217 protein-coding genes, 2 tRNA genes and 3 pseudogenes (1 of these 222 only partly in view) are annotated in these 228,099 nt (G+C 69.5%); 134 read left to right on the top strand and 88 right to left on the bottom strand.

Annotated elements, in window-relative coordinates; translation table 11 throughout:
* The 4 genes from V9G19_RS23620 to V9G19_RS23605 all read left to right on the top strand — a co-directional run.
* Positions 1–624, top strand: the end of a protein-coding gene (locus V9G19_RS23620) for a glycyl radical protein (RefSeq protein ID WP_462287835.1). Its footprint begins 1,764 nt before the window's first position; only the last 624 of its 2,388 coding nucleotides appear in the window; its start codon lies off the left edge, out of view; its stop codon occupies positions 622–624.
* Positions 621–1,583, top strand: coding sequence for a glycyl-radical enzyme activating protein (locus tag V9G19_RS23615; RefSeq protein ID WP_462287834.1), 963 nt, complete (start codon positions 621–623; stop codon positions 1,581–1,583). The genes V9G19_RS23620 and V9G19_RS23615 overlap by 4 nt, the downstream gene beginning before the upstream one ends.
* On the top strand, positions 1,580–3,394 hold the full coding sequence (locus V9G19_RS23610; RefSeq protein WP_462287833.1) for a hypothetical protein: 1,815 nt from the start codon (positions 1,580–1,582) through the stop codon (positions 3,392–3,394). The genes V9G19_RS23615 and V9G19_RS23610 overlap by 4 nt, the downstream gene beginning before the upstream one ends.
* A gap of 127 nt (positions 3,395–3,521) precedes the next feature.
* Positions 3,522–4,070, top strand: a complete 549-nt coding sequence (locus tag V9G19_RS23605; RefSeq protein ID WP_462287832.1) for a Uma2 family endonuclease — start codon at positions 3,522–3,524, stop codon at positions 4,068–4,070.
* A 142-nt stretch (positions 4,071–4,212) separates the two neighbouring features.
* Here V9G19_RS23605 and V9G19_RS23600 read toward each other — a convergent pair whose 3' ends face one another.
* Positions 4,213–4,425 (bottom strand): hypothetical protein, encoded by a 213-nt coding sequence (locus V9G19_RS23600; protein ID WP_462287831.1) that lies wholly within the window; start codon positions 4,423–4,425, stop codon positions 4,213–4,215.
* Positions 4,426–4,779: 354 nt separating this feature from the next.
* Positions 4,780–6,444 carry an endo-1,4-beta-xylanase gene (locus V9G19_RS23595; RefSeq protein WP_462287830.1) on the bottom strand — a complete coding sequence of 555 codons (1,665 nt, stop codon included), beginning with the start codon at positions 6,442–6,444 and terminating at the stop codon, positions 4,780–4,782.
* A gap of 241 nt (positions 6,445–6,685) precedes the next feature.
* Between V9G19_RS23595 and V9G19_RS23590 the strand changes: the two genes are divergently transcribed.
* Positions 6,686–7,540 carry a hypothetical protein gene (locus tag V9G19_RS23590; protein ID WP_462287829.1) on the top strand — a complete coding sequence of 285 codons (855 nt, stop codon included), beginning with the start codon at positions 6,686–6,688 and terminating at the stop codon, positions 7,538–7,540.
* Here V9G19_RS23590 and V9G19_RS23585 read toward each other — a convergent pair.
* Positions 7,502–8,845 (bottom strand): GntP family permease, encoded by a 1,344-nt coding sequence (locus V9G19_RS23585; protein WP_462287828.1) that lies wholly within the window; start codon positions 8,843–8,845, stop codon positions 7,502–7,504. The two genes, V9G19_RS23590 and V9G19_RS23585, sit on opposite strands and share 39 nt — an antisense overlap.
* Before the next feature lie 132 nt (positions 8,846–8,977).
* Between V9G19_RS23585 and V9G19_RS23580 the strand changes: the two genes are divergently transcribed.
* Positions 8,978–10,648: a sensor histidine kinase gene (locus tag V9G19_RS23580; RefSeq protein WP_462287827.1), complete on the top strand. Its 1,671-nt coding sequence runs from the start codon at positions 8,978–8,980 to the stop codon at positions 10,646–10,648.
* Positions 10,641–11,330 carry a response regulator gene (locus tag V9G19_RS23575; RefSeq protein ID WP_462287826.1) on the top strand — a complete coding sequence of 230 codons (690 nt, stop codon included), beginning with the start codon at positions 10,641–10,643 and terminating at the stop codon, positions 11,328–11,330. The genes V9G19_RS23580 and V9G19_RS23575 overlap by 8 nt, the downstream gene beginning before the upstream one ends.
* A gap of 117 nt (positions 11,331–11,447) precedes the next feature.
* Here V9G19_RS23575 and V9G19_RS23570 read toward each other — a convergent pair whose 3' ends face one another.
* Positions 11,448–11,969, bottom strand: a complete 522-nt coding sequence (locus V9G19_RS23570) for an enoyl-CoA hydratase/isomerase family protein (RefSeq protein ID WP_462287825.1) — start codon at positions 11,967–11,969, stop codon at positions 11,448–11,450.
* A gap of 186 nt (positions 11,970–12,155) precedes the next feature.
* On the opposite strand from V9G19_RS23570, the gene V9G19_RS23565 reads away from it, so the two are divergent.
* The 3 genes from V9G19_RS23565 (at position 12,156) to V9G19_RS23555 (ending at position 13,265) form a co-directional block, all read left to right on the top strand.
* On the top strand, positions 12,156–12,383 hold the full coding sequence (locus tag V9G19_RS23565) for a ribbon-helix-helix domain-containing protein (RefSeq protein ID WP_462287824.1): 228 nt from the start codon (positions 12,156–12,158) through the stop codon (positions 12,381–12,383).
* Positions 12,380–12,811, top strand: coding sequence for a TA system VapC family ribonuclease toxin (locus V9G19_RS23560; RefSeq protein ID WP_462287823.1), 432 nt, complete (start codon positions 12,380–12,382; stop codon positions 12,809–12,811). The genes V9G19_RS23565 and V9G19_RS23560 overlap by 4 nt, the downstream gene beginning before the upstream one ends.
* A gap of 94 nt (positions 12,812–12,905) precedes the next feature.
* Complete coding sequence (locus V9G19_RS23555) at positions 12,906–13,265, top strand: hypothetical protein (RefSeq protein WP_462287822.1); 360 nt, start codon at positions 12,906–12,908, stop codon at positions 13,263–13,265.
* Positions 13,266–13,301: 36 nt separating this feature from the next.
* Here V9G19_RS23555 and V9G19_RS23550 read toward each other — a convergent pair whose 3' ends face one another.
* The gene (locus V9G19_RS23550) at positions 13,302–13,520 is read right to left on the bottom strand and encodes a hypothetical protein (RefSeq protein WP_462287821.1); all 219 of its coding nucleotides are present in this window, start codon (positions 13,518–13,520) and stop codon (positions 13,302–13,304) included.
* A gap of 686 nt (positions 13,521–14,206) precedes the next feature.
* On the opposite strand from V9G19_RS23550, the gene V9G19_RS23545 reads away from it, so the two are divergent.
* A complete protein-coding gene (locus tag V9G19_RS23545) occupies positions 14,207–14,854 on the top strand; it encodes a TetR/AcrR family transcriptional regulator (RefSeq protein WP_462287820.1) in 648 nt (215 codons plus the stop codon).
* Positions 14,855–14,902: 48 nt separating this feature from the next.
* On the opposite strand, the gene V9G19_RS23540 is transcribed toward V9G19_RS23545, so the two are convergent.
* The 8 genes from V9G19_RS23540 to V9G19_RS23505 all read right to left on the bottom strand — a co-directional run bounded on the left by V9G19_RS23540 (position 14,903) and on the right by V9G19_RS23505 (position 22,856).
* Positions 14,903–16,108, bottom strand: coding sequence for an acyl-CoA dehydrogenase family protein (locus V9G19_RS23540; RefSeq protein ID WP_462287819.1), 1,206 nt, complete (start codon positions 16,106–16,108; stop codon positions 14,903–14,905).
* 11 nt (positions 16,109–16,119) lie between these two features.
* Positions 16,120–17,154 (bottom strand): phosphotransferase family protein, encoded by a 1,035-nt coding sequence (locus V9G19_RS23535; RefSeq protein WP_462287818.1) that lies wholly within the window; start codon positions 17,152–17,154, stop codon positions 16,120–16,122.
* Positions 17,151–18,299, bottom strand: a complete 1,149-nt coding sequence (locus V9G19_RS23530) for an alcohol dehydrogenase catalytic domain-containing protein (protein WP_462287817.1) — start codon at positions 18,297–18,299, stop codon at positions 17,151–17,153. Before V9G19_RS23530 ends, V9G19_RS23535 begins: the two co-directional genes overlap by 4 nt.
* Positions 18,299–19,711, bottom strand: a complete 1,413-nt coding sequence (locus V9G19_RS23525) for an MFS transporter (RefSeq protein ID WP_462287816.1) — start codon at positions 19,709–19,711, stop codon at positions 18,299–18,301. The genes V9G19_RS23530 and V9G19_RS23525 overlap by 1 nt, the downstream gene beginning before the upstream one ends.
* 113 nt (positions 19,712–19,824) lie before the next feature.
* On the bottom strand, positions 19,825–20,829 hold the full coding sequence (locus V9G19_RS23520) for an alpha-ketoacid dehydrogenase subunit beta (RefSeq protein WP_462287815.1): 1,005 nt from the start codon (positions 20,827–20,829) through the stop codon (positions 19,825–19,827).
* Positions 20,826–21,800 (bottom strand): thiamine pyrophosphate-dependent dehydrogenase E1 component subunit alpha, encoded by a 975-nt coding sequence (locus V9G19_RS23515; protein WP_462287814.1) that lies wholly within the window; start codon positions 21,798–21,800, stop codon positions 20,826–20,828. Before V9G19_RS23515 ends, V9G19_RS23520 begins: the two co-directional genes overlap by 4 nt.
* Positions 21,790–22,557 (bottom strand): 2-oxo acid dehydrogenase subunit E2, encoded by a 768-nt coding sequence (locus V9G19_RS23510; RefSeq protein ID WP_462287813.1) that lies wholly within the window; start codon positions 22,555–22,557, stop codon positions 21,790–21,792. The genes V9G19_RS23515 and V9G19_RS23510 overlap by 11 nt, the downstream gene beginning before the upstream one ends.
* A gap of 8 nt (positions 22,558–22,565) precedes the next feature.
* Positions 22,566–22,856 (bottom strand): lipoyl domain-containing protein, encoded by a 291-nt coding sequence (locus V9G19_RS23505; RefSeq protein ID WP_462287812.1) that lies wholly within the window; start codon positions 22,854–22,856, stop codon positions 22,566–22,568.
* 164 nt (positions 22,857–23,020) lie between these two features.
* On the opposite strand from V9G19_RS23505, the gene V9G19_RS23500 reads away from it, so the two are divergent.
* From V9G19_RS23500 to V9G19_RS23485, 4 genes are read left to right on the top strand one after another with little or no spacing between them, the layout of a single operon-like run.
* Entirely contained in the window at positions 23,021–23,947 is a 927-nt protein-coding gene (locus V9G19_RS23500; RefSeq protein ID WP_462287811.1) for an ABC transporter ATP-binding protein, read from the top strand.
* The gene (locus V9G19_RS23495) at positions 23,944–24,840 is read left to right on the top strand and encodes a hypothetical protein (RefSeq protein ID WP_462287810.1); all 897 of its coding nucleotides are present in this window, start codon (positions 23,944–23,946) and stop codon (positions 24,838–24,840) included. The genes V9G19_RS23500 and V9G19_RS23495 overlap by 4 nt, the downstream gene beginning before the upstream one ends.
* The gene (locus V9G19_RS23490) at positions 24,837–25,757 is read left to right on the top strand and encodes an ABC transporter ATP-binding protein (protein WP_462287809.1); all 921 of its coding nucleotides are present in this window, start codon (positions 24,837–24,839) and stop codon (positions 25,755–25,757) included. The genes V9G19_RS23495 and V9G19_RS23490 overlap by 4 nt, the downstream gene beginning before the upstream one ends.
* The gene (locus V9G19_RS23485; protein ID WP_462287808.1) at positions 25,754–26,461 is read left to right on the top strand and encodes an ABC transporter permease subunit; all 708 of its coding nucleotides are present in this window, start codon (positions 25,754–25,756) and stop codon (positions 26,459–26,461) included. The genes V9G19_RS23490 and V9G19_RS23485 overlap by 4 nt, the downstream gene beginning before the upstream one ends.
* 43 nt (positions 26,462–26,504) lie before the next feature.
* On the opposite strand, the gene V9G19_RS23480 is transcribed toward V9G19_RS23485, so the two are convergent.
* The gene (locus V9G19_RS23480; protein WP_462287807.1) at positions 26,505–26,705 is read right to left on the bottom strand and encodes a DUF4177 domain-containing protein; all 201 of its coding nucleotides are present in this window, start codon (positions 26,703–26,705) and stop codon (positions 26,505–26,507) included.
* 101 nt (positions 26,706–26,806) lie between these two features.
* On the opposite strand from V9G19_RS23480, the gene V9G19_RS23475 reads away from it, so the two are divergent.
* Complete coding sequence (locus tag V9G19_RS23475; RefSeq protein ID WP_462287806.1) at positions 26,807–26,977, top strand: hypothetical protein; 171 nt, start codon at positions 26,807–26,809, stop codon at positions 26,975–26,977.
* Between the two features lie 216 nt (positions 26,978–27,193).
* Here the strand turns inward: V9G19_RS23475 and V9G19_RS23470 are convergent, their stop codons facing one another.
* Positions 27,194–27,994 carry a sulfite exporter TauE/SafE family protein gene (locus V9G19_RS23470; RefSeq protein ID WP_462287805.1) on the bottom strand — a complete coding sequence of 267 codons (801 nt, stop codon included), beginning with the start codon at positions 27,992–27,994 and terminating at the stop codon, positions 27,194–27,196.
* A gap of 126 nt (positions 27,995–28,120) precedes the next feature.
* Between V9G19_RS23470 and V9G19_RS23465 the strand changes: the two genes are divergently transcribed.
* Positions 28,121–28,381, top strand: coding sequence for a metal-sensitive transcriptional regulator (locus tag V9G19_RS23465; protein ID WP_462287804.1), 261 nt, complete (start codon positions 28,121–28,123; stop codon positions 28,379–28,381).
* 33 nt (positions 28,382–28,414) lie between these two features.
* On the opposite strand, the gene V9G19_RS23460 is transcribed toward V9G19_RS23465, so the two are convergent.
* From V9G19_RS23460 to V9G19_RS23450, 3 genes and pseudogenes are all read right to left on the bottom strand, one after another.
* A complete protein-coding gene (locus tag V9G19_RS23460) occupies positions 28,415–29,509 on the bottom strand; it encodes a sensor histidine kinase (RefSeq protein ID WP_462288107.1) in 1,095 nt (364 codons plus the stop codon).
* A complete protein-coding gene (locus tag V9G19_RS23455; protein ID WP_462288106.1) occupies positions 29,506–29,838 on the bottom strand; it encodes a winged helix-turn-helix domain-containing protein in 333 nt (110 codons plus the stop codon). Before V9G19_RS23455 ends, V9G19_RS23460 begins: the two co-directional genes overlap by 4 nt.
* Before the next feature lie 115 nt (positions 29,839–29,953).
* Positions 29,954–30,223 (bottom strand): annotated as a pseudogene (locus V9G19_RS23450) (response regulator); the annotation flags it as partial.
* Positions 30,224–30,398: 175 nt separating this feature from the next.
* Here V9G19_RS23450 and V9G19_RS23445 point away from each other — a divergent pair.
* From V9G19_RS23445 to V9G19_RS23435, 3 genes are all read left to right on the top strand, one after another.
* Complete coding sequence (locus V9G19_RS23445) at positions 30,399–31,118, top strand: DUF2202 domain-containing protein (RefSeq protein ID WP_462287803.1); 720 nt, start codon at positions 30,399–30,401, stop codon at positions 31,116–31,118.
* A gap of 174 nt (positions 31,119–31,292) precedes the next feature.
* The gene (locus tag V9G19_RS23440) at positions 31,293–32,456 is read left to right on the top strand and encodes an IS701 family transposase (protein WP_462283989.1); all 1,164 of its coding nucleotides are present in this window, start codon (positions 31,293–31,295) and stop codon (positions 32,454–32,456) included.
* A gap of 222 nt (positions 32,457–32,678) precedes the next feature.
* Positions 32,679–33,725: an MBL fold metallo-hydrolase gene (locus V9G19_RS23435; protein WP_462287802.1), complete on the top strand. Its 1,047-nt coding sequence runs from the start codon at positions 32,679–32,681 to the stop codon at positions 33,723–33,725.
* 6 nt (positions 33,726–33,731) lie between these two features.
* Here V9G19_RS23435 and V9G19_RS23430 read toward each other — a convergent pair whose 3' ends face one another.
* The 12 genes and pseudogenes from V9G19_RS23430 to V9G19_RS23375 form a co-directional block, all read right to left on the bottom strand.
* Positions 33,732–33,917, bottom strand: a complete 186-nt coding sequence (locus tag V9G19_RS23430; protein WP_462287801.1) for a hypothetical protein — start codon at positions 33,915–33,917, stop codon at positions 33,732–33,734.
* An 8-nt stretch (positions 33,918–33,925) separates the two neighbouring features.
* On the bottom strand, positions 33,926–35,383 hold the full coding sequence (locus V9G19_RS23425; RefSeq protein ID WP_462287800.1) for an NAD(P)/FAD-dependent oxidoreductase: 1,458 nt from the start codon (positions 35,381–35,383) through the stop codon (positions 33,926–33,928).
* Between the two features lie 40 nt (positions 35,384–35,423).
* Entirely contained in the window at positions 35,424–36,797 is a 1,374-nt protein-coding gene (locus tag V9G19_RS23420; protein WP_462287799.1) for an MBL fold metallo-hydrolase, read from the bottom strand.
* 101 nt (positions 36,798–36,898) lie between these two features.
* On the bottom strand, positions 36,899–37,264 hold the full coding sequence (locus V9G19_RS23415) for a rhodanese-like domain-containing protein (protein WP_462288105.1): 366 nt from the start codon (positions 37,262–37,264) through the stop codon (positions 36,899–36,901).
* Positions 37,238–37,594: pseudogene (gene trxA, locus V9G19_RS23410) on the bottom strand (thioredoxin); the annotation flags it as partial. The gene V9G19_RS23415 and the pseudogene trxA, both read right to left, overlap by 27 nt.
* Positions 37,595–37,733: 139 nt before the next feature.
* The gene (locus V9G19_RS23405; protein WP_462287798.1) at positions 37,734–38,051 is read right to left on the bottom strand and encodes a hypothetical protein; all 318 of its coding nucleotides are present in this window, start codon (positions 38,049–38,051) and stop codon (positions 37,734–37,736) included.
* 169 nt (positions 38,052–38,220) lie between these two features.
* On the bottom strand, positions 38,221–38,508 hold the full coding sequence (locus tag V9G19_RS23400; protein ID WP_462287797.1) for a C39 family peptidase: 288 nt from the start codon (positions 38,506–38,508) through the stop codon (positions 38,221–38,223).
* A gap of 298 nt (positions 38,509–38,806) precedes the next feature.
* Positions 38,807–39,772: a carbohydrate kinase family protein gene (locus tag V9G19_RS23395; RefSeq protein ID WP_462287796.1), complete on the bottom strand. Its 966-nt coding sequence runs from the start codon at positions 39,770–39,772 to the stop codon at positions 38,807–38,809.
* A 14-nt stretch (positions 39,773–39,786) separates the two neighbouring features.
* Positions 39,787–42,243, bottom strand: a complete 2,457-nt coding sequence (locus V9G19_RS23390; RefSeq protein ID WP_462287795.1) for an alpha-ketoacid dehydrogenase subunit alpha/beta — start codon at positions 42,241–42,243, stop codon at positions 39,787–39,789.
* A 124-nt stretch (positions 42,244–42,367) separates the two neighbouring features.
* Positions 42,368–43,738, bottom strand: coding sequence for a dihydrolipoyl dehydrogenase (gene lpdA, locus V9G19_RS23385; RefSeq protein ID WP_462287794.1), 1,371 nt, complete (start codon positions 43,736–43,738; stop codon positions 42,368–42,370).
* Between the two features lie 12 nt (positions 43,739–43,750).
* A complete protein-coding gene (locus V9G19_RS23380) occupies positions 43,751–45,112 on the bottom strand; it encodes a dihydrolipoamide acetyltransferase family protein (RefSeq protein WP_462287793.1) in 1,362 nt (453 codons plus the stop codon).
* 18 nt (positions 45,113–45,130) lie between these two features.
* Entirely contained in the window at positions 45,131–45,952 is an 822-nt protein-coding gene (locus V9G19_RS23375) for a glycyl-radical enzyme activating protein (RefSeq protein WP_462287792.1), read from the bottom strand.
* Positions 45,953–46,046: 94 nt separating this feature from the next.
* Between V9G19_RS23375 and V9G19_RS23370 the strand changes: the two genes are divergently transcribed.
* The 5 genes from V9G19_RS23370 to V9G19_RS23350 all read left to right on the top strand — a co-directional run bounded on the left by V9G19_RS23370 (position 46,047) and on the right by V9G19_RS23350 (position 51,048).
* Positions 46,047–46,802, top strand: a complete 756-nt coding sequence (locus tag V9G19_RS23370) for a DeoR family transcriptional regulator (protein ID WP_462287791.1) — start codon at positions 46,047–46,049, stop codon at positions 46,800–46,802.
* Positions 46,803–46,835: 33 nt separating this feature from the next.
* Positions 46,836–49,271, top strand: coding sequence for a glycyl radical protein (locus tag V9G19_RS23365; RefSeq protein WP_462287790.1), 2,436 nt, complete (start codon positions 46,836–46,838; stop codon positions 49,269–49,271).
* Positions 49,272–49,437: 166 nt separating this feature from the next.
* Positions 49,438–50,202, top strand: coding sequence for a polyphosphate--glucose phosphotransferase (gene ppgK, locus V9G19_RS23360; protein WP_462287789.1), 765 nt, complete (start codon positions 49,438–49,440; stop codon positions 50,200–50,202).
* The gene (locus V9G19_RS23355; RefSeq protein ID WP_462287788.1) at positions 50,199–50,327 is read left to right on the top strand and encodes a hypothetical protein; all 129 of its coding nucleotides are present in this window, start codon (positions 50,199–50,201) and stop codon (positions 50,325–50,327) included. The genes ppgK and V9G19_RS23355 overlap by 4 nt, the downstream gene beginning before the upstream one ends.
* On the top strand, positions 50,320–51,048 hold the full coding sequence (locus V9G19_RS23350; RefSeq protein WP_462287787.1) for an HAD hydrolase family protein: 729 nt from the start codon (positions 50,320–50,322) through the stop codon (positions 51,046–51,048). The genes V9G19_RS23355 and V9G19_RS23350 overlap by 8 nt, the downstream gene beginning before the upstream one ends.
* A 119-nt stretch (positions 51,049–51,167) precedes the next feature.
* Here V9G19_RS23350 and V9G19_RS23345 read toward each other — a convergent pair whose 3' ends face one another.
* From V9G19_RS23345 to V9G19_RS23325, 5 genes are all read right to left on the bottom strand, one after another.
* On the bottom strand, positions 51,168–52,040 hold the full coding sequence (locus V9G19_RS23345; protein ID WP_462287786.1) for an amidohydrolase family protein: 873 nt from the start codon (positions 52,038–52,040) through the stop codon (positions 51,168–51,170).
* 36 nt (positions 52,041–52,076) lie between these two features.
* On the bottom strand, positions 52,077–52,901 hold the full coding sequence (locus V9G19_RS23340) for an FAD-dependent monooxygenase (protein ID WP_462287785.1): 825 nt from the start codon (positions 52,899–52,901) through the stop codon (positions 52,077–52,079).
* 129 nt (positions 52,902–53,030) lie between these two features.
* Positions 53,031–53,936, bottom strand: a complete 906-nt coding sequence (locus V9G19_RS23335) for a VOC family protein (protein WP_462287784.1) — start codon at positions 53,934–53,936, stop codon at positions 53,031–53,033.
* Positions 53,933–54,160, bottom strand: a complete 228-nt coding sequence (locus V9G19_RS23330) for an alpha/beta fold hydrolase (RefSeq protein WP_462287783.1) — start codon at positions 54,158–54,160, stop codon at positions 53,933–53,935. The genes V9G19_RS23335 and V9G19_RS23330 overlap by 4 nt, the downstream gene beginning before the upstream one ends.
* A complete protein-coding gene (locus tag V9G19_RS23325) occupies positions 54,133–54,822 on the bottom strand; it encodes an alpha/beta fold hydrolase (RefSeq protein WP_462287782.1) in 690 nt (229 codons plus the stop codon). The genes V9G19_RS23330 and V9G19_RS23325 overlap by 28 nt, the downstream gene beginning before the upstream one ends.
* Before the next feature lie 84 nt (positions 54,823–54,906).
* On the opposite strand from V9G19_RS23325, the gene V9G19_RS23320 reads away from it, so the two are divergent.
* From V9G19_RS23320 to V9G19_RS23290, 7 genes are all read left to right on the top strand, one after another.
* On the top strand, positions 54,907–55,599 hold the full coding sequence (locus V9G19_RS23320; RefSeq protein WP_462287781.1) for a TetR/AcrR family transcriptional regulator: 693 nt from the start codon (positions 54,907–54,909) through the stop codon (positions 55,597–55,599).
* A 93-nt stretch (positions 55,600–55,692) separates the two neighbouring features.
* Positions 55,693–56,388: a succinate dehydrogenase cytochrome b subunit gene (locus V9G19_RS23315; RefSeq protein WP_462287780.1), complete on the top strand. Its 696-nt coding sequence runs from the start codon at positions 55,693–55,695 to the stop codon at positions 56,386–56,388.
* A gap of 1 nt (position 56,389) precedes the next feature.
* Positions 56,390–58,396: a fumarate reductase/succinate dehydrogenase flavoprotein subunit gene (locus V9G19_RS23310; RefSeq protein WP_462287779.1), complete on the top strand. Its 2,007-nt coding sequence runs from the start codon at positions 56,390–56,392 to the stop codon at positions 58,394–58,396.
* Positions 58,397–58,412: 16 nt separating this feature from the next.
* On the top strand, positions 58,413–59,156 hold the full coding sequence (locus V9G19_RS23305) for a succinate dehydrogenase/fumarate reductase iron-sulfur subunit (RefSeq protein ID WP_462287778.1): 744 nt from the start codon (positions 58,413–58,415) through the stop codon (positions 59,154–59,156).
* A 214-nt stretch (positions 59,157–59,370) separates the two neighbouring features.
* Complete coding sequence (locus V9G19_RS23300; protein ID WP_462287777.1) at positions 59,371–61,302, top strand: PPC domain-containing protein; 1,932 nt, start codon at positions 59,371–59,373, stop codon at positions 61,300–61,302.
* A 54-nt stretch (positions 61,303–61,356) separates the two neighbouring features.
* Positions 61,357–62,031 (top strand): CDGSH iron-sulfur domain-containing protein, encoded by a 675-nt coding sequence (locus V9G19_RS23295; RefSeq protein WP_462287776.1) that lies wholly within the window; start codon positions 61,357–61,359, stop codon positions 62,029–62,031.
* Positions 62,032–62,068: 37 nt separating this feature from the next.
* Positions 62,069–62,590, top strand: a complete 522-nt coding sequence (locus tag V9G19_RS23290) for an ASCH domain-containing protein (protein WP_462287775.1) — start codon at positions 62,069–62,071, stop codon at positions 62,588–62,590.
* An 8-nt stretch (positions 62,591–62,598) separates the two neighbouring features.
* Here the strand turns inward: V9G19_RS23290 and V9G19_RS23285 are convergent, their stop codons facing one another.
* The 4 genes from V9G19_RS23285 to V9G19_RS23270 all read right to left on the bottom strand — a co-directional run bounded on the left by V9G19_RS23285 (position 62,599) and on the right by V9G19_RS23270 (position 65,816).
* The gene (locus V9G19_RS23285; protein WP_462287774.1) at positions 62,599–63,837 is read right to left on the bottom strand and encodes an MFS transporter; all 1,239 of its coding nucleotides are present in this window, start codon (positions 63,835–63,837) and stop codon (positions 62,599–62,601) included.
* A gap of 17 nt (positions 63,838–63,854) precedes the next feature.
* Positions 63,855–64,664 (bottom strand): CPBP family intramembrane glutamic endopeptidase, encoded by an 810-nt coding sequence (locus tag V9G19_RS23280; RefSeq protein WP_462287773.1) that lies wholly within the window; start codon positions 64,662–64,664, stop codon positions 63,855–63,857.
* 24 nt (positions 64,665–64,688) lie between these two features.
* Complete coding sequence (locus V9G19_RS23275) at positions 64,689–65,306, bottom strand: DUF4126 domain-containing protein (protein WP_462287772.1); 618 nt, start codon at positions 65,304–65,306, stop codon at positions 64,689–64,691.
* 165 nt (positions 65,307–65,471) lie between these two features.
* Positions 65,472–65,816 carry a hypothetical protein gene (locus V9G19_RS23270; protein WP_462287771.1) on the bottom strand — a complete coding sequence of 115 codons (345 nt, stop codon included), beginning with the start codon at positions 65,814–65,816 and terminating at the stop codon, positions 65,472–65,474.
* Between the two features lie 215 nt (positions 65,817–66,031).
* Here V9G19_RS23270 and metG point away from each other — a divergent pair, with 215 nt between their 5' ends.
* The 6 genes from metG to V9G19_RS23240 all read left to right on the top strand — a co-directional run bounded on the left by metG (position 66,032) and on the right by V9G19_RS23240 (position 73,975).
* On the top strand, positions 66,032–67,834 hold the full coding sequence (metG, locus tag V9G19_RS23265) for a methionine--tRNA ligase (RefSeq protein WP_462287770.1): 1,803 nt from the start codon (positions 66,032–66,034) through the stop codon (positions 67,832–67,834).
* Positions 67,831–68,682, top strand: coding sequence for a TatD family hydrolase (locus tag V9G19_RS23260; protein ID WP_462287769.1), 852 nt, complete (start codon positions 67,831–67,833; stop codon positions 68,680–68,682). The genes metG and V9G19_RS23260 overlap by 4 nt, the downstream gene beginning before the upstream one ends.
* Before the next feature lie 330 nt (positions 68,683–69,012).
* Positions 69,013–70,179 (top strand): ubiquitin-like domain-containing protein, encoded by a 1,167-nt coding sequence (locus V9G19_RS23255; protein ID WP_462287768.1) that lies wholly within the window; start codon positions 69,013–69,015, stop codon positions 70,177–70,179.
* A gap of 124 nt (positions 70,180–70,303) precedes the next feature.
* The gene (gene rsmA, locus V9G19_RS23250) at positions 70,304–71,185 is read left to right on the top strand and encodes a 16S rRNA (adenine(1518)-N(6)/adenine(1519)-N(6))-dimethyltransferase RsmA (RefSeq protein WP_462287767.1); all 882 of its coding nucleotides are present in this window, start codon (positions 70,304–70,306) and stop codon (positions 71,183–71,185) included.
* Positions 71,186–71,193: 8 nt separating this feature from the next.
* The gene (locus V9G19_RS23245; RefSeq protein ID WP_462287766.1) at positions 71,194–72,126 is read left to right on the top strand and encodes a 4-(cytidine 5'-diphospho)-2-C-methyl-D-erythritol kinase; all 933 of its coding nucleotides are present in this window, start codon (positions 71,194–71,196) and stop codon (positions 72,124–72,126) included.
* 16 nt (positions 72,127–72,142) lie between these two features.
* A complete protein-coding gene (locus V9G19_RS23240; RefSeq protein ID WP_462288104.1) occupies positions 72,143–73,975 on the top strand; it encodes an ABC-F family ATP-binding cassette domain-containing protein in 1,833 nt (610 codons plus the stop codon).
* 26 nt (positions 73,976–74,001) lie between these two features.
* On the opposite strand, the gene V9G19_RS23235 is transcribed toward V9G19_RS23240, so the two are convergent.
* The gene (locus tag V9G19_RS23235) at positions 74,002–74,514 is read right to left on the bottom strand and encodes a MarR family winged helix-turn-helix transcriptional regulator (protein ID WP_462287765.1); all 513 of its coding nucleotides are present in this window, start codon (positions 74,512–74,514) and stop codon (positions 74,002–74,004) included.
* Between the two features lie 51 nt (positions 74,515–74,565).
* Here V9G19_RS23235 and V9G19_RS23230 point away from each other — a divergent pair, with 51 nt between their 5' ends.
* A complete protein-coding gene (locus tag V9G19_RS23230; protein WP_462287764.1) occupies positions 74,566–75,375 on the top strand; it encodes a methyltransferase domain-containing protein in 810 nt (269 codons plus the stop codon).
* Between the two features lie 19 nt (positions 75,376–75,394).
* On the opposite strand, the gene V9G19_RS23225 is transcribed toward V9G19_RS23230, so the two are convergent.
* Positions 75,395–76,000, bottom strand: coding sequence for a TetR/AcrR family transcriptional regulator (locus V9G19_RS23225; protein ID WP_462288103.1), 606 nt, complete (start codon positions 75,998–76,000; stop codon positions 75,395–75,397).
* Positions 76,001–76,139: 139 nt separating this feature from the next.
* Here V9G19_RS23225 and V9G19_RS23220 point away from each other — a divergent pair.
* The 5 genes from V9G19_RS23220 to V9G19_RS23200 all read left to right on the top strand — a co-directional run bounded on the left by V9G19_RS23220 (position 76,140) and on the right by V9G19_RS23200 (position 81,029).
* Positions 76,140–76,218, top strand: a tRNA-Gln gene (locus V9G19_RS23220).
* A gap of 98 nt (positions 76,219–76,316) precedes the next feature.
* On the top strand, positions 76,317–77,417 hold the full coding sequence (locus V9G19_RS23215) for a bifunctional UDP-N-acetylglucosamine diphosphorylase/glucosamine-1-phosphate N-acetyltransferase GlmU (protein ID WP_462287763.1): 1,101 nt from the start codon (positions 76,317–76,319) through the stop codon (positions 77,415–77,417).
* Positions 77,414–78,391: a ribose-phosphate diphosphokinase gene (locus tag V9G19_RS23210; RefSeq protein ID WP_462287762.1), complete on the top strand. Its 978-nt coding sequence runs from the start codon at positions 77,414–77,416 to the stop codon at positions 78,389–78,391. The genes V9G19_RS23215 and V9G19_RS23210 overlap by 4 nt, the downstream gene beginning before the upstream one ends.
* Positions 78,392–78,625: 234 nt before the next feature.
* Positions 78,626–79,303 carry a 50S ribosomal protein L25/general stress protein Ctc gene (locus V9G19_RS23205; RefSeq protein WP_462287761.1) on the top strand — a complete coding sequence of 226 codons (678 nt, stop codon included), beginning with the start codon at positions 78,626–78,628 and terminating at the stop codon, positions 79,301–79,303.
* Between the two features lie 235 nt (positions 79,304–79,538).
* Entirely contained in the window at positions 79,539–81,029 is a 1,491-nt protein-coding gene (locus V9G19_RS23200) for a sugar transferase (protein WP_462287760.1), read from the top strand.
* A 3-nt stretch (positions 81,030–81,032) separates the two neighbouring features.
* Here the strand turns inward: V9G19_RS23200 and V9G19_RS23195 are convergent, their stop codons facing one another.
* Together V9G19_RS23195 and V9G19_RS23190 are read right to left on the bottom strand one after the other, a co-directional pair.
* Positions 81,033–81,923, bottom strand: coding sequence for a sulfotransferase family protein (locus V9G19_RS23195; protein ID WP_462287759.1), 891 nt, complete (start codon positions 81,921–81,923; stop codon positions 81,033–81,035).
* Positions 81,920–82,828 (bottom strand): sulfotransferase family protein, encoded by a 909-nt coding sequence (locus V9G19_RS23190; protein ID WP_462287758.1) that lies wholly within the window; start codon positions 82,826–82,828, stop codon positions 81,920–81,922. The genes V9G19_RS23195 and V9G19_RS23190 overlap by 4 nt, the downstream gene beginning before the upstream one ends.
* A gap of 135 nt (positions 82,829–82,963) precedes the next feature.
* Between V9G19_RS23190 and V9G19_RS23185 the strand changes: the two genes are divergently transcribed.
* From V9G19_RS23185 to V9G19_RS23175, 3 genes are read left to right on the top strand one after another with little or no spacing between them, the layout of a single operon-like run.
* Positions 82,964–84,166 carry a hypothetical protein gene (locus V9G19_RS23185; RefSeq protein ID WP_462287757.1) on the top strand — a complete coding sequence of 401 codons (1,203 nt, stop codon included), beginning with the start codon at positions 82,964–82,966 and terminating at the stop codon, positions 84,164–84,166.
* Positions 84,159–85,103: a sulfotransferase gene (locus tag V9G19_RS23180; protein ID WP_462287756.1), complete on the top strand. Its 945-nt coding sequence runs from the start codon at positions 84,159–84,161 to the stop codon at positions 85,101–85,103. Before V9G19_RS23185 ends, V9G19_RS23180 begins: the two co-directional genes overlap by 8 nt.
* Positions 85,100–86,500 carry a hypothetical protein gene (locus V9G19_RS23175; protein ID WP_462287755.1) on the top strand — a complete coding sequence of 467 codons (1,401 nt, stop codon included), beginning with the start codon at positions 85,100–85,102 and terminating at the stop codon, positions 86,498–86,500. Before V9G19_RS23180 ends, V9G19_RS23175 begins: the two co-directional genes overlap by 4 nt.
* A 44-nt stretch (positions 86,501–86,544) precedes the next feature.
* Here the strand turns inward: V9G19_RS23175 and V9G19_RS23170 are convergent, their stop codons facing one another.
* Positions 86,545–87,864, bottom strand: a complete 1,320-nt coding sequence (locus tag V9G19_RS23170; RefSeq protein WP_462287754.1) for a DUF1565 domain-containing protein — start codon at positions 87,862–87,864, stop codon at positions 86,545–86,547.
* A gap of 219 nt (positions 87,865–88,083) precedes the next feature.
* Between V9G19_RS23170 and V9G19_RS23165 the strand changes: the two genes are divergently transcribed.
* The 10 genes from V9G19_RS23165 to V9G19_RS23120 are packed head-to-tail and all read left to right on the top strand — an operon-like array spanning position 88,084 to position 103,736.
* Positions 88,084–89,598, top strand: coding sequence for an NHL repeat-containing protein (locus V9G19_RS23165; protein ID WP_462287753.1), 1,515 nt, complete (start codon positions 88,084–88,086; stop codon positions 89,596–89,598).
* Positions 89,535–91,826 (top strand): NHL repeat-containing protein, encoded by a 2,292-nt coding sequence (locus V9G19_RS23160; protein ID WP_462288102.1) that lies wholly within the window; start codon positions 89,535–89,537, stop codon positions 91,824–91,826. The genes V9G19_RS23165 and V9G19_RS23160 overlap by 64 nt, the downstream gene beginning before the upstream one ends.
* Positions 91,823–92,770, top strand: a complete 948-nt coding sequence (locus V9G19_RS23155) for a hypothetical protein (RefSeq protein WP_462287752.1) — start codon at positions 91,823–91,825, stop codon at positions 92,768–92,770. Before V9G19_RS23160 ends, V9G19_RS23155 begins: the two co-directional genes overlap by 4 nt.
* Positions 92,767–95,871 (top strand): lipid II flippase MurJ, encoded by a 3,105-nt coding sequence (locus V9G19_RS23150; protein ID WP_462287751.1) that lies wholly within the window; start codon positions 92,767–92,769, stop codon positions 95,869–95,871. The genes V9G19_RS23155 and V9G19_RS23150 overlap by 4 nt, the downstream gene beginning before the upstream one ends.
* A 9-nt stretch (positions 95,872–95,880) precedes the next feature.
* Positions 95,881–97,131 (top strand): glycosyltransferase, encoded by a 1,251-nt coding sequence (locus tag V9G19_RS23145; RefSeq protein WP_462287750.1) that lies wholly within the window; start codon positions 95,881–95,883, stop codon positions 97,129–97,131.
* Positions 97,128–98,291 carry a glycosyltransferase family 4 protein gene (locus tag V9G19_RS23140; protein ID WP_462287749.1) on the top strand — a complete coding sequence of 388 codons (1,164 nt, stop codon included), beginning with the start codon at positions 97,128–97,130 and terminating at the stop codon, positions 98,289–98,291. Before V9G19_RS23145 ends, V9G19_RS23140 begins: the two co-directional genes overlap by 4 nt.
* Before the next feature lie 13 nt (positions 98,292–98,304).
* Positions 98,305–98,892 carry an aminoacyl-tRNA hydrolase gene (gene pth / locus V9G19_RS23135; protein ID WP_462287748.1) on the top strand — a complete coding sequence of 196 codons (588 nt, stop codon included), beginning with the start codon at positions 98,305–98,307 and terminating at the stop codon, positions 98,890–98,892.
* Entirely contained in the window at positions 98,889–102,437 is a 3,549-nt protein-coding gene (gene mfd / locus V9G19_RS23130; RefSeq protein ID WP_462287747.1) for a transcription-repair coupling factor, read from the top strand. Before pth ends, mfd begins: the two co-directional genes overlap by 4 nt.
* Before the next feature lie 14 nt (positions 102,438–102,451).
* A complete protein-coding gene (locus tag V9G19_RS23125) occupies positions 102,452–102,946 on the top strand; it encodes a hypothetical protein (RefSeq protein WP_462287746.1) in 495 nt (164 codons plus the stop codon).
* A 13-nt stretch (positions 102,947–102,959) separates the two neighbouring features.
* A complete protein-coding gene (locus V9G19_RS23120) occupies positions 102,960–103,736 on the top strand; it encodes a MazG nucleotide pyrophosphohydrolase domain-containing protein (protein ID WP_462287745.1) in 777 nt (258 codons plus the stop codon).
* Between the two features lie 149 nt (positions 103,737–103,885).
* On the opposite strand, the gene V9G19_RS23115 is transcribed toward V9G19_RS23120, so the two are convergent.
* Positions 103,886–105,682, bottom strand: a complete 1,797-nt coding sequence (locus tag V9G19_RS23115) for an IS1634 family transposase (RefSeq protein WP_462287744.1) — start codon at positions 105,680–105,682, stop codon at positions 103,886–103,888.
* Between the two features lie 141 nt (positions 105,683–105,823).
* Between V9G19_RS23115 and V9G19_RS23110 the strand changes: the two genes are divergently transcribed.
* The 10 genes from V9G19_RS23110 to V9G19_RS23065 all read left to right on the top strand — a co-directional run bounded on the left by V9G19_RS23110 (position 105,824) and on the right by V9G19_RS23065 (position 113,878).
* Positions 105,824–106,762: a PfkB family carbohydrate kinase gene (locus V9G19_RS23110; protein WP_462287743.1), complete on the top strand. Its 939-nt coding sequence runs from the start codon at positions 105,824–105,826 to the stop codon at positions 106,760–106,762.
* Positions 106,759–107,679 (top strand): pseudouridine-5'-phosphate glycosidase, encoded by a 921-nt coding sequence (locus V9G19_RS23105; RefSeq protein WP_462287742.1) that lies wholly within the window; start codon positions 106,759–106,761, stop codon positions 107,677–107,679. Before V9G19_RS23110 ends, V9G19_RS23105 begins: the two co-directional genes overlap by 4 nt.
* A gap of 123 nt (positions 107,680–107,802) precedes the next feature.
* A complete protein-coding gene (locus V9G19_RS23100) occupies positions 107,803–108,132 on the top strand; it encodes a PadR family transcriptional regulator (protein WP_462287741.1) in 330 nt (109 codons plus the stop codon).
* Positions 108,132–109,229: an HAAS signaling domain-containing protein gene (locus tag V9G19_RS23095; protein WP_462287740.1), complete on the top strand. Its 1,098-nt coding sequence runs from the start codon at positions 108,132–108,134 to the stop codon at positions 109,227–109,229. Before V9G19_RS23100 ends, V9G19_RS23095 begins: the two co-directional genes overlap by 1 nt.
* 172 nt (positions 109,230–109,401) lie before the next feature.
* Positions 109,402–110,091: a lysoplasmalogenase family protein gene (locus V9G19_RS23090; protein ID WP_462287739.1), complete on the top strand. Its 690-nt coding sequence runs from the start codon at positions 109,402–109,404 to the stop codon at positions 110,089–110,091.
* Positions 110,092–110,142: 51 nt separating this feature from the next.
* Positions 110,143–110,451 (top strand): hypothetical protein, encoded by a 309-nt coding sequence (locus V9G19_RS23085; protein WP_462287738.1) that lies wholly within the window; start codon positions 110,143–110,145, stop codon positions 110,449–110,451.
* Positions 110,452–110,602: 151 nt separating this feature from the next.
* Positions 110,603–111,883 (top strand): phosphopyruvate hydratase, encoded by a 1,281-nt coding sequence (gene eno / locus V9G19_RS23080; protein ID WP_462287737.1) that lies wholly within the window; start codon positions 110,603–110,605, stop codon positions 111,881–111,883.
* An 8-nt stretch (positions 111,884–111,891) separates the two neighbouring features.
* On the top strand, positions 111,892–112,404 hold the full coding sequence (locus tag V9G19_RS23075; RefSeq protein ID WP_462287736.1) for an FtsB family cell division protein: 513 nt from the start codon (positions 111,892–111,894) through the stop codon (positions 112,402–112,404).
* Positions 112,401–112,982, top strand: a complete 582-nt coding sequence (locus V9G19_RS23070) for a DUF501 domain-containing protein (RefSeq protein ID WP_462287735.1) — start codon at positions 112,401–112,403, stop codon at positions 112,980–112,982. Before V9G19_RS23075 ends, V9G19_RS23070 begins: the two co-directional genes overlap by 4 nt.
* On the top strand, positions 112,934–113,878 hold the full coding sequence (locus V9G19_RS23065; RefSeq protein WP_462287734.1) for a Ppx/GppA phosphatase family protein: 945 nt from the start codon (positions 112,934–112,936) through the stop codon (positions 113,876–113,878). The genes V9G19_RS23070 and V9G19_RS23065 overlap by 49 nt, the downstream gene beginning before the upstream one ends.
* 39 nt (positions 113,879–113,917) lie before the next feature.
* On the opposite strand, the gene V9G19_RS23060 is transcribed toward V9G19_RS23065, so the two are convergent.
* Positions 113,918–114,595 (bottom strand): TetR/AcrR family transcriptional regulator, encoded by a 678-nt coding sequence (locus V9G19_RS23060; protein ID WP_462287733.1) that lies wholly within the window; start codon positions 114,593–114,595, stop codon positions 113,918–113,920.
* A 175-nt stretch (positions 114,596–114,770) separates the two neighbouring features.
* Here V9G19_RS23060 and V9G19_RS23055 point away from each other — a divergent pair.
* The 3 genes from V9G19_RS23055 to V9G19_RS23045 all read left to right on the top strand — a co-directional run bounded on the left by V9G19_RS23055 (position 114,771) and on the right by V9G19_RS23045 (position 116,116).
* Positions 114,771–114,843, top strand: a tRNA-Leu gene (locus V9G19_RS23055).
* 104 nt (positions 114,844–114,947) lie between these two features.
* Positions 114,948–115,799 carry a Bax inhibitor-1/YccA family protein gene (locus V9G19_RS23050; protein ID WP_462287732.1) on the top strand — a complete coding sequence of 284 codons (852 nt, stop codon included), beginning with the start codon at positions 114,948–114,950 and terminating at the stop codon, positions 115,797–115,799.
* Positions 115,796–116,116 carry a hypothetical protein gene (locus V9G19_RS23045; RefSeq protein ID WP_462287731.1) on the top strand — a complete coding sequence of 107 codons (321 nt, stop codon included), beginning with the start codon at positions 115,796–115,798 and terminating at the stop codon, positions 116,114–116,116. Before V9G19_RS23050 ends, V9G19_RS23045 begins: the two co-directional genes overlap by 4 nt.
* A gap of 38 nt (positions 116,117–116,154) precedes the next feature.
* On the opposite strand, the gene V9G19_RS23040 is transcribed toward V9G19_RS23045, so the two are convergent.
* Complete coding sequence (locus V9G19_RS23040) at positions 116,155–117,213, bottom strand: SGNH/GDSL hydrolase family protein (protein ID WP_462287730.1); 1,059 nt, start codon at positions 117,211–117,213, stop codon at positions 116,155–116,157.
* Between the two features lie 222 nt (positions 117,214–117,435).
* Between V9G19_RS23040 and V9G19_RS23035 the strand changes: the two genes are divergently transcribed.
* The 5 genes from V9G19_RS23035 (at position 117,436) to V9G19_RS23015 (ending at position 122,598) form a co-directional block, all read left to right on the top strand.
* Positions 117,436–119,010: a circularly permuted type 2 ATP-grasp protein gene (locus V9G19_RS23035; RefSeq protein WP_462287729.1), complete on the top strand. Its 1,575-nt coding sequence runs from the start codon at positions 117,436–117,438 to the stop codon at positions 119,008–119,010.
* A complete protein-coding gene (locus V9G19_RS23030; RefSeq protein ID WP_462287728.1) occupies positions 119,004–119,936 on the top strand; it encodes an alpha-E domain-containing protein in 933 nt (310 codons plus the stop codon). The genes V9G19_RS23035 and V9G19_RS23030 overlap by 7 nt, the downstream gene beginning before the upstream one ends.
* Positions 119,933–120,778 carry a transglutaminase family protein gene (locus V9G19_RS23025; protein WP_462287727.1) on the top strand — a complete coding sequence of 282 codons (846 nt, stop codon included), beginning with the start codon at positions 119,933–119,935 and terminating at the stop codon, positions 120,776–120,778. The genes V9G19_RS23030 and V9G19_RS23025 overlap by 4 nt, the downstream gene beginning before the upstream one ends.
* A 14-nt stretch (positions 120,779–120,792) precedes the next feature.
* On the top strand, positions 120,793–121,182 hold the full coding sequence (locus V9G19_RS23020) for a DnaJ family domain-containing protein (protein ID WP_462287726.1): 390 nt from the start codon (positions 120,793–120,795) through the stop codon (positions 121,180–121,182).
* A gap of 93 nt (positions 121,183–121,275) precedes the next feature.
* The gene (locus tag V9G19_RS23015) at positions 121,276–122,598 is read left to right on the top strand and encodes a glutamate mutase L (protein WP_462287725.1); all 1,323 of its coding nucleotides are present in this window, start codon (positions 121,276–121,278) and stop codon (positions 122,596–122,598) included.
* Positions 122,599–122,601: 3 nt separating this feature from the next.
* Here the strand turns inward: V9G19_RS23015 and greA are convergent, their stop codons facing one another.
* Together greA and V9G19_RS23005 are read right to left on the bottom strand one after the other, a co-directional pair.
* Positions 122,602–123,096 carry a transcription elongation factor GreA gene (gene greA / locus V9G19_RS23010; RefSeq protein ID WP_462287724.1) on the bottom strand — a complete coding sequence of 165 codons (495 nt, stop codon included), beginning with the start codon at positions 123,094–123,096 and terminating at the stop codon, positions 122,602–122,604.
* 159 nt (positions 123,097–123,255) lie between these two features.
* Positions 123,256–123,627 carry a DUF4307 domain-containing protein gene (locus V9G19_RS23005; RefSeq protein WP_462287723.1) on the bottom strand — a complete coding sequence of 124 codons (372 nt, stop codon included), beginning with the start codon at positions 123,625–123,627 and terminating at the stop codon, positions 123,256–123,258.
* Positions 123,628–123,690: 63 nt separating this feature from the next.
* Here V9G19_RS23005 and mca point away from each other — a divergent pair, with 63 nt between their 5' ends.
* From mca to V9G19_RS22965, 8 genes are all read left to right on the top strand, one after another.
* Positions 123,691–124,632, top strand: a complete 942-nt coding sequence (gene mca, locus V9G19_RS23000; RefSeq protein WP_462287722.1) for a mycothiol conjugate amidase Mca — start codon at positions 123,691–123,693, stop codon at positions 124,630–124,632.
* Between the two features lie 8 nt (positions 124,633–124,640).
* Positions 124,641–124,874 carry a hypothetical protein gene (locus tag V9G19_RS22995; protein ID WP_462287721.1) on the top strand — a complete coding sequence of 78 codons (234 nt, stop codon included), beginning with the start codon at positions 124,641–124,643 and terminating at the stop codon, positions 124,872–124,874.
* 21 nt (positions 124,875–124,895) lie between these two features.
* Positions 124,896–125,657, top strand: a complete 762-nt coding sequence (locus tag V9G19_RS22990; protein ID WP_462287720.1) for an isoprenyl transferase — start codon at positions 124,896–124,898, stop codon at positions 125,655–125,657.
* A gap of 256 nt (positions 125,658–125,913) precedes the next feature.
* Positions 125,914–127,290 carry a PhoH family protein gene (locus V9G19_RS22985; protein WP_462287719.1) on the top strand — a complete coding sequence of 459 codons (1,377 nt, stop codon included), beginning with the start codon at positions 125,914–125,916 and terminating at the stop codon, positions 127,288–127,290.
* A gap of 168 nt (positions 127,291–127,458) precedes the next feature.
* Entirely contained in the window at positions 127,459–128,157 is a 699-nt protein-coding gene (locus tag V9G19_RS22980; protein WP_462287718.1) for an aggregation-promoting factor C-terminal-like domain-containing protein, read from the top strand.
* Positions 128,158–129,136: 979 nt separating this feature from the next.
* Complete coding sequence (locus V9G19_RS22975) at positions 129,137–129,646, top strand: SigE family RNA polymerase sigma factor (RefSeq protein WP_462287717.1); 510 nt, start codon at positions 129,137–129,139, stop codon at positions 129,644–129,646.
* A complete protein-coding gene (locus V9G19_RS22970; protein ID WP_462287716.1) occupies positions 129,643–130,989 on the top strand; it encodes a Kelch repeat-containing protein in 1,347 nt (448 codons plus the stop codon). The genes V9G19_RS22975 and V9G19_RS22970 overlap by 4 nt, the downstream gene beginning before the upstream one ends.
* Positions 130,990–131,566: 577 nt before the next feature.
* Positions 131,567–132,445: a hypothetical protein gene (locus tag V9G19_RS22965; protein WP_462287715.1), complete on the top strand. Its 879-nt coding sequence runs from the start codon at positions 131,567–131,569 to the stop codon at positions 132,443–132,445.
* A 137-nt stretch (positions 132,446–132,582) separates the two neighbouring features.
* On the opposite strand, the gene V9G19_RS22960 is transcribed toward V9G19_RS22965, so the two are convergent.
* The 3 genes from V9G19_RS22960 to coaA form a co-directional block, all read right to left on the bottom strand.
* The gene (locus tag V9G19_RS22960; RefSeq protein ID WP_462287714.1) at positions 132,583–133,875 is read right to left on the bottom strand and encodes a protoporphyrinogen/coproporphyrinogen oxidase; all 1,293 of its coding nucleotides are present in this window, start codon (positions 133,873–133,875) and stop codon (positions 132,583–132,585) included.
* 7 nt (positions 133,876–133,882) lie between these two features.
* Positions 133,883–134,536 (bottom strand): PIG-L deacetylase family protein, encoded by a 654-nt coding sequence (locus V9G19_RS22955; protein ID WP_462287713.1) that lies wholly within the window; start codon positions 134,534–134,536, stop codon positions 133,883–133,885.
* 74 nt (positions 134,537–134,610) lie between these two features.
* Complete coding sequence (gene coaA, locus V9G19_RS22950; protein WP_462288101.1) at positions 134,611–135,543, bottom strand: type I pantothenate kinase; 933 nt, start codon at positions 135,541–135,543, stop codon at positions 134,611–134,613.
* Positions 135,544–135,653: 110 nt separating this feature from the next.
* On the opposite strand from coaA, the gene glmS reads away from it, so the two are divergent.
* The 3 genes from glmS to V9G19_RS22935 are packed head-to-tail and all read left to right on the top strand — an operon-like array spanning position 135,654 to position 139,367.
* Positions 135,654–137,513 (top strand): glutamine--fructose-6-phosphate transaminase (isomerizing), encoded by a 1,860-nt coding sequence (gene glmS / locus V9G19_RS22945; protein ID WP_462287712.1) that lies wholly within the window; start codon positions 135,654–135,656, stop codon positions 137,511–137,513.
* Positions 137,514–137,520: 7 nt separating this feature from the next.
* Positions 137,521–137,880, top strand: a complete 360-nt coding sequence (locus tag V9G19_RS22940) for a holo-ACP synthase (RefSeq protein WP_462287711.1) — start codon at positions 137,521–137,523, stop codon at positions 137,878–137,880.
* On the top strand, positions 137,877–139,367 hold the full coding sequence (locus tag V9G19_RS22935) for a bifunctional ADP-dependent NAD(P)H-hydrate dehydratase/NAD(P)H-hydrate epimerase (protein ID WP_462287710.1): 1,491 nt from the start codon (positions 137,877–137,879) through the stop codon (positions 139,365–139,367). The genes V9G19_RS22940 and V9G19_RS22935 overlap by 4 nt, the downstream gene beginning before the upstream one ends.
* Before the next feature lie 36 nt (positions 139,368–139,403).
* Here the strand turns inward: V9G19_RS22935 and V9G19_RS22930 are convergent, their stop codons facing one another.
* Complete coding sequence (locus V9G19_RS22930; protein ID WP_462287709.1) at positions 139,404–140,174, bottom strand: polyphosphate polymerase domain-containing protein; 771 nt, start codon at positions 140,172–140,174, stop codon at positions 139,404–139,406.
* Positions 140,171–140,758, bottom strand: a complete 588-nt coding sequence (locus tag V9G19_RS22925; RefSeq protein WP_462287708.1) for a DUF4956 domain-containing protein — start codon at positions 140,756–140,758, stop codon at positions 140,171–140,173. Before V9G19_RS22925 ends, V9G19_RS22930 begins: the two co-directional genes overlap by 4 nt.
* A 235-nt stretch (positions 140,759–140,993) precedes the next feature.
* Here V9G19_RS22925 and V9G19_RS22920 point away from each other — a divergent pair, with 235 nt between their 5' ends.
* From V9G19_RS22920 to tsaD, 8 genes are read left to right on the top strand one after another with little or no spacing between them, the layout of a single operon-like run.
* Positions 140,994–142,049, top strand: a complete 1,056-nt coding sequence (locus tag V9G19_RS22920) for a glycosyltransferase (RefSeq protein WP_462287707.1) — start codon at positions 140,994–140,996, stop codon at positions 142,047–142,049.
* 4 nt (positions 142,050–142,053) lie between these two features.
* Positions 142,054–143,562, top strand: coding sequence for an FGGY family carbohydrate kinase (locus V9G19_RS22915; RefSeq protein ID WP_462287706.1), 1,509 nt, complete (start codon positions 142,054–142,056; stop codon positions 143,560–143,562).
* Between the two features lie 13 nt (positions 143,563–143,575).
* A complete protein-coding gene (gene alr, locus V9G19_RS22910) occupies positions 143,576–144,766 on the top strand; it encodes an alanine racemase (protein ID WP_462287705.1) in 1,191 nt (396 codons plus the stop codon).
* An 8-nt stretch (positions 144,767–144,774) separates the two neighbouring features.
* Positions 144,775–145,968 (top strand): alpha/beta fold hydrolase, encoded by a 1,194-nt coding sequence (locus V9G19_RS22905; RefSeq protein WP_462287704.1) that lies wholly within the window; start codon positions 144,775–144,777, stop codon positions 145,966–145,968.
* Positions 145,965–146,489, top strand: coding sequence for a tRNA (adenosine(37)-N6)-threonylcarbamoyltransferase complex ATPase subunit type 1 TsaE (gene tsaE / locus V9G19_RS22900; protein WP_462287703.1), 525 nt, complete (start codon positions 145,965–145,967; stop codon positions 146,487–146,489). The genes V9G19_RS22905 and tsaE overlap by 4 nt, the downstream gene beginning before the upstream one ends.
* The gene (gene tsaB, locus V9G19_RS22895) at positions 146,486–147,307 is read left to right on the top strand and encodes a tRNA (adenosine(37)-N6)-threonylcarbamoyltransferase complex dimerization subunit type 1 TsaB (protein WP_462287702.1); all 822 of its coding nucleotides are present in this window, start codon (positions 146,486–146,488) and stop codon (positions 147,305–147,307) included. The genes tsaE and tsaB overlap by 4 nt, the downstream gene beginning before the upstream one ends.
* A gap of 5 nt (positions 147,308–147,312) precedes the next feature.
* Positions 147,313–147,894 carry a ribosomal protein S18-alanine N-acetyltransferase gene (gene rimI / locus V9G19_RS22890; protein WP_462287701.1) on the top strand — a complete coding sequence of 194 codons (582 nt, stop codon included), beginning with the start codon at positions 147,313–147,315 and terminating at the stop codon, positions 147,892–147,894.
* The gene (tsaD, locus tag V9G19_RS22885) at positions 147,891–148,949 is read left to right on the top strand and encodes a tRNA (adenosine(37)-N6)-threonylcarbamoyltransferase complex transferase subunit TsaD (protein WP_462287700.1); all 1,059 of its coding nucleotides are present in this window, start codon (positions 147,891–147,893) and stop codon (positions 148,947–148,949) included. Before rimI ends, tsaD begins: the two co-directional genes overlap by 4 nt.
* Positions 148,950–149,011: 62 nt before the next feature.
* On the opposite strand, the gene V9G19_RS22880 is transcribed toward tsaD, so the two are convergent.
* Positions 149,012–149,371, bottom strand: a complete 360-nt coding sequence (locus tag V9G19_RS22880; protein WP_462287699.1) for a hypothetical protein — start codon at positions 149,369–149,371, stop codon at positions 149,012–149,014.
* Positions 149,372–149,657: 286 nt separating this feature from the next.
* Positions 149,658–150,971, bottom strand: coding sequence for a glycoside hydrolase family 3 N-terminal domain-containing protein (locus V9G19_RS22875; RefSeq protein ID WP_462287698.1), 1,314 nt, complete (start codon positions 150,969–150,971; stop codon positions 149,658–149,660).
* Positions 150,972–151,021: 50 nt separating this feature from the next.
* Here V9G19_RS22875 and V9G19_RS22870 point away from each other — a divergent pair, with 50 nt between their 5' ends.
* The 4 genes from V9G19_RS22870 to V9G19_RS22855 all read left to right on the top strand — a co-directional run bounded on the left by V9G19_RS22870 (position 151,022) and on the right by V9G19_RS22855 (position 154,373).
* The gene (locus V9G19_RS22870; protein WP_462287697.1) at positions 151,022–151,999 is read left to right on the top strand and encodes a nucleoside hydrolase; all 978 of its coding nucleotides are present in this window, start codon (positions 151,022–151,024) and stop codon (positions 151,997–151,999) included.
* Entirely contained in the window at positions 151,969–152,841 is an 873-nt protein-coding gene (locus tag V9G19_RS22865; RefSeq protein ID WP_462287696.1) for a ribokinase, read from the top strand. Before V9G19_RS22870 ends, V9G19_RS22865 begins: the two co-directional genes overlap by 31 nt.
* 105 nt (positions 152,842–152,946) lie before the next feature.
* Entirely contained in the window at positions 152,947–153,561 is a 615-nt protein-coding gene (locus V9G19_RS22860) for a GDSL-type esterase/lipase family protein (RefSeq protein WP_462287695.1), read from the top strand.
* Complete coding sequence (locus tag V9G19_RS22855; protein ID WP_462287694.1) at positions 153,558–154,373, top strand: LLM class F420-dependent oxidoreductase; 816 nt, start codon at positions 153,558–153,560, stop codon at positions 154,371–154,373. Before V9G19_RS22860 ends, V9G19_RS22855 begins: the two co-directional genes overlap by 4 nt.
* Before the next feature lie 3 nt (positions 154,374–154,376).
* Here the strand turns inward: V9G19_RS22855 and V9G19_RS22850 are convergent, their stop codons facing one another.
* Genes V9G19_RS22850 through V9G19_RS22840 form a run of 3 tightly spaced genes read right to left on the bottom strand, consistent with a single transcriptional unit; the run spans position 154,377 to position 157,477 of the window.
* Positions 154,377–155,603, bottom strand: coding sequence for a THUMP-like domain-containing protein (locus tag V9G19_RS22850; RefSeq protein WP_462287693.1), 1,227 nt, complete (start codon positions 155,601–155,603; stop codon positions 154,377–154,379).
* 54 nt (positions 155,604–155,657) lie between these two features.
* Entirely contained in the window at positions 155,658–156,635 is a 978-nt protein-coding gene (locus V9G19_RS22845) for a M24 family metallopeptidase (protein WP_462287692.1), read from the bottom strand.
* A gap of 32 nt (positions 156,636–156,667) precedes the next feature.
* Complete coding sequence (locus V9G19_RS22840; protein WP_462287691.1) at positions 156,668–157,477, bottom strand: GNAT family N-acetyltransferase; 810 nt, start codon at positions 157,475–157,477, stop codon at positions 156,668–156,670.
* Between the two features lie 217 nt (positions 157,478–157,694).
* On the opposite strand from V9G19_RS22840, the gene groES reads away from it, so the two are divergent.
* From groES to V9G19_RS22825, 3 genes are all read left to right on the top strand, one after another.
* Positions 157,695–157,991 (top strand): co-chaperone GroES, encoded by a 297-nt coding sequence (gene groES / locus V9G19_RS22835; protein WP_462287690.1) that lies wholly within the window; start codon positions 157,695–157,697, stop codon positions 157,989–157,991.
* Positions 157,992–158,018: 27 nt separating this feature from the next.
* Positions 158,019–159,632, top strand: coding sequence for a chaperonin GroEL (gene groL / locus V9G19_RS22830; protein WP_462287689.1), 1,614 nt, complete (start codon positions 158,019–158,021; stop codon positions 159,630–159,632).
* Between the two features lie 855 nt (positions 159,633–160,487).
* Complete coding sequence (locus tag V9G19_RS22825) at positions 160,488–162,935, top strand: hypothetical protein (RefSeq protein WP_462287688.1); 2,448 nt, start codon at positions 160,488–160,490, stop codon at positions 162,933–162,935.
* Positions 162,936–163,019: 84 nt separating this feature from the next.
* On the opposite strand, the gene V9G19_RS22820 is transcribed toward V9G19_RS22825, so the two are convergent.
* On the bottom strand, positions 163,020–163,301 hold the full coding sequence (locus V9G19_RS22820; protein ID WP_462287687.1) for a WhiB family transcriptional regulator: 282 nt from the start codon (positions 163,299–163,301) through the stop codon (positions 163,020–163,022).
* Between the two features lie 217 nt (positions 163,302–163,518).
* On the opposite strand from V9G19_RS22820, the gene guaB reads away from it, so the two are divergent.
* Complete coding sequence (gene guaB, locus V9G19_RS22815) at positions 163,519–165,036, top strand: IMP dehydrogenase (protein ID WP_462287686.1); 1,518 nt, start codon at positions 163,519–163,521, stop codon at positions 165,034–165,036.
* A 10-nt stretch (positions 165,037–165,046) separates the two neighbouring features.
* Positions 165,047–166,177 carry a GuaB3 family IMP dehydrogenase-related protein gene (locus tag V9G19_RS22810; protein WP_462287685.1) on the top strand — a complete coding sequence of 377 codons (1,131 nt, stop codon included), beginning with the start codon at positions 165,047–165,049 and terminating at the stop codon, positions 166,175–166,177.
* Between the two features lie 100 nt (positions 166,178–166,277).
* Here the strand turns inward: V9G19_RS22810 and V9G19_RS22805 are convergent, their stop codons facing one another.
* Together V9G19_RS22805 and V9G19_RS22800 are read right to left on the bottom strand one after the other, a co-directional pair.
* A complete protein-coding gene (locus V9G19_RS22805) occupies positions 166,278–166,511 on the bottom strand; it encodes a hypothetical protein (RefSeq protein ID WP_462287684.1) in 234 nt (77 codons plus the stop codon).
* Positions 166,512–166,546: 35 nt separating this feature from the next.
* Positions 166,547–167,167 carry a hypothetical protein gene (locus V9G19_RS22800; protein WP_462287683.1) on the bottom strand — a complete coding sequence of 207 codons (621 nt, stop codon included), beginning with the start codon at positions 167,165–167,167 and terminating at the stop codon, positions 166,547–166,549.
* A gap of 209 nt (positions 167,168–167,376) precedes the next feature.
* Here V9G19_RS22800 and V9G19_RS22795 point away from each other — a divergent pair, with 209 nt between their 5' ends.
* The 3 genes from V9G19_RS22795 to V9G19_RS22785 all read left to right on the top strand — a co-directional run bounded on the left by V9G19_RS22795 (position 167,377) and on the right by V9G19_RS22785 (position 171,445).
* Positions 167,377–168,960 carry a succinic semialdehyde dehydrogenase gene (locus V9G19_RS22795; RefSeq protein WP_462287682.1) on the top strand — a complete coding sequence of 528 codons (1,584 nt, stop codon included), beginning with the start codon at positions 167,377–167,379 and terminating at the stop codon, positions 168,958–168,960.
* On the top strand, positions 168,957–170,624 hold the full coding sequence (locus V9G19_RS22790; RefSeq protein ID WP_462287681.1) for a GMC oxidoreductase: 1,668 nt from the start codon (positions 168,957–168,959) through the stop codon (positions 170,622–170,624). The genes V9G19_RS22795 and V9G19_RS22790 overlap by 4 nt, the downstream gene beginning before the upstream one ends.
* A gap of 275 nt (positions 170,625–170,899) precedes the next feature.
* Positions 170,900–171,445 carry a hypothetical protein gene (locus tag V9G19_RS22785; RefSeq protein ID WP_462287680.1) on the top strand — a complete coding sequence of 182 codons (546 nt, stop codon included), beginning with the start codon at positions 170,900–170,902 and terminating at the stop codon, positions 171,443–171,445.
* A 51-nt stretch (positions 171,446–171,496) separates the two neighbouring features.
* Here V9G19_RS22785 and V9G19_RS22780 read toward each other — a convergent pair whose 3' ends face one another.
* Both V9G19_RS22780 and V9G19_RS22775 read right to left on the bottom strand, forming a co-directional pair.
* Entirely contained in the window at positions 171,497–173,344 is a 1,848-nt protein-coding gene (locus V9G19_RS22780; protein WP_462287679.1) for an ABC transporter ATP-binding protein, read from the bottom strand.
* Positions 173,341–175,098, bottom strand: a complete 1,758-nt coding sequence (locus V9G19_RS22775) for an ABC transporter ATP-binding protein (RefSeq protein WP_462287678.1) — start codon at positions 175,096–175,098, stop codon at positions 173,341–173,343. The genes V9G19_RS22780 and V9G19_RS22775 overlap by 4 nt, the downstream gene beginning before the upstream one ends.
* A 123-nt stretch (positions 175,099–175,221) precedes the next feature.
* On the opposite strand from V9G19_RS22775, the gene V9G19_RS22770 reads away from it, so the two are divergent.
* Positions 175,222–176,730, top strand: coding sequence for a beta-propeller fold lactonase family protein (locus V9G19_RS22770; protein ID WP_462287677.1), 1,509 nt, complete (start codon positions 175,222–175,224; stop codon positions 176,728–176,730).
* A 189-nt stretch (positions 176,731–176,919) separates the two neighbouring features.
* Positions 176,920–178,716, top strand: a complete 1,797-nt coding sequence (locus V9G19_RS22765; RefSeq protein WP_462287676.1) for an IS1634 family transposase — start codon at positions 176,920–176,922, stop codon at positions 178,714–178,716.
* Between the two features lie 254 nt (positions 178,717–178,970).
* Here V9G19_RS22765 and V9G19_RS22760 read toward each other — a convergent pair whose 3' ends face one another.
* Entirely contained in the window at positions 178,971–180,134 is a 1,164-nt protein-coding gene (locus tag V9G19_RS22760; RefSeq protein WP_462283989.1) for an IS701 family transposase, read from the bottom strand.
* A gap of 94 nt (positions 180,135–180,228) precedes the next feature.
* Positions 180,229–180,768, bottom strand: a complete 540-nt coding sequence (locus V9G19_RS22755) for a Uma2 family endonuclease (protein WP_462287675.1) — start codon at positions 180,766–180,768, stop codon at positions 180,229–180,231.
* A 202-nt stretch (positions 180,769–180,970) separates the two neighbouring features.
* Between V9G19_RS22755 and V9G19_RS22750 the strand changes: the two genes are divergently transcribed.
* The gene (locus tag V9G19_RS22750; protein WP_462287674.1) at positions 180,971–181,123 is read left to right on the top strand and encodes a YncE family protein; all 153 of its coding nucleotides are present in this window, start codon (positions 180,971–180,973) and stop codon (positions 181,121–181,123) included.
* Positions 181,120–181,278: a hypothetical protein gene (locus V9G19_RS22745; RefSeq protein WP_462287673.1), complete on the top strand. Its 159-nt coding sequence runs from the start codon at positions 181,120–181,122 to the stop codon at positions 181,276–181,278. Before V9G19_RS22750 ends, V9G19_RS22745 begins: the two co-directional genes overlap by 4 nt.
* 140 nt (positions 181,279–181,418) lie before the next feature.
* On the opposite strand, the gene V9G19_RS22740 is transcribed toward V9G19_RS22745, so the two are convergent.
* Both V9G19_RS22740 and V9G19_RS22735 read right to left on the bottom strand, forming a co-directional pair.
* Entirely contained in the window at positions 181,419–181,898 is a 480-nt protein-coding gene (locus V9G19_RS22740) for a hypothetical protein (protein WP_462287672.1), read from the bottom strand.
* 107 nt (positions 181,899–182,005) lie between these two features.
* Positions 182,006–182,227, bottom strand: coding sequence for a hypothetical protein (locus V9G19_RS22735; protein WP_462287671.1), 222 nt, complete (start codon positions 182,225–182,227; stop codon positions 182,006–182,008).
* Positions 182,228–182,892: 665 nt separating this feature from the next.
* On the opposite strand from V9G19_RS22735, the pseudogene V9G19_RS22730 reads away from it, so the two are divergent.
* Together V9G19_RS22730 and V9G19_RS22725 are read left to right on the top strand one after the other, a co-directional pair.
* A pseudogene (locus V9G19_RS22730) lies at positions 182,893–183,162 on the top strand (ISAzo13-like element transposase-related protein); the annotation flags it as partial.
* Positions 183,146–183,772 (top strand): ISAzo13 family transposase, encoded by a 627-nt coding sequence (locus V9G19_RS22725; protein WP_462287670.1) that lies wholly within the window; start codon positions 183,146–183,148, stop codon positions 183,770–183,772. The pseudogene V9G19_RS22730 and the gene V9G19_RS22725, both read left to right, overlap by 17 nt.
* 19 nt (positions 183,773–183,791) lie before the next feature.
* On the opposite strand, the gene V9G19_RS22720 is transcribed toward V9G19_RS22725, so the two are convergent.
* The gene (locus V9G19_RS22720; RefSeq protein ID WP_462287669.1) at positions 183,792–184,772 is read right to left on the bottom strand and encodes a sulfatase family protein; all 981 of its coding nucleotides are present in this window, start codon (positions 184,770–184,772) and stop codon (positions 183,792–183,794) included.
* Positions 184,699–185,361 carry a sulfatase-like hydrolase/transferase gene (locus tag V9G19_RS22715; protein WP_462287668.1) on the bottom strand — a complete coding sequence of 221 codons (663 nt, stop codon included), beginning with the start codon at positions 185,359–185,361 and terminating at the stop codon, positions 184,699–184,701. Before V9G19_RS22715 ends, V9G19_RS22720 begins: the two co-directional genes overlap by 74 nt.
* Before the next feature lie 110 nt (positions 185,362–185,471).
* Here V9G19_RS22715 and V9G19_RS22710 point away from each other — a divergent pair, with 110 nt between their 5' ends.
* From V9G19_RS22710 to V9G19_RS22685, 6 genes are read left to right on the top strand one after another with little or no spacing between them, the layout of a single operon-like run.
* Positions 185,472–186,242: an SURF1 family protein gene (locus tag V9G19_RS22710; RefSeq protein WP_462287667.1), complete on the top strand. Its 771-nt coding sequence runs from the start codon at positions 185,472–185,474 to the stop codon at positions 186,240–186,242.
* The gene (locus tag V9G19_RS22705) at positions 186,239–186,592 is read left to right on the top strand and encodes a DUF3817 domain-containing protein (protein ID WP_462287666.1); all 354 of its coding nucleotides are present in this window, start codon (positions 186,239–186,241) and stop codon (positions 186,590–186,592) included. Before V9G19_RS22710 ends, V9G19_RS22705 begins: the two co-directional genes overlap by 4 nt.
* A gap of 25 nt (positions 186,593–186,617) precedes the next feature.
* The gene (gene guaA, locus V9G19_RS22700; RefSeq protein WP_462287665.1) at positions 186,618–188,189 is read left to right on the top strand and encodes a glutamine-hydrolyzing GMP synthase; all 1,572 of its coding nucleotides are present in this window, start codon (positions 186,618–186,620) and stop codon (positions 188,187–188,189) included.
* On the top strand, positions 188,186–189,052 hold the full coding sequence (locus tag V9G19_RS22695) for a hypothetical protein (protein WP_462287664.1): 867 nt from the start codon (positions 188,186–188,188) through the stop codon (positions 189,050–189,052). The genes guaA and V9G19_RS22695 overlap by 4 nt, the downstream gene beginning before the upstream one ends.
* Positions 189,049–189,801, top strand: a complete 753-nt coding sequence (locus V9G19_RS22690; RefSeq protein WP_462287663.1) for a lysophospholipid acyltransferase family protein — start codon at positions 189,049–189,051, stop codon at positions 189,799–189,801. The genes V9G19_RS22695 and V9G19_RS22690 overlap by 4 nt, the downstream gene beginning before the upstream one ends.
* Positions 189,802–189,806: 5 nt before the next feature.
* Positions 189,807–191,852, top strand: coding sequence for a MurT ligase domain-containing protein (locus V9G19_RS22685; RefSeq protein ID WP_462288100.1), 2,046 nt, complete (start codon positions 189,807–189,809; stop codon positions 191,850–191,852).
* A 139-nt stretch (positions 191,853–191,991) separates the two neighbouring features.
* Here the strand turns inward: V9G19_RS22685 and V9G19_RS22680 are convergent, their stop codons facing one another.
* Positions 191,992–193,056: a lysylphosphatidylglycerol synthase transmembrane domain-containing protein gene (locus tag V9G19_RS22680; RefSeq protein ID WP_462287662.1), complete on the bottom strand. Its 1,065-nt coding sequence runs from the start codon at positions 193,054–193,056 to the stop codon at positions 191,992–191,994.
* Positions 193,053–193,874 carry a PIG-L deacetylase family protein gene (locus V9G19_RS22675; protein ID WP_462287661.1) on the bottom strand — a complete coding sequence of 274 codons (822 nt, stop codon included), beginning with the start codon at positions 193,872–193,874 and terminating at the stop codon, positions 193,053–193,055. The genes V9G19_RS22680 and V9G19_RS22675 overlap by 4 nt, the downstream gene beginning before the upstream one ends.
* Positions 193,875–194,029: 155 nt before the next feature.
* Between V9G19_RS22675 and V9G19_RS22670 the strand changes: the two genes are divergently transcribed.
* The 4 genes from V9G19_RS22670 to V9G19_RS22655 are packed head-to-tail and all read left to right on the top strand — an operon-like array spanning position 194,030 to position 198,579.
* Complete coding sequence (locus tag V9G19_RS22670; RefSeq protein ID WP_462287660.1) at positions 194,030–195,424, top strand: ABC transporter substrate-binding protein; 1,395 nt, start codon at positions 194,030–194,032, stop codon at positions 195,422–195,424.
* Positions 195,424–196,374, top strand: a complete 951-nt coding sequence (locus tag V9G19_RS22665; RefSeq protein WP_462287659.1) for a carbohydrate ABC transporter permease — start codon at positions 195,424–195,426, stop codon at positions 196,372–196,374. The genes V9G19_RS22670 and V9G19_RS22665 overlap by 1 nt, the downstream gene beginning before the upstream one ends.
* A gap of 10 nt (positions 196,375–196,384) precedes the next feature.
* Positions 196,385–197,272 carry a carbohydrate ABC transporter permease gene (locus V9G19_RS22660; protein WP_462287658.1) on the top strand — a complete coding sequence of 296 codons (888 nt, stop codon included), beginning with the start codon at positions 196,385–196,387 and terminating at the stop codon, positions 197,270–197,272.
* Between the two features lie 11 nt (positions 197,273–197,283).
* The gene (locus V9G19_RS22655) at positions 197,284–198,579 is read left to right on the top strand and encodes a glycoside hydrolase family 32 protein (RefSeq protein WP_462287657.1); all 1,296 of its coding nucleotides are present in this window, start codon (positions 197,284–197,286) and stop codon (positions 198,577–198,579) included.
* Here V9G19_RS22655 and V9G19_RS22650 read toward each other — a convergent pair.
* A complete protein-coding gene (locus V9G19_RS22650; RefSeq protein ID WP_462287656.1) occupies positions 198,526–199,599 on the bottom strand; it encodes a LacI family DNA-binding transcriptional regulator in 1,074 nt (357 codons plus the stop codon). The genes V9G19_RS22655 and V9G19_RS22650 overlap by 54 nt on opposite strands.
* Positions 199,600–199,712: 113 nt before the next feature.
* On the opposite strand from V9G19_RS22650, the gene V9G19_RS22645 reads away from it, so the two are divergent.
* Positions 199,713–201,737, top strand: coding sequence for a glycosyltransferase (locus V9G19_RS22645; RefSeq protein ID WP_462287655.1), 2,025 nt, complete (start codon positions 199,713–199,715; stop codon positions 201,735–201,737).
* Between the two features lie 145 nt (positions 201,738–201,882).
* On the opposite strand, the gene V9G19_RS22640 is transcribed toward V9G19_RS22645, so the two are convergent.
* Positions 201,883–202,110: a hypothetical protein gene (locus V9G19_RS22640; protein WP_462287654.1), complete on the bottom strand. Its 228-nt coding sequence runs from the start codon at positions 202,108–202,110 to the stop codon at positions 201,883–201,885.
* A 5-nt stretch (positions 202,111–202,115) separates the two neighbouring features.
* A complete protein-coding gene (locus V9G19_RS22635; protein WP_462287653.1) occupies positions 202,116–203,579 on the bottom strand; it encodes a PspC domain-containing protein in 1,464 nt (487 codons plus the stop codon).
* Positions 203,580–203,704: 125 nt separating this feature from the next.
* On the opposite strand from V9G19_RS22635, the gene V9G19_RS22630 reads away from it, so the two are divergent.
* Genes V9G19_RS22630 through V9G19_RS22620 form a run of 3 tightly spaced genes read left to right on the top strand, consistent with a single transcriptional unit; the run spans position 203,705 to position 206,164 of the window.
* On the top strand, positions 203,705–205,030 hold the full coding sequence (locus V9G19_RS22630) for an ATP-binding protein (protein WP_462287652.1): 1,326 nt from the start codon (positions 203,705–203,707) through the stop codon (positions 205,028–205,030).
* On the top strand, positions 205,027–205,740 hold the full coding sequence (locus V9G19_RS22625; RefSeq protein ID WP_462287651.1) for a LuxR C-terminal-related transcriptional regulator: 714 nt from the start codon (positions 205,027–205,029) through the stop codon (positions 205,738–205,740). The genes V9G19_RS22630 and V9G19_RS22625 overlap by 4 nt, the downstream gene beginning before the upstream one ends.
* Before the next feature lie 43 nt (positions 205,741–205,783).
* Complete coding sequence (locus V9G19_RS22620; RefSeq protein ID WP_462287650.1) at positions 205,784–206,164, top strand: hypothetical protein; 381 nt, start codon at positions 205,784–205,786, stop codon at positions 206,162–206,164.
* A 51-nt stretch (positions 206,165–206,215) separates the two neighbouring features.
* Here V9G19_RS22620 and V9G19_RS22615 read toward each other — a convergent pair whose 3' ends face one another.
* From V9G19_RS22615 to V9G19_RS22600, 4 genes are all read right to left on the bottom strand, one after another.
* Positions 206,216–207,193, bottom strand: a complete 978-nt coding sequence (locus V9G19_RS22615; protein WP_462287649.1) for a quinone oxidoreductase family protein — start codon at positions 207,191–207,193, stop codon at positions 206,216–206,218.
* Positions 207,190–207,681: an N-acetyltransferase family protein gene (locus tag V9G19_RS22610; RefSeq protein ID WP_462287648.1), complete on the bottom strand. Its 492-nt coding sequence runs from the start codon at positions 207,679–207,681 to the stop codon at positions 207,190–207,192. The genes V9G19_RS22615 and V9G19_RS22610 overlap by 4 nt, the downstream gene beginning before the upstream one ends.
* Before the next feature lie 166 nt (positions 207,682–207,847).
* A complete protein-coding gene (locus V9G19_RS22605) occupies positions 207,848–209,341 on the bottom strand; it encodes a DUF2786 domain-containing protein (RefSeq protein WP_462287647.1) in 1,494 nt (497 codons plus the stop codon).
* A 332-nt stretch (positions 209,342–209,673) separates the two neighbouring features.
* Positions 209,674–211,506, bottom strand: a complete 1,833-nt coding sequence (locus V9G19_RS22600) for a hypothetical protein (protein ID WP_462287646.1) — start codon at positions 211,504–211,506, stop codon at positions 209,674–209,676.
* 270 nt (positions 211,507–211,776) lie between these two features.
* On the opposite strand from V9G19_RS22600, the gene V9G19_RS22595 reads away from it, so the two are divergent.
* From V9G19_RS22595 to hydA, 5 genes are read left to right on the top strand one after another with little or no spacing between them, the layout of a single operon-like run.
* On the top strand, positions 211,777–213,153 hold the full coding sequence (locus tag V9G19_RS22595) for an NAD(P)-dependent oxidoreductase (protein WP_462287645.1): 1,377 nt from the start codon (positions 211,777–211,779) through the stop codon (positions 213,151–213,153).
* The gene (gene preA, locus V9G19_RS22590; RefSeq protein WP_462287644.1) at positions 213,146–214,525 is read left to right on the top strand and encodes an NAD-dependent dihydropyrimidine dehydrogenase subunit PreA; all 1,380 of its coding nucleotides are present in this window, start codon (positions 213,146–213,148) and stop codon (positions 214,523–214,525) included. The genes V9G19_RS22595 and preA overlap by 8 nt, the downstream gene beginning before the upstream one ends.
* Positions 214,526–214,555: 30 nt before the next feature.
* Positions 214,556–216,184, top strand: a complete 1,629-nt coding sequence (locus tag V9G19_RS22585; RefSeq protein WP_462287643.1) for an NCS1 family nucleobase:cation symporter-1 — start codon at positions 214,556–214,558, stop codon at positions 216,182–216,184.
* A complete protein-coding gene (locus V9G19_RS22580) occupies positions 216,181–217,032 on the top strand; it encodes a nitrilase-related carbon-nitrogen hydrolase (protein ID WP_462287642.1) in 852 nt (283 codons plus the stop codon). Before V9G19_RS22585 ends, V9G19_RS22580 begins: the two co-directional genes overlap by 4 nt.
* 26 nt (positions 217,033–217,058) lie before the next feature.
* Positions 217,059–218,483 carry a dihydropyrimidinase gene (hydA, locus tag V9G19_RS22575; protein ID WP_462287641.1) on the top strand — a complete coding sequence of 475 codons (1,425 nt, stop codon included), beginning with the start codon at positions 217,059–217,061 and terminating at the stop codon, positions 218,481–218,483.
* 50 nt (positions 218,484–218,533) lie between these two features.
* Here hydA and V9G19_RS22570 read toward each other — a convergent pair whose 3' ends face one another.
* On the bottom strand, positions 218,534–219,502 hold the full coding sequence (locus tag V9G19_RS22570) for a hypothetical protein (RefSeq protein WP_462287640.1): 969 nt from the start codon (positions 219,500–219,502) through the stop codon (positions 218,534–218,536).
* Between the two features lie 45 nt (positions 219,503–219,547).
* Between V9G19_RS22570 and V9G19_RS22565 the strand changes: the two genes are divergently transcribed.
* Positions 219,548–219,829, top strand: coding sequence for an MFS transporter (locus V9G19_RS22565; protein WP_462287639.1), 282 nt, complete (start codon positions 219,548–219,550; stop codon positions 219,827–219,829).
* Positions 219,830–219,921: 92 nt separating this feature from the next.
* Here the strand turns inward: V9G19_RS22565 and V9G19_RS22560 are convergent, their stop codons facing one another.
* The 4 genes from V9G19_RS22560 to V9G19_RS22545 are packed head-to-tail and all read right to left on the bottom strand — an operon-like array spanning position 219,922 to position 222,050.
* Entirely contained in the window at positions 219,922–220,833 is a 912-nt protein-coding gene (locus V9G19_RS22560; protein ID WP_462287638.1) for a glycoside hydrolase family 16 protein, read from the bottom strand.
* Entirely contained in the window at positions 220,830–221,369 is a 540-nt protein-coding gene (locus V9G19_RS22555) for a sigma factor-like helix-turn-helix DNA-binding protein (protein WP_462288099.1), read from the bottom strand. The genes V9G19_RS22560 and V9G19_RS22555 overlap by 4 nt, the downstream gene beginning before the upstream one ends.
* A complete protein-coding gene (locus V9G19_RS22550; protein WP_462287637.1) occupies positions 221,311–221,706 on the bottom strand; it encodes a sigma factor in 396 nt (131 codons plus the stop codon). Before V9G19_RS22550 ends, V9G19_RS22555 begins: the two co-directional genes overlap by 59 nt.
* Positions 221,707–221,717: 11 nt before the next feature.
* Positions 221,718–222,050 (bottom strand): VOC family protein, encoded by a 333-nt coding sequence (locus V9G19_RS22545; RefSeq protein WP_462287636.1) that lies wholly within the window; start codon positions 222,048–222,050, stop codon positions 221,718–221,720.
* A gap of 206 nt (positions 222,051–222,256) precedes the next feature.
* Between V9G19_RS22545 and V9G19_RS22540 the strand changes: the two genes are divergently transcribed.
* Positions 222,257–223,096 (top strand): class II glutamine amidotransferase, encoded by an 840-nt coding sequence (locus tag V9G19_RS22540; protein WP_462287635.1) that lies wholly within the window; start codon positions 222,257–222,259, stop codon positions 223,094–223,096.
* A 72-nt stretch (positions 223,097–223,168) separates the two neighbouring features.
* Here the strand turns inward: V9G19_RS22540 and V9G19_RS22535 are convergent, their stop codons facing one another.
* Positions 223,169–224,203: a cation diffusion facilitator family transporter gene (locus V9G19_RS22535; protein ID WP_462287634.1), complete on the bottom strand. Its 1,035-nt coding sequence runs from the start codon at positions 224,201–224,203 to the stop codon at positions 223,169–223,171.
* Positions 224,204–224,537: 334 nt separating this feature from the next.
* Here V9G19_RS22535 and V9G19_RS22530 point away from each other — a divergent pair, with 334 nt between their 5' ends.
* On the top strand, positions 224,538–224,828 hold the full coding sequence (locus tag V9G19_RS22530; protein WP_462287633.1) for a hypothetical protein: 291 nt from the start codon (positions 224,538–224,540) through the stop codon (positions 224,826–224,828).
* On the opposite strand, the gene V9G19_RS22525 is transcribed toward V9G19_RS22530, so the two are convergent.
* The 3 genes from V9G19_RS22525 to V9G19_RS22515 form a co-directional block, all read right to left on the bottom strand.
* The gene (locus V9G19_RS22525; RefSeq protein WP_462287632.1) at positions 224,766–226,154 is read right to left on the bottom strand and encodes a hypothetical protein; all 1,389 of its coding nucleotides are present in this window, start codon (positions 226,152–226,154) and stop codon (positions 224,766–224,768) included. The two genes, V9G19_RS22530 and V9G19_RS22525, sit on opposite strands and share 63 nt — an antisense overlap.
* Positions 226,155–226,278: 124 nt before the next feature.
* Positions 226,279–226,989, bottom strand: a complete 711-nt coding sequence (locus tag V9G19_RS22520; RefSeq protein WP_462286564.1) for an ExeA family protein — start codon at positions 226,987–226,989, stop codon at positions 226,279–226,281.
* A partial coding sequence (locus tag V9G19_RS22515) for a DDE-type integrase/transposase/recombinase (RefSeq protein WP_462287631.1) occupies positions 226,944–228,099 on the bottom strand: 1,156 nt, incomplete at its 5' end. The genes V9G19_RS22515 and V9G19_RS22520, both read right to left, overlap by 46 nt.

The raw sequence follows: 228,099 nt of genomic DNA, 5'->3' as shown, positions 1-228,099 counted from the left end.
AGCGACTTCGCCGACGACGAGGTCCTGCGCCAGCTGCTGCTCAACAAGGCGCCGAAATACGGCAACGATGTCGAGTGGGTCGATCGGATCGGCAACGACTGGGTCGCCTACTTCGCCGGAAAGCTCAAGGGGCACACCAACTATCGCGGCGGGCCCTATCACACGGGTCTCTACACCGTCTCGGCGCACGTGCCGATGGGCACCAATGTCGGCGCTACTCCCGACGGCCGCAAGTCGGGCGCCCCACTCGCCGATGGTGGCCTGTCCGCGGTGTACGGCCGCGACCGGCTCGGCCCGACGGCCCTGCTGACCTCGGTGTCGCGGGTCAACTCGGCATACGGAAGCAATGGGACGTTGCTCAACATGAAGTTCCTGCCGCGCCTGTTCCAGACCGAACACGGCGTGCAGGCGTTCGCGGCGATGCTGCGCGGGTTCGTCAAGCTGAAGATCAACCATGTCCAGTTCAACGTCGTCACGCGCGACGATCTCGAAGCGGCGCAACGCAATCCGGACCAGTACCGCAACCTGACGATCCGCGTCGCGGGCTACACGGCCTACTTCACCGAGCTGTCGAAGGATCTGCAGGACGAGATCATCGCGCGGACGAGCTACGACGAGTCATGACGGACGGCCGGATCTTCGACGTCCAACGGTTCTCGACGAACGACGGACCGGGGATCCGGACCACGCTCTTCCTCAAGGGCTGCCCGCTGGAGTGCCGGTGGTGCCAGAACCCGGAGGGGATCGAGAAGTCGATCCGCCTCTGGCACTTCACGAATCTGTGTGATTCGACGGGCGCGTGCGTGACGGCGTGCCCGGAGAATGCACTGACGCTGGAGCCGGGCAATCGCGTGCGGATCGACCACGACGCGTGCACCTCGTGCGGGGCGTGCGTCGACGCGTGCCCGCGCAATGCGCTGGCCCTCGACGGGCGGCGGGCAAGCGTCGAGGAGATCCTCGCCGAGTTGCGGCACGACCGCGTCTTCCACGAGGTCTCGGGCGGCGGGGTGACCTTTTCCGGTGGGGAACCGCTCTACCAGGCCCATTACGTCCTGGAGGTGGCCGCGGAGCTCAAGGCGCTCGGCATACACACCGCCGTGGAGACGACCCTGCTCGTGCCGTGGGACTCGGTCGAGGCGCTGCTGGAGGTCATCGACCTGTTCATCGTCGACGTCAAGGTCGTCGACGAGGCCGAGCATGTGCGCGCCACGCACGTCCGCAATGCCCCGATCATCGCCAACCTGCGCCGGCTCGCGGAGCGGTTGCGCGGGCAGGACCGGTTGCTGGTCCGCACCCCGCTGATCCCGGGCTACACGGCGACCCCGGACAACCTGCGGGCGGTCGGGGCCTTGATCGCCTCGATCGATCCGGCGATCCCGGTCGAGCTGATGAACTTCAATCCGCTGGCCGCGGCGAAATACCGACGAATGGATATCCCCCACGAGTTCGCCGACCGCACAACGGGTTTCAGTGCCGAGGAGTTGGCACGATTCGTCGGCTATGTCGCCGAGGCCGGGGTGGTCGTGCGTACCGACGCTCTCCGCGAGCCGGCGGGAGCAGCGAAGGAGGACGATGAGCGATGAGTGTCACGGGTGAGTTCCTCGCAGCGGCGCGGGCGGGTTCACCGGTATGGATGTGCACGGTGCGTGCCGCGTATGGCGCCCTTCCGCCCACCGAGTCCTGGGTGCTGCAGGCACGGGTGCTGCCGACCGCGGGGGAGGCGGCGGCATACGACCTGCGGTTGCCGCTCGCCCGGGGCCTGGCCGATGACGAACCGGAGTTCGCCACCGAGTACGTCCTTGGATCGCTCTTCAACATCCTCTCGACGATCGGTGGGCGCCGGATCGACTTCGTCGCCGACGGAGATGTCGAGTTCGCGCAGGAGCTGACTGCGGCGTTCGATACGAAGTTCGGAATCGCGCTGGCGCGCAAGGACCGTCACGGATATGCGAGGTGCATCAACGTCATCGAGCGGATGCTGGACGCCCAGACCGGGAGCCCGGGGGAACGGTTCGCCTGGACGCTGACGGCCGGGCCGGTGGCGGCGGCGAGGCCGGCGGCGCCGGTGATTGAGGGGTCGGGGATCGCGGAGGCATGCGCCGCGGCGCTGCGCGAGCTGGACCAGCGCTGCATCCTCGGGATCGACGTCGGTGGGACCAATGTCCGGGCGGTGCTCTCCCGGAACGGGATCACCACGGCATACAAGGAGTTCGATTGGTTCCCCGCGGCATACACCCGCATGCACCAGTTGACGACCGCGTTGATCGCGATCGTGCGGCTGCTGCGGCTGGCGGCGATCCGGCAGAGCGTGCGCGGGCAGGAAGGGCTGCTGGGGGAGCGCCTCGACGGGGCGCTGACGACGGCGAGTATGCCGCTCGAAGCCATCCTGGATCTTGTCGAGGAGGGCGAAGGCGCCACGGCGGGAGTGGATTTCGCGTTCGATGCGATCGGGATGTGCTTCCCCGATGTCGTCGTGGACGACCAGATCGTCGGCGGCGAGGTCTACAAGACGCGCGGCATCCGCGGTAATCCCGAGGTGGACTATGAGGCGGAGTTCGCCCACCTGACGGCGCTCAAGGACGACCTGGCGGCCTATGTCACGCACGACGGCGCGGTGGGGATCGTCAACGACGGTCCGATGGCGGCGTTCACGGCGGCGGTGGAGCTGTCCCTGCATGCGCCGGAGGACATCGCCGACGGGGTGTTCGCCCACACGCTCGGCACCGAACTGGGGACGGGCTGGGTGACGAAGGCAGGGAAGATCCCGGACCTGCCGCTGGAGGTCTACAACTGCGTCATCGACCTCGGCAGCCATCCGGAGCGCGGCTTCCACCGCGACGACGTGCGCTCGGTGCTCAACTTCAACTCCCGGATCCCGGGGACGCTGCAGAAGTACACGAGCCAGCAGGGCGCCTTCCGTCTCGCGGCGAAATACTTCCCGACCGAGCGGCCGGAGTTGTTCGCGCAACTGCGCGCCGACGGGCTGTTCGCGTGCGGCGCCGACGACTGGACCATCCCGCCCCAGCAGCGGAAACCCCTGCTGGAGAAACTGATGCACCTGGCCGCTGGCGGACATGACGCCGTGGCGGAGCGGATCTTCGAGGACCAGGGTGAGTTCCTCGCCGCCGCCTGGCACGAGACCGACTGGATCCTCCACCCGGCCACGACGCGCCGGGTCGTCTTCGGCAAGTCCGATTGCTTCCCGCAACTCGTCGCCGGCGCCGCGCGCCTCGCGCCGGAGCTCGAACTCGTGGTGGCCAACAGCGACCTCGCCTACAGCCCGCTGATGTGTCAGCTGCGCGACGATCCCCGCTACCGCGTCTCCACCTTCGCCCAGGCCATCGGCGCCATCCACTACGCCAACCTCTGTCTCGAACGCCGCTCAGGCACCTGATCGAGGCGCGCGCCTCGGTTCGCGTTCTGCGTGGACGGCACCGAGCTCTGATGTGGATAACATTCCCCGCGTTTCGGGTGCGAGTGAGACGCTGATCAGCTGACATCCGGCGACGAGGTGAGGGACCATGGTTGTCGTGACGACGCTGCCCAGGAGCCGGCCGCTGTCGCGGGCGGATCTGGAGACGATGCCCGACGACGGGCACCGCTATGAACTCATCGACGGGGTGTTGGTCGTGACGCCGGCACCGGTGACGAATCACCAGCGGGCCGTCCGCAACCTCCTCTTGACTCTCGTTGGCGCCGCCCCAGGGGACCTGGAGGTCCTGACCGCGCCCTTCGACGTGGTGCTCGCCGAGGACACCGTCCTCCAGCCCGATGTCCTGGTCGCCCGCACGAGCGACTTGACCACGCGCAACCTACCGGTCGCCCCGGTGCTGGCGGTGGAGATTCTCTCGCCGAGCACGCGCCGAATCGATCTGTTGCTCAAGCGTTCTCGGTTCGAGTCGGCTGGGTGTGCGTCGTACTGGGTGCTCGACCCGGACGAGCCGAGTCTGATCGCGTGGGATCTGCGCGACGGCCTTTATGCCGAGGTCGGCCGGGTCAGGGGGAGCGTCGAACTCGGACTGACGCTGCCCTTCCCCGTCACGATCTGCCCTGCGCACTTGGTTGTCTGACCCGGCGCGCCCGCCGCGCTGATCGACAGCGCGAGACTAACGATCTTCGGATGTGTCGCGATGCGCCATGCCGAGGTGGGCCAGGTCGTCCAGGAACCTGGCGTACTCCAGGTCTCCCTTCCTCGCCAGAGCCTCGATGGTGTCATCGACCAGGAAAAATGGCATCGGCCAGGGCATCGCTGTGGTGCCGTCCATGCAGCCCGCCGCCCCGCTTCATCAAACCGATCGCGAGTCGGCGGGCGGCGGTGACAATGGCCTCCTCCTCGAGCATCGAGGCGAGGTCTGCCGGAGACAGGAACATCAGCCGACTGACATCGCCGCTGGTGCGATAGCGGGTCCGATGAACCCCGGGCACGCCCCTCGAGCGTGACGATGACCCGGGTTTCCAGCTCGTTCAGCCGACTCACTGGCGCGGGCGCGAAGTCGAGATGGAGGATGCATCCGCGTTGATGGCGCAGATGCGTGGCAAGACGGGACCGGAACGACCGAGACTGCCCGACTTACAGCTCACCGTCATCGAAGTGAAGCACGTAAATGCCGCACCAGGTGCCGTCACCCCCGAGCTGAGCGGCTGGTGCGGCCCCGTCGACGAGGGCGTACCTCGAAAACGTTCCCTGCGTGATCGGCGTCAGGCGCGGATCGGGAGACGAAGGCACGAGAGGGAGGATCGGGGTCTGGGGCGCTGCCTATTTCGCCGATCCACCGTGCCTCATGAGGTGAGTACGGTGCGCATCGCGTTGACAGCGGGAAGCGGCCGCAGCTGTTCATCCCAGGGGAGGCCGTCGCCGATTTCCAGTTGTCCGTTGTCCAGCCAAGATGTGGATCCGTAGCGCTCGCTCAACCCCCAGAAGGTGAGTGACTCACACACCGGCTCTTCCAGGCAAGTCCGCAGGACGGTCGCGAACTGTTCCGCCTGGTGATGGTCGGTGGGGATCCGAGGGTTGTCACCGAAGACATCAAGTTCGGAGATCCGGGCGGTGAGCTCGAGATCGGCGATCTCACGCAGCACGCGTCGCAGATTGTCCGCCACGATGACGTCTTCGCCGTCGTAGACGTGGCATTGCAGCCCGACCCCGTCGATCGGCACCCCCTGGCCGATCAGGCGCTCCAGCAGACCGCGCATGGTGGCCCAGCGCTCGTCGTGTGCCTCCAGCCCGTACTCGTTGACGAAGAGCTTGGCATCCGGGTCGGCCTCGTGGGCCGCCGTGAAGGCGTCGGCGATGTATCGCGCCCCGATCGTGCGGCGCCAGATGTTCCTGCGCAAGCCGTCGGAAGTCGGGTCGTCTGCGAGCGGCTCGTTGACGACGTCCCAGCTGCGCACTCGGCCGGCGTAGTGGGTGACGACCGTGCGGATGTGGTCGATCATGACGCCGAGCATGTGGGTTGGGTCTGCGGCAGGCAGGGCCCGTACCCAGCGGGGAATGGCTTCGCCGAAGACGAGCGTATGCCCGTGCACCGCGAGGCCGTTGTCTCGGGCGGTCTGGATGAGCGCGTCCGCTTCGCGGAACTCGTAGAGTCCTCGTTGGGGCTGGATGAACTGGAATTTCAGGGCGTTCTCCGTGGTCATCAGGCCGATCTGGCCGCCCAGTGCGAGCCTGGCGAAGGCCGGATCGCTGTAGAGCGAGGAGGCGCTGAGGGCGGCACCGATGAGGAAGCCGGGGTGCGATACCGTCGCCAGCTCCTGCAAACCCATCCCGGGTTGGTCTCCCGGGCGCAGTGGGGTGGTGTCGACGGCGGCCACCTTCGAGCCCGCAGCCGAAATGACCTGCCACGACGGTATGCGGAACGAGCCGTTGACCGTGGCTGCTTCCATACCCAGCCACACCTGGCCCGAGGCGAACAGCCCATGGGCGGGAAAGCTGACCGGGTCTCGGTCATCGACGCCGATCCGCAAGGTGCCGGTGCCGAGGGTGCCGGTGAATTGGATCGTCAGTCGATGCGCGCTGCCCGCCGGAACGGACCACGTGCGTTGCTCGACCGCTCGCTGGCGACTCGTCGCGCTGACCAGCCTGGCCCGCGCCGAACTCCCCGCAACGGAGACCCGAAGCGAGCCGCGGTCGTTGACGAACTCGTCGTAGACGATGGGCGGACGGCCCGCGAGCAGGACCGCTGCTTCGCCGCCGATGTCCCTCAGCTCGACCGTCATCGTGAACCCGCCGGATATCGTCAGGTGCGTTCCGGCCAAGACCCAGGGCGGATCGGGGAGGTAGCCAGTGCCGTCCTCTGTCAGGATTGCCCGCCCGAGGTTTCGGACCGTCAGGCCGCTCACCCCGGTCTCGAGGCCGGCGACCGAGGTGAAGTCGCCCGTGGCGACCAGGTCCAGGGGTCCCCGCCGAAGCGGCCCGACTCGGCCGCTATCGGGTGTGCTCGCCATCGCCCGAGCCTGCGGGGCGCCGCCCATAGCCACAACCCCCGCGGTTCGCAGTATCTCTCGCCGCCTCATGACATGATTGTTTCACCGATGTGCCGCGCCGGGATGATCTTGTGATCAGCTCGTCCGATGACTTCGAGATAGACCGCCGACACAGATGCAAAGGATCGGTCCTGTGCAGTCGGCCGCGACACGCTGTCCGTAAACGAGATCGCGGCAGGGCGTGGCGGGGCAGGAGGGGCTCTTGGGCGAGCGCCTCGATGCAGCGCTGGCGACGGCAGGTATGCCGCTGGATGCCATCCTCGAGTTGGTGGAGGAGGGCGAGACCGCCACGGCGGGAGTCGATTTCGCGTTCGACGCGGTCGGGATGTGTTTCCCCGACGTCGTGGTCGACGGCTTGAGCGTCGGTGGTGAGGTCTACAAGACGCGCGGCATCCGGCGCCGTGGGGATCGTCAACGACGGGCCGATGGCGGCGTTCACCGCGGCGGTAGAGTTGTCGCTGCACGCGCCGGAGGACATCGCCGACGGGGTGTGCGCGCACACGCTCGGGACCGAGCTGGGGACCAGGTGGGTGACCAAGGCTGGGGAGATCCCGGACCTGCCGCTGGAGGTCTACAACTGCGTCCTCGATCTCGGCAGCCATCCGGAGCGCGGCTTCCATCGCGACGACGTGCGCTCGGTGCTCAACGTCAAACTCGTGGATCCCGGGGACGCTGCGGAAATACACGAGCCAGCAGGGCGCTTTCCGGTTGGCCGCGAAGTACTTCCCGGTGGAGCGGCTGGCACGAGACCGACTGGATCCTGCACCCGGCCACCTCACGCCGGGTCGTCTTCGGCAGGTCCGACTGCTTCCCGCAACTTCTCGCGGGCGCCGCCCGCCTCGCGCCGGAGCTGGAACTCGTCGTCGCCAACAGCGACCTCGCCTACAGCCCGCTGATGTGCCAGCTGCGCGACGACCCGCGCCGCCGCATCTCCACCTTCGCCCAGGCCATCGGCGCCGTCCACTACGCCAACGGCCAGAGCCACGAGGGCAGCCCCAAGAAGGCAACGCCGAGGCGATCACGCCACGAGCGACGCGGCGATGACGAGGGGCAGTGAAATGAGCGAGGCCAAACTCGTCACCGTGGTCATGGTCTTGAGGCTGCCCTGGGTCGAGAGGCCCAGCAGCGACTTGAACATCCAGAAGAAGTTGCTGTTGACCTGAAGCGCGAACATCGAGCCGGAGGCAATGGCCAGGCCGATGATGACCGGGGGCAGGGGGATCGAGCCCAGGATGGGGGCGACGATGCCGGCGGCGGTGATGGCCGCGACCGACACCGAGCCGATCGCCAGGTGCAGCACCGCCGCGATGAACCACGCCAGCAGGATCGACAACACGATCGGGGCGCCGGCGTCGACGGAGAACAACCCACCCAGCAGTTTGGCCAGGCCGGTCGCTTTGATGACGGCGCCGAGCGAGCCGCCGACGCCGGTGACGAGCAGGATCTCGCCGGTCGTGTGCAAGCCATCGGTGAAGGCACCCGCGGTGCGGTCACTCCCAACGAACCGGCGGGCCATGACGTAGGCGCCGAGCAGCCCGAGGAAGAGGGCGAAGTTGGCGTTGCCGATGAAGGCGATGAAGGGGTTGGAGAACTTGAGGAGATCGGCGAAGGCACCGAACGCGATGAGCAGAAGCGGCACCAGGATCGGCATGACCGAGAGCAGCAGGGAGGGCCGTTGACCCGCGTCGACCAACTCGTCGGCCGACTCCTCCTCGAGCAGCCCCTCGGAGATCTCCTCGTCCTTCTCCGGGTTCCACCAGCCCATGGACAGCATGCGGCGGAAGAGCCAGACCGTCAGGATGGCCGTGACCGGCCCGATGACGATGCCGTAGATCAGGTAGGTCCCCAGTTGCACCTGAAGCAAGCCCGCGATGGAGATGGCGGCCAGGCCAGGGATGACGAAGACGTAGCCACAGAAGATGCCGGTGCCGAGGGCCGCAGCCAGCCAGGCGAGGCCACGCTTGTCGATGAATTTCGCCGAGGAGCGCGCGACCGGGGCCGCGAGGACCACCTGCACATCGACATAGATCGAGGGGAAGATGGCCGTCAAGGCGACGGCCAGGGCATAGGGCAAGCGATTGGCGGGGACGATGCGAACGAGCGCGTCGACCATGACTTTGAAGGCGCCGATCGCATGGAGCAGGGCGCCCATCAACACGCCGAATCCGATGAGCAGGCCGATCTTGGCCATGATGTCGCCGAACCCCCCCGTGATGGCCTCGACGGTCTTTTCGAATCCCACTCCCGAGGCCAGGCCGAGATAGAAGCAGCCGAGGACCAGGGCGATAATCGGGTCGATCTTGAACCTGATGATCATCAAGATGATCGCGATGATCGCTATCGCGGTATGCAGGGCAATCACGGGAACCGGCCTCCTTGCCGAGTCGTCAGTCAAGCTCGTCGGCCAAGCGTGGCGCGGCGCCGAGCCGCGGGGAAGCCTTGTGTTCATAGTGTTCGCGATCGGGTTGGCGGTCAGGGCATCATGGCTGTCATCATGATCGTCAGCTCTCGGAGCGTGGCCGCACGCGTACTCGCGATCCAGGTCGTCGTCGCCGCCCTGGTCGTCGGGCTTTCCGTGCTCCTGGCCTATCGTCAGGCCGATCGCCGGGCCGAGGAGGTCGCGGCGGGCAAGGTCACCGATATCGCGCGCACCCTGGCCGCGACCGCCGACGCCAGCGACGGCCTCACCTCGGCCGATCCTGCCGGCGCTCTCGGGGCACTCGCCGAACGTGAGCGGACCCGCACCGGCACCGACTTCGTCGTGATCATGTCCCCCGACGGAACCCGGTTCACCCACCCCAATCCCGCGCTCGTCGGCGGCCGGTATGCCGGGTCGATCGCGGCCGCACAGGCCGGCGGGGTTGTGGTGGAGCAGTATGCCGGCTCCCTCGGCCCGTCGACGCGGGCGGTGGTGCCCGTCATGGCTTCGGGGCGCGTGATCGGCTTGGTCGCGGTGGGCCTGCTGCGCAGTCGGGTCGGCCCGCAGGTGCGCACGATCCTGCCCGAACTGCTGCTGCCCGGGCTCGCCGCCGGGTTCCTGTCCGGTGGCGGGGCATGGCTCGTGGCCCGGCGGGTCCGGCGGGACACTCTTGGCCTCAATGCGCGCGAGCTGTCCCGCATGCACGAACATCACGACGCCTTGCTCCATGCCGTGCGCGAGGGACTGCTCATCGTCGATCCGGAGGGGACTCTCGAGGTGATCAACGACGAAGCAACCCGCCTGCTGGGCATCCCGCCCGATGCGCTCGGGCGACGCATCGCCGACCTGGGGCTCCCCGAATCCCTGGTCGAGCTGATGACCGGCCCGGGCCAGCACGCCGATGTGGCCCATGCCAGTTCCGGCCGGGTGCTCTTGGTCTCGGCCAACGCGGTGCGCCGTGGCGGTCGCCATGTCGCAACCCTGACCACGCTTCGGGACCGGACCGAATTGGAGGAACTGACCGGCCAACTCGGCGTGGCCACGAGCCTGGCCGATGCCCTGCATGCTCAGACACACGAAGCCGCGAACCGGCTGCACAGCGTGATCACCCTGGTCGAAATGGGCCAGCCCGAGCGAGCGGTCGAGTTCGCGACCGAGGAATTGCAGGCCACACAGCGGCATCGGGACACCATCCTCGGCGCCATCGAGGAACCGGCCCTGGCCGCGCTCCTGCTGGGCGAGGCCGCCAAGGCGGCCGAATTCGGGATCGATCTGCGCCTGGATCCCGAGGCGCACCTGCCGGCCGGTGTCCTGCCACCGCGGGAGGGCGTCACGATCCTGGGCAACTTGCTGGACAACGCGATCGAGTCGTTGCGGTGCTGCCCGGCGCAGGAGGAACGAAGCATCATCGTCGATGTCCAGGCCGACGCTCAGCCCGGACTCGGCGCAGGGACCGCCGCACCCGGATATGTCGTGCTCACCGTGGCGGACACCGGAACCGGACTCACCGACGAGGGGGCGCGGCGCGCCTTCGAACGGGGTTGGTCCACCAAGGACAGTTCCACCGCCGCGGGACGCGGGATCGGCTTGGCGATCGTGCAGCAGTCCGTGCACATCCTCGGCGGCACCGTCACCGTCAGCCCTCCGCCCGGAGCCACCTTCACCGTCCGGCTCCCGCAGCCATCCATGGCTCCCGGCGATCGGCTGGCAGCCGCACCCACCGATGCGGTGACCACCCATGGATGACCTGCGGGTCCTGGTTGTCGAGGACGAGCCCCTCGTGGCCGCCGGCAACGCCGAATATGTCGGCCGCATCCCCGGCTTCGAGATGGTCGCGAGCGTCGGGACCCAGCGCGCCGCCCTCCAAGTGCTCCGGAGCGAACGCGTCGACCTCGTCCTGCTCGACCTCAACCTGCCCGACGGACACGGCCTGGACATCGTGCGGGCGCTGCGCGCCAGCGGGCGTGCGTGCGATGTGTTGACGATCACGGCCGCCAGGGAAGTCGACCTCGTGCGCTCCGCCGCCTCGCTGGGCATCGTCGGATATCTCCTCAAACCCTTCACTTTCGCCGACTTTTCGGCACGGCTGGCGGCATACCGCCGGTTCCGCTGCGAGCTGGCCGCATCGGGTTCGGCGAACCAAGGCCTGGTCGACGCCATGCTGCGCGACCTGCACCAGCCAGCGAGCGCCGGGACGACGCTGCCGAAAGGCTTGAGCGCCGAACTGCTCGACCGCATCATCGAGGTCCTGCGCACCGCGCCCCCCGACGCCAGGCTCTCCGCCAGTGACGTCGCCGACGCCGTGGACACCTCACGCGTGACCGCCCGCCGATACCTGATCTATCTCACCGACGCCGGTCGGGTGGCGCGCTCCCAGCGGACGGGTGGCTCCGGGCGCCCGGAGATCACGTTCGTCTGGAAGCACTAATCGCGACTGACAGACCGGTGGAAGGGAACCCAGCCGTCGGAAGTCCCGGCCGTCGCGGGTGTGCACGCCGTCCGCGACGATCCGGTCATGGCGATCCAGGCCGGCTGGCGGACCCGGTCAGCGTGCCAAGAACTGGCCGATCAGCTGCTGCGCCTCGGTGGTGGTGGCGGCGTGCGCGATGGTGCGCGCTTCGTCGGCGCCGGTCTCCGCCCGGGTGGAGGTCCACGACTGCCGGATCAGGCGTCTCGCCTGCCCCATCGCGAACGGCGGCGCGGCCGCGAGACGCACCACCACGGCGCGGGACTGCTGGGCCAGCTCATCATCAGGCACGACCGTGGTGATCAAGCCCCACGCGTGACTCTCGGCCGCCGTGAGAACCCTTCCGGTGAGGGCGAGTTCGAGCGCACGCTGCGAGCCGATCGCTCGGGGGAGGAGCCACGACAACCCGCAGTCCGGAGTGAGCCCCACGCCTGCGTATGCCGTGAGGAACCTCATGCTCTCTGCGGCGAGGACGAGATCGGCCGAGAGCATCACCGCGAGCCCGGCGCCGGCCACGGCTCCCTGGACGCCGGCCACCACCGGCTTGCCCATGGTGGCGAGATCCTGCAGGGCTTGGTCCACCTCGGACGCCAGGTCCATCAGGTAGCCCCCCGGGTCGCCAGCCTATCCAGCCGGTGGGACAGGTAACGCTGCGTCGCGGCCTCGGTTCGCGCTGTCCGAGCCACCTGGCGAAGACATCGAGGCGAAGACGTCCGGGCGAAGTACGCAGATCGCCCGGACCTAGCGGTGTCGATGACCGGCGTCCGATGCGCTAGCATCTGATGCATGCGCACCACCCTGACCATCGACGACGACGTCCTGGACGCGGCCAAGGAGCGCGCTCGGCTCGAGGGCCGAACTGCGGGGGAGGTCATCTCCGACTTGGCGCGCCAGTCTTTGACCCGCGCGAATGCGCGGGCATCAACCGTGCGCAGCGGGTTCCCGCAGCTGGCCAGCCGCGGCGTGGTAGTGACCACCTCGCTCGTCGACCGGCTACGAGACGAGGACGAGTGACTCGCTCGCTCTTGGATATCAACGTCCTCATCGCGCTCGTCGACCCCGATCATGTCGACCACCAGCGCGTGCACGTGTGGGGAGCTTCGGGCCTGCAGTCCGGGTGGGCGTCGTGCGCGATCACCGAGAACGGTTTCGTCCGCATCCTGAGCCAACCGGCATACCCTGGATACGTCACGGTGGCACAGGCCGCCGCGCTGCTGCGCGAGGCTCGGGACGGCACCGACCACGAATTCTGGGATTGCTCGGTGAGCATCGTCGACCCGGAGGTCATCGACACCGCTCACCTGCTGGGTCACCGGCAGGTGACCGACGCCTATCTGCTGGCCCTCGCGGTCGCTCGGGACGCCGAGCTGGTCACCCTCGACCGGAGCGTCTCGCCTGCCGCCGTGCGCGGAGCCGGACCGCAGCATCTGGTCGTCGTCTGACACCCGGTCGTCGACCGGGTCATGGGCGGCGCCCTCGGGCGAGCACCAGAGCGGGTCGGCGGCGACCGCCGCCGTGGCCACGAGCGCGACGCACGTGGCGGTGATCGCCGAGGTGGAGGAGTGCTTGCCTGATCCGGTGACGGATCTTCACGCTGTTCAGACGGCCTCGCGAGCCGACGCGCCCGTACTCGGCCGGCTGTTGGCGGACCTCCGTGCCGAGTTCGACGACGAGACCGACTCGGCACAGGTGCTCGCGGAACGTTTCGCCCGCATACTCCAAGACCCGAACGTGTTCGCCCTGGTGAGCGGCGGCGACACCGGGTTCGTGCTGGTGACCCTGCGCCCGGCCATCTGGTTCGACGGCCCGGTGGCGCAACTGGAGGAGCATTATGCCGTCCCCGCCCGACGCGGTGACGGGATCGGCCTGCTCTGCTATGTCGGCCCGACGGGCTGATCACGCCCGCCGGCCACCGGTTCGCGTGCCCACCCCTCAGCAGCGATGCCTGGCAGCGAGTTCAGCCGCCTCGGCCAGGAGATCCGCGCCCGGTGTGCAGTCGACGCCAGGGGCGCCGCCGGTATGGACCGAGACCAGCCGCTGACGGACGGTGTCGTGCCCGAGCCCAGGAAGCTCGTCCGAGATGCTGCCCACGCACGCGGGCTCGAAGGGCTGCTCGAGCGCCCGGTAGACGGCTGTGAGGACCTGCCGCACCAGGTCGGCGTCACCGAGCTCGACCAGGCTGGAGAACAGCCACCCGCGCGATGTGATCCGTTGAGAGGTCCCGATGAGCTTGACCGTCCCCCGAGAGTTGACGGTATGGGCTCCCGGACAGTATCCCCCGGAACGGGCCCCAGCTGCGCCGGTATGCCGAGTTCGCGAAGCGCCGTGACGTAGCCGGACCGAAGGATGCGAACCGGTCGTCCTGGCTCAGGGACCCTCCGGGCTCGTGGCGGGCGTGATCGATGACCAGAGCCTGGTTCGTGTAGGCGACGGCGCGGCCTCCGGTGGATCGCACGAGCGGGGTGAAGCCCTGTTCTCGCGCAAGGGAAACGGCGTCGCGGAAGCCGCGCAACCGCGTGTCGCGTCGGCCGAAGACGACGGTCGGGCCGCTGGGGCGATACGCGCGCACCATCTCGGGACCAGGTGAACGCAGTCGGTTCACCATGGCGTGCGCGATGGCCAGTTCGATCGCGGGATCGAGGTCTGCCGCATCCCCGTGCGGCGTCATCGGGCCTCCGATTGGTGGACAGATGTATGAATCACATGATCTTAGCGGAGGCTGGCCAGTCGCCCCACCGCCTCTCCGTTGCACGGCGATCCGGGATCGGAGCCGGGATGATTGATAGGATCGAGTGATCAAAACACACCGATCCGGCAGACGCCGGACGGATCCCCGGATGAGAGGTTCGAAAGCGATGGCGCAGCGTCCGGATGTGGATGGCAGGCAACTGCTCTTGGACGCGGCTCTGAAGCTCTTCGCCCAAGAGGGCGTCGAAGGCGTGTCCATCCGAGCGGTCAACCGGGAAGCCGGCGTCGGGCCGGCCTCGGTCCACTATCACTTCGGGAGCAAGGACGGTCTGCTCGACGAGGTGTTGCTGGTCCACGGGAAAGACGTCCGCACCAAGATCGCCGAGCGCGCGAAGAGGCTGATCGCGGAGCCGGACGCCGGTAGTCCGAGGGATCTCGTGGAGATGTATGCCCAGCCATACCTGGAACTGCTCGCCGAGCATCCCCGGTCGGGTGCCGAATGGCTGCGACTGGTGGGCCGCCTCACCCAGTCCGACCCGGACCGTATTTCGGACCGGGCCACGACGCGCCTGACTCAGCAAGCCGCCGCCGCCATTTATCCGGATGCCGCGGCCGAGGCCATCGCTCCGGTGATGCGGATGTGCGTGCAGGTGTTGGTGACCCAGCTGACCCGACCGGGAAGCAGTCGCCGCGGCAAGCCCACCCTCGACGACGTCGAACTACTGGTCGATTTCCTCGCCGGCGGTTTGGACTCCGCGTTGAGTAGCTCCGAACCGTCGGCGTCCAAAGCGGTCTGACCGCCCGGCCTCCGACGCCGCTGGACGAAGACAGCGGCCGGGGCAGGCTCAGCCGACGTAGGGGCGTTCCCGAGCCAACTCCTCGCGCGCGATGGAACGCAGGTGCACCGCGTCCGGTCCGTCGACCACGCGAAGTGCCCGGGCCCAGCTGTGGAAATACGCGAGCGGCGTGTCGTCGCTGAGCCCCTGGGCGCCGAAGACCTCGATGGCGCGGCCGATCACGCGCTCGGCCATCCGCGGCACGACCACCTTGATGGCGGCCACCTCGGTGCGGGCCTCCTTCGCACCGACCGTGTCGATCAGCGCGGCGGTCTTGAGAACGAGCAGGCGCGCCTGCTCGATCTCGATCCGCGACTCGGCGAGGAAGTCCTGGGTGCGGCCGAAGTCGGACAGGTGCTTGCCGAACGCGACCCGGGACCTGGCGCGGTCCGCCATCAGCGCCACGGCCCGTTCGGCCATCCCGATCCCGCGCATCGCATGGTGCACCCGGCCCGGCCCGAGCCGGGCCTGGGCGAGGGCGAACCCGTCGCCCTCGCCGCCGAGAAGTGTCGAGGCCGGGACCCGGACGTTGCGGAAGGTCATCTCGGAATGGCCGTGCTGGTCCTGATAGCCATAGAGCGGCAGGTGGCGCTCCACGGTGACACCCGGCGCGTCCATGGGGACCAAGATCATCGACTGTTGCCGGTATGCCGTCGCCTGCGGGTCGGTCTTGCCCATCACGATGAGCACGCGACACCGCTCGTCGGCAACCCCGCTGATCCACCACTTGCGGCCGTTGACGACATAGTCCTCGCCATCGCGGCGGATCGAGGTCTCGATATTGCGCGCGTCGGAGGACGCGACGTCCGGCTCGCTCATCGCGAAGGCCGACCGGATCTCCCCGGCCAGCAACGGATCCAGCCACGTGCGGCGCTGCTCGGGGGTTCCGAAGAGATGCAGCAACTCCATATTGCCGCTGTCCGGCGCCTGCCCGTTGATCGCCTCCGGTGCCAGGACCGGCGACCAGCCGCTGATCTCCGCCAGGTAGGCGTAGTCGAGCACGGACAGTCCGCTCACGTCCGGGAGGAAGCTGTTCCACAAGCCGGCGGACCGGGCCGCGCGCTTGAGGTCCTCGATGATCGGCGGGTAGGCGTGCGGGCCATGTTGCGCATGGAAGGCCGCCACCTCCGGTTCGGCCGGGAACACCCGGCCGCGCATCAACTCCCACATCGCCGCCTGCAGCTCGCGGCCACGCTCACTTGCGCTCAGGTCCATGACACCACGTCCTATGCCTGATCGAGGATGGCAAGGCCTTCTGCCGCAAGGCGTTCGGTCTCCGCCCCCAGGTCGCCGAAATCCTGACCGGCCATGGCGCCGGACGCCACCCGCCGGGCGATGCCCTGCCCGATGACCGCCAGTTTGAACCGCGCGAAGGCCTCGTAGAAGCCCAGGTCGGTCAGGTCGAGGCCGGTGGCTGCGGCATACCGATCCGTGACGAAGGTGCGGCCCGGGAACCCGGCTGTCGCCATGATGTGCGGCGTCAGCAGCGGAGGGGTGTCGGTCGGCTCGGTCCAATACAGCAGGAGCAGACCGATGTCCGTGAGTGGGTCCCCGAGGGTCGCCATCTCCCAATCGAGCACGGCGCGCAGGACGCCGGGGTCGAGCCGGTCGACGACGACATTGTCGAGGCGGTAGTCCCCGTGCACGATCGTATGCCGTTGGGTCGCCGGCACCTGCCGCTCCAACCGCGCGGACAGCTCCTCGACCGCCGGCACGTCGCCATCCTTGGACCGCTCCCACTGACGTTGCCACCGCGACACCTGCCGGGCTGTGAATCCCTCGGGGACACCGAAGTCCGCGAGTCCGGTCGCGGCATAGTCGACGGAATGAATGGCGGCGAGGGTGTCGACGAGCGCTTCGGCAAGTCGTCGTCGCTCGCTGTCCGTCGTCGCGAACCCGGGTGGCAGTTCGTCCCGGATCACGTGCCCGGGCACATCCGTCATGACATAACACGGGACGCCGATGACCTCGCCGCCGGCGTCGTAGAGCACGACATCCGGGACCGGCACCGGGGTGCCTCGCAATGCCTGCTGGATGCGCGCCTCGCGGCCCATGTCGTGCGCCTTCGGCAGCAAGGTCCCCGAGGGTGGGCGCCGCATGATCACGGTTCCCGCCGGCGACGACAGCCGATAGGTCAGGTTCGACTTCCCGCCGGCGATGAGCGCTGCCGAGAGATCCGCCCACCGCGGGTCCCCGGTCGCGTTCACCAGTGCGGGGCCCAGCGCGGACGGCCGGACGAGGTCGTCGTGATCGATCGTCATGGGGTGGTTCCTCCCTCGAGATGCAGAGTCTCCAGTTCGCCGGAGTCGCCGATGGTCGATTGGTCCTGTCTCGGGACGACGACGACCTTGAGGTGCTCGATCGACCCGGCAGCGCCCGGCCGGAGCGCCTCGAAGAGGCCGGGCACGCCGTCGAGTCCGCACCACCCCGTCACAAGAGCGCGACCGTCGATCCGTTTGTCCCGGAGCCGGCTTAGGGTCTCGATCAGTTCGGCGCGATAGTCCTGCCCCGGCCCGGGACCGCCGCAGAACTCGATGGTCAGGTTCTTGTAGATGCCGAGGACCGGCCGGATCGGTTCCTCGACCATCGCCGTGCCGACAACGACGATGCGGGTGAACATCGGCGCGCCCGCCATCAGGGTTCCGAGAACACCACGGGCACCCGAGGCCTCGAAGACGACGACCGGTCCACGGCCAACGCCCTCCAGGGCGGCGAACGGGTCCTGGCCGGCACGGGGATCGACGGTGACGGTCGCACCCATCCGGACGGCAAGTTCGCGGCGAGCGGGTGAGGGATCCGCGGCCACGATGGGTTCGATGCCGCGCTCGCGAAGGACGGCGATGATGCCGAGCCCCACTGTGCCGCAGCCGGTGACGATCGCGTGCGCCCCACGGTCGATCCCGGACCGCGCGACCGCGGAGGTTCCCGTCGTCAGTGGCTCGGTCAGGACGGCGATCCAAGGCGGCACGTCGTCGGGAACGCGGATCTGACCCGCGGCCTGCACGACGACCGACTCCGACAGGGCACCAGGGTATTCCGTGCTGTAGCCGACGGTTCGGACCGTTCCGGCGCAGTCCACGGCATAGGGGAGCGCGACGATGGTCTCGCCGAGCGTGACGTCCTCCACGCCGGGGCCGATCTCCTCGATCCGTCCGACGAACTCGTGCCCGAGCACGAGATCCCGGTCCGGGTCGAAGAGATAGGTGCTCATGCCGGAATCCTCCGACGCGCGGAGGAATTCGTTCGTATGCCGCCACGCGGACAGGTCCGAGCCGCATACCCCGACGGCCAGGGGCCGCAGGCGGAGTTGTCCCGGCCCGAGTGTGGGCCTGGGCACCCGCGTCAGGCTCAGCCGGCCGTCGCGGAGGGCGACGGCGGCCATGGAGTCGTCGTTGCGGCGAGGCATCACGCCTCCACCGAGGCGGGACGCCGTCCGTGTCGCATGGCCAGGGTTGCCAGGACGGCGATCACCGAGCCCGCGGCGGCCAGCCAGTAGACGGTGGTGAAGCCCTGTTCGGCATAGATCGGTGAGCCTTGCACGAGTTGGAGGATCTTGCGAGCCAGGATCGCGAAGGTGACCTGGACGGCGATGGTCGACCCCAGCGTCCCGATGGCCCCGACCGTGGTGGCGCTGACCGCCTGCACCTGGGGCGGGACGGCGGCGATGACGAGGTTGGGGATGGCGGCGCTGACCAGGCCGCCGCCGAAGGCATAGACGACATAACCGATGAGCATCTGGCCGTAGGTGTCGTGCGCCATCGCGAGCATCCCCGAGCCGACCGCCATCAGGGCGAAGCCGATCAGGTTGGGCAGCCGGGCTCCGACCCGCTGGGCGAGCCAGCCGACGAGGAATCCCATGGCGACGGAAGCGACTCCGGCGAGGCTGGTGATATTGGCCATCTGCTCCGCCGTCTTGCCCAGGCCGTAGGTCCGACCGAGGCTGCGCGGCACCTGGACGAGGAAGGACAACAGGACGAACTGGACGGTGATGACCGCCTGCGCGATGAGATTGGTCGTCATGGTCAGCCCCATGGCCCGGCTCTTGGCGACCCGCAGGTCGATCAACGGCACGTCGACCTTGTTCTCCCGGATCGCCCAGATCGCCAGGACCAGCAGCCCGACGAGGAAACCGCCGAGGGTCTTTGCCGAGGTCCATCCCCACGTGCCGCCCTCGCCCAGGACGTAGAGGAGCACGCCGAAGGCCGCACCGAGGAGGATGGCGCTGAGGTAGTTGATCCGGCCGGCGATGCGGACGTCGGTCTCGGGGACCAGGACGGCGATCGCGATGCCGATGACGACGGGGAGGGTGAAGAGGAAGGCGAAGACGCCCCGGTATCCGTGGTGATCCAACAGATACCCGGCGATATAGGGGCCGACGATGCCGGTGACCCCGATGCCGGCGGTCGCCAGGCTGACGCCGAGCGCCATCATCCGCGGCGGGAGAATGTCACGCATCAGGGAGTAGGTGATCGCCACGATCCCCAACCCGAAGCCTTCGATCGTGCGGCCCACGAGGAAGAGACCGAAGTTCGGTGCGAGCAGGACGATGAGCGAGCCGACGGCCATCAGCCCGGCACTGATGAGCAGCCAGCGCTTCTTGCCGTATTTGTCGGCGAGTTTGCCGAAGAGCGGTGCGCTGACGGCGCCCATGAGTGAGAAAGCCGTTGACACCCAGGCGATCTGGGTGGTTCCGAACTCTTTGGCGATATGCGGCAGGGCCGGCGTGACGAGGTTGAAGGCGTACGCCACCTCTTCGGAGAGCAGGACGAGGGCGAGCAGGACCGCCAGCCAGTAGCCCAGCCCGCGGCCGGGGCGCACGGTCGAGTCGGTGGCCTCGGTCGCGGCCGTTGCTCCGGTCGCGTCGAGTGGGGCGTCCGTCGGGGTGGCATCGGGCAGTTGTTCATCGTCGAACGTCTCCTGGTCGGGGCACGCTAGTGCGCGGCGGCTGTTGGGCGGAGGGCGAGCAGGGCATCGAGCACCTGGTCGGCCGAGGGGACGCAGTACTTCTCCAGGTGGGCGTTCTGCGGGATGTGGGTGTCCGCGCCGCAGACGCGAGCGACGGGGGCCTTGAGGGTGTCGAAGAGTTGCTCGTGAAGCCGGGCGGAGATCTCGGCGCCGACACCACCGGTATGCGGTGCCTCGTGGACGATGATGGCGCGCCGCGTCTTGGCGACCGACTCGAGGACGAGGTCCCAGTCCAGGGGCGCGATCGAGCGCATGTCGAGGACCTCGGCGTCGATCCCTTCGGCAGCAGCCCGATTCGCAGCCTCCACCGCGACCGGCACGCTTCCGCTGTAGGTGATCACGGTGACATCGCGGCCCTCGCGGACCACCTGACCCCTTCCGATGGGGATGACGAAGTCCTCGGACACCGGGACCGGGCCGCGGCTGAAGAACATGCCCTTGTTCGGCATGAAGATCACGGGGTCCGGGTCGCGGATGGCGGCCTTGAGCAGGCCCTTGACATCCGCGGGCGTTGCCGGGGTGACGACCTTCAGCCCGGGGGTGTGCAGCAGGTGCGCCTCGATGCTCGAATTGTGTTCGGCGCCGGAGCCGCCGAGGATCCCGGTGCCGGCAATGACGGTGACCGGCAGCTCGTTGGGGTGGCCGCCGTGCATGAACCGCCACTTGGCGAGCTTGTTGAAGACCTCATCGCCGGCGATGAAGAGGAAGTCGGAGAAGGTGATGTCCACGACCGGGACGGCGCCGCCGATTGCGGCACCGCACGCGGCGCCGATCATGAAGGTCTCCACGACCGCCGTGTCACGAACACGGTTCTCGGTGAAGTGATCGATCAGACCGCGGGAGAGACCGAACTGGCCGCCGAGGGTGGTCAGGTCCTGGCCCATCGCGAAGACCCGTGGATCGCGGCGCATCTCCTCCTCGATGGCCAGGCCGATCGCCTGCTGGTAGCGCATGGTCTTGGTCTCGCTCATCGGGACTCCTCGGCATACAGATTGGCGAAGATGACCTCGGGGCCGGGGAGGTCGCCGGCGAGCGCCTCCTGCGCGCAGGCGTCGAGCTCGGCGCGAGCACGTGTCCGGATGTTTTCTCGCGCAGTTGGATCGAGACTCGCGCCGAGCACGTCGAGAGGATCGCGATAGGCGTCGAACTCGTCCGGTGGACGGTACTTGCCGACATCGCCGAAGTAGTGGCCACCGAGTCGGTAGGTCTTGGACTCGACGAGATAGGGACCCCGGCCGGAGACGATGTGTTCCCGCGCCGCCGCGACCGCGTCGCGCACGGCGGCGGCGTCCTGGCCGTCGACCGTGACTCCCGGGATCCCATATGCCGCAGCGCGTTCCGCGATCGTCGCCGTCCCGGAGGTGCGAGCGAAGGAGGTGCTGACCGACCAGCCGTTGTTCTCGCAGAAGTAGAGGAGGGGGAGTTTCCAGGCGACGGCCTGGATGAGGGTCTCGTGGAAGGTGCCGCGGGCAGACGTGCCGTCACCGAAGCCGGACACGACGATCCCGGGATTGCCCAGGACCTGCTTGGCGAGGGCGAGGCCGCCGCCGATCACATGGGCGGTGCCGAGCGTGCCCCCGGATCCCATCAGCCCGAGGGAGTGGTCGACCCAGTGGGGAGATCCGCCGCCCTTGCCGTGGACGCTGCCATTGATCCGGCCGAGCAGGTCGGCGATGACGAGGGTGGGCGACATGCCGCGGGCGATCGGCCAGATGGCGCCGCGGTGGTACCACATGATCTGGTCCTCGGGCGCGAGGGCCCACATGACGCCGATGCCCGAACCCTCCTGGCCGCGTCCGGGATGCCACCAGCCCTGGAAGGTGCGGTCGGCGGTCCACTTCTCGAAGAGATCCTCGATCCCGCGGGCGATGACCATCCGGTGGAACATCGTCTCCACGGGCGGTCGCTCGGTGGGTGTCGCGGCGGCGGCTTCAGTCGTCATGGTGGTCGTCCTTGCGCCCGGGGGAGCGGTATGCGGCGTCGTCGGCGGATTCGAGGAGGTCGCGCAGGGCGACCAGGTAGCGGACGGCATCGCCGCCGTCGATGGCCCGGTGATCGAAGGTGAGCGACGGGGTGATCGTCGAGCGGATCTCGACCCGTTCCCGGTCGCCGGTGCCGACGACGACCGGTTGCCGGATGATCCCGGGCAGGCCGAGCAGGGCGACCTGAGGAGTGTTGAGGAGGGCCTCGGCGCGCACCGAGGGGCCGACCGCGCCGGGGTTGCTGATCGTGAAGGTCCCGCCCTCGAGATCGGCCAGGTCGAGCCCGCGTCCGCGGGTCTTCTCGGCGGCGGCCGCGATGGCCGCCGTCAGCTCGGGTGCTCCGTATTGCGCGGCATCCGTGACCACCGGGACGACGACTCCCTTCGGGGTGTCCACGGCGATGCCGAGGTTGACCGGGTTCCAGGCGATCAGTGCCGAGTCGCTCCACGAGGCGTTGAGGGCGGGAAACTCCCGCAGGGTCCGGACCGCCGCCCAGGCGATGAGTCCGAGGACCGACGGGCGCGCGCCGCCGGCCCATTCGCGGCGAACGGCCAGGACGGCGGTGAGGTCGACCCGGACGTCGGCGGTCAGGGTGGGAACCTGTGCGGCCATAGTCATCGCCTTGGCGACGGCTCGCCGGCGGGGGGTATGCCGCTGCACCGTGTGGGGGATTGCGGCGTACGCCTGCGGCAATGCGGCCAGCATCTCCGTGCTCATCGCAGCGGTCAGCCGTGCCGGGCCGCGACCGCGGCGGCCATCTCGTCGTCGTCGGCGTCCGCCGGCGCGAGCAGGCAGACGACGGTGCCCACGGACACCTCGTCCTCTTCCGCCACCAGGAACGCCGCGACCCGGCCGGCCTGGGGGCTGGCCAGTTCGGTGTCGACCTTGTCGGTGCTGATCTCGGCGAGCAGGTCGTCCTCGGCCACGGTGTCGCCGACCGCCACGAGCCAGGCCGTGACGACGACGTTCTCGACGGATCCACTTGCGGGGATCGCCACCTCATACAGCTCGATCATCTGCTGGCCTCCTTGCCATGTCTCGTTCGTCACACCCTAGAATCAATCAACTGATTGAGTCAATAGATTCAATCAATAGAATTAAGCGATCTATCGTGAGGTCCCGGGGGTCAGCCGGGGATGACCCCGATTGACGGTTTTGTCCGCGCCGATATGTTGGAGCCATGGAACCGGTGGTGGTGACCGAGGGGATCACCAAGGACTACGGCTCCGTGCTCGCCCTCGATGCCTTGAGCGTGCGGGTCGATCCGGGCGTGACCGGGCTGGTCGGGGCCAACGGGGCCGGCAAGTCGACGCTGATCAAGATTTTGCTCGGGTTGATCCCGCCGACGGGGGGAGGCGCCCAGGTGCTCGGGCGCGACATCGCCACGGACGGCGCCGCGATCCGGGCGGCGGTAGGCTACCTGCCCGAACACGACTGTCTCCCACCGGATGTCAGCGCCAGCGACTTCGCCGTGCACATGGCGATGATGTCTGGTCTGCCGCGGCTCGCCGCCCGCGAGCGGGCTGCCGACGTCCTGCGGCACGTGGGCCTGGCCGAGGAGCGCTACCGGCCGATGGGGGGCTACTCCACCGGGATGAAGCAGAAGGCCAAGCTTGCCCAGGCGCTCGTTCACGACCCGAAGCTGGTCTTTCTCGACGAACCCACCAATGGTCTGGATCCGGCCGCCCGGGACGAGATGCTCGGCCTGATCCAGCGGATCGGCCACGAATTCGGCATCTCGATCATCGTCACCTCCCACCTGCTCGGCGAGCTGGAGCGGGTCAGCGATCAGGTCGTCGTCCTCGACGGGGGCCGGCTGCTGCGGGCCTCGCGCACCGACGAATTCCTCGACGCGACCGGTGCCCTGCTCATCGAGGTCCTCGGCGAGAACGCCCAGACCCGGATGATCGCCGCACTCACCGATGCCGGCCTGCCCGCCTCGGCGCGGGGGACCATGCTGACGGTCGAGGCGGCGGCGACCGGCGAGCGCGAGGTGCACGACCTGATCCGGGACACGGCGGCCGGCCTCGGCCTCGGCCTGGTCCGCCTCCAGGCCGATCACCGCCGCATCGAGGATGTCTTCGACGATGCCCAGGGGCCACGATGAGCCAGCCGAGCGGCATACCGACCCCCGCCAGCAGTGTCATCCACGACATCGGATACCGGCCGTATGCAGGTTCGCGCCTCGGCCTCGGCGCAATCGCCCGTGCCTTGGTGGTCACCGGCTTCCGCAATGCCTTCGGCCTGGGACGCTCGGGTCGCTCCAAGATCCTCCCGTTCGTCCTCCTCGCGCTGAACCTAGCCCCGGCGCTGGCCATCGTCGGGGTCGTCGTCTTCGTCGGCCTGGACGAGTTGCCCATCGGATACGCCCGCTACGCGGCCCAGACGCAGGTGCTGCTGGGGATCTTCGTCGCCTCCCAGGCGCCCGTGCTCTTCTCCCGAGACCAGCGCCACGGCACGATCGCGCTCTATCTGGCCCGTCCGCTCCCGGCACCGGTCTATGCCCTCGCGCGCTGGGCCGCGCTGCTCGCCGCCACGCTGGTCTTCCTGCTGCTGCCGATCCTCATCCTCTTCGTCGTCGCCCTCCTCTGCGAGTTCGACCTGACCGAGCAGGTCAAGGACGCGGGCGTCGCCGTGGTCCTCGCCCTGCTGCTCGCCGGCGCCCTCACCGGCGTCGCCGGCCTGATCTCGTCGGTGTCGACCCGGCGCGGCTTCGGGGTGATGGCGACGATCGCCTTCCTCCTGCTCGGCGACGGCGTCGTCGCCTCGATCCAGGCGATCGCCCACGAGGAGGGTCGCCCTCGGATCGGGGAGATCGCCGGACTCTTCTCGCCCTACTCCCTCTACCGCGGACTGGTCGCGGCCTGGGCCGACGGCACCGCGCTGACCCCGCCGACGTCGACGGCGATGGAGGTGGCGTATGTCGCGGTCCTGGCTGGCATCGCGGTGGCATGCCTCGCCGGGCTGGTCTGGCGCTACCGGAAGCTGGCCGCGAAATGAGTGTCCTGACCCTCGATGCGGCCTCCCGGTGGTTCGGCAATGTCGTTGCCGTCAACGGTATTTCGATGGCGATCGGCCCCGGGATCACCGGCTTGCTCGGCCCGAACGGCGCCGGCAAGACGACCCTCATCGCGATGATGGCCGGCTTCCTCGCCCCGTCCGCCGGGTCGGTGACGCTGGATGGGGAGGCGATCTGGCGGCATACCGATGCCTATCGGACGATCGGTCTGGTGCCCGAACGCGAGCTGAGCTTCGGCTATCTGACCGGTCGTCAGTTCGTGCGCGCCAACGCCGAACTGCACGGATTGGCCGACCCGGGCGCGGCGGCCGAGCGGGCGCTGGCGACGGTCGAGATGACCGAGCCGGCGGCGCGGCGAATCGAGACCTACTCCAAGGGCATGCGCCAGCGCGCGAAGCTCGCCTCCGCGTTGGTCCATGACCCCGCCGTGCTGCTGCTCGACGAACCGTTCAACGGCGTCGACCCCCGCCAGCGCCTGCACCTGATGGGGCTGCTGCGGCGGATGGGCGAGGAGGGTCGCACGCTGTTGTTCAGTTCACACATCCTGGAGGAGGTCGAGCAGGTCGCCCGGCAGATCGAGGTCGTCGTCGCCGGCCGGCACGCGGCGTCCGGTGACTTCAGTGCGATCCGGCGGCTGATGACCGACCGGCCGATGCAGTATGTCGTCGTGGCCGGCGACGATCGCCGCCTGGCCGCCGCGCTCATCACCGAGCCGTCGGTCATCGGTGTCGCGGTGCGGGCTCAGGGCGGGCTCGACGTCTCGGTCAGCGATCTCGGCTCGTTCGCGGTCCGGCTGCCGCAGCTGGCCCGGGCGGGCGGCATCCGGATCCTCGAACTGACGCCGAGCGACGACTCGCTCGAGAGCGTCTTCGGCTATCTCGTCGGGGGGCCGGCATGAAGCCGACCATCGTGCGCCTGTCCGCCCAGGCCCTACTCGGCCGCCGGCGCGGTCTGGTGCTCCTCCTCATCCCGGTGGTCCTGCTGATCCTCGCCCTCGTAGTCCGGCTGCTCACCGACTCGAGCGAGGGTTTCGACCACGTGGTGATCCTGGGTTACACGCTCGCGCTGCCGCTGGTCGCCTTGCTCGCTGCGAGCGCGGTCCTCGGGCCCGAGGTCGATGACGGGTCGATCGTCTATCTGCTGGCCAAGCCGGTCAGCCGGCACGCCATCGCGGTGAGCAAGTTCGTCGTGGCCGAACTGGCCACGCTCGCCTTCGGTGCGCTGCCGATCGCGCTCGCCGGTCTGGTCATCGATCCCGGCGATCCGCGCGCGGCCCTGGCCTGGGGCGCGGGTGCGGCGGTGGCCGGAACGGCATACACCGCGTTCTTTCTCGCGCTCGCGGCCCTGACCCGGCATGCGGTCGTGGCCGGGCTGCTGTTCGTGCTGATCTGGGAGGGGGTGCTCGGCAACCTGCTGGCCGGCATCCGCTGGGTCGCGATCGGCCCGTGGGGGCGACAGCTGGCCAGCGAGATCAGTTCGCGAGTAGCCGACGCCAACCTCTCGTTGGGGTATGCCGTGCTCGCCGCCGCGCTCGTCACCCTCGTGGGTCTGTGGGTCACCGGCGATCGGCTGCGCTCCTTCACCCTCCGCGGCGACGAGTAGCGCCCGGACCGATCGCGCCGTTTGAACTCGCCGGAGCGCCGAATCAGACGGAGCGTTCCAGGGTGATCAGCAATCCGTCGACCCCTCCCGGCCCGACCCGTCCCTTGACATCGGTGGAAGTGATGGCCTTCAACTGCCAGCCCTGGGCCGCGTAGTCGTTGAGGACCTTCTCGAGTTTGGCGCCGGACATCTTCCCGCCGATCATCTTCTCGCGCAGTTCGACGACCTTGTACTGGTATGCCATGTCACGAAATCTAACGGCCGACATGCGGCCGTTGGGGAGTTCGGTGTGTGCTGGGTTACCCCGCCGGCTTGGAGTCGGCGCGGCCTGCGACCATGGGGTGTATGGCTGCGCAACAAGAGGCAACGGCGCCGAGAAGCTGCCGGGAGTGCGGACAGCTTCTGGAGTTGGACGCGTTGCGGCCCACCGGCGAGGTGGGCGGCGTCGACGAAACGGAGTTGGACTGGGCGGACTTCTGTCCCAGTCCGGACTGCCCGATCAAGACGGGGGACTGATTGCCGCTCGGATGACGGCGACGGCTATGCCGCCGCTGTGGGGCTCACCAGGCGATGGAGCCCGCCCTCATCGTGGCCGACGGATGGCGACGTGTCTGCCGGTCGGGTCAACCGCACGATCGTGAGGGAATCGCTCGCGGCCGATCACGGACCCGTGGTTACCTTGCCCCTTGGCGGACATCGCCACGTGGGCGCCGTCGTCGGCGAGATGCGAGATCAGTTCCAGCGCAACAGGCTTTCGCCACCAACTCCGAGTGCCACGAGAACCAGCAAGACGGAGAAGGCCCGCGTCAGGGCGGCCGCCGGAAGCCGCGAGGCCACGCGACCGCCGGCCAGACTGCCGAGAATCGCGGCGGCCGTGAAGAGCGCGATCACACCCCAGTCGAGTGAAATCCCCTGTCCAAGACGGGCGGTCAGCGCGGTCGCGCTGTTGACCGCGATGACCAGCAGCGAGGTGCCCACCGCCACCGGCATGCTGAACTCGAGCGCGAGCACGAGGGCCGGCACGAGAACGAACCCGCCGCCGACGCCGAAGAACCCGGTCAGCAGCCCAACCCCGGTCGCGGTCGCCAGGATCCGAACCACGCGCACCCAGTCGCAGTGAAAGGGGCGCCACCGGATCACAGGATGGATCACGTCGTCCGGAGCGCTGCCATTGCGAGCTGCCGACGATCGGCGGAACATCAGCACGGCGACGACGAGCATGAGGGCGGCGAAGGAGGCCAGGAGCACCCTGGAGGGGACGTGCGCGGCCAGGGCCGAGCCGGCGAAGGACCCGGCGATCCCGAGGGCGCCGAAGACGAGGCCCTGGAGGAAGCGCACCCGGCCGGCGCGCGCATGGGGGATCAGGGCGATCAGCGAGGTGAGCCCGACGATGACGAGCGAACCGGTGGTGGCATCCTTCGCGTCCTGGCCGACGAGGTAGACCAGCGCCGGCACGGTGAGGATCGATCCGCCGCCTCCGAGCGCGCCGAGGGAGAGCCCGATGAGCAGACCCACAAGGACCGCGACGACCATGTGGATGCGCCCTTTCGTTGTCGATTCCGGCTGGCCTTTCTGCCGATACGAGTATACCCTAGGGGGTATCGAGATCTGGCCCGACCGCCAGGAGCCATCGACCGAGCACGGCAGGAGGGAGCGGGTATGCGGCTCAGCGAGGATGACACGGACGCCGTCGTGAAGCGGCTGAAGCGGGCGCAGGGCCAGCTCGGCGGCATCGTCCGGATGATCGAGGACGGCCGCGAGTGCCAGGACATCGTCACCCAGCTCGCCGCGGTCGGCAAAGCCGTCGACCGCGCCGGCTACTCGGTGATTGCGTTGGCCTTGCGGGAGTGTGTCACCCGGCCGGACGGTAGACCCCAGGACGTCGCCGCCATGGAGAAACTCTTCCTCTCCCTCGCCTGACCTCGAGCCGCACCGGTCCTGGGCGGTGAACGATCACCTGCCGTCGCGCAGAGGCACCGTCAGGGTGAACGTGGCCCCCCGGCCGGGGCCGGGGGAGGCCCCGACGAGGTCGCCCCGGTGAGCGCGGGCGATCGCCCGCGAGATCGTCAGCCCGATCCCATGACCGGAGGCGGCATCGGGCGGGCGATGGCCCGGAATCCGGTAGAAGCGCTCGAAGATGCGCTCGAGATCGGCGGCGTCGATGCCCGCCCCGGAATCGGTAACCACGACGACGGCGTCGCTGCCAGCGCGAGCGCACCGCACCCCGATCCGGCCGCCGGACTGGACCGCTCGAAGGGCATTGCCGACCAGATTGGTGACCACCTGGGCGATCCGGTCGGCATCGACGCGGGCCGGCAGCGCGGTCGCACCTGGGTCCACGGTGAGCTCGATGTCGCACTCCGTGGCCTGCCCGCGCAGGCGGGTGGCGGCCTCGCGCACGACGTCATGCAGATCGACATCGGCAAGCACGAGCCGAAGGCGGCCCTCGTCGGCCCGGGAGAGGGCCGAGAGGTCGTCGGCGAGCCGGCGCAGGCGCCGCACCTCGGCGCTGACCTGGCCGAGTTCGGTTTCCGTCGTGGGCAGGACGCCGTCGATCATGCCCTCGACATAGCCGTCGATGACCGTCAACGGGGTGCGCATTTCATGCGCCACCTCGCCCAGCAGGCGCAGCCGCCGGCTTTCGGTGTCGGCCAGCGAGTTCGCGAGAGACCCGAGGTCGGCAGCGAGCTCGGCGAGCTCGCGATCACGAGGCTTCGGTATGGGTGCGGCATACCGACCCTCGGCGATCGATCGTGACGCGGCGCGAAGGCCGTTGATCGGACGCACCAGCCGCACGGCGGCCACGATTCCGGCCAGGGCGGCCGCGACCGCCCCGGCAAGTGCTCCGACGAGGACGGCGCGGTCGACCGCCGAGGCGAACTGCTGACGCAGGGCCTGGCCCTGACCACCGCCGCGACCCATCCGACCCAGTTGCGACATGTCGAACAGGCGCGGGGCGAGTTCGCGGACGACGGCATAGGTGACGAGGGCGCCGATGACGACAACGAGCAGGTGGCGCAGGACAAGCCGGGTTGTGAGGCGGTTCACGGTTTGTCCGCCCGGGTTATGGGGTCGGGCAGGAACTTGTACCCGACGCCGCGCACCGTCCCGATGATCGCCGGATCGGCCGCCGCATCGCCGAGTGCTTTGCGCATGCTGCGGATGTGCACGTCCACAACACGTTCGTCGCCGAAAAAGTCGTAGCCCCAAACCTTTTCCAGCAGCTGCGTCCGGGAGAAGACCCGTCCGGGGGATTGTGCCAGGGCGAGCAGGAGGTTGAACTCGAGGGCGGACAGGGTGACGATTTTTGTCGTCGGCGCGGACCTCCCGGCGCTGCGGATCGACGGTGAGGCCGGCGAAGCGGAGGGTGCCGTCATCCACCTCGCGCGGATCTGCGGCATCCCGGGGCTGGGACCGCCGCAGGACCGTGGCGACCCGCGCGACGATCTCCCGCGGGCTGAACGGCTCGGTGACGTAGTCGTCGGCGCCGACGGACAACCCGACCAGGGTGTCGACCTCCTCGGCTCGCGCGGTCACGACGATGACCGGAAGGTCGGATCGGGCGCGGATGATCCGCAGGACCTCCAGGCCGTCGAGGTCGGGCAGGCCGAGGTCGAGGAGCACGAGGTCGGGCGTTGTCGCGGCCGCCAGAAGGCTCAGGGCATCGGCGCCGCTGCCCGCCTCGGCGACCTCATAGCCCGCCCGAGCCAGGTAGGCGCGCAGGACTGTCCGGATCTGGGGTTCGTCGTCGACGATCAGCACGCTGCGCGGCACCGTGCCAGCGTAGATGCCGCGACTGCCGCGCCCTCCGGCCAGGGTTAGCGGCTTCACGAAGGCTTCACACGAGCCAGTCTCGCGGCTTCACGCACGTGGCGTTGGCTAAGGAGTGAGAACCCCACAACCGCCGGGAGAGAACCGGCCCACGCAAGGAGCAGTCATGTCCACCAGTCGCACCCGCACCGTTCTAGCGGTCGTCGCCGTCGTCGGGACCCTCGGGGTCGGAGGAGCGGCCGTCGCCGCGAACAGCCCAGCCGGCCCGGTCTCTTCCAGCGCTGTCTCCGCCGCCGACACCCAACTCGCGGCGAAGCTCGCGTTCAACCGCGAAGAGGAGCGGATGGCCCGCGATCTCTATCGCGTGTTCAGCGACAAATACGACGCAGCCCTCCCCTTCTCCAGGGTCGTCTATTCGGAGCAGCGGCACTTCGAGGCGGTCGGGCGCTTGCTGACGGCATACGGCATCTCCGATCCTTCCGCCGGTCGTGCACCCGGCTCCTATGCCGACCCGACCCTTCAGTCCCTCTACAACGGGTGGAAGGCTCAGGGTCTGAAGTCGCGCACAGAGGCGGCGAAAGCCGGTGTCGCACTGGAGAATCGGGATATCGCGGACCTCCAGAAGACCATCGCCTCGGTCTCGCAGCAGGACCTCAAAAGGGTTCTGAGCCGGCTGCTCGCCGCGTCGCGGAACCACCTGGCCGCGTTCACCGACGCCGCCGACGGCACCTACTCCGGCGCGATGGGCGCGGGCCCGGCCGGCACGCACCATGGCAGCGGCCCCGGCCTGGGCGGTGGCGCCGCGGCGTGCGACGGCACGGGCGCGGGTATGGGCGGCGGACCCGGCGTCATGGGTGGTCGCGGCCCCGGGCGGTGGCGGTCGTAGGCCGCTGGCCGCCGCGGCGGCCGGCGGATTGCCCGGCCGGTCGCCGGCTTCCCGGCGCCACGGTGCCGCCTCTAGCTTAGTACTACAGCCGCATTTATTTGTGGTTGACCGGCGTGTCGTGGATGTCAGACTGATGACTGGGGCCATGGTGCTTATGTGATCAGTGAGGTTTGTGTGGCGGAAGTGGAGTTGTGGGCGGAGGGGCTGGCGGCCGTGCATGCCCGGATCGCGTCGCGGTTCGCGCGGTCTGAGCCGCGGGAGCGGGCGCTGGAGTACGTGCGCGGGTTGCTCTCGCCGGTGGAGCGCAAGAACGGGTGGACGCTGTCGGAGCGGGCCGGAGCGGCGAACCCGGATGGGATGCAACGCCTTCTCGCGGCGGCGGATTGGGACGTGGACCTGGTTCGTGACGACGTGCGTGGGTACGTGGTCGAGCACTTGGGCGACCCGGCCGGGGTGCTGGTCGTGGACGAGACGGGGTTCCTCAAGAAGGGCACGAAGTCGGCCGGGGTGGCCCGGCAGTACTCCGGCACCGCGGGGCGGATCGAGAACAGTCAGATCGGGGTGTTCCTGGCATACGCGACGCCCGTCGCCCGCACGTTCCTGGACCGGGAGCTGTATCTGCCAAAGGCGTGGACCGAGGACCGGGACCGCTGCCGAGAGGCCGGGATCGGCGACGAGGTGGCCTTCGCGACCAAACCGGAGCTAGCGATCGCGATGATCGGTCGGGCATTGGATGCGGGGGTGCCGGCCGGATGGGTCACCGGCGACGAGGTATACGGCCAGCACGGCGGGCTGCGCGCCACCTTGGAGAGTCGTGGCATGCCGTACGTGCTCGCGGTGCCGGTCAACCAGCGCGTCATCGCCCGTGTCGAGACGGACACCGGCGACCGGGTCGCCAAGCTGCGTGCGGACGAACTCGCGAGATCGCTTCCAGCGCAGGCGTTCAAGAAAATCTCCGCAGGCAACGGCGCCAAGGGTCCCCGGCTCTATCACTGGGCCCGCGCCCAGATCCGTCCGCTGGAATCTGCCGATGGCTACTGGCTGCTGGTGCGCCGTTCGATCAGCGACCCCACCGACCTGGCTTACTACCTGTGCTGCGGGCCCGAGGACACGCCGCTGCGCGAGCTTGTCCGTGTCGCCGGGGCCCGCTGGGCCATCGAGGAGACCTTCCAGAGCGCCAAGGGACAGGTCGGCCTGGACCAGTACCAGGTCCGCCGATACGAATCCTGGTACCGGCACATCACCCTGGCCATGCTCGCCCACGCCTTCCTGACCATCACCACCGCGGCCACGGCAACCCCCAAAAAGGGGGCCATCGAGCCAACCCCACGGACCTGATCCCGCTCACCGTCCCCGAGGTCAAACACCTTCTGGCGCAACTGATCTGGAAACACAACCCAGACCCGGCCGAAGTTCTTCACTGGTCATCCTGGCGTCGCCGGCACCAAGCCCGAGCCCGCCGATGTCATTACGCCAGCCGTGGCGCATTCCCATAAATGCGGCTGTAGTATTAGGCTGAATCGCCGAAGTGAGTGATGCCCGAACGGAAGGGGTCGGCCAGTGTGTGACTGCTCGGACGGCTGGCGGGCCGCACAGACCGCGCCGCATCCCGTCGAGAGAGAAGCGGTCGATCCGATCGTCCTTGCCCCGGTCGATGAGGTGCGGGTCACGAGCTTGATGGAGAACGTCTACGACGGACTTCTCCCCGACGGCCCCCACGTCAGCCGGGCCGGGTTGAACAGCGGTCACGAGCCGGCCCCTCAGTTCATCGACGGCACCGCGCTCGTCGGCCTCCGGGCCGAGCACGGCTTCTCCGTCCTGGTCACCGTGCGCCGGGGAAACCATACGGCGACCGTCCTGTTCGACGCCGGAACCTCACCGAACGGGATCATCGTCAACGCAGACCGGCTCGGCGTGGACCTGACCGCGATCCAGGGCATAGTCCTCAGCCACGGGCACTTCGACCACATCGGCGGCTTGGCCGGACTCGCCGAGCGCCTGCCCCGGTCCGGTATGCCGCTGACCATCCACCCGTACGCCTGGACACCTCGGCGACTTGCCCTCGAGGGCAGCGAACTGCGCTTCCCCGTCTTGGACAAGGCGGTCCTGGCCGCCGAAGGGTTCGAGGTCATCGAGCGTCGGGTGCCTTCGGTGATCGTCGACGGCTGCGTTCTGGTGACCGGTGAGATCGACCGGACCACCGAGTTCGAGCTCGGTATGCCGCCTCCGCACCAGGCCTGGGACGGCGCCGATTGGCGGCACGACCCCCTCGTGGTCGACGACCAAGCGCTCGTCGTCAACGTCCGTGACCAGGGGCTCGTCGTGATCACCGGGTGCGGGCATGCCGGCGTGGTCAATATCGCGCGACATGCTCTGCGCCTGACCGGCCAACGCCGGTTGGCCGCGCTCATCGGCGGATTCCACCTCGGCGGGCCGGCGTTCGAGCCGATCATCGCGCCGACCGTCGCCGCACTCCAGGAACTGGCGCCGGACCTCATCGTTCCGGGGCATTGCACCGGCTGGCGGGCGCAACACGCCCTGCAGGCCGCGCTGCCGGACGCCTGGGTGCAGTGCAGCTCCGGATCGACCTTCCGCCTCAGCGCCTGATCGTCCTCAGTGGTCGCCCTTGAGCACCATCCGCATGATCCGGGTGTTGAAGACGACGAAGCGGGTCAGTTGCACCGGGATGTTCTGCCGGCGGCGCAGGGTCTGCCCGGTCGGTAGCGGCGCCCTGGACAGATCGGCGACGCCGCCACCGGGAGAGGCGGAAAGCTGCTGGACTGGTTCGGGATTCGTCATGATGGACCTCACTCGGGGATGAACTGCCAGCCGGGACGGCCCTTGGCCTTGTGCAAGAACAGGTGGTGCAGCATCAGCTTGACCCAGTGCCCGGCCAGGCCGAGTTCCCCGCGGGTGTCGGCGAGATCGCGTCCGGTGCGGTATTTCTCGTAGTCGGGAACGATCGGCATCATTGTCATGGCCGCGGCCGAGCCCTTCCGCAGCCCGGCGCCGGCGGAGGCGACGCAGGCCGCCCCCATGTGCGCCATCGACGCCTCGTGCGCGGGCGCCGACCTGCCCTTCGTGATCCGGTCGACGATGGTCAACGCGACGGTCTTGCCCATGACGCCGGACGGCATACCCGTGCGCGGAGGGGAGGGAGTGATCACGGTCCCGTTCGGGGACTTGCGCGGTCGCGAGATCTGGTGTGGGGGAGCGAAGGCGATCCCGACGGCCCAGATATTGTCGAACCCGACCGCCTGATAGGTCTTCGGCCAGTCGCCGGCCGACCACTCCTCATATGGCTTCGCGGTGTAATCCGCGTCGACTTTCATGAAGCCGCTGGGCGCGAAGAGTTCCCCGGTGATGTCGCTGCCGTCCTGGTCGTATGCCGCGAGCGGGACCCCGCCGAACGGCGGCAGGAGCATCCCGAAGTCGAAGGCGAGGGTGTGGGTCGTGCCGTCGAGAGTCTCGTAATGGATCAGGCCCGGCTCGACCTTGGCGACGTGCGCACCAAGGATGGCCTCGACGCCTCGCTCTCGGAACAGCGACCCGGTCCACAGCTCCGACGACATCTCGAAACCCTTGTCGGAGAAGGTCATTCCGCCGACGCCGAAGTCGCCGAGCTCGTTCTCGTTGGTGAGATAGACCAACCGCGCCCGATCACGGACGCCGGCCTCACGCAGTTCGTGGTCGACGTTGAAGACGTACTCGAAGGCTGCGCCCTCGCAGGTGCAGGTGCCATGCCCCATACCGACGACCAGGGTTTGTGGCTCGCCGGCTCGCAGGCGAGCGATCGTGGCGCTCAGTTCCTGGGCGGCCGCGACCGCATGGTCGGCGGTGCACACCGAGACGGTGTGACCGCCGTGTGGGCCCAGGCCCTCGGTCAGCTGGAACTTCAGCTGCGGGCCGGTGGCGTTGACGAGGAAGTCGTAGCGCAGCCGCTCGGTCTGGCCGGCGCGGCCGGGTCCGGTGTGTTCGACATCGACTGCGGGCCGGCTGTCCCGGACGTCGCCGCGCGGGCGGATGGCGGTGGCCCTCGCCTGGACGAAGCGGATCCCTTTCTTGGCGTAGACCGGCGCGAGCGGGAAGACGACATCGCGCGTGGTCATCTTGCCGACCCCCACCCAGATATTGCTCGGGATCCAGTTCCACTTGGAGTTCGGTGAGACGACGGTGACCGTGTGGCCTTTGGGCAACAACCGGCTCAGGTGGAGCGCAGCGGTGTGGCCGGCCACTCCGGCGCCGAGGATGACGATGTCGGACATTGCCAGCTCCTTTGCTGGGCGAGGGTTTTCGGACGTGGGGTCAGCTGGCCACAGGGTGGGCGGCGGCCCAGGCGTTGTAGCCGCCGATGACGTCGGAGACGTCGGTGAAACCGTGGGCGCGCAGGTGGCTCGCGGCGACGCTGGAGCGCCAGCCGCCGGCGCAGTAGAGGACGACGGGCACGGCGGGGTCCAACTCGCCGAGGCGGGAGGGCAACTGGGGCAGGGGGATGTGAATCGCGCCGGGCACCATGCCGCCGGCCACCTCGCCGGGATTGCGGACATCGACGACCTGCACCGAGGTGCGCGTCTCGTCGAACTGGTCGACGCGCAGCCGGCTGGCCCGGGTCACCGAATCGGCATGCCGCACCAGGTAGTTCTCGGGATCGGCGATATAGCCGAGGACGTGGTCGTAGCCGATCCGCGCGAGCCTGGTCGCGGTGTCCTGCTCGAGCCCGTCCGGAGTCATCAGGACGATCTCCTGGTCGGGGGAGAAGACCATGCCGGCGGTCTCGGCCAGTCGCCCGTCGGCCGGGACGCTGACGGCGCCGCGCACGTGCCCGGCGGTGAACTCGTCGGCGGGCCGGGCGTCGTGGACGAGCGCCCCGCGGTCGAGGGCGTCACGCACTTGCTCGTCGGTGAGGGCAGGCACCTGGGCAGCAAGCTCCCGTGGCTCCCGCTCCTGCTTGTTGAGGGTGGCGTTGTAGAGGAAGTAGCCGGGGGCGGTCGGCTGACCCTCGGTGATCACCGCGACGAAGTCCGCCTCGCTCATCGGCTGGCAGGCGTAGTTGGTGGCGCGCTGCATACCGATCGTCGATTGCTTCTCGGTGGAGAGGTTCTTTCCGCAGGCCGAGCCGGCTCCGTGCGCGGGAAAGACGCGGACGGCATCCGGCAGGCCCATGAGCTTGGTCTGGATGGAGTGGTGCAGCTGGGCGCCCAGCTCGGCGGCGCTGACGCCGACCGAGGCGAGCAGGTCGGGGCGGCCGACATCGCCGATGAAGAGGGCATCGCCGGTCAGGACGCCGTATGCCGTCTCGTCTCCGGCGTGCTCGTAGACGAGGACGCTGATCGACTCGGGGGTGTGGCCCGGGGTCTCCATGATCTCCAGGCGGACGTCACCGAGGCTGATCCGGTCGCCGTCGGCCAGGGGGCGGAAGTCGAACTCCGGCTGGGCTTTCCGTCCGTAACCGATCCACGCCCCGGTTTCCTTGGCGAGTTCGAGGTGGCCGGAGACGAAGTCGGCGTGGAAGTGGGTGTTGATGACACCGACGATGCGCAGGCCGTTGGCACGGGCATCGGTGAGGTAGTCCTCGACGTCGCGTCGTGGGTCGACGACGACGGCCTGGCCGGTGGTCTCGTCGCCGATGAGATAGGAGGCCTGCGAGAGGCAGTCGAGGTAGTACTGCGTGAACAGCATCGATGGGTCCTTCCGCTTAAAGTTCGATTAACTATACCCCAGGGGGTATGTGGGCCACAAGCTGTTTCTCATTGAAAGCGCCACGTGGGCAGCGCGATTGGTCAGGATGCGGTGGCGTAGGGCCCGGTGACGATGTCCCGTCCGGCGTTCGCCCATGCCGAGGTGCCGCCGGCCACCGAGTAGGCCTCGACGCCGGAGCGGCGGAGCAGTTCCGTCGCCTGCCGGCTGCGATTGCCCGAGGCGCAGATGACATAGACCGGGCCGCCCGTGGGAACCTCGCCCACCTTGTCCGCCAGCTGACCCAGCGGGATCAGCTGAGCTCCCGGAACGTGGCCGGCCCGGTATTCCATGGGTTCCCGGACATCGACGATCGTGGCCGAGGGGGACCAGGCGGCCGCGAAGTCGTCCGCGGTGACCTCGATCGGCTTGTCGAGCAGGTCCCGTTGGCGGGCGACCTGGGCCTGCACGGTGTCCATGTCGAGCGCCATGACCCCGTCGATGACCTGCTCAAGGGCGGCGGCCGGCAGGGCACCGGGTTGAGCGAAGACGAGGATCCCGTCGCGGAAGGCCATGAGGGTCGGTATGGAAGTGATCTGCGCCGCCGCGGCGATCCCGCGCTCGGCCTCGGTGTCGACCTTGGCGAAGGTGATGTCGGGGTGTTTCTGTGCGGCGGCCTCGTAGACCGGCGCGAACTGACGGCACGGGCCGCACCACGCGGCCCAGAAGTCGACGAAGAGGATCGGGGTGTTCTGCACCGTGGTCTCGAAGGAGTCGTCGGTCAAGGCAATAGTGGACATAGTGAGCCCGCTCTCCGGTCGTTCGTGATGGTGGGAGGCGGCGTTCCGGTGGAGGGGCAGGGGGAACGCCGCCGTCACTGCATACCCTAGGGGGTATGGGCGAATGTGGCAAACCGGAGACCGCGGGACCGGATCGTCCTCACGTCATGATGTGCTTGCCGTGCAGCCGAACCCGAGCCCGACGGCCTCCGGCAGCGAGTTTGGCGTCACAGGTGTGCAACGGTGCGTCGAGCGCCTCGGCCAGGGCGAGAAAGGCGGCGTCATAGCTGGTGAACTGGTGGCGGAGGTGCCAGATCCGGTCCGCCAGCGGGGCGATCTCGTGGCGATCGATGTCCATGTCGAAGTAGTCGCGGCGCGCCTCCTCGGCCGCGGGCGCGGCGAGCTTGTGGCACAGTCCGGGCGCCATCGGGCCGTGGGGATCGCGGACCTGCTCACCGCCGTCCTGGCGCGAGAGCACCACCTCACCCTGATTCACTACGATTCGGGTTTCGACGCCTTGGCGGGCGTGCTCGACTTCGCCCACGCCTGGGTGGCCCCGAGAGGGGGGATCCCTGACGCTGGATCCCGCTCTGGGATTGTGCGCCGCGCATTGGGTTCGGTTCGCGACCGCCGTCAATACTGCCGAATCAATTGATCGGTACCCAACCCGTCCAGCCCGTTCCCGCGGCTTGCGTGGTGTTGAGTTGAGTCGCGAGAGCGCTCTGTGATGAGCCGATGCCGAGGTGATCGAGGGCCGATTCAACCGCCGCTGGACCGCACCAGTAGTTGGTTTCTTGCGGATGCTGCTTCCCGCCGATGCTGTACGAGGCCGGCAGGCTGCCGCCCGGGTCGCCCGTCTTTCCGATCGCTTGAGCGAACTTGGCTCGTTCCTCGGCGGCCAGGCGGTCGCGGATCGATTGTGGTACGAACGGCATGGTCTCGTGGCGAAGGTGTCTCAACTTCTCGGCGACGGCCGGTCGGAATTCGGGTCTCCAGGGATCACGGTCTTGGCTGAAGCTGGTCCTGCGTTCGCGCTTGCTAGAAACGCGAGCCCGGCCACTCCGCAGGCAATGGATAGATACTTCACGGATCTAACCCCCTTGTCGATTCTCCGTGTTCTGAGAGCGTATGACCGCGTCGCCAGGCTCGCAACCGGAACGCGGGGCTATGCAACGACAACACCCCGGGCGGGCGGGTGAGGGTGGGGCGGGGGTCAGCGGTCGACGTGACGGGTCACGCTGGTCCGGGGAGGTCGCTGGTCCAGGGTGGGTTGGCGCCGGCGTGTTGGACGGTGTGGGCGGCGGCGGTGGCGGCCCAGGCCAGGATCGCTTCCAGCGCAGCGTCATCGAGGGCGCCCAGGGCGTCGGCGCTGAGGCGGCCGGTGTGGTGCAGGTCGGCGAGGAGGGCGGCCATGAACGAGTCGCCGGCGCCGATGGTGTCGGCGACCGGGACGGCCGGCGGCTGATGACTGGCCGACGCCGAGCGGGTCCAGGCGCGGACGGGTTTGGCGCCCTCGGTCAGCACGACGAGGGCGACGCCGTCCTCGAGCCAACCGTGCAGGAGGTGTTCCGGTGGTGTGTCGGGGGCGATGGCGGCGCAGTCCTCGTCGCTGCACTTGACGATCGTGGACACCCGCGCCAGCGATTGGATCCGGGCGACGAAGGTGTCGTGATCGGTGACCAGGGAGGTGCGCACGTTGGGGTCGAGGGTCAGCACCCGGCGGCCGGCCTCGGCGAGGAAGAGCTCGGTCAGGGTGCTCGCCTGCGGCTCCATCGCCAGCGCGATCGATCCGATGTGCAGGGCGGCTCCGTCGGGAAGTATTCCGCCCCAGGAGGATTCGCTCAGATGCGCCCTTGTCAGGCCGCGGTCCGCGGCACCGGAGGCGTGGAACGAATACGACGGCTGGCCGCCCTCACTCAGGTGCACCATCGCCAGCGTGGTCAGGTCGTCGGTCTCCAGGACCAGATCGGTGCCCACGCCGGACTCGGCGAGGTGGGCGCGCAGCATACGACCGAAGTGGTCGGAGGAGATGCGGGCCAGGAACTGCACCGGCACATCGAGCCGGCCCAGGCCGATGGCGACGTTGAGGCAGGAACCGCCGCAGTGCGGGCGATAGGCCACGTCGCCCTCCGGCAGACGCACCGGCTCGAAGTCGATGAGGGCGTCCCCCGCCACGACGATTGCTGGATCAACGCTCATTGGGTTCGGCTACCTCACACCCCGAGCCGGGTGCGCCGCAGCAGCTCGCCCTCGGTCTGGTTGCTCGTGGCCGTATGCCCGGGCAGCGGCACGATCCGCTCGTGCACCGCGTCGACGATCCACTGCGCCTGCGGGAAGAAGACGTCCTCCAGCTCCGGCGCGGGCGTGACGTGATTGCGCGACCCGACCACCGTGACCGGCGCGTCAAGGGAATCGAAGGCCAGCGTCTGCACGTCGGCGGCGACCTGGCCCAGGAACGAACCGCGTTGCACCGCATCGGAAGCCAGCACCAGCCGATGCGTCTTGCGCACCGACACCAGGAGCGGTTCGTAGTCGAGCGGGCACAGGAAGCGCAGGTCGATCACCTCGGCCGAGAGGCCATACTGCTCCTGGAGGATGTCGGCCGCCTCCAGCGCGCGATAGAGCGTCGCGCCATACGTTGCGATGGTCAGGTCCGACCCGGCCCGCCGGACGACCGGCAACCCCTCGGGCGTCTCGTAGTAGCCCTCCGGCACCCCGCCCGGCTCGAAGTCCTCGCCCTTGTCATATAGCAGCTGGCTCTCGAGGAAGACCACCGGGTCGGTGCCGCGCAGGGCCAGGTTGAGCATCCCCTTGGCGTCCGTCGGCGTCGCGGGGAAGTAGACCTTCAGCCCGGGCATGTGTGCGACGAGCGCCGACCAGTCCTGGGAGTGTTGCGCGCCATACTTCGACCCCACCGAGACCCGGATGACGAGCGGCAGCTTCAACAGGCCGGCCGACATCGACTGCCACTTGGCGGCCTGGTTGAAGACCTCGTCGCCGGCGCGGCCGAGGAAGTCGCAATACATCAGCTCGACGACGGCCCGGCCGCCGGAGAGGGCATAGCCGACGCCGGCGCCGACGATCGCCGCTTCGCTGATGGGGGAGTTGAAGATCCGCCGGTAGGGCAGCATCTCGGTCAGCCCGCGGTAGACGGCGAAGGCGCCGCCCCAGTCGCGGTTCTCCTCGCCCCAGGCCGCCATCGTCGGGTCGGTCGCGAAGGCGTGCGCCATCGCCTCGAAGAGGGCGTCGCGGAAGGTGAACATCTTGATCTTGGAGACGGCCTTGCCGTCGGCGTCGCGCGAGGTGCGGACCTTGGTCGCCAGCGACTTGGTGCGCGCATTCTCCGAAACCGGTTCGGACAGTTCGGGTTCGCCTTCGGCGAGGGCCGGCTCGTTGCCATTGGACAGCATGACCGACTCGATGAACCGGTCGGTCACCCGCGGGCACAGGTCCTCGTCCGTCGCGATCCGCAGCACCCCGAGCAGCCGCTCGCGGATCGACTCGCGCATCGTCTCGATGTCGTCGCTCGACAGGACGTCCTGGGTGACGAGCAGCTCGCCGAAGGCGTGGATCGGGTCGTCGTGCTCCCACAGCTCGACCTCGTCGCGGGTGCGATAGCTCGAGGCATCCGAGGGGGAGTGCCCGGCGAACCGATAGGTGATCGTGTCGAGCAGCACCGGCCCACGGCCCCCCAACAGCACCTCCTTCTTGCGCCGGATCGCCTCGGCGACGGCCAGCGGGTTGTAGCCGTCGACCCGCTCGGCGTGCATCTGCTCCGGGTTCACCCCGGCACCAACCCGCGCGAGGGTCCCGAAACCCATTGTCTCGCCGGAGGTTTGGCCGCCCATGCCGTAGAAGTTGTTGAAGAAGTTGAAGAGGATCGGCGGGTTTCCGCCGTCGTGCTCCGGCCATAGCTGGCGGAACTGGTCCATCGCCGCGAAGGTCATCGCCTCCCACACCGGGCCACAGCCCATCGACGCATCGCCGATGTTGGCGACGACGATGCCGGGCTGGTGGTTGATCCGCTTGAAGAGCGCCGATCCGAGCGCGATCGGCGCCGACCCGCCGACGATCGCGTTGTTGGGCATCGACCCGAACGGGGTGAAGAAGGCGTGCATCGATCCGCCCATGCCCCGGTTGAAGCCGGACTGGCGGGCGAAGATCTCGGCGAGGGTCCCGAAGAGGACGAAGTTCAGCGCGAGGCCGGGCAGATCGCGGGAGGGGAGCTTCTCGGCATACCGAAGCGTGTCCCCCTCGAGGAAGCCCTCCATCGTCGCGCTCAACCGGTCCGAGTCGAGTTTCCGGATGGCGCTCAAGCACTTCGCGAGTATCTCGCCGTGGCTGCGGTGGGAGCCGAAGACGAAGTCATCGGGGTCGAGTTCGGTGGCCTGGCCGACCGCGGCCGCTTCCTGGCCCATGGACAGGTGCGCCGGCCCGCGGTGGTCGTAGTCGAGGCCGAGCCAGCCGCCGGTCTTCTTCAACGAGTCGAGCATCGACTCGAACTCGCGGATGACGATCATGTCGCGCAGGATTCCGGTCATCCCGTCGGGTCCGAAGCGCTTCAGCTCGGCGGCCCAATCCATCGCGTAGGTGTTGACGGGGATCTCGTGGACCGTGACGACGTCCCGGCTGCGGACGACGGACGGATCGACGATCAGCGACTTGGTCATGTGGTTCTTACCTTCGGTGGCAGGGTCGGACGGTTCAGCTGAAGATGGCCCAAGCGGTTTGGGGTCCCCGTGAAGTATCGGAGCGCAACTCGTCCCGGGGTTGGCACGGCGGAAGCGGAGAACTTCATGGGGTACCCCACGATGCTTCGCGGATGCCCTCGGAGACGGTGGGGTGGGGGATGACGATCTGGCGCAGGTCCTCGACGGTCAGTTCGTTCTCGAGAACGGCGGCGGCGCCCCAAATCGTCTCGGGCGCATAGGTTCCGACCATGTGTATGCCGCGCACCACCCGCGAGCCCGTCTCGGCGACGATCTTGACGGCACCCGGAGCCTTGACGCCGTTCTCGGCGACGAAGCGCCCGGACAGGTAGAGCGGGACGACGGCGCAGGTGACATCGAGCCCGCGTGCTTGAGCCTGGGCCTCGCTGAGGCCGACGCCGGCGGACTCGGGGATCGAATAGACCGCCCACGGGATGGTGTCCTCGCGCAGCCGCTGCCCGGGCGGGGCCTGGCCGGGGCTGAGGATGTGCGCAGTGGCGATCTCGGCCATGCGGTAGGCCGCGTGGGCCAGCAAACTGCGCCCGGTCACATCCCCGACGGCCCACACCCCGGGCAGGTTGGTCCGCATCGTGTCGTCGACCCGGATCGCGCCGCGGACGATGTCGAGGCCGGCGCCGGCGGCGCCGGAGTCGGCGATCCGCGGCCGGCGGCCGACGGCCATGAGGACGGTGCCGGCAGTCAGCTCCTGGGGCTCACCGGCGGCGTCGGTGAAGTGAACGGTGGACGAACCGGGCTCTCCGTCAAGGGATTCGACGCGGCAGCCGAGGTGAAAGGTTACTCCCTCGATGCCCTCGCGGGCACGCGAGGCGATGTCGGTGTCCATGAACGGCAGGATCTCGGGGAGCAACTCGACGACGTCGACCCGCGAGCCGAGCGCGGCGAAGAGAGAGGCGAACTCGACGCCGATGACGCCGCCGCCGATGACGACGAGGCGCTCGGGGATGTGGTCGATCGCGAGCAGTCCGGTCGAGTCGACGACTCGGCCCTCGGCCCCCGGGATCGGCGGCATGACCGGCTCGGAGCCGGTCGCCATGATGACCTGATCCGCCGTCTGGATGCTCCCGCCGACCTCGACCCGCCCGGGGCCGGCCAGCGCCCCGAGGTCGTTCACGATCGTGACCCCGAGCCGCTTGAGGTTGGCCTGCACGCCGCCGACCAGCGTCTTGACAGTCTTGGCCTTCCACGCCTGCATAGTCGCCCAATCGGCCTCCACGCCAGTGGCTTTGACGCCGAACCGGGCGCCGTCGAGGGCGTGCAGGTAGGTCTTGGCCGAGTGGAGCAGGCTCTTGGTCGGGATGCAGCCGACGTTGACGCAGGTGCCACCGACGGTGTCGGCCTCGAGCAGCAGGACCCGCAGGCCGGCGTGGCCGAGACGTTCGCCGGCGAGATAGCCGCCGGGGCCGCCGCCGAGGACGATGACGTCGTAGTCGCTCATCATCGCCCCCGCTCAGCCGATGACCGCGAGGTCGATCGCGGCGATCAGGCTCGTCAGGTCCTTCAGGTAGCGCGCGGCGTCGGCGCCGTCGATGACCCGGTGATCGGCGGTGAGGGAGAAGCCGATTCGCTGCTCCGGAATCAGCTCGCCACTCGGTCCGGCGGCGGCGTGGACGGTGATCGCGTCGACGCCGAGGATCGCGGTCTGGGGGGCGTTGATGATCGGGCTGAAGCTCTCGATCCCGAAGGCGCCGAGGTTGGAGACGGTGAAGGTGCCGCCGGTCAGCAGATCCGGTTCGACCGTTCCCGCCTGGGCCTTGCCGATGAGGTCCTTGCTGTGAGCCGACAACTCGCGCAACCCCATTCGCCCGGCGAAGCGCACCGTCGGGACGAGCAGGCCGCGGGGGGTGTCGACCGCCATCCCGAGATGGACCTCCTCGAAGACGCGCAGCACGCCATCCTCGAGATGAGCGCTGAACATCGGACGCCGGGCGGCCGCCCGCACGGCCGCGAAGTTGACCAGATCGCCGAGCGTCACCGCGTCCAAACCGAGTGATGGATCGGAGGACTTCAAGCGCGCCCGCAGTGCCAACAGTGCCGTCGCCGGAGCCGACGCGGTATAGGTGACCGGAGCAGTGCTATTGCGCGAGTGCATCATTCGCTCGCTGACGATCTTGCGGATGCCGGTCAGCCGGCTCTCCTCGACCGCTCCCGGGAAGTCCGGCAGCCCCGCCGAACCGGCCGCCGGCGCTCCCGCGACAGCGGCCGGGGTGGCGACCGCGGCGGCAGCGACATCCTCGCGGGTGATCCGCCCGCCGAGGCCGGTGCCGGAGACGCCCGCTGGAACCGCCGCACCCGCCACGCCACGCGTGGTCGCCGGTGCCGCTGCGATATCGCGCGCGATGACCCGCCCGTGCGGACCGCTGCCGGCGAGCTGCTGCCAGTCGATGCCGCGCTCGGCGGCCTGGGTACGGGCATACGGACTCGCCGCCGTGCTCGCCCCCGAGACGCTCGAAACAGGCTGCGCCGCAATCGGTTCGGCACCAGCAGCAGGAGCCTCCGCCGGAGCTGGTTCGGCGGCAGCCGCCGGCTGGTCACCGGAGCCACTTGGCCCGGCCGGCAGCTCGAAGCTCTCACCCGGCGCGCCGACGATCGCGATCGGCTCCATCACGGGAACCTCGTCACCCGGCTGCGCGATGAGCGCGAGCACCGTGCCGCCGACCCCGGCGGGCACCTCGATCGTCGACTTGTCGGTTTCGGCCTCGCAGAGAATCGTCGCGTCCTCGACGGTGTCGCCCACGGCGACGTTCCAGGTCAACAGGATGCACGACTCCACGGAGTTGCCCGCCTTGGGCATGACGACGACGGACGCCATTACTCGCCTTCCTTGGCTCTAGAAGTAGGCATCGACGCCGGCTTCTCGAAAGACACCGGCATACTCGCCCAGCTCATCTTCGTGCAAGGGGGGCACCTCGGCAAAGGTGTAGTCCCACCCCAGCAAGTCGTATTTCCGCTCCCCGAACTGGTGGAACGGCAGCAACTGCACCCGCTCGACCGCATGCTCACGCAGCAAGGCCGCGAAGGCCGCCGCGTCGCACAAACCGTCGTTGACCCCGGGAATGACGGGGATCCGCGCGATCATCGGTATGCCGCTGGCCACCGCCACGTCCAGATTGGCCAGCGCGAGCGCGTTCCCGCGCCCGGTCCACCGCTTGTGTTGGGCCTTGTCGTGATGCTTGACGTCGATGATGAGCAGGTCGAGCAGGTCGAGGGTTTCGGCGAAGATCTCCGGTGCGGCGATGCCGGTCGTCTCGATCGCCGTGTGAATACCCTTGTCCCGCAACGCCCGCAGCAGCGCTTGGGAGAAGTGGAACTGGACCAGTGCCTCGCCGCCGGACAGGGTCACGCCACCGCCGGACTCCTCGTAGAAGGGGAGATCCTGCAGGCAGACCCGGACGACCTCCTCGACGGTGTAGTCCCGGCTGTCCTCGACAAAGACCGAGGCGTCCTCGGGGTCGCGGACCTTCAGGACCGACAGCTTGCGCGAGCCCGGGTTGGAGCACCACAGGCAGGCCAGGACGCAGCCCTTGAGGAAGACCACGGTGCGGATTCCCGGGCCGTCGTGGAGGGAGAACTTCTGGATGTCGAAGTTGCGCCCGGTCGGCTCGCCGGCGGGCCGGGGCCGCTCCAGCAGCGGGCTTCGGCGCAGGCTCATGACTCCACTCTAGACTTTCATTCGAAACTTGACTAGTCTTCATTTGGAATGACTGGCGTGGTCGCCAGTCGGCCGGATCCGGAAGGAGATCCCGATGGTTCAGCGGGCCACGAAGATGCTCGAATATGTCCTGGACCAGGGGCGGGTGGAGGTCTCCGAACTCGCCGGCATGTTCGCCGTCTCCGAGGTCACCGTCCGCAAGGACCTCGACCAGCTCGAGCAGCGCGGCCTGGTCCGCCGCGAGCACGGGTATGCCGTTCCCGTCTCCACCGACAATATGCGCAGCCGCTTGGCCTACCACTACGACGCCAAGCGCCGCATCGCCCGCAGCGCCGCCGAGTCGATCGGCGAGGGCGGCCTCGTCATGATCGAATCCGGTTCCTGCTGTGCGCTATTGGCCGAGGAGCTGGCAACGACTCGCCGCGACGTCACCATCGTCACCAACTCCGCCTTCATCGCCGACTTCATCCGCACCGCCCCCTATGCCCGCCTGGTCCTCCTCGGTGGTGACTACCAGAACGAGTCCCAGGTCCTGGTCGGCCCGGTGGCCAAGGACAACGCCCGTCGCTTCCACGTCGCCCAGATCTTCGTCGGTATCGACGGCTATACCGGGGCGGCCGGGTTCACCGCCAAGGACCACCTGCGTGCCGACACGATGCGCGCCATGTCCGACCAGGCCGACGAGGTCGTCGTGCTCACCGAATCGGCCAAGTTCGGCAAGCAGGGCGCCATCCACCTTTTCGACACCGGCGAGGTCTCGGCCGTCTTCACCGACGACGCGCTGCCCCGCCCCATCCAGTCCCAACTCACCGCGGCGGGCGTGACCATCACCAAGGTCGCGTCGGCATAACGCGGCATACCGATCCAGGAAGCAGCACCGACGATGTCCCAGGCCCTCAATGAAAAACCCGCCACCGCAGCTGGTTTCGGTGAGCTCACCTCCCGGATGCGGGCCTGGCGCGAGCTGCTCCTCGACACCGAGCCGTCGGTCTGCGTCGAGCGCGCGGTGATCACCACCGAGACGTACAGAGAGCACCGGCACGAGCCGATGGTCATCCTGCGCGCCCTGATGCTGCGCAATGTCCTGGAGCGGATGTCGATCTACATCGAGCCGGCCACCCTGCTCGCCGGCAACCAGGCGAGCGCCAACCGGGCCGCGCCGATCATGCCCGAATACGCGATGGACTGGGTGGTCGCCGAGCTCGACGAGTTCGACCAGCGCCCGGGCGACCGCTTCACGATCACCGAGGACGCCAAGGCCACCTTGCGCGAGATCGCTCCCTTCTGGGAGCACAATACATTGAAGGACAAGGGAATCGCGCTCTTCCCGCCGGAGAGCAAGACGTTCTACGACCTCGGCCTGATCCACCCCGAGGGCAATATCACCTCCGGCGACGCACACATCGCCGTCTTCTACGAGCGCGTCCTGGCGGAGGGCCTGGCCGGCTACCGCACCCGCACGCAGGCCCAGCTCGCGCAGGTCGACCTCACCGACCGCGAGGGCCTCGCCAAGTCCTCCTTCTATCGTGCCGTCCTCATCGCCCTGGACGCCGTCGTCACCTTCGCGCATCGGTATGCCGCTCTGGCCGCCGACCTCGCCGCCACCGAGGCCGACCCCGCCCGCCGCGCGGAACTCCTCGAGATGTCCCGGATCCTCACCAAGGTCCCCGAACAGCCCGCCGAGACCTTCCACGAGGCGGTCCAGGCGGTCTGGCTGGTCCAGCTCGCCCTCCAGATCGAGTCCAACGGCCACTCCCTCTCCTTCGGCCGCTTCGACCAGTACGTCAACCCCTTCTATGAGGCCGACCTCGCCGCCGGGCGGATCACCGAGGAGCGCGCCACCGAGATCCTCGCCAACCTCTGCCTGAAGGTCCTCACCGTCGCCAAGATCCGCGGCTGGTCCCACACCCGCTTCTCCGCCGGCGGCCCGCTCTATCAGAACATCACCATCGGCGGGCAGACCCGCGACGGCCGGGACGCGGTCAACCCCACCTCCTACCTCGTCCTGAAGGCCGTGGCCCAGTGCCGGCTGCCGCAGCCGAACCTCACCGTCCGCTACCACCGCGGCCTGTCCGAGGACTTCCTCCTCGAGTGCATCGAGGTGATGCGCCTCGGTTTCGGTATGCCGGCGTTCAACTCCGACGAGATCATCATCCCCTCGCTCATCGAGAAGGGGGTCGCGAAGGAGGATGCCTACGACTTCAGCGCCATCGGCTGCGTCGAGGTCGCGGTCCCCGGCAAGTGGGGCTATCGCTGCACCGGGATGAGCTTCCTCAACTTCCCCAAGGCCCTGCTCATCGCGATGAACGGTGGCCGCGACCCGAAGACCGGCGAGCAGCTGGCCCCCGAGGGCCCGCACTTCACCGAGATGACCAGCTTCGATCAGGTCATGGCCGCCTGGGATGTCACCATCCGCGAGTTCCAGCGCCACTGCGTCACCCTCGACGCCTGCTGCGATATCGCGTTGGAGGAGAACGTCGCCGACATCCTGTGCTCGGCCCTGGTCGAGGACTGCATCGGGCGCGGCAAACCGATCAAGGAAGGTGGCGCGGTCTATGACTTCGTCTCCGGCCTCCAGGTCGGCATCGCCAACCTCGGCGACTCCCTCGCCGCGATCAAGAAGTGCGTCTTCGACGATGGCACCCTGACCACGGCCGAGCTGTGGGAGGCGCTGCAGAGCGACTTCGCCGGCGAACGCGGCGCCGAGATCCAGGCCCTGCTCCAGGCCGCCCCCAAGTACGGCAACGACATCGACTACGTCGACGGATTGCTCGTGACGGCATACGACTGCTGCATCGACGAGATCCTCAAGCACCACAACACCCGCTACGGGCGCGGCCCGATCGGTGGCGGCTACTACGCCGGCACCTCCTCGATCTCGGCCAACGTCCCGCAGGGCGCCTCCACCGCGGCGACCCCCGACGGCCGCAACGCCGGAGTCCCACTGGCCGAGGGCTGCTCACCCGCCCACGGCGCCGACACCCACGGCCCGACCGCGGTCTTCAAGTCGGTCTCCAAGCTGCCGACCGGCAAGATCACCGGGGGAGTGCTGCTCAACCAGAAGGTCACCCCGCAGGTGCTGACCAAGGCGGAGGACCGCACGAAGCTCGGGTTGCTGCTGCGCACCTTCTTCAACCGGCTCGACGGCTTCCACGTCCAATACAACGTCGTCTCCCGCGAGACCCTGCTCGACGCCCAGGCCCACCCGGAGAAGCACCGCGACCTGATCGTCCGCGTCGCCGGCTACAGCGCCTTCTTCAACGTCCTGTCCAAGGCCACCCAGGACGACATCATCGCGAGGACAGAGCAGTCACTGTGATGATTTTGTTCTTCTCCTCAGCGCTCGGCGGGTCGGCTCCCTGTGACTCTTTGCTCTTCTCCTCAGCGCTCGGCGGGTCGGCTCCTGCGTCGCCGCCCCGTCTCGCTCGATCGTCGGAGTACCTGATCTCGACTGACTACCTGCGCGCCGGGCACGTGAGGGAGCGATGAACGCGCGGGCGTATGTCGGGGTGGATGTCGGGGGGACGGGGATCAAGGCGGCGCTGGTCGATGTCCGCGACGGCAAGCCCCTCATGGAGCGGCTGCGCGTCCCGACGCCACAGCCGGCCACCCCAGAGGCGATTGCCGAAGCGATCACTCAGGTCGTGCACCGGGTTCCAGGGCGCGCCGAGACGCGGACCGTTGGCATCGCGCTGCCCGCGGTGGTGACCGACGGGGTGGTGAGAACGGCCGCCAATATCGACGCCAGTTGGATCGGGACCGATGCCGCGCACTTGCTCGCCGACCGGGTCGGGGCACCGGTCGCCGTCCTCAACGACGGCGACGCTGCGGGGCTGGCCGAGATGGCGTTCGGCGCGGCTCAGGGCGTCCACGGCGTCGTCGTCCTGGTCACGCTGGGGACCGGCATCGGGACCTCGTTGCTCATGGACGGCCGGCTCTTCCCCAACACCGAACTCGGTCACCTCGTGGTCGACGGGGAGAACATGTGCTACCACGCGGCCATGGTCGCCCGCGACCGCGAGCACCTCACGTGGGAGCAGTGGGCCGATCGGCTGCAGCGCTACCTGCGCTATCTCGAGGACCTCATCTGGCCCGACCTGATCGTCCTCGGCGGCGGGGGGTCGTGGAACTGGGAGCACTTCCGTCACCTGCTCGACATCCGCACCGAGATCGTCCCCGCCGCGCTCGCCAACCGGGCCGGTATCGTCGGTGCGGCATTGGCCGCATCCCGTTCCAGGAGAGTGCGATGAGCGACGCGCAGGTCAGCGATACCCACGTTGTTGACACGCAGCGGCTGCGGCTTGCCCTGCTCGACGTGGACGGCACCCTGCGCGATGGCGAGGGCTGGAAACCGTATGCCGTGCCGGTTGCTTGACGCCTTGCACGGCGCCGGCTTGTCGATTGCCTTGTGTTCGGGCCGCAACACCGAGTCTTTACACGGCTTGGCCGCCGAGCGCCCGGAGATCGGCTTCCTCGGCGCGGGCAGTGGCTCGCTCGTGCAGGAACGCGACGGCGACGGCTGGCGCACCATCGGGCGCCGCTTCCTTGAGCCGAGCACCCTCACCTGGATCCTCGACCAGGCCGGCGCGGTCGGTATGGAGATGTGGGCCTACACCGACTCGCAGTGGCTGGTCCAGACCGTCAACGAGCGCGTCACCGAGGAGTCGCACTATGTCGGCGCGACCGCGACGGTGGAACCCTTCGAGGGCCGCGAGGACATCGTCAAACTCCTGGCGTTCCCGCTGTGCAAGGCCCACCGGGCCACCCTCGAAATCATCGACGCGCAACGCGATCTCGCTGTGGTGCAGTCCTATCCGGGCTACTTCGATATAGTCCGCGTCGAAGCTGCAGCGACCAAGGGCGGCGACGTCCTCATCGAGCGACTGGGCCTCGACTGGTCCAATGTCATCGCGATGGGCGACGGCGAGAACGACCTTGGCATGCTGAGCAAGGCCGGCGTGGCGATGGCCATGGCTCCGTTGCGGACGACGCTGCTCGACCCATCCGAGCCCGGGCAGCAGCGCTTCGACTGCCCCGACCTGGATGCCGTCCTCCACCTGCTCGCTGCCCTCGACACCACTCCCGAGGCTTTGTAGCTCGGCTCAGGTGCGAGCGGCCGCGAGGCGAGGAAACAAGCGCTCGGCATTGCCCCGATCGATCCCGGCGCGCAATTACGCTGGCAGGTCGACCGATTCGTATTCGACACGCATGTACTTCACCGCCGCCGGGGGCGCGAACGGGAAGTCGGAGCCGAAGTGGATCTTGGCCGGGTCCGCGACAGCGAGCAGCGACGGGAAGGTGGTCGGCGTCGCGGAGAGGGCGATGTCGAACCAGAAGCGCTTGAACAGCTCCACCGCCGAGCCACCTCCCGTTCCCGATTCAACGCAAGCGCAGCGAGTTTCAGCTTCGGCTCATCCCGCAGCGTCGTCAGCAAGATGCGGTGGGCGATATAGGAGACGAAGCCGCCCGCGTGGGCCAGGATAAACCGGACCCCGTCGTACTTCTCCAAGGCGCGCGACAGGATGAGGCTGATCGCGGAGCGCGTCGTGTCGAGCAGGAAGTCGGCCGTGAAGCTCGGGATGCCGTCCGCCGGCCCCCCGGGCAGCTCACTCGGATGGACGAAGACGAGGGCACGCCGCTCGTGCAGGAAGGCGAAGAGCCGGTCAAAGGCCGGGTCGCCAGGATACATCCCGGCGTTGTTCGCGAGCAGGACGATGCCGTCCGCGTGCAAGACATCCAGCGCGTATTCGGCCTCAGCGATCGGCCCGTCGATGTCCGGCAGGGTGAGGGTGGCGAAGAAGCCGAACCCGGCTGGGTTGTCCGAAACGAGTTGCGCAGCATACGTGTTGACGCGGCGCGCCCACCGGCGGGCCTCGGGCACGTCACCGAACCAGACGCCAGGTGTCGACACCGAGAGGATCGCCGTGGCGGGGCCGTTGCGGGCCATGATGCGGCCGGCCGCATGCGCCGTCCACCGCGGCAGCGGTATGCCGCCCGGCCGGATCCCCTTCTCCGGCAACAAGAGCGCGTAGTCCGGTGGGATGACGTGGTGGTGGACGTCGATCCGCCGCGGCCGGGCGGCGCTCACCGCGACTCACCGGCAAGCACGGAGTGCACGTATTTGTCAGGGCGCAGCAAGAGCACCTGACCCGTGTGCAATCGTCGCCGGCGCAGCCACTCCGACCACTGCGCGTCGATGGCCTCGACCGAGGTCACGCCGGCCCCAACGTCCGCGCTCCGGGGTCGTCCCTGCGGCCGTGTGCCGGGCTCGAAAATCGTTGTCCACGAGGGATTCAGGTGCGACCACTGATCGCCGACAACCGCCCGCGGGTCGGTGCCCAGGCCCACGACGGCCCACCCCGTGCCGAGCGCGTCGTCCAGGGCGCACCTGGCGGCCGGCGCTGCCACGCACGGGGTCTGCCGCAACGAGATAGGGCACCCGCGTGGTTTCGACGGTGCCCTCGATAAGGTCGGCTTCGCCCCGGCCGTATGCCGCACCCCGGCATCCCTGGTGCGTCACCGTCACCCCCTCATCGTCCTGCGCGACGGAGAGCACGGCCCGGCCGCGGCGCGCCGTCACGAGCTGGCGGTCAGCGAGCCGGCGCTCCAGCGTCTCTTCGAAGAAGGGCTGATAGAAGAAGTTGGACGTCGGCCAGCCGTTGCGGCGGGATGGGTCGTGGAATTGCATCAGGACCGAGCGGTCGGCCCGCACCCACTGCACGGGGAGGTCGACGACCATGTCGGCATGCACGTCGTCGGCGACGCCGGCGGTCTGCAGGATGCGCAGGCACTCGTCGTCGGTATAGACCGCGCGGGCCATGCCGTAATAGGTCGGTTCCCGCTCCAGGACCAGGACGCGCACGCCGCGCTCGGCGAGCAGGTGCGCCAGCAGCAGGCCGGTCGGACCGAGGCCGACGACGCACGCGTCATACTGATCGGCGGGACTCACCACAGGTCTCCCCACGGCGTGACCAGCGCGTAGTCGTTGCGCCGCAACGAATTCAGGCCACGCCCGACCTGCGCAAGGCGGGTGGCGACGTTCTCGCCGATCGGCGTGTGCCCCCAGATCGAGATGCCCTCATACGTGCGCGGCGCCCACTGCGCCTCCAGTTCCGGGGTGACGATGATCGGGTCCCAGCCGAGTTCCCACTCGAAGCCCGAGGGCGTGACGCAATAGAAGGAACAGCTCGCGGTCGTTGGTGTGCTGCCCGACGCTCCACTGCATCCGGAAGCCGTGGGCGTTGACCCGCTCATAGGCCGCGAGGAGATCATCGAGGGTTTCGACCTGCGTGTTGAGGTGCTGGATCGCGGTCCGGACCGGGTCGATGTGCAGGCCGCGCACCCCGGCGACGGCCACCGAGTGGTGGCGTTCGTTGACCCGCAGGAAGCGGATGCACAACGATGCGCCGGCGATGTTTTCGGTGATCCAATCCGAGAGGCGGGCATCGAAAACCTGGCCGTAGTTGCCGCGGATGCCCTCGGGCTCCTTGGCCGTGATGGCGACGTGGCCCAGGCCGCTGGCGCCCGTGACGAAGCCGGTCTGCAGCATCCGCAGCGGCGTCGTCGTGGTGCGGGCGCTGGTGAAGATCTCCGTCGCCATCCCCTTCGGGCCCGGGAAGCGCCAGACCCGCTCGACGCCGCGCAGGGCGCACTCGTGCGCTGTCCCCTCGACGACGGGCAGGCCGGCGTCGGCGACCCGGGCCAGGATGATCTCGAAGGTCTCGTGATCGTCGACCAGCCACCCGAGCGCCGTGACATCCTCGGCGGGGGAGCGCTGCAGCAGGAAGCGGCACTCATGCTCGTCGAGCCGGAAGCGCAGGACATCGCGCGCGGGTTCGTCGACATGCAGCCCGCTCGCGTCGGCGCCGAAGCGCCGCCAGTCGACGAACCGCTGCGTCCCGATGACGACATAGCCGAGATGGACGCCGCCGAAGACGTCCGGCCGGGCCGCCACGGCAGTCACCGGGCGGGCTACGGCAGTCACCGGGCCGCTCCGGTCAGGAAGTCGATGGCGAGCCGGTTGAACAGCTCGGGGGCCTCCCACTGGACCCAATGCCCAACTCCCGCAGCGAGATAGGCGTCACCGCGCGGCAAACGGGTGGCGAGCTGCCAGGCGCCCGAGGGTCGGTTCACCTTCTCGGCCGTGCCCCAGATGACCAGGGTCGGAACGTCGCACGTGGTCAGGCGCTTGTCGCGGGTGAGGTCCATGCGCAGGCGACGCGGGGCGCATCCTTGCCCGAGGGGCGACGCAGTGGGGGATTGGCGATAACCTCCGGGTCGAGGCTCGCTTGGTAGCGGCCGTCGATGACCTCGTCGGTGATCTGCCGGGGATCGGCGACCAGCGATTCGCGGATGAAGGCCGCCATCTTCTCCCGGCTCGGACCGTCGCCGCCGTAGTAGTTCAGCAACTGGCTCAGACCCCGGGTCGGCAGGGCGCGGGTGGTGCCGATGCCGCCGGGACCGTTGAGCACCATCCGGTCCACGCGGTCGGGCCGGTCCAGTGCCAGCCGCAGCGCCGCCGCCCCGCCATAGGAGTTGCCGACCAGGTAGGCCCGGTCGATATCGAGTTCGTCGAGGAGCCCGCGCATCGACGCGGCCAGGTCGCCGAAGGGATCGGACTGATCGAGATCTTTGCTCGAGCGGCCATACCCCGGCATGTCGGGGATGACGAGCGTGAAGTGCTGCGCGAGGGCGTCGATATTGCGCGTCCAGTTCGCGACCCCGCTGGCGCCGGGTCCGCCGCCGGGGAGCAGGACGAGGTGCGGGCCGGAACCAGTGGTGACGACGTAAGATCGCGCGCGCCGACGCGCACCGTGCGCTCGGCGAGGGGGAGGGAAGCCATGGGAGACTCCATCTGACGATTTGATCAACTTCATTATGATGAAATCATCAAGTACGTACCCACTCGATGTCACGTCGAATATGATGGTGTCATCACATTGGAAGAGGGCGAGATGCCCGTGACCAGCGGCCCGACCACCACCATGCCCACCGCCGCGCCGACGGGGCAGAGCAAGCGGCGCGCGCGCACGCATGCCGCCCTCCTCGGTGCGGCCCGTGAGCTGCTCGTCGAGCGGCGCGAGAGCGCGAGTATCGAGGAGATCACCAAGCGGGCCGGGGTCGGGTTCGGCTCCTTCTTCAACCACTTCCCGGGAGGCAAGGACGAATTGTTCAGCGAGGCCGTTCTCGACCTGCTCGATCGCTACGCGGAGTGGGTCGACGCGGCAACCGCCGACCTGACGGATCCGGCCGAGATCTTCGCCGCCAGCTTCCGCCTGACCGGGCGGCTCGCGTTGGCCCAGCCGCACCTGCTCGCGCCGCTGCTCGCCCGGGGCACCGTCGTCCTGACCGCCGAACGGGGGCTGCGGACCCAGGCCATGCGCGACATCCGGGCGGGCATCGCCGGCGGGAGGTTCGTCGACCAGGACCCGGAGGTGCTGATGATGCTGGCCGGCGGGGTGCTGCTCAGCCTCGTCCAGGTGGCCCTCACCCGCGGCGACGCGATGCCCGTCGCGACCGTCGACGAGGTTGTGGCAGCGGCCCTGCGCATGCTCGGCGTCCCCCCGGGCGAGGCGAGCAAGCTGGTCACCCGGCCGCTTCCGGACGCCCTGCCACCCACGATCTCGGTGCGCGGCGCGGGGGCGTGAGGGACGGCATACCAAAAAATGGGGAGAATTTCACACACCGCAACGGCGCCTCCGAGCAGACGCGGCGGCCTGGCTGGCGATAGGTTTCACCCCGTGGCAACCTCGACTCTTCCCGCATCCAAGCCGGCGGTGCGCAGTTCGATCGGGCTCAAGCTCCTCATGGCCGTCACCGGCTTGATCTTCGTCGGCTATGTCGCTGTTCATGCCTACGGCAACCTGATGGTGCTCGTTAGTGCCGAGAAGTTCAACGCCTACGCTCACCACCTGCGCACAATTGGTGAGCCGATGCTGCCCCACGGGGGTCTGCTGTGGGTCGTTCGCATCGTCCTGCTCGCCTCGCTCGCGCTCCACGCCTACTCCGCCCTCACCCTGTGGGGTCGAGCCAATGGCGCCCGCGGCTCTCGGTATGCCGTGAAGAAGAACCTGGCGGCATCGCTCGGCTCCCGCACGATGCGCTACGGCGGGATCGCCTTGCTGTTTTTCGTGGTCTTCCACCTGCTGCACCTGACGACCCACACGATCCACCCTCAGGGCAAGGTCGCAACGCCGTACGAGAATGTCGTCGGAAGCTTCCAGCAGTGGTGGCTCGTCCTTATCTACTTCCTGGCCGTGACCGCTCTCTATTTCCACCTGTATCACGGGATTTGGTCGGCTGCCCAGACGCTCGGGATGACCTCGACCACCGCGGCCCGCGCGCGTGCGCAACTCGCCGGGCACGTCGTGGGCGGCCTGATCTGGCTCGCCTTCCTCATCCCGCCATTCGCCATCCTCTTCGGAATCGTGGGCTGACATGACTGACACCGAGCTGACCACCCCTCCAGGCGTCGACGCCGACTACTACCGGCTCGGCGGCCCGATCGCCGACACCCAGGCTCCGGCCGGCCCGATCGAGCGCAAGTGGACCCAGCGCCAGTTCGACGCCGCGCTGGTCAACCCCGCCAACCGCCGGAAGCTGTCGATCATTGTCGTCGGCACCGGTCTGGCCGGTGGCGCGGCCAGCGCCACCCTCGGCGAGGCCGGCTATCACGTCAAGGCGTTCTGCTATCAGGACAGCCCCCGGCGCGCGCACTCGATCGCCGCTCAGGGTGGGATCAACGCCGCCAAGAACTACAAGGAGGATGGCGACTCGGTCTACCGGCTGTTCTACGACACCGTCAAGGGGGGCGACTACCGCGCCCGCGAGACCAACGTCTACCGGCTCGCCGAGGTCAGCGCCAACATCATCGACCAGTGCGTCGCCCAGGGCGTCCCCTTCGCCCGCGAATACGGCGGCCTGCTCGACAACCGCTCCTTCGGCGGCGTTCAGGTCTCGCGCACGTTCTATGCCCGCGGGCAGACCGGCCAGCAACTGCTCATCGGCGCCTACCAGGCGCTGGAGCGCCAAATTGCTGCCGGCACGGTTGAGATGTATGCGCGGCACGAGATGCTTGAGGTGATCATCGAGGGCGGCCGGGCCCGTGGCATCATCGCCCGCGACCTGGTGACCGGCGAGATCGAGACCCACCTTGCCGACGCTGTCGTGCTTGCTTCCGGCGGATACGGCAATGTGTTCTTCCTCTCCACCAACGCCATGGGCTGCAATGTCACCGCGACCTGGCGGGCGCACCGCAAGGGCGCCTACTTCAGCAACCCGTGCTACACCCAGATCCACCCGACGTGCATCCCGGTCAGCGGGGATCACCAGTCCAAGCTGACGCTGATGTCGGAGTCGCTGCGCAACGACGGGCGCATCTGGGTGCCCAAACGCAAGGAGGACTGCGAGAAGGACCCCAGGGAGATCCCCGAAGAGAACCGCGACTACTACCTGGAGCGGATCTATCCGGCCTTTGGCAATCTCGTGCCGCGGGACATCGCCTCACGCCAAGCCAAGAACGTCTGCGACGAGGGCCGCGGCGTCGGCCCCATGGTCGGCGACTTCCGTCGCGGCGTCTACCTCGATTTCAGCGAGGCGTTCGAGCGGATGGGCAAGGCCGCTGTTGCCGCCAAGTACGACAACCTTTTCGACATGTATGAGCGGATCACCGGGGACAACCCGTATGAGGTGCCAATGCGCATCTACCCGGCGGTCCACTACACGATGGGCGGCCTGTGGGTCGACTACGATCTGTCGTCCAATATCCCCGGCCTCTTCGTCACCGGTGAGGCGAACTTCTCCGACCACGGCGCCAACCGGCTCGGCGCCAGCGCCCTCATGCAGGGGCTAGCCGACGGGTACTTCGTCCTCCCCAACACCATCCGCGACTATCTCGCCAAGGGGCCCTACGAGAAGCTGGACGACAACACTCCAGCGGTGGCCGAGGCCCGGCGATCGGTCGAGGAGCGCACGCGCCGGCTGCTCGAGATCAACGGCGAGCGCAGCGTCGATTCCTTCCACAAGGAACTCGGGCAGATCATGTGGGAGTACTGCGGCATGGAACGCACCGAGACCGGCCTGATGAAGGCCATCGACCTGATCCGCGGCCTGCGCGCCGAGTTCTGGCGTAACGTCCGCGTCCTCGGCAGCGCCGACACCCTCAACCAGTCCCTGGAAAAGGCGGGCCGTGTCGCCGACTTCCTCGAACTCGGCGAACTGATGTGCATCGACGCGCTGCACCGCCGGGAGTCCTGCGGTGGCCATTTCCGCGCCGAGTCCCAAACCGAGGACGGCGAGGCGTTGCGCCATGACGACCAGTTCCTCTATGTCGCCGCCTGGGAATACGCCGGCAGCGGCGCCGAGGGCGGCATGGGCGCCCCGATCCTCCATAAGGAGGACCTGACCTACGAGTTCATCCAGCTCAAGCAGCGCAGCTACAAGTAGAAGACAAGGAAGACACGTGAAGCTCACGCTGAAGATCTGGCGTCAGAACGGCCCGAAGGACCAGGGCCGCCTGGTGACCTATCAGGTCGATGATGTGTCCCCGGACATGTCCTTCCTGGAGATGCTCGATGTCCTCAACGAGAGTCTCAACGCCAAGGGTGAGGAGCCGATCGCATTCGACTCCGATTGCCGCGAGGGGATCTGCGGCATGTGCGGGTTGATGATCTCCGGTGAAGCGCACGGTCCGGTTCGCGCCACGACCTGCCAGCTGCACATGCGCACGTTCAAGGACGGCGACGAGATCACGATCGAGCCGTGGCGCGCCGAGGCCTTCCCGGTCATCCGCGATCTGGTGGTCGACCGCACCGCCTTCGATCGGATCATCCAGGCCGGCGGGTTCATTTCGGTCAACACCGGGGCCGCCCCCGACGCGCACGCGACCCTGGTGCCCAAGGACAAGGCCATGCGGGCGTTCATGGCGGCCGAATGCATCGGCTGCGGTGCGTGCGTCGCGGCCTGTCCCAACGCCGCCGGCATGCTGTTCATGGGGGCCAAGGTCACCCATCTCGGCGAACTGCCGCAAGGCCAGCCGGAGCGCGCCCTGCGCGTGCGAGCGATGGTGGCCCGGCACGACGCCGAGGGATTCGGCGGATGCACCAATATGGGCGAGTGCTCGGCGGCCTGCCCCAAGGGCATTCCGCTCGACGTGATCAGCCAGCTCAACCACGACCTGCGCAAGGCGGGCAGCGGCCGCTTCTGAGCCGTCTCGGTCCGAGGACGCCAAACCGCGGCGTCCTCGGACTTTTTTTGTGTTGTATGCCGTTCTGTCTCAACATTTTCTCGCCGCGCCCGTAAGAAACCGCGCCGTTCAAGATGCGGGGTCCACCGACTTTCAGTAACGTCAGGAACGCCAGAGGACGTGACCGGGAACACGTGACCGGTCGATGGGTACGTCCTAGACAAGGGAGGATGCAGTGCGACGACAACTCACGCTTACCGCCGCCGCGGCGACCGCCGCGGTGCTTGCGCTAGCGCAAGGGAGCGCCCAAGCCAGCACGGACCGAGGGGGTGACCTGACCCCCGCGGAGGCCGCCGCCCTCGCGCACGGCGTCCAAGTGGCGCCCAAGGGATCCTCGGTGCCGCGCGGGACCGCGAACCCGTATCGGGCCCTGGTTCCCGACGAGTCCACGATCGACTTCGCCTATTGGCGCCAGGCCATGAAGCGCGACGCCCAGAAGCGGGCGGCCGAGCGGGCAGCGAACACCAAGGATCTTCCGCCGGCGTTCGTCTACGACGAGAAGGAACTCGACGGCGGCGGCTCGAACGACACTCCCGCGGACGCGGAGCGGATCACCTTGTTCGGGATCGGTGCCACGAAGAAAAACCGCGTGCGCATCAACGGCACGTTGAACACCTTCACGAGTTCGACCCGTTCCCTCGCGCCGGTTCCCGAGGACAACGGGTCAATCCCGCTCGCCGGTGATACCGGGCTCGACGGCCAGGACAAGATCACCACCACCGGTGTCCTGGGAGACGGCCCGCACGGGAGCACCGGGGATGCCAACGGCGACTTCGACGCCTACAAGCTGACCGCCCCCGCGGGTCAGCAGATCGTCGTCGACACCAGCGCCACCACCACTGACACCTTCGTCGGCCTGTATGACGCGGCGGGCACCCTGCTCGCCACCGACGACGACGGCGGCACCGGCCTGGCGAGCCTGCTTACCTACGACGTGACCACCACGGGCACGTACTACGTGTTCGTCGCCGGTTATCGTTCCGGTGGCCCGTTGCCGTCCGACCCGTTCGACTCCGGCTCCGGTCCCGGTGTCGGCCGGGAAGGCAACTACGGCCTGGCGATCTCGGTCAACAAGGTTGACCGCGACTACTTCGGCGTCCGGCTGAGCAAGGGTGATGTCCTCGGCGGATCCGGGATCTCGGGGGCCGACACGATTTCGGTCACCAAGCCCGACGGGACCCGCATGGTCGGCGCGGAGGCGCTGGACGCCTCCTCGCTCTATCCGCCGGAGTCTCCGCTACCCGGCGCGGGCACGACGGCGATGGCCTATGTCGCCGAGGAAGCCGGCTGGTATGCGATCAACATCGCCGGCACGAACGGTGACTACTCGACTCAGCTCGAGGTCTACCGGCCGGGTGGGCAGCGCACCGCGGGTCCCGTCCAGCGCGTCTTCCTCGACTTCAACGGTCAGCGGGTCAACACCGGCATCTGGGGCGGCTACGGAGTGCGCGATCTCAGCCCGTTCTCGGCCTTCCTCGGCCGGTGGGGGTTGACCCAGGCCGACCTTCCCGACCTCGTCCGGATGACGACCGAGGAGGTCAACGAGAACCTCAAGCAGGACGCGATCGCCTACGGGATGAACCCCAACGTCCAGGTCCAGATCGTCAACTCGCGCAACAGCGCCGACATCTATGGCCAAAACCGCGTCGCGCGGGTCATCGTCGGCGGCACGATCGACGAGGCGGGGATCGACACGATCGGCATCGCGCAGTACATCGACCCGGGCAACTACAACATGTCCGACCAGGCGCTGGTGCTGCTCGACGTCCTGTCCGACCCCTCGGGCTCGGCCTCGCTGAACACCTACATGACCGACGCCAGCGACCGCAAGGCGTTCGTCGCCCAGGCGGTCGGCAATGTCGTCGCGCACGAGATCGGGCACCTCATCGGCAGCTACCACACCGACAACACCAACGAGGTCGCCAACCTCATGGACGCCGGTGGGACCGGCTTCCCGCGGTTGTTCGGGGTTGGGCCTGACGGCATCGGCGGCACCGCTGATGACGCCGACACCGACTTCGGTTTCGACACCTACCGTCCGGCGGAAGGCTTCACCGGTCTGGAGAACACCCTTAACGTCGACGCCTGGGCCTGGACCAAGCGCTGACGTCCGATCGAGGGCCTCGGCCCATTTCACCTCGATGTGGTGCAAGGTTTCCTCATGGCCGATATCGAGGTGAGCACCAATGGTCCGTATGCCGTTCACGGCCTGGACCTGATCCGGCTGCGGTTGCACCCCGCTGCGGACCCGCAGGAGCAGGCCTGGGTCGAGCGCGAGAGCGTCGACGTCGCCGAGCAGGCGGATGAGTCCGGCACCTATTGGCTGTGCCGGTGCGGGCACTCGGCGAACAAACCGTTCTGCGACGGCAGCCATAAGCGGGTCGGCTTCGACGGGACCGAGACCGCGCCGAGGACCTCACACCGGGAGAGCGCCAAGGTCATGGAAGGCAGCGGCGTTGTCGTGCGCGACGTCCGGCCGTTGTGTGAGCACGCTGGCTTTTGCACCCTCCCAGGCACCAACGTCTGGGCGATGGTGACGTCGGACGATCCGGAGGTCCTCGCCGCGATGCGGGTAATGATCGACCACTGCCCCTCCGGCGCGCTCACTCGGGCCGAGGACGTGAACAGCACGAATGACTCCGAGCCGGTTCTCCCCAGGCGTGTTGCCGTCGTCGACGACGGGCCCTATCTCGTCACGGGCGGGGTCAGCATCAGCGGCGCCGACGGGCAACCCCACGAGTCGCGCAACCGGATGACGCTATGCCGCTGCGGCGCCTCGGCCAGCAAGCCGTTCTGCGACGGCTCCCACGCCAAGGTCGACTTCCATGACGAGTGAGCCACCCGCCAGGCCGCATGATCGCACGCCAGAGCCGGTGGACTCGCTGCCGACAGTGGACGAGGAGTCCGTGCGTGCCTTTTGGGAGGTTGCGCGCGTCAAGGCCAAGCTCAACCGGTTCGAGGTCTACACCGGCGCCAACGCCCGCGGCTCCCTGATGCCGCCGGCCTGGGCGTTCGGCGCGACTCCGGAGCAAGCCGACGAGCTGCTCGCCCTGGTGCTGGACGGCGCCAAGACCGGGACCGCCGGGGCGCTCTGGGACTACGAGGCCGAAGGGGAGGAGTTGCCGCAGGCCGGTGCCCTGTCGATCATCCTCGACGGCCGCGGGCACCCGCGCGCGCTCATCGAGACGACCGCAGTCGCTGTGGTGCCCTTCGAGCAGGTTGACGCTGAGCACGCCCGCTCCGAGGGAGAGGACGACCGCAGCCTGGCTTCGTGGCGCCGGATTCACGAGGAGTTCTTCAGCGCCTACCCGAGCCATGACCGCGGCTTTAGCGCCGACATGCCGGTGGTTCTCGAGCGTTTCCGGCTGATCTATCCGACGGCGCGCAACGCCTGATCGGTGGCTCACGCTGACGTTGTGCTGGTGACCCGGGCGCTCGCGGCGGGCAGCCGGCGGGCGGCTGCGCTCGCCAGGACGGCCCCCGCTGTGGCGACGGCGATCAGCGCCGCCCAGAGCAGGAAGCGGCCACGTTCGAGCAGCCACAGGTAGGCCGCCGGGGCGAGGATGGTCGCCAGCGACCAGGACAGTTGGTAGGCCGCGAGGTAGCGCCCGCGCAGGTTCGCCGGGGCCGCTTCGACGGCGGCCGCGGTCAGCACGGGACCACCGAGCAGCTCGCCGAGGGTATAGATCGCCACCGCGAGGAAGACCGCCCCCGCGGTCACCTCGGCGGGGAGGGCGGCGGCCGCGGCGAGCGCGACGAAGCTCGCGGCATACATCCCCTGGCCGAGCCCGACAATCCGGTGGCGACGGTGACCGTCCATGGCGCGCACCACGAGCCCCTGGCCCAAGCCGACCAGCACCGTGTTGAACGTGAACAACGCCCCCGTGACCCAGCCGGAGACCCCCAACGTGCGCAACGCATAGACCGGGATGGCGACGTTGAGCGTCAGCACGCACAGGGCATAGGAGGCGTTCGCCGAGACGAGCAGCAGATAGGGCCGGTCGGCGAGCAGCCGGGCCCAGCCGCCCCGCTCCCGCGGCGTCCGGGAATCCACCGGAACCGGACCGCCGGTCGGGACCCGGAGCAGGACGGCGTAGGCCAACAGGAAACTGGCGGCGTTGATGAGCACCAGCGCCCGGAAGGCGGCCGGCGTCCCGATCTGAACGGCCACACCGGCGGCCAGCCCGCCGATGGCGAAGCCGATATTGCGCAGGGCACCGAGGAAGCCGAACCAGACCTCTCGCTCACCAGGCTCGGTGGCTGCCGCGACCATGGGGGAGTAGGAACTCCAAAACGCACTCATTCCCACGGTCGTCAGGGCGGAGACGACCACGATCGCGGCCATGGAATCGGCGGCGACGTAGGCGGCATACCCGAGGGCTTGGACGAGGTTGGCGGCCAGCATGAGCCGCTTGGGTCCGAAGCGGTCAACCAGGGCGCCCGACAAGAGCACGAGCGGGATTGCCGCCAACCCGGAAATCGACAGCGCCAGTCCGACGTCGGCCATCGACACCGGTGTCGTGCTGAGGAAGTAGAGCACCGAGACCGGCAGGAAAAGCCCGCTGCCGAGCGCGTCGATCCCGATGCCGGTCACCATTGCCGGATGGCGCCTCGGATCGGGGAAGCCGAGCAGGCGCAGCACCCGCCGATCCTCTCATCTCACAACCAGCCAACCCGCGAACGCAGCAGCGTGTAGCCGACGAAGGCGGCGATGTCGACGAGGGTGTGGGCAATAACCAGCGGCAGGACCCGCGTCGTGCGCACGAAGAACAGGCCGAAGAGCACGCCCATGAGGGCGTTCCCGACGAACCCACCGAAGCCCTGGTAGAGGTGATATCCGCCGCGGATCAGCGCCGAGACACCGATCGCCAGCGGCGTCGCCCATCCCGCTTGCCGCCAGCGGGTGAGCAGGTAGCCGATCATGACAACCTCTTCGAGGATCGCATTCTGGGCGGCCGCGAGGATCAACACCGGGATCGTCCACCATTGCCCGGTGAGATTGGCCGCTGCGATCGTCGTGTTCAGGCCGGCGGCGCGGGCGCCGAGATAGAGCAGCAGGCCCGGTATGCCGATGACGAGCGTCAGCGCGCCTCCCTGCAGGAGGTCGGCCGCCGGGCGGGACCGGTCGATCCCGATCTCCCGGGCTGCCGCGGGGTCGTCGCGCCGCAGGAGATGAACGGCGATCAGCGCGGGCACGACGCCGAGCCCGATCGGCAACAGCTGGTAGGCGAGATCGAGCCAGGGCCGCTCGGGAGTGACCGAGTTGTTCATGGTGGTCGTCTGCTGGTTGAGCGCGACCTGCTGGGTGAGCTTGTTGACCAGGCTGAGGATCGACCACAGCGCCGAGGCGCCGAGCGAGAGCCCGAGCACCAGCCAGGTCTCGGTGACCAGCGAGCGGCGAGGCAGCGCGGTGTGCGGCACCGGCGCGGCCGAGGCAGCGTCGGTCAAGAGCGAGCGCGGAAGCGGCATACGGGCGATTGTGACCCGCTGACCTTAGGCGTAGCTGATCGTCGGATCGTCATCTGCGCGCCGCTGGCGGCGCTTCTTCCAGGCGCGCACCCGGCGCCAGAGCAGGAAGAGCGCAATGGCCAACAGGACGAGTGCGACGATGACGAGCAGCGGCAAGAAGATGGCGATGAGCGAGAGCGCGATCGACGTGCCGTCCTCGACCGTGGACGCCACGGGTGCACCCGCCCCCAGCGTGCCGGCGTTGATGGCGGGGCGGGCAGCGGCCTTGCCGGTGTGCACCAGTCCCGAGACGATGATGCCGAGGATCACCCCCACCCAGGCGTTCTCCTTCATCCACGCCGAGTTGTCGAGCTGCTCGGCGGCCGAGGTGGCGGCAAAGACGAGTCCGCCCATGGACGGCCGGATGAACGTCTGCACCGCGTCGTTGATTGTGTCCACCGCGGGGATCTTGTCGAGCACGACCTCGGTGAGCAGCAGCACCGTTCCACCGGCGATCGCCCACCAGCTCTCGATCCAGGCGAACGATGCGGGCAGGGTGAGGACGTCGGTGAAGCGGGCGAGCAGGGCGACGATCAGGAAGGGAATGTAGGCGTTCAGGCCGGCGGCCGCGGAAAGGCCCATGCCGGTCAGGGCGGCGATCATGACCAGAGGGTAACTTCTGGATGCGGGGTGAGCGTGCCGGACCGTCGGGGGATCGGGCGGGGGGATCCGGCGAACGCGGACAGCGAACAGCCCGGGAGGCCGCTGCCTCCCGGGCCGTTCTACGAGTGTCCGGTCACCGGCTCGCGGCCGGTGCCGGATGCCGAATCAGCGAAGCTCGCCGACCTTGCTGGTGTTGACGCGGCGGTCGCCGGAGTAGCACTGCGCGGTCGACCAGATGCCGCTGCCCTGGTACTTCCAGGCGCCGCGCATGACGTAGGTGGTGCCATTGCCGCGACGGCACTTGGCCCAGGCGCGGTACTGCGTGCCGTAGGCGGCGGTGCCGCACTTGACCTGGACGCCGCGGGTGATGTAGCGGTAGACGCACGCAGCCTTGTCCGCGCTGCTGGCGGAGATGTCGCTGGTCGGGGCGGCCGAAGCCGTGGTGGCCATGCCAACACCCATGGTGCCGGCCAGGGCAACGCCCGCGAGGGCGCCGGTGATGCGCTTCATGTGTAATCCCTCCATATGGGCTCTCCCTCGGCAGCGAGTCCGGGAGAGTCCGGCTTTTGAGGTCGTGACCCGCTTGCGAGGCAAGACTGTAGCCATAGCGGCGAGCGTTACCAAGTCGTGATCCGTAATCAATTTTTCAATCATGTCGGGCCCGCGCCGGGCGGCGGGTGCGGAGCGCCGCCCGGCGCTCCCGCCTCCCACCTAGGATTGCCGTCATGACCAAGGTGCTCGCCGCCGTCGCCTGGCCCTATGCCAATGGCCCTCGCCACCTCGGCCACGTGGCCGGCTTCGGGGTCCCCGCGGACGTGTTCAGCCGCTACGTGCGGATGGCGGGGCACGACGTGTTGATGGTGAGCGGCTCCGACGAGCACGGCACCCCGATCCTCGTGCTCGCCGACAAAGAGGGCGTCAGCGCCCGCGAACTCGTCGACGTCAATCACGCGATCATCGCCCATGAACTCGCCGACCTCGGCTGCTCCTACGACCTCTACACGCGCACCACGACGGCCAACCACTACGCCGTCTCCCAGGAACTCTTCCACCAGGTCTGGGCCAACGGCTACATGGTCGAGCGCACCACGCGCGGTGCCGTCAGTCCGTCCACCGGGCGCACGCTGCCCGACCGCTATATCGAGGGGACCTGCCCGATCTGCGGCTACGGGGAGGCGCGCGGCGATCAGTGCGACAACTGCGGCAACCAGCTCGAGCCGACCGACCTGATCGATCCGCGCTCGAAGATCAACGGGGAGACACCCGACTTCATCGAGACCCAGCACTTCTTCCTCGATCTGCCCGCCCTCGCCGACGCCCTGCGCGCCTACCTCGACGGTCGGGAGGCCTCGGGCACCTGGCGGCCCAATGTCATCAAGTTCAGCCTCAACATCCTGGACGACATCAAGGCGCGCGCAATGACCCGCGATATCGACTGGGGCATCCCGGTGCCCCTGGACGGCTGGCGCGACCTGCCGACCAAGAAGCTCTACGTCTGGTTCGACGCGGTCATTGGCTATCTGTCGGCGTCCATCGAATGGGCCCGCCGCACCGGGGATTCCGAGCGCTGGCGGGAGTGGTGGAACGACCCGGACGCGCTCTCGTACTACTTCATGGGCAAGGACAACATCACCTTCCACTCCCAGATCTGGCCGGCCGAGCTGCTCGGCTATATGGGCAAGGGCGACAAGGGCGGCGAGCCGGGGATCTATGGCGAACTCAACCTGCCCACCGAGGTGGTCAGCTCCGAGTTCCTCACGATGGAGTCCAAACAGTTCTCCTCCTCGCGAGGACATGTCATCTATGTCCGGGACATGCTCACCCGCTATCAGCCCGACGCGCTGCGCTATTTCATCTGTGCGGCCGGCCCCGAGACCTCCGATTCGGACTTCACCTGGCGTGAGTTCGTCCAGCGCACCAACTCCGAACTCGTCGCCGGCTGGGGCAATCTGGTCCAGCGCTCGGCGACGATGATCCACAAGAACTTCGGCGAGATCCCACCGCGTGGCGCGCTGGAGCCGGAGGATCAGGAGATCCTCGACGTGGTCGCGTCCGGGTTCGACGTGGTCGGGAATCTCCTTGCTCGGCAACGGCTTCGGCACGCGACAGCCGAAGCGATGCGCCTCGTCGGTGAGGTCAACGCCTATGTGTCGCGCACCGAGCCGTTTAAGCTCAAAGGCGCCGAGCAGCGCGGGCGGTTGGCCACCATCCTCCACGTGCTCGCCCAGTGCGTCGCGGACTGCAACACGATGCTCGCGCCGATGCTTCCGCACTCCTCGACGGCCGTGCACCACGCCCTCGGCGGGAGCGGCATTTTCATGCCGCTGCCGCGCGTTGACGAGGTGAGCGATCTCGACTCCGGACACCCGTATCCGGTAATCACCGGCGACTACACCGACACCCCGTCGTGGGGGCGGCGAGCCGTCATCGCGGGCACGCCCGTGGCCAAACCCATACCGGTCTTCGTCAAACTCGATGTCGGCGTGATCGATGAGGAACTTGCCCGGCTCGAGGGTTCTGGCCGGTGACTCGGCCCGGCGAGTCGAACGCGCGGGTCCCGGCCGAGCCGGACCCGCTGCCGGTCACGGTCGTGGACAACCATGCCCACCTCGACATCGTCCGTGACGACGTGCCTGCGCTGGGTCTGGATGAGGCGCTCGCCGCGGCGCGGCGCGCCGGGGTGGACCGCATCGTGCAGATTGGCTGCGAAGTCGCCTCGGCCCGGCAGAGTGTTGCGATGGCGCACACGCATCCGGCGCTGCTCGCCGGCGTCTCCCTGCACCCCAACGAGGCGCCGCGCCTGGCCGCGCGCGGTGAGCTCGAGCCCGCGTATGCCGTGATCGAGCAGCTCGCCGGCGACGACCGCGTGCGCGTCATCGGGGAGAGCGGTCTGGACTATTACCGGACCGGCACGGAGGGCAGGGCGATCCAGCACGCGTCCTTCCGGTGGCACATCCGCCTGGCCAAGGACAGCGGCAAGGTCTTGCAGATCCATGATCGCGACAGTCACGAGGACGTGCTCGCGATCCTCGATGACGAGGGCGCCCCGCGGCATACGGTCATGCATTGCTTCTCCGCGGATGTCGGCTTCGCCCGGGCCTGCCTGGAGCGGGGCTTCTATCTCTCCTTCGCCGGACCGATCACGTTCAAGAACAACCACGGGCTGCGGGATGCGCTGGCGATCACCCCCCTCGATCGGCTCCTCGTGGAAACGGACGCGCCCTACCTGACTCCGCAGCCGTGGCGCGGCGCGGGCAACTCCAGCTATCTGCTGCCGCACACGGTCCGGGTTGCCGCGGGTGTGCTCGGCGTTGCGACCGCCACCCTCTGCGAGGCGGTCAGCGCCACGGCAGAGCGGCTCTATGGTCCGTGGTGAGTGAGCTGACTCACATCCGAATCCACCCGAACGCCTGAAACACACGGGGCCGGTGTGGCCAAAGCGCACCCGAACTACCCCCTGGCCGTTACCAAAATTTGACCTTCCGTGGGGGCGTTGGGCATGGTGGTTGTTGTTAGCCGCGATTGCGCCCAGTGATCCGGCAGCACCGACGGGCCTGATTTCCTTCCCGCAGCCAGTGTTGGCCCCGGGTGGGACAGGCCCGCTTGTGCCGTGCGATCGTCCCCCGATCACTGGCCGGATCACCGATCCATCGGGCTGCCCGGACGCCGGGCAGCAGGTGCGGGTCACTCAACTTGGGAGTTTGCTTTGCAATCACGTCCGGTCCGCCGCCTGGCCCAGCTCGGCGTCGTCGGCGCCCTGATCGCAGGAGTGGCCGGCGTCGCCCACTTCGACAAGTCCGTCGCCCTCTCGGTCGACGGCTCGACCGAGTCCGTGCACGCATTTGTGAGCACCGTCGGCGACCTCCTGGAGAAGGAGGGCATCACCGTCGGTGAGCATGACCTGGTCGTCCCGGCGCTGGGCAGCGCGGTCGAGGACGGGCAAAAGATCGTCGTCCGGTACGGCCGCAAGCTGACCGTGACCATCGACGGCGTGAAGAAGGAATATTGGACGACCGCCACCACCGTCGGCGCCGCCCTTGACGAGCTCGGCTTGCGCGCCGAGAACGCGGAGCTGTCCGCCTCCCGCTCGGCCGCGCTTGGCCGTGACGGGTTGGCCATGAACATGGTCACGCCCAAGCAGATCACGGTCACCGCCGACGGCAAGAAGACCACCAAGACCACCACCGAGCCCGACGTGAAGTCGCTGCTCGCGCTGCTCAAGGTCAAGGTCGGTAGCAAGGACCTGGTCAACCCCGATCTGGACACCCCGCTCAAGGACGGCATGAAGTTGGTCGTCACCCGAGTGGAGACCAAGACGATCACCAAGACCGCATCGATCGGCTACGACACGATCCGCAAGAACGACTCCTCGCTCTACGAAGGCCAGTCCAAGGTGGTCACCACCGGCCGCGAGGGCGAGCGCGAGACCAAATACCTTCTCGTCCTGCATGACGGCAAGGAATACAAGCGCACCAAGGTCTCCTCCCAGGTCACCCGAACCGCCCGGGATGCTGTTGTGTCCGTCGGCACCAAGAAGCGGCCCGCCGCTCCAGCCCCCAGCTCGCCGCCGCCGAGCACCGGCGGCTCGGGTGGAGGGTCGGCCGGCAACCCTTCCGGCGCCGGCCTCAACCTGGCCAATGCCGCCATGTGGGACCGGATCGCGATGTGCGAGTCCGGCGGCAACTGGCACATCAACACCGGCAATGGCTACTACGGCGGCCTGCAGTTCCTCACCAGCACCTGGCTCGCCTACGGCGGCGCCGACTTCGCCTCGCGGGCCGACCTGGCCAGCCGCGAGCAGCAGATCACTGTCGCCAACCGGCTGTATGCCGTGGCCGGCCTCTCCCCGTGGGGTTGCGCCCACGCCGCCTGACCCCCGCGGCTCGCGCCGCACCGCCTCGTCGAGCGCGCCCCTGTCCCCCGGGGGCGCGTTCGGCGTCTGGCGCGCCGTTCGCGGGCTTCCCGAGGAGGCCGGCCTCTGGTCTAGCGTGCGACCTGTGAACGAGCCGGTGACCTATCTGGGGACACGCGCCATCCGCGAGCTGGCCGAACGGTTGTCGGTGCGGCCGGCCAAGGCGCTCGGCCAAAACTTTGTCGTGGACGCCAACACCGTCAAACGCATCGTGCGGCTGGCCGGGGTCGATGCCCACGATCGGGTTCTCGAAGTTGGCCCGGGACTCGGGTCGCTGACCCTCGGATTGGCTGCCGTCGCCGACCGGGTGTTGGCCGTGGAGGTCGACAACCGGCTTGCGCAGGCGCTGCCGGCGACCCTGGAAGCATCCGCCCCCGGTCGTGCCGAGCGCGTTGTGGTCGTGAATGCGGACGCCTTGACCCTGTCGGCGCTGCCCGACGAACCGACCAAATTGGTCGCCAACTTGCCCTACAACATTGCCGTCCCCGTGGTGTTGCACCTGCTGGCGAGCTTCCCCAGCCTCGGCAGCGTCCTTGTCATGGTCCAGTTGGAGGTGGCCGAGCGGCTCGCCGCCGCGCCGGGCAGCCGCACCTACGGCGCGCCAAGCGCCAAGCTCGCGTGGTATGGCGCGGCCAGGCTGGCCGGGACCGTTCCCCGTGCCGTCTTCTGGCCGGTCCCCAATGTCGATTCGGGCCTGGTCGCCCTGCAGCGGACCGCTCCGCCGGCGACGAGCGCCACCCGTGATCAGGTCTTCGCGGTTATCGACGCGGCCTTTGCCCAGCGCCGCAAGATGCTGCGCTCCGCCCTGGCGCGCCTGGCCGGGTCTGCGGCGGCCGCCCGCGCCGCCCTGGAGTCGGCGGGCGTCGACCCGGCGACGCGGGGCGAGCAACTGGACATCGGGGCATTCGCGGCGGTCGCCGCCGCGCTGAGCGCCGGCCTTGGCTGTGGCGCATCGGTTCATGATTAGGTGGGGCCATGACATCAGCGCCGGCGTCCGCAGCCGGCGTCTGCGTGCGCGTGCCCGCCAAAGTCAACGTCGAGTTGCGCGTCGGGCCACCACGCGCCGACGGGTTCCACCCCGTCGCGACGGTTTATCAGGCGGTCAGCCTCTATGACACCGTCTGGGTCACGCCGGCCGCCGACTGGTCGGTCGAGCTGAGCGGCCGCACGACATCCGGCGTGCCCGCGGACGACTCCAACCTGGCCGTGCGGGCCGCCATGGAGTTGGCCAAGGCGGCCGGGGTCCGGGAGCGGGCCGTCGTCCACATCGGCAAGGAGATCCCGGTCGCCGGGGGCATGGCCGGTGGCTCGGCGGATGCGGCCGCCGCGCTCGTCGCGTGCAACCGGCTGTGGGGCCTGGATTGGGGCATCGAGCGCCTCGAACCGATCGCCGCCCGCCTCGGCAGCGATATCCCGTTTCTCCTGCACGGCGGAACCGCGCTGGGCAGCGGGCGCGGCGAGCAGGTGGTGCCCGCCCTGACGCGAGGCACCTATCACTGGGTCTTCGCCCTCTCGCACGGTGGGCTGTCCACCCCTGCGGTGTATGCCGAATGCGACCGACTGCGCGGCTCGAGCCTCGTGCCCGACCCCCAGCCAAGCCCCCAACTGTTGAGCGCGCTTCGCAGCGGTGATGTGGTTGGCGTTGCCGCGCTCCTGGCCAATGACCTGCAGGCGGCCGCCGTGTCGCTCCACCCCGGACTTGGCGAAGTGCTTGACGCCGGGCTTCGCTTCGGCGCCCTCGGGGGAATCGTGTCCGGCTCCGGGCCGACGATCGCCTTCCTCGCGGCCGGGCACGAAGCCGCCCTCGACCTGGCTGTTGCCCTGACCGCGTCAGGGACGGCCGCTGATGTGCGCCGGGCCGTCGGGCCAACGGTCGGCGCCCACGTCGACGTCGTTGCTGGCGCGTGAGACCACCTGCCCGGTGATGGCCAATCTCGTCAACCTCGAGCGAGTCAGCCTTGCCGCCGGCACCCAACTGCTCCTCGACGACGTCTCCCTGGGAATCGGCACGGGCGAGAGCATCGGGGTCGTCGGTCGCAACGGCGGCGGCAAATCGACGCTGCTCGGGGTCCTGACTCGGCAGCGCCCGGTCGACTCCGGCCGGGTCACCCACGCCGGTGAGGTGCGGGTGGCCCAAGTCGCCCAGGACGACGACCTGCCCGCTGGCATCAGCGTGCGCCAGGCCATCCACGGGTCGGTGCTCGAGCACGAGTGGGCGGGGCAGGTGGCGGTCCGCGACGTCCTCGCCGGGCTGCTCGGTGATGCCCAGGCCGGGGCCGTTGGGGGACTGGATGTGCCGGTGGGCCCCCTCTCGGGCGGCGAGCGTCGCCGGGTCGCGCTGGCGCGGGCCCTCGTGGCCGACGCCAACCTGCTGTTGCTCGACGAGCCGACCAACCACCTCGACGTCGAGGGGGTCGCCTGGCTCGCCGAGCACCTGGCCACCCAGTGGCGCCGCCCGTCCCGCGCGCTGGTCGTCGTCACCCACGACCGGTGGTTCCTCGACGCGGTCGCGATCGCGACCTGGGAGGTGGGCGACGGCGCCGTCGCGGCCTACGAGGGCGGGTATGCGGCATACGTCCTGGCGCGCGCGGAGCGCGAACGGATCGCGGCGGTGGCCGCCGAACGGCGCGACAATCTGCTGCGCAAGGAGTTGGCCTGGCTGCGCCGCGGGCCCCCAGCGCGAACGAGCAAACCGCGCTTCCGGATCGATGCCGCCAACGCCCTGATCGCCGACGAGCCGCCGCCACGAGACGGGGTGGAGTTGGTGCGGTTTGCGACCGCGCGGCTGGGCAAGGACGTCATCGACCTGCACGAGGCGAGCCTGCGGCTCGGCGACACCGTGCTGCTCGACCGGGTCACCTGGCAACTGGCGCCAGGGGAGCGGGTCGGCATCGTCGGCGTCAACGGCTCGGGCAAGTCCAGCCTGCTGCGCGTCATCGCCGGGCGGCAGCCGCTGGACTCCGGGCGGCGCAAGCAGGGCGTGACCGTGCAGATCGGGTTTGTCACCCAGGAGGTGCGCGAGCTGGAGCCGCTCGCCGGCCGTCGGGTCATCGAGGCGATCGAGGCGGTGCGCGCGACGACCACGCTGGGGGGCAAACCGATCAGCGCGAGCCAACTCGCCAAGCGGCTTGGCTTCCCCGGCCCGCGCCAGCAGGCCCGGGTGGGTGACCTCTCCGGCGGTGAGCGGCGCCGGTTGCAGATCGTGCGCGTATTGCTCGACGAGCCCAATGTGCTGCTGCTCGACGAACCGACCAACGACCTCGACATTGACACGCTCACCTCCTTGGAGGATGTGCTCGACGGCTGGGCGGGCACCTTGCTGGTCGTCTCCCACGACCGCTACCTCCTGGAGCGGCTGACCGACAGCCAGGTGGCGCTCCTCGGCGACGGCCGGTTGCGGCACCTGCCCGGCGGGGTTGAGGAGTATCTGCGGCTGCGGCAGGATGTCCGCGAGGCCGGCGCGCCAGCCCCCGGTGGGCGACGGACCGCCCCGTCGGCCTCCGGCTCGCCGGCCGTCGCGAGCGCCGCCCCCGGCGCCAGCGCGGCGGCCCAAAGGGAGGCGCGCAAGACGATCGCGCGGGTGGAGAAGGCACTGGCGCGCCTGCACGACCAGGAGCAGCGCGTGCACGCAGAGCTGGCCGAGCGGGCGAGCGACCATACGGCGGTGACCGGCCTGGCGGCGCGGCTGCGGGAACTGCACGCGCAGGAGAGCGCCCTGGAGGAGGAGTGGCTGGCCGCGGCCGACGTCCTCGATTGAGCGTTCCGCAAAGAGCGGGGGGGGGGTCAGTCGGAGAGCCTGGCCTGCAGGGTGCGTAGCAGAGCCGCCAGCAACTCCTGATCGGAAGGGTTGAGACCGGCGAGCAGGACGCGCTCGTGCTCGAGGAGGTCGATCAGCGCCCCGTCCACGGCCGTCTGGCCGGACGGAGTGAGCGCGACGATCACCCCGCGCCGGTCGCTGCGCGACGGCCGGCGCCGCACCAGGTCACGCGCTTGCAACCGGTCGATCCGGTTGGTCATCGTCCCACTGGTGACCAGCGTCGCCGCGACCAACTGACCGGGCGAGAGCTCATAGGGTCGGCCGGCGCGACGCAGCGCGCTCAGCACGTCGAACTCCCACGTCTCCAGATGGTGACCGGCGAAGGCGCTGGCCCGGGCCCGGTCGAGCCGCCGGGCCAGGCGGGTGACTCGTGACAACACCAGCAGGGGGGTGACGTCGAGGTCGGGCCGCTCCCGCGCCCAGGCCGCGACGAGGGCATCGACGTCGTCCGGCGCCGGGGGACTGCCGGCAACCGTCATGACGGTCGAATCTACCGGCTATTTATCTTGACGTCGAGATACTGTAGGCGGGTGACGTCGACGACGTGGGATCCCGGTCAATACGCGAAGTTCGCCGATGAGCGCGGCCGGCCGTTCGCCGACCTGCTCTCCCGGGTGCCCGCCACCGACCCGGGTGTCGTTCTCGACCTCGGTTGTGGGGACGGCCCGTTGACCTTGAGTCTGGCTCGCCGTTGGCCGTATGCCCAGATCATTGGGGTCGACTCCTCGCCGCAGATGCTCGCCCGCGCGGCTGAGAACGACACCGAGGGCGCGGTCGACTGGCTCGAGGCGGACCTGCGCGACCTGGACCTCCCGGGCTTGGCCGGGCCGCCGGACGTTGTGATCAGCAATGCCACCTTGCAGTGGCTGCCGGGCCATCTCGACCTGCTGCCCAGGTGGTCTCGCCAGCTGTCTCCTGGCGGGTGGCTGGCGATCCAGGTGCCGGGCAACCTCGGCGCCCCGAGTCACCGGCTGATGCGTGCGGTGGCCGCCGAGCACCCGCGCCGGAAGGAGCTGACTGCGGCGCTGCGCCGCCCGGCAGCCGCGGAACCCGACAGCTATCTGCAGATCCTCGATCGCGCGGGCCTGCGCGCCGATGTCTGGGAGACCACCTACCTGCACGTCCTCGACCGGGAAGGCGAGCAAGACAGCCCGGTGCTGGAGTGGGTGCGCAGCACCGGCCTGCGTCCGGTCCTCGACGTGTTGACCGCTCCTGATGAGCGAGAGAACTTCCTGACCACGTATGCCGCCCGGCTCGCCGAGGCCTATCCCCGCACCGTCGCCGGGGTGATCTTTCCCTTCCGGCGGATCTTTGCCGTTGGCCACCGCCCGGACGGGTAGGGGTGGCGCCCGCCCGCCCCTACCCCGTCGATGGTTCGGTGAGTGTCGGCCTTGCCTCCAGCGCGGTCAGCCCGTTCCAGGCCAGATTGACCAGGTGGGCCGCCACGTCGGCCTTCTTGAACGTGCGCTGATCCATCCACCACTGACCGGTCAGCGCGACCATCCCGACGAGCATCTGGGCATACATCGGGGCAGCGCGCGCGTCGAGCCGACGCGTCGTGAACTGCTGGGCGAGCAGATGCTCGACCTGGGTGGCCACGTCACTCATCAGGCTGGCGAAGCTGCCGGTCTGCTGCCCGGGCGGCGAGTCGCGCACCAGGATCCGGAAGCCGTCGGTGCGCCCTTCCACATAGTCCAGCAGCGCCAGCGCGGCCCGCTCGATCAACTCCCGGGCCGAGCCCTGCGACATCAGCGCGGTGCTCACGCCCGTCGTCAGCGCGGTGATCTCGCGGTCGACGACCACGGCATACAGGCCCTCCTTGCCGCCGAAGTGCTCATAGACCACCGGTTTGGAGACCTCGGCGCGGGCGGCGATCTCCTCGACGCTCGTGCCCTCAAAGCCGCGTTCGGCGAAAAGCTGTCGACCCACCGCGATCAGCTGTTCCCGGCGCTCGTTGCCGGTCATCCGTGGCCGGGCGCGCTTGCCACGGGAGCCACTCATACCGCCATTGTCCCTCGCCGCGTGCGCGTGCGGCCACAACGAATAGGTACCACCCGGGCCGCTCGACTAGGCTTGCGCATCGCCCCCGGCAACACGGCGGCATTCCCCGGTTGGTCTGCTGGTAGGGCCCGCCTGACTTTGAATCAGGATTAGCGACGTAGGTTCGATTCCTACCCGGGGAGCAGGGTCGGGGTGGGGGAGACTGCCCGACAGGCACACCCGCACGACCGACAGATAACATGGCGTTACCGGCAGGACGAGTGTTGGGAGCACCCCGAACGTGACCGAACCCAGGCCCGCCGCGGTCGTCATCCTGGCCGCCGGCGAGGGCACGCGAATGAAGTCGGCCACTCCCAAGGTGCTCCACCGCATCGGTGGCCGCAGCCTGCTCGGGCACGCCATCGCCACGGCACGGGCGGTGCAGCCCAACTACCTGGCGGTCGTGGTCCGGCATCGCCGCGAGGCGGTCGCGGCTCACATTGCCGAGGTTGATCCGGGGGCGATCGTCGCCGATCAGGACGAGGTCAAGGGAACCGGCCGGGCCACGGAATGCGGGCTGGCGCAGCTACCGGCCGATCTCGCCGGGACGGTGCTGGTCACCTATGGCGATGTGCCGCTGCTGACCGGGGAGACGCTGCGTGACCTGTTCGCCCAGCACCTGCAGACCAACAGCGCCGTGACGGTCATGACGGCCCGCCGCGCCGACGCCGGCGCCTATGGCCGCATCGTGCGTGATCGTGACGGATCGGTTGCCGCCATCGTTGAATTCAAGGACGCCACGCCCGATCAGCGCGCGATCCAAGAATACAACTCGGGGATCTACGCCTTCGACGCCGCGACCTTGCGGCAGGCATTGACCGAGGTCGGAACCGACAACGCCCAGCAGGAGAAATATCTCACCGACGTCGTCGGGCTGGCGAGGGCAGCGGGCAAGCGGGTCTCGGCATACGAGGTCGGCGACGGCTGGCAAACCGAGGGGGTCAACGACCGGGTCGAGCTGGCCCGATTGGGCGCGGTTTTGCGCCAGCGCGAGAACGAGAAGCGGATGCGGGGCGGTGTGACGATCGTCGATCCGGACTCGACGTGGATCGACGTCGACGTGAGCATCGGCCAGGACACGACGATCCTGCCGGGCACCGCCCTGCTCGGCGCGAGCACGATCGGCGCGGGCGCCACTATCGGCCCCGACGTAACCGTCTCGGATTCCCGGATCGGCGCCGGAGCCACCGTGCGCCGCAGCGAGGTGCACCTCGCCGAGGTCGGGGCGGACGCAACCGTCGGCCCCTACACCCACCTTCGTCCCGGAGCGACGCTGGGCCCGGGTGGGCAGGCAGGCAGTTTCGTTGAGATCGGACCGAGCGAGGGGGAGCACCCGGCATGATCATCCAGAAGAAGACGCGCAAGACGCTGATGGTCTTCGCCGGCCGGGTCAACGCCGATCTCTCCCGCGAGGTGGCCCAGCTGCTCGGGACCGAGCCGGTCCCCACCCAGGTCTTCGACTTCGCCAACGGCGAGATCTTCGTCCGTTACGAGGAGTCGGTTCGAGGCTGTGACGCGTTCGTCATCCAGTCGCACGCGGCGCCGATCAACGAGGCGATCATGGAGCAGCTGATCATGGTCGATGCGCTTAAACGGGCCTCGGCCAAGCGGATCACCGTCGTGCTGCCCTTCTATGGTTACGCCCGCCAGGACAAGAAGCACCGAGGGCGCGAGCCGATCTCGGCCCGGCTGATGGCCGACCTGTTCAAGACCGCCGGTGCCCACCGGCTGATGGCCGTCGACCTGCACACGGCACAGATCCAGGGCTTCTTCAACGGACCCGTCGACCATCTGATGGCCCTGCCTCGGCTGAGCGCTTATGTCGCCGAGAAGTATGGCACCGACCGGCTGGCACTGGTCTCCCCAGACGCCGGCCGGATCAAGGTTGCCGAGCAGTGGTCGCGCCGCCTCGGTGGGGCACCCCTCGCCTTCATCCACAAGACCCGCGATGTCACCCGTCCCAACGAGTCGGTTGCCAACCGGGTCGTCGGCGATGTCGTCGGCCGGCTGTGCATTTTGGTCGACGACATGATCGACACCGGGGGCACCATCGTCAAGGCTGCCGACGCCCTCCTGGAGGCCGGCGCTGCGGACGTCGTGATTGCGGCCACCCACGCGATCTTTTCCGATCCCGCCGTCGATCGGCTCACGGCCTGCGGGGCCCGGGAAGTCATCGTCACCAACACCTTGCCGATCGCCGTGGACAAGCGGTTCGACAAGCTGACCGTGCTCTCCATCGGACCGCTGATCGCCGAGGCCATCCGGGAAGTCTTCGAGGACGGCTCGGTGACCTCACTCTTCGACGGCGAGGCCTAAGGCGCGAGCCCGCGGGTGGGTGCCGCCCCCGGATTTCTCGGGTGCCCATCCGCTGGCTAAGATACTCGGGTTAACCCTCGGCGAGGGGCTCGCGGCGACGTGAGCTCGTGATCGACGCGGTGGTGCTCATCGGCGCGCCGCCTCGCGTCTCTCGCCCGGGCCCACCGCTCACCGATATCGCGACGGCCACGGCCGAGCTGTCGGACCGATCTGTTTTGCCTAGGAGAGTCGTCATTGTCCAGCGAGAACCGCATCCTCGTTGAGTTGCGCACGGAGTTCGGCAAGGGCGCGGCCCGCCGAGTCCGGCGCGCAGCCAAGATTCCGGCCGTCATTTATGGTCACGGAACCGACCCGGTGCACATCACGATGCCCGGCCACGACACCATGATGGTGTTGAAGAACCCCAACGCCCTGCTCACCCTGGTCATCGACGGCGACGAGCAGCTCGCCCTCGCCAAGGATGTGCAGCGCAACCCCGTCAAGCCGGTGATCGAGCACGTCGACCTGGTCGTGGTGCGCCGCGGCGAGAAGGTCACCGTCGATGTCCCGGTCCACGTCGACGGCGAAGCGGCGGCCGAGACCGTGGTCACACTCGAAAACCCGACTCTGCAGGTCGAGTGTGAGGCCACCTCCATTCCCGAGCACCTGCTCGTGTCGATCGAGGGCCTGGAGGCCGGCACTCAGGTGCTGGCCGCCAGCATCACCTTGCCCGAGGGCGTGACCCTGGTCAGCGACGGGGAGCTGCTCGTCGTCAACGTGGCCGCGATGATTTCCCAGGAGGCGCTCGACGCCGAACTCGCCGACGCCGAGGCCGAGGCGGGCTTCGAGCAGGACGAGGCCGAGAGGGCCGAGGATCGCGCCGAGCCTGCCGTGGCCGGCGCGGCCGAGGAGCCCCAGGGCAACCAAGAATGAGATCCGGCTCCGTCGCGCGACCAGAAGTGGACACTTCATGGACACTCCAGGCGTGCGACGGAGCCAGGATCACTCGTTTCGCTGGGGCAGGCGGGGAAGTTGCGGTACCTTCGCTCGGGTGGCCACGTCACCTGCCGGGCAGTCGGGTAGCCACCGCGACATCCTGCCCGGGGGGAGCGGGACACGGCATGTGTGGGAGGTAGAAGTGAACGGGACGGTGCTCGGGGAACCGAACGTGGAGACAGCGACGCGCCCAAGCGCACGGGGGACGGCGCCGCAGCCGCTGGCGTGGCACCTGCCGGACCTCGTGCACGGTGGTGAGCGTGGGACCCCGTCCGCCGACTGGCGCCGACGCTATCGCCGCCAGGTGATCGCCGGTGACTTCATCGCCGCTCTCATCGCGTGCACCACGGCTGCTTTGGTGCGCTGGGGTGGCATTCCCAACTTCCGCGTCGCCCTGCTGGCGACCGTCGTTCCTGTCGTCTGGCTGATCGTCGTCGCGTATGCCGGCGGCTACCGGCAGGCCTCGCTCGGTATCGGGCTCGATGAGTACCGCAGCATCGGCAAGGGCCTAGTCATCCTGCTGGCGCTCGTGGCCGTCATTCTGGTTTCGCTCGGCTGGCAGATGTCACGACTGCTCATCGGTGTCGCGGTCCCGGCGACCTTCTTGCTGACCGTTGTCGTGCGCTGGCTCCTGCGTGGCCGGCTGGCCGCCGCGCGAGCCGCCGGCAAGTGCCTGCAGCCGACGATCGTCGTCGGGCGTGGCCTGGCAGTCCCCGAGATGATCGCCGAGCTGCGGCGCGACCCGCACGAGACCGGCATGAGCGTCGTCGGCGCCTGTGTCTCTGACCTGCCCGACCCGTCCTGGATCCAGGACGTGACCCTCTACGGCGGCCCCGAGACGGCCCTGCTGGCTGTCCGCGACACCGGCGCGGAGGCCGTCGTCATCGCATCCGACTCGGCCTTCTCCGGCAAGACCCTGCGCCGCCTGGGCTGGGCGCTGTCGGAAATGGGCGTCGACCTGTACGTGCACCCCGGCATCCACGAGGTTGCCGCGCCCCGGCTGACGCTGCGCCCGGCCGCGGGAATGTCCCTGCTGCACGTCGAAGGCCCCACCATCGGCGGGGTCGACGCTATCGTCAAACGCACGATCGACATCGTTTGCTCGGGAATCATCATGCTGCTCACGGCGCCGTTGTGGGCGCTTGCGGCGCTGTCGATCAAGCTGCATGACCGGGGCCCGGTCTTCTTCGTCCAGCAGCGGGTCGGCGAGGAAGGCAAGACCTTCCCGATGGTCAAGTTCCGCACGATGTGCGTCGACGCCGAAGCCCGCCTGGCCGAGCTGGAGGCGCACCGGCACGTCAACGAGATGCTGTTCAAGCACAAGGAAGACCCGCGCATCACCCGCCCGGGCAAGTGGCTGCGCCGGTTGTCGATCGATGAGCTGCCGCAACTGATCAACGTCATGCGCGGCGAGATGTCGCTGGTGGGGCCGCGCCCGCCGCTGCCCAAGGAAGTCGATGCCTACGAGCCGGACGCGATGCGGCGCTTGAAAGTCCGCCCCGGCCTGACCGGCATGTGGCAGATCGGCGGCCGCTCCGACCTGAACTGGGAGGATTCGCTGCGTCTGGACCTGTGGTACGTCGACAACTGGTCCCCGGTCCTGGACGTCATGATCCTGTTCCGCACCGTGCGAGCCGTCGCCAAGGCCGACGGGGCCTACTAGACCTCAGCGATTGTCGGAGTATCCGTGCCGCGCGAGCGCGCCGGAGATTGCCGCGGTCATCGCGCCGACCTGGTCGGGACTCAGATCGGCCAGATAGGCCTCGGTCCGGTTCGGAGTCAGGGTGTAGCGCCCGAAACCGGACTCGAACCCCTCGCTCCAGGACAGGCCGATGTGGTCGAGGATGCGGGTCAACTCCCGGCGCGGGTCGGCCAGCAGATCCTCATAACGCACGGTCAGCCAGCGCTCCGGGCCGAGCGCGGCAGCGCATTCCTCGTGGGTGTCGACGAGCAACCGCCAGCCGATCGCGGCCAAGACCGGCTGGCTGTTGCCGTGCTCTGCCCACACCCGCGCCAACTCATCGGGCAGCGGGCCGAAATGCCAGCCACCGGGGCCGAGGTGGCCGCGCCACCAGTCCATTTGCAACCACGAGTTGGCGACCGCCCGCCCGTCCCGCACGATGTGCACGAAGCGGCAGCCGGGGAAGGCGGCATCCAGCAACCGCGCGCGCGGCCAGCCGGTGAACTTGTGCACGAACACCTCGGCGGAATCCAGGTGGTCCATCCGGTCGGCGACGAACCCGTGCAGCCGTTTGGTCAGCACCGGGGTCAGGTCGGCAGCCGTGGGGTCAGCGGCCGGGTCGACGAGCAGATGGCCGACTTCGCGCGCCAGCACCCGATAGCCCTCGCTCGGGGCCAACCGTGGGCGACCCTTCTCCGACAGAGCAACCGGCAGTCGGCGCCACAAGGTCAGCTGCTGGGCGTTCCCCCGTCGGATGCCGAGGTCGTCGAGGTTGGTGACGAAGCCGACTTCCGGGTGTCGGGCGATGATCTCGTGGACGAGGGTGGAGCCACATCGGCCGGTCCCGAGGATAAAGGCGGGCGGCAAGGTCGTCACGGGAGATACCCCAATTCGGTCAGGCGAGGCGTCAGCACGGCCAGCGCAGCACGCTTGCTGCCGGCGCCCGCATCGGACCACGCGGTGTTCTTGTTGGGGAAGTCAAGCCCCGCGAGGTCGGCTTGCCAAACCGCCGCGCCGGGATCGAGCCCGGCAAATGCGGCGATCTCGGCAAGGATCGGCCGCGGAGCCGCGACCAGCGCCTCATACGAGATGTGCAGGACCCGGGACCGGGGTATGCCGGCCAGGCCGGCCGCGATCGCGCCGGTCTCGGCCACCCAATGCTCGGCTGCGGCGACCCGCTCCTCCCGCCCAGACGCGACCCAGTCGGCCGGTCGCGCCCCGGGCCGCCACCACCACAGCTCGGTTTCGGGCCACCAGTCGACCCGCAGCAAGGACTCGGTGACCGCGCGTCCGTCGCGCGTCACCACGAGGAAGCGCGCGCCTGGAACCACGGCATCGAGCAGCGGGACGCGCCGGTTGTGGGCGATCCGTTTGCTCACCAAGACCGTGCCCCCACCGGCCCTTGCGGTATGCCGCAGCATCCCCGCCAGCCTGCCCGTTCGCCGCGGCACTGGCCCCCCGGTCCACCGCTCCGGAAGGTCACTCCACGCGAAAACCGGCTCGCCCTCGACCGGCTGCGGATACAGCCGCTCGGCGAGCCCTCGGGCCGCGGCATACCGATAAGCCGAGTCGCCGGACGGCCCGAACCACACCGCCCGCCGCCGCGATCTGGTATGCCGCGTGGCCCGGTTGAGCGCGGCCAGGGGCCACAGCGCCGGCAGCCGCCGGTGATAGTTGTTGATCCAGCCGGCGTCCGGGTGCAGCGCCAAGACCTTGTAGACCAGCGAGGTGCCGGAGCGCGGCGCGCCGAGGACGAAGAGCGGGGGACGGGGGGCGCTCACGGGCGTCTAGCCTGTCACGTCCGGCCCCCCGGCGAGCGCGGTGAACCGGTGGACCGGCCGCGCGGTGTAAAGTTGGCGCCCGAACCGCTGGGGGGCCAGCCCGCCGCACGGACCGGAAAGAAGCGCTCACACCGGATGGAACTTCGCGAACTGCTCTCCCACCTGGGCCGACGGCTGTGGCTGCTCGTGATCCTGCCGCTCGCCGCCCTGCTCGTCGTCATCGGCCTGAACGCCCCGAACGGCACCAAATACAGCAGCTCGGTCGACCTGCGGGTCGTCAACCCGACCGGCGACCAGACCGTCGCCGCGATCAACCTGGTCGCCGGGTCGCTGGTCAACGCCGCCACCTCGGATGCGGTCGTCACCAAGCTGGCCCAGGCCGGCGGGGCGACCGAGCAGCGGATCACCGACGGGCTGTCCGCGAGCCGAATCGCCGACACCGAGCTGGTGCGGGTGACCTTCGCCGACCCGGACCAGGACGTCGTCAAGAAGGTCGCCGCCGCCATCCCCGCCGCGGTGCAGGAGCAAACCTTCGCCCCCGCACTGCGCCAGGCCGAGCTCGCCGAGACCGAGGCGCAGAAACAGCTCGAGACCGCGCTCGATGACCTGGACAAGGTCCGCAAGGAGACCGGGCTGAACGACCCGGACCGCGAATACCAGACCGCGGCGTCGGCCGTCACGCAGTTGAAGGTCGCGCTCGCCACCGCCAAGGGCCGTCCCGACACGACCACGACGCGCTATCTCGACGCCGAACTCAAGGACGCCGAGGCGGACCTGAAGAAGATCGTCGCGAACGAGCCGAAGTTCGTCGGCCCGCAGTATGCCGTAGACAACGCTCGCCAGCAGCTCGCTGGCCGCAGCTCGGCGATCGCCGACATCAACGCCCGGCAGGCAGCCACGATCAGCGAGTCGATCGGGGCGGAGGCGGCGCCGCTGGCGTGGTACACCAACCTCGCCCGGCAGGCCCTGACCGCCATGATCATCGGGCTGGCCGTGGCCCTGCTCCTGCTCGCCCTGCCCGAGGTGCTGCGCCGATCGCACCGCGAGCAGGAAGAAGAGATCTATGAGCCGGTGACCGAGGAGGTCGCCTGGGAGCAGCAGGGTGCGATCGCCCCGCGCGGACCTCGTGGTTCGGGGAGCACGCGCGCAGATTCGCCCCTGGTCACCGAGGTGCCGGCGCCCCCGGTCGAAGCCACCGTGCCCGTCACGCCACCCCGGCCGCACCCCTCTACCGAGACCACCGCGCCCCGGCCGGACACCATACCCCCGCCGCCGGACCGCACGATTCCGCGCAGCCAGTTCGGGTCAGGGGTCACCTTGACCAAGCCGGGTGACTGACAGCCCTCAACCGGCACAGAGCCCTCAACCGACAGCGGTCACGCTCTATGTCGGCGGTACCGGCCGCAGCGGCAGCACCCTGCTCGCCGGCGCCCTCGGCGGCGCCCCCGGTGCCGTGGATGTCGGCGAGGTGCGCTTCCTGTGGGAGCGCGGGCTGATGGAGCAGCGCCTGTGCGGCTGCGGCCAACCGGTCCCGCAGTGCCCGTTCTGGACCGAGGTGCTCAACCGCGCCTTCGGCACCGAGCGGCCCGACTCGGCGCGCCTCCACGCCGCCCTCACGCGAGCGACCCGGCTGCGCCGGCTGCCGTCCTGGCTCGCCCGGCGCCCGCCCCCGGTCGCGCTCGCTCGAACGTTGCGGTCCCTCTATGCGGCGATCGCCGAAGTCGCTGGAGCCGACGTGGTGATCGACTCCTCCAAACTGCCGACGTATGCCGCTCTCCTGGCCGCCCTCGGCCGCCCGGAGGTGCGCCTGGTCCACGTGGTGCGCGACCCGCGGGCGAGCGCATTCTCGTGGGCGAGCGCCAAGGCCGCCCCGGATGCGCGTGAGGGCCTGATGGAGCAGCGCGGTGTCGTCAAGTCGGCCCTGCTCTGGCTGGTGTGGAATCTCGCGTTGGAGGCACTGTGGCGCGGCCGCGGACGTTATCTGCGCGTGCGCTACGAGGACCTTGCTGCCGCGCCGGCGGACGTCCTTGCCGCGGTCGCCGCGCACGCCGGCCTTCCCGCGAAGCCGCCGCTCGCGACCGGCCAACGGCTGACGCTCCCGCCCAATCACACGGTGGCCGGCAATCCCTCCCGGCTACGTCCCGGACCGACGTGGGTGCGCCGCGACGACCGCTGGCTCACCGGCCTGGCGCCGAAGCAGCGGCGGCTGGTGACCGCACTCACCGCGCCCGCGCTGCGTCGGTATGGCTACCCCGTCCGGTGGGGTGGCCGGTGAGCAGGCGCGCCGTGCTCGCCGCCGCCGTGGCCGCCGCGGCCATACTCGGCGGGTGCACCGGATCGACGCCCGCCCCGACGACCACCGCCTCGCCCGTCCCCAACCGGAGCCGGGCCCCCGTCGCGCCGATTCTCCGTGGGTCGGGCGCGGTCGACCTCGGGCTGAAGTGGAACACGTTCTTGACCGCACCGCTGAGCTACGCGCAGCAGCTCGGCTGGGGCGAGACGTTCACCGAGGTCGAATGGTGCGCGGTGCGCGACTTGGCGCCGGGGCGGCAGTTCGGTCCCACTGACCGAGCGCTGCAGCAGGCGCGTGGCTTCGGGTTCGGTCTGATGATCAAGCTGCGTGTCGGCGACTGCACCGGCGCAGCGGAGGTGCAGGACCCCGCCGAGGGCCTGAACAAGCACCCAAGCACCTATCCGGATGACCCGGGGCGTTACCGCGCCTTCATCGACACCATGGTGCGCCGCTATCAGCCGCAGGGCGTGCGCGCGTGGGCCATCGAGAACGAGGTTGACGCCGCGAACTTCTGGAGCGGCACGGGGCAGCAGTATGCCGATACGGCCAAGCTCGTCGCCGACGCGGTGCGGGCCGCCGATCCGAAGGCGATCATCCTGGACGCCGGCATCTCCAGCACGGGATACGGGGTGGCGATGAGCGGCGACCTGCTCGAGGCGGGCCGGCCCGAGGAGGCCCTGGCGCTCTATCGCGCGTACTACGCCCGGCGCCACGGCGGTGGCGGGGCTCGCTTCGGCCCGGCTGCCTCGGTCGACGACCTGCGGCGTATCCTCGCCGACCAACCGGCCGTCGCCGCGCGAGAGATGGTCGCCGCCAACTGGGAGGTCGTCAACTCGGGCGCGGTCAGCGCCTACCAATTGCACTTCTACGAAGATCCCCGCAACCTGCCGACGCTGCTCCAATACATCGATAACCACCTCAAGGCCGCGATCTCGATCGAGGCCTGGGAGGTCGGCGTGGCGTGGCCGGGCGCGGCATACACCGAAGCGGGGCACGCGGACGACCTGGCGCGCCTGGTCGCGACCTTGCTTACCCGGCGGATCAGCCCCATCGTCTACCTGCCGCTCGCGTTCACCCCGCGCGCCGGCAAAGAGGAGATCTTCCGCGGCCTGGTCAGCCCGCAGGGTCAGGTGCTTGCGCCAGGGCGCGTGTGGGCGCGCTTCGCTGCCGCCGCCAAAACCAGCACCGACGTGGTGGCGTTAACCGGCAGCATCGACGGCAGTGCGGCCGTTGGTGCGCTTGTGGTCGGGCCGGGCGGCTCCCTGGCCGCGGCGTGGACCTCGACCGGTCCGGTCCGCCTGCTCGACCTGCCCGGCGGCCGCGAGGCGGCCGTGCGGGGGCTCGCCGAGCAGCGCGGCGTCCGGCTCTCGCCCAACTGACCGACAAGGGTCCCGGGGTCCACCTGCGGTCATCCCCGCAGGGCTCAGCAGCCGCCGCTGCCACCGCCCGGGGCGGCGGGGGGCGGGGTGGGTGAGCCGTTCCAGGTGTTGTCCTGCGGGCCCCAGTAGCGGCGCAGGTTGGTGCTCAACCAGACCGTGGGGAAGGCGTTGGCCGCGAACGTCGACCGCATGATCGAGCCGGCACCGAGCGCGACGGCGTCACCGACGGCGCCGGTGGCGGTGTTGCAGCGCACGATCGAGCCGTTGGAGCTGGAGTTGCGCGATGGCGTCGCCAGGTTGCCGTCCATCAACCGCATGCCGAAGCCGTAGGTGCGATAGCCGGACACCGAGTTGTGCTCCCAGCGGTTGCTCCACCCGGACATCTGGTCGTTGTAGCCGATCGCCACCCCGGATGCGCGGTTGTGGTGGAAGTTATTGTAGGAGGCGTCGACATCGGTGTTGTAGGCGCGGCCGTCGCCGGGCAGATCGTGCACGGAGTTGGTGCTGATCGTGCTGTAGTTCGATGCGGCGCCGAGCCGGATGCCCTCTTGCATGTAGTGCTTCGCGCTCGAGCGGGCGATCCGGCTGATGTCGTTGCCGGAGATCGTCCACCCGTGCGAGAAGGTCATCAACCAGATGCCGGGTCCGGTGCCGCAGTCGATATCGCTGATCCGGTTCCCGGTGATCCGGCCGTAGCGAGTCAGCGCCCCGTAGATGCCGCGCCCGGACAGGACGTTGCCGGTGATCGCGATGCCGTCGGCGGCATTCATCGCGGGTGCGTGCGTGACCTTGCGCAGGTAGTCAACCGCCTGCCGTCCGGCCGCGGGGTTATAGCTGCCGTGCCCGGGGACCTTGCGCCGGGTGGACCAGTCGCCGGCCTGGACCAGGCGGTTGAGCCACTGGAAGGCGGCGTTGGATTCGGCTCCCGCGATCCAGATGCCGTTGTGGATGCGCAGCCCGTCGATGCGCCAATAGTCGGCGCCGCCGAGGATCGTGATCGTCCGGTCGTATGCCGGTTTGGTCGCCCCGCATCCGGCTCGCGGCGCCGAGGAAGTCAAGGTGACCGCTCCGGCACCCGCCCGCGTGATTGTGATCGGCGCCTCGGCCCGACCCGATTTGCGGATCTCGACCCTGCCCGAATAGGTGCCCGGCTGCAGCCGGATCGTGGTGCCGGGCCCGGCCAGGTCGACCGCTCGCTGAACGCTTCGCAGTGGCCGTGACGCGGTCCCCGGGTTGGCGTCCGAGCCGCTCGGCGCGACATAGAGTGTGGTCGCCGCGCTCGCCTGGGCGCTGCCCATCAACCCGGCCGTCAGTCCGGTGAGCGCCAAGGGCACGACGAGACGACGAAATAGCGTGCTGGTCATGGCTTTTCCTCCCGAGATAAACCCCAACCCGTTCCCGGGCAATCTATCGGCGAAAGCGCGCGTTGGGGCCGCTTTGAGCGATCCGATCTGCGCCGGTTCGGCCGCGCTGCCGGGCCAAGCTGAGTCTTGTCAGTGGCCTGCGGCATACTGTCTGGGTCATGGCCAGCAGGGGGGCCGACGGCGCGGGCCGTCCTCGCGACTCAGGAGTGATCACCACCAATGTCCAGCACACGCACGCGCGGCAGGCAGCGCATCGGCGCGACCGTGGCGACCGTTCTCGGCGTTGGCGCCTTCACGGGCGTGTCCCCGGGGCCGGCGGCGGCCCTACCCGCTCCGAGCGTCCTCGGTGGACCGGGACACGCTGTGGTCTATCCATCCGGTCTGGAGGTCGGTCCCGCCGGCGAAGTCGTGGTCGCCGACACAGGGAATGACTCGGTCGCCAAGTTCTCGGCCACCGGCAAGTTGATCTGGCGGGTAGCCGCAGGAACGAGCGATGGGGACGAGGCCGAGAACGCTCGCGATATCGCGATCGACACCGACGGGAACAGCTATGTCGGCGACGCGGCGCTGAGCCGGGTCATCAAGCTCAGCCCGGCGGGGAAGGTGCTGGAGACCTGGCGTGGCCCGTCCACCGACCCGATCGGCAGCCCGATCGGGCTCAGTTACAAGGCGGGCAAGGTCTATGTTGCCGACGGTCTCAAGCGGCGGGTCCGCGTCTTTGATCCGACCGGGCGACAGCTCTCCTCCTTCGGCGAGGACGGTAGCTGCCTGCTGGCCAACATCCGCGACGCCGACGCCGACGCCGACGGCAACGTCTATGTCGCCAACTACACCAACAACAACATCGCGAAGTTTTCCTCGAGCGGGCGCTGCCTCGGCACGTGGGGCAGCGCGGGCAGCGGCTCCGGCCAGTTCAAGAACCCCTATGGCGTGCGAGTCGCCAACGACCCCACCTGGGGCGAGAGCGTCTATGTCGCCGACTCCAACAACAACCGCATCCAGGTCTTCTCCACCTCCGGTGGTTATCGTGCCCAGGCCGGCACGACCGGGGAGCCGAGTCAACCGGGGACGTTCACGACCTTGCGCCGGGTCGCCGTTGGCGCCGACGGTGACGTCTGGGGTGCCGATCTGTGGGGGTGGCGGCTGGAGCGCTTCGATCGGACGTCCAGCGGATACAGCTATGCCCAGACGATCGGCGGCACCCCACCGCCGACGTCCGACACCCAGGTGTTCAACGAGCCCCGCGCGGTGGCGCTGACCCCGACCGGCAACCTCGACATCGTCGACACCGTCAACCAACGGATCGTGACGATGAGCCAGAGCGGGGAGGTCCTGCGCACCTGCGGCACGCGCGACTCCCGACCGGTCAGCCTCAACTGGCCCCGGGGGTGGCCGTCGACCAGGCCACGGGTGATCGCTGGATCGCCGACACGAAGCAGTCGCGGCTGCAGATCTTCCCCGCGAACTGCGGTGAGGCCAAGCGGCTCGGTGGCCCGGGCACGGCCACCGACCAGTTCGACTGGCCGCACAGCGTGGCCATCCGGCAACGCGATCGGCTGGCCTTCGTCGCCGACTCCAAGAACAACCGGCTCACCGTCTGGGATGTCGCCACCCGCCGGGCGATCGGCAGCTACACCGCCGCCCGGTTCAAGCAGCCGCGCTCGGTCACGGTGGACGAACGCACCGGGCGGGTCCTGGTCGCCGACACCGGCAACAACCGGGTCGTCGAGCTGACCTACTCTCGCTCGAGTGGGTTCGCCCTCACCCGGGCAATTGCGCCCGGCCTGACCGGCCCGGAGGGCGCGGCCACTGCCGAAGACGGCAACCTGTGGGTCGCCGACACCGGCCGCAGCCGGGTGCTGGTCGTCAACCGCCGCGGCGGGGTCGTCGAGACGATCACCGCGGCCGCGGGCAAGGGACTGAAGAACCCGTCCTCGATCAGCTCGTTCGCCGGGGCGGTCTATGTCTCCGACACCGGGACCGACCGCGTCTTGCGCTATCCGGTCGGCACCTCCCGGGAGCCGTCGCTCGCGCCAGGCGAGGCCGTGGTGCCGGACTCGCGGGCGGTTGCTCCGTCCGGTCGCCAGACCCAGGCCAACTCGGCGGCGGCCCAAACCCGGGAAGCCCTGAAGACCCAGAACACCGCGAAGACCCAGAACACCGCCCAGACCCAGAACACGGCGAAGACCCAGAACACCGCGCAGACCCAGAATTCGGCGACAATTGCGGGCTCGCCGAGCACGCGGGCCGCCGGTCCGCGGCTGGAGAAGGTCGTGCACTCCGGCGGCTTCGCCGACATCTACCCCGTCGACGTCGCCACGACCAGCAGCCACTACTACGTCATCGATCCTGGCCGCTACCGGCTGATCGGGGTCAACCGCTCGACCACGGCGATCGACTACCAGGTCGGCGGCAGCCGGGGCGATGAGACCGGTGAGTTGGGCGCCGCGCGGGCCGTGGCAGCCGGCGTGACCAATGGGCGCATCTACCTCGCCGACACCCCCAACAACCGGGTTGTCGTCTATGACCACTCGCTGCGCCGCGCCAACGGCTGGGGCACCAAGGGCAGCGGCAATGGACAGTTCACGATGGTCTACGGCATCGCCACCGGTCCGGGCATCGGCGCCGGCGGGGCCGAGTCCCAGGTCGTCTACACCGTCGATGCCAACCGGATCCAGAAGTTCACCACCGGCGGGGTCTGGCTGGCCACCTTCGGCACCGACCTCAACCAACCTCGCCAGATCGAGGTCAGCAAGTCCAACGGGGACGTCTTCGTCGTCAACGCTCGCGACCGCAAGGTCGTGGTCTATGACAAGTTCCTCCGCGAGAAGTTCCGGTTCGGCGGGACGGGATCGGGCCCGGGCCAGTTCACCGGTGACCCGCGCGGGATCACGATCAGCCCCGGTGGCTCGGTCGTCTTCGTCACCGACGACGGCAACCGGCGCGTGCAGGCCTTCTCCGGGATTACCGGCGGCTTCCGCTACGAGATCAGCGGCGGGTTCGTCGATCCGCGTGGCATCGACGTGACCGCTGACAACTACCTGGTTGTCGCGGACGAGTGGGACTACGCGCTCAAGGAATACCGCTACAGCTCCACCAATGCGCTGCTGGAGCGCACGCTCTTTGGCCAGGGCCCGCCCAAGAGCGGCGTCAACATTCCGCGGGGCATGGGCATCGACTCCCAAAACCGGCTGTTCGTCAGCGACTGGTGGAACCAGCGGATCGTGCGCAGCAGCCGCGACGGCGGCAACTACTTCGCCTGGGGGCGGCGCGGCACGCGCGGCGAACCCGGGACGCTGAACTTCGCGTGGGGCCTGGCGATCCAGCCGCGCACCAACCGCGTCTTCGTCGCCAACCGGGAGAGCCACGAGATCACCGTCTTCGACGCCGCCGGCCGCTGGTTGACCAAATGGGGCACCCGCGGCAGCGGGCCCGGCCAGTTCACCTTCCCCCAGGGGCTGGCGTTCGACAAGGACGGCAGCCTGCTCGTCGTCGACTCGGGCAATCACCGGATCGAGCGGTTCGCGATTTCCGCCTCCGGCGCCGGAACGTTCACGGCGGCCTACGGCAGCCGAGGATCGGGGCTCGGCCAGTTCAACACCCCCACCGGCATCGACGTCGACGGCTCCGGCCGGATCTGGGTGGCCGACACGCTCAACAACCGGCTGCAGCGCTATTCCGGCGGCAGCTGGACGGCCTACACCCGCGCCGGCGGCTCCAGTTCCGCCTTCCGGGTCCCGTGGGGCGTGACCGTCGGCCCGGACGCCAGCATCTGGGTCGCCGACACCGGCAACAAGCGGCTGGTGCGGTTGAGCTCCTCGGGGAGCTACAGCTACGAAGTCACCGGTGCCTCCGCCGGAACATCCGCGTTCGGCGGCCCCTTCCAGACGGTGTTCGACTCAGCCGGCGACCTCTTCGTGTCTGACGCCTGGGGCAACCGGGTGCTGCGGCTGGGTTGGTGACCCGCACACCGAACGCGGTGACCGACCTCCCCGAGGACCTGCCAGCTCCAGCGCGCGCTCGAGCGCGTGCGCTGCGCCACCTTGCCTGGGCTCGACAAGGCGGTCTCGGCCGGCTGATCGAGGAGGATGACCTGGACCCGCGCGAGCGGGCTCACCAGGCCTGGGCGCGGGCGCGCTGGCGAGCCAGTCACGGGGGCCCGCCGGGCCAGGCACGGCCGGTTCTCGTGGTCGGTGTGCAACGCTCGGGAACAAACATGTTGCTGCGCGGATTGCAGGCCATGCCCGAGGTGGAGGTCCACGGCGAGAACGACCGGGAACTCTTCGACCGCTTCCGGTTGCGATCGGTCGAGCGATTGCGTTCCGTGGTCGCCGCCTCCCGCCACCGGGTCGTGCTCGTCAAACCCTTGTGCGACAGCCACGACACCGACCGGTTGCTTGCCGTCCTCGACAGCGGCCCCGGGCCCGACCCGCGCGCCGTCTGGGCCTGGCGAGGCGTCGACGGGCGGGTCCGCTCGGCCGTGGCCAAGTTCGGACCGGCCAACCAGCGCGTGCTCACCCGGATTGCCGAGGGCGGGGTAGACGGCAGCTGGCAGGCCGGCCGGATGAGCCCCGACCTGCTGGCCACGATCCGTGAACTCGATCCCCGGCGGCTGGACGCCGCGTCGGCGGCGGCGCTCTTTTGGTGGGCCCGCAACAGTCTCGTCTTCGCCACCGGGCTCGACACCCGGCCCGACGTCCTGCTGCTGCGCTACGAGGACGTCGTTGCCGACCCGGTCGCCGAACTCGGCCGGCTGTGCGCTTTCGCCGGCTTGCCCATGCGGGCCGAGGTGGCGGCGCACGTCAGCGCTCGCGCGCCGGCGGTGCAGCACCTCGAGATCGAGCCGCGTGTGCGCGCGCTGTGTGCTGCCCTCACCGAGCGCCTCCTCGAGGTAGGCCGGTCATGACGATCGCGCCGCCAAATGGCGGTCCCGCCCGGGCGGTGGCCCGGCAAAGCGCCATCACCAGCGTGATCGCGCTGATCGGGGTCATCAGCGGGCTGGTCTTCGACCTGGTGTGGTTGCGCTTGGTCGGCGGGGTCGGCGATTCCTCCGATGCGATGGCGCAGGCGTTGCGACTCCCGTTTGCCGTGGTCGCGGTGTCCGTCGTCCTCGGCGGTCAAGTTCTCGTCCCGACCTTCGCCGGCTGGCAGCGCGGCCTGACCCGGCAGCAGGAACACGAGGCCACGGCGGGTCTGCTCACGTGGATGGCGCTCGCCGGGATCGTGGTGGCGGGCGCCCTGACCCTCGCGGCCGAGCCGATCATGCAGGTCTTGGCGCTGGACTGGCCGAGCGCCAAGGCCGCGCACGCCGCGTCCTTGATCCGTGTGCTGGCGTGGTATCTGCCGGGGGTCCTGCTCGCCGAGGTCTTCCGCAGCTGGCTGAACGCCCGCCTGGTCATCGGCATCCCCGCGGCCATGTCGCTCCTGCTCAGCCTGACCGGCATCGTCGTGGTCCTGCTGGGGCCGCAGCGGGTCGAGACGGTGCCCGTCGCCTATGTCGCCGGCTCCCTCGTCCAAGCGGTCGCGATGGCGGTGATGGCCGCTCGGCATGGCTGGCGCCCGGCCCGTCCCGGCTTGTGGAGTGAGCCGGTTCGGCGCGCCCTGCGCCTCGTCACCCGACCGACGGCCGCAGCCGGACTCAATCCGGCCATGCGCGCCGTCGAGGCCATGGTCGTCAGCTACCTTCCGCTCGGCGCCGCTACCTACACCCACTACGGCAACCGAGTGGCCAGCGCCCTGGGCGGAACGATCGTCTTCCGCTCGGTCATGGTCTCGATCGTTCCCCGCCTGACCCGGGCCGCCGGCAGCGGTGACGCCGCCGCCATGGCTACCGTCACCCGCACCGGGTTGCGGCTAATGCTCTATCTCGCGGTCCCCATGACGGTGCTCGGTGTCGTGGTCGGGCCCCCGATGACCGAATACGTCTTCGGGCTGCTGGGGACGGGAGACGCCGCACTGATGGGAGCAATCATCGGCTGGTATGCGCTGAGCTTCGCCGGCTCCGGCGTCCAACGCGTGCTGCTCGCGCCCTTCTATGCCCGGCGGGAGACTCGCACCCCGATGCGCAACACCGTCTATGGCGCCGCGGCCAATGCGCTGATCCTCGTCCTGGTCTTCCCCCTCGTCCGGCACTCGCGGAACGCGATCTTCCTCTTCCCGATCGCCTACTCGGCGGCCCAATATGTCAACGTCGCGCACGCGTGGTGGCGGGTGCGCGCCCTGCCGGGAGTGGGTTCGCTTGGGCTGGTGCGGACGGCAGCAGGTAGTCTTGCCTGCGGGCTACTGGGCGGCGCCGCCGCGTGGCTGGTGTTGGTCCTGGCTGCGGGCTGGCCGGCGCCGGTGGGTCCGGTGCTGGCCGGATTGGTTGGGGTGGGGGTGACCACCGCAACCGGGCGGGCGGCTCGCCGTCGAGAGGTTCGGCCGTTCCCGCAGGTCACGGGCGTCGCACCGGATGCCCGACCCCCGGATGGCCGGGCCCTGGGCGGGGCCACGGGCAACAACGACGACCGGCGGCTGGTGCTGCCGAGCAGGAGGAATACCCTGGTGGAGATGGCTCCACGTCGCCGCAGCGTCGGCGCGATCTGGTCACCGGGCCCGGACTTCGGGCGCGAAAGCGCTTGGAGCGCCGTGCTCGGGGTCGCGCTCACGGCATACACCGTCTTGGCCCTCTTTAGCGGCGCCTCCCGGCTCGTCGTCGTCGTCCCCATTGCCGTTCTCGTCTCGGTCACCCTCGTCGTGGTGGCGCTGAACGACCTGGAGACCTTCGTCCTGCTGGCCTTGGCGACCCGCTCCAGCCTCGACGCGGTCCAGATCGGGCACCGGCTGACCGACCCGAGCGTCATCTTGGGGCTGCTGCTCCTGGCCCTCGGCACGCTGTGGCTGCTCAACCGGCGCGTCAAACTCGGCGCGGCCTTCCCCGTCTCGCGCCTCGGGATGGCGTTCATGGCGTTCACGGCGGTCGCCGCCGTCGGCATCGTGCTGTCCCCGGACCCCGGCAACGCCCTCATCGAGTGGTCCCGGATCGCCAATATCGCCGTTGTCTTCCTCGTCGTCGAGCAGTTCGCCGCCCGCGGCGCCGGGCTGGTCCGCTTTGTCGTCGCGATCGCTCTGGCCGTTATCGCCCCGGCGATCGCGGCGGTCTGGCAGCTGGCCACCGGGTCCGGGCTCTATGTTGCGGGCGGGTTCTCGCGGATCACCGCCACCTTCGTCCACAGCAATCCGATGGCCTATTTCGCCGTTATCGTCTGGCTGCTCATGGCTGCCCTGTATCCGGTCACGCGCCGGGCGGCCCGGCTTGCCGTCGTGGGCGTCTTCGCCATCACCTCCGCGCTCATCCTGCTCTCGTTCACCCGCAGCGCATGGCTCGTGGCCGTGATCGGGCTGCTCATCCTGCTCTTCCGTCGGCGCGCGCATGTCGCATTGGGCATCTGTTGCGGACTGGTGCTGCTCGGCGCGGTCAGCTCACCGATCCAGTCCCGCTTCGCCGATCTCGACACCGCGTCGGCGATCTCCGGCAAACCCGCGAACAGCCTGTCCTGGCGAGTGGAGTACTGGCAGCAGTCGCTTCGCCTGGCCAAGCCGAGCCCGATCGCCGGTGTCGGGTTGCGCACGGTGTCCAAGACGACGACCGCCGCCAAGCAACCGCACAACGACGTTGTGCGGGCCTATGTCGAGCTCGGGATACCGGGCCTGGTCAGCTACCTCGTGCTGCTCGTCCTGATGGTCTGGCACAGCCTCAGTGCCGCCCTGGACGCCGCGCGACGGCGCCTCGGCGGCACCGAACGCGCGGTCACCGAGGCCGCCCTCGTCGTCGCCGTCGCCGTCGTCGTGCTCTCCCTGGTCGCCAACCTGATGTCGCAGGTCGTCGTCATGATGTATGCCGTCACCGTGCTCGGGTTGTCGTCCGGCGCCTACCTGCGGCGGCTGCGCCGCGACGCCGAGGCGGGCAGCTCGCGCACCGCGCCGGAGTCGGCCCCCTCGGCGCTCGAGCCGGTGGGGCGCAGCTGAGGGATCCGGGTGCGCATCCTCCACGTCAACAAGTTCCTTTACCGGCGCGGCGGCGCCGAGGGCTACCTGCTCGACCTCGCCGCGCTGCAACGCGACGCCGGCCATGCGGTGGAGTTCTTCGGGATGGATCACCCCGAGAACCTGCCGATGCGCTACTCGCGGCACTTCCCGGCCCACGTCGAGTACGAGCCGACCCCCGCCGCGGTGTCCGCTCGGCTCGCCCTGGCCGGCCGGATGCTGTGGTGCCGGTCGGCGCAGCGGGGGATGGCGGCGGTCGTGGACGATTTCGCCCCCGACGTCATTCACTTCCACAACATCTATCACCACCTCTCACCGTCGGTGATCCGGGCGGCCACCGCCAGCGGCGCCACGCTCGTCATGACCCTGCATGACTACAAGCTGGTCTGCCCGACCTACCGCTTCCTCGATCAGGGGGCGATCTGCACGGCGTGCGTCCATGGTGGCCTGCGCCAGGCGCCGCTGCGCCGGTGCAAGGACGGCAGCCTCGCCGCCTCCGCGCTGGCGGCGTTCGAGGTCGGCGCCCACCGCCTGGCCGGTGCCTACGCGTCGCTTGACGCCTTGGTCTGTCCCAGCCGTTTCCTGCACGGCCAACTGACCGCGGCCGGCATCCACCGGGATCGCCTCGTTCACGTCGACAACTTCACCTCGGTGGATGTCCCACAGCGCGCCGGAGCGGGTGAGGGGATCGTCTACGCCGGCCGGCTCTCCCCCGAGAAGGGCATCGACGTGCTCATCCGCGCCCTCGCCCGGTTGCCCGATGCGCGCCTCGATATCGCCGGTGACGGATCCTCCCGGGCGGCGTTGGTCGACCTCGCCGACGCGGCCGCCCCGGGCCGGATCCGCTTCCACGGCCGGCTCGACACCGACCGCTTGCGCCTCCTGCTGGCCGGGGCCCGGGTCAGCGTGTTGCCCGCGCGCTGGTTGGAGAACCAGCCGCTGGCGGTGCTCGAGTCCTTCGCCGCCGGTGTGCCGGTCGTCGCGAGCGCGCTCGGCGGCATACCGGAGCTGATCGAGCCGGGGCCGTGCGGGGCGCTCGTCCCGCCTCAGGATCCGGCGGCGCTCGCCGCCGCTCTGGGCGACTACCTCGCCGACCCGGATCGCGCCCGCGTGCACGGCCACGCCGCCCGGGCACGAGTCCTTGCCCAGCATGCGCCGGCGGCCCACCTGCGAGCCATCACCGCGCTCTATGGCGACATCCGCGCGACCCGGTCCCCGGCAGCTGTGGAGACTCCGGCGTGAAGATCGCGATGATCGGCCTGCGCGGGCTGCCCGCGTCCTATGGCGGGGTGGAGAAACACGTCGAGGAGATCGGCTGGCGCCTGGCCGCCGACGGCCACCAGGTCACGGTCTATTGCCGCCCGAACTATTCCGCCGACGACCTGACGGTGCCGGCTGACTACAACTACGAGCCACCGGTTGGCCGGACGCCGGGACGCTATCGCGGCGTCATGTTGCGCAATCTGCCGACGCCGGGCGGCAAACACCTGGAGTCGACCGTGCACTCGGGGTTGAGCGCGATCCACACGCTGCGCCGCCGCTACGACATCGTCCACTTCCACGCGATGGGGCCGGGCCTGTTCACGCCGATCCCCAAACTGCTCTCCAGCGCAACCGTCGTTCAGACCGTCCACGGCCTCGACGACGAGCGCGCCAAGTGGTCCCTTCCCGCCCGCTCAATGCTCCGGCTGGGCCGCAGTTTCTCGACCTTCGTGCCCGATGAGGTGATCGTCGTCTCCCGGGATCTGGCCCGGATCTATGAGCAGCTGCACGGGCGCGCCGCGACCTACATCCCCAATGGGGCCCCCAAGGTCACGCCGATCCCACCCGGCCCGACGCTGGAGCGCTTCGGGCTGCGCCCGGGATACGGCCTCTTCCTCGGCCGGCTGGTGCCCGAGAAGCAGCCCGACATGCTGCTGCGGGCCTTTGCCCGAGTGCCAGGGGACACCCAGCTGGTGGTGGTCGGCGACTCCTCCAACACCGATGCCTATGCCGAGGAGGTGCGCGCCCTGGCCGCGGCCGATCCCCGGGTCGTGCTGACCGGCTACCTCTACGGCCAGGCGCTGGCCGAGGTGATGAGTTCGGCGGGGGTCTTCGTGCAACCGTCCAAGCTGGAGGGTATGCCGATTACGCTGCTGGAGGCCGCGGCATACGGGCTGCGGGTGGTCGTCAGCGACATCGCACCGCACCTGGAGGTCGTCCACCGCTCGCTCCCGGGGACGCGGGTCTTTGGTCACGACTCCACCGCGGACCTGGCCGCCGCGCTGCGCGCCGAGCTCGCCGACCCGGACGCCGGGGCCGCCAATGCCGCCGCCCTACGCGCCGAGGTCCGCAGCAAGTTCGACTGGGACGTGGTCACCGACCAGGTGCTGTCGGTCTATCGGCGTAGTCTCGCCGGCTGAAAGGGGGCTGGCTGTGGACCTGTGGGTGATCGTCGGCCTCGGCAACCCCGGGGCGCGCTATGCGGGCAACCGGCACAACGTCGGCGCCCACGTCGTGGACGCGCTGGCCGCCCGGCACCGGGTGGCGCTGGCGCGCCACAAGGGTGGCGCGGTGGCCGCCAAGGTCGCCATCGGTCCCGACCGCATCCCGGCGCTGATCGCGATCCCGACCGGGTTCATGAACGAGTCCGGCAGGGCCGTGCGCGAGCTGGCCCGGTTCTACAAGATCCCCCCGGCGCGGGTCATCGTCGTCCACGACGAGCTCGACATTGGCTTCGGGCTGATCCGGCTCAAGCTGGGCGGCGGCGAGGGCGGGCACAACGGCTTGCGCTCGGTGAGTGCGCTCCTCGGCACCCGCGACTACCTGCGGGTCCGCGTCGGTATCGGCCGGCCGCCGGGACGGATGGACCCGGCCGACTTCGTGTTGCGCGACTTCACCGCGGCCGAGCAGCCCGAGATCGCGGTGAGCGTCGCCGAGGCCGCCGACGCCGCCGAGGACCTCGTCCGGCACGGACTGCTCGCCACCCAACAACGGTTCCACGCCCCCGGCGGTGAGCGATGAGCGTCTCCACGTTGCTGCCCGCGATCGGGACCGACCCCAGCGTGGCCGCGGCCATCGGCGTCCTGCGCGGCGCCGACGCCCCCGTGGAGGTGGCCCTGGCCGACGGGCTGCGCGCCCCGCTCGTCGCGCTCGCCGGGCCGGCCGACGCCACCACCCTCGTGGTCACTGCCACCGCGCGTGAGGCCGAGGACCTCGCGGCCGCGCTGGCGGCGCTGCTGGCCCCCGAGCAGGTCGCCGCATTCCCCAGCTGGGAGACCCTCCCGCACGAGCGGCTCTCGCCGCGCTCCGACACGGTCGGGCGCCGCCTGGCGGTGCTGCGCCGCCTGGCCCACCCCGACCCCGAGGACCCGGCGCTCGGCCGGCCGCGGGTGGTCACCTGCTCGGTGCGGGCGCTGCTGCAGCCCCTGGTCACCGGGCTCGGCGACCTGGCGCCGGTGCGGCTGCAGCCCGGGGAGGAGCAGCCCCTGGAGCAGGTGGCCGAGGCGTTGGCGGCCGCCGCCTATGTCCGGACCGACCTCGTTGAGCGGCGCGGCGAATTCGCTGTGCGTGGTGGCATCCTCGACGTCTTCCCACCGACCGAGGAGCATCCGCTGCGGGTGGAGTTCTGGGGCGATGTCGTTGAGGAGATCCGCTGGTTCAAGGTCGCCGATCAGCGCTCCTTGGAGATCGCCCCGCATGGCTTGTGGGCGCCGCCGTGCCGGGAGGTGCTGCTCACCGATGCCGTGCGCGCCCGGGCGGGCGCCCTAGCCGAGAGCCTGCCGGGCGTCGGCGAGATGCTGCACCGGGTCGCCGAGGGCATCGCGGTCGAGGGCATGGAGTCGCTCGCTCCCGTGCTCGTTGACGGCATGGAGAGCCTCCTCGAGGTCCTACCGGCCGGCAGTGTGGTCGCGATCGTCGACCCCGAGCGGGTGCGTGCCCGCGCCCACGACCTGGTCGCCACCAGCGAGGAGTTCCTCGAGGCCTCGTGGTCCAACGCGGCCGCCGGCAACGCCGTCCCGATCGATCTGCGGGCGGTGCTGGGCAGCGCGTCCTACTGGACGCTGACCCAGGCCCGCGAGCACGCCGCCGGCCTCGGCGTGCCTTGGTGGGTGCTTGGCGGGTTCGCCGCCGACACCGAACTCGACGACTTCGGCGGCGCGCAAGCGCCGGCGACGATGATCGCGGCACGGGAGCCCGCGGCATACCGGGGAAACACCGAAAAGGCCGTCGTCGATCTCGGCGAGTGGATCGCCTCGGGGTGGGCGGTGCAGATCGTCACCGAGGGGCACGGCCTGGCCCAACGCGTCGCCGAGGTGCTGCGCGAGCGCGGCATCCCGGCCCGCGAGGGCGGCGCGCCGGACGCCGGGGTCGTCACGCTGGCGACCGGCAGCCTCGGGCGGGGGTTCCTGCTGCCCGACAGCCAGCTGGCCGTCCTCACCGAGGCCGACCTGATGGGCACGGTCGCCACCACGGGCGGCTCGACCAAGGACATGCGCCGGATGCCGTCGCGGCGCCGGGCCCAGGTCGACCCGCTCCAGCTGCGCCCCGGCGACTACGTCGTCCACGAGCAGCACGGCGTCGGCCGCTTCGTCGAGATGATGCAACGCACCGTCGGCGGCGCCACCCGCGAATACCTCGTCCTCGAATACGCCGCGGCCAAGCGTGGCCGGCCTCCGGACCGGCTGTTCGTCCCCACCGACCAGCTCGACCAGGTCACCCGCTATGTCGGCGGCGAGGCCCCGACGATCCACCGGCTCGGCGGCGCCGACTGGAAGGAAACCAAGGCCAAGGCCCGCCGGCACGTCCGCCAGATCGCGGCCGAGCTGATCCGGCTCTACAGCGCCCGGATGGCGACCACCGGGCACGCATTCGCCCCCGACACACCGTGGCAGCGCGAGCTCGAGGATGCGTTCGCGTATGTCGAGACCCCCGACCAGCTCTCCAGCATCGATGAGGTCAAGGCCGATATGGAGCGCGCCGTGCCCATGGACCGGCTGATCTGTGGCGACGTCGGCTACGGCAAGACCGAGATCGCCGTGCGGGCGGCATTCAAGGCGATCCAGGACGGCAAGCAGGTCGCCGTGCTCGTGCCGACCACGCTGCTTGTCCAGCAGCACTTCACGACCTTCTCCGAGCGGTATGCCGGATTCCCCGTCGTCGTCGCCGCCTTGTCCCGGTTCCAGAGCGACAAGGCGGCCAAGGCCGTGCTCGCCGGCCTGGCCGACGGCAGCATCGACCTCGTCATCGGCACCCACCGGCTGCTCGGCGGCGAGGTGCGGTTTAAGGACCTCGGGCTCGTCGTGGTCGATGAGGAGCAGCGCTTCGGCGTCGAGCACAAGGAGCAGCTCAAGGCGATGCGCACGGCTGTAGACGTGCTCTCGATGTCGGCGACGCCGATCCCGCGCACCCTGGAGATGGCGGTGACCGGCATCCGGGAGATGTCGACGCTGGCGACGCCGCCGGAGGAGCGGCACCCGGTGTTGACCTTCGTCGGCGGCTATGACGAGAAACAGATCACTGCGGCTATCCGGCGCGAGCTGCTGCGCGACGGGCAGGTCTTCTATGTCCACAACAAGGTCGCCTCGATCGAGCGGGCCGCCGCCCGGTTGCGCGAGCTGGTGCCCGAGGCCCGGATTGCCACCGCCCACGGCAAGATGGGGGAGCACAAGCTGGAGCAGGTCGTCCTCGACTTTTGGGAGCGGCGCTTCGATGTGCTTGTCTGCACGACGATTGTCGAGACCGGCCTGGACATCTCCAACGCCAACACCCTGATCGTCGAGCGCGCCGACCAACTCGGCCTCTCCCAGCTGCATCAGCTGCGCGGCCGGGTCGGGCGCGGCCGCGAGCGCGCCTACTCCTACTTCCTCTATCCCCCCGAAAAACCGTTGACCGAGACCGCCATCGAGCGGCTGCGCACGATCGCCAGCAACACCGACCTCGGCGCCGGCATGCAGGTGGCGATGAAGGACCTGGAGATCCGCGGCGCCGGCAATCTGCTCGGCGGCGAGCAGTCGGGACACATCGCCGGGGTCGGCTTCGACCTCTACGTCCGGCTCGTCGGTGAGGCCGTTTCGGCCTTCCGCGGGGAGGAGGAGCAGTCGAGCGAGCTGAGTATCGAGCTGCCCGTCGACGCCCACCTGCCGCACGGCTACATCCCCGGGGAGCGGCTGCGGTTGGAGGCCTACAAGAAGCTCGCTGCGGTCACCAGCGACGCCGAGCTGGCCGAGGTCGAGGCGGAGCTGATCGACCGCTATGGGCCGTTGCCGGAGCCGGTGAGCAATCTGGTCGCCGTCGCCCGGCTGCGGGTGCTCGCCCGGCGCGCCGGGGTCACCGAGATGGCCGTGCAGGCGAGCAACGTCCGGTTCGCCCCGGTCTCACTGCGCGAGAGCCAGCAGTTGCGGCTGCAGCGGCTGTATGCCCGCTCGCTCTACAAGGACGGGGTCAGCACGATGCTGGTGCCCAGGCCCACCACCGCCCGCGTCGGCGGCACGCCGCTGCGTGACCTGGCGGTGCTCGACTGGGCGGGCGATGTGTTGCGTACGATCATCCTGGACGAGATCAGGTGAGGAAGGATCGACCCGTGAGCAGACTCCGCGTCATTGCCGCCGCAGCCGCCATCGGCCTTGGCCTTGGAGGGTGCGGCATCGGCAATGCCGACGTCGCCGCCAAGGTGGACGGCCGGGTGATCACCGAAGACGCCGCCCGGACTGCCGCCGAGCAGATCAACCAGGCCTTCACCCCCGACCAGCCGTTGACGATGGCCAATGCGATCGACCTGCTGATCAGCTCCGGGTCGGTGCTCGAGGTCGCCGAGGCCAAGGGCCAGACGGTCACCGTCGACGCCGCTTTGGCCGCGCTGGCGGGCAAGGTCGAGAATCCGACCCCCGAGACCATCGACCTGTTGCGGGCCAATGCGGCTTGGAACATGATCGGCCAGGACCCGCAGGCCCCCCAGGCCTTGGCGGCGGCCCTCGACAAGAAGCGCATCAGCGTCAACCCCCGCTTCGGCACCTATGACAAGGAGCAGCTGACCTTGGCCCCGGCCGCGCCGAACTGGATCGCCGACACCACCTGACCTGGCTTCCCTCGTGCCGCCGGCTGAGGCCATCGACCGTGCCTCCACCAATCCGCCCGCGCCCGGGCTGACGCTGCTGCTCACCAGCCCCCGCGTGCCGGCGGCGCTGCTCACCCGCGATGCCTGGAGCGCGCTGGAGCAGGCACGCGAGATCCATGCACGCGCGGCCGACGAGCCCCTGGTCGTCGCGGTCACCGCGGCCGGGCTGACCGTGACCCCGGCATCCCAAGGCGGCATCCCGGCCCTCGCCCGGGAGCTGCTCGACCGCGCGGCGCACGCCCCGGTCGTCTGGCTCGGCAGCGGGGACGGCGACCCCGGCCTGAGCGACGCCATCGCTGCGGCCGTCAGCGTCCTCGACGAGCCACCCGCGGTCGAGGTGCTCGTGGGGTCGTGGGACGTGCCGGGCGGCAGGCTGCTCGACGTCGTCACGGCCATGGACCGGCTGCGCTCACCGGGCGGCTGCCCCTGGGATGGCGAGCAGACTCATGACAGCCTCATCCCCTATCTGCTGGAGGAGTCCCAGGAGGCGATCGAGGCGATCCGCGCGGGCGATCGGGACCACCTGGTCGAGGAGCTGGGCGATGTCTTGTTGCAGGTCGTCTTCCACGCCCGGGTCGGCGAAGAGGATCCCAAGGCCCCGTTCACGATCGACGACGTCGCGGCGGTGCTCGTCGAGAAGCTGATCAGGCGCCACCCCCACGTCTTTGCCGACGCCGAGGCGACCACACCCGCCGAGGTGGAGGCCCAATGGGCCCGGATCAAGGAGCAGGAGCGGCTCGCCCGCGGATAACGCGAATCCGCGGGAGCCGGCCGGCGCGGCACGCCCGGACTCGACCTGCGCGCGAGAAGAGAGGCGGTTAAACCGAAGTTACGGCTGGTTGACGTGGCGAACCCCCTGCTGGGCAGGGGGTTCGCTGGTTTGGGTGTTGGTGGTTCTGTCTACTTGCCGTTGATGGTTAGGGGGATGGGGGCGTTTAGGAGGGCGAAGGTGTGGCGTTGGGTGGGGGTGGGTTCGGCCAGGGTGGGCACGAGGGGTGTGGTGTGGTCGGTGCCGTAGCGCAGGTCGTTGCGGGTCAGGGTGGCGAGGTGTTTGAGCAGGGCCGGGAAGGACCGCACGGGCTGGTCGTGGTCGTCGGTGTGTCGGGAGGCTTTGCGGTCCGCGGCTGGGGAGCGGTGGGCGGGGGCGACCGGGTCGGCGGGTGTTGGCGGGTGTTCGTCGGTGTAGGTCAGGGGGGCTAGGGTGGCGCGTAGGTGCCAGGTCAGGTAGGCGGCGAGCATCACAATCAGGACGTGGGCGCGGACGCGGTCTTCGAGGCGGTGGTAGATCGGGCGCAGGTCGAGGTCGGTGGCTTTGATGCTGCGGAAGTCGCGTTCGACGTGGGCGAGGTTTTTGTAGGCCTGGACGATGCTGGCGGGGGTGAGGGTCTCGGCGGGCGTTGGGGTGCGTAGCACGTAGATGCCGTCGAGGGCGGCTTCGGCGGCGATCTGGCTGGTTTTGCGGGTGATCACCACGGTGGTGTCGGTGATGGTCAGGTCGAAGTGTTTGGCCATCCGGTATTTGTTGAGGAGTTTGCCGACCCGCAGGCCGATCGTGTCGGCGCCGGCTAGCCGGCCCTCGGCCACTGCTCGCTGGGTGGGGGCCAGGGCGGTTTCGGTGGCGGTGAGCAGGTCCTCGCGTTTGCGGGCGCGTTCGGTGGCTAGGAACGGGTTGCGGCAGGCGATCAGCCGTTCCCCGGGGTAGTCGGGGTGGCTGATTTCGGCCAGGTTGTGTTCATCGAACAGGGTTGGTTGAAGCGGGCCGCCCTCGGCGGCAAGGGTTTTGATCGCGGGGGCGCGCAGCGCGGTGATCCAGCCGAGGTCGGCTCGGGTGGCCGGGTCGGTGTTGGTGTGGCGGATCGCGGTGATCCGGGCGGTGGTGATCATGCCGCGGTCGCCGACCATGACCATCTCGGTGAGTTTGAAGGTGTCCCGCACCAGGGTGACGGCCTCGACGATGAACGCGGTGGGGTCGGCGGTGTTGCCGGGGAAGACCCGGATCGCGACCGGGCGACCGGCCGGGTCGGTCAGCAGCCCGTACTCGATCTGGGTGCGGTTCTTCTTCCCGTCGCGGGAGTAGCCGCGCCGGGCCAGTGGGCAGTGGCTGCCTTCCATCCACGAGGACGATAGGTCGAACAGCGCCATCCGGGCGGGGTTGGCGTCGGCGGCCAGGTGGCGCCGGGCCAGCTGCTTCTCGATCGCGTCCTGGCGCCCGAGTAGCCAGTCCATCGCCGCGTAGACCTCGTCGGTGGAGGCACCGGCCAGGTCGAGGTCGACGCCCAGGGTGGTGTCGGCCCACCAGGAGATGGTCGCCAGCTTCGAGCCGGGTGCCAGCACTCGGGCGATGATCAGCCCCATCGCCAGGTCCCGGGCCCGCCCGGGCGGCCCGAGTAGCCCGGGTAGGCCCAGGGCCCGGGCTTGGGCCCACACCGCGGCCACATGCCCGTGCGGCAGGGAGCGGGTGATGGTGGCGGCCTGGTCGGCCGGGATGAACGCCTGCCCGGCCAGGCAGGCCCGGATCACCTCGATCAGCTCGGCCGGCAGGTGGGAGAGGTTCGCGACCGTCTCGTTGCGCACCTTGCCGTTCTCCCGCCAGGAACGCCGCAACAGGTGGGTCTCGTAGTCCCGGGCCACCCCGTCCTTACCAACATAGTGACGACGGTGCGTGGTCACATGAACCGCTCCACCACGTTTCGCCATACCGCCAAAATATCACACCGTGCCGGATCGATCGATCCACTTTAGTGACGACACACCGAGGGGTTAGAAGCCGCATCACTGCAGGTCAAAACGGGGATCAGCCCTCAAACCACTCGCAACTTCGGGTTAAAGTACGCGCTTGTGTCTGCCCGGGTTCTCGTCATCGGTGGCGCCATGTTGGATGTGGTGGCCACCAGTCACGCCGAGTTGGTTCCGGGGACGTCCAACCCCGGATTCGTGCGCACCACTCCCGGAGGAGTCGGGCGCAATATCGCCGAAAACCTCGCCCGGCTCGGCACGAGCGTCGATCTGGTCACCGCGATCGGCGACGACCTAGCCGGCGAGGTGATTCGCGAGCGGTGCACCGCGGCGGGGGTCGGTCTCGAACACGTGGTGACCTCCGTCTTCGGGACGGGGACGTATGCCGCGATCTTGCATCCAAGCGGTGAGCTGTCCGTGGCCGGCTGCGACGCCGCAGCGATGGATGGGCTGACGCTGGCCGACATCGAGCCGGCCCTGACGCGCGTGAGCGTCGACGACATCGTCGTCGTCGATGCCAACATCCCTGCCGAAGTAGCAGCCACGGTGCTCCGCTGGGCACGCGAGCGTGGCGTGCGCAGCCTGCTCGACGTCGTCAGCTATCCCAGGGCGGTCCGCCTGCGCGAGGTCGTTCTGGCCAACCCGCCGTGGCTGGTCGCCCCCAATATCGAGGAACTCGTCGCCCTGCTCGGCCGCCCGGTCGCCCTGCCGCAGATCGCCCAGGCCGCCGCCGAACTCCTCGGCACGGGGATCGACCATGTCTGGACCCGCCTGGGACCGATGGGCAGCGTGTTGGCGCGCCGCGGCAACGACGGCGTCCCCGAGGTCCGCGAGTTCCGCCCGCCGCCGGTCCCGATCGTCGATGTCACCGGCGCGGGCGATGCCTTGACCGCGGGCTTTCTGCACGCGTTGCTTCAGGGCGCGAGCGTGGCCGATGCCGCGGCATACGGGCATCGCGTCTCGGCCCTGACCCTGATGACCAGCGACTCGGTGCGCGCCGACCTGAGCGCCGATCTCGTCGCTGCCGGGCCGCTTCCGTGAGCCATCCCCGGCTGCGGGTGAGCGAGGAGGTTGCTGCCGCTCTCGCCGGGGGCGGGCCGGTTGTTGCCCTGGAATCGACGATCATCAGCCACGGCATGCCCTATCCCGACAATGTCGCCATGGCCCGACGGGTCGAGCAGATCGTCCGGGAGGGTGGCGCGACGCCGGCGACGATCGCCATCCTCGACGGCGTGCCGCGGATCGGGCTGGGACCAGGCGACCTTGACCTGCTGGGCAGTGACCCCACGGTGGTCAAGGTCAGCGTCCGCGATCTCCCATACGTCGTCGCGACCGGAGCCCACGGTGCCACGACGGTCGCCGCGACCATGCGGCTGGCGGCACTGGCCGGGATCCGGGTCTTTGTCACCGGCGGCCTCGGGGGTGTCCACCGTGGCGGCGAGTCGAGCATGGACATCAGCGCGGACCTAACCGAACTCGCCACGACTGACGTCGCCGTCATCAGTGCCGGCGTCAAGTCGATCCTCGACATCGGTCGCACCCTCGAAGTGCTGGAGACGCTCGGGGTGCCGGTGGTCGGCTACGGCACCGATCAGTTCCCGGCATTCTTTTCCCGGACCAGCGGTTTTGGGGTGCCGATGCGGCTGGACACGCCCGACGACGTCGCGGCCCTGCTGAACGTCAAGTGGGATCTCGGGTTGCGCGGCGGCGTGGTGATCGCCAACCCCGTCCCGACGACGCAACAGATCCCGGCCGCGGACATGGACGGCGTGATCGCGCGGGCCCTCGCCGACTGTGACCGGCTCGGTACCACCGGTAGGGACGTCACGCCGTATCTGCTGGGCCGGATCGTCGAGATCACCGGCGGCGCCTCGCTGCGCACCAATATCGCGCTGGTCGAGAACAACGCCCGCCTCGGGGCGGCCTTGGCCCTCGCCTACTCCCAACTCCCAACCTGAACGCGCGGTCGCAGACGCGGTAGTGCCCACCGGCGTGTTCCGGTTCAGCGTGCCCGCTTCGCCCGGTTACGCTATGCGTGCTAGTGCGGAATATGTAATAGTGCGGCAACCGAAGGAGATGTGGTGGATCCGACGCAATTGGTCAAGGGCGTTCTCGACCTCGCGGTGTTGGCGGTCATCGCGCGCGAAGACGGATATGGCTACGACGTCGTGCGCCGGCTGCGGGCGGCGGGGCTGGAGGATGTCGGTGACGCCTCGGTCTACGGCACGCTGCGCCGCCTCTATGGCGCCGGCGCCCTGACGTCCTATGTCGTGCCCTCCGAGGAGGGTCCGCATCGCAAGTACTACGGCATCAACGAGCAGGGCCGGCATGCCCTGCACACCCAGACCAAGACCTGGTCCGCCTTCGCCGAGACGATGGCCGGGCTGTTGACCGAGGCAGGAGCGCACTGATGTCCCACCCCCCGATCTCGAGCACCGATCCGCGGCACGCCCGGGTGCGCAGCTATGTCGCGCAGGTGCGCGCCGAACTCAGCGACCTGCCGCCGGAGGAGGTCGAGGACCTCACCCTCGGCATGGAGGCCGACCTGAGCGAGTTGGCGGCCGAGTCCGGTCTCGATGTGCGCTCCCGGCTCGGCACACCGCAGACGTATGCCGCGGAGTTGCGCGCCGCCGCCGGCCTCCCGCCGCGCTCGGCTGCGACCGGACGAGGGTTGCGCCTCCTGTCGTCGGTGCGTGAGCGCGCCGAGGGTGCCGGCGCCCGCGTGCTGGCGGCGCTGCCGTGGCTGCGCGAACTGTGCGGCGCGTGGTGGGTCGTTCGCGGTCTGATTGTCGGCGCCGGGGTGGCCGCCTTCTTCGCGTTCTCGTCGGTGGGCCTCGGGGTGCTGATCACGATTGCCGCGGTGGCCGCCTCGATTTGGCTCGGGTTGCGCTCGCGGGGCGCACGGTGGTGGTTGCCGGTCGCGCTGCTCAACGTGGCGCTGGTGCTCGCCCTGCCGCTGTGGCTGATCGGCGTCGCCACGTGGGACGCCAACGGCGAGACCGACTGGTCACCCGTCATCGAATACCGGACGCCCGAGACCGGGATCTACGCCGGTGGGCATGGCGTGGCCAACATCTATGCCTACGACGCCGAGGGCCGGCGCCTCGACGGCGTCCGGCTCTTTGACCAGGACGGCACGCCGCTAACCATCTCGGGGGACCAGGTCGGCGAGCTGATCGCCCCGCCCGGGACGGCTGACGACAGCTCACTGTGGCAGGCCAACGGCGAGCCGCGCCTGGCCGACACCTTCCCGGCGTCGTGGTTCGGGCGTCGCGCCTGGGACGCGCTGGCCGGCTGGACGCCGCCGCTGACGATCGTGCCGACCGATCCTTCGGCGGCGTGGGGCTCGGCCAGTCAGCCGCCGGCCGCGCCCGGCGTCACGCAGTCGGCGTCGCCTACGGCCACCGATTCGGCGACCTCGGCTTCGAAGTCGGCGTCCTCGCCGAACTCCGGCTCGGCCACTGCGTCATCGACCTCGCGGCCACGCTCGGGTAGCTCGACCCGCTAAGGAAGCGCCGATTATCGGCTCCACCGGATGTCGAGAGGACCCGCTCGGCACGAAAATCGCCGCCAACCGTGCCGACACGCTCCTCTCGACTGGGATTAATCGAGTGGCCGGGCGTTCCGACGATTCCGCTCGGACCGATCGGCCGTGGATCGGGGGCGGTAGCCTGCCGGCCATGACCCGCCTCGCGTCGAGCTGCCGCGCCGGTTATGTCGCGTTGGCGGTCATCGACAGCGCGCTCGCCGGCTCGGCACGGCCGCGGGCCCACCGGACCCGGCGCGTCACCAAGCCGCTCCTGCTGCCGGTCCTTGCCGCCGGCTTCGCGGCGGATCCGCGGGCTGCGCGCTCGCCGCTGCGCACAAGCACCCAGGTCGCGCAGGTGTGCGGCTGGGCCGGTGATATCGCCCTGCTGCGGACCGGACTGGTGCCGTTCGCGGCGGGGATGGGGGCGTTCGGGGCCGGCCATGCGGCATACATCACCGGAATGCGCAAACACGTGGGCGACCGGCCGCTCTGGAAAGGCCGGCCGGCCCAGCTCGCGGCCGCCGTCTGGGCGCTGCTCGGGCCGGCCCTGGCGCGCGGGGCGGCCCGCCAGGAGCGGGTGCTCGGCCCCGCCGTGCTTGCGTATGCTGCGCTGCTCAGCGCAACCGCGGCATATGCCGGAAATCTCGGTGCGGACCTCCCGGCGGATGCCCGCCGAGCGAGCCTGGCCGGCGCGCTGGCCTTCCTCCTGTCCGACGGGCTGCTGGCCACCGGCCAGTTCCTGCTCGACGATCCGCCGCCGCTGCTGGAGAGCGCGGTCATGGCCAGCTACACGCTGGCGCAAGGGCTGCTCGCGGAGGGGGCCCTGCGCGCCGCCGGTTAGCCCACCCTGTGCGGATGCAACGAATCGGTGTCGGGCGGCATTGTGGTGACTGTGAGCATCGAGGTGGAGGCGCGCTTCGAGGATCTGGTGATGGCGCGCGCGCCGGCGCTGCTGCGGCTCGGGCTGATGCTCACCGGCAATCTCGCCGATGCCGAGGACCTGGTGCAGATCACGCTATTGCAGGCGCACCGCCATCACGCTCAGCTCGTCGAGATGGACGCCGAGCAGGCGCGCACGGAGCTGTTCGCCCTAATCAATCTGGCCGCCCGACCGCCGGGAGCCACTCCGGTTGCCGCGCCGAATACAGACACCCGCCTGGCCACCTCCTTCGAGCAGCAGCAGTATGCCGAGCGGCGGTGACCGGGGTGGCCCACGCCCCCGCCGGGAGCTAGCCCGGGCAGGGCGGCGCTGCGGGTCGCAGGGGCGGAGCGGCGCGGCATACGTGCGCGCTCGGGAGCACCCCGTTAGGCTGGCGACTGAGCCATCCCATCCCACTTCCCAGGAGTCAGTTGTGGCCAGCATCGAGGCAATCGTCGCCCGCGAGATTCTCGACTCACGAGGCAACCCCACGGTCGAAGTCGAGGTCGGTCTCGACGACGGCACCGTCGCCCGCGCCGCCGTGCCCAGCGGCGCTTCGACCGGCGCGTTCGAAGCCGTCGAGCGGCGCGACGGCGACAAGAAGCGCTATGGCGGCAAGGGCGTCGAAAAGGCGGTCGAAGCGGTGATGGAGGAGATCGCCCCCAAGCTGCTCGGCTTCGACGCGGCCGACCAGCGCTTGGTCGACGCCGAGATGCTCGCCTTGGACGGCAGTGACAACAAGGGCAACCTCGGCGCCAACGCCATCTTGGGCGTCTCGCTCGCGGTCGCCAAGGCGGCCGCCGACTCGGCCGGCCTGCCGCTCTTCCGTTATGTCGGCGGCCCCAACGCCCGGGTGCTGCCGGTGCCGATGATGAACATCCTCAACGGCGGCTCCCACGCCGACTCCAATGTCGACATCCAGGAGTTCATGATCGCCCCGATCGGTGCCGCCTCCTTCCGCGAAGCGTTGCGCTGGGGCGCCGAGGTCTACCACGCGCTCAAGGGCGTCCTGCACGACAAGGGCCTGGCCACCGGCCTCGGCGACGAGGGCGGCTTCGCGCCCAACCTCGAGTCCAACGCCGCCGCGCTCGACCTGATCCTCGAGGCGATCAAGAAGGCCGGCTACACGCCCGGCAAGGACATCGCCCTGGCCCTCGACGTCGCGGCGAGCGAGTTCCACGACAAGGGCTCCTACAACTTCGAGGGCGCCAAGAAGTCGAGCGCCGAGATGATCGCCTACTACACCGATCTGGTCGCCAAGTACCCGCTCGTCTCCATCGAGGACCCCCTCAACGAGGACGACTGGGATGGCTGGAAGGCCATCACCGACGCCCTCGGCGACAAGGTTCAGCTCGTCGGCGACGACCTTTTCGTGACCAACCCCGAGCGGTTGGAGCGGGGCATCAAGAACGACACCGCCAACGCCCTGCTCGTCAAGGTCAACCAGATCGGCTCGCTGTCGGAGACCCTCGACGCCGTCGATATGGCCCACCGCTCCCGGTATGCCTGCATGATGAGCCACCGCTCCGGTGAGACCGAGGACGTCACGATCGCCGACCTCGCGGTCGCCACCAACTGCGGCCAGATCAAGACCGGCGCGCCGGCCCGTTCCGAGCGGGTCGCCAAGTACAACCAGCTGCTGCGGATCGAAGAGGAGCTCGACGCTGCCGCGCTGTATGCCGGAGCGGGCGCCTTCCCGCGCTACTCGGCCTGAGCGCCCGGATGCCGCCGCCTTCGCGCCGTCCCCCGACCTCGCGCCCACGAGGCCGCGGCGACGGGGACCGCGCGGCCGCGCGCAGCCTCAGCCGGGTCACCGCCCCGCCGGAGTCCGCCGGGGCCCGCTCGGCCTGGTCCGTGCGCCGGTTCATGGTCGTTGCCTCGGTTGCCCTGCTGCTGCTCGTCCTGCTCGGCCCGACGCTGAAAAGCTATCTCAGCCAACGCAGCCAGATCTCTGCCCTGCGTGAGCAGGTCAGCGCCCAAAAAGCCGACGTGGCGTCGATGGAGCGAGAGAAGGCGCTGTGGGCGACCGATGGCTATGTCGAGCAGCAGGCGCGCGAGCGGCTGCGGATGGTCCGGCCCGGGGAGAAGGCCTACACCGTCCTCGACCCGACCCAGGCGGCGGCGGAGCAACTCGACGGCCGGGCGGCCGGTATCGGGGCCGGCCACCCGTGGTATGGCCAAATCTGGGAGTCGGCCAAGCTCGCCGACAATCCCCAGCTCGCCTCCGGGAAATGAGCGACGCCGACCCCGGGCCAACCAGCACCGAATCGATCCGTGCCGCCGACATCGTCGCCGTCGAGCGCCAGCTCGGCCGCCCTCCTCGGGGCGTGCTGGCGGTCGCGCACCGGTGCCCTTGCGGGCGTCCCGATGTCGTCGCGACGGCAGCACGGCTGCCGGACGGCACGCCCTTCCCGACGACCTTCTATGTCACCTGCCCGCGGCTGACCGCGGCGGTCAGCACCCTGGAGTCCGCCGGGGCCATGCGCGAAATGCAGCAGCGGCTGGCCGACGACGCGGGGTTGGCTGCGGCATACCAGCTGGCGCATGCCGATTATCTGCGTCGTCGGGCCGAGCTGTCGCCCCGGCCGGTGCCCGAGATCGACGGGATCAGCGCCGGCGGTATGCCGGCCCGGGTCAAGTGCCTGCACGCGCTCGTGGGGCACGCGCTGGCGGTCGGGCCCGGCGTCAACCCGGTCGGCGACCAAGCCCTGGACCAGCTGCCACCCTGGTGGGAGCCCGGGTCGTGCGCGGAGGAGGAGAGAGCATGCGCGTCGCCGCGGTCGACTGTGGCACCAATTCGATCCGGTTGCTGATCGCCGACGTCGACCGGCAGACGCGCGTGGTGCGCGATGTCGTGCGGGAGATGAACGTCGTTCGGCTCGGGCAAGGCGTCGATCGAACCGGTCGCCTCGATCCCGGGCGAATTGCGGCCGCACTACAAATGGCGACCGTCTATGCCCACCGATGCCGTGAGCACGAGGTCGAAGCGGTCCGCTTCGTCGCCACCTCCGCGTCGCGAGACGCCAGCAACGCGGCGGAGTTCGTCACCGGGGTCGAGTCGGCCTTCGCCGACTTCGGGATCAGCCCGCAGGTCATCTCCGGCCAGGAGGAGGCGCAGCTCTCCTTTGCCGGAGCGACCGGCGACCTGCTGGTCGCCGGCGTCCCGGGCCCCTACCTGGTCGTCGACATCGGTGGCGGCTCGACCGAATTCGTTCGTGGCGGCGACCGCGTGGAGGCGGCGATCTCGACCGACGTCGGCTGTGTGCGGCTGACCGAACGACACCTTCGGGACGACCCGCCAACTGCTGCGCAGATCGCCGCGGCGCGCGGCGACGCCGATGCGGCGCTGACGCGGGCGGCTGATGCCGTGCGCTTACCGGGAATCGGCGCGCTGATCGGCCTCGCCGGCACCGTGACGACGATCACGGCCCACGCCCTGCGACTGGAGGCCTACGATGCCGCCCGGATCCACCTGAGCACGCTCGAACCCGCCGAGGCCGTGGCCGCCGCGAGCGACCTGCTGCACCGCACGCGAGCCTCCCGGGCCGCGCTGCCGTTCATGCACCCCGGCCGCGTCGACGTCATCGGGGGTGGCGCGCTTGTGTGGCAGGCGATTATCGAGGCGGTGGTCGCGGCGGCCGGTCCGGTTCCGGTCGTCACGTCCGAACACGACATCCTCGACGGGATCGCGCTGTCGCTGCTCGACTGATCAGCAGGAGTCGAGGTCAGTAAGTGTGATCGTGGTGACCTAGCCGCCGGCTATCCCATCGGCGTCGATCAAGGCGCTGATGCCGTGCCAGGTCAGGCTCATCACCATCTCGGTGGCTGCGTCCGCATCGACAGTGGGTCGCTCGGCCCGCCAGACGGCAATCCGCTCACACGCGCCGATGAGGCCCTCGACGACTCCCTCAAGCTGCCCCGTCGGCAAGGTTCCAAACGCCGGAACCCGGCGCAACTCGTCCACCAGGCTGGCGCGCTGCTCGCCGCGGGCCGCCTCCACGGTCGGTGCCGCCAGGCCACCGACCTGACCGTCGCGGATGAACCGCCGCCAGGCCAGGGCGTGCGCGTCGGCGAACTCGAAGTAGGCGCGGACGCCGGCACGGAAGCTCTCCTCGGCGCTCGCATCGGGCCGCACAGCACGCACACCGCCGGCGACGGCGTCGGCGAGGTCGAGGCTTGCCTGCTCGATCACGGCCGCGAGCAAGCCCTCCTTGGAGCCGAAGTGGTCGTAGATGACCGGCTTGGTGATCCCGGCTTGCGCGGCAATCATGGCCATGGTCGTGTTCGCAAAGCCCCGCTCGGCGAAGATGCGCTCCGCGATGCCGATCAGCTGCCGTTCGCGCGCCTCGCGGCTCAGCCGCGGCCCCCGCGGCGACCCCGGGCGTGGTCCGCGGCGACGAGTCGGGGGCAGCACCCTGCTCGTCACGGTGTCAAGCCTCCTCCCCTAGCTTCGGTGCCGGCGTCGAGGGAACATTATTCTTGACAACCGACTACATGAATATCGCACGATTTCCCGTCGGCGTCATGTTGAGTCGGTCACCCGGCGGACGCGGGGCAGGTCGGCGCCGAGTTGGCTGGCGCCGCGGCCGTAGGGTGGTGGCGTCCCCGTAGCCCAACGGCAGAGGCAGGCGACTTAAAATCGCCGCAGTGCGGGTTCGACTCCCGTCGGGGGCACGTGTCCGCAGGCAAAGCGGGAACAATCTGGGGCACCATACGTTGCAATAAACAGCTGTGGCCACAACACTCGGCCACGCCACGTCTCCTTGGAGGACGCCCCTATGGCGAGTAACCCGGTGTTTGACCGGATCGAGAAGGACTCCCGCAGCGGCTACGCCGGCTTCGGGAACACCGCCCCTCAGCGGGGCTACCCGCAGCAGGGTTACGGCTACCCGGGCGGCCCGATTTCGGACGGCCAGCTGGAGGACATGTACAACCGGCCCTCCGCCGGCCCGGTTCAGACCGGCCGGGTCACGATGGACGACGTCGTGATGAAGACCCTCACGCTGTTCGCGATCGTCCTCGGCGTCGGCGCCTTCGGCTGGATCGTCTCCGACCGCAGCCCGGCGCTCGGGCAGATGTTCTGGATGGGCGGCATGATCGCCACGCTCGTCCTTGGTCTGGTCATCGCGTTCAAGAAGACCGTCAGCGTCCCGCTGATCATCGCGTATGCCGCAGTCGAGGGCCTGTTCGTCGGCGCGGTGAGCAATTTCTTCAACGACTTCTATGGTGAGGGCCTGGTCAGCACCGCCGTCGTCGCGACCCTGGCGACCTTCGCCGGCATGTTCCTCGCCTACAAGTCCGGGCTGATCAAGGTCACCACCAAGTTCCGGCGCATCCTGACGCTGATGATCTTCGGATACGCGATCTTCGCCGTCGTCAACTTCATCTTCGCAATGATCAGCAACACCCCGTTTGGGTTCGGCGGCACCGGCGCCCTCGGCATCGGCATCTCGCTGTTCGCGGTCGGCCTGGCCTCGTTGTCGCTCGCGCTCGATTTCGACTCGATCGACCATGCGATCCGCACTGGCGCCCCGCAGCAATACTCCTGGCTGCTGGCTCACGGCCTGATCGTCACGCTGGTCTGGCTCTACATCGAGTTCCTGCGCCTGCTCGCCCGGCTGCGGGAGTGATCCCGGCCCTCCCGAGGGAGGTCGACACCGAACTGACGCGCCTGGCCCGGCGGTGGCAGCAGCTGCCGCTGGGTCAGGCGCTCGCGTCTGCCCCGGTCGTGCGCGCACTGATCGAGACGCATGCCGCGCTGCTCCACCCCGACACACCAGTCCCCGACCTCGGCCCGGCCGCGATCATCGACCAGCTGACCGTGCTCACCACTGACGCCGTGCTCGCCGGCCGGCTCTCGCCGCACGCGGCGAGCGCCGACCTGGCCGGGCTGCGTCGCGCCCTCGCCCCGGCCGAGTACGAGCCAGGGGTGCAGCGGACGCAATAACCGCCGACGGACGCAAAAGCTCTTGCGCCCGCCGGCGATTATTGCGTCCGCCTGGGGTCTGTTGCGTCCGCGACTTCGGAGCCAGGCTCGATCGCCTTGGGCACCGGCGCGGCCCGGCGCAGCAGACGGACCGCCCACCGGCCGCGGGGGCCGCGAGCGGTGCCGGCGACGTCGGTGCCGCTGACCTCGGTGCCGGGGACGAGCACCGCCTGCCCGGCGGCGACCGCCACCGGGGTGATCGACTCGCCCCGGCGCGGCTCCGGCAAGCGGTCGAGAGTGTCGCCGCCGGCCCAGACGCCGAGCGCCGCGCAGACCGTCGGCAACAGCACGGCGGCGACCCGGGCATAGCCGGCGGGGGAGGGGTGGAACTGGTCCTTGCTGAACAAGATCGCCGGGCTGGTCTCGAACTCCGCGCCGAGTAGGTCGCCGAGCGAGACCGTCCGCCCGCCGGCCTCGACGACGGCGACGGTCTGGGCGGCTGCCAGGTCGCGGCTCCATCGGCGCAGCAGCGCCTTGAGCGGGTGCGGGATCGGTTGCACGGTTCCCAGGTCGGGGCAGGTCCCGACGACGACCTCGCTGCCCATGCCGCGCAGCCGGCGCACGACCGCCTCCAGATGACGCACTGACGTCGAGCGATCGATGCGGTGGGTCACGTCGTTGGCGCCGATCATGATCAGCGCGAGGTCGGGCGCGTCCGGCAGCCGGTCGAGCGCGTTGGCCAATTGCCGGTCCAGGTCGCCGGACTCGGCACCGACGACCGCCTCATTGGTCAGCCGCACCGGGCGGCCGGTGAGCGCGGCCAAACCCCCGCTGATGATCCCGCCGACGGTTTGCTCGCCGTGGTCGGCGCCCATCCCGGCCGCGGAGGAGTCCCCGAGCACGACGATGTCGAGTTCCTCGCCCACCCCGCTGCCATAGACGCGGTCGTCGTCCGGTGCGCCGTCGAACGGACGCCCCACGGTTTTGCGTGCGATCGCCGCTTCGACCTTGATCACGCCATAACCGAGCGCGCCGAGCGCCCCCACGGTCGCGGCCAGCCCCCCGCCGCCGTATGCCGCGCTCGCGGCGATCCGCCGTGCCCTCCTGGCCCGTCCCATGACCCCTCCTCGTCGGTGAGAGTCGACTGCGGTTCCGCAAATATTCAACGCGCACCGGCGCCCGACCGATCCCGCGAACACAAGAGCGTCCATCCTGACGAAAAAGCACGGGTGAAGCCACCAAATTCGCCAAGTTGTGACCGACTTGCCACCTGCGGCTACCCTGGCCAGCGATGATCGGCGGTTACGCGGCTGTAACACGGGCGGGTTAGCCTGCGCGTCGTGACGGGACTCTTCGACGGTTACCAGCCGTCCGCGGGTGCCTACGACGAGATGTTCGACGGGCCCATGGTGCGTGCTGCCTACACCGCGATCTATACCAGGATGCAGCGGCTGCGCGGCGAGGAGGTGCACTCGCGCGCCGACTTCCTCGCCAACTCCTATGTCGCCGAGGGCGTCACCTTTGACATCGGCGGCGTCGAGCGGCCCTTCCCCATCGACCTCGTGCCGCGGGTGATCCCCTCGAAGGACTGGAACACCGTCGAGGCGGGGGTCAAGCAGCGGGTCAAGACCCTGGAGGCCTTCCTCGACGATGTCTATGGCGCCGGCGCCGTCTTCCGCGACGGGGTCATGCCGCGCAGCGTGGTGACCAGCTCACCGCACTTCCACCGGGTGGTCGCCGGAATCACGCCACCCAACGGCGTGCGGGTCCACGTGTCCGGCATCGACCTGATCCGTGATGCGGACGGCACCTTCCGGGTGTTGGAGGACAATGCGCGCATACCGTCGGGTGTCTCCTATGTGCTGACCAACCGGCGGGTGATCTCCTCGGCCCTACCCGAAGTCATCTCCAGCCACCGGATCCGCCCGGTCGATCGCTATCCGCAGCATCTGCTCGCCGCACTGCGCGCCAGCGCCCCCACCGGCATCGCCGACCCAACCGTCGCCGTGCTCACGCCCGGCGTCTACAACTCCGCCTACTTCGAGCATGCTCTGCTGGCCCGGCTGATGGGCTGCTGGCTCGTCGAGGGCCGCGACCTGGTCTGCCAGTCGGGGCGGGTGATGATCCGCACGACCCACGGCCTACAGCCGGTGCACGTCATCTATCGGCGGGTCGACGACGACTTCCTCGACCCGGTCTATTTCCGCAAGGACTCCCTCCTCGGATGCGCCGGGTTGGTCAACGCCATCCGGGCCGGCAATGTCACGATCGCCAACGCCATCGGCAACGGCGTCTCCGACGACAAGCTCGTCTACACCTACCTTCCCGACCTGGTCCGCTACTACCTGGCCGAAGAACCGATCCTGCCCAATGTCGACACCTGGCGGCTGGAGGATTCGGCCCACCGCGAGGAGGTGCTCGACCGCCTCGAGGAGTTGGTCCTGAAACCCGTCGACGGCTCCGGCGGCAAGGGCATCGTCATCGGGCCGCAGGCCAGCCCGGCGGAGATCGACGCGATTCGGGCCCGCATCGTCGAGGACCCCCGCGGCTGGATCGCCCAGCCGGTCGTCCAGCTGTCCACCGTCCCGACCCTTGCCGGCACCTATGCCAGTCCCCGGCACGTCGACCTGCGGCCGTTCGCCGTCAACAACGGCGGTGACGTGTGGGTCCTGCCCGGTGGGCTGACCCGCGTCGCCCTCGGCGAGGGGGAACTCATCGTCAACTCCTCTCGCGGCGGCGGTTCCAAGGACACCTGGGTGATGTCCGGCTCCGGTTTTGCCCGCGGGGTCGAGGTCCCCAAGACCCCGATCCGGGTCGCCTCGCGGCCGGTCATGCCGATCGCCGCACCGTCGACGGGCAGCCACGAGCAAGGGCAACTGCAGCAGCAGGGCCGAACGGATGGTGGGCCATGCTGAGCCGGATCGCCGAGTCGCTCTTTTGGATCGGCCGCTATCTCGAGCGTGCCGAGGACACCTCCCGGCTCCTTGAGGTTCACCAGCAGCTGCTTCTGGAGGATCCCGTCGTCGACCCCGAGGCCCAGGTCGACGGGCTGCTGGCCGTCATGGGCATCGAGGTTGGGCAGGACGAGCCGCGCACCTTCGAGACCGTGCTGCGGCTGCTGGCGCACGACCCGGGCTCCCCGTGCTCGATCGCCGCGTCGGTCGACGGGGCGCGGGAGGCCGCTCGCCGGGCCCGAGAGACCGTCTCGACCGACATGTGGGAGGCGATCAACACCTTCTATCTGACCATCCGCGAGGGGGACCTGGAGGCGTTGCGCCCGCGGGAGGCCTTCAAGATGGTCCGTGAGCGGTGCGCGATCATCACCGCGATGGCCGACAACACGATGAGCCACGACCAGGGCTGGCAGTTCCTCGTCCTCGGCCGCAATCTGGAGCGGGCCGACATGACCGCACGGATGATTTCCTCGGCCGCCTTCAGCGCCGGCTCCCCGTATGCCTGGCAGACGACGCTGCGGGCGTGCGGCGCCCACCACGCGTTCACCCGTTACTACCAGGGCCGCGACTCCGACCGCGCGGCCGCCGAGTTCCTCATCGTCGACCGGCTCTTCCCGCGCTCGATCGTCTTTGCGCTGACCGGCGCCGAGACCGCGCTCGGCAACCTCGACGTCGGGGAGCGGCGGGCGGGCTTCTCCGGGGACGCCTCCCGCGAGCTGGGCCGGGCGCGGGCCGAACTCGAATACACCCCCCTGGAGGACGTGGTGCGCGATCTGCCCGGCGCGATGCGGCGGCTGGAGGATCACTGCGGCCGCGCCGGCGAGGCGATCGCGCATCGCTACTTTGAGGGCGCGGCCGCGATGCAGTGGCATGGAGGCGCCTGGTGAGCACCCAGCTGCGGATCGTCCACCGCACCGGATACACCTATCCGGGAGGGGCGCACGCCTCCTACAACGAGGCCCGGATGACCCCCCAATCCAACACCGACCAGGTCGTCCTGCACTCCCGGTTGGATATCTCACCCACGCCGTGGACCTACTCGTACGTCGACTATTTCGGCACGGCAGTCACCGCCTTCGAGGTGCACGAACGGCACGAGCGCTTGCAGCTGGTTGCCACCAGCACCGTTGAGGTGCGTCGCGACACCGCGAAGCAGGCCTCGGCCTCCTGGCAGACGCTGCGTTCCCCGGAGGTGACCGGCGTCCGCGGCGAATGGCTGGAGGTCACCGAGCTGACCGACCCGGGGGAGGAGTTGACGGCATACGCGAGCGGCTTGGCCGCGGACTGCGCCACGCCACAGGAGCTGGTCGATCGGGCGATCGAGCGGTTGCGCGCGGAGATGACCTATCAGCCGGGCGCTACCGGCGTGCATACCCGGGCGGCGGATGCGTGGACGGGGCGCCGCGGCGTCTGCCAGGACCACGTGCACCTCGCCCTCGGCGTGCTGCGCACCGCCGGCATCCCGGCGCGCTATGTCTCCGGATATGTCCTGCCCAAGCGCGCCGCGGCCCTCGGGGTCCCCACGACCGGCGAGTCGCACGCCTGGCTGCAGTGGTGGGGAGGCGAGTGGATCGCGGTCGACCCGACCAATGGGAACACCCCCGACGATTTCGCCGTCGACGTCGGCATGGGACGCGACTACCGCGATGTCACGCCGCTGCGGGGCATCTTCACCGGCGTGCGCACCTCCTCGATGTTCGTCGAGGTCGAGATGACCCGGCTGTCCTGATCGCGAGCCAGCCGATGCTGCCCTATGAGTCCCATATTGAACGGCTGATCCGCGAGGCGACCGAACGCGGCGAGTTCGACAACCTGCCCGGCGCGGGGAAGCCGCTTAATCTCGGTTCCCCGGACGATCCCGACTGGTGGATCAAGAAGAAGCTGCGCGACGAAGGGCTCGACACCGCGGGCGCCTTGCCGCCGGTCGTCTCGCTGCGCCGGGAGGCGGCCGGCTTCCCCGAGTCGCTGCGCGAGCTGCGCTCCGAAGCCAGTGTGCGCCGGGTGCTCGCCGACTTCAACGAGCGGGTCAAGGCCGACCGGCTGCGCCCCCGCGATCCCCGCTTCCCGCCGCTGGTCGCCCCCCTGGTCGACATCGAGGCGATGCTCGAGCGCTGGCAGCAGCTGCCGCGTTGAGCACCCCCCGCGTTGCATGGCGTTCACCCCGACCCCTTATCGTGACCGCCACATCGCCTGGGTGACCGGTATTCGGCCAGGAAGGGGACGCCCGTGTCCACAGGGCCCATCCTGTGCATTGACGTCGGCTCGACGTTCACCAAAGGGCTGCTCGTCGATCCCCGAGACGGTATGCCGCTCGGCGCCGCCGCCGTCCCCACGACCCTCACCGACGTGCTGATCGGGATCGGGGCGATCCGCCGCGAGCTCGCCGTTCCCGAGGCGGCCCGGACGCTGGTGTGCTCTTCGGCCGGTGGTGGGTTGCGGCTGGCCGTCGTGGGCTACGAGCCGAGCGTGACCGCCCTGGCCGGCCAGCGGGTCGGGCTGTCCGCCGGCGCGCGGGTGGTCCACATCGTCGGCGGTCCGCTCGACGCCGCGGGTGTCACGGCGCTGCGGGCCGCCCATCCCGACCTGGTGTTGCTCGTCGGCGGCACCGACGGCGGCAACGCCGAGATCCTGCTGCACAATGCTGCCCGGATCGCCACCGCCAAACTCGCCGTCCCCGTCGTGCTGGCCGGCAATGCCCACGCGCGGCCGCAGGCGCAGGAGCTGCTCGCGGCCACCAGGCGGCGAGTCGTCGTCGCGGACAATGTCCTGCCGCGGATCGGGGTGATCGAGCCCGAGTCGGCCCGAGCCGCGATCCGCGAGACCTTCCTGCAGCACGTCATCGGGGGCAAACAACTCTCGCGGTCCCCGGAGTTCGCCCGGCTGGTGCGCTGCGCCACCCCGGACGCCGTGCTGAGCGGCATGGCGGTTCTCGGTGACGGCCTGCCCGGTGACGCGATGCTCATCGACATCGGCGGCGCGACCACCGACGTCTACTCGGCGATCGACCCCCGGCCCGGCCCCGAGCGCGTCGCCGAGATCGCCCCGACCCCGCGCCACTACCGGACGGTCGAGGCCGACCTCGGCATGCGCTGGAGCGTCCCGGGCGTCATCGAGGCCGCCGCCCGGGAAAACCTCCCGCTCTCACCCCGCACGCGAACGTATGCCGATCGCGTCGCCCGGCACGTCGACCGGCTGCCGCGCTCGGCGCCGGACTGGGAGCACGAGCTGGCAATCGCGACGGTCGCCGCGGTCGTCGCGGCACGCCGGCACGGCCGGCCGGCCGGCCCGGGCCAGGCGCCGCGCGCGCTGCGGGATGTCACCGTGCTCATCGGTTCCGGCGGCGTGCTGCGGCACGCCCCGGACGGCCGGGGCAGCGAGCCCCTCGGTGCTGTGCTCGGGGATCACGGCGGCGGGTGGCTGGTGCCGCGCGAGGCGCGGGCGGACGTCGATTCGGCATACGTCCTGTTTGCCGTCGGATTGCTCGCGAGCGAGCACCCGGGCGCGGCCCGCGGCCTGGCCGCCGCGCTGGCGGCCGAGACCGCCGGGTGAGCGTCAGCCGGTGTAGGGCGTGGCGTCCTTGACCGTCACCTCGATGGTCTTGCCGTTGGGTGCCTCGTAGCTGGTTGTGTCGCCGACCCGCAGCCCGTTGATCGCCGCCCCGAGCGGGGAGTTCTCGGAGAAGACCTGGATCGAGCCGTCGGCGATCTCGCGCGAGCCGAGCAGGAAGGTCTCCTCCTCGCCGAACAGTTCGACGGTCACGACCATGCCCGGCTCGACGACACCGTCGTCGGGGGGCGGGGTGTCGCCGATGACCGCCGTGTCGAGCAGCTGGGTCAGCTGGCGGATCCGCAGCTCGAGCTTGCCCTGCTCCTCACGGGCCGCGTGATAGCCGCCGTTCTCCTTCAGGTCACCCTCGGCGCGGGCCGCCTCGATCCGCCGGACGACCTCGCTGCGCCGCGGACCCTCCAGTTCCTTCAGCTCGTCCTGGAGTCGGTCATACGCCTCCTGGGTCAGGTAGGCGCCCGTGCTGGTCGCGCTCTCGGTCATCGGTCGTGCTCCTTGCTCAAGTGTCGGCTTGCGCCGTGCCCCGGTCAGGTCCCAAGGGCCCAAATAGTGCACCGGGGCGGGGGACGAGACTCGTCCGGCGCCGCGCCCGGTGCGGGATGAAAGCCGCAAGTTTACCGCACCGCCGCCGAACGGCCCGAGTCAGGAGGTCACGCAGCGGGTGACGGTGCCGGTCACCGCGCGGGCGGTGGTGCGGATGACCTCGGTGTGCGTCACCTGACGTTGCGGCCCCGCGGGGATAACGACATCGGCAAGCCCAACCGCCCCGAATCGCACGTCCATGGCCTTGACCGTGCAGGTGACCTCGGTGTCGGCCGGCCGGTCGATCCGGAAGCTGACCTCGACGTGCGCGTCGTCGCGGACGGCATACGAGGTGGTCTGCCAGGACACCCGGCCCAGCGTGGCCGACAGTCCGAACCAGACGGCGACGGCGAGCATCGCCAGGCAGCCGAGAACGCCGACGATCCACCAGGTGCGGGTGGGCGCCGCAGGGGAGGCCGAGGCAGCGGACATCGGGCAGGCTCCGTCGATGAGAGGATGACCCGATCATGTCATCGCCCCCCGGAGGAAGAAGCAATGGCCCGCGGAATGCGGCTGCTGTGTGTCCACGCCCATCCCGACGACGAGTCGAGCAAGGGCGCGGCGACGATGGCCAAGTATGTCGACTTGGGCGTCGACGTGCTCGTCGTCTCCTGCACCGGCGGCGAGCGCGGCGACATCCTCAACCCGCGGCTGCAGAACGACCCGCACATCCTGCGCGACCTGGCGCAGGTGCGCCGGGATGAGATGCGGGCGGCCCAGGAGGTCTTGGGTGTGCGGCATACCTGGCTGGGGTTTGTCGACTCGGGGCTGCCCGAGGGTGACCCGCTGCCGCCGCTGCCGGAGGGGTGTTTCGCGCTCGAACCGCTGGAGGTGACCAGCCGGGCGCTCGTGCGCGTGATCCGGGAGTTCCGCCCACACGTGCTGACCACGTATGACGAGCAGGGCGGTTATCCCCACCCCGATCACATCATGTGCCACGACGTGTCCACCGCCGCCTTCGACGCCGCCGGCGATGCGGCCCGCTTTCCCGAGGCCGGCCCGGCGTGGCAGCCGCTGAAGATGTACTACAACGGCGGGTTCAGCCGCGCCCGGATGCAGGCCTACCACGAGGCGCTGCTCGCGATCGGCGACGAGAGCCCGTATGCCGAGTGGCTCGAGCGCCGCGGCGACCGCCCCGACCGGCGGGTCACCACCCGCATCGAGTGCGCCGACTGGTTCGAGCGGCGCGACCGGGCGCTGCTCGCCCACGCCACCCAGATCGACCCCGACGGTTTCTTCTTCAAACTCCCGCGCGAGACCCAGAGCGAGGTCTGGCCCTACGAGGACTACGAGGCGGCGGCATCGTGTGTGCCGATCGACCCGGACGAGGACGACCTGTTCGCCGGGCTGGGCGAGCCGGCCGCGGCCGATGCGCTGGCGGCCAGTTGCCCTCCGCTCGTCTATGACGAGCGTGTCCCGCGGGTGGTCGCCGTATGATCGAGAATGTGCCGATCATCGGTCTTGCCGGACTCGCGTTGCCGGCCGCCCCGGACAACCAGGAGCACTCCTCGGGCTTCCTCGGGTTCCTTGTCATCTTCCTGCTCGCCCTCGCGGTCTATCTCCTCGTGCGCAATATGACCGCCCGGTTGCGGCGGATGAACTATCGCCACGAGGAGGAGCTGGACCCGCAGACGGGCGCGCCGCGGGCGGGCGGCGACGGCACCTCCGCTCGTCGCTGAGCCCGGCGAAGGAGCGGCGCCGTGTCGGTGGGGGATGTCGTCTATGCGGCATACGAGCGGCGCCTGGTCCGGCGCCTGAAGCGGGCGGAGTTGCCGCGGCACGTGGGGGTCATGCTCGACGGCAACCGGCGCTGGGCCAAGCTGCGCGGGAAGGACTCCAAGTCCGGCCACCAGGCGGGCGCGGACAAGATCGCGACCTTCCTGTCTTGGTGTGAGGACGCCGGCGTCGAGGTGGTCACGCTGTGGCTGCTCTCGACCGACAACCTGGCCCGGCCGGAGGCCGAACTCACCCCCCTGTTGGAGATCATCGAGCAGGCCGTCAGCGACCTCGCCGCGACCGGCCGGTGGCGGATCAACCCGGTTGGGGCGGCCGAGCTGCTGCCTGAGCGCACCGCCCAGAGCCTGCGCGCCAGCGCCCGGCGCACGGCGCATGTCGAGGGGATGACCGTCAACGTCGCGGTCGCCTACGGCGGGCGGCAGGAGATCACCGACGCGGTGCGGGCGCTGTTGCTGCAGCGGGCCGCCGCCGGCCAGAGCCTGGAGGAACTGGCCCGCAGCCTGACGCGCGAGGACATCGCGGGCAACCTCTATACCTCCGGCCAGCCCGATCCCGACCTGGTCATCCGCACCTCGGGCGAGCAGCGGCTGTCCGGGTTCATGCTGTGGCAGAGCGCGCACAGCGAGTTCTACTTCTGCGAGGCCTACTGGCCCGACTTCCGGCATGTCGACTTCCTCCGGGCGCTGCGCTCCTATTCCGAGCGGCACCGCCGCTTCGGCGGATAGCCGCGACCACGGAGGATCACCGGCAGTTCGCCGACACGCCACCCAAAATGCCCGGTCGAGGTGCTGAGCCGACATAGCGTGCGGCCAGGCGACGGCATCCGCCGGCGCCGCGGGAGGCCTGGTGACTGAGCGCGCAACCACGTCGCAGACGAGCCGGCACCGGCTCGGCGCTCACCGCCGGGCCCGGTCCCGGCATACCCCCTAGCTGCGGCGCTGCGCGCCCCCGGGGGGTGCAGCGTCCCGAGGAGCCCGACCCATGGCCACCGCCTCTGGTTCGACACCCCGCGTCACCGCATCCGACACCTCCGTCCACGGCCCGGCCGGAATCACGCCGGCCGGCGAACCCCGCCGCACCTATGTCGTCGACACCTCGGTGCTGCTGTCCGACCCGCGGGCGATGATCCGCTTCAAGGAGCACGCGGTCGTCCTGCCGGTTGTCGTGGTCACCGAGCTCGAAGGCAAACGTCATCACCCGGAGCTGGGCTACTTCGCCCGTAGCGCCCTGCGCGTCCTGGACGACCTGCGCATCGAGCATGGGCGCCTGGATGCTCCGGTGCCGATCGGGGGCGATGGCGGCAGCCTGCGCGTCGAACTCAACCACAGCGACGCGGCCGCCCTGCCGGCCGGGCTGCGGCTCGGCGACAATGACACCCGGATCCTCTCGGTGGCCAAGAACCTCGCCGACGAGGGTCACCTGGTGACCGTGGTCAGCAAGGACCTGCCGATGCGGGTCAAGGCGTCCTCGGTCGGGCTGGACGCGCAGGAATACCGCGCCGAGATGGCCGTCGAGTCGGGGTGGACCGGGTTCGCCGAGCTCGACGTCAGTGCCGACGACCTCGACACGCTCTATGCCACCGGCCGGCTCGAGTCGGACATCGCAGCCGAGTTGCCCTGCCACACCGGGCTGCGGTTGCTCTCCCCACGTGGCTCGGCGCTCGGGCGGGTCGGCCCGGACAAGCAGGTGCGGCTCGTGCGTGGCGATCGCGACGCCTTCGGCCTGCACGGACGCAGCGCCGAACAGCGGATCGCCCTGGACCTGCTGCTCGACCCCGATGTCGGCATCGTCTCGCTCGGCGGGCGCGCCGGGACCGGCAAATCGGCCCTCGCGCTGTGCGCGGGGCTGGAGGCGGTGATGGAGCGCCGTGCCCACCGCAAGGTCGTCGTCTTCCGCCCGCTCTATGCCGTCGGCGGGCAAGAGCTTGGCTACCTGCCCGGTACCGAGGCGGAAAAGATGAACCCCTGGGGCCAGGCGGTCTTTGACACCCTCTCCGCCGTTGTCAGCACCGAGGTGATGGATGAGGTCATCGACCGGGGGATGCTCGAGGTCCTCCCGCTCACCCACATCCGCGGCCGCTCCCTGCACGATGCCTGGGTGATCGTCGACGAAGCCCAGTCGTTGGAGCGCAATGTGCTGCTCACCGTGCTCTCTCGGATTGGGCAGAACTCCAAGGTCGTGCTCACCCACGACGTCGCCCAGCGCGACAACCTGCGGGTCGGCCGCCACGACGGGGTTGCCGCGGTCATCGAAACCCTCAAGGGCCATCCCTTGTTCGCGCACGTGGCGCTCAGCCGCTCCGAACGCAGCCCGATCGCCGCGCTCGTCACCGATCTCCTCGAGGGGATCGAACCTTAAGCCCAATAACCACAATTTGCTCTCGCTTTCAATCGTCGGTTACGATCTCGTTTCGATAACGGCGCGTATGCCGCCCCGGCCGCGCCGTCGCGGCTCTCCCGCCCGCTGACGTCCCCCCTCGTCGCTGCCCGCGTGGCCGGGTTCGACGAGTCAAGGAGCCTTCCCCAGATGGCTGTTCAGCCCCCGCGCGGCGTCGCGTTGCCCGAGCGGGACCAGCGCCCGCGCCTTGCCCGCAGACGCGCGGTCGTCCTCGCGGCGTTCGCCGCCACCAGCGCCGCTTCCGTCGGATTGGCCGGCGTCGGCATCTCCTCCTCCTCGGCCGCCGATCGGCATACCCTCTCGGCGGCCACCACCGCGGCCGGGCTCGCCGCAGGTCAGCAGCGCGAGGCCTCGGCCGATGTCAGCGCGCTCGTCGCCGGCCGCACCGAGGTCCTCGCCGCGCGCGACGCCCAGCGCGCCGACATCCGCCACCGTGTTGCCGCGGCCAAGCAGGCCGCCGCCGCCAAGCGCGCCAAGCAGGCCGCCGCCGCCAAGCGCGCGAAGGCCCTCGCCGACGCCCAGAAGAACCCCAAGGCCGTCGCCAAACGCCTGCTCGACGACTACGGCTTCGGCGCCGACCAGTGGAGTTGCCTCTCTCGCCTATGGGTCGGCGAAAGCAACTGGAACTACCGGGCCGCCAACTCCTCCTCCGGCGCCTACGGCATCCCCCAAGCCCTCCCCGGATCCAAGATGGGCGCCGTCGCCGACGACTGGAAGACCAACCCCACCACCCAGATCCGGTGGGGCCTGAAGTACATCAAGGACGTCTACGGCAGCCCCTGTGGCGCCTGGGGCGCCTGGAACGCCCGCTACCCCCACTGGTACTGAGCCCTCTGGCTTCTCTCCTCCTCCCGCTCGCCGCGAGCCCCCGCTGGCGCGGTGCCTCGCGCTCCCGGTCATCGTCGCGAAGCCGCCCTCTGGCTTCTCTCCTCCTCCCGCTCGCCGCGAGCCCCCGCTGGCGCGGTGCCTCGCGCTCCCGGTCATCGTCGCGAAGCCGCCCTCTGGCTTCTCTCCTCCTCCCGCTCGCCGCGAGCCCCCGCTGGCGCGGTGCCTCGCGCTCCCGGTCATCGTCGCGAAGCCGCCCTCTGGCTTCTCTCCTCCTCCCGCTCGCCGCGAGCCCCCGCTGGCGCGGTGCCTCGCGCTCCCGGTCATCGTCGCGAAGCCGCCCTCTGGCTTCTCTCCTCCTCCCGCTCGCCGCGAGCCCCCGCTGGCGCGGTGCCTCGCGCTCCCGGTCATCGTCGCGAAGCCGCCCTCTGGCTTCTCTCCTCCTCCCGCTCGCCGCGAGCCCCCGCTGGCGCGGTGCCTCGCGCTCCCGGTCATCGTCGCGAAGCCGCCCTCTGGCTTCTCTCCTCCTCCCGCTCGCCGCGAGCCCCCGCTGGCGCGGTGCCTCGCGCTCCCGGTCATCGTCGCGAAGCCGCCCTCTGGCTTCTCTCCTCCTCCCGCTCGCCGCGAGCCCCCGCTGGCGCGGTGCCTCGCGCTCCCGGTCATCGTCGCGAAGCCGCCCTCTGGCTTCTCTCCTCCTCCCGCTCGCCGCGAGCCCCCGCTGGCGCGGTGCCTCGCGCTCCCGGTCATCGTCGCGAAGCCGCCCTCTGGCTTCTCTCCTCCTCCCGCTCGCCGCGAGCCCCCGCTGGCGCGGTGCCTCGCGCTCCCGGTCATCGTCGCGAAGCCGCCCTCTGGCTTCTCTCCTCCTCCCGCTCGCCGCGAGCCCCCGCTGGCGCCTCCCAGAACGAACCGAACGGGTGCTTGGCTGCATCCAGTGAGTGACGGCACAGTGCCGTTGCGGCGGTCGAACGCGGTAGGAGGGCGGGTGGACACGGACTTCGGGCAGTTCGCGGGGTCCGCCTGGCCGCGCCTGTACCGCTCGATGTATGCCGTGGCTCGCGACCGGCAGGCCGCCGAGGATGCAGTGCAGTCGGCGCTGATCAAGACCCAACTCAACTGGGATCGCGTATGCGACGCGGAGGAACCGCTCGCCTACGTCCGCCGGATCGCACTCAACACTCTCCTGGCCGAACGCCGCCGCCCCTGGGCCCGGCGCGAGATCACCATCCCCAATCACGACCTCATGCCGAGCGGCAGTGTGCCTGCTGCCCAGGACGGTGTGCCGGCCCGCATCGGTGTGCTCGACGCGATTCGGGCGTTGCCGCCGCGCCAGCGGGCGATCATCGTGCTGCGCTACTACGACGACCTGAGCGAGTCCCAGATCGCCGATGCGCTCGGGTGCCGCCCCAGCACGGTGAAGTCCCAGGCCGCGGCCGCTCTGGCAACCCTGCGCCGCACACTCGGCGCAATCGACCTCGCGGAGGAGAACCAATGACCAGCACGGAGGAACTGGTGCGGGCCGCCCTGCGCGAGACCCTGGACGACCTGAGCGTCCCGCCGGTGCCGCCCGGACTCGTTGACGGGACGGGTGGCCGCGGCAATCGTGCCGGCATCGCGCGACGAACGTTGGTCGGTGCCGCCACGGTCGGGGTCGCCGGTGTCGTCGGCGTAGTCGTGGTCAGCCGCACGCGGGAGGCACGGGAGGATCCGGCGATCACGACGTCGCGGCCGACGCCATCCGGTTCCGCGGCGATTCGGCCGCAGATCGGGTCCTGGCAGCGGCTGCCGGACCCACCGATGGCGCCGCGTCAGTTGGCCCGGGCCGTGACGGTCGACGGCAGGGTGGTGGTGCTTGGCGGTCGTGCCGAGGCCAGGTCGTGCCGTTATGAGAACAACTCCGAGCCTCCACCCCCGGAGCCGGACGGAGCGATCCTTGACCTGGCCTCGCGCCGATGGACCCGGATCTCGGTGGACCCGCGCGATGTCGTGGCGCGTGCCTGCGTCGCCGCCAGTGGGCTGGTAGTGGCCGGTGGCGGGGACGACCGCCCCTGGGCCGGCCTCGACCCGGTCGGCGGTAGCTGGCACCGATTCTCCGCAGCGCCATTGCCGTGGGCGACCCCCCGGGCCGGCGACGACCGCTACGCCTATTTCGTTCGAGGGACCGACGAGGACCTCGAGTCCGAGGCCGATGCAGTGAACCCGACGCCGGCCCGCGTGGCCATCCTGGACGTGCGTACGGGTGACTGGACGCTGCTCCCGCCAGACCCACTCGGACCCAGCTTCGAGCGTTCGCTCGCGCCCACCCCCGCCGGACTGGTCGTGCTGTCCAAGCAGCTCACGGTCACTCATGACCCCGTGTGGCCGCGCTTCTTGCGGGCGGCCATCTATCGACATCGCCAGTGGGAGACCCTTCCACCGCTTCGGTGCATCGGCACCGGCCAGTGGCAGTGGACCGGGCGCCGACTGGTCTTGGCCGCCCTCTCTTGGGGTCGGGCCGACGTGCCCCAAGACCCCCGCGGCGACTCCCCGTTCCATGGCTGGCTCGATCCGGTATCCGGCCGCTCGGGCCCCTTGCGCGGGGTTCCACAAGCAGATGGGTCTCCGACGTCGCATGACCTCGCTGGCGCAGAGAAGAACCTGATCCTCGCCTCCGAGTGGCTGTATGACGATGCCACCGAGACGTGGACCGCAGTCGGCTCGCTGCCGCGCCCGCACACCACCGGCCATGCCACCACCTTGGCCGGCGGCCGGATCGTCGTCGTCGGCGGCTTCTTGGACAGCGGCGGCTGCGACGACCCCGACGGGCTGACAAACGCGTCGTGGATCTCGTCGGGCTAACGTGCGACAAGGTGACCTGCGAAAGGTGAGGTATACCGCACCCCTTGCAGGACAGGTCAACTGGCCCGCACCGGGGTGACCTGCGAAAGGTGAGGTATACCGCACCCCTTGCAGGACAGGTCAACTGGCCCGCACCGGGGTGACCTGCGAAAGGTGAGGTATACCGCACCCCTTGCAGGACAGGTCAACTGGCCCGCACCGGGGTGACCTGCGAAAGGTGAGGTATACCGCACCCCTTGCAGGACAGGTCAACTGGCCCGCACCGGGGTGACCTGCGAAAGGTGAGGTATACCGCACCCCTTGCAGGACAGCCCCGCAGGTCAGAAGGTCACCCGGACGTCCACAGGCCGGGGGGCCCATGGTCGACAGTTGTCCACAGGATCAGCACGGTGGCGTTGCCGGACTCGGGCGGGCGGCCGACCATGGGCCCATGTCAGCAAGTGAGAATGGGGTAACCGAGCAGGGTCGCGAAGGTCAAGCATGCGGGCAGGGTCGCGAAGGTCAGGCATCCGGCCGGGGCCGAAAGGGTCGGGCAGCGGCTGCGCGCCGGAGGTGGCGGCGAGAGCTGGCGGAACGGTTGGCCGCCGAGCAGGGCGGCGTCGTTCACCGTGGGCAGCTACGCACGGAAGGCATCTCCCGGTGGGAGGTGCGCACCGAGATCGCCTCGGGGCGCTGGGCGCGGGCCGGGCGGCATACGATCTGCGTCGGCGCCCGCGAGCCGAGTGGAGCCGGGCTGTGGTGGCAGGCCATATGGGAAAGCGGTTCGGGCGCCGCCCTTCTCGACGGCGCGTCGTGCTTGGTGGCCAGCGAGATGACTGGGTTCGAGCCGGACGTGATCGACATCAGCGTGCCCGTCAAGGCACGCACTCAGGAGGTCTCGGGCGTGCAGTTGCGCCGCCGGCGCAGACTTACCCCAACGCGTCGAGGTGGCGTGCCGCGCACCGAGGTGGAGGTCGCAATGATCCGGGCGGCCCAGCTCGCCACGAGCGACCGGCAAGCCGCGCTGCTGTTGTGCCTGCCCGTGCAGCAACGGCTCACCACCCCCGTCCGGCTGGTTGCGGAGTGGGCACACGCCGCCTGGTGCCCGCGCAATCCCTTGTTGGAGCAGCTGATTCGCGATATCGCCGACGGCGCCCACTCGCTGGGCGAGCTGGATTTCGCGGGCCTGTGCCGAGAAAGGGACCTGCCCGACCCGATCCGCCAACAGCTGGTTCGAGGTCCCAAGGGTCGCCTGTATCTGGACGTCGAGTTCGCCTGCGGCCTCGTCGTGGAAATTGACGGCGCCCAGCACTGCGCCGGGCTGCAGCCCCTCGACGACGCGCTGCGTGCCAACACCGTGTCCCTGCGCAACCGACTCGTCCTGCGCATCCCGCTCGTCGGCCTACGACTGTGCCCCGACGCCTTCCTCGCTCAGGTAGCCGAGGCCCACCGCCAGCGCCTGGCCCAACCCGCCTGAGCCGAGCTGGCCTGTCCTGCGAGGCGTGCCGTATACCTCACCTGCTGCAGGTCACCCCGCCTGAGCCGAGTTGCGCCGTCCTGCAGGAGGTGCCGTATACCTCGCCTGCGGCAGGTCACCCCGGCGAAAGGCGCGCGTCAGAACTGTTCCGGATGCCAGTAGACGTCCTCGGGGTGACCGTGCAGCGCGGCGTCGACCGCCTGGCGGCCCTGCAGATAGCAGTAGTCCTGGTTGGAGGACTCATAGCGCCAGCCGCCGAACCGGCCGCGGCTGTAGATCCCCTGCGTGGTCAGGTGGGCGTCGACTTCGCGCAGCACGTCGTCACGCCCGATGGTCGGGACGGGGTAGCCCATCTCGATCCGCTGCACGAACCGGCTGACGATCCGCGCGGCGTCCAGACCCAACCTCCCGAGGGAGTCGATCACCCCGGCCAGGGCCGCCACGCCCGACACGGGTGAGCCGCCGAGGACCGGCACCTCGCACAGGACGTTCCAGCGCCCGGGCCCGGAATTGCCGGGGTCGTAGTTGCTCAGCATCGTTGCGCGATACCACGACACGGCTCGGTCAGGGCAGTAGAGCCAGCTCTTGTCGGCCAGCGGCTCCGGTGGGTCACCGAGCACGCCGAGCCCGACGGCATACAACGTGCTCGCGCGCAGGGCGGCGCTGCGGGCACCCAGACCGGCCCAGGCCAAGGCGGTGGTCGTCGGGATGCTCGTGATGCAGTGCTCATAAGGGAGGGTGGTGCCGTCGCCGAGGCTGGCGATGCGTCGCGCCGTGTCGAGCGAGACCACGCGTGTGCCGAGCCGCATCCGGTCCATCGGGGTTAGCTTCTCCGCGACCGCTCGCCACAGGGCACCGGTTCCGCCGACGGGATAGGGGAAGGTCGACTCGACGGCGCCGATCGTCCCGGCGAGAGCCAGCCGCGGGACGTTGCGGGCGTCGCTGCCGCTGCGCAGCGAGGTCCAGCTGTCGTCGATCTCCTCCAGCGGGGTCGTCCACATCTTGTGGTTGTAGGGCTCGAAGAAGCTCCGGTAGAGCCGCTCGCCGAAGTGGTTGCGGTAGTAGTCGGCGAGGTTGGCGATCGGGGCGTCGGGGAGCAGGTCGGTCGGCAACTCATCGAGTTGCTGCTGGATGGGCGTGGGCACCAACGCTTCCGGCCCGGTGCCCTCGAGCCACACCCACCCGTTGCGGGTGACCGCATTCAGCTGCACGCCGGCGTCGGCGACGGCCTGGTCGAATTCGGGGAAATGGCTGTGGATGACGTGCCCGCCGAGGTCCCAGGTGAAGCCGCCCGGGTCGGTGATCGACGCCGACATGCCGCCGACGTGCTCGCCGGCCTCGACCAGGACATAGTCCACGCCGAGTTCGGTCAGACGGACGGCCGCGCCGAGTCCGGTCGCCCCGGCACCGATGATGAGGAAGCTCGTCATGGTGTCCTCAGATGTCCAAAACCAGTCGGGCCGAGCCGAATCCCTCGGCGAACGTGCGCCGGCACAAGAAGCCGTAGTGTTCGGCCGAGCTGCGCACCCAGGACACACTGATCGTCAGGCTCGCTGCCGCCTGGGAGGCATGGCACATGAGGGCGTCGACCTTTTTCTCGAGAGTGTCGGAGACGTCGACGTATGCCGTGGGGCTGAATCCCAGCGCGGACGGCCCGCCGTAGGTCATGATGGTCGATACCTGCCGGGCCGCGCCGAGGGTGCATTGAGCGACCGCCCGGTGGTCTTGGTGACTGTCCTCGATCGTGTGCGTATAGACGATCGTCGCCTGGGTCTCGTTGAGCACTCGCTCGATCAGGTGAACCAGCTCGAGTTCCTGCAAGGAGACCCGGCAGTCGAGGAACCCTTCTCCCCAAAGCAGCCGGTCCACCCCGAGCGTCTCGGCGGCCCGCTCTTGCTCGGACTCGCGCAGATGCGTCTCACCGGGGCCCTGTTCGCCCCTGGTGACGACAAGCATCGTCACCTCGTCTCCGGAGCCGATGTGCCGGGCCAGAGCGCCACCGCACCCCAGCTCGATGTCGTCCGGATGAGCACCGATCGCGAGCACCCGCCGCTTCTTGGCCACGCCGGCCACACCCTTCCCCGAATACAACCAACCCCTGTCATTCGGACGATAGTGGTAAGTGACTCGCGCCGCCATGGGTTCGTCGACCCATGCGTGATGCGTCACAGTTTGCGCAAACCGATGCGCTCGACCCGATGGTGTGCGTCCTTGGTGAGCACCAGGGTGGCCCGGCCGCGGGTCGGCTGGATGTTCTGGATCAGGTTGGGTTCGTTGATCCGCCGCCAGATGTCGGCGGCGGTGGCGCGGGCCTCGGTGTCGGAGAGCGCGGCATACCGGCGGAAATAGGAGTCGGGGTTGGCGAATGCCGTCTGCCGCAACCGCAGGAAGCGTTCGACATACCAGCGCCGGATGTTAACCAGGTCGGCATCGACGAAGACGGAGAAGTCGAAGAAGTCGCTGACCGCGAGGCTGGAGAGGCCGGTGGCGTCGGGCAGGGGGGCCTGGAGCACGTTCAGCCCCTCGACGATCAGCACGTCCGGGTGGTTCACGACGATCGACTCGCCCGGGACGATGTCATAGGTCAGGTGCGAATAGACCGGCGCCTCGACCCGGGCGACTCCCGACTTGACCTCGGTGAGGAAGCGCAGCAAGCTCGCCCGGTCGTAGGAGTCGGGGAAACCCTTGCGGTGCAACAGGCCCCGCGCTTCCAGCTCTGCGTTGGGCAGCAGGAATCCATCGGTGGTCAACAGGTCGACGCGAGGTGACTCCGGCCAGCGGCGGAGCATCTCGCGCAGCAGCCGGGAGGTCGTGGACTTGCCGACGGCAACCGAGCCGGCGACGCCGATGACGAACGGGGTCTTGGTGGGCTTCTCCCCGAGGAACTGGCCGGTAATGCCGTGCAATCGGGTCGCCCCGGCGATGTAGTAGGCGAGTAACCGGGACAGCGGCAGATAGATCTCCTCGACCTCGGCGGTGTCGATCCGCTCGCCGAGACCGGCCAGCCGTTGGATATCGGCCGGCCCCAGGGTCAGTGGATGATTGGCGCGCAGCCGGGCCCACTCCTCGCGGGCAAATTCGACATAGGGCGAAACCATCGCCAGCGGTGGCGTCGGTGACACGGGCACGCCGCCCATTGTTCACCACGCCGCCGCGCGATCGAGCGAGGTCCGAGCCGGAATCTGGCTGAGCACCTACGCTGGAGCGCATGTGCGGAATCGTCGGCTATGTCGGCCCCACCACCGGCGACAGGGCGCTGGAGGTGGTCCTGCAGGGGCTGGCTCGGTTGGAATACCGCGGCTATGACTCGGCCGGTGTGGCGTTGGTCACCGACGATGGGATCGCCGCCGACAAACGGGCCGGCAAGCTGGAGAACCTGCGCGCCTCCCTGCGCGCGAACCCGCTCCCGCCCTCGCGGACCGGGATCGGGCACACCCGCTGGGCCACCCACGGCGGCCCGACCGACGCCAACGCCCATCCCCATCGTGGTGGGGCCGGCGACCGGCTCGCGCTCATCCACAACGGGATCATCGAGAACTTCCACGTCCTCAAACGCGAACTCCTCGCTGACGGAATGGATTTCGCCTCCGACACCGACACCGAGGTGGCCGCCAAACTGGTCGGCCGGGAGTTTGACGCCTCCGGCGACCTGACCGCGGCGATGGTTGCGGCGGTCCAGCGGCTCCAGGGCGCCTTCACCCTGCTGGCGGTGCACGCCGATCAGCCCGGGGTTGTGGTCGGCGCCCGCCGCAACAGCCCGCTCGTCGTCGGCCTCGGCGACGGCGAGAACTTCCTTGGTTCCGACGTCGCCGCCTTTATCGGGCACACCCGCCAGGCGCTCGAGCTCGGCCAGGACCAGATCGTCACGATCACCCCCGACTCGTATGCCGTGATCGGATTCGACGGAGCCGCCGCCGAAGGGAAGCACTTCGAGGTGGCGTGGGACGCCAGTGCCGCCGAGAAGGGCGGCTATGTGACATTCATGGAGAAGGAGATCAACGAGCAGCCGCATGCCGTTGCCGACACGCTGCTCGGCCGCTTCGACGAGCAGGACCGACTGGTTCTCGACGAGATGCAGATCACCGAGGAACAGCTGGAAGCAGTCGAACGGATCACGATCATCGCTTGCGGCACAGCGGCATACGCGGGCATGGTCGCGAAATATGCGATCGAGACGTGGGCGCGTATCCCGGTAGAGGTCGCGCTCGCCCACGAGTTCCGCTATTGCGACCCGATCATCAGCGACCGCACGCTTGTCGTGTCGATCAGCCAGTCGGGCGAGACAATGGACACGCTAATGGCCGTGCGGCACGCCCGCTCCCTCGGCGCCCTCACGCTGTCGATCTGCAATACGCACGGTTCGACGATCCCGCGCGAATCCGACGCGATCCTCTATACCCACGCCGGCCCGGAGATAGCTGTTGCCTCGACCAAGGCCTTCCTCGCGCAGATCACCGCGGCCTACATCCTCGGTCTCTATCTGACCCAGCTGCGCGGTGGACCGCAGGCCGAGGAGGCGCGCACGGTGATGAAGCAGTTGCAGGAGATGCCGCCCAAGATCGCCGAGCTGTTGCGCCGCATGGACCGGGTCAAGGAGATCGCCCGGTTCATGGCCGACACCCGCTCGGTCCTCTTCCTCGGGCGCAATGTCGGCTTCCCGGTGGCCTTGGAGGGCGCGCTCAAGCTCAAGGAGCTGGCCTATATCCACGCCGAGGGGTTCGCCGCCGGCGAGTTGAAACACGGTCCGATCGCGCTCATCGAGCCCGGGCAGCCGGTGTTCATCGTCGTGCCCTCCCCGGACGAGCCGCACGGGCTGCACGACAAGGTCGTGTCCAACATCCAAGAGATCCGCGCCCGTGGTGCTCGCACGATCGTCATCGCCGACGAGGACGACACCGAGGTCGAGCCGTTCGCCGACGAGGTGATCCGGATCCCGGCGGCATTGCCGCTGCTGTCGCCCCTCCTCGCCATCGTTCCGCTGCAAGTCTTTGCCCTGCAGCTGTCCTCGGCCAAGGGGCTGGACGTCGACCAGCCACGCAATCTCGCCAAGAGCGTCACCGTCGAATGAGGCCAGCGTGATCGTCGGAGTTGGGATCGATGTCGTCGACGTCGCACGCTTCGGCGAGAGCCTCGAGCGCACCCCGCGGCTGCTGGAACGGCTGTTCACCCCGGCCGAACGAACGCTGTCGCTGAATTCGCTCGCGGCGAGGTTCGCGGCCAAGGAGGCGCTGGCGAAGGCCATCGGCGCGCCCGTCGGGCTCAACTGGCAGGACGCCGAAGTGGTCAGCGGCGCGGATCGCCGACCTCACCTGAAGTATGCCGGGACGGTCGCCGAACGAGTCGCGGAACTCGGTATCCGCACGGTTCACTTGTCCCTGTCCCATGACGCCGGGATCGCCTCGGCCGTCGTCGTCTGTGAAGGGGAGGCACCATGATCGACGCCTATCCGATCGCTGCCGTGTATGCCGCCGAGAGGCTCACCATGGCACCCCTCGCCGACGGCGAGCTGATGGATCGCGCCGTGGACGGACTGGTCAAGGTGGCGCGGGCTCGACTGCGCGACCGGCCCGGGCGCTCCGTTGCCGCTCTTGTCGGTCCCGGCAACAACGGGGGCGATGCCCTGTATGCCGCCGCTCGGTTGGCGATGCGCGGATTTGACTGTGCCGCTGTCTATTTGGCGGACGCGGTGCAGGCCGGTGCACTCCGCGCGGCGCTTCAAGCCGGGGTGGTCATGAAGCCGGTGCGAGACGACAGCCCGGTCGACGCGGCGAGCGCCGTCATCGAGCGCGCAGACGTCGTCCTGGACGGCATCGTCGGAATCGGTGGCCGACCCGGGCTGCCCGAGTTCGCGCAGCCGTGGGTCGCCGCCATCCCCGACGACGCCTATGTCATCGCGGTGGACCTGCCCTCGGGGCAAGATCCCGCTGGAGAGGTTGCCGATGCGCTGGGGGTCTGGGCCGACGAGACCGTGACCTTTTCGCTTGCCAAGCCGGTCCACCTCCTGCCCGCGACCGAGCCGGCGTGCGGTTTGCTCACGATCATCGACATCGGCATCGACCCTGCCTCGGCCGCCGCCGATCCCGTCGTGCGCCGACTCGACCCCGGTGATGTGGCCGCGCTTTGGCCGGTGCCGAAGCCCAGCGACGACAAGTATTCCCGAGGCGTCCTCGGGATCGTCGCCGGCGGCGAGAACTACAGCGGCGCAGCCCTGCTCGCCGTGAGTGCGGCGGTGGCTGCCGGGGCCGGGATGGTCCGTTATGTCGGCACACCGACACCGGCCGCGCTCGTGCGGTCCGCGGTGCCCGAGGCGGTGCACGGGCCCGGGCAGGTGCAGGCGTGGGTGATCGGCCCGGGTTTGGATGTCGCCGCGCGACACCGGGGCGCCAAGGCGCAACTCGATGTGGCGCGGGAGGTCCTCGCCGGTGACACGCCCGTTGTCATCGACGCCGGTGGTCTCGACCTCGTCAATGGAAAGCGCTCCGCGCCAACCTTGTTGACGCCACACGCTGGGGAATGTGCGCGTCTGCTCACACGGCTGCGCCGACCTGCGCCGCGCCGCGAGATCGCCCGCGCCGAGGTGACCTCGCGGCCGGTGCAACATGCGCGAGAACTCGCCGGCCTGACCGGCGCGACGGTGCTGCTCAAGGGATCGACGACGATCGTCGTCTCTCCCGGTTCCGACCTGACCCATGCGCAGGCCAGCGCGCCCGCGTGGCTGGCAACCGCCGGTGCCGGTGACGTCTTGTCCGGGCTGCTCGGCACGCTCGTGGCCGCCGGGCTCGACCTGTCCACGGCCGGTGCGCTGGGCGCGCTCGTTCATGGTCTGGCGGCCAACCGGGCCAATCCGGGGGGCCCGGTGCGGGCGAGCGGTGTGGCGGCCGCGATTCCCGGCACGGTCGCCGCGGTGCTGCGCGTCGGCTGAGCCGGGCTCCGGACCGCCGTGTCCTGACCAATGTGCTCAGAAGTGCCGCCGGAGCGTGCGCGTCCAGCGATTGCGGGGGAGGTCGCTATGCAGTGCGGCGAGCCCGGTCGCGAATTTGCTGATCCGCGCCGGGCGGATCCCCAGCGACCACAGCAGCCGATCCATCTCGCTGACCCGGCCGGCGGACTTGGTCTCGATGATGCCCAATTCGGGCAGCCCGAGCGCGTGCCCGCCGGTCAGGGCGTGCCAGCGCAGGCCGGTGTCGACGGTCACGCGGCTGGCCTGATCGGCGAGCAGCAGTGTCGTGCGGCGGTATTCGGTGGTCAGCACCGGGCCCAGCCGCTCGACCGGGCCTGGATCGATGCCGGCGTGCAACAGCGTGGAGCCGACGAAGTCCGCGCCCGTGGCCGTCAACCGGCCGCCGTCCGTATGCCGCCCGGCAAGCCGGCTCTTGACCGTCGCCGCCCCGGAGCGGGTCTTGACCTCTAGGTACTCCTCTCCGGAGGAAAGGTAGGTGCGAGTGCGCACCTTGAAGCGGCGCCGCCGCCGGTGGGCGGCGCCGTGGAAGGTGTCCAGGTCGGGGGTATCGAGATAGGTGCTCGCGTAGTCGAAGGACCGCTCGCCCGCGATATCGAGCACGCGGGTCCCGTCGGGGGCGAGTTCGAGGACCATCTCGAGGTCGGCTCCGGTGACGGCGTACTTGCGGTCGACTCGGGTCAGCAGTCCGGCGCGGGCGATCAACTCCTCCAGCCCGATCGGTTCGAGCGGGTCCACGGCACGGGCGGCCCGGTCCATGGCAACGGTCACCGGAGCACCTCGGCCTCGGGCCGGACCTGGGTGGGCAACTGCGCCGGCACCTCATAGCGGACCTCAACGGTCGTCGAGTCGTTGACGTGGTCGACCTTGAGGACCGTCAGCCCGTGCACGGCGGCGCCCAGCCGTTGTTCCAGATGGGCATGCAGGGCGTGCTCGTTGTCGAATGCCCTGTCCAACACCATGATTTGCCGGCGGTAGCCGCTGAGCAGGCGGGGGTGGTCGCCGGCCCACATGACCGCGACAATCACCGCCATGAGGATCGCGGGCAGCCACACGGGGCCGACCGACAGGCCGCTGAGCAGTCCGAGCGACAGCGCGCTGAAGTAGTAGGCGACCTCGTGTTGGGCGAGTTCGTCCGAGCGCAGCCGGATGATCGACAACACGCCAAAGAGCCCGAGCCCGAGGCCGGCGCTGACCGCACTGTCGAGTAGCGCCGAGGCGACCGCCATGACACCGACGTTGACGCCGAGGTAGGCGACAACCAGGTCGCGGCGGCGATGCCGCGGGAAGTACAGGCCGAAGACGAGGACGAGGATCGCGACGAGATTGGCCGCATAGACGCTGAGGGCTGCCATGACTGCTCCAGGTGACGAAGGGACCGGATCGGGGAACGGGAACCGCGTGGTTCGTGATCGGTGACCATTCATCCGTCCCACCCTGTGTGTCCGCTGTGCCTGCCTGCGGCCTCGGCTTTGAACTGCGGATCCGCTGCTCAGGACGGCCTCATCACGGCGCCACGGTGACCTGACAGGCCGGTCACAGCACCGGGGCTCAGCCTCGTGCCATGAACCACATCCGAGTGAGCCAGCCATGATCGTCCTCATCCCGGCATACGAACCGGACGAGCGTCTCGTTGCGCTTGTGCGCCAGATCCGTTCCGCTGCAACCGAGTTGAACGTGCTGGTCGTCGACGACGGGAGCGGAGCGGCATACCGGATGCTGTTTGACGAGGCGGCCCGCGCGGGCGCCGTCGTCATCCGGCATGAGGTCAACCGCGGCAAGGGACGAGCCCTCAAGACCGGCTTCGCCTATGCCGCGAGCCTGTGGCCGGGTGAGCCGCTCGTCTGCGCGGACTCCGACGGTCAGCACACGGTCCCCGACATCCTCGCCGTCGCCGAGCGCGTGCAGGGGCACGACCGGGTGATGGTCTTGGGAGCCAGGCAGTTCACCGGCACGGTCCCGCTGCGGTCGCGGGCCGGCAACGGCATCACCCGGCGGCTGTTCTTCCTCACCACCGGCATGGACCTGACCGACACCCAGACCGGATTGCGCGGTTATCCGCCCGACCTCATCGAGTGGCTGATAGAGGTCCCCGGCGAACGCTTCGAATACGAGCTGGAGCTGTTGTTGCGCGCGCGGCAGGCGCAGATCCCGGTCGTGGAGGTGCCGATCGCAACCGTTTATCTCGACGGGAACGCCTCCTCGCACTTCCGGCCGGTGCAGGACTCGGCGCGGGTCTATGCGCCGCTGCTGCGGTTTGGTGCCTCCTCGGCGTTCGCCGCGGGGGTCGACTATGCCGCGCTGTTCGGGCTGCACGCCCTCACCGGCAGCCTGCTGGCCTCGGTCGTCGGTGCCCGGGCGACCAGCGCGGGGGTGAACTATCTGACCAACCGCCAGTTCGTCTTCGGCCGCGGCGAGCGCCGGTCGGGGCGGCGCTATGCCGCCCTTGTCCTGGCGATCCTCGCCGCCAACTTGGCGCTGATGCACCTGCTCGTCGTCGGTCTCGGCGCCTCGCTGCTGCTCGCCAAACTGGTCACCGAGGGCACGCTCTTCTTCGTCTCGTATGCCGTGCAGTCCCGCCTCGTCTTCGCCCACCGGCTGCGCCCCGCCCCGATGGCCGCGCCCGTCCGCAGCCGGGCAGGATAGGCGCATGACGCGACGTGCGGCCCTGGGAATCGATCTCGGCACCTCCTCGGTCAAGGTCGTGGTGCTCGATGTCGATACCGGGCAGGTGCTGGGGCAGGCCGGCGCGGCCTACCCGGTGCACCGGCCGCATCCGGGCTGGGCCGAGACCGATCCCCAGGAGTGGTGGGCAGCGGTGCGTCAGGCCGCCGCCTGGGCCCGCGCCGCGGCCGGCGAGCCGCAGATCACCGGAATCGGGTTGTCCGGGCAGATGCATGGGGTCGTCCTGGTCACCGCGGCCGGCGAACCGGTCCGGCCGGCGATCTTGTGGGCCGACGCCCGCGCCGGCGACGAACTGGACGTCTACCGGGGCCTCGAGCCGGCGCTGCGCTCCCGGCTGGCCAACCCGCTCAGCCCCGGCATGGCCGGGCCGATCCTCGGTTGGCTGCACCGGCACGAGCCGGCGACGGTCGCCGCCGCGAGCGCCGCGATCGCGCCCAAGGACTGGATCCGTGCCCGGCTGACCGGCGCCGTCGCCGCGGAGGCGAGCGATGCCTCGGCGACGCTGCTCTATGACGTGCTCGAGGAGGACTGGAGCGCGCCGACAGCGGCCGCCCTCGGCATACGCGCTGAGCTGTTGGCGCCCATCCATCCCAACTCACTCGCCCACGCGGGGGAGCTGCGCGCCGATGCCGCCGCAGATCTTGTTCTGCCGCAAGGAATCCCGGTGGCCGCGGGGGCAGCCGACACGGCTGCGGCGTTGCTGGGCAGCGGGCTCACCGAGGTTGGCGCCGTCCAGCTGACGATCGGCACCGGGGTGCAGATCGTCACACCGGTGGCGGCGCCCACCCCGGAAACGGTTGCCGCCCTGGGCGATCCGGTCAGCCATTTGTATCGCGCGGCCGGTCCCGGCGATTGGTATGCGATGGCGGCCGGCCTGACCGGCGGGCAGACCCTCGCGTGGGTGATCGGCGTCCTCGGCGTCGACTGGGCGCAACTGTATGCCGCGGCCGGGCGCGAGCCGGCGGCCGACGACCCGGTCTTCCTGCCCCACCTCGTCGGCGAGCGCACCCCCTATCTTGACACCTCGATGCGCGGCGCGTGGACCGGTTTGGATGCCCGCCACGACCGCGAGGCACTGCTGTATGCCGCGCTCGAAGGCGTCGCGTTCGCCGCGGCCGACGGCCTGGACGCGCTGCCCGGCATACCTCCGTCCGGGCGGGAGCTGCGGATCGCCGGCGGGGGGACCACCGACCCGCGCTTTCGGCAGTTGCTCGCCGACGCGCTCGACGCCCAGCTGGCCGCCGTCGAGGTGCCCAGCGCATCGGGGCGGGGAGCCGCCTTGACCGGCCTGGCGGTCGCGACCGGTGCCCGCTCCGTCGCCGACCTGGGCGGCGGCGGCGCGGTGGAGCCGGTCGCGCAGCCCGGCGCTCACCGGGAGCTGCTGGCCGCCCGGCGGCGCACCTATCGGGTGCGCCTGGCCGCCCTGCGCGCTCATCCGTCCGGTGAGTCCAGCGGCCGTGCCGCCAGCGCCTAAACTGGCGTTCGACATGACCGAACCGTCCGCCCCCACGCCGCCCTCGCTCGAGCCCGAGTCCGAGGCCCCAGCCGGGGCATCCGGCTATGTCGAGATCGACCTGGACGCGATCCGCGACAATGTCCGCGAGCTGAGGCGTCGCGCTGGGGACGCCGAACTCATGGCCGTGGTCAAGGCCGATGCCTACGGGCACGGGGCCCTGCCCAGCGCCCGGGCCGCCCTCGCGGGGGGCGCCACCTGGCTCGGCGTGGCCCAGCTCGCCGAAGCGCTGCACGTGCGCGCCGCCGGCATCACCGCCCCGATGCTCACTTGGCTCTATGTTCCCGGCGCCGACTTCGACGCCGCAATCCTCGCCGGCATCGACCTCGGCGTCGCCGCCCCGTGGGCGCTCGATGCGATCATTGCCGCCGCCCGACGGCGGGGGACGAGCGCCCGGATCCACCTCAAGGTCGACACCGGGCTGACCCGAGGAGGCGCGCTCGGGACGGGCTGGGGCGAGCTGATCGCCGCCGCGGCGCGGGCCCACGCCGAGCGCTCGGTCGAGATCGTCGGCGTCTGGTCGCACTTTGCGTATGCCGATGCTCCCGACCACCCGACCGTCCGCTCCCAGCAGCGCGTCTTCGAGGACGCGGTCGCCGAACTGGCCCGTGCCGGCATCACCGACGTGCGCCGGCACCTGGCGAATTCGGCTGCGACGCTGACCAATCCGTCGGCGCACTACGACCTGGTCCGACCGGGGCTGGCCGTCTACGGGTTGTCGCCGATTCCCGACCTGCAAACCAGCGCGCAGCTCGGCCTGCGGGAGGCCATGCGCGTGATCGCGCGGCTGGCGCTGGTCAAGGCGGCTCCCGCCGGGGCCGGGGTGAGCTACGGGCATACCTACCACACGGCATACGACACGACGGTGGGGTTGGTCCCGCTCGGCTATGCCGACGGGATCCCGCGGGCCGGCACCAACGTCGGTGAGGTTCTTGTGGCCGGGCGCCGGCTGCCGATTGCGGGCCGGGTGTGCATGGACCAGTTCGTCCTCGATCTCGGGCCCGAAGCGAGCGAGCGGGCGGGGGAGGAAGTCGTGGTGATCGGCCGGGCGCACGCGGGGGAACCGACCGCGGAGGACTGGGCCCGGGCCACCGGGACGATCAGCTACGAGATCGTCACCCGGATGGGGCCGCGGCTGCCGCGCGTCTATCTGGCGGGGGCCTGATGCCCCGGATGCGGACCACCGTCGTGCGCTCGCTGGGAGTCGCGGCCGTTGTCGGTGTGGCCGGCGCTGCGACTGCCGCGGTGCGTGCGGCGTCGAGCAAGCGGCGGGCCTTGGACGGCATCGACGCCATCGAGGTGCAGGACGAAAAGCCGTTCAGCTGGGCGGCCGATCGCGTCGAGACGGTGCGGACGAGCGATGGCGTCGAGTTGCACGTCGAGATCGACGAGCCGGAGGGCCACGACAGCCGGCCGAGCGTCATCTTCTCCCACGGCTACTGCCTCACTGCCGCGTCGTGGATCCACCAGCGTCGGGCGTTGGTTGCGGCCGGGTATCGCTGCGTCCTGTGGGATCAGCGTGGTCATGGGCAGTCCGGGCATGGCAATCCCGACAACAGCACCGTCGACCAGCTCGGCCTCGATCTCGCGGCAGTCATCGAGCGCACCTGCCCGACGGGGCCGATCGCGCTCGTCGGTCACTCGATGGGCGGCATGACGATCATGGCGCTTGCTCTCGAGCGGCCCGAGCTGGTCGCCGAGCGGGTCTGCGCGACCGCGCTCGTGGCGACGAGCGCCGGAGGCAAGGGGCTGGTCACGACCGGCTTCGGTGCGGTGCTTGGCGGCGTTTTGCATCGCTATGGACCGCGCGTTCTGGTCGGGCTGTCGGCTCAACGGGGGCTGTGGCAGCGGGCGCGGGGGATGGCGCGGGATGTGGAATCCCTTTTTGTCGAACGCTTTTCGTTTTCCTCTCCCGTCTCGGAGGAGACCGTGCGGTTCTGTGCGGACATGCTGATGGGGACCGACCTGCAGGTCGTGGGCGCCTTCCTCGGCTCGCTGGAGAAGCACGACAAGACCGCTGCCCTCGAGGCGTTCGCCGGTATGCCGGTGCTCGTGGTCAACGGCGAGGAGGACGTCATGACGCCCCCCGAGGACAGCGCCGCGATCGTCGCCGCGTTGCCGGGCGCCGAGCATCTGCTCGTCACCGACGCCGGCCACTTGGTCATGCTCGAGCATCCGAGCCTGGTCAACCTGCACCTGCTCTCCTTCCTCGACCGGGCCGGCGAGAGCGTGCGCGAGACCGTGTCGACGCCGCGCAAACGCGAGCGGGTGACCGACCTGCGCCGGCGGCACGTCGTCGCCGAAATCGCGGGCGGCCGGGCGCGGCGCGGCGCCAGGAAGTCGCGCGCGGAGGAATCGCAGCCGTGACTGGCCGCTGCTTCGGGCCGGGGGAGTTGCGCACCGCCGCCGAGACGGCCGGCTTTGGCCGCGCGTTGGCGACGGTGTGTCGCGCCGGTGATCTCGTTGTCCTGGCGGGGGATTTGGGTGCCGGCAAGACAACACTGACCCAGGGGATCGGTGCCGGTTTGCGGGTGCGTGGCGACGTCACGTCCCCGACCTTTGTCATCGCCCGGGTCCACCCTCCGCTCGGGGATGGTCCCGCTCTCGTGCACGTCGACGCCTATCGGCTCGGCTCGATCGCCGAGCTGGACGACATGGACCTCGACGCCACCCTCGAGCAATCCGTGACCGTCGTCGAATGGGGCGAGGGGCTGGCCGAGGACCTCGCCGACAGCCATCTGCTCGTCGTGCTGGAAGCCGATCCGGTGACCGAATGCCGGCGGGTGCGGATCGATGCCGTCGGTGAGCGGTGGGCCGCGCCGGCTGTGCGCGCTGCCCTGGAGGCGCTCGTGGCGGGCGGCGGCGCGTCGGGCCGGGACCGGTCGTGAGCCGCTCTCCCGATGAGGTGTTGCTGGCGATCGACACCGCGACCGCCGCGGTCGCCGTCGCGGTTGTGCGCGACAGCGCGGTCCTTGCCCAGACCGCGGTCCACGACGCGCTGCGGCACGCCGAGGTTCTCGCGCCGGCGATCGAAGCCGTTGTGCAGCAGTCAGGTTTGGCGTTTTCCGCACTGTCCGGGATCGTCGTCGGGACCGGCCCGGGACCGTTCACCGGGCTGCGCGTGGGGGTGGTCACCGCGACGACCCTGGGCTATGCCCTCGGCGTGCCGGTGCACGGCGTGTGCTCCCTCGATGCCCTCGCCGAGTCGTATGCCGCCGCCGGCCGCGCCGCGTCGTCCACCCCCGCCGAGGCCGCGAGTCGCGACGACGCGCCTGTGGATGATGCGCCGGAGTTCGTCGTCGCCACGGACGCCCGGCGCAAGGAGGTCTACTGGGCGAGTTACCGGCTCGATGCCGACGGCCTGCCGGTGCGCCTCGAGGGGCCCGCCGTGGACAAACCCGCGCACCTGCCCGACCGGCTGCGCCGCCTGCCCGTGGTCGGGCGCGGCGGCCAGCTGTATGCCGAGGTGTTCGGCCCGCCGGTCGGCCCAGCCGAGGTCGCCGCGGCGAGCCTGGCCGCGCTCGCCCGGCGTCGGTTGGCTGCCGGCGAGTCACTGCCGGTGACCCCGCTGTATCTGCGGCGCCCGGACGTGCGCGAGCCCAGCGCGCCCAAGACGACGCTGCTGCCTGCCGCACGCAGGGCACGGGGGCGCGGAACGTCGGCGCGTGCAGCGCTCGCAGGTGATCCGCCGACGGAGTCGAGGTGAATCCGATGACGCCGGTTTCGCAGGAATCGGTGGCGCCGGAATCTGATGCGCCGACATCGGGTGCGCTGAAAACGGGTGCGCTGGATGCCGTTCCGCCCTCTGCCGGGTCCGGTGGTGTCGCAGCGGTCCGCGCGCTCTGCTGGCCGGACATTCCCGCCGTTGCCGCGGCCGAGGCGGAGCTATTCCCCGACGACGCGTGGTCCCCGGCGAGTTGGTGGGGCGAACTTGCCGCTCGTCCGCGCCGCGACTATGTCATCGCGGTCGACCCCGGCGGCGCGCTGCTCGGCTATGCGGGAGCCGATCATGGCGGCGAGGTGAGCGATCTGATGACGATCGCCGTCACCAGCGCTGCCCGCGGGCGCGGGCTGGGCCGGCTGCTGCTCGCCGAGATCGAGCACCGTGCCCGGGCGCGAGGTGCCGCGGCGCTGCTGCTGGAAGTGCGCGCCGACAATGCCGCGGCGCTCGAGCTCTACCGCTCCAGCGGCTTCGACGTCCTGTCGACGCGGCGCCGCTACTATCAACCCGGCGATGTCGACGCCGTTGTGATGCGGAAGCTGTTGGCAGACAAGGGTGGTGATGCGACGTGAGCGAGGAGCCGCTCGTGCTCGGCATCGAGACGTCGTGTGACGAGACCGGGGTGGGGGTCGTGCGCGGCGAGAAGTTGCTCGTCGACGCGATCGCGAGCAGCGTCGATGAGCACGCCCGCTTCGGTGGCGTCGTCCCCGAGGTGGCGAGCCGGGCCCACGTCGAGGCGATGATCCCGACGCTGGAGCGGGCCCTGACCGGGGCGAACGTCGCGCTCGGCGACCTCGACGCGATCGCGGTGACCTGCGGGCCGGGTCTTGCCGGAACGCTGATGGTCGGCGTGGCCGCGGCGAAGGCGCTGACGCTCGCCCTCGGCATACCGCTCTATGGGGTCAATCATCTGGCCGCGCACGTCGCCGTCGACATCGTCGAGCACGGGCCACTTCCTGAACCCGTTCTGGCACTGCTTGTTTCGGGCGGGCATTCGTCGCTGCTGCTCGTGCCCGACGTGACCGACGACGTGCGCCCGCTGGGTGCGACGATCGACGACGCCGCCGGTGAGGCCTTCGACAAGGTCGCCCGCGTCCTGGGGCTGCCGTTCCCGGGTGGCCCACACATCGATCGGGCTGCACGCGAGGGACAGATCACGATCGACTTCCCGCGGGGGTTAACGACCGGCCGCGATCTGGAGCGGCACCGATTCGACTTCTCGTTCTCGGGGCTCAAGACCGCGGTTGCCCGGTGGGTGGAGGCCGAGCGCCAGGCGGGGCGGGATGTGCCCGTCGCCGACGTCGCCGCCTCCTTCCAGGAAGCCGTCGTCGATGTGTTGACCCGCAAGGCGATTCGTGCCGCGAAGGAGCATGGCGTGGCCGATCTGCAGATCGGCGGCGGCGTGGCGGCCAACTCCCGGCTGCGTGCCCTCGCCCAGGACCGCGCCGACGCTGCCGGCATCCGGCTGCGCGTCCCGCGCCCCGCGCTGTGCACCGACAACGGCGCGATGGTCGCCGCCCTCGGCGCCCAACTGGTCGCCAAGGGCCGATCCCCCTCGGGGCTCGACCTGCCCGCCGACTCCTCCCTCCCCGTCACCCTGGCCCACGTCCCCGACCAAATCGGCTGAGGTCTGGTGTTTTCGCTGAGGTCGTACTACCGGTAGTACGACCTCAGCAAAAAGACCAGACCTCAGCGTGCTTGGTCAGCCGCAGTGGTCATGTCGCCGAAATCGCGGGGCACGTAGAGGCCGGGAACCGGCCGGATCCGCCGCCTGACCGATTCCGGGAAGCGGCGCTGCATGTCGGCAAACAGCAGGCCGGGGTCGCGGAGGTCTTCGGCGACGCGTCGGCGCAGGCGCACGCCCACGGCGCGAAGGGCGTCTTCGCGGGCCTTCTCAGCCATGAGAGGCGCCAGCGGATCGTTGTCATCGGCATACTTCTCTCGGCCGTCGTACTCCTCGCCGATCACGATCTGGTCCTCGCCAGAGCCCATGCCGGGGTTGAGTTTCCAGGCGAGATCTACAAAGAAGGTCGTGTTGCCGATCGTCACCGGGTATTGGCAGGTGGGCGGCGGCAAGCCTCCGGCCACCCCAACCCAGCGCAACGAGGTCTCCATCGCCGAGCCGGACCAACCGTCCGCGTGACGTACGACCGCTCGTGATTGAACGACACCGCGATGACCCGCCCGCAGGAAGAGCCGGTCCTGTAACTAGTCTCGACGAGCGTGGCGTGCGTGAAGCGCGACCTCCCCCGCCTGTGGAGAACTGTCAGGGCTGCCCGGACGAACCTGTGGAAAACCTCCCCTATCACGCCTCGGCGGGTTTCTCAGCGGGTTGTCAGCGGGGGCGGGGGCAGGAGGTCAGGCCGCGGGCGGTCTTCAGGGTGAGCACGCGGAGCACGGCGGCATCGACCTGATCGGCGAACGCAGGGTCGCCGGCCGCGCGAGCCACGAGCGCCTGCTGCATTGTCGGTATGTCGCTCGCGCGGGCGGTGAGGACGATGTCGCCGCCGGCGGCAACGAATCGGGTTGCCCGATCGCCGACGGGAATGGCGGCGACCGACCGCGCGGCGCCCACGTCGTCGGTGATCACGACGCCCTCCCAGCCGAGCCGGCCGCGCAACAGGTCGGTGACGATCGCGCGGGAGAAGATCGCCTGATTCTCCGGGTCGATCCGCGGATATCGCGCGGTCGAAACCATCACGAAGTCGACCCCGGCAGCTATCCCCGCGGCGAACGGCTCGAGATTGGGATCGGACTCGGTGGCAACGGAATCGGTGATGCCGCCAGCCGTATTGTCGGTGTTTCCCCGGATCCGGCCGATGCCCGGGAAGTGCTTGACGGTCGTCGCCACGCCACCCTCGTGCATCCCCGCGACAACGGCCTCGACCGCAGGCGCGACCGCCTTTGGAGTGGACCCGAACTCGCGGCGATGTGCGCCGATCGGGGCGTTGGCGGTCCCGATGTCGGCCGGGACCGTGTCGGCGACGGGCGCGAGGTCGACGTTCACGCCCGCGGCGGCGAGCTCGCGCGCCCAGCCGGAGGCTGCCCGGATCAGGTCGGCGGCCGGCCAACCGCCTTGCTCGGTCGCGGCCGGAATCGAGGAAAAGCCCGGCCCGGTCAACTGCTGAACCTGCCCGCCCTCCTGGTCGGCGGCAACGAACAACTCCACCTCGCCGTCGACGGCCGCCTGCAACCGGCGCGAGGTCGCCGCGATCTGCGCCGCGCCCGCGGACCAACCCCCGAGGTAGATCACCCCGCCGACCGACCTGGCGGCGATCTGCCCGGTCACGCCCCCGAGTCCCTCGGCGGGAGTCACCGCGACCATGAGCAGCTGACCGGCTCGCTCGGCGGCGCTGAGACCGTCGGCCAGGTCGGCGACACAGGCGGCAGGAGCATCCGCGGACGAGGTGGGCGCGCTGGAGGCCGCCGCCGGGCTGCTCGAGGAGGCCGTGCTGCCTCCCGGCGTCGGACCAACCGATCGCCCGCCGGCGGACGAGGCCGGAGACTTCGGGCTGCTCATCGAGGGGCGTCCGCTGGTCGGCGTGCACGCACTCAGCAGGGCGAGCGCGGCAACCGCCCCGACACCAACCCGTCCGACACCAACCAGTCCGACACCACCTCGGCCGACCGCAGGGCGCTGGCTTCTCACGCGCTCACCTTAGGCCGGAACGCCGGCAGCCCCTCACTAGGCTTGCCGCTGTGCCGACCCGCATTCCCGTGATCCTCGACGTCGACACTGGCGTGGACGACGCCTGCGCGATTCTGTTCGCGGCCCGCCACCACGGCCTCGACCTGCGCGCGGTGACCTGCGTGGGCGGCAACGCGCCCCTGCCCGACGTCGTGCGCAACACGCTGACCGTGCTCGACATCCTCGGCCGCACCGAGGTGCCGGTCGCCGCCGGCGCCGACCGGCCGCTGCTGGAGGACCCGGTGGACGCGCGGCACGTCCACGGCGCCGACGGGATGGGTGACCTCGGCCGGACGCCGTCGACGCGACGGCCGGACCCGCGCCACGCCGTGGAGTTGCTGCGCGACGCCCTGCGCGCAGCGGCAACCGCGGGGGAGCGGATCACGCTCATCCCGCTCGCCCCGATGACCAATATCGCGCTCCTGTTGCGCACCTATCCCGATGTCGCCCAAGGGATTGCGCGCATCCTCTTCATGGGAGGCTCGGCGGCGACCGGCAACGCGACCGCCTCGGCCGAGTTCAATGTCTTCCACGACCCCGAGGCCGCGGCGATTGTGCTCGACGCGAGCGCCGACCTCGGCATACCGATCTCGATGTATGGCCTGGACGTCTTCTATCGGCCGCGGATCACCCGCGAGCAGGCCGCTGAGCTGATGGCCGCCGACCCGGCCGGACCGGCGGGCCTGGCCGGTGAACTGATCGCCTTCCAGTGCCGCCGGTTTGCCACCGACGCGGCAACGATCGGCGACGCCGGAGCGGTGTGCGCAGTCGCCAATCCCGAGGGCCTGCGGACCACGCCGCTGCCGGTGCGCGTCGAACTCGCCGGGCGCTATACCCGCGGCCGCACGGTCGTCGACCACCGCGACTGGTCCGGCGATCTGACCCACGACCCGCACGGCCAGTCCGATGTCGTCGTCGACGTCGCGCTCGACATCGCCGCCGAGCGGTATGCCGCCCTATGGCTCGACACGATCCGCGGCGGCCGCTGATGGGCCGGGTCGTCATCGTCGGGTCGATCAATGTCGACCAGATCGCCCGGGTCGAGCGCCACCCCAAGCCCGGCGAGACCGTCCTCGCGATCGCCCACCAGGAGCTTGCCGGCGGCAAGGGCGCCAACCAAGCGATCGCGGCGGCAGCGGCGGGCGCCGACGTGCTCATGGTCGGCTGTGTCGGGGAGGACGACCTCGGCACGGCATACCGCCACCGACTCGCCGAGCGCGGCATCGACGTGACCCACGTCTGGGCGAGCCGCAGCGAACCGACCGGAGCGGCATACATCACCGTGGACGAGGATCGGGAGAACACGATCGTCGTGGTCCCCTTCGCCAACCAGGGCGTCGCCAACGGCTGGCCCGAGCACTTCCCCGACCTTAACGCCGGCGATGTCGTCGTGCTCCAGCTCGAGATCGACCTCAGCGCCGTGCGGTGGGCGGCCGAGCGCGCTCACGAGCGCGGCGCCCGGGTCGTCCTCAACATTGCCCCGTATGCCGATCTGCCCAGCTCCCTGCTCGCGCTCGCCGATCCGATCGTCGCCAACGAGCACGAGGCGCTGCGGCTCGCCGATTCCGGTGCCGGCGCCGGCTCGCTGCTCGTCACGATGGGGGCCAACGGCGCCGTCTGGGACGGGCAGGTCGTGCCCGCCGTCGAGGTGGCGCCCGCGGACGTGATCGACACGACCGGCGCGGGTGACGCCTTCGTCGGGGCGCTCGCCGCGGCCCTCGCTGCGGGCGCGTCCCGGGAGGAGGCGATGCGCGCCGCCGCGGTCGCCGGCGCCGATGCGGTGACTTATCCCGGTGCCCAGCGCGACGCCCGCCTGCGCGGACGTCGCTGACCGCAAGGCCGCTGACCGCGACGCCGCTGACCGGGCCGCCGCAGACCGCGCCCGCCACCCGGCGGGTGTTCTTATCGGATTCGGGCGCGGGATAATGTGTGGGCCGTGACTGCAGACCCCACCACGCCTCCGCGCCGCGACGTCGGCCTCGTCTTCCTCGGCGACTCCCTGGTCACCGGGATCGGCGACCCCCGGGGCCAGGGCTGGGTCACCCGGGTGGTGGCCCGCAGCCAGTCCGACGACCTGGACTTAACGGCATACAACCTCGGGGTCCGCGGGGCGACCTCGGCCGAAGTGCTGGAACGCTTCCGCGCCGAGTGCCCGCCACGTTTTGCCGGTCGGACGGAGCGCCGGGTGATCGTCTCGACCGGCCGGGCCGATGTCGGGTGTGGCCTGAGCGTGGCGCGCCATCGGCTCAACCTCGCCACGATCCTCGACGACGCCGCCAGCACGGGCATCGCGACCTTCGTCGTCGGCCCGCCGCCGACCTCCAGCGCCTCGGCCAATGCCCAGCTGGAAGCCTTCGTCGACGCCCAGGCCGATGTCTGCTCCCGTCGGGGCGTGCACTTCGTCGACTGTTTCCGCCCGCTGCTCGGCCACGACCAGTGGGAATCCGACCTGGCCGCGGCCCGCATCCCCGAGCACCCGGGGCAGGCGGGGTATGGCCTGATCGCGTGGCTGGTCCTTAACGGCGGCTGGCGCGAGTGGCTGGGCCTGTGACCGCGGCCGCTGGGCCGGTCCGGATCGGGCTGCAACTGCAACCGCAACACGCCGACTACGGCGCGCTCCGTGAGGCCGTGGCTGCCGCCGAGGAGATGGGCGTCGACGTCCTGTTCACCTGGGACCACTTCTTCCCGCTCAATGGCGACCCCGACGGCAAGCATTTCGAATGCTGGACGGTCCTGGCCGCCTGGGCCGAGCAGACCAGCCGGGTCGAGATCGGCGCCCTGGTGACCTGCAACTCCTACCGCAACCCCCAGCTGCTCGCCGACATGGCCCGGACCATCGACCACATCAGCGCCGGCCGGCTGATCCTCGGCCTCGGCGCCGGCTGGTTCGAGCGCGACTACGCCGAGTACGGCTATCCCTTCGGGACGGCAGGCAGCCGGCTGGACGACTTCGCCGCCGCGCTGCCGCTCATCGAGGAGCGCTTGGACAAGCTCAACCCGCCCCCGACCCGGCACGTTCCGGTCCTCATCGGCGGCGGCGGGGAGAAGAAGACGTTGCGGCTGGTCGCCCGGCACGCCGACATCTGGCACAGCTTCGAACAGGGCGAGGCGCTCGCCCACAAACTCGACGTGCTCCGCGAACACTGCGAACGCGAAGGCCGTGACGTCGGCGACATCGAGATCTCGGTCGGTGTCGGTGGCCGCGGCCGCGACGGCCGCCAGCCCGAAGCCCCGGAGATCGAGGGCGCCCCGCTCTACGACCTCGGCGCCCGGCTGTTCAGCATGGGGGCCGGGGGACCGGCATACGACATCGGGTTTGTGCAGCCCTGGCTGGACTGGCGCGATGCGATGAACGGCGGCTGAAGCTCACGCCGGCTCGACGACGATCGCCGCCAGCGCCCCGGCGACCGGCGTCAGGACGACGACGGCCTGCGCCCCGTTGCCCGCGCCGCGCCCGACCCGCAGCTGCCGCCGCAACTCCCCCTCCTCCACCCCGGCGCCGCGCTGCTTGATCGTCACGCCGGTGATCCCGCGCTCGCGCAACCACATTCGCAGCCGCGCGGGTTTGTGCGGCATCGCGTCGACCACCCGATAGCGGCGCGCCGCGCCGATGTCGTATGCCGCGTGGCCGCTCACGTAGCCGACCCCGGCTTCCAGCTCGCTCCCGTCCGTCGCCGTGGTCACCGCGGCGGTCAGCCGCGCCTGGACGATCGCCTTGTCGACCTCGTAGAGCCAGGGCCCGAGGCCGGCGAGGCCGGACAGCGCCGGCGATGGCTCGGGCGCGTCGGCCTGGGTCACGGTCACCGCCGGCCGGTCCGGACGCAGGATCAGCGCGGTGCGCCCGGGTGTGGCCGCGAGCGGCCAATACCAGATCGCGCACTCGACGAGATCGCCCGACCAGGACACCCACTGCGCCTCTGCGCTTGGGGGAATCTCGTTGTGCGGGAACGCTGGTGCCAGCTTGGCCCCGGTCGCCGGAAGCCGCGCGGCCACGGCACACACCTGCTCCCAGCTCGGGCGCAACTGCGCCAGCCCGGTGACCCGGCGCGCCCGCCCGCGTGCATCCCGGATGCCGCTCTCCCGCCGACCGGGGTCGAGCCAGGCGCCGCTTCCCGTGACCTCGAGGTGGGCATCCTCGACCCGCCCCACCTCGGCCCGCGCCGCCGGCCACGGGCGCAGATTGGCGGCTGCGACCGCGGCGGTCACCGGGTCGGCGTCGATCGCGGCGACCGCCAGGCCGGCCGCGGCGAAGGCCCGCGCGTCCGCCCCGATGCCGCAGCCGAGATCGTGTACGCGCTCCACCCCCGCCGCCATGAACCTCGCCGCATGCACCGCCGCCACCTCGGCCCGGGTTGCCTGCTCCAAGCCTTCGGGGGTGAACAGCATGCCGGCCGCCTGCTCCGCGAACTTCGCCCGGGCCCGGGTGCGCAACTCCTGCTGGGTCACCACGGCGGCGGCCTGCTCGGCGCTCAAGCCATCCCGGCGCAACCGGGTGACGAGCGCGATGGCGTCCGAATCGGCATACGCACCAAGGTGGGTCAGCATGCGCTCGCCCGCGGGCGAGGTCAGCCAGGCCACCGCCGCCAGATCCACTCCTGCAGTATCGGCGAGTCGCGCCGATGTGCGCGACTCAGCCCCGTTTAGAGTTCATCGTCTGCTCGCCCCAGTCGGGCGGGAAGCCGATCCCCACCGGATAGCCGACCCGGCTGCTCTTGGCCAGCCCGTGCCGGGGCGATGACCTCGGCCGAGTCCCTCGCCGGTGATGTCCGCGAGCCGGGCGAGTTCGCGCGGCGGCGGGCCGAGGTGCAGCGTCCGGGCGACCGGAGCGTGATAGCGGTGGCGCGCACCCGAGAGTTCCAGCGCGACGGCGCCCTCGCCGAAGGGCTCGTCCGACCATGCCACATGCGGGTATGCCGCGTTGCGCCCCGCGAGCAGCAGCGGCGGGATCGCGGGGTAGTCACCTCCGGCACCCCGCATGCGGTCGTCGTCGCCCCCGGCGGCGGGAACGCCGCGGATCAACTCGGCATAGATCAGCGCCGCAGCATCGCATTGCCGCACGCCGGGACGGATGACGTCCTGCGCCACGGCGACGGCCTGCTCGGTGATTCGCGCGGCCGTCCGCATGATCGCTATCTCGGCCGCCGACTTCACCGCGCGCACCCAGGTGACGAGCCGAGGGATCTCGAGGACTTCCACGCCGCCCCCGAGGCCGGCGACCAGCGCCCGGTGCGCCCGCACCGGGTGGTACGGCGAGTCACTCTCCACGCCAACGACCGCGGCCGGGTCCAGCCGGTCCCGGACCCGCTCGGCGATCCACTCCATCGGATGGGAGTCTGCTTGCTGCACATAACTTTCCGGGTATCCAAGGACGTGATGTTCAGCCAGGCTGGTGGTCTGCCAGGCGCTGGCGGCATCGATCTCCCGCACGGCCAACAGGAGTTCGCCCGCCACGGGCACGACCAGGGCCTGGGGCACATTGAAGGAGTGCGCGGCATACCCGGTCAGGTAGTAGGTGTTCGCCGGGTCGGTGACGATCAGCGCGTCCAGCCCGTGCTCGCGCAGCAGCGCCTGGGTGCGCGCGAGGCGATCGGCATACTCCTCATCGCCAAAGAGCGCATCGGCCACGGCGGCATTCTCTCGCGCAACCGGCGAGCGCCTTAGCGGGACGGGCGGCGCCATTCATACGGCGTGGTCGTCGTGACCTTGACCAGCCCGGAGCGCTCCAGGATCGGGCGGGAGAACTCGGTGGAGTCGGAGTGGATAAGGCGCTTGCCGTGCGCGATTGCCGAGCGGGCGCGCGCGGCGGTCAGCGCGCGATAGATGCCGCGGCCGCGCCAGTGGGGACGAGTCGCGCCGCCCCAGATCCCGGCGAACTCGGTGCCGGCCACCGGCTCCAGCCGCCCGGCGCTGACAACCTCACCGGCGGCCTCGGCCACCCACATCTCCATGTCGTCACGCGTGGCCAACCGGTGGTGGACCTGCTCGGCGATCTCCGCGGCGAACTCGGGGGAGTCCCCAAAGACCTCCGCCTGCATCGCGAGCATTCGGTCGACATCGGCGGTCGCGGTGACCTGCCGGATCGTCACCTCGACGGGCGCAGCCACATCGACCGCAAGCAGCCGGGCCTCGCCGACCATGACCGACTCCGGCGCGTGCGGGACGAAGCCGTGCCGCAGCAGCGCCTCGTGCAACCCGGGCGCCTGGTCGTGACCGCGGGTCTTCCACTCGACCCGGCGGACCGCCGGATCGGCGCGGTAATGCTCGAGCGCCCCGGCGACCAGCGCGTCCATGCCGTCCGCGGGCACGCCGGTCAGGTCGCGATAGGTGATGAACCCTCGCCCGCGGCGATAGGTCCCCAACAGCAGCGGGCCGCGCTCGACGCGCTCGATAGCGCTGACCAACTCCGCGTCGCGACGCAGTTGCTCGTCGTATGCCGCCAGCAAGGCCCCCGAGTCGACACCCGTCACGATCGGCCAGCCTCCCCGACGCGCGTGTGCGGGCGCAACCGCAATTCACCGACTAGCACTCAAGTTGACCGAGTGCTAATCGCGGCATAGATTTCTCGTTGGCACTCTCGACCCGTGAGTGCCAACGCACCGAGGGTGCTCGACCCCCGCGACGGCGGGCTCCGCGCGGTGCACAACTGACGTTCACAAGTACCTACTTACAAGCGGAGGAGTCATCGTGTCGGTTGCCATCAAGCCGCTCGAAGACCGCATCGTCGTCAAGTCGCTCGAAGCCGAGCAGACGACGGCGTCCGGCCTCGTCATCCCGGACACGGCCAAGGAGAAGCCCCAGGAGGGCGAGGTCATGGCGGTCGGTCCGGGCCGGTGGAACGAGGACGGCGACGAGCGCGTCCCCCTCGACATCAAGGTCGGGGACCGGGTGATCTACAGCAAGTACGGCGGCACGGAGATCAAGCACGGCGGCGAGGAATACCTCATCCTCTCCGCCCGCGACGTGCTCGCCATCGTCGAGTGACGAGCCCCTAACGGACGAAGGACATCCATGGCTAAGCAATTGGAGTTCAACGACTCCGCCCGGCACTCACTCGAGCGCGGTGTCGATGCGCTCGCGAACGCCGTCAAGGTGACCCTCGGCCCCAAGGGCCGCAACGTGGTCATCGACAAGAAGTGGGGCGCCCCGACGATCACCAACGACGGCGTGACGATCGCCCGTGAGGTGGAGCTCGAGGACCCCTACGAGAACCTCGGCGCCCAGCTCGCCAAGGAGGTCGCCACCAAGACCAACGACATCGCCGGTGATGGCACCACCACCGCGACCGTCCTCGCCCAGGCGATGGTCAAGGAAGGCCTGCGCAATGTCGCGGCCGGCGCCGCCCCCTCCAGCCTCAAGCGCGGCATCGACGCCGCCGTCGAGGCACTCAACACCCGCCTGCTCGACAACGCCCGGGAACTCGGCGGCAAGGAGGAGATCGCCTCCGTCGCCGCCCTGTCCGCCCAGGACGAGGCCATCGGCGAGATCATCGCCGAAGCCTTCGACAAGGTCGGCAAGGACGGCGTCATCACCGTCGAGGAGTCCTCGACGGCCGAGACGGTCCTGGAGTTCACCGAGGGTATGCAGTTCGACAAGGGCTACATCAGCCCCTACTTCGTCACCGACCCGGAGCGGATGGAGGCCGTCCTCGAGGACGCCTACATCCTGATCCACCAGGCCAAGATCTCCACGATCGCCGAGCTGCTGCCGGTCCTCGAAAAGGTCATGAAGACCGGCAAGCCGCTGGCCATCATCGCCGAGGACGTCGACGGCGAGGCGCTGTCCACGCTGGTCGTCAATAAGCTGCGCGGCACGTTCAACGCCGTCGCCGTCAAGGCGCCCGGCTTCGGCGACCGCCGCAAGGCGATGCTGCAGGACATGGCGATCCTCACCGGTGGCCAGGTCATCGCCGAAGAGGTCGGCCTCAAGCTCGACCAGACCGGGCTCGAGCTGCTCGGCCAGGCCCGCCGCGTCGTCGTCACCAAGGACACGACCACGATCGTCGACGGCTCCGGCAACGCCGACGACGTGACCGGCCGGATCAATCAGATCAAGGCCGAGATCGAGAACACCGACTCCGACTGGGACCGCGAAAAGCTCCAAGAGCGCCTCGCCAAGCTCGCCGGCGGCGTCTGCGTGATCAAGGTCGGCGCCCACACCGAGGTGGAGCTGAAGGAAAAGAAGCACCGCATCGAGGACGCGATCTCGGCCACCCGCGCCGCGATCGAGGAGGGCATCGTCGCCGGCGGCGGCACCGCCCTCGTCCACGCGCTCCCCGCGCTCGACGACCTCGGCCTGACCGGCGACGAACTCACCGGCGCCAACATCGTGCGCAAGGCCGCCGCCGAGCCGCTGCGCTGGATCGCCGAGAACGCCGGTATGGAAGGCTACGTCGCCGTCTCCAAGGTCGTCGACCTGCCGATCGGCCAGGGCCTGAACGCCGCCACCGGCGACTACGAGGACCTGGTCAAGGCCGGCGTCGTCGACCCGGTCAAGGTCACCCGCTCGGCGCTGCGCAACGCCGCGTCGATCGCCTCGATGGTCTTGACCACCGACACCCTCGTCGTCGAAAAGAAGGAAGAGGAGCCCGCAGCTCCCGCGGCCGGCCACGGCCACGGGCACTGACGTCTATTTGATCCGACTCCTCATGGCCCCGTGTGGTCCGCTGGCGCGGTCCACACGGGGCCATCGTCGTCGGATCCGCAGTGTTGCGCTCGGGTCGGGTCGGGTGCCGCGCTGGTTGTTTACTCCTCGTGTCCGGTCCGCTGGCGCGTCGCTTGTCCGGATCGTGTAGGTCTCTGGTCGCTCTGGCAGCCAGAGACCTACACGATGAGCGCACTCGTTCTACTGCGGGATTGTCCCCGCGGAACGCCGCCGAGCCGCACAACGCGCGGGTGGGAACAGATCCGCGGTTCGGTCGTCACGGCGTGGCGCCATTCCGGGACCCGGTTGGGCATGTGGAGGCATTGGAGCGCCTGCTTTCCGACGATGGTGTTCGCGATGTTCTGGGGCTTTCCCTATGCTCGGGCACCTCACCGGCCGACATCCGTTGCGGCGCAGCAATCTCGTGTTCGCGACGGTGGCGTGCTCGTTGATCCCGTGGATTGTCGTATGGTGCTGGCCCGGCCGCGCTCGCCGACTTCCGGCTGGCGATGGCGGTGCAGCTCCCGCTTTATGTGATTGGGATCGTCGGGATCTATGTCACCGGCAGCAAGGCCCGCGCGGTGATGGCTCGGCAGGGATTCATGTCCCCCGCTGGCGCGACGCGCTTGCGCGGGGATGGCGCTCCCGGCGCTGATGCCGCGCCCGGTGGCCATTCGGTGTGGACGATTCACCCACCGGGATCCTTGCCAACCTCATTGTGTGGTGGGAGATTTGCGGTGGCCGATTGGTCGCTGGATCGTCCGGCGCTCGGTCGATGGAGGACACATGAATACGTCCCGGATAGCGCGCCTGGCGGCGCTAGCCACAATCGCTGCCATGGCCGGAACCGCGGGCGCCGCCGCGGACCCGGCAGCCAAGGCGCCGCCGGCTCCCCAATGGGCGCAGCTGCAGACCCGCCAGCTCCCCAACCCGGCCGCCCGCGACGGCGACGAGGGCGAAGACCCGATGGAAGTCGCCGAGATGGCCGAGCAGTACGCCGAGCAGCGCAGCCTCCCGGCCGACTCGGTGTCGGCCGCTGCCCTGGTGGCGGCGCGGGCCCAGGCGGCCGCGATGCCCGCGGCTCAGGCACGAGCATCGGAAATCACCGATGTTCCGACCCAGGGCGAGCCACCCGGCTACACCGACCCCGCCTGGTCGAACGCCGGCTCGGGGTTCCAGCTCATCGCCGGACGGATGACCGCGCTCGCGGTGGACCGCGGCGCGTACTACGCCGGAGCCGCTGACGGCGGCGTGTGGAAGTCCACCGACGGCGGCCGGCACTGGGCCGCGATCTGGGAGCACATGCCGACGCTGTCCATCGGAGCCATCACCGTGGCCAAGGACCGCGGCATCTGGGTCGGCACCGGTGAGGCCAACACGAGTTCCGATTCCTACCAGGGCGTCGGTGTCTACCGGTCGACGAACGCGGGCGGCAGCTTCCAGCGAGTCGGCGGCAACGAGCTGATGAGCCACCTGGTCTTCCGGCTGCTCGACGACGGCCACGGGACGATGTATGCCGCCACCAGCCAGGGCCTCTACCGGCACTCGAGCACGTCGTCGGCCGGGGCGTGGAAGCGGATCCTCAAGCCCGACCCCAACCCGACCAACTCGCCATACAACACCTCGTTCATCACCGACGTCGTCGTCCGGGGCGGTGGCCGGCAGGTCATCGCCGCGCTCGGCTGGCGCAACGGGACGGACTACAACGGGTTCTATGTTTCCAACAGCGCGGGCGCGGCCGGCAGCTTCCGCAAGATCCGGCTCACCGGCGATATCGACGGTGGCGACATCGGCCGGACCACATTCGCGGTCAGTGCCAACGGCAATCGGCTGTATGCGATGGTGCAGTCCCCGGAGATGCTCGCGGCCGGCGAGGACAGCATGCTGCGGGGCATCTATGTCTCCGACGACGGCTCACCGGCCGGGCCCTGGCACAAGGTGGCCGGAGCGAACGCGCTGATGAACAGTGGATCGGCGCTGACCTTCGACGGCTATCACCCCGGCGTGCAGGCCTGGTACAACCAGTTCCTGCTCGTCGACCCCGCCGACGCCAAGCATGTGTATGCCGGCCTGGAGGAGGTCTACGAGACCCGTGACGGCGGCCGGACCTGGAGCACGATCAGCCCCTACTGGAATTATGGCCTCGCCTGCGGCGCCAACTGCCCCAAGACGACCCACCCGGACCAGCACGCGATCGCCCTGCACGGCAGCACGGTCGTGGTCGGCAACGACGGGGGCGTCTACTCGCGGCCGATGAGCCACCGTGGCTACGGCGCCTGGACCTCCCTGAACAACAGCCTGCATACCCTGCAGTACTACGACGCCGCGGCGGGCAACTGGGGTGCCGGTGGAACGGCATACTGGGGCGGGCTGCAGGACAACGGGACCACGTTGCTGCGTCCGGGCAAGATCAACGTCGAGCCAGCCGGCGGCGACGGCGGCACGGTCCTTGTGGATCCGGCCAATGCCCAGCGCGCGGTCGGTGAATATGTCGGCCTGCTGATGTACCGCACCAGCGACGGCGGCCACTCCTTCACGAACGTCTCGCCGGTCTGCGGCAATGGTTACACCGGCGCCGACTGCGACCCGGCCGCACGCTTCATCGCGCCCTTCCAGGCCGATGTCCGCAACACCAACACCTGGGTCGCGGCGGGCAGCCGGGTGTGGCGCACCACCAAGGGCTGGAACACGAATTGCCTCGGTGCCACCTGTGACTGGAAGGCCGTCCACACCTTCGGCACCGATGCCGCCGGCGGGCCCCGGCTCGGCACCGCGCTGGCGGCCAACGGCGCGGTGACGTATGCCGCGTGGGTCGACTCCAGCGGCAACCCCGGCCCGACCTTTGCGACCGGAATCGACACCAACTACGGGGGCCACTGGCACCGGGTTGTCGCATCGAACCTGCCCAACCGGTTCATCGCCGGGCTCACCGTCGATCCGGCGAACCCCGCCCACGTGTATGCCGTGTTCAACGGCTACTCGCGCCGGTGGATCCCCGGCGGCGGTACCGGCGTGATCTTCGAATCGACGAATGGCGGCCGGACCTGGCGCAACATCACCGGCAATCTGCCCGACGCCCCCGGCAATGGCGTAGCCATGGTCAGCGGCAACCTCTACCTGGGCACCGATGTCGGCGTGTTCATCGCCAAGCAGTCGGATCCGGCGATGTGGCGCCGCGTTCCCGGCCTGACCAATTCGGCCGCCGTGAGCGTTCGCCCGGTGCCGGGTGCCAACGCTGCGGTCGTCGGCACCCACGGCCGCGGCATCTGGCGCGTCGGCACGTGAGCTAGCGACGGATCGTGAAGGTCAACGGTCGCCCTGGCAGCCGTTGACCTTCACGATCCCAGCCGATGGCCGATGGGTCGCGTGTTACGAGGCCGTGGCGACCTCGTAGTGGGCGAGGCGGTCGTCCTCGCTCATGCCGCCCCAGACGCCATAGGGCTCGCGGACGGTCAGGGCGTGGCTGCGGCACTCCAGGAGCACCGGGCAGCGCTCGCAGACCTCCTTGGCCGCGTGGTCGCGCAGCCGGCGGGCCGAACCGCGCTCGCCTTCGGGGTGGAAGAACATCTCGGGGTTCATCCCGCGGCATAGGCCGTCGAACTGCCATTCCCATGCGGCTGCCAGTGGGATATGCGCGGATACCTCGGTCATGCGGAGGTCCCCCCTTCTCTGAAACGCCGGAGCTGCTGGGAGTACCGGACTTACTTCAGCGTGAGGCTACGGCCCGTTTGCGTGCCGTTGGGCAAATGTCTGGTAAGGATTGATTCAAGGAATGGTCAAGAAGCCCGGTGGCGTCCGTCAGCGTGGTGACGGGCATCGCGCCGGCCGGTGTCCCGTGGCCCGCTCGCTCCCCCCGTAGAATCGGCCAATGACGACCGGTTCCGCCCAGGACCAGAACGCCGCGCCCGAGGTTGGGCTGACCTACGACGATGTGCTGCTCCTGCCGGGGGAGTCCGACATCATTCCCAGCGAGGTCGACACGACGACCCGCCTGACCCGCGAACGGAGCTTGCGGGTGCCCCTGCTCTCCGCGGCGATGGACACCGTCACCGAGGCGCGGATGGCGATCGCGATGGCCCGCCACGGCGGCCTGGGGGTGCTGCACCGCAATCTGTCGATCGCCGATCAGGCATACCAGGTCGACCTGGTCAAACGCACCCAGACCGGGATGATCTCCAACCCGATCACGATCGGCCCCGATGCCACCTTGGAGGATCTCGACTCGGTGTGCGGGCAATACCGGGTCTCCGGCCTCCCGGTCGTCGGCGTCGACAACGAGCTGCTCGGCATCATCACCAACCGCGACCTGCGGTTCACTCCGGTGGCCGAATGGGCCACGACCAAGGTGGCCGAGGTGATGACCCCGATGCCGCTGTTCACCGCTCCCGAAGGCATCGGCCGCGACGAGGCGATCGCGCTGTTGCGCCAGAACAAGCGCGAGCGGCTGCCGCTGGTCGACCCGGAGGGCCGGCTGGCCGGGCTGATCACCGTCAAGGATTTCGTCAAGAACGAGCAGTTCCCGCAGGCCTCTAAGGACGGCTCCGGGCGGTTGATGGTCGCGGCCGCGGTCGGCTTCTTCGGGGACGCTTGGGAGCGGGCGGGCACGCTGGTCGACGCCGGCGTGGATGTCCTCGTGGTCGACACCGCCCACGGACACGCCCAGCTGCTGCTCGACATGATCCGGCGGCTCAAGCGGGATCCGGCGACCCGGCACGTGCAGCTGATCGGCGGCAATATCGCGACGACCGCCGCCGCGCAGGCGCTCGTCGACGCCGGCATCGACGCCGTCAAGGTGGGTGTCGGCCCGGGCTCGATCTGCACCACCCGCGTGGTCGCCGGGGTCGGTGTGCCGCAGATCTCCGCCATCTCGTATGCCGCTCGCGCCTGCAAGCCCGCCGGCGTCCCGGTCATCGGCGACGGTGGGCTGCAATACTCCGGCGATATCGCCAAGGCCCTTGTCGCCGGCGCCGACTCGGTGATGATCGGGTCGCTTTTTGCCGGCTGTGAGGAGACCCCGGGGGAGACCGTTTATATCCAGGGGAAGCAATTCAAGTCTTATCGCGGAATGGGCTCAATTGCGGCGATGTCCTCTCGCGGCAAGAAGTCTTATTCAAAGGACCGCTACTTCCAGGCGGATGTCCCGAGCGACGACCTGATCGTGCCCGAGGGGATCGAGGGCCAGGTCGCCTACCGCGGCCCGGTCGCGGCCGTGGCTCACCAGCTGATCGGCGGGCTGGCGCAGTCGATGTTCTATGTCGGGGCGGCGACGATTCCCGAGTTGCAGGCCAAGGGCCGGTTCATCCGGATCACCACCGCCGGGCTGCGCGAGTCCCACCCGCACGACGTGCAGATGGTCGCCGAGGCGCCCAACTACCGCGGCCGTTAACCTTGCCCGCGTGAACGAGATCGAGATCGGCCGGGGCAAGCGCGGGCGGCGGGCCTACTCCTTCGACGACATCGCGGTCGTCCCCTCCCGGCGCACCCGTGACCCCGAGGATGTCTCGCTCGGCTGGCAGATCGACGCCTACCACTTCGACATCCCGGTCCTCGCGGCGCCGATGGACTCGGTGATGTCGCCGGCGAGCGCGATCGCCTTCGGCCGGCTCGGCGGGATGCCGGTGCTCGACCTCGAGGGCCTGTGGACCCGGTATGCCGATCCCGAGCCGCTGCTCGCCGAGATCGCCTCGCTCGACCCCGCCTTGGCGACCGCGCGGATGCAGCAGATCTATCGCGAGGAGATCCAGCCGGAGCTGATCGTCGAGCGCATCCGCGAGGTCCGGGCCTCCGGGGTGACCGTAGCGGGAGCGTTGTCACCGCAGCGGACCGCGCAGTTTGCCAAGTATGTGCTCGACTCCGGCGTGGACCTCTTCGTCATCCGGGGGACGACGGTCTCGGCGGAGCACGTCTCCAGCCGCGCCGAGCCGCTCAACCTCAAACGGTTCATTTATGAGCTGGACGTGCCGGTGATCGTCGGCGGCGTCGCGAACTACACGCCCGCCCTGCACCTGATGCGCACCGGGGCGGCGGGTGTCCTCGTCGGCTTCGGCGGTGGCGCGGCGCATACGACCCGGGCCACCCTCGGCATCCATGTGCCGATGGCCTCGGCGGTCGCCGATGTCGCGGCGGCCCGGCGGGACTATCTCGACGAATCCGGCGGACGCTATGTCCACGTCATCCCCGACGGCGGGATGGGGGAGAGCGGCGACATTGTCAAGGCGATCGCCTGCGGCGCCGATGCGGTGATGCTCGGCGCGGCGTTGGCGCGGGCGAGCGATGCCCCCGGTCGCGGCTACCACTGGGGCCCGGAGGCGCACCATCCCGAGCTGCCCCGCGGCGAGCGGGTCGCGGTCGGCGCGGCCGGCACCATGGAACAGATCCTCTATGGCCCGAGCAGCGGCTCGGACGGCACGACCAACCTGATGGGCGCCCTGCGCCGGGCCATGGCCACCACCGGCTACCTGGAGCCCAAGGAGTTCCAGCGCATCGACGTCATCGTCTCCCCCCACCACCCCACCACCACGCGCTGAGGTCTGCATGTTTGGCTGAGGTCGTACTACCGGTAGTACGACCTCAGCCAAACATGCAGACCTCAGCGTTATGGTCTTCGGTATGCTGCGGCCAGTCCGCTCACCCGGCCGTGCCGGGAACCGCCTCCGCGCTTGCGCACCCGCGTGGCGCCTCGGCCGTTGCGGACAAGTACCTCCCCACGATGCTGCGCACTCGGGCGCCGCCCGCGAGAGCGCGCTTGCGCCAGTTGAGTGGGTCGCGAAGGCCCTCGCCGAGGCGATCATCGCCGGCCAGCAGGCCGAGATCGACCAGATGAAGCAGATGTTGGCTGGTTGAGGTGATGCGGGTGGGCACGGCTCGACCGGACGTCGTGCCCACCCGCAGCCCCGTTACGGGATCGACTTCAGCGGGCCCGCCGCGGCTGGGAAGTTGCGTGTGCTGAGGATCTGCACGCCGGCGTTGTGATCGCCGTTGAACGGCGTGACATTCGCCGCGCAGCCGGCTGCCGCGGCAGTGGCGGGGGAGTTGAACCACAGGCCAAGGTGGAATTGGTGGACCGGTGCCGTCGCCGGGTTGGTCGCCGCGTCGCCGCCGTGGCTGACCGGAGCCGGAGCGCTTCCCGGCGCCACCGAGAACGTCTCCTTGTTGAAGCGTCCGACAACCGTCACCTGGCCCTTGCCCCAGGCATCGGCGTGCAGGTCGCTCTGATACCAGGAGAGGCCAAACGGCGCGTCGGGGACCTGGATGACGAACAGGTCGTAGTCGCTGTTGGGGCGCAGCCCGGTGGCCTTGACCACCATCTTCTCGGTTGCCCCCTGCTTGGTGACGGTGACGATCGCCTTGGCCTGCGGCAGGCAGGCCGCGGGGGTGCCGGTGGAGCGGACCATCGTGAACGTCTTGCCGACGGGGGCCCGCGCGGTCAGCGCCGAGCCCGCGCCGCTGGAGGCGAGCGTGAGGCCGAGACCGACGCCGGTGACGGTTGCGGCAATGGTCGAGGAGGTGATGCGCATGCGTGTTCCTTCCTGGTGGGGCCCGCCGGTTCTGGCTGGGCACGATGGACCAACCGTGCTCTCGCCACGGATGTGTGCCATCGGGCAAGGCCCTTAGATGTGCGCCGTCGGTCCTTAGCCGGTTTCCTGGCACCCCGTGTGACCACCGCCACCGCTCGCGCCGATGGGCGACCGTGCCGAGGACTGGACAGCGTCGTTACCGTTAGGTAGTGACTGCTTCTCCGCTGACCGATGCACCGGCCGTGGCGCGCCCGGCGCTTGCGCCCGAAATCGTTGCCCGCCTGACGCGTCAGGCCCGTGCGACCTCCAGCGAGCGGCGCGAGGTGACCACGCCGATGACCGGAGCGGTGATCGCGACTCTGCGCCTGTCCACCCTCGAAGACGTCGACAGCGCGTATGCCGCGGCCCGCGCCGCCCAGCCCGCGTGGGCCGCGCGCCCGCTCGCCGAGAAGGGCGCGATCCTGCGGCGCTTCCACGACCTGGTCCTGGCGCGGCAGCCGCAGCTGCTCGACCTGGTCCAGCTGGAGTCGGGCAAGGCCCGGCTGCATGCCTTCGAGGAGGTCGCCGACGTCGCGATCGTCGCCCGGCATTATGCCGCGACGGCCCGCCGCACGCTCGCGCCCCGGCGCCGGCGGGGAGTCTTCCCGGTGCTGAGTCAGGTCGTCGAGGCGCGCATCCCCAAGGGCGTCGTCGGCATCGTCTCGCCGTGGAATTATCCGCTCAGCCTGTCGATCACCGACGCGCTCGCTGCGCTGATGGCCGGTAATTGCGTTGTGCTGCGGCCCGATTTGCAGAGCCCGCTCACCGCGCTCGCCGGGGTGGAGCTGCTGCGCGAGGTGGGGCTGCCGGCCGGGGTGTTCCAGGTCGTCCTCGGCAGCGGGTCGAGCATCGGTGCGGCGGTGCTGGGCCGGGCCGACTACGCCTGTTTCACCGGGTCGACGCCGACCGGGCGCCGGGTCGCCGCGGCGGCGGGGGAGCGGTTGATCGGCGCCTCCCTCGAGCTCGGCGGCAAGAACGCCGTATACGTCGCCGACGACGCCGACCTCGACAAGGCGATCCCGGGCGTGATCCGGGCGTGCTTCTCCTCGGCCGGGCAGCTGTGCATCTCGACCGAGCGTGTGCTCGTCCATGCCGATGTGTATGCCGCGTTCGTCCCCCGGTTCGTCGCCGCCGTCCGAGCGCTGCGGCTCGGGACCGGCCTGCACTGGGGCTATGACCTCGGCTCGCTCGCCTCGGCCGACCAGCTGGCGGCGGTCGAGGCCCACGTGGCCGACGCCCGGGCCAAGGGAGCGACGGTCCTCGTCGGCGGGCAGGGACGACCCGATCTGGGCCCCTATGTCTATGAGCCGACCATCCTGGAGGGAGTCACCCCCGAGATGGCCTGCCGCGATGAGGAGACCTTCGGCCCGGTCGTCGCGCTCTATCGCGTCGTCGATGACGCGGCGGCGGTCGCGCTGGCGAACGACACGGCATTCGGGCTGAATGCGTCTGTGTGGACCCGAGATCTCGCGCGAGGGCGACGTGTCGCTGCCCAAATCCGCACGGGCACAGTCAATATCAATGAGGCGTATGCCGCGGCCTGGGGCAGTGTCGCTGCCCCGATGGGTGGCATGAAGGCGAGCGGCATCGGGCGGCGACACGGGCAGGAGGGGATCTTGCGGTTCACCGAGTCGCAGAATGTCACCGCGCAGCGTGTGCTTCCGATCGCGCCGGTGATGGGTCTGTCCGACGAGAAGTTCGCCCGCGCACTTACGGGTGCCCTTAAGGTGATGAAAGGTCTTCGGCTGCAATGAAAACCGACTACGACGTGGTGGTCGTCGGCTCCGGCTTCGGTGGCTCTGTGGCGGCGCTGCGGGCGGCGGAAAAGGGCTACCGCGTGCTTGTGCTGGAGGCCGGGGCACGGTTCGCGGACGACGACTTCGCGAAGACGAACTGGGATGTGCGGCGATATCTGTGGGCGCCGAAGCTGAAATGCTTTGGCGTGCAGCGGATTCACAAGCTCCCTGACGTGATGTTGTTGGCCGGAGCTGGAGTTGGCGGCGGGTCCCTCAATTACGCGAACACGCTGTATGTGCCGCCCAAGGCGTTCTTCGAGGATCACCAGTGGGCCGGGATCACCGACTGGGAAGACGAACTCGCGCCGCACTATGCGACCGCTTCGCGGATGCTCGGGGTCGTCGTCAACGAGGTCGAGGGACCGGCCGAGGAGGCGATGCGGTCGGCGGCGGACGCGATGGGCGTCGGAGCGAGCTTCCGCAAGACGCCGGTTGGGGTCTACTTCGGAAAACCCGGTGTGACGCAGCCAGATCCGTACTTCGACGGTGCCGGGCCGGAGCGCACCGGGTGCACGCTGTGCGGCAACTGCATGGTCGGCTGCCGGGTCGGCGCCAAGAACACGCTGGTGAAGAACTACCTGGCGCTCGCCGAGCGGCTCGGCGTGGTCATCGAGCCATTGCGGACCGTCGTCGACCTGAGACCGGTGGATGCCGGCGGGGGTGGGCCGACGGCATACGAAATCGTCAGTGAGCGCAGCGGCGCCTGGGTGCGGCGTGATCGGCGCACGGTGGTGGCCGGTGAGGTCGTCATCGCTGCCGGGACGTGGGGGACGCAGCAGTTGTTGCACGGGCTGAAGGCAACCGGGCGGCTGCCGCGGCTGTCGTCCCGGCTGGGAGAGCTGACCCGGACCAACTCCGAGGCCCTGCTCGGGGCGAACCTGCCGCGCGTCGAGCCCGGCGCGGACCTGAGCGAGGGGATCGCGATCACCTCCTCCTTCCATCCCGACGCCGAGACCCACGTCGAGAATGTGCGCTATGGCCGCGGGTCGAATTCCATGGGGCTGCTCACCAGCTTGCTCATCCCGGGGGACACCGGGCGGACTCGGCTGGGGGAGCTGGCGCGGCAGATCCGGCGGGATCCCTCTCGGCTCAAGGAGTTCCGGGTGCGCAAGTGGTCGCAGCGCACGATCATCGCGTTGGTGATGCAAACCCGAGACAACTCGCTGACGGTCTCAGGCAAGCCGCGCCGGCTCACTCGTGGCGTGCGGCTGACCTCGCGCCAGGGGCACGGCGAGCCGAACCCGTCGTGGATCCCCGCCGGGCACGCGGCCGCCCGCGCGCTGGCGGCGGCGCTGCAGCGGCATACCGGCCAGGCGGCGACCGCCGGCGGCAACTGGGCCGAGAACCTGGGCTTCCCGTTGACCGCGCACTTCCTCGGCGGCGCAGTGATTGGCGCCACCCCTGACGAGGGCGTCATCGACCCCTATCACCGGGTCTGGGGCTACCCCGGACTGCACATCACCGATGGCGCCGCAATCTCGGCCAACCTCGGCGTCAACCCGTCGCTGACAATCACCGCCCAGGCCGAGCGCGCCCTGTCCCTGTGGCCGCGCAAGGGCGAGTCCGAGCGGCGGCCGCCGCAGGGCGGCGCCTACGTGCGGCTGGACGTCGCCGTCCGCTAGCGCCCGGCTGTGCTCTCGATCACATGACACCTGCCCGCGGCGTCCGTGTCGAGGCGAACGGCGAGGTCACGGGCGGCGGGTTCGGGAGAGCGGCCCGCAGTTCGCCTATCCGGGTCGCGGCCTGAGTGCTTGAATGATGCTGAGGCAGGCTGACCGGCCCGCCGACTCTACCCGACTCCAGCCGTGCCGGACACCGACCCTGGGCACGGCGGGGGTGTCGGGTGCACGCCCGTTGGGGCCGTCAGCGTCGTGGCCCCAGACGACAGGAGTTAGCGATGAGCGAACAAGTCCAGCCGGCCCCGACCCGCATGAGCGACCCCGGTGCCGCCGCGTTGATGACCTTCGGGATGGCACTGTTGTATGTCTTCGTGGTTGACGTCCTCAACCACCATGCCCGTGGGGCGTTGCTCTACGGGCTGCTGATCGCCGGCGTCTACCAGAGCATCGTCTCGCTGCTCGAGCACAGCAGGGGCGACGCCTACATCGGCAACCTGCTCGGGTTGTTCGGGATCTGGCTGATCGGCTACTTCCTCCTGCTCAACGCCAACCCCGAGAAGGTCGCGACCGCCGACGCCAAGGGGTGGTATGTCCTGGTCCTGCTCGTTCCGGTCGTCTTGCTGGCCCTCCCGGCGATCAAGAAGAAGCTCGTCGCGATCGAGCTTGCCTTCCTGTTCCTGTTCTTCGTCATCCTGTTCCTCGGGCTGGGCTTCTTGCAGCCGACGATGACCTGGCTGGGGCCGGCCACGGGCTGGGCGGCCCTATGTGCGGCGATGCCGATTCTCTATCTCGCCTACGAGAGGCTGATGGGTGCGGTCGGCTGACTGTCTGCCTCGGCGTTCCTGGCCCACGGCGCGGGGATCCCGAACCCCGCGCTACCCCTCCGCACGCCAGGAACGCCAAAGCGCGGCATAGGGGCCGCGGGCGGCGAGCAGCTGATCGTGCGAGCCGAGTTCGCTGATCCGGCCGTCCTCGATCACAGCCACCCGGTCGGCGTCGTGGGCCGTATGCAGCCGGTGCGCGATCGCGACGACCGTGCGGCCCCGCACCACCGAGGCCAGCGAGCGCTCCAAGTGCCGGGCCGCGCGCGGGTCGAGCAGCGACGTCGCCTCGTCCAGGACCAACGTGTGCGGATCGGCCAGCACCAGACGCGCGAGCGCCAACTGCTGGCTCTGCGGCTGGGTCAGCTCGTGTCCACCCGATCCGACCGCGGTCGACAGGCCCTCCGGCAACGCCGCTGCCCACTCGGCCGCGTCCACCGACGCCAGCGCTGCCGTCAGCTTGGCCTCGGACGCCGACGGGCGCGCGAGCAGCAGGTTGTCGCGCAAGGTCCCCACGAACACATGGTGCTCCTGGGTCACCAGCGCCACCTCGCCGCGCAGCACGTCCATCGGCAACTCCATCAGGCCGACGCCGCCGACCGTCACCGACCCGGACGACGGGCCGTCGATCCCGGCGAGCAACCGCCCGAGCGTCGACTTCCCGGCGCCCGACGGGCCGACGATCGCCAGCCGCTCACCGGGCCGCAACGCTAACGAAACCCCATGCAGGACTTCACGATCGGCCCGATAGCCGAACCGCACACCGCGGGCCTCGATGTCGTCGCCGTCCGGGACCGCACCGCTGGCGACCCGGTCGTCCGGCACCTCCTCGATGCCGATGATCCGGGCCATCGACGTCGCCGCGACCTGGATCTCGTCCAGCCACGACACCAACTCATCGAACGGATCGATCAGCTGGCGCAGATAGAGGATCACCGTGGTCGCCGCGCCGATCGTCAGCGACCCGTCGTTCACCAGCCAGCCGCACCACAGCAGCGCGGCGGCGACAGGAACGACATACGAGAACTCGGTCGGCACGAACCACCACATCCGCAGCCAGCGGGTGTAGTACTCCGCCCGATAAGCCCCTCGCACGGCATCGACCAGCCGCGCATGCCGCTGCCGCCCCAGCCCCAGCGCGTCGATCGTGCGCGCCGCCTCGACTGACTCGGCCGCAACACCGTTGAGCACGGCCCACTGCGCCCGCTCCCAGAGGTAGCCGTCGCGGGCGCGCCGCAAATACCACCGCGTCGACGGGACCACGAAGGGCAGGGCCGCGAGCAGCGCCAGGCTGCCCAGCGGCGAGACCCATACGGTCGCGCCAATCGTCAACACAACGGTCACCGCCGCGACGAAGATCGACGGCAGCCCGAACCGCGCTGCCCAGGAGAGGGATTCGACGTCGTTCGTCGTCCGCGCCACGAGGTCGCCCGTGCCCGCGCGTTCCAGTGCGGACAGCGGCAGCCGGCACGCGCGATCGACGAAGCGCTCCCGCATGTCGGCAAAGATGCTCTCGCCGAAGACAAAACTCGCTCGCCGCGCCCACCAGGTCAGCCCGGTCTGCGCGAGCACCGCGACGAGGAGCAACCCGACCAGCCGGTCGACATGACCGACCGTCGTCCCACGCGCGAGGTCGTCGACGAGTCCGCCGATCAGCCACGGCAGCACGAGCGAGGCGATCGCCGCGAGCGCGTGCAGCACGACGACCGCGCCGAGCTGGCCGCGGTGGTGACTCAGCAGCTTCTTGGTGTGCGTCCACACCGCGGCCGGTTCGGCAACGGGCAATGTCCGTCGCAACGGATCGGTCTGTTCCACAGTCGGTCTCGTATGCCGCCGCCGCGGCTTCTCCGGCTCACGCACCTCTCGCTGGACGCGCGTGCGCTGGGTCAGTGTGTCGGTCATTGCTCGTCACCTCCTCGGATCACGATGTTTCGGTATGCCGTGTTGCCGGCCAGCAACTCGGCGTGCGTGCCGCTCGCCATGGCCCGTCCTTCCTGGAGCAGCACAACGGAATCGGTGTGCTGCAACACCAGCGGGCTGACCGTCGCGACGACGGTCGTCCGCCCACGCCGGTATGCCGCCAGCGCCGCCCCGATGCGCGCCTCGGTGTGCGCGTCCACCGCGCTCGTCGGCTCCAACAGGACCAGCACCGACGGATCGATCGCCAGCGCCCGGGCGAGCCCGATCCGCTGGCGCTGTCCGCCGGAGAAGCCGCGGCCCTTCTCCTCGATCGGCGCGTCCAGTCCCTCGGCGAGCGAGTCGAGGATGTCCGTCGCGCTCGCCACCTCCAGGGCCCGGAGCAGGGTGTCGTCGCCGATCGCCCGCCCGGCCTGCAGCTCGGACCGCAAGGTCCCGCTGAACAGCCGTGCCTCGGGGTCGTTGACGACAATTGTGCTGCGCACCAACTCGATCCGCAGCCCGGCCAGTGCCTGGCCACCGAGGGTCGCCGCGCTCACCTCCTCGCCGAGGCGACCGAGCCGGCCCGCCAACGCCACCGACTCCTCCGGCCGGGCGCTGACCACCGCGGTCAACCGCCCACCGGCGAAGCGGGCCCCGCTGACCGGGTCGACGAGTTCGCCGAGCGGAGCAGCCACCGCCGCCTCGTTCGATGACTCCGCGCCCGCCGAAGTCGCCACGCTCGGAGCCGATTCCGGTGCGCCGATGTGGTCGCTCTGCACCCGCAAGATCGCCATGATCTTGTTGGCGGCGACCCGATAGCGGATCAGTTTCTCGACCATCTCGGTCACGGTGCGCAGCGGGAAGGTCATGAACGTCGCATACCCATAGAACGCGACCAGCTCACCGCTGCTCAGCTCGCCCGACAACACCGCCCGGGCGCCGGTCCAGACGACCAACACCACGAACAACCCGGGCAGCAGCGTCTGGCTCGCGTCCAGCGCCGCCTGATAGCCGGCCACGCGAACACCGGCCGCGCGGACCTGCTGGCTCTGCGCGGCATACCGGCCGACGAACTCGCGCTCGCCGCCGATCCCGCGCAGGATCCGCAGCCCGGCGACGGTGTCGGTGCCGAGCGTCGTCAGCCGGCCGGACTCCTCGCGCTGGGCCGCCTGGCGGCGCTGCAGCGGTTTGATGATGAACGACAGCGTGGCCAGCAGCACCGGCGCGCCGATGAGGATCACCAGGCCGGTCGGGGCCGAGGCCCGCAGCAGCAGCACGGCGACCACGACATAGCTGACGATCGCGCCCGAGAAGCGCGCCCACACGTCATACACATGGCCGACGCGCTCCATGTCGGTGGTCGTCACGCCGACGACATCGCCGGTCGGGAAGCGCCGGGCGATCTCCTGCCCGCGCGTCGTCACCGCCGCATCGGTAGCGACGACGACGCGGAAGGCGCCGTCGAGCCAGTTCTGCACGGCGAACCAGTGCCGGGTCGCCCCGGAGACCGCGATGACGAGCGAGAGGCCGGCGAGGATCAGCGACCAGCGCAGCAGGGCGCCGTCGTCGCCGTGGACCAGCCCGGCGTCGATGCCCCGCCCGATCGCGCCCGGCACCAAGGCGATCGCCGTCATCCAGATGATTCCGCAGACCATCCCGCCCACCAGGGTGCGCCACTGCCGCCGCGCGCCCCACATCAAGAAGGCGAGCGGCGTCGTCGTCGGCGGCGTGCCGGGATCAAGGACGCTGAATTTCATGGCGGTCATCCAGGCTAGACATCCGCCGTCCCCGGCGACACCGAATTAATCCAGGGGGCGACACGGCTGCCGATCCGCCGCGCCTGCACGGCCAGAGGCGGCCGGCCTGGCTACCCTGACCCCGTGACGATCTCCCCGCCCCGGCCTCCCGGCACCCGGGAGCGACCCGGCGAGGAGGCGGGCGCGACCCAGGTCCTGCCGCAACGGGGCCTCGATGTTCCCCCGCCACGCCGGCGACGCGACCCCGACCCGGACTCGATGCCGGTCGCCATCCCCGTGGGGCCGCGGCGCGAGGACCCGCCGGTCGGCGCCGACCACGTGCCGCCGCCACCGGCGCGCCCGGGGGGAGCCGCGGCATACCGGCAGCCGCGACCGCGGCCCAACTATGCGCTCCGGAGGGCGCTCGCGCTCGCCCTCCTCGTCGTCGCGCTGGTCCTAATTGTCAGCCTGGTCATGGCGGCGGTCCGCGTCGTCGGCGGCCTCTTCGGCGGTGACGACGCTGCCCCCACCACCGCGCCGCCTGCGACCATCGCCCCGCAGGTCACGGCGCTCACGCCCGAGGTTGCCGCTCCTACTCCGTCGCCCGATGCCAAGCAGGGCGCCGCCGCGGCGTCCGGTGAGACCACGATGGTCAAGACGATGCGGCTGGCGTCGGACCGGATGACGCCGAAGTCGATCGTGGCCGGGCCCAATGGCCTGCTGTTCGCGCAGAACATGATGTACCGGCACTCGGTCACGGTGTTCACCCCCGACGGCGCGCTGGTCAAGACCATCCCGGACAGCGTCGACCTCGCCAAATACGGCATCGAGGGCCACGCCGGCGTCTCCAAGGGCGCGCCGGTCGAGGTGGCGTTCAGCCCCGACGGCAAGCGGGTCTGGGTGTCCAATTATTCGATGTATGGCGCCGGTTTCGGCCCCGAGGGACTCGACTCCTGCCGCCGTGGCGACGGCACCGACACCTCCTATCTCTATCAGATCAACACCGCCACCTTCGCGATCGACAAGGTCGCCGCTGTGGGCGCGGTCCCGAAGTATGTGGCCGCGACCCCGGACGGCACACAGGTGATCGTCAGCAATTGGTGCGGCTGGGACCTCTCGATCGTCAATGCGGCCACCGCGACCGAGACCGCCAAGGTGGCCCTGCCGGGTGCCTACCCGCGCGGCATCGTGGTCTCGCCCGACAGCAAGACCGCGTATGTCGCCCTGATGGGCTCGGACAAGATCGTCACCGTCGACCTGGCCACCCGGGCCGTCACCGAATTTGCGCAGCCGGGTGGGGGCCCGCGGCACATCGTGATCAGCCCCGACGGCAAGTTCCTGTATGTATCCAACAACCGCTCCGGGGATGTCGTCAAGATCGACCGCGCCACCGGTGCGGTCGTCGGCACGGCGGTCACCGGCAGCGAGCCGCGCTCGGTCGCGATCTCCAGTGACGGCCAGGCGATCTATGTCGTCAACTATGGCTCCGGCTCGATGAGCAAGGTCCGCACCAGCGACATGACCGTGATGCAGACCGTCCCGACCGACGCCTCCCCGATCGGCATCACCTACGAGCCGACCAAGAAGCAGGTCTGGGTTGCCTGCTACGGCGGCTCGGTCCTCGTCTTCGACGACGCAAAGCTCAAGGGCTGACCCCAGACTCAGCTGCGCTATGCCGGGTCCCTGCCAGGATGAGGCAGAGGCGTCTTTCGCTAGGCCGAAGTTGCGAGTGGTTTGAGGGCTGATCCCCGTTTTGACCTGCAGTGATGCGGCTTCTAACCCCTCGGTGTGTCGTCACTAAAGTGGATCGATCGATCCGGCATGGTGTGATATTTTGGCGGTATGGCGAAACGTGGTGGAGCGGTTCATGTGACCACGCACCGTCGTCACTATGTTGGTAAGGACGGGGTGGCCCGGGACTACGAGACCCACCTGTTGCGGCGTTCCTGGCGGGAGAACGGCAAGGTGCGCAACGAGACGGTCGCGAACCTCTCCCACCTGCCGGCCGAGCTGATCGAGGTGATCCGGGCCTGCCTGGCCGGGCAGGCGTTCATCCCGGCCGACCAGGCCGCCACCATCACCCGCTCCCTGCCGCACGGGCATGTGGCCGCGGTGTGGGCCCAAGCCCGGGCCCTGGGCCTACCCGGGCTACTCGGGCCGCCCGGGCGGGCCCGGGACCTGGCGATGGGGCTGATCATCGCCCGAGTGCTGGCACCCGGCTCGAAGCTGGCGACCATCTCCTGGTGGGCCGACACCACCCTGGGCGTCGACCTCGACCTGGCCGGTGCCTCCACCGACGAGGTCTACGCGGCGATGGACTGGCTACTCGGGCGCCAGGACGCGATCGAGAAGCAGCTGGCCCGGCGCCACCTGGCCGCCGACGCCAACCCCGCCCGGATGGCGCTGTTCGACCTATCGTCCTCGTGGATGGAAGGCAGCCACTGCCCACTGGCCCGGCGCGGCTACTCCCGCGACGGGAAGAAGAACCGCACCCAGATCGAGTACGGGCTGCTGACCGACCCGGCCGGTCGCCCGGTCGCGATCCGGGTCTTCCCCGGCAACACCGCCGACCCCACCGCGTTCATCGTCGAGGCCGTCACCCTGGTGCGGGACACCTTCAAACTCACCGAGATGGTCATGGTCGGCGACCGCGGCATGATCACCACCGCCCGGATCACCGCGATCCGCCACACCAACACCGACCCGGCCACCCGAGCCGACCTCGGCTGGATCACCGCGCTGCGCGCCCCCGCGATCAAAACCCTTGCCGCCGAGGGCGGCCCGCTTCAACCAACCCTGTTCGATGAACACAACCTGGCCGAAATCAGCCACCCCGACTACCCCGGGGAACGGCTGATCGCCTGCCGCAACCCGTTCCTGGCCACCGAACGCGCCCGCAAACGCGAGGACCTGCTCACCGCCACCGAAACCGCCCTGGCCCCCACCCAGCGAGCAGTGGCCGAGGGCCGGCTAGCCGGCGCCGACACGATCGGCCTGCGGGTCGGCAAACTCCTCAACAAATACCGGATGGCCAAACACTTCGACCTGACCATCACCGACACCACCGTGGTGATCACCCGCAAAACCAGCCAGATCGCCGCCGAAGCCGCCCTCGACGGCATCTACGTGCTACGCACCCCAACGCCCGCCGAGACCCTCACCCCCGCCAGCATCGTCCAGGCCTACAAAAACCTCGCCCACGTCGAACGCGACTTCCGCAGCATCAAAGCCACCGACCTCGACCTGCGCCCGATCTACCACCGCCTCGAAGACCGCGTCCGCGCCCACGTCCTGATTGTGATGCTCGCCGCCTACCTGACCTGGCACCTACGCGCCACCCTAGCCCCCCTGACCTTCACCGACGAACACCCGCCAACACCCGCCGACCCGGTCGCCCCCGCCCACCGCTCCCCGGCCGCGGACCGCAAAGCCTCCCGACACACCGACGACCACGACCAGCCCGTGCGGTCCTTCCCGGCCCTGCTCAAACACCTCGCCACCCTGACCCGCAACGACCTGCGCTACGGCACCGACCACACCACACCCCTCGTGCCCACCCTGGCCGAACCCACCCCCACCCAACGCCACACCTTCGCCCTCCTAAACGCCCCCATCCCCCTAACCATCAACGGCAAGTAGACAGAACCACCAACACCCAAACCAGCGAACCCCCTGCCCAGCAGGGGGTTCGCCACGTCAACCAGCCGTAACTTCGGGCTAGTACTACAGCCGCATTTATGGGAATGCGCCACGGCTGGCGTAATGACATCGGCGGGCTCGGGCTTGGTGCCGGCGACGCCAGGATGACCAGTGAAGAACTTCGGCCGGGTCTGGGTTGTGTTTCCAGATCAGTTGCGCCAGAAGGTGTTTGACCTCGGGGACGGTGAGCGGGATCAGGTCCGTGGGGTTGGCTCGATGGCCCCCTTTTTGGGGGTTGCCGTGGCCGCGGTGGTGATGGTCAGGAAGGCGTGGGCGAGCATGGCCAGGGTGATGTGCCGGTACCAGGATTCGTATCGGCGGACCTGGTACTGGTCCAGGCCGACCTGTCCCTTGGCGCTCTGGAAGGTCTCCTCGATGGCCCAGCGGGCCCCGGCGACACGGACAAGCTCGCGCAGCGGCGTGTCCTCGGGCCCGCAGCACAGGTAGTAAGCCAGGTCGGTGGGGTCGCTGATCGAACGGCGCACCAGCAGCCAGTAGCCATCGGCAGATTCCAGCGGACGGATCTGGGCGCGGGCCCAGTGATAGAGCCGGGGACCCTTGGCGCCGTTGCCTGCGGAGATTTTCTTGAACGCCTGCGCTGGAAGCGATCTCGCGAGTTCGTCCGCACGCAGCTTGGCGACCCGGTCGCCGGTGTCCGTCTCGACACGGGCGATGACGCGCTGGTTGACCGGCACCGCGAGCACGTACGGCATGCCACGACTCTCCAAGGTGGCGCGCAGCCCGCCGTGCTGGCCGTATACCTCGTCGCCGGTGACCCATCCGGCCGGCACCCCCGCATCCAATGCCCGACCGATCATCGCGATCGCTAGCTCCGGTTTGGTCGCGAAGGCCACCTCGTCGCCGATCCCGGCCTCTCGGCAGCGGTCCCGGTCCTCGGTCCACGCCTTTGGCAGATACAGCTCCCGGTCCAGGAACGTGCGGGCGACGGGCGTCGCGTATGCCAGGAACACCCCGATCTGACTGTTCTCGATCCGCCCCGCGGTGCCGGAGTACTGCCGGGCCACCCCGGCCGACTTCGTGCCCTTCTTGAGGAACCCCGTCTCGTCCACGACCAGCACCCCGGCCGGGTCGCCCAAGTGCTCGACCACGTACCCACGCACGTCGTCACGAACCAGGTCCACGTCCCAATCCGCCGCCGCGAGAAGGCGTTGCATCCCATCCGGGTTCGCCGCTCCGGCCCGCTCCGACAGCGTCCACCCGTTCTTGCGCTCCACCGGCGAGAGCAACCCGCGCACGTACTCCAGCGCCCGCTCCCGCGGCTCAGACCGCGCGAACCGCGACGCGATCCGGGCATGCACGGCCGCCAGCCCCTCCGCCCACAACTCCACTTCCGCCACACAAACCTCACTGATCACATAAGCACCATGGCCCCAGTCATCAGTCTGACATCCACGACACGCCGGTCAACCACAAATAAATGCGGCTGTAGTACTAGGCGACCAGGTCGGCGGGGCGGATGGTCACGGCATACGGCAGCTGAAGCGTGAGTTCTTCGGCCCCTGTTGCCCGGCCCGCCACGACGTATGCGCCGTCGCGCAGGTCCCACGCGGTAATGCTGGGCTCATCCGGGTCGATCACCCAATACGACGCACACCCAGCAGCCTCGTAGCGAGATCGTTTGAGCAGCAGGTCGAATCGGCGGGTGCTGGGCGAGAGGACCTCGACGGCGAGGAGTGGCGCGCCTGGCAGGTTCCGCTCGGTCAGGTCTTGCCGTCGCGCGATGAGCACATCGGGCTGCAGCGCCGTGTCGTCCGCGAGCGCGACATCGAAGGGAGCCGGGAGGATCTCGTAGTCAGCAGGGAAATCGCGATGCAGCGCGAGAACAAGACGAACTACCGCGCGTTGATGGCGTCGGGCGGGCGCTGGTGTCACGACCAGCACGCCGTCGATGAGTTCATAGCGGTGCCCGTCGTCGGGCATCGCGTCCAGGTCCGCCCGCGTCAGCGGCCGGCTCCTGGGCAAGGTGGTCATAGCTGTCATGGTGCCCCACTTCCTCCGAGGATGTCATGCCAGCAGCATCGCGCGGGGCTCCGACAACCCTGACGAGTTATCCACAGGCGGCTGGCGGCTGGCCGACGATCGGCGGCAGGCATGCGGGGGCGACGGCACTCCTGTGGGCCCGACAGTTTAGGCCGTCACCGACTTTGCCCAGCCAGGCGGCACGCGCCACCTCGTGATCAGCCCGGACGGCAAGCACCTCTATGTCTCCAACAACCGCAGCGGCGACGTCGTCAAGATCGACCGCGCCACCGGCCAAGTCGTCGCCAAGGCGGTCACCGGCAGCGAGCCGCGCTCGGTCGCGATCTCCAGTGACGGGGCTCGATGAGCAAGGTCCGCACCAGCGACATGACCGTCATGCAGACCGTCCCGACCGACGCCTCCCCGATCGGCATCACCTACGCGCCGACCAGGAAGCAGGTCTGGGTCGCCTGCTATGGCGGCTCGGTGATCGTCTTCGACGACGCCAAACTCAAGGGCTGACCTTGTAACGCGCGGAGGTCCGTCCGCCCCGGCCTGGTAGCGTCGCTATGGCTGGTCCGTGCCGAGGATGAGGCTGATGACGAGTGTGGCGGCGAGGACGCCGATGCCGAAGCCGGTGAGCGTCACCAGGGCAACGTAAGTCATGGAGGGGTGACATAAGTCGCTCCGGTGGTCAGTCCGAGCGCGAGGATGTAGTAGGCCCCGGAGGCGATCGATGCGGTGGCGACCAGTGGAAGGCACGTCTCGGACGCCGCGACGGAGGTTAGCCATCGTCGCTTCTCGGCGGCTCGGGCGATGGCCTGGATCTCGGTGGAGGTGCGGATGACGTCGCCTGCGATGGCCCATCCGGTGGCGAGGGTCAGGAGAAGGACTCCGAGGAGGCTGAGGGCGACGACCCAGTTGGCTTGGATGGCGACAACTCGACCGGCCGTGACCCAGTTCTGGTCCACCGACTCGACGACGATTCCGGTGGCCTGGTGTCTCAGCGTCACGCCGTAGAGCTCGAGGGCGTCGAGGGGTTGTCCGTCTCGGGAGATGAGGATGATCTGGGCTTCGTGATCCGCCAGAACGTCGAGGTCCATGATCTCCGAGTGGGAGATCCGGGAGTCTGATCCGAGCATGCCGTGGAGGTACTGTGCGACGGGGGCCGTTCTTGCCGGGTCGACGGCCGCCGCTTGGCAGTCCGCGGCAACCAGTTCGATGACGTTGCAGGGCCCGCTGAGGACTCTCATGGGAGGACCGGTTGGTCGCCGGTCGTCACGGACGCTTCGACCCACATCCAGGCGACGTCCGCGTCCTTGCGGAGGTCATCGACGACGTCTGCTAGATCTGGCCCGTAGTCACGGGGTGCGCCTTCGAGCACGACATCTCCCAGAACTTGGCGTGCGAGCAGTGCGTCTTGGTGTTGTGCGCCGAGGATGCTAGCCCACAGCTGGACCTGGCCGAGCACCAGCACGAGCGTGGAGATGCCAAGCAGGAGGCGGGCCGTTCGGCGGGAGCTTGTAGCGCAGACGTCGACCGCCGAGGGCCATGCCCGGCCTGCCTAGCGAGAAGCCGAGGTCGCCGATCGCAGCGCCGAGACGGGTGAGGACGACTGTGAGTAGGGCGGCAAAAGTGATGGCGAATACGAAGATGCCGGCGACGGGCAGAACTAGCGTGACAGCGGCGGAGGCCAGGCTGGCAGCGACGCGCAGCCGGTATCCGGTCCCTTCTGCTCGCCGCAGCGCTGGATCCGCACGGTCGATCCACGATCGGGGGCGCGGCGCGGTGAAGACCACCACCAGCAGCGCTGCCGTCCAGGAGAGCCCCGCCGCGGCGGGGAGCCATCGTATGGCGTGGCGCACATCCGGGCCGGGCCCGACGGCATCGAGCCAGCCCACGTGCACGTCAGCAGGCGAGAGCCCGAGTAGCAGCAGCATACCTCCGGCCACTCCAAGGGAGATTGGCCGCATTGACTCGCGCACTTCGCCCAAGCCGCTTTTTGTCCGTTCGTGTAACATCAGCTTTTGTTCTCAAGCGGGTTGCTCGTACTCATATTCCAATTCTCATAGACCCAGTAGCCGTCGCAACTTGCGTCGGCGACGTTGAGCGTGCTTCGGCTGTGCTGTCGTACACATGAGCCCCGTAGTCCGGGGAGTAGGCATGCAGAGCCGCTGCTGCGGGAGTGGCCAAAGCGACGCTGGCCGCGGCAAGAGCCATGAGACTCCGAGCGGCCTGAGAGGTAAAGGAGCAGCCCACCCGGACCGGGACGCCCAGTTCCACTACCTGGCAGCCCAGGCCAGCGACCACATCGCCGGCGGGGACCCGATGATCAGCGTGGACACCAAGAAGAAGGAACGGTCGGCGAGTTCAAGAACGGCGGCCGGGAATGGCACCCGAAGGGGCCAGCCCGAGCGGGTCACCGTCCACGACTTCCCCGACAACCACCTGGGCAAGGTCACACCCCTACGGCGTCTACGACGTGGCCCACAACTGCGGCTGGGTCAGCGTCGGGACCGATCACGACACCGCCGCCTTTGCGGTGCACACCATCGACACCTGGTGGCAGCGGATCGGGTCCGCCGCTCACCCGGGCGCCACCCGGCTGTTGATCTGCGCCGACGGCGGCGGCTCCAACGGCTACCGCAACCGGTTGTGGAAGAAGGAACTCGCCGACCTGGCCACCCGCACCGGGCTGACCATCACCGTCACCCACCTCCCGCCGGGCACCAGCAAATGGAACACGATCGAACACCGCCTCTTCGCCCACATCTCGATGAACTGGCGCGGCTGGCCCTTGACCAGCCACGAAGTCATCGTCAACACCATCGCCGCCACAACCACCAGCACCGGTCTGAGCGTCGACGCCGAACTCGACACCAACACCTACCCCGCCGGCATCAAAATCAGCGACCAGGTCATCCCCAACCTCGAACACCGCGGCATCCTGACCCGCCACACCTTCCACGGCGAATGGAACTACACCCTCCACCCCGACACGCCCGACCTGAACTAGCTTATTTCCTCACAGGCCCTTAGTGGCACATCCGCGCCCCCGACGCGCCGGCGCAGCGGCGCTCGGCGTTCAGGCGGGCGGTCCAGCGGGGGACGTCATACGTCGAGGAGGTCGCGCCGGCGCGCAGCGGGATCAGGTTGGTCAGCTCCTTCGGGTCGCGCACGCGGTCATACAGCTCCTGGGTGACCGCCCGCCCCGCCGTGTCATAGGTGATCGCGAAGGTCCACCGCCGGTCATACAACGCCGACCAGGTCGGGATCGGCGCCGGCACCGAGGGCGCCCAGCGCGGGTCGCCCCAGTACTCCGAAAGCACGACCTTATGCCCGGCCGGCTTGGCCACCAAGGAAACACCGTCGATCTTCGGCAGTGCCGGATTGACCGGCGTCCCGGTCACCGACAGGATCGTCGGCAGGATGTCGATATTGGACACCAACGCCCGCGACGCGTTCGCCGCAGCGGTCGTCCCCGGCGCGAACACGCCCGGGTAGGCGAGCATCAACGGCACTCGCACCGACGGCTCATACGGAACGTACTTGCGGGACAAGCCATGTTCGCCATACATCAGCCCGTTGTCGGAGGTGAACACGATCAGCGTCTGGTCGAGCTGGCCGGCGGCGGTGAGCCGGTCGATCGTCGCGCCGAACCAGTCGTCCAGGCTGCGCAGTGTCCGCTGTGCGACCGGGCAGATCACGCCGTAGCTGTAGGGGTCGGTCAGCGGAAACGCTTGCACGTATGCCGGTTTGTCGGTGCGGTCGCTCTCCACCGTCGGCGCGGCGCAGCCGGGGACCGCGAGGTTGCGGTACTTCGGCTCGGTCATATTGCGCGCCGTGTTCTGCTCGTCGTGCAGGTGCGGCGCGGTCGGGTCGAACTCCATGAAGAACGGGGTCCCGTCGGCCGCGCGCGCGGCCATCGCCCGGTCGAGGAACTCACCCGCCCGGGTGCCGACCCACGTCGTGTTGTAGTTGGCCCCGGTCGCCGGGTCGCCGAGGATCTTGCGCACCCGACCCGTCCGGATAGGTCGCGAGGAAGTTGTAGTACCAGGCCGGTTTGGTCGGGTCGGTGCAGTATTCGTCGGCGAGTTCGCTGTCGCACGAGCCCATGATCGTGATGTATTCGTCGACCGGCGCCTCCGGCACCCGGTTCAGGTACTTCCCAAACAGCGCCGTCCGGTAGCCGCGCCGGTCGAGATAGGCCGCGATGCTCCCGCGGGTGTCCAGCAGGTGCCCGAGTCCCTGACTGGTGACTCCTTCGTTGTGCGGATAGCGCGCGACAAACGTCGAGGCGCGGCTCTGGCAACACGACGGCGAGGAGACGCGGCTTTGGACGTAGCTGACGCCGCGGGCACGGAAGAACGCCACCGTGTGCGGCATGAACTTCGCCATCCGAGTGGGGTTGTCCCAGACCTGGTCGTCGGTCTTGACCAGGATGACGTTCGGGCGGACGGCGACCGCCGCATGGCGCGCCCCGTCGGCGCGCCCGCCGGATTCAGCGGCGGCCGACCCACTCGCGAGCCCCGCGGCGACGAGTGACGCCGCGATCGCACCCGCGGCCAGGCGAGAAATGCTCACCGGGCGAGTCGCAAACGTCATCGGGTGCTCCTTCACAGGCCGAATTCATCGTGACACGAGGCCCGGACAGCCGTCCGCCCGATCGGTGTCCGTCATATCGAGGACACTCACCCCCGACGTAGGCTGGCAGCGTGCTCCGGACCGCGCTCAAGCCTCGCTGGCTGGCGCTGCTCGGGCTCGTGGTCCTCATCGTGATCGCCTTCATCCAGCTCGGCCGCTGGCAGCTCGGCGTCGCCCAGGACAAGGCCCGCGTCGAGGCGGTCAAGCAGGCCGGCCAGCGGCCGGTCGTCGACCTCACCACGCTGCTGCGCCCGCATCAGGACTTCCCGCCCGAGGTGGGCGGCCGGATGATCACCACCACGGGGTCGTATGCCGCAGGCCAGGTCCTCGTCGACGGTCGCCTCCTCGACGGCACCAGGGGCTATTGGGTCATCACCCCGTTCACCGTCGAGTCCACCGGCGCCACCCTGGCGATGCTGCGCGGCTGGACCCCGACCGCGACGACGCCGCCACCCCCGCAGGGCAGCGTCACCGTCCGCGCCTCGCTCGCCCCGGGAGAGTCACCCAGCGAGACCGGCCTGCCCGAGGGGCACCTGTCCAGCGTCGACCTCGCTCGCCTGGTCAATCGCTGGCACGGCGACCTCTACAACGGCTTCGGTTTCGTCCAGGACGAGCAGCCCACCCCGCTGGAGGCCACCACCGCGGGCTTGACCCGGGTGCCGCCGCCGGTCCCGGCGAGCGGCGTGCAGTGGCGCAACGCGGCATACGCGCTGCAGTGGTGGGTTTTTGCCGCCTTTGCGGTCTATCTGTGGCTGCGGATGGTGCACCTGGCCGCCAAGGAGGAGCGGGCACCGGTTATCGTGAAGCAGACCGCGACCAAGGAAGAAGCATCGCTGCCGTGACGACCGCCGCCCCCATCACCGACCCCAAGACTGCCGCCGCCTTCCGGTTCTTCACGATCATGGCGTTCGTCGTCGGCGTCGGGCTGCTCATCCTCTGCCTGGAAATGGTCTTCGAATACGTCCTGCATTGGAATGGCGAGCCCGGCAACCGGGCCAACCCGCTCGCCTGGTGGCCGATGCCGCACGGCTTCCTCTACATGATCTATATCGCCGCCACCGCCAACCTCGGTTTCAAGGTCGGCTGGTCGCTGGTCAAGATGGTGCTGATCATGCTCGCCGGGTGCGTGCCGTTCCTGTCCTTTTGGGCCGAGCGACGCGTGGCCGCCGAGGTCGCGCCTCGCCTGGCTTGAGCCCGCCATCCTCTAGAGTTCCAGAGTGACCGCCGGCCGCCGACCCGTCTTGGTCGTCGACTACGGCGCCCAATATGCCCAGCTCATCGCCCGGCGCATCCGGGAGGCCCAGGTCTATTCCGAGGTCGTCCCGCACACGCTGCCGGTCGCCGAGCTGTTGGCTCGCGAACCCGTGGCCGTGGTCCTCTCCGGCGGGCCGTCGAGCGTGTATGCCGACGGCGCCCCCGCGCTCGATCCGGCCCTCCTCGACGCCGGCGTCCCCGTCTTCGGGATGTGCTACGGCTTCCAAGCGATGGTCCAGGCCGCCGGCGGCACCGTCGCCCACACCGGCATGGGGGAGTATGGCGCCACCCGGGTCACGATCACCGACCAGGACTCGACGCTGTTCCGCGGGCAGCCGGCCGAGCAGTCGGTGTGGATGAGCCACGGCGATGCCGCGACCGAGCTGCCGCCGTCGCTGCGCGCCACGGCGACCAGCCCGGGCGCCCCGGTCGCGGCCTTCGAGGACGACGAGCGGCGCCTGTATGGCGTGCAATGGCACCCCGAGGTCATCCACTCGACGTTTGGGCAGCGGGTGCTGGAAAACTTCCTCCTGCGCGGCGCCGGCTTGACCGGCGACTGGGATGCCGGCAGCGTCATCGAGGAGCAGGTCGCGCGTATCCGGGCGCAGGTCGGCGACAAACGGGTGCTGTGCGCCCTGTCCGGCGGGGTCGACTCCTCGGTCGCGGCGGCGCTGGTGCACCGCGCGGTCGGTGACCAGTTGACCTGCGTGTTCGTCGACCACGGGCTGCTGCGGGCAGGCGAGGCCGAGCAGGTCGAGGAGGACTATGTCTCCTCCACCGGCATTCATCTGGTCGTCATCGACGCGCGGGAGCGCTTCCTGGAGGCGCTTGCCGGCGTCAGCGAGCCGGAGGAGAAGCGCAAGATCATCGGCCGCGAATTCATCCGGGTCTTCGAGCAAGCCGCCCGCGATGTCGTCGGACACGCCGCCGCCGACGGGCACCCCGTCGAATTCCTCGTCCAGGGAACCCTTTATCCCGATGTCGTCGAATCGGGCGGCGGCAGCGGCACCGCCAACATCAAGAGCCACCACAACGTCGGCGGCCTGCCCGACGACCTGCAGTTCGCCCTGATCGAGCCGCTACGCGATCTGTTCAAGGACGAGGTCCGCAAGGTCGGACTCGAGCTCGGCGTGCCCGAATCGATCGTCTGGCGCCAGCCCTTCCCCGGGCCGGGCCTGGGGATTCGGATCGTCGGCGAGGTGACCGCGGAGCGCCTGGAAACCCTGCGCGCGGCCGACCAGATCGCCCGGCGCGAGTTGCACACCGCTGGCCTCGACCGCGAGATCTGGCAGTGCCCGGTCGTGCTGCTCGCCGACATCCGTTCGGTCGGCGTCCAGGGTGACGGCCGCACCTATGGCCACCCGGTCGTGCTGCGCCCGGTCTCCTCCGAGGATGCGATGACGGCCGACTGGACCCGGGTCCCGTTCGAGGTGCTGGCGCGGATCTCGACGCGGATCACCAACGAGGTGCCAGCTGTCAACCGGGTCGTCCTCGATGTGACGAGCAAGCCGCCGGGCACGATCGAATGGGAGTGAGTCCGCGCCGGGCGTGGCGGGACTACGCCGATCTCGTCGCGCTGCTGCTCGGCGGGATCGCCCTCCTCCTTGCCGCGGTGTGGTTCGGGCTCAAGCGCGAAACCCTGGCCGAGCTCGACGACGACATCCGGTTCGCGTTCTTCACCACCAAGCTGGAGAGCGGGCTGATGAGCGACCTGCTCGGCTGGATGACGAGCGGGCCGGTCCTGCTCGTCACCGCGGCCGCCGTGGTGCTCAGCCTGTTGCAGCGCCAGTGGCGTCTCGCCGTGGCGATCCCGTTGATCACGCTCGCCGCGATCGTGCTGGCCGCTGCCCTGCGGGAGAGCATCTTGCACCGCTCGCCCGGCATCCCCAAGGGCGAGATGACCTTGCCCAGCGCCAACACGACGGTCGCCCTGGTCCTCGCCGTCGCGGTGATCTGCGCCGTTCCTCGGATGCTGCGCCCGCTGGCCAGCCTGGCCGGCGGGTTCCTGGTCGGCGGGGTGGCAATCGGGTCCCTCGCCAAGCAGTGGCACCGCCCCTCCGACATCGTGGCCGCCGTCGCGGTGCTGCTGATCGCCGCCGCGTGCTCGTTCTTCCTCACCTCGCGGCAGACGGCCCCGCGGGTGCGCGCGGCTGGCTTCGACCGGGCCGTCGGTCATCCCGCGCTGGCTACGCTGGGCGCCGGGCTCGCCGCGTGGCGCTGGGTCGCCTTGGACATGCAACCGATATCGGGCTCGCGCTCCCATACCCTCTTCTATGGCTCGATCGTCGTCCTTGCTGTGGTGATCGGCATCGGTCTCGGTATGTGCGCCGTCGTCGCCGACCGTCACTTCCCCCCGGCCGCCCGGCTCTTCCCCTTGCGGACGAAGGTGACGTCATGAATCCCGAACCGGCCCAGCGTCATACACCCTTGTCGGAGCAGACCGGCGAGAACAACCCGCTCGTCGATCGGGTGATGCGCTATGTCGTGCTCGGCCCGGCATTGCGCGGGCTGACCCGGCTGTCGGTGCGCGGGATCGAGCACATCCCGCCCGAGGGGCAGGCGGCGATGATTGCGAGCAACCACCTGTCGTTCAGCGATTCGATGTTCATCACCTTGGCCTCCCGCCGCCAGGTTCATTTCCTCGGCAAGGCCGAGTACTTCCAGGGCACCGGCGTCAAGGGCGTGCTGATGCGCTCCTTCTTCCGGTCCTTCGGGACGATCCCGGTCGAGCGGGCCGATGCGCGCGCGGCCGCCGAGTCCCTGCAGATCGCCGAGCGCATCCTCGGCGAGGGCGGCGCCTTCGGGATCTATCCCGAGGGAACGCGCTCGCGCGACGGCCGGTTGCACCGGGGCCGCACCGGGGTTGCCCGCCTGGCGCTGAGCACCGGTGCGCCGATCATTCCGTGCGCGATCACCGGCACCGACAAGGTGCAGCCGCCGGACAGCCGGATTCCGCGCCCGAGCAAGGTGACGGTCAGCTTCGGCCCACCGCTCGATCTGGCGCCGCTGCAGGCGCAGTTCGTCAAGGCCAAGCTGCTGCGGGAGATCACCGACGCGGTCATGGATGCGATCGGCTCGATGAGCCGCCAGGAACGCTCCGGTCGCTACGCCTCCGACGTCAACGCCGAGTTGGAGGCTTCGCCGTGAGCCGTATGCCGCTTCGCCCCGCTCTCGCCGTCGCCGCTGGCAAGGCCGCGCGGCTGGTCACCCGCGCCCGGGGAGGGGGCTCGGCCTTCCCCGGCCTGATCGCCGAACGGATCGACCCCGGGGTCCTTGCCCACGCGCTGGCCCGCGTGACCGGCGGCATCGTCGTGGTGTCGGGAACCAACGGCAAGACGACGACGACCAAGATGCTCGTCGCGCTACTGCGCGCCCACGGCCGGGAGGTCTTCACCAACCCGACCGGGTCCAATTTCACCCGGGGCGTGTTGTCCTCGCTGCTCGGCGAGGTCGGCCTGAACGGACGGCTGCGGGCCGACCTGGCGGTCGTCGAACTCGACGAGGCGCACGCGCTGCGCTTTGCCGCCGCCGTGCCGCCGACGCACGCGCTGCTGCTCAACGTCGCCCGCGACCAGCTGGACCGCTTCGCCGAGATCGACCACACGGCGAGGCTGCTCGCCCAGCTCGGTGAGGCGGTCACCTCGGGCGTCGTGCTCAACCGGGACGACGCGTTCGTTGCCCGGATCGCCGGTGACCTCGGACCCGGTGTCGCCGTTCGGTATTTCGGTGTCGACGACTCGATTGCCGACCGGCTGCCCGAGTTGCAGGAGCAGGATGTCCGCTTCGGCGACGATTTCGCGCCGCCCCCGGCGGGCGCGGACGACGTCCTGCTGCGCCCTGCCGACGACCGCTCGTTCGAGATCCTCCTCGGCCCATCTGGACGCGATGTCGTGGGCCCGCTGGCACTCAAGCAGCGCGGCCTGGCGGCGATGATCAATGCGACCGCGGCGACCGGGATGGCCCGACTCATCCTCGGCGACACCTTTGACCCCGGGACTGCGGCGGCCGCGTTGGCCGCGGTTACCGCGCCCTTCGGCCGCGGCGAGGTCATCGACGCCGACGGCGCACCGTTGGAGTTGGTGCTGGTCAAGAATCCGGCGGGGTTCACCGTCGCGCTCGGCACCTACGGCGGGGCACCGGTCGCGACGATGATCGCGATCAACGACGACTACGCCGACGGCCGCGACGTCTCCTGGCTCTATGACGTCTCGTTCGAGAGCCTGCGGGAGCGGGGCGTGGAGCTGACGAGCGGCATACGGGCCTATGACATGGCATTGCGACTCGACTATGACGATGTCCCGGTCGCCGCGGTCGAGCCCGACCTGGCCGTCGCCCTGGAGCGCTTCCTCGCCGACCACCGTGGTGAGCCCGGCCCGGATCTTCTGCACCTACACGGCGATGATGGCGCTGCGCAAACAGCTTGCGGCCCGGTTCAATCTGCCGGCCTTCGGGGAGGAGGGGCCATGAGTCAGGGGAGCAAGGGCGAGGTCCACGTCGTCCACCTCTATCCGCGCGAGATGAGCATCTATGGCGATCTCGGCAACACCCGGGCGATCCTGACCCGGCTGCGGCGCCACGGCTATTCCCCGGTGCTGCACGACCATCATCCGGGCGCGGATTTCCCGGGGCAGGCGCATCTGTTGCTCGGCGGCGGTGGCCAGGACTCCGGCCAGGCGCGGGTCGAGGCCGACCTCGCGGCGATCGCGACCCGGCTGCGGGAGTTGGCAGCGGGCGGCATACCGATGCTGATGATCTGTGGCATGTATCAGCTGTTCGGCAACGCCTTCGTCACCGTCGACGGCGTCACGCTGCCGGGCCTCGGCATCCTTGATGTCACGACCCAGGGCAACGCCAAGCGGATGATCGGCCCGGTCGTCCTCGACACCGAGTTCGGAGACGTGGTCGGCTATGAGAACCATTCCGGCTCAACGCGACTCGCCGACGGCCAGGCCGCCTTCGGGACGGTCCGCTCGGGCTTCGGCAACAACGGCGAGGACGCCACCGAGGGCGCGCGCACCGCGAATGTCTTCGGCTCCTACCTGCACGGCCCGATCCTGCCCGCCAACCCGCGCTTCGCCGACTCCCTGATCTCGTATGCCGCCGAGCACGCCACCGGGGCCCCCTTCGCCCCCGCCGACCTGGACGACGACCTCGCCGACCAGGCCCGCACCCGCCAGGTCCGGCGGCTGCTCGGCTGACGCACCGCCGGCCGCCCGGGCCGACGCGATCGTTCACGCACCGGCGGCGTTTCGACGCCGTGGCATCTTCGTATCCCCACAGGATTTGACGGCGACATGACTGCAGAGCGCCCACTCCTGGATCGTGAGGCTCGATGCCTCACCCCGGCTGCGGGTCGAGAGCGTCCGTGCCGTCGTCGGCCGGCGTCTTGGGCAGGAGCGTCCAGGCCAGCCAGCCGAGGGCGCCGAGGGGGACTTCCATCAGATGGGTGAAAATCGAGAACATCACCACGCCGGCGGTCGCCTCGGCCGGCACGGCGCCCCAGGCGACGAGGGCGGCTGCGGTGCCGGTCTCGGTGATGCCGACGCCGCCAGGGGTGACGCCGACGGCCGTCAGCAGGCGGCCAATCGCGAACGCCGCGAACAGTTCCCCGTGGAAGAGCTCGACGCCGGTGGTGCGCATGATCGCGACGAACAGCACGTAGTAGCAGCCGAAGTAACCGATCAGGCCGAGCGTCATCGGCAGCCAGCCGGTGCGCACGACGCCGATGATCCGGGCGCGCAGATCGCGCACGAGGGCATCGATCGACATCGTCCGGTTGGTCCGGCGGGTCAGCGGCCGCAGCAGCCGGTCCAGCGTGTGCCCGATCCGGGCGGCGGCGCTCTCCGAGGCGATGATCCCGACGAAGAGGGCAACGATCAGCACTCCGCTCAACACGGCGGCAACCGCGGCGTCGCGCATCACCGTGGGCATGCCCGCGCGCCCGGCTGTCAATGCGGCGAGTGCGATGATCGGCAGCGCGATGCGCGAGAGGGTGTTCCACACCCCGGTGACGATCGCCGACGTCGAAACCACGCGGCGGCCAAACCCCCAGCTTCGGCAGATCGCATAGGTCGCGGCCAGGCCGACGGCGCCGCCGCCGGGGAGCAGATTGCTCACCGACGAGCCACAGATGTTGACGATCAGCGCGCGCAGATGACTCAACCCGGGCATCGACCCGGTCAACGTGAAGGTGTAGCTCCACAATCCCAGCAGGACCAGCCCCAGGAACGCCAGCCCCCGGCCGAGCGGAAGGTTGTCGACGATGTCCCACACCTCGCCCCAGCTCGTCTTGGCAAAGTGCGGCAGCCCCCAGATCAGCAAGACCGCCGACAGCACGAACCCGGCGATCACCTGCAGCACCTGCCGCGGACGCACGTGGAACCTCGTCGTCGTCTCGCTCACGCCAGCCCCGCAAAGACGTCCCGCGCCACCGCTGCTCCCGGGGGATGCGCCGGGTCGCGGAACCACTCCCGGCCAAAGACGAGGTCGTATGCCGGCCGCGGAATCCGCAGGAAGGCCGCCAGCGTGCGGTCCCCACCATCGGCGCTGGCCTGGGAGGCGTGCGCGCGCATCGCGGCGCGCTTGGCCGCGGCATACCGGATGACGTTGATCCGGTGGGTGAGCTCGGCCCGCGCCGCGAAGGCGCGCTCGAAGCTGGCGATATCGAACTCGGGGGGATAGCGATAGACCTTGGCGGACAGGCGGATTCCGGTAAGCAACAGATCGCGGGGGATCGTTGCCTCGAGAACTCGCGGCGTCCCCGCGAGACGAGCGGCCGCCGCACCCACCTCGTGCACGCGCACGTGGTCGCGGTGGCCGTAGCCGCCGTTCGCGTCATACGACAGCAGCACGTCGGCATCCTCGTCGGCGAGGATCGCGGCCAGGCGCTGTGCGGCCTCGGCCACGGGGGCGCGGACGAAGCGGACCGCGCCGGCCGGATCGGCATACAGCTCATCTCCGAGCCCGGAGTCGGCATAGCCGAGCCACTCGGTGCGGGCAACGCCGAGGGCGCGGGCGCTGGCCAGCGCCTCCCGATGGCGCACCGCGGCGAGCCCGTCGCCGCCGTGGAAGTCGCGCGATGCCAGCCCGAGGCCGCCGTCGGTGGCCAGGACAAGGACGACGCGGTGTCCTTGCGCGGCCGCCTTGGCCATCGTCCCGGCGGTCAGCAGCGCCTCGTCGTCGGGGTGGGCGTGGAAGGCGACCAGGGTGCGGCGGGACATAGTGGCCCCATCCTTGCGCACGGGGGTGAATGGAGCTCGAACGCCACCGGGCGCCGTCGCAGAGTGACCCGAAGCGACCCCTTGACGGGTGGTGTGAGTGGGATTACTCTTACCGCAGCTAAATCGATTTAGGAGTCAACGTTTAGGAGTCAACGATGACGGATCTGACGCGACGGGTTCTCCTCGGTGCGGCGGGCGTTGGAGCGGTCGGCCTGTTCGGCGCGAACATCCCCCGCTTGTTCGCCACCGACATCCCGGGACGGGGCACCGACGCCCTGACCGTGGCGATTCTCGGCACCAACCAGGACGCCAAAGCGAGACAGAATCTCATCGATGCCTTCCGGCGGATCCATCCCGAGATCAATGTCCGGATCCAGGCGGTCCAGGGCCAGGACTGGTCCAACTTCTTCGCCAAGATCCTCACGATGGTCGCGGCTGGCACCCCACCGGACGTGTGCGTCGTCGCGACCGAGGGCGCCCAGCTCTTCGCCGACCGGCTCGCCGAGCCCCTCGACACCTTTGTCCAACGGGACAAGGACGTCATGCAGGACTACTTCAGCGATGTCCACCCCAGCCTCATCGAGGCGTTCATGTATAAGGGCAACCTCTATCAACTGCCCATCGACTTCAACGCTGCCAACGTCTACTACAACACCAGCACCTTTGAGAAGGCCGGCATCGGTCGGCCAGCCGACGACTGGACGACGGACGACTTCCTGACCATTGCGCGAGCGTTGCGGCAGGGCAACAACGCACCGTTCGTCCCGTTCTACTGGACCAACCGCCTGTGGGGCGGCAGCGTTCCGTGGCTCTACATCAACGACACCAGCTTCCTCAAGGAGACCAAAGCCACTGGCGGAGAATGGCTCTGGTCGACCTTCTACGCCGATGATCCGGCGGCGGCCGGCCGCACCGGCGGCTATCTGTGGGAGGAGAGCAACGCCCTCGATCCAAAGGTGGAGGAGTCCTTCGAGTTCCTGCGGGAGCTGGTCGCCGAGGGCCTGGGCACCAGCCCGGCCCAGGGCGGCGGCAACGAGTTGGTCGCTCAATTCGCCGGCGGCAGCATCGGCATGACGCCGGCCGGCGGGTTCTGGGTCCAGGGCCTGAACGAGGCGGGGATGACCAAGACGGACTTCGACGTCCAGTTCTTCCCCAAGTGGGCCTCGCAGCACCACCAGCTCGGCGCCGCGGGATACGCGATCATGCGCACCTCCAAGCGCAAGGACGAGGCGTGGGAATGGGTGAAGTTCTGCACCTCGCGGGAGGGTATGCAGCTGGCCTTCCCCACTCCCAACACCACCCCCACGCGGCGCTCGATGTGCAACGAAGGGCTATACGGCACAAAGGGTCCCGTGCACTGGCAGGTTTTCTACGACACCCTCGACAAGGTCGGCGCGTCCCCCATCCCGGCGCCACCCCAGCAGGCGGCCATCGACACGGCGCTGATCAAGAACGTCCTCGGTGCGGTCACCGCGGGCAGCCGCGAGTCCCTGCGGGGCAACCTGCGCACCCTCGACCGCGATCTCACTCTTGCCCTCGGGAGGTCATGATGTCATCAGCACCCATCGAACCCGTCCTGTCCGATGCCGCGCACGTGGACCAGGCCGAACACGACACCAGGCGCCGGCGCAAGCAGAGCCGCCTGTTCGCGACCCTCTTTCTTGCTCCGACCGTGATCGGGATCGGCCTGTTCACCGTCATCCCCATCATCGCCTCCTTCGTCCTCGCGTTCTTCGAATGGGACATCATCAGCAACCCGAAGTTCGTCGGGTTGGCCAACTTCGCCGACATCGCGACCGACCCGACGGTGCGGGTGAGCTTCCTCAACACGATCCTGTTCGTCATCGCGGCCGTCACCTTGCAGCTGGCCCTGGCGCTCGGACTCGCCGTGCTGGTGCAGTCCAAGATGCCGAACGCGTTGCGCAGCTTCTTCCGGTCGGTCTTCTTCTTCCCGCTGATCCTGTCGGCCGCCAGCGTGTCGATCATGATGAGCTACTTGTTCAACCAGAACTTCGGCCTGGTCAATCACTTCCTCGGCAAGGTCGGCGTCCCCGCCATCCCCTGGCTGAACTCCGAGGCCGGCGCGATGATCATGATCATCCTGGTCTACGTCTGGCAGAACTTCGGCTTCTCCTTCCTGCTCTTCCTCGGTGGCCTGGCCTCGATCCCCCGTGAGGTGTATGAGGCATCCTCGATCGACGGGGCCACCGGGTGGCGGCAGTTCTGGCGGATCACCTTGCCGCTCGTCAGCCCGACGATGCTCGTCGCCAGCGTTATGGCGATCATCGCGGCGCTGCAGATCTTCGACCAGCCCTACGTCATCACCCGCGGCGGACCCGGCGACGCAACCCGGACCGCGGTCATGGTGATCTACGAATCTGCTTTCCAGCAGCTGAAATTCGGCCGCGCCTCGGCCATCGGCATCGTGCTGACTGTGCTCATCATGCTCGTCACCGCGCTGCAGTTCCGCCTGTCCCGCCGCTTCGTCTTCTACAGCTGAGGTGACCACGATGACGACTACCACCGCCGAGAAGGCGAGCAGCGACAGCGGCCGCTCTCCCGGCATCTCGCACCACGCCTGGTATGCCCCGTCCAAGCTGGGCAAATACGTCATCCTCCTCATCGGCACCCTGCTCACCCTGGGACCGGTGCTCTGGACGATCTCGACGTCGCTGCGGCCGGTCACCGAATCCCTCGGTGCCTCAGCAAATCTGATCCCGTCCAGCCTGGACTTCGGCTCCTACCGGGATGTCTTCGAACAGGTCGACATGAAACTGCTCATCCTCAACAGCGTTCTGGTCACGGCGGCGTGCGCGATCGGGCAGATGATCACCGCGGCGATGGCCGGCTACGTCTTCGCCAAGGTCGACTTCCGCGGCCGCAACGCGCTCTTCGCAATCGTCCTGGCGACGATGATGGTGCCGATGCAGGTCACCATCGTCCCCGTGTTCATGCTCATCCGTGGCATGGGCCTATCGGACACCCTGCTCGCCCTGATCCTGCCGGCGATCCCCACGGCGTTCGGCACCTTCTTGATGCGGCAGTACTTCCTCGGCCTACCCGACGAACTTTCCGAAGCGGCCCAGATCGACGGGGCCGGCCCGTGGCGCACGTTCTTCTCGATCTTCGCGCCGCTCGCCACCCCCGGCATGGCGATCGTCGGCATCCTGGCGTTCAACTACCACTGGAATGAGTTCTTCCGGCCGCTCATCATGACGATCAGCGAGGAGAACTTCACGCTGCCGCTCGGCCTGGTCTCCCTGCAGGGAAATATGGGCACCGGCAGCGTGGCCACCGTCCTCGCCGGCGTGGTCATCTCGATGATCCCGGCGCTCGCCGTGTTCATCTTCGGCCAGCGCACCCTGCGCGAAGGGCTCACTGCCGGAAGCCATCGGTGATCATGGGAGCCATGACCGCGCTCCCGCTGCCGAGCTATCACATTCGTCCGTCGTTCGGCTGGATCAACGACCCCAACGGCATGACGTATGCCGCCGGCCAGTGGCACGTTTTCTTCCAGCACAACCCGGCAGCGCCGGTGCACAACGCAATTCACTGGGGGCATGTGACCAGTCCCGACTTGGTGACGTGGACCGAACAGCCCGTCGCATTCGGGCCGACTTCGGGTGGGCCCGATGCGTTTGGTTGCTGGACAGGAGTATTCGTGCCGGGTCTGGAACGCCCGGCCGTCGTCTATTCGGGTGTAGCCGACGACTCCCACCAGAGCTCCGTGTGCCTGCGCTGGGGCGGTGCCGACCTGCTGGAGTGGTCCGACCCCCTGGTCGTCGCCCACACCCCGCGCGACGCAGGCGTGGAGATCATGCGCGACCCCTACGTCTTCGACCGCGACGGACATCGGTGGGCCATCGTCGGCGCCAAACTACTCGACGGCGACGGCGCCGTCCTGCTGTTCGACTGCGACGACATCCTCTCCTGGAACTACCTCGGGGTGCTCGCCGCCCACCACGACCCCGTCTTCGAGAGCCTGCCCACGATCGACATCTGGGAATGCCCCCAGCTCGCGCTGGTGGGGGAGCGCGTGGCGCTGATCTTGTCGGCCTGGCGCGCCGGGCGTCTCGAAGAGGTCGCCTGGGTCACCGGCGACCTCGAGAGCCACGACTCCACCCTCAGCTTCACCGCGCAGCAGGCGGGCTTCCTCGACACCGGGAACGCCTTCTATGCCGCCCACGTCGTCAACACCGACGACGCTTCGCCGCTGCTTATCGGCTGGATCCGCGAGGACGCCCGCCCGGATGACGCGCTGCCGGTCGCCGGATGCTTGAGTTTGCCGCGCCGATTGGTGATCGACGGGGACGGCGTGCGCTGCGTCGTGCACCCGGACGTGGCTACGGCGCTGCCCGACGAGGACTCGCCCGAACGGCTCGGTCCGGGCGATCACACTCTGCCCGCCGCGGGCGTGGTCTACCTGCACGGGCGGGGCAGGCTCGTCGGCCGAGGTGGCAGCGTCGGCGTCGGTGGCGAGTCGGTGAGCCCGGGGATCGCCCTCGCTGACGGCGACACGGTGTGGGTGGATTCGGCTGTTGCCGAAGTCTTCCCGGTCGCCGCCACTGCCTCGACGTGGCGTACGCAGGTGGCGTGGACGCTCCACCTTCCCGAGGGGAGCGGCGCGAGCGTGCACCGCATCGAAGGCCAGCTACGCGAGCGGCGGAGCGACGGTGCCGCGCTCGACCAGGGGGCAGGGAAGTAGCTCGCGGGTCGCCGGCAGATCCTCGCCCCCCAGACGGGCGAACAGCAGGTCGACTGCGCGGTGGCCCATCGCCTCGTGCGGCAGCGCCAGGGTCGTCAGGCCCGGCACAAGGAAGGCGGCCAACCCTTCCTGATCGTCGAAGCCGACGATCGACAGGTCGTCCGGGACTCGGATCCCCAGGCTCGCCGCCGCGAGCATGGCGCCGGCGGCGACTCGGTCGTTGACCGCGACGATGCCGCTCGGCCGGGAGTGGGCGGGGAGGGCGTGGCCGGGGCCGTCGGCCAGCACACGCAGGGCGCCGCGGTAGCCGTCGTCGATCTGCCAGCCGACCGTCCGCACGTGGACGTCCGGTGAACGCAACCCAGCGGCGCGAGTGGCGGTCCGAAAGGCGCGCTCGCGCACCGGCCCCGAGACATTGCCGGCCTGGAATCCCGTCTCGGACGCGCGCGGCGGCGTCCCGCCAAGCATGGTGATCCGCCGATGCCCGGCCAGGAGCAGGGTTTCGGCCGCGATGCGGGCTCCCCCGGCGTCATCCGGGACGACGCTCGGATGGGCGTCCGGGCTCTGGTAACAGTTGGCGAGGACGAGCGGCAACGGGGTGAGCGGCAAGCTCTCCAACTCGCGCAACCCCATCGTCGCATAGACCAGGCCGTCGACCTGGCGGGCGAGCATCTCGTCGACCGCGCCCTGATCGCGGCGGGCATCCCCGTGCGAGTCGTGGACGAGCAGGACGTAGCCGTCGCTGCCCGCTCGGTCGGCCGCTCCCGCGAGCAGTCGCCCGGCGAAGGGCGAGGATGCGATCGAGTCGGTGAGCAGGCCGACGACATGGCTGCGCTGGCGGCGCAGGCTTTGGGCGAGCCGATTGGGTCGATAGCCCAGCTCTGCGGCGGCGCGCAGCACGCGTTCCTTTGTGGCTGCCGAGATGTTCCCGGAGTCGTTTCCGTTGAGCACGAAGGAGACTGCCGTCACCGAGACGCCCGCCGCGCGGGCGACGTCGGCTGCGCGCGGACGGGCCGTCATTCCGCCACTCTAGGGCCTGGTCCGAACCGGAGCTGGTGTGGTTCAGCCGAAGGCGTGAATGGGCGGGAGCCGACGCTGCCGTGGCAGGCTAAGCCCCCGTGAGGATCGCGCTGATGTCCGACTGCTACCCCCCGCGCCTGGGTGGCATCGAGACCCAAGTGCGCGACCTGGCTCGGCAACTGCGGGTGGCCGGCCATGACGTCGCGGTGTTCACCGCCACCCCCGGGTCCGATCGGCGCTCGGGCCAGGAGTGGGACGAGGGCGTGCGCGTTCATCGGATCACCGCCCGCCTGCCCTTCGACTTGCCGGTCAACCCGCGCGCCCCGCGCATCGTGCGGCCCATGCTGGCGGGCTGCGACGTCGTCCACGTGCATGCCGGGATCGTCTCGCCGTTTGCGCACGACATGGCTGAACTCGCTCTGGCCCAAAGGATTCCAACGGTCGTCACCTGGCATTCGTTGTGGGGGAGCGCGAGTCGTGCTGCGTTCGCGGTGACTGGTTCACCTCGGCGGTGGGGCAGCCGGGGCGCCGTGCTGACGGCGGTCTCGTCGGTGGCGGCCAGCCGTATCGCGGCGGTGGCGGGCGGCGCGCGGGTCGGTGTCCTGCCCAACGGAATCGACCCGGCGCGCTGGCTACCCGATCCGGCACTCGGTGCCGGTGCCTCCACTGGAGCGCCACCCGGTGAGGCCCCGTCGGGTGGTGCCCCGCTGCGGATTGCCACCGCGATCCGGCTCGCCCCCCGCAAACGGGTTCTGCCGCTGCTGCGGATCCTGCGCAGCATCCGAGCGCGGGTGCCGGCGTCCATCCCCCTCGAAGCGACCGTCTTTGGCGACGGCCCGCTCCTCGGCCTCGCCCGCGCGGCCCGACACGGCGACGACTGGATTCACCTGCCTGGCCGGGTGCCCCGAGAACATCTCGCCCGGGCTTATGCGGGCGCCGACCTCTACCTGTCCCCGGCTCGGATGGAGTCCTTTGGGATTGCCGCGCTCGAGGCCCGCACCGCGGGGCTGCCCGTCGTCGCACTCGGTGGCTCGGGCACCACGGACTTCGTCAGCAGCGGCGTCGAGGGGCTGCTCGCCGCCGATGACGCCGGACTGGCTGCGGCCGCGACGAGACTGCTGACCGACGACGCCCTGCGCGCCGCTATCGCCCGGCACAACCGGCTGACCGTCCCGGCACAAAGCTGGCCCGCGGTCGTGGCCACGACCGAGGGCCGCTATCGGGAAGCGTGCCGGTGTGGCGGGCCGATTGCCGCGAGTTCGGACCCGGAAGCTCCGGGCCCGGAAGCTCCAGGCTCGGGGCACGCGGAAAGCGGGCGGGCGGAATCCGGGCGGGCGGGGATCTGGGCGGGCGCAGGTCGGAGACTGGCGGCATACAGAGGAGGAGCGGTGAATCGGGGCATCCTCATCGAGGCGCGGACCGTGCTCGACGATCCGGTTGCGCAGCTGGTGTTGGACCACGGCGACGACCCCGCCGAAGTGCTGCACGACCTGGGCTACGACATCGTCGGCGTCACGGCGGCATTCACCCCGGCGGGCGATGACGGGGCGGTCCTGCGGCTGCGGGTGGCGCCGGCTGCCGGGGATGGCCCGGCCCGGCCGACCCGGATGCCCCCCGGCCCGGGCGCCGAGGTCGTGCCTGCGGGCGCCGAGGTCCACCGGGCGCAGCGGCTGGCGGCATACGCCGTCGTGGTCCGCGACCAAGCCCTTCTGTTGGCCGAGCTGTCGGACAAAGTGGGCTTCGGACGCGGCACGTGGACCCTCCCTGGCGGTGGCGTCGACCCGGGTGAGGACCCGGGAACCGGCCTGCGCCGGGAGGTCTGGGAGGAAACCGGGCAACATCTCGGCGAGATCGAGCTGCTCGACCTGGCGACGATGCACTGGACCGGCCGGGCGCCAAGCGGCCGGTGGGAGGACTATCAGGTCGTCCGGTTGATCTATGTGGCCAGCATCCCCGAGCCCGGTGAGCTGATCGTCCACGACGCCGACGGGACAACGGCGGCTGCCGCCGGGATCCCGCTCGCCGACCTCGCCCGCCTCGACCGGGCGCGGTTGCTCCAGGACGAGCGCTTCACCGGCTGGCTGGCCGCCGCGGCCCGCGCGAACGGGGGCTGCGACGGCAGCGGCGATGACGTCTGAGCGGCGATGACTTCGGAGCCGGGGCTGCGAAAGCGGCGGATCCCCAGATTCGCTGAGGTCTGCGTTTCTTGCCGAAGTCGGACTACCGATCATCAGACCTCGCCCAAAAGTGACGACCTCGGCGGGGTTTTGGCGGCTGCGACCCTTACCGTCGGGGGCGTCTGCGTCGGTATCGCGGTTGGACGATCAGGCCGACGGTCACGAGAACCGCGCCGGCGCCGAGCACGGCATACGGCAGCACGGCTGACCAGTTGACGTCGCCGTGGCGACCCTGGGCGAGCAGGGTCGCGCCGGCGATTCCGAGGAGGACCAGGCCGAGAACGACGGTCCCGAGGTGGGGGGTGGTGGCGATCGGACGTTCGGTGCGGGCCACGGCGATCACTTCCTCGTGACGGCGACTTCGCCGCCGGTGACGGTCGCCGTGACGACCACGTCGGGCTCGCCGCTGCCATAGGTGCGCGATAGGTGCACGTCATTGCCGCCAGTGTCGGCGCGGCGGTTGCCGACCGTGTCGTTCTCGCTGACGTTGCCCCATCGGATCGTGCTGTCCACCTGCACCGTCAGATCCTTGGGGATGAGGATCGAGAGCTGGCCGAAGGCGACGTGGGCGCCGATCCGGGGCGGTTGGCCGCTGGCGTGCTGGGGGAAACGGGCCAGGTCGAGCACGGCGTCTCCCGCGCCCAGCCGGTAGTCCGCCGGCGCGTTGGTCGTCGGTGCCCACGTCCGCTCTCCGGCGCCATCGCGCCACACGTCCGAGCCGCTGGCCGCATTGGCGCCGCAGGCGATGGCCAGGGGAAAGGCAACCAGGGCGACCAGACCGCCGCGCCGACCCCGGCTGCCGGCGACGATGAGAACCAGCGCGAGCGCCGCCAGCGCTGCCGCCAGACCGACGGGGGTGGCGCTGCCATCGGCGCCGCTCGCGCGGTGCACCAAAACGGCGATTCCGTATGCCGCGAGTGCGGCCCCCAGCCCGGCCAGCGTGCCGACCACGCCGAGCCGCCGGTGCCGGGGGCGGACGGCGACTGGCCGAGCCGGCCCGGCCGGTTGGGCCCACGGTGAGGGCTGGGACGGCGCCGCCGGCGGGGTCGCTGGCTGGGACGACAGCCACGACGCTCCGGTCGGGGACGCTGCGGGTGCCCACTGCTGCGCGAAGGGGACCGGGCCGGGGCCGGCAGGCGGCGCCGGGACCGGGATGAGCACGGGAGGGCCGACCGGATCGGCGACGGGCGGGCCATCTTGCGGGGCTGACTGCCCGGTGGCAGGGACTGTCCCGGGAGCCGGGACGCTCGTGCCCGCAGGTGGCGGGGGCGGCGCGGCCGTTGCCCCCCGATGGCCGGGCGCGCGCCTGCCCGCGAACGATCTCCCGAATCGATGGCCTCGTCCGGCGCCGTGCGCGCACCCTCTCTTAAGGAGGCCACCCTTGAAGTAATAGAGCAACGCGACCCCGATGAGCACCGGGATCACCGGAACGGGGGACCAGGAGCCGAAGCTGTCGATACCGCCAAAGGCCGCGCCGATCCCCAGGACCGTCAGCGCGCCGAGCAAAACCAGCAGGATCACCGAGTTGGTGCCCTGGGCGCGCGCCCGGGCGATCGGGGACGGCTGATCCGGTGCCGGGAGCAGCAGGTAGGCGGCGCCGTAGGCGACGACGCCGAGGCCGGTGAGCAGGCTGAGGGTGATCGTCGCGACCCGAACGACCACCGGGTCGATGTCGAAGCGAGCGGCAATTCCGGAGCAGATCCCGGCGACCCAACGGTCGTCGGCGCGGCGGGTGATGCCCACGTCGGCGACAGCGTCAAGCACCTGATCGACGATGGCGTCCGGGGCGGGAGATGACGTCATACCGACGATCCTCCCTGGCTCGCGTGCCGGCGCCCATGCGGGTCGACCCTGAGGCCCCCCGGAAGCCGCCCCCAAATCCCCTCGCGGATGACGTGTTCGGAGCGGCCGTGGGTCAGACTTGAGGTGTGCCCACACCCTACGAGATCGCCGTCGCCCCGCCGCGGCGGATGGTCCGCCCGCTGGAGGGGCGCCAGGTCGCTGGCGTGTGCGCCGGTCTCGCCGAGCACGTCGGCACCCAGACGCGTGTCGTGCGCATCGCCATGCTCGTTCTGGCTGCCCTCGGGCCGGGCGTGCTCGCCTACGCGATGCTCTGGGCGTTGACCCCCGAGGCGGACGATCTCCCGGCGGGCGCGTCGCCACCTGCCGGCGCGGCAACGAAGGCCGGCGGCGAGGGCACGCCCGGCGGCGAAGGCGCGGCCAGTGACCCTCGCTCCTCCAGCCGGAGCAGCGTCGGCTCGAGCGGCGGGGCAACCGCTATCCCGCGGCCAATCGTCCCGGAGGGCGGCTCGCTGGTCCTCGTCGGTGCGCTGCTGGCCCTCGGCGGGCTTGCCCTGCTCGGTCAGCGAGCGGGCCTCGATCTGCGGCTGGGCGTGCTGCTCCCTCTGCTGGTGATCGCGGTGGGCGCGGTCATCGGACTCTCCCAACTCGACGCCGCGCGGCGCAACCGCTGGTTGGCCGGCTCGGGCTGGCAGGCGGTGTTGCGGCTCGGCGTCGGGGTCGCCGTGACCGCGGCCGGTGGTGTCGCCCTGGTCACGCGCGACGCGCCGCTGCGTCAGACGTGGGACATCGTCATCGCGGTGCTCGTCGTCCTCCTCGGCACCGCCTTGCTCGTCGCGCCGTGGGCGATCCGCGTGCTAGGCGAGCTGCGGGCGGAGCAGGCCGCACGTGCCCGCGCCGACGAGCGGGCCGACATGGCGGCCCACCTGCACGACTCCGTGCTGCAGACACTGGCGCTGATCCAACGGCAATCGAGCGACGCCACCCGGGTGGCGACCTTGGCGCGGGCGCAGGAACGCGAGCTGCGCAGCTGGCTGTATGGCGGCGGGGCCGCCGCGGCCACGACCCTCTCCGGCGCGCTCGCCGAGGTGATCGACGAGGTCGAGGCGGCGCACGGCATACCGGTCGATCTGGTGATCACCGGCGAACGCCAGATGGACGATCCGGCACAGGCGCTCGTGCGCGCGCTCGGGGAGGCCCTCGCCAACGCCGTCCGGCACGGTAGGCCCCCCGTCTCGGTCTATGTCGAGGCCGGGCCGGAAGGCGTGGAGGCGTTCGTGCGTGATCACGGCGCGGGCATCGACCTGGACGCGATCCCCGAGGACCGGCTCGGCGTGCGCGAGTCGATCATCGGCCGGATGAAGCGGCACGGCGGGCAGGCCCAGCTGCGGGTGCGCGATCCGGGCACGGAGTGGATCTTGACCCTGCCGCCCCCCGAAGGAGAACCGACATGACGACACCCCAGCAGCCCCAGCCGAATCCCGAGGTGGGACCGATCCGCGTCGTCGTCGTCGACGACCATCGCCTGTTCCGCACTGGCGTCAGGGCTGAGCTGACCGAGGTCGCGGGGGGTGGCCTCGACCTGGTCGCCGAGGCCGCCGATGTCGACGAGGCGATCGTCGCCATTCGGCGAGAGCTGCCGGATGTCGTGCTGCTCGATGTCCACCTGCCCGGCGGCAACGGCCGCGGTGGCGTCGACGTGCTCGCCGGGTGCGTCGCCGTCGACAGCCAGCGGGGGCGACCGGTGCGCTTCCTGGCCCTGTCGGTCTCGGATGCCGCCGAGGACGTGATCGCGGTGATCCGCGCCGGCGCCCGCGGTTATGTCACCAAGACGATCACCGGCACCGACCTCTATCGCGCGATCGTGCGCGTCGCCGACGGGGACGCGGTGTTCAGCCCCCGGCTGGCCGGGTTCGTCCTGGACGCCTTCGGTGCGGCGGCCGGCGAGATCGCCGAGGTCGATGAGGAACTCGACCGGCTCTCGGCGCGGGAGCGCGAGGTGATGCGGCTGATCGCGCGCGGCTACCAGTACAAGGAGGTCGCCAAGGAGCTATTCATCTCGGTCAAGACCGTCGAGACCCATGTCTCCTCGGTGCTGCGCAAGCTGCAGCTGTCCTCGCGGCACGAACTGACCGCCTGGGCAATGGGCCGCAAGCTGGTCTGATCCGGTGCCATCCTCGGCCGGGTCGACCGTTTAAGGTTTCGGCGTGGAGGTAGTTCAAAACGCCCTGGTCCTGGCCCATTTGATCGGTATGGCGTGCATCGTCGGTGGCTGGATCAGCCTGCGCGCCCGGGGTGTGGAGTCCGGCCGCGGCCTGTCCGTCGTCGTCTGGGGCGCGCGGGTGCAGATCCTGACCGGGCTGGTCATCGTGGCCCTGAAGGAATCCCAGGACCAGCCGCTCAACCACGCCAAGATCGGCGTCAAACTGGCCGTGGCCCTTGCCTGCGGCGCGTGCGCCGAGATGGCCGCGGCCCGGGCCCGCCGCGGCAGCAACGATGGTCGGCTGATCGACTACGCGGGCGTCCTCGGCATCCTCAACACCGCGGTCGCCGCGCTCTGGGAGGTCGAGTCGGTCACCGCCCACTGACACCACCCGTCCGCGTCGCGCACCACCCCGATCGGGGCAGCAGCTCCCCGATCAGGGCAGCAGCAGGAGTTTGCCGGTCGTGGCGCGCCCCTCCAATGCCTCGTATGCCGCGGCCGCCTCGGCCAGCGGCCAGCGGCCGCCGATCTCCAGCTCGATCGACCCGGCCGCCAGGGCGCCGAGGATCTCCTCGCCTCGCCAGAGCAACTCCTCGCGGGTCGCCATGTAGTGGCCCAGGGTCGGGCGGGTCAAGAAGACCGACCCGGCGGCGTTGAGCCGCTGGATGTCGAACGGCGGGACCTGGCCGCTGGCCCCGCCGAAAAGGACAAGCATGCCGCGCGGTCGCAAGCTCGCGAGCGAGGCGTCGAAGGTCGCCTTGCCGACGCCGTCATAGGCGACGTGCACACCCTGCCCCTCGCTCGCATCGCGGATCGCCGCGGCCAGGTCGTCGGTGCGGGCGTAGTCGATCAGGTGGTGTGCGCCGAGCCGCCCGGCGATGGTCAGCTTCTCGGGGCTGCCGGCGGTGGCGATGACCGTCGCCCCCTTAGCGGTGATGAGCTGGACGAGCAGCTGCCCGACCCCACCGGCGGCCGCGTGGACGAGGGCGACATCGCCGGGCTGGACGGCATAGGTCGAGTTGACCAGGTAGTGGGCCGTCATCCCCTGCAGCATCGCGGCGGCGGCCACGGGCACGTCGAGGCCATCGGGCACCGGGACCGTTTTGGCGGCCGGGACATTGGCCAGGCCGGCCATTGCGTTCGGCAGCATCGCCCACGCAAGCCGGTCACCGACCTGGGCCTTGGCACCCTCGCCGACCGCGACGACCTCGCCGGCGCCTTCGAGGCCGAGGGTGAACGGCGTCGGGATCGGATAGACACCCTGGCGCTGATACACGTCGATGAAGTTGACCCCAGCGGCGGCCACGGCGACCTGGACCTGGCCGGGACCGGGATCGGGGACGTCGACCTCGCGGACCTGCAGGACCTCCGGGCCGCCGTTCTCGGTGACGGTCAGCGCAGTCGTCGTGGTCATCGTGCTCCTCCCAAGCGGGTCAGCGTGGCGCCGTCAACCCGGTAGTCGATCCAGTCGTCCATCGGCGTCGCGCCGAGGCCGTCGTAGAAGTCAATGGATGGCGTGTTCCACCGCAGCACCCACCATTCCAGACGGCGGTAGCCGCGGTCGACGCAGATCTCGGCCAATGTGGTGAGCAGGGCCTTGCCGAGCCCGAGGCCGCCGTAGGCGGGGTCGACATAGAGATCCTCCAGGTGGATTCCCGGTTTGCCGGTCCAGGTCGAAAAGCTGAGGAACCACACCGCCATCCCGACGACCTCGCCCTCCACCTCGGCCACGTGCGCATGCGCTGTCGGCGCGCCCTGCGCCGGGAAGAGCGCCGCAGCGAAGTCATCCCGGCTCGCCTCGACCGCGTCCGGCTCGCGTTCATACCTCGCCAGATCACGGACGAGTTGGAGGATCGCGGCGGTATCCGCTGGACGGGCACGACGGATGCGCGGGTCGGGCATGGCTCGACCCTAGTGCCGGGTCGGCGCATCCACCGAGGATCCCGCGCCCGCCACGGCCTCCCGCATTCTCCCGCCCGTGAGTGGGGTGACGTCGGAACGACGTCACCTGCGACACCGACGGTTTGCCGCGCGCCCGCCCGCGCGCGCCCGCCCGCGCGCGGGCGTCTCAGCGCTCGACTTGAGCTCCCGCGAACAACTTGGCCTGATCGGCGGCGCGCACCCCGGCGGTCCAGCCAGCGGCATTCGTCGGCCGGCTGGAGCGGCGCAACACCACGCTGGGGAAGAGTTCGTGAAGCGCCGCGTCCACCTCCTCCCGCCGCTCATTGAGGACAAGGACGACGTCCCGGCCCGGCCCCGCCGGCCGGACCCCACCTGCGTCCGCTCCGTCGGCGCGCGACGGCAAGCCCGCCTCCGCCCGGGCGCGCTCTTGGGCGGCAGCGGTCTCGGCTGCGGTGACCTCGGCCAGCCGCTGCCCGATCCGATAGGCAAAGGCGGTCAGGAAGGCGTTGCGGAAGGAGCGGGTGCGGGAGGTGCCCTGGACCCCGACCTGACGACCGTGCTCGGCCAAGGCGGTCGTCGCCTGCACCAACAACGACGTGAACAGCGTCTCGACCGCGAGCAAATCGCCCTCGAAGCCGACAACCGTGACGAACCCCAGCGCCTCCGACCACACCGTCCGGCAGCGGTTGGCATCGGCGACCGCATTGAGCAGTGCCACCTTTGGCGCCTCAAAGGGCCGGTCGATGCCGATCCGGATGGCGATCGCCCCGTCACCCCCGGGCGCCGTCGCGGCCAACATCGCGGCATCGATGCTGTGCCGGGCCATGAGCTGTTGGGCGGCGGCCGTGAACGTCTCTGCCTCGGCTTCATAGGGCGTCGCCTCGGCCTTGGCCAAGAAGGCGCGCACCCGGCTGAGGATCCGGTCATCGATCGCCGGACCACTGCGACGCGGCTGGGCGCTCCCGGGCAGCGGGTCGATCGCTTCGAGGCCCGGCAGCCGCCGCAGCAGCGAGAGCGCCTCGAGAGCGGCGGCAAGCACGGCTGGGAAACCGCCCGGGGTGCGGGACGCTCGTGCCGACAGGTGATCGCTGTCGCGGGACCACCAGATGCTCACCTCGTGCTCACGCAGTTGCCCGGGCCAGCGCGGTGCGATCGTGACCGCGGCATAACGGCCAAGTTCGTGGGCGATCGCGTCACCGACGACATCGGGACCCGGGGCGTGCAGCCGGCGCCCGGCCACGCGCAGCAGGTCGGCCGGCTGCCAGCCGTGCTGCCAGACCCAGTCCACCTCGGCCGCCAGCAACTCCACCACCGTCCCCGCCACAAGCCGGCGCCCGGACTCGCTGGCTCCGCGCGCACACAGCCGGTCGAACGCCGCGCTCCCGCTGACCGGTGCCCCGAATTGTGCGACCTGCATGGCGGCGTCGATCGCCGCACGCACGTGGCCGCGCGGGCTCGGCGGGGGCGGTGGTGGTGGCGCGGCGGCCGCGAAGCTGCCCTCGGCTGCCCAGGCCGGCTCCGATCCGGCCGGACCGTAGCTCGAGCCGAAGCCCGCGCCGGGCATCCACGACCCGGCTGGCGCGCCCGCTCGCTGCCCGCTGCGTGCCTTGGCCCGCTCCCGAGCTCGCGCCGCGCGGCGTTGTTGGTTGTTGCGTCCCATCGGATATCCCCCATCCTCGGCGCGGCCCCGGTGGGTTGCGCGCCGTGCTCGTCGGCTTCTTGGGGACAAGGCTGCCCGAGGCCACCGACAACCGCTCGCCGGCGCGCCGCCGAGGGTCTCGACAAAGGGGGCCGTCCTGCAGGGGGTGCCGTATACCTCACTTGGTGCAGGTCACCCTCCCGCTGGCGCGTGTCGCCGTCCTGCAGAAAGTGGGGTATACCTCACCCGGTGCAGGACACCCTCCCGAACTGGGGGTCGGCCGTGTCAGCCGGCGAGCCAGGCGGCTCCGTCGAGCCGCTCATGGAAACGCGACCCGTCGGGCGCGGTCACGCTCAGGCGCACGTCGACCGGCGCGCCGCGGGGACCGGTGGGCACGTCGAGAACGAAGTCGAAGCGGCCGTCACCGCGGCGCACGAGCAGGGGCCGGCCGAGGCGGCCGGGCGGCATACGCGATCTCCAAGCGCACCTGGGCGCCGTCGCCAAGGGCCGAACCCCCGTAGCGTCCCAGGAACAAAGAGCCGGATCGGCGGCCGGCGGCCAGGCGACCGGTCGAATGCTGCCGGCAGCCGGTAGTCGGCCGTGATCGCCGGGAGGAGCCGGCAGGCGGTCAGCGGACACTCCGTTCCGGTCGGCGCCGCCTGGGCGGCAGCGACCGGGACCGACCACGTTGCCACCGCCCGAGACGTGCGGCCGCCGATGATGCGTCTGGCGTCGGTGCGGGTGGACAGCACGCGGGTGCCCTCGGGATAGCCGACCGGGTCGATGGCGACGTCGGTGCCGGACGCTAGCTCCGCGCCGTCGGCGGCGATCGTCCACCGCGGCACCGGATAGGGCGGCCCGTAGTCGGACACCCCGATATGGCTCGGGTCGGTGTCCGACAGCGGCGCCGCCCGGAAGAGCACCTGACCGGCTCCGGCACAAGCCGGACAGACCGCGGAATCGCTCAACCGATCGGCGCGCTCGCTCAGGCGTTGGTGCAGCGGCCACCGGCCCCACGCCTCCCGCCCGGCTGTGCCTGGCGACAATTGGGTGCGCGGGCCCTCGAAAATGCCGATCACCTGCGGCGGCTCATCGGTGACCTGCTGGACGTAGCTGCCGCCCTGAGTGATGGTGGGACCGGCGCTCTCGTAATGAATGATCCGTCCCGGCCGGCGAACCGGGGTAGTCAGTGCCCAGCCGCCGCCGTCGGCCATGACCAGTCGGTTGACCTCACCGGTGGGCATCGTCGCCGGGCCGGCGTAGTCGGCGACGACGGTCGCCGTGTTGGCCGCTGTGGAGCGGAACGTGATCGGCGACCTCGGCACCGAGCCCGGCCGGACGAACGTCAGGTCGTAGGCGTAGCGCTGCGGCGTCCGGGGCGGTGAATCGTGATGCTCCTGACGCCGCACGCTGATCTCGCCGCGGCGCGTTTTTGGCACCGGGGTCAGCAGAATGGTTGCCGGCGCGTCCACGCCGACGGAGAAGATCATCGTGAATGGCTGGCCCGACGCGGTGGGGGCGCTGCGCGCCAGGTCGGTCACCTGGGCGCCCACAACCGCGGGGCGGGGGAGCACGGTCTGCACGGGCGTGGTCGCGGTGCGCAAGTCCAAGGACAGCTGCGTGGGCTCAGCCACCCGGAGATCGGGGGTCATCCCGAGCGCGAACCGGCTCCGGTCGCCAGCGCCGGTCATCAGGACGTAATGATCGCCGCGGGGCACGCTCACCTTGGCTCGCCCGGCGACGACGCGCACGAGACCGAGGTACTTGTCGGCATCGTCGACGTTCACGACGGCCGCCGTCCCGGTGAACGGGGCTCCGGACATGTCGGTGACCTGCACGGTGAGCGTGACCATCGGCCATCGCCCCACCGGCGGCGCGCTCGTGGCGGGGGTGGCGGCTGGTCCGCCGACGGCATACCGAGAAAGGGTCTGCGGGGTAACCGCGCTGAAGGCGCTGGCCGGAATGACATAGGCCCGATCGCGCATCCGGATCGCGAAGAAGCTGCCGAGGTCGCCGTTCTGGGTCAAGGCCAAGGCGCCGCCCGGCATTCGGCTCGCCCGCGTCGTAGACGCTGTCGTCGTCCGGGTTGCCTTTGACACAACCGCTGGGGCCCGGGTCGCGGCGGGCAGCAGCCCCACAGCTGCGGCGATGACGACGGCAAGGGATCGGCGGGTGAGTCGGATCATTACATCCCCTCCTATGCGTATACCGGGTATATCAGACTTCCTCGGGCCAGACAACATCGGGCGAGCGCGTTCGCGCGTGGAATGTGCTCGGCGCAAATTCTCCTGGCCGATGGCCATTGTGTGCGCCCGGTCGCCTCGCTAGGGTCACGGCATGAACCAGCGGACTCCGTCCCCCGATCTCGGCTCTCCGCGAACCCGCTGACGCGGCAAACAGATTCGACTCAGCGCACCGGCACACGAACGAGGCCGCCCGCCTCGGGAGGGATCTGCATGACCGACCTTGCCGACCGCCCGGGCCTGGCCACACCACTGGCCGAGCACCTTGCGCCTTACTCCGCCAACGAGGCGGTGATGGAGGCCGAGCGCTGCCTCTACTGCTTCGACGCGCCCTGTATGCACGCCTGCCCCACGCACATCGACATCCCGGCGTTCATCCGCAAGATTGCGAGCGGCAACGTCCGCGGGTCGGGGATGACGATCCTCGACAGCAACCTGCTTGGGGCGACCTGCGCGCGGGTCTGCCCGGTCGAGGAATTGTGCGAGGGCGCGTGCGTGCTCAACCACGCCGACAAGCCGATCACGATCGGTCGGCTGCAGCGCTACGCCACAGACCATCTCGCCCGGGTCGCTCCTGATCCGTATGCCGCTGGCCCCGCCACCGGCCGCCGCGTCCTCGTCGTGGGCTCGGGTCCGGCGGGCCTGAGCGCGGCGGGTGAACTCGCCAAATGTGGTCACGCCGTGACGATCTGGGAGCGCGGTGAGCTTGCGGGTGGCTTGTCGACCTATGGGATCATCCCGCTCCGGGAGCCCATCGAGGTGGCCCTCGGTGAGGTCGCGATGATCGAGCGTCTCGGGGTCGAGGTGATGACCGAGACGGCGCTCGCCGAGCCTGCCGCCCTCGATGCGGCTCTCGGTGACTTCGACGCCGTCTTCCTCGCCACCGGCCTCGGCGCGGTGCCGCGGATGGACGTCGCTGGCGACGAGCACACCCGGGACGGCCTGGTCTATATCGCCCAGGCCAAGCTCAACCAGCCCGACCCCGCCGACGCCGCCGCGAAACACGTCGTCGTCATCGGTGCCGGCAACACCGCGATCGACGCAGCGACGGTTGCCGTCCGCCGCGGGGCGAAGACCACGATCGTCTACCGGCGCACCGCGGCCGAGATGCCCGCCTACCAGCACGAGTACGAGTTCGCGCTGCGCGAGGGCATCGACTTCTCCTTCCTCACCCAACCGGTCGAAGTGCTCACCGACGGCGAGCGTGTCGTCGGAATCCGTTGCGTCGCGATGCAACTCGGTGAGCCGGACGCATCCGGCCGTCGCCGGCCGGAGCCGATCGAGGGGTCTGAGTCGGTCATTGCGTGCGATCTCGTGGTTCGCGCCATCGGCCAGGACGGCTACACCGGCGACAGCGACTTCGGACTTGCTCTCGAGCGCGGCTACCTCGGTGTCGACGCCGAGCTGCGGACCAGCCGGGATCGGGTGTGGGCCGGCGGCGACGCGATCCGCGCGCGCGGCGCGGCCAGCACGGTGATGGCGGTCCAGGACGGCAAGAAGGCCGCCGCCGCGATCGATCGATTCCTCCAGTCCGGCAGCGACACCGGCAGTGAATCCGGCAGCGCGACAAGGGGAGCGGACCATGGCTGACCTGACGACAACCTTCTGCGGGATCACCTCGCCCAACCCGTTTTGGCTGGCGTCGGCGCCGCCGAGCAACTCCGGCTATCAGGTCAACAAGGCCTTCGAGGCGGGCTGGGGCGGCGCCGTCTGGAAGACCATCGGGCCGCCGGTGCTCAATATCTCCAACCGCTACGGCAGCTTGACCGTCGACGGCAAGCGGCTGCTCGCGATCAATAACGTCGAGCTGATCTCGGACCGCCCACTCGACGTCAACCTCAAGGAGATCGCCGAGGTCAAACGCAACTGGCCGGACCGGGCCGTTATCGTCTCGGCGATGGTGGACGCCGACCCCAAGGCGTGGGAGACGATCATCCGGCAGATCGAGGACACCGGCGCGGACGGCATCGAACTCAACTATGGCTGCCCCCAAGGGATGTCGGAGCGGGGGATGGGGTCCGCCGTCGGCCAGGTGCCGGAGATGTGCGAACTCAACACCCAGTGGGCCACCTCGGTCGCCTCGATCCCGGTCATCGTCAAGCTCACCCCCAATGTCACCGACATCAAGGCCTCCGCGCACGCAGCGCTCGCCGGCGGGGCGGACGCGCTCAGCCTGATCAACACGATCAACAGCATCACCAAGGTCGATCTCGACACCTTCTCGATCAGCCCCACCATCGGCGGCCGCGGCACCCATGGCGGATATGCCGGCCCGGCCGTCAAGCCAATTGCACTGCACATGCTCTCGGAGCTGATGACCGACCCGACCGTGCTCGCCGCCAAGGCGCCGATCAGCGGAATCGGGGGCATCGTGACCTGGAAGGACGGCGCCGAGTTCCTGCTGCTTGGCGCGGCATCGCTGCAGATCTGCACCGGCGCAATGCATTATGGCTTCCGGATCATCGATGACCTGGTCGACGGGTTGTCGAACTGGATGGACGACAAGGGATTCGCGAGCATCGAGGACGTGCGCGGAAGGGCGCTGTCCGGAGTCAGCACCTTCGGCCAACTCGACCTGTCCTACCAAGCCGTCGCCCGGATCGATCAGGACACGTGCATCGGGTGCGACCTGTGCTGGAAGGCATGCGAAGACACCGCGCACCAGTGCATCGATCTCGTCGACGCCTCCGGAGCGGTCGTCCAGCCCGGTTATGACCCCGACGTCAACGGCAAGGCCGTCGCCGTTGGACGGCCCAAACCAGTTGTGCGCGAGTCCGACTGCGTCGGGTGCGCCCTGTGCGCCAATGTGTGCCCGGTCGACGGATGCATCTCGATGGTCTCCATTGACAGTGGCCGTGACCCGGTGACCTGGGATCAGTTGCAGGCCGGAAACCCGGCCGTAACGACCGATTGGGAGGCTATGGAGGCCTACCGCTCCGACGTGGGCATCGACATCCACTGATTTGTTGCAGCAAGAGAACGGACCCCTTGCATGACCGATTCTTCCGCTACGGGCGCCACAGCGGCCGGCGATCTCGACCTCACGGCTCACGGCCACGAGGTGGCGCCCGGTCTCTACAACGAGGACCTCCGCCCGATCCACCCGGTCCACCGGACGTGGAACCAACGGGCCTATTTGACCCTGTGGGTGGCGATGTGCATGAACGCCGCCACCTGGACCCTGGCCGCCTCCCTCATCGCCTTGGGCATGGACTGGATCCAGGCCCTGTTCACGATCGTGCTCGCGAACCTGATCGTCCTCATCCCGATGCTCCTCAACAGCCACGCCGGCGCCAAGCACGGGATCAGCTTTCCCGTGTTCGCCCGCGCGGCATACGGCGTGCGCGGCGCCAACCTGCCCGCCGTCATGCGTGGCCTGGTCGCGTGTGGCTGGTTCGGCATCCAAACCTGGTTCGGCGGCCTGGCCCTCAACCTCGCGCTGGGAGCGTTGATCGGCTCCTCGTGGCAGAACGCGTCGACGGTCAATCTCGGGTTCTTCGGGACGCTGCCGTGGACGACCCTGCTCTGCTACCTCGTCTGCGTCGTCGTCCAGCTCGCCATCATCATCCGCGGGTTCGACTCGCTGCGGAAGTTCCAGGCCTTCGCCGCGCCGTTGGTGCTCGGCTCGGTGGCCGTGATGATCGTGTGCCTCCTGTTCATGACCAAGGGCAACCTCGGGCCGGTGCTCAACGAGCCGTCGTCACTCGGCTGGGGACACGATTTCTGGGTCAAGGCCTTCCCGCCGAGCCTGATGGCCAATATCGCCTTCTGGTCGACGCTGTCGCTCAACATGCCCGACTTCACCCGGTTCGCCGAGAACCAGGCCGCGCAGCGCCGCGGCCAGACCTGGGGCCTGCCGACGACCATGCTCCTGGTCTCCTTCATGGCGGTGCTGACCACCTCGCTGGCCGCCCAGCACTACGGTGTCGAGCCGGCTGCGTTGTGGAACCCCGACCAGCTGGTCAGTCGCTTCGGCAGCCGGATTGCCGTCGTCATCGGCGCTCTGGTCATCGTCGTGTCCAGCTTCCAGACCAACACCGCGGCCAACCTGGTCAGCCCGGCGCTCGACTTCTCCAACGCCCTGCCGAAGCTGATCAACTTCCGCACCGGAGCGATCATCGCCGCCGTCATCGGCACCCTCTTCCTCCCGTGGAAGCTGCTCGCCAGCCCGGAGGCCTACGTCTTCGTCTGGCTCGGCTTCTATGGCGGCATCCTCGGCGCCGTCGGTGGCGTACTGGTCGGCGACTACTGGCTGCGCCGCAAGACCCACCTGCGGGTCCCGCATCTGTTTCGCTACCGCGGGGACTACCACTATGCCGGCGGCTGGCACCCGCGCGCGGTGATCGCGACCATCCTCGGCGGCTTCTTCGCCGTCGGCGGGGCCTATTCCGCCGTCGGTGCCGACGGCCACAAGACCGGGCCCTTCCCCGCCGACGGGATGATCCCCTTCCTCAAACCGCTCTACGACTACAACTGGGTGGTCTCCTTCCTCGTTGGCATGATCGCCTACTGGCTGCTGACGTTGAGCGAGCGCACGCCCTACGAGACCGAGCCCTTCGACGCGCTGCACACGCGCGCAACGGATTTCGATAACCCAACCAAGGAGGACAGCACGCCATGAGCACCGTCCGGGTCGCCCTGACCCAGCAGAAGTGGACCGGTGACAAGGAGTCGATGATCGAGAAGCACGTCGGCCTGATGCGTCAGGCGGCGGAGCAGGGCGCTTCGATCATCTGCTTCCAGGAACTCTTCTTCGGCCCCTACTTCGGCGTTGTCCAGGACCGCAAGTACTACGACTATGCCGAGCAGGTGCCCGGCCCGACGACCGAACGCTTCCAGGAACTCGCCAAGGAACTCGGCATGGTCGTCGTCCTGCCCGTCTATGAGGAGGAGAACACCGGCGTCCTCTACAACACCGCCGCCGTGATCGATGCCGACGGCAGCTACCTCGGCAAGTACCGCAAGAACCACATCCCGCACGTCGACCGGTTCTGGGAGAAGTTCTACTTCCGGCCCGGCAACCTCGGCTGGCCGGTCTTCGAGACCAAGGTCGGCAAGGTCGGCGTGACCATCTGTTATGACCGGCACTTCCCGGAGGGCTGGCGCATGCTCGGCCTCGCCGGCGCCGAGATCGTCTTCAACCCCAACGCCTCCAAGCCGGGCCTGTCCAACCGCCTCTGGGAGCTGGAGCAGCCGGCCGCGGCCGGCGCCAACGGCTACTTCGTCTGCGTCCCCAACCGGGTCGGCGCCGAAGTGGACGAATTCGGGGCGGAGAACTCCGTCGACTTCTACGGCACGTCGTATGTCGTTGACCCCAAGGGCAATTTCGTCGGGGAGAAGGGCAGCCAGACCGAGGAAGAGCTGCTCATCCGCGATATCGACATGGACGAGGTGCGCAGCACCCGCTACGACTGGCAGTTCTACCGCGACCGCCGGCCGGATGCCTACGGCCTGATCACGGCCCCCTGACGCAGGAAAGAAGGACTCAGCAACTCATGGCAACGACGCTCATCACGGGCGGGACGGTTATTTCGTCGACCGGCCGCGCCCAGGCCGATGTCCTCATCGACGGCGAGCAGGTCGCCGCGCTGCTCGCGCCGGGGACCACCGCCTTCGGCGTGGACAATCTCCAGGCCGCCGTCGACAAGGTGATCGACGCGACGGGGAAGTACGTCATCCCCGGCGGGATCGATCCGCATACCCATATGCAGATGCCCTTCGGCGGCACCGAGGCCTGCGACACCTTCGAGACCGGAACCCGGGCCGCCGCCTGGGGCGGGACGACGACCATCATCGACTTCGCCATCCAGCGCTACGGCGAGAAGGTGATGGACGGCCTCGCCCAATGGCACGAGTGGGCCGACGGCAACTGCGCCATCGACTACGGCTTCCACCAGATCATCGGCGGCATCGACGACGACTCGCTCGCCGTGATGAAGGAGCTCCCGGACGAGGGCGTGACCAGCTTCAAGCTGTTCATGGCCTATCCGGGCGTCTTCTACAGCGACGACGCCCAGATCCTCAAGGCGATGCAGGTCGGCGCCGAGACCGGGATGATGACGATGATGCACGCCGAGAACGGCCCGGTCATCGACGTCCTCGCCCAGCAACTCGCCGACGAGGGCAAGCTCGCGCCCTACTACCACGGCATCGCCCGGGTCTGGCAGATGGAGGAAGAAGCCACCCACCGCGCGATCATGCTCGCCGACGTCACCAAGGCCCCGCTGTATGTCGTGCACGTCTCGGCCAAGCAGGCCGTCGCCCAGATCGCCGCCGCCCGCTCGCGTGGACAGAACGTCTTCGGCGAGACCTGCCCGCAGTACCTCTATCTATCGTTGGAGGAGCAGCTCGGCGCGCCGGGCTTCGAGGGGGCGAAGTGGGTCTGCTCGACGCCGCTGCGGGCTCGCGCCGAGGATCACCAGAACCAGTTGTGGCGCGGGTTGCGGACCAACGAGCTGAGCCTGGTCTCGACCGACCATTGCCCGTTCTGCTTCAAGGGGCAAAAGGAGATGGGCAAGGACGATTTCCGCGCCATTCCCAACGGGATCGGCTCGGTCGAGCACCGCGTCGACCTGCTCTACCAGGGCGTGGTCGAGGGCCGGATCACGCTCGAGCGCTGGGTGGAATTGGTCTCGACCACGGCGGCCCGCATGTTCGGCCTCTACGGCAAGAAGGGCGTCATCGCCCCGGGCGCGGACGCCGACATCGTCGTCTACGACCCGAACGGGCATACCTCCATCGGGCTGGAGAAGACCCACCACATGAACATGGATCACTCGGCCTGGGAGGGCTTCGAGATCGACGGCCACGTCGACACGGTGCTCTCCCGGGGCGCGGTGCTGATCGAGAACGATCAGTATGTCGGCGCCAAGGGCCACGGCCAGTTCCTCAAGCGCGGCCTGAGCAGCTATCTGATGTGACCAACCCGCGCCTGGGCGCGTCTGGGCGCGTCTGGCAATCGTGGGATGACTCAGTCGCGCCACGGCTCCAGGAGCTTTTCGAGATAGAAGAGCGGGCCATCCGCCCATTCGCCCTGCTCCTCGACGGTGGCGTCCGCGAGCGCGAGTGACCAGGTGAGCGAGCGGTTCACGGGCAGGGTCTCCATCACGGCAGCGAACGCCTCGTCCAGCTCGGCCGGGCTCGCGAGGTCGCTCCACGCCTCGGCATACACCGCGAAGGCGCGTTCGTATGGCAGTCCGCTGTGCCGCAGCCACGCCCACACCTGGACGAGGGTTTCGGGCGCCGACGCCCATTGAGCGTCGCCGAAATCGAAGAGCCGCAAGCCATCCGGAGTGTCGAAGAAGTTCCCCGGGTGCAGGTCACCGTGGTTGAGCGTGCCCGGGAAGGGGCCTGCGCGCAAGACCTCGACGGCTCGCTCGATCGTCGGCCGATGGCCGAGCAGCCGCGCGCGTAGGTCGGTGCCCAGATGGGCGGGATGGCCGTGGGGGAGCGCGGACAGTCGGTCCAGCTGATGGTCGAAGCGCGCGAGGATCGTGTCGGGCCGGCAGTCGGGCAATCCGGTTGCGAGCATTGTTTCGGTATGCCGCACCAGCCGCCGCTGCAGGTCCGCCGCGACTTCCACGACCGCGCACCATTGTTCGAGCGTGGGGTCGGCGTCGCCGGTCATCGTCGGGCCGCGATCGCGCGTCAGCAGCCACCCGTGGGCGGCGTCGGCGGCGATCGGCGCGTCGATCTCGTCGGGGACCAGCCCGGCCAATTCGGCGTGCAGCGCGGCCTCGTGGCGCAGGTCGGAACAGTTGGCCTTGAACCAGACCCGTCCGTCCGCCACGGGGACGATCAGTTGCGTCGACCACGGGCGGACCCGAGGCTGCTCGGGTAGGCCGGTTCGCGGCATACCGATTCTTTGAAGGCTCGAGTCGATCCACGCCGTGGCCTGGGCGAGCCATTCCGGCGTGGTCACCTCTTCGACAAACGTCATCGCGACCGACCATGCCGGCCCTGGTCAACGACCTCGCGACCGACCATGCCGGCCCTGGTCAACGACCTCGCGCCCGATCACCTGCGCGGCCGCTACAACGCGGCCAGTTCGGCGGCCTTCCAGGTGCCGAGCGTGATCGCGCCTCCGTTCGCGGGGTTCCTCATCGGCCATCACCTGGCCGGGGTTTACATCACGAGCCTGGTCGTCGGTGGCCTGGTGCTCGTCTGGCTGGCGCTGCGGCTCGAGCGCGGCCTGCCGGCCCACGTCAACGGCCTGACCATGAGCGCCGACCGGGCCCGGGACAGCGAGCCCAGTTGGAGCGACTAACCCAGGTCGCGACCTGGCCACCTGGGGTTGACCGCGCCGTGACCTTGTTTGACGGTGGCCAGCCGAGTCGATGGGGTTGCGGGTGGCCGAGTTCAGGGCGCGATCGTGGCGGCAATTCGGGTCCGGTCGATCCACGCGGTGACCGGATGCGTCGGTGGCAGGAGCGCCCCGGGATGTCCCGGGGGTGCCCAGGTGCTCGTGTGCCAGACGTTGGTGAGGAAGGCGGCCTTGGTCTGGGGGATCCGAGATCGGGGGCCACGGTAGTCCCACAGCGTGATCGTCCGGCCGCCGGCCACCACCTGGAAGACGACGCGGTCGGCCGCCCAGCGGATGACGTAGTCGTAGTAGGCCGCCGAGGAGTCGAAGCCGCCGACACCGGCGATCGACTTCGGCATGTTCTCAGGCCCGGTCAGAGGGACGCTTGTGTCCCAGTTCGTGTAGTAGCGCGTTTCGAGGATGCGGCCGGTGCGCAGGTTAACCATCCGAGTGACACGACGCTGGGCGCTGTCGGATTCGCGGTAGTCCGTCCAGATCGACACGGTCACGATCTCGGGGCGGGCACAGAGCACCTCGATGTCCAGCTCGCTGTTGTCGGTCAGGCCGTCGCCGTCGAGTTCGGACCCGTCGTTGCCATACGTGAAATTGCCCGTGACGATGCCGGCGTTGGGCTGATCGGCGCAGTTCGGCGTGCGGAGGCGGTTGGTGAACACCCCGAAGAGGTACTTCTGCGGCGATTGCAGCTCGGAGCCCCAGGCCGGGCCGGGCCGGCGGGAGCCGAACCGCAAGGTGGCCGCCTTGCCGTCAATCGCCGCCGGGTCGACCACCCCCGACGTCACCGCGCCGCCGGCGCGGCTCTTGGTCGTGAACCCGCGGAACCCGGGGCCGGCCCAATGGAAGACCTGAGCCGATCCGGGTGCCGTCGAAGCCGAAGGAATGCCCGCTGCGCCCGCGAGGGTGAGCACGGCGAGCCCGATCAGGACAGGTCGAGGCGAGCGCGCGGTCATACGGCAATTGTTGCAGCCGCGAGCCGCTCCGGGTCGGCGACCACGTCGATCCGGGTGATCTGCCCCTCGACGATCACGAAGGTGAGCAGGATCGCCAACTGCCCGCCCGGCGCCATCACCAGCCCCGGCCGACCGTCGATGAGGGCCACCTCGCTCACCGCCGCGCGGTCGGCCGAATAGAGCGCGCCCATCGAGACCTTGGCGACCCCGACAAGATGGTTGGGCCGGCCATTGGACATCGCCTGCGCATCGGCAGTCAGCTCGACGTCGGGATGCAGCAACGCGACCAGCGTCGGCAGATCACCGGCCTTGATCGCGTCCAGATAGGCCTGCACGACCCGCCGGTCGCCCTCGACATCGGGTGCGTCCAGGTCTTGTCCGCGGACCTTGCGTCGTGCCCGGGAGGCCAACTGCCGCGACGTGTCCGAACTCTTCCCCAGCACCTGGGCGATCTGGTCGAAGGGCAGATCGAACATGTCATGCAACACGAACGCGAGCCGCTCGTCCGGCGAGAGCGTCTCGAGCACGACGAGCATCGCCAGCCCGACGGATTCGGCGAGAACGGCCTCTTCCTCCGGTGTCCGCAGCGGCACCACGGGAGCAATCGGCTCGATCGGTTCGTCTGGGGGAGTGAGGGTTTCGGGTCGCGCGGCGCGAGCGCGCAGCATACTCAAACTGACGCGGGCCACGATCGTGGTCAGCCACGCGGGCGGGTTCTCGATCTCGTCGCCCGTATGCCCGGCTCGCCCGCAGCCAGGCCTCCTGCACCGCATCCTCGGCGTCGGGTGCCGAGCCGAGGATGCGGTAGGCGACGGAGTGCAACTGGAAGCGATGACGCTCGAAACGCTCGGTGAGCCAATCGCTTTCACTCACTGGTGGGCCCTTCAGGCCGTGATCAGGCCGATGGAGTTGCCGTTGGTGGAGAGCACGGCGAGCGTGACTCCGGGCGCGACCTCCATGGGCGGCTGGGTCACCGTGGCACCGGCGGCTGCAAGCGTGGCGAGCGAGCCTTCGACGTCGGCGGTGGCCCAGAACGGCGTGGCCCCCGACATGCCCTGCTGTGCGCCGCCGGGGTTCAGCGCGATCTCCAAGCCGTCGACGTTGTAGCCGACGTAGTACTCCGTGTCCGTATGCGGCTCGACCCCGAAGAGGGCGGTGAAGACGGCCTTCGCGGCTGCCAGGTCGGTGACGGGGTAGTTGATATTGGCCAGGGCCATGACGATCTCCTTGGTGGCGACGGTATGCGGGGGGACGGCCTCGATTGGTCCGTCACCAGCTATGACGCACCCTAGCCAGCAGATGTGACATCCCCTGGCACGCGATCATCGGTGCAGGACTTGTCGTGCTGCACCGTGGACTGAAGGGGTGACCACCTGTGTGTCGATGGTTGGCGTATCTCGGCTCACCGATCCCAATCGAGGACGTGCTGGTCAAACCCGACCACTCGCTGCTGGATCAAAGTCTGCTGGCGCGGGAGCTGTACTTGCCTAGTTACCCGATCGCCGCCCAATTCCGACATCACGCCTTTCCCACAAACGGCGACGGTTTCGGGATGGCCTGGGTGGGCCGGGAGGGACGACTGGGACAATTCCGCCAGCTCACCCCGGCGTGGGACAGCCAGAACCTGCGCCACCTTGCCGCGCACATCGTCTCCGGCTGCTTCTTGGCCCACGTCCGGGCCGCACCCGGCGGGACGATCGCCGAGCAGAACTGCCATCCGTTCGTCCAGGACGGCTGGATGTTCCAGCACAACGGGGAGATCAACGGTTTCGGGCGGCTGAAACGTGACCTGACGATGGACGTGCACCCGGACCTGTATCCGTCGATCCTCGGCAACGGCGACACCGAGGTGTGCTTCTTCCTCGCGCTCACCTATGGGCTCGCCGACGATCCCGTGGCCGGTATGACACGGATGGTCCACCGGGTGGAGCGGGCCCGCCGCGAGCGAGGGATCCCCGAACCGTTCCGAGCGACCATGTGCGCTTCCGACGGCACCCGCCTGGTGGTGCTTCGCTGGGTCAGCCCGGACGCGCCGGCCGGTGCAGCGCCCAGCCTGTTTCACTCGGCCGGCGCCATCACCTTGCATTCCCACGCCGGCGAGGACGACCTGCTACCGGCAGATGCGCAGGTCGTTGTCTCCGAACCCCTCGAGTTGCGCTGGAACCGGCGCACCTGGCATGAGATCCCGGACGCCGTGATCGGGGTGTTCCAACCCGGGCAGCAGCCGGTCTTCACCAGCTTGTCGGTATCTCCCTCCGAGTGAGTTCGGGCCGTCGACCCGGGGCCGCGCCGGCCACTCACGCCGGGGACCGATCCCGGCCGATCCGGCCGGGAGTTAGCCGCGGCGCAGATACCAGTCGGGAAGCCGTTCGGGCCGCAGATCGGTGCGGTCGCCGGGGGCGGTGAGGCTCAGGACCGCGCGCTGGATCATCGGCGTCTTATCGAGCGCGTCCTCGGCCGCCTGGAGCCGGGCAGCGACCTGGTCCTCGGGGAGATTGCCCACGAGGTCGACGGCGGCGACGAGGAAGAGCCGGTCGGGTCCGACCCATTCCAGGTGCAGGAAGCTGATCCGTTGGATGTCCGGATTGTCCAGGAGGGCGGTCAGTGCGCGATGCCGGGCGAGGGGCGTCGCGGCCTCCCCGACGAGGAAGTCCATATTCCGGCCGATGAGGAAGATTGCCACCACGCCGAGCAGGACGCCGAGGGCAATCGACCCAATCCCGTCCCAGAGGGGGTTGCCGGTGAGCTGGTGCAGCAGCATGGCGAGCCCCGCCAAGGCGATGCCGATCAGGGCGGAGGCGTCCTCGGCGACCACGGCCCGCAGCATCGGGTTGGACGTCAGCTGCAGGTAGCGCCAGGGCGAAACCCGGCGCCACGTCGCCTCCCGCCGGGTCTGCCGCATACCCTGAAGAAAGGAGGTCCCCTCCAAGGCGAAGGCGACGGCCAGTACGGCATACCCCCAGGTGTAGGACTCCGACTCCGCCGGTGCCGACAGCGACGAGGCGCCGTGCCAGATGGCCGCGACCGCGCCGACGACGAACAGTCCGAACGCGGCGATCATCGACCAGATATAGCTCGCGCGGCCGTAACCCAACGGGTGCTCCGCGTCGGGCGGGCGCCCCGAGCGGCGCTCCCCCAGCAGCAGGAAGACCTCGTTTCCGGTGTCGGCCCAGGAGTGGAAGGCCTCGGCGAGCAGGGCCGCCGAGCCGGAGATCAGCGCGGCGCCGGTCTTTGCGATCGCGATGAGCAGGTTGACGACGAGCGCGAGCAGGACCGTGACCAGGCTCCCGCTGGACGGCGCGGCAGCCGTTGAGGGCCCGGGGCTTTGCGTCCCATCGGGCCCGACGCTGGTGTAGTCGTCAGTCGTCATCGCGCTCCTCACCCTAGGGCTGGGAACCCTAGCCGCGATCCACTAGCGCGGATTTCCAGGTGGCCGGTTGACCTCAATACCTGAGCGAGGCGGATTGATCGGGTGCGGATGGAAACCACGCTGCAGGTCAGGCCCATCGCGGGATCCCGCTACGCCCACGTGGGAGTCGATAGTTGTGTCGGTCATGCTGTCATGCACCGTCCCGGTGTGTGAACTGCTGATCAAGAAGTGACGTGCTCAGCGATACCAGACAGCCGAACTATCACCAGTACAGACGAATCCAGCTCCAGCGCGTCGCCCTCGTCGACAACAGATGATCTGACATCATCGGCATATGGCAGCGGAATCACCTCAACGACCTGGAGCGGAAGCGTTCACCGCGCCCGACCAGATCAACCAACGCCGCGACGAAGCGATCCGCGCCTACTACGTCGAGGGCCTGACCTACCAGCAGGCCGGCGACCGCTACGGCTACACCCGCTGGGCGATGATCGACCTGGTCCGCCAATACAAGGCCGGAAAGCTAACGCGGATTTCCATGCAGGGGGTTCGGCGCAAGGGGTTAGTCGAGTTGGTAGCTGATGGTTCGGTTGCCGAGCCAGGGGATGGGGGTGTTGGTGGGTAGCTGGGCGGCGCGGAGGACTGGGGTGTAGGCGCGGCGTTCGAGTCGGACGGTGATGGTCTGGCTGGTGGTGGTGATGGTGCCGGGGGTTTCGAGGAAGCGTCGTTGGATGACGTCCGGGGTGATGGTGGCGTAGCCGGGTAGGCGGGCGCGGAGCGCGGCGAGCAGGGCTTGGGCGAGCACGGTGAGCATGATGTCTAGGTCCACGTTGAGGTTGACGGTTGAGGATAGGGCGTCGGCGCAGAATGCGCGGATGATCTCGGCGAGACGTTGGTCGATGGTCATCCGGCGGGCGTATCGGCTGACCAGTTCGCGGGTGGTTGAGGTGGTGTCGTTGGTGATGATGACGGTGGGTGCTTCCCGGCCGAGGCCGGTGACGATGAGTTGCCGGACGGTGGCGGGGTAGTCGGTCAAGGTGGTGTGGGGGTCTTCGTGGACGCGGGGTTTGTTGTGCGGGCCGGGCCGGTCCAAGGTGATGGTCTTGTAGGCGGCTGTGGGTAGGGCGTTGATGTGCCGCAGCAGCGCGGGTGAGCGCATCCGCAGGGTCAGGAATTTCACGCCGCGGGCGTCGAGTTCGCCGAGGACGCGGTGGGTGGTGACTTTCTGGTCCATGATCAGCATGGCCGGGTCGTGGCCGCTGGCGCTGGCCCAGTGGTCGCAGAACGCGATGAGTTCGCGGGCTTGGGTGGCTTTGGAGGTGTCGGCGTTGGCGTAGACCAGGTTGTGGGTGTCGGTGTCCTGGGCGAAGAACGTCAGCACGGACCGGGCTCGTTGGGAACGCTTGGGCACGTAGTGCTTTTCCAGGACGGGGTCGTGGCCCCAATGCATGACGGCGTGGAAGTCCAAGTCGAAGATGGCCTGGTCACTGGTGGCCAGCCCGTGGGCGATCATGGTGGTGTCCAAGGCGGCTAGGAACCGTTGCTGGTGGTCGTGGGCTAGCCGGTAGGAGTAGCTGGTCAGCGCGGACTTCTTGGGCAGTGCGGCCATCCCGGTCAGTAGGGCGGCGGCCGGGTCGGCGATCAGGTCGTCGACGTGGGAGACCCGTCGGGTGCGGGTCAGTTTGAGGGCCAGCAGGGTCAGCACCCAGGAGATGGCGGGAATGATCCGGGTGCCGGGGTAGCCGGCCTGCTTGACTAGGTCGGGAAGGTCCAAGGTGGCTAGGTCGGGCAGCACCAGCAGCAGCCCGGCGCGGGTGGACTCGAGGCGTTCGGGCCAGGCCGACAGGTCGATGACTCGGGCGGGGGGCAGGTGGGTGTCGCGGCCTGGGGTGGCCGGGTTGATGCTGGCCTCGGGTTCGGGTCGTCGCAGGAGTTGTTGACCGTCGCTCATTCTGCGGATGGCGGCGTCATCGGGTTTGCCGATGGTCTGGGTGTGGAACGGCCCCGTCCGCGGTTGGCGGGCGGGGCCGTGGTCGGCGTGGTGACGGGGTGCTCGGCGTGGTGACGGGGGTTGGTTAGTCCGCGCCGGTTTCGGAGATCGCGATGCGGGCGGCTTTCTCGTCGACGATGTTGGTGTCTTTGGCGAATGCGGCCATCAGGGCGTTGACGGCGAGGTTGTTGATGGCGCGTGGGTATCCTCGGGAGGCGTTGTGGATCAGGGTGATCGCGTCGTTGCTGAAGAGGGTGTCGGTGCGTCCGGCGATCTTGACGTGGTGGGTGATGTAGTCGCTGGTTTCGTCGGGGGTCATCCCGGTGAGGGTGTATCGGACGGCGATGCGTTGGTCGAGGGCGGCGAGCACGCCGAGGCGGAGTCGTTGGCGCAGGGTGGGTTGTCCGACTAGCAGCGCGGCGAACGGGGCGCCGGAGTCCATGCCGTGGTTGGTCATCATGCGGACGGCTTCGAGTTGGGGGTTGTCGAGCAGGTGTGCTTCGTCGAAGACCAGGACGGGGGTGCGGCCGCGTTCGGCGTGTTCGGCGGCGAGGGCCTCGGCGGCTTGGGGGACCAGGGTGGCGGTGTAGAAGGTGGGGGTTTGCCCGAGGGCGGAGGTGATGTGGTGCAGCATGCCGCGGACGCCGACGGAGGGGTTGGGCAGGTAGATGACCACGTGTCGGGAGGTGTCCAGGGCGGCGGTGGCGGCGCGGATGGCGACGGTCTTGCCGGCGCCGACCTCGCCGGTGATCACCCCGAGGGCGTGTTGGCTGATGCACCAGTCGATGCGGGCCATGGCCTCGGCGTGCCCGGCGTGGCGGTGCAGCATCGAGGGGGCCAGGGACCGGCCGAACGGCATGGCCGTGAATCCCCAGTAGGATTGCAGGCGTTGGATACTCCCCGGGCCGCGTCCTGCCGCGAGGTGGTGTCGGTGAGCATTTCATCGAGGGACAGTTGCCCGGGGATCTGCTCGGTGGTGGCTTCGGGGCTGTTGGCGTAGAGGGCGTGGAAGCCGATCCGTTCGTCGTCGGCGACGTGGGTGTGGTGGGTGTCGGTGAGCAGGTTCAGGTAGTTGATCCCGGTCGTGGCGGGGGCTGGTTCGGGGGTCTCGGGTCGGGCCTTGGGGTGGGTGTGTCGGGTGATCACGTGTGGGACGGCTTGGCCGTAGGAGCGTCCGCTGTGGCGGACCTCGATCTGTTCGAGGTTGAACGGGGAGAAGACGAGTTCGACCTTGCGTCCGACCAGGGCGGGTTCGACCTGGTAGGTGTTGCCGTGCAGGCTGATGGTGGCGGTCTTGGTGACGGTGCGCAGCTGGGACCATAAGAACGCCTCGGTCAACGCGTCCGCGGCTGGCATGGTCGGGCCGTGCCCGGCGGCCTGCCAGCCGTCGTTCCAGCGGGTCAGTGGGCTCTGACCGGTTTCGGAGTGCACCTGGTGGTGATAGAGCGACTCGACCCAGGCGGTGAACTGCGCGTTCAGTTCCAGCAGCGCCGCCGCGGCGGTGGTGGCCTGTTCGGCCAGGTCGGCGGCGCTGGTGTCGGGGACCTCGACGAGGAACTGCTCGCGTACGGTGCGGAAAAATCGTTCGATTTTGCCTTTGCCTTGGGGTCGGTGTGGGGTGGCGTGGATCAGCCGGATACCGAGCTTGGCGCAGGCTCGCAGCAGCCACGCATCGACGTAGGCCGAGCCGTTGTCGACATAGCAGGCGCCGGGCACCCCGCGGCAGGCCAACGCGCGCTCCAAGGCGACGGCCAGTCGGATCACGTCCTCGGCGAACCCGAACCGGTAGCCGACCACCAGGCGGGAGTGATCGTCCAAGAAGGCGAACAGGTAGGTCTTGCGCCCGCCGATCTTCGGCCCGTGCAACGCGTCCCCGACCCACCGCTGGTTCGGCGCGTCGGCCTCG

This window comes from Nostocoides sp., assembly GCF_037045025.1.
Taxonomy (GTDB): Bacteria; Actinomycetota; Actinomycetes; order Actinomycetales; family Dermatophilaceae; genus Nostocoides_A.
Note: the sequence above shows the minus strand (reverse complement) of the source record. Positions and strands in the feature narration are given on the sequence as shown.

Coding starts and splice junctions, on each gene's coding strand:
- V9G19_RS22780 (WP_462287679.1), bottom strand. CDS start 173,344: ATGACCGACACACTGACCCAGCGCACGCGCGTCCAGCGAGAGGTGCGT.
- V9G19_RS23445 (WP_462287803.1), top strand. CDS start 30,399: ATGTCCACCAGTCGCACCCGCACCGTTCTAGCGGTCGTCGCCGTCGTC.
- V9G19_RS23490 (WP_462287809.1), top strand. CDS start 24,837: ATGAGTGTCCTGACCCTCGATGCGGCCTCCCGGTGGTTCGGCAATGTC.
- V9G19_RS22660 (WP_462287658.1), top strand. CDS start 196,385: ATGACGACTACCACCGCCGAGAAGGCGAGCAGCGACAGCGGCCGCTCT.
- V9G19_RS22610 (WP_462287648.1), bottom strand. CDS start 207,681: ATGCCCGACCCGCGCATCCGTCGTGCCCGTCCAGCGGATACCGCCGCG.
- V9G19_RS22715 (WP_462287668.1), bottom strand. CDS start 185,361: ATGACGTTTGCGACTCGCCCGGTGAGCATTTCTCGCCTGGCCGCGGGT.
- V9G19_RS22960 (WP_462287714.1), bottom strand. CDS start 133,875: ATGACGAGCTTCCTCATCATCGGTGCCGGGGCGACCGGACTCGGCGCG.
- V9G19_RS22520 (WP_462286564.1), bottom strand. CDS start 226,989: ATGGCCCGCATCGACTGGTGCATCAGCCAACACGCCCTCGGGGTGATC.
- V9G19_RS23355 (WP_462287788.1), top strand. CDS start 50,199: ATGAGCGACGCGCAGGTCAGCGATACCCACGTTGTTGACACGCAGCGG.
- V9G19_RS23520 (WP_462287815.1), bottom strand. CDS start 20,829: ATGAGCGAGACCAAGACCATGCGCTACCAGCAGGCGATCGGCCTGGCC.
- V9G19_RS23365 (WP_462287790.1), top strand. CDS start 46,836: ATGTCCCAGGCCCTCAATGAAAAACCCGCCACCGCAGCTGGTTTCGGT.
- V9G19_RS23095 (WP_462287740.1), top strand. CDS start 108,132: ATGTCCCACCCCCCGATCTCGAGCACCGATCCGCGGCACGCCCGGGTG.
- V9G19_RS22725 (WP_462287670.1), top strand. CDS start 183,146: ATGGCACCCGAAGGGGCCAGCCCGAGCGGGTCACCGTCCACGACTTCC.
- coaA (WP_462288101.1), bottom strand. CDS start 135,543: ATGGTTTCGCCCTATGTCGAATTTGCCCGCGAGGAGTGGGCCCGGCTG.
- V9G19_RS23165 (WP_462287753.1), top strand. CDS start 88,084: ATGTCCAGCACACGCACGCGCGGCAGGCAGCGCATCGGCGCGACCGTG.
- V9G19_RS22605 (WP_462287647.1), bottom strand. CDS start 209,341: ATGGGACGCAACAACCAACAACGCCGCGCGGCGCGAGCTCGGGAGCGG.
- V9G19_RS23510 (WP_462287813.1), bottom strand. CDS start 22,557: ATGAGCACGGAGATGCTGGCCGCATTGCCGCAGGCGTACGCCGCAATC.
- V9G19_RS23050 (WP_462287732.1), top strand. CDS start 114,948: ATGGCGAGTAACCCGGTGTTTGACCGGATCGAGAAGGACTCCCGCAGC.
- V9G19_RS23475 (WP_462287806.1), top strand. CDS start 26,807: ATGGCTGCGCAACAAGAGGCAACGGCGCCGAGAAGCTGCCGGGAGTGC.
- V9G19_RS23280 (WP_462287773.1), bottom strand. CDS start 64,664: ATGCCGCTTCCGCGCTCGCTCTTGACCGACGCTGCCTCGGCCGCGCCG.
- V9G19_RS23170 (WP_462287754.1), bottom strand. CDS start 87,864: ATGACCAGCACGCTATTTCGTCGTCTCGTCGTGCCCTTGGCGCTCACC.
- V9G19_RS22920 (WP_462287707.1), top strand. CDS start 140,994: ATGATCGTCCTCATCCCGGCATACGAACCGGACGAGCGTCTCGTTGCG.
- rimI (WP_462287701.1), top strand. CDS start 147,313: ATGACGCCGGTTTCGCAGGAATCGGTGGCGCCGGAATCTGATGCGCCG.
- V9G19_RS22525 (WP_462287632.1), bottom strand. CDS start 226,154: ATGAGCGACGGTCAACAACTCCTGCGACGACCCGAACCCGAGGCCAGC.
- V9G19_RS22765 (WP_462287676.1), top strand. CDS start 176,920: ATGGCGAAACGTGGTGGAGCGGTTCATGTGACCACGCACCGTCGTCAC.
- V9G19_RS23115 (WP_462287744.1), bottom strand. CDS start 105,682: ATGGCGAAACGTGGTGGAGCGGTTCATGTGACCACGCACCGTCGTCAC.
- V9G19_RS23225 (WP_462288103.1), bottom strand. CDS start 76,000: ATGACCGGCAACGAGCGCCGGGAACAGCTGATCGCGGTGGGTCGACAG.
- V9G19_RS23570 (WP_462287825.1), bottom strand. CDS start 11,969: ATGGACCTGGCGTCCGAGGTGGACCAAGCCCTGCAGGATCTCGCCACC.
- V9G19_RS23380 (WP_462287793.1), bottom strand. CDS start 45,112: ATGGCGTCCGTCGTCGTCATGCCCAAGGCGGGCAACTCCGTGGAGTCG.
- V9G19_RS23330 (WP_462287783.1), bottom strand. CDS start 54,160: ATGGACCTCACCCGCGACAAGCGCCTGACCACGTGCGACGTTCCGACC.
- alr (WP_462287705.1), top strand. CDS start 143,576: ATGACCGAACCGTCCGCCCCCACGCCGCCCTCGCTCGAGCCCGAGTCC.
- V9G19_RS22935 (WP_462287710.1), top strand. CDS start 137,877: ATGATCGACGCCTATCCGATCGCTGCCGTGTATGCCGCCGAGAGGCTC.
- V9G19_RS23580 (WP_462287827.1), top strand. CDS start 8,978: ATGATCGTCAGCTCTCGGAGCGTGGCCGCACGCGTACTCGCGATCCAG.
- V9G19_RS23240 (WP_462288104.1), top strand. CDS start 72,143: ATGGCCAATCTCGTCAACCTCGAGCGAGTCAGCCTTGCCGCCGGCACC.
- V9G19_RS23540 (WP_462287819.1), bottom strand. CDS start 16,108: ATGGACCTGAGCGCAAGTGAGCGTGGCCGCGAGCTGCAGGCGGCGATG.
- V9G19_RS22570 (WP_462287640.1), bottom strand. CDS start 219,502: ATGACGTTTGTCGAAGAGGTGACCACGCCGGAATGGCTCGCCCAGGCC.
- V9G19_RS22535 (WP_462287634.1), bottom strand. CDS start 224,203: ATGACGACTGACGACTACACCAGCGTCGGGCCCGATGGGACGCAAAGC.
- lpdA (WP_462287794.1), bottom strand. CDS start 43,738: ATGAGCGACTACGACGTCATCGTCCTCGGCGGCGGCCCCGGCGGCTAT.
- V9G19_RS22565 (WP_462287639.1), top strand. CDS start 219,548: ATGCCGGCCCTGGTCAACGACCTCGCGCCCGATCACCTGCGCGGCCGC.
- mfd (WP_462287747.1), top strand. CDS start 98,889: ATGAGCGTCTCCACGTTGCTGCCCGCGATCGGGACCGACCCCAGCGTG.
- V9G19_RS22800 (WP_462287683.1), bottom strand. CDS start 167,167: ATGCGCATCACCTCCTCGACCATTGCCGCAACCGTCACCGGCGTCGGT.
- V9G19_RS22775 (WP_462287678.1), bottom strand. CDS start 175,098: ATGAAATTCAGCGTCCTTGATCCCGGCACGCCGCCGACGACGACGCCG.
- V9G19_RS23615 (WP_462287834.1), top strand. CDS start 621: ATGACGGACGGCCGGATCTTCGACGTCCAACGGTTCTCGACGAACGAC.
- V9G19_RS22865 (WP_462287696.1), top strand. CDS start 151,969: ATGGCTCGACACGATCCGCGGCGGCCGCTGATGGGCCGGGTCGTCATC.
- V9G19_RS22825 (WP_462287688.1), top strand. CDS start 160,488: ATGGCCGGAACCGCGGGCGCCGCCGCGGACCCGGCAGCCAAGGCGCCG.
- V9G19_RS23465 (WP_462287804.1), top strand. CDS start 28,121: ATGCGGCTCAGCGAGGATGACACGGACGCCGTCGTGAAGCGGCTGAAG.
- V9G19_RS23425 (WP_462287800.1), bottom strand. CDS start 35,383: ATGTCCGACATCGTCATCCTCGGCGCCGGAGTGGCCGGCCACACCGCT.
- V9G19_RS23075 (WP_462287736.1), top strand. CDS start 111,892: ATGCCGCCGCCTTCGCGCCGTCCCCCGACCTCGCGCCCACGAGGCCGC.
- V9G19_RS23565 (WP_462287824.1), top strand. CDS start 12,156: ATGCGCACCACCCTGACCATCGACGACGACGTCCTGGACGCGGCCAAG.
- V9G19_RS23390 (WP_462287795.1), bottom strand. CDS start 42,243: ATGACCAAGTCGCTGATCGTCGATCCGTCCGTCGTCCGCAGCCGGGAC.
- V9G19_RS23500 (WP_462287811.1), top strand. CDS start 23,021: ATGGAACCGGTGGTGGTGACCGAGGGGATCACCAAGGACTACGGCTCC.
- V9G19_RS22560 (WP_462287638.1), bottom strand. CDS start 220,833: ATGACCGCGCGCTCGCCTCGACCTGTCCTGATCGGGCTCGCCGTGCTC.
- hydA (WP_462287641.1), top strand. CDS start 217,059: ATGGCAACGACGCTCATCACGGGCGGGACGGTTATTTCGTCGACCGGC.
- V9G19_RS22675 (WP_462287661.1), bottom strand. CDS start 193,874: ATGTCCCGCCGCACCCTGGTCGCCTTCCACGCCCACCCCGACGACGAG.
- V9G19_RS22755 (WP_462287675.1), bottom strand. CDS start 180,768: ATGACCACCTTGCCCAGGAGCCGGCCGCTGACGCGGGCGGACCTGGAC.
- V9G19_RS23030 (WP_462287728.1), top strand. CDS start 119,004: ATGCTGAGCCGGATCGCCGAGTCGCTCTTTTGGATCGGCCGCTATCTC.
- V9G19_RS22925 (WP_462287708.1), bottom strand. CDS start 140,758: ATGGCAGCCCTCAGCGTCTATGCGGCCAATCTCGTCGCGATCCTCGTC.
- V9G19_RS23505 (WP_462287812.1), bottom strand. CDS start 22,856: ATGATCGAGCTGTATGAGGTGGCGATCCCCGCAAGTGGATCCGTCGAG.
- V9G19_RS22785 (WP_462287680.1), top strand. CDS start 170,900: ATGAGCGAACAAGTCCAGCCGGCCCCGACCCGCATGAGCGACCCCGGT.
- V9G19_RS22820 (WP_462287687.1), bottom strand. CDS start 163,301: ATGACCGAGGTATCCGCGCATATCCCACTGGCAGCCGCATGGGAATGG.
- V9G19_RS23420 (WP_462287799.1), bottom strand. CDS start 36,797: ATGCTGTTCACGCAGTACTACCTCGACTGCCTCTCGCAGGCCTCCTAT.
- V9G19_RS23310 (WP_462287779.1), top strand. CDS start 56,390: ATGACTGACACCGAGCTGACCACCCCTCCAGGCGTCGACGCCGACTAC.
- V9G19_RS23605 (WP_462287832.1), top strand. CDS start 3,522: ATGGTTGTCGTGACGACGCTGCCCAGGAGCCGGCCGCTGTCGCGGGCG.
- V9G19_RS23320 (WP_462287781.1), top strand. CDS start 54,907: ATGCCCGTGACCAGCGGCCCGACCACCACCATGCCCACCGCCGCGCCG.
- V9G19_RS22790 (WP_462287681.1), top strand. CDS start 168,957: ATGAAAACCGACTACGACGTGGTGGTCGTCGGCTCCGGCTTCGGTGGC.
- V9G19_RS23480 (WP_462287807.1), bottom strand. CDS start 26,705: ATGGCATACCAGTACAAGGTCGTCGAACTGCGCGAGAAGATGATCGGC.
- V9G19_RS23515 (WP_462287814.1), bottom strand. CDS start 21,800: ATGACGACTGAAGCCGCCGCCGCGACACCCACCGAGCGACCGCCCGTG.
- V9G19_RS22655 (WP_462287657.1), top strand. CDS start 197,284: ATGACCGCGCTCCCGCTGCCGAGCTATCACATTCGTCCGTCGTTCGGC.
- V9G19_RS22585 (WP_462287643.1), top strand. CDS start 214,556: ATGACCGATTCTTCCGCTACGGGCGCCACAGCGGCCGGCGATCTCGAC.
- preA (WP_462287644.1), top strand. CDS start 213,146: ATGGCTGACCTGACGACAACCTTCTGCGGGATCACCTCGCCCAACCCG.
- V9G19_RS23185 (WP_462287757.1), top strand. CDS start 82,964: ATGGAACTTCGCGAACTGCTCTCCCACCTGGGCCGACGGCTGTGGCTG.
- V9G19_RS23270 (WP_462287771.1), bottom strand. CDS start 65,816: ATGAAGCGCATCACCGGCGCCCTCGCGGGCGTTGCCCTGGCCGGCACC.
- V9G19_RS23530 (WP_462287817.1), bottom strand. CDS start 18,299: ATGCCTCGCCGCAACGACGACTCCATGGCCGCCGTCGCCCTCCGCGAC.
- V9G19_RS23065 (WP_462287734.1), top strand. CDS start 112,934: ATGCGCGTCGCCGCGGTCGACTGTGGCACCAATTCGATCCGGTTGCTG.
- V9G19_RS23295 (WP_462287776.1), top strand. CDS start 61,357: ATGGCCGATATCGAGGTGAGCACCAATGGTCCGTATGCCGTTCACGGC.
- V9G19_RS23040 (WP_462287730.1), bottom strand. CDS start 117,213: ATGGGACGGGCCAGGAGGGCACGGCGGATCGCCGCGAGCGCGGCATAC.
- V9G19_RS23395 (WP_462287796.1), bottom strand. CDS start 39,772: ATGAGCGTTGATCCAGCAATCGTCGTGGCGGGGGACGCCCTCATCGAC.
- V9G19_RS23495 (WP_462287810.1), top strand. CDS start 23,944: ATGAGCCAGCCGAGCGGCATACCGACCCCCGCCAGCAGTGTCATCCAC.
- V9G19_RS23470 (WP_462287805.1), bottom strand. CDS start 27,994: ATGGTCGTCGCGGTCCTTGTGGGTCTGCTCATCGGGCTCTCCCTCGGC.
- V9G19_RS22650 (WP_462287656.1), bottom strand. CDS start 199,599: ATGACGGCCCGTCCGCGCGCAGCCGACGTCGCCCGCGCGGCGGGCGTC.
- V9G19_RS22670 (WP_462287660.1), top strand. CDS start 194,030: ATGACGGATCTGACGCGACGGGTTCTCCTCGGTGCGGCGGGCGTTGGA.
- V9G19_RS22625 (WP_462287651.1), top strand. CDS start 205,027: ATGACGACACCCCAGCAGCCCCAGCCGAATCCCGAGGTGGGACCGATC.
- groL (WP_462287689.1), top strand. CDS start 158,019: ATGGCTAAGCAATTGGAGTTCAACGACTCCGCCCGGCACTCACTCGAG.
- V9G19_RS23575 (WP_462287826.1), top strand. CDS start 10,641: ATGGATGACCTGCGGGTCCTGGTTGTCGAGGACGAGCCCCTCGTGGCC.
- V9G19_RS23375 (WP_462287792.1), bottom strand. CDS start 45,952: ATGAGCCTGCGCCGAAGCCCGCTGCTGGAGCGGCCCCGGCCCGCCGGC.
- guaB (WP_462287686.1), top strand. CDS start 163,519: ATGACGACCGGTTCCGCCCAGGACCAGAACGCCGCGCCCGAGGTTGGG.
- ppgK (WP_462287789.1), top strand. CDS start 49,438: ATGAACGCGCGGGCGTATGTCGGGGTGGATGTCGGGGGGACGGGGATC.
- V9G19_RS22985 (WP_462287719.1), top strand. CDS start 125,914: ATGGCCACCGCCTCTGGTTCGACACCCCGCGTCACCGCATCCGACACC.
- mca (WP_462287722.1), top strand. CDS start 123,691: ATGGCCCGCGGAATGCGGCTGCTGTGTGTCCACGCCCATCCCGACGAC.
- V9G19_RS22980 (WP_462287718.1), top strand. CDS start 127,459: ATGGCTGTTCAGCCCCCGCGCGGCGTCGCGTTGCCCGAGCGGGACCAG.
- V9G19_RS22740 (WP_462287672.1), bottom strand. CDS start 181,898: ATGCTCGGATCAGACTCCCGGATCTCCCACTCGGAGATCATGGACCTC.
- V9G19_RS23430 (WP_462287801.1), bottom strand. CDS start 33,917: ATGACGAATCCCGAACCAGTCCAGCAGCTTTCCGCCTCTCCCGGTGGC.
- V9G19_RS23535 (WP_462287818.1), bottom strand. CDS start 17,154: ATGACGATCGATCACGACGACCTCGTCCGGCCGTCCGCGCTGGGCCCC.
- V9G19_RS22745 (WP_462287673.1), top strand. CDS start 181,120: ATGAGCAAGGTCCGCACCAGCGACATGACCGTCATGCAGACCGTCCCG.
- V9G19_RS23090 (WP_462287739.1), top strand. CDS start 109,402: ATGACCCGCCTCGCGTCGAGCTGCCGCGCCGGTTATGTCGCGTTGGCG.
- V9G19_RS22615 (WP_462287649.1), bottom strand. CDS start 207,193: ATGACCACGACGACTGCGCTGACCGTCACCGAGAACGGCGGCCCGGAG.
- V9G19_RS23005 (WP_462287723.1), bottom strand. CDS start 123,627: ATGTCCGCTGCCTCGGCCTCCCCTGCGGCGCCCACCCGCACCTGGTGG.
- V9G19_RS23545 (WP_462287820.1), top strand. CDS start 14,207: ATGAGAGGTTCGAAAGCGATGGCGCAGCGTCCGGATGTGGATGGCAGG.
- V9G19_RS22530 (WP_462287633.1), top strand. CDS start 224,538: ATGGCAGCGGAATCACCTCAACGACCTGGAGCGGAAGCGTTCACCGCG.
- V9G19_RS23210 (WP_462287762.1), top strand. CDS start 77,414: ATGATCATCCAGAAGAAGACGCGCAAGACGCTGATGGTCTTCGCCGGC.
- V9G19_RS23070 (WP_462287735.1), top strand. CDS start 112,401: ATGAGCGACGCCGACCCCGGGCCAACCAGCACCGAATCGATCCGTGCC.
- V9G19_RS23150 (WP_462287751.1), top strand. CDS start 92,767: ATGACGATCGCGCCGCCAAATGGCGGTCCCGCCCGGGCGGTGGCCCGG.
- V9G19_RS23020 (WP_462287726.1), top strand. CDS start 120,793: ATGCTGCCCTATGAGTCCCATATTGAACGGCTGATCCGCGAGGCGACC.
- V9G19_RS22595 (WP_462287645.1), top strand. CDS start 211,777: ATGACCGACCTTGCCGACCGCCCGGGCCTGGCCACACCACTGGCCGAG.
- V9G19_RS23245 (WP_462287766.1), top strand. CDS start 71,194: ATGACATCAGCGCCGGCGTCCGCAGCCGGCGTCTGCGTGCGCGTGCCC.
- V9G19_RS23485 (WP_462287808.1), top strand. CDS start 25,754: ATGAAGCCGACCATCGTGCGCCTGTCCGCCCAGGCCCTACTCGGCCGC.
- V9G19_RS23370 (WP_462287791.1), top strand. CDS start 46,047: ATGGTTCAGCGGGCCACGAAGATGCTCGAATATGTCCTGGACCAGGGG.
- V9G19_RS23235 (WP_462287765.1), bottom strand. CDS start 74,514: ATGACGGTTGCCGGCAGTCCCCCGGCGCCGGACGACGTCGATGCCCTC.
- V9G19_RS22685 (WP_462288100.1), top strand. CDS start 189,807: ATGCCGCTTCGCCCCGCTCTCGCCGTCGCCGCTGGCAAGGCCGCGCGG.
- V9G19_RS22635 (WP_462287653.1), bottom strand. CDS start 203,579: ATGACGTCATCTCCCGCCCCGGACGCCATCGTCGATCAGGTGCTTGAC.
- V9G19_RS23610 (WP_462287833.1), top strand. CDS start 1,580: ATGAGTGTCACGGGTGAGTTCCTCGCAGCGGCGCGGGCGGGTTCACCG.
- V9G19_RS22580 (WP_462287642.1), top strand. CDS start 216,181: ATGAGCACCGTCCGGGTCGCCCTGACCCAGCAGAAGTGGACCGGTGAC.
- V9G19_RS23455 (WP_462288106.1), bottom strand. CDS start 29,838: ATGACGGCACCCTCCGCTTCGCCGGCCTCACCGTCGATCCGCAGCGCC.
- V9G19_RS22690 (WP_462287663.1), top strand. CDS start 189,049: ATGAATCCCGAACCGGCCCAGCGTCATACACCCTTGTCGGAGCAGACC.
- V9G19_RS22545 (WP_462287636.1), bottom strand. CDS start 222,050: ATGGCCCTGGCCAATATCAACTACCCCGTCACCGACCTGGCAGCCGCG.
- greA (WP_462287724.1), bottom strand. CDS start 123,096: ATGACCGAGAGCGCGACCAGCACGGGCGCCTACCTGACCCAGGAGGCG.
- V9G19_RS22555 (WP_462288099.1), bottom strand. CDS start 221,369: ATGCTCGTCGTGCTCGAGACGCTCTCGCCGGACGAGCGGCTCGCGTTC.
- V9G19_RS23595 (WP_462287830.1), bottom strand. CDS start 6,444: ATGGCGAGCACACCCGATAGCGGCCGAGTCGGGCCGCTTCGGCGGGGA.
- V9G19_RS23400 (WP_462287797.1), bottom strand. CDS start 38,508: ATGCCGTTCGTACCACAATCGATCCGCGACCGCCTGGCCGCCGAGGAA.
- V9G19_RS22905 (WP_462287704.1), top strand. CDS start 144,775: ATGCGGACCACCGTCGTGCGCTCGCTGGGAGTCGCGGCCGTTGTCGGT.
- V9G19_RS22665 (WP_462287659.1), top strand. CDS start 195,424: ATGTCATCAGCACCCATCGAACCCGTCCTGTCCGATGCCGCGCACGTG.
- V9G19_RS22645 (WP_462287655.1), top strand. CDS start 199,713: ATGTCCGACTGCTACCCCCCGCGCCTGGGTGGCATCGAGACCCAAGTG.
- V9G19_RS23275 (WP_462287772.1), bottom strand. CDS start 65,306: ATGATCGCCGCCCTGACCGGCATGGGCCTTTCCGCGGCCGCCGGCCTG.
- V9G19_RS22970 (WP_462287716.1), top strand. CDS start 129,643: ATGACCAGCACGGAGGAACTGGTGCGGGCCGCCCTGCGCGAGACCCTG.
- metG (WP_462287770.1), top strand. CDS start 66,032: ATGACCAAGGTGCTCGCCGCCGTCGCCTGGCCCTATGCCAATGGCCCT.
- V9G19_RS22600 (WP_462287646.1), bottom strand. CDS start 211,506: ATGATCCGACTCACCCGCCGATCCCTTGCCGTCGTCATCGCCGCAGCT.
- glmS (WP_462287712.1), top strand. CDS start 135,654: ATGTGCGGAATCGTCGGCTATGTCGGCCCCACCACCGGCGACAGGGCG.
- V9G19_RS22915 (WP_462287706.1), top strand. CDS start 142,054: ATGACGCGACGTGCGGCCCTGGGAATCGATCTCGGCACCTCCTCGGTC.